This window comes from Streptomyces sp. Mut1 (assembly GCF_030719295.1).
Taxonomy (GTDB): Bacteria; Actinomycetota; Actinomycetes; order Streptomycetales; family Streptomycetaceae; genus Streptomyces; species Streptomyces castrisilvae.
In genome coordinates this window covers 57672-288357 of sequence record NZ_CP120997.1, presented here as the reverse complement: position 1 = coordinate 288357, position 230686 = coordinate 57672, and the positions used below count along the sequence as shown (strand labels likewise).

The 230686-nt window shown below is 72.6% G+C and carries 164 protein-coding genes, 1 tRNA gene and 3 pseudogenes (2 of these 168 only partly in view); 100 read left to right on the top strand and 68 right to left on the bottom strand.

Annotated features, from left to right (window positions below):
- From P8A18_RS01105 to P8A18_RS01090, 4 genes are all read left to right on the top strand, one after another.
- Positions 1–49: the 3' portion of a hypothetical protein gene (locus P8A18_RS01105; RefSeq protein ID WP_306050856.1), read on the top strand. 152 nt of this gene lie to the left of the window's left edge; only the last 49 of its 201 coding nucleotides appear in the window; its start codon lies off the left edge, out of view; the stop codon is at positions 47–49.
- An 86-nt stretch (positions 50–135) separates the two neighbouring features.
- The gene (locus tag P8A18_RS01100) at positions 136–1293 is read left to right on the top strand and encodes a methyltransferase (protein ID WP_306050853.1); all 1158 of its coding nucleotides are present in this window, start codon (positions 136–138) and stop codon (positions 1291–1293) included.
- 103 nt (positions 1294–1396) lie between these two features.
- Entirely contained in the window at positions 1397–2575 is a 1179-nt protein-coding gene (locus P8A18_RS01095; protein WP_306050850.1) for an acyl-CoA dehydrogenase family protein, read from the top strand.
- Positions 2576–2712: 137 nt separating this feature from the next.
- Positions 2713–3756 carry a hypothetical protein gene (locus P8A18_RS01090; protein WP_306050848.1) on the top strand — a complete coding sequence of 348 codons (1044 nt, stop codon included), beginning with the start codon at positions 2713–2715 and terminating at the stop codon, positions 3754–3756.
- Here the strand turns inward: P8A18_RS01090 and P8A18_RS01085 are convergent.
- A complete protein-coding gene (locus tag P8A18_RS01085; protein WP_306050844.1) occupies positions 3751–4665 on the bottom strand; it encodes an ADP-ribosylglycohydrolase family protein in 915 nt (304 codons plus the stop codon). The two genes, P8A18_RS01090 and P8A18_RS01085, sit on opposite strands and share 6 nt — an antisense overlap.
- A 296-nt stretch (positions 4666–4961) precedes the next feature.
- Here P8A18_RS01085 and P8A18_RS01080 point away from each other — a divergent pair, with 296 nt between their 5' ends.
- The 4 genes from P8A18_RS01080 (at position 4962) to P8A18_RS01065 (ending at position 10076) form a co-directional block, all read left to right on the top strand.
- A complete protein-coding gene (locus P8A18_RS01080) occupies positions 4962–5861 on the top strand; it encodes an oxygenase MpaB family protein (protein WP_306050842.1) in 900 nt (299 codons plus the stop codon).
- A gap of 17 nt (positions 5862–5878) precedes the next feature.
- Positions 5879–7981 (top strand): serine/threonine-protein kinase, encoded by a 2103-nt coding sequence (locus tag P8A18_RS01075; RefSeq protein WP_306050839.1) that lies wholly within the window; start codon positions 5879–5881, stop codon positions 7979–7981.
- A gap of 47 nt (positions 7982–8028) precedes the next feature.
- Entirely contained in the window at positions 8029–9573 is a 1545-nt protein-coding gene (locus P8A18_RS01070) for a phytoene desaturase family protein (RefSeq protein WP_306050837.1), read from the top strand.
- Between the two features lie 65 nt (positions 9574–9638).
- Entirely contained in the window at positions 9639–10076 is a 438-nt protein-coding gene (locus P8A18_RS01065; RefSeq protein ID WP_306050836.1) for a VOC family protein, read from the top strand.
- A 68-nt stretch (positions 10077–10144) separates the two neighbouring features.
- Here P8A18_RS01065 and P8A18_RS01060 read toward each other — a convergent pair whose 3' ends face one another.
- Entirely contained in the window at positions 10145–11983 is a 1839-nt protein-coding gene (locus tag P8A18_RS01060; protein ID WP_306050835.1) for a serine hydrolase domain-containing protein, read from the bottom strand.
- 182 nt (positions 11984–12165) lie between these two features.
- On the opposite strand from P8A18_RS01060, the gene P8A18_RS01055 reads away from it, so the two are divergent.
- The 3 genes from P8A18_RS01055 to P8A18_RS01045 all read left to right on the top strand — a co-directional run bounded on the left by P8A18_RS01055 (position 12166) and on the right by P8A18_RS01045 (position 16402).
- Positions 12166–13275, top strand: a complete 1110-nt coding sequence (locus tag P8A18_RS01055) for an NAD(P)H-dependent flavin oxidoreductase (protein WP_306050833.1) — start codon at positions 12166–12168, stop codon at positions 13273–13275.
- On the top strand, positions 13272–14813 hold the full coding sequence (locus P8A18_RS01050; protein WP_306050831.1) for an acyl-CoA synthetase: 1542 nt from the start codon (positions 13272–13274) through the stop codon (positions 14811–14813). Before P8A18_RS01055 ends, P8A18_RS01050 begins: the two co-directional genes overlap by 4 nt.
- 77 nt (positions 14814–14890) lie before the next feature.
- Positions 14891–16402, top strand: coding sequence for an acyl-CoA synthetase (locus tag P8A18_RS01045; RefSeq protein WP_306050830.1), 1512 nt, complete (start codon positions 14891–14893; stop codon positions 16400–16402).
- On the opposite strand, the gene P8A18_RS01040 is transcribed toward P8A18_RS01045, so the two are convergent.
- Both P8A18_RS01040 and paaK read right to left on the bottom strand, forming a co-directional pair.
- Positions 16399–17190, bottom strand: a complete 792-nt coding sequence (locus P8A18_RS01040) for an SAM-dependent methyltransferase (RefSeq protein WP_306050828.1) — start codon at positions 17188–17190, stop codon at positions 16399–16401. The genes P8A18_RS01045 and P8A18_RS01040 overlap by 4 nt on opposite strands.
- 171 nt (positions 17191–17361) lie before the next feature.
- Positions 17362–18657, bottom strand: coding sequence for a phenylacetate--CoA ligase PaaK (gene paaK / locus P8A18_RS01035; protein WP_306050826.1), 1296 nt, complete (start codon positions 18655–18657; stop codon positions 17362–17364).
- A 182-nt stretch (positions 18658–18839) separates the two neighbouring features.
- Between paaK and P8A18_RS01030 the strand changes: the two genes are divergently transcribed.
- Positions 18840–20360: an alpha/beta fold hydrolase gene (locus P8A18_RS01030; protein ID WP_306050823.1), complete on the top strand. Its 1521-nt coding sequence runs from the start codon at positions 18840–18842 to the stop codon at positions 20358–20360.
- A 20-nt stretch (positions 20361–20380) separates the two neighbouring features.
- Here the strand turns inward: P8A18_RS01030 and P8A18_RS01025 are convergent, their stop codons facing one another.
- Positions 20381–22015, bottom strand: coding sequence for an FAD-dependent oxidoreductase (locus P8A18_RS01025; RefSeq protein ID WP_306050821.1), 1635 nt, complete (start codon positions 22013–22015; stop codon positions 20381–20383).
- A 285-nt stretch (positions 22016–22300) separates the two neighbouring features.
- Here P8A18_RS01025 and P8A18_RS01020 point away from each other — a divergent pair, with 285 nt between their 5' ends.
- From P8A18_RS01020 to P8A18_RS00990, 7 genes are all read left to right on the top strand, one after another.
- Positions 22301–23422 carry a SchA/CurD-like domain-containing protein gene (locus P8A18_RS01020; protein WP_306050819.1) on the top strand — a complete coding sequence of 374 codons (1122 nt, stop codon included), beginning with the start codon at positions 22301–22303 and terminating at the stop codon, positions 23420–23422.
- Positions 23423–23498: 76 nt separating this feature from the next.
- Positions 23499–23933 carry a cupin domain-containing protein gene (locus P8A18_RS01015; protein WP_018550719.1) on the top strand — a complete coding sequence of 145 codons (435 nt, stop codon included), beginning with the start codon at positions 23499–23501 and terminating at the stop codon, positions 23931–23933.
- Positions 23930–25198, top strand: a complete 1269-nt coding sequence (locus tag P8A18_RS01010; RefSeq protein WP_306050818.1) for a beta-ketoacyl-[acyl-carrier-protein] synthase family protein — start codon at positions 23930–23932, stop codon at positions 25196–25198. Before P8A18_RS01015 ends, P8A18_RS01010 begins: the two co-directional genes overlap by 4 nt.
- Positions 25195–26433 carry a beta-ketoacyl synthase N-terminal-like domain-containing protein gene (locus P8A18_RS01005; protein ID WP_306050816.1) on the top strand — a complete coding sequence of 413 codons (1239 nt, stop codon included), beginning with the start codon at positions 25195–25197 and terminating at the stop codon, positions 26431–26433. Before P8A18_RS01010 ends, P8A18_RS01005 begins: the two co-directional genes overlap by 4 nt.
- A gap of 35 nt (positions 26434–26468) precedes the next feature.
- The gene (locus P8A18_RS01000; protein ID WP_018550722.1) at positions 26469–26726 is read left to right on the top strand and encodes an acyl carrier protein; all 258 of its coding nucleotides are present in this window, start codon (positions 26469–26471) and stop codon (positions 26724–26726) included.
- A 1-nt stretch (position 26727) separates the two neighbouring features.
- Positions 26728–27207 carry an SRPBCC family protein gene (locus P8A18_RS00995; RefSeq protein WP_306050813.1) on the top strand — a complete coding sequence of 160 codons (480 nt, stop codon included), beginning with the start codon at positions 26728–26730 and terminating at the stop codon, positions 27205–27207.
- A gap of 73 nt (positions 27208–27280) precedes the next feature.
- Positions 27281–27613 carry a TcmI family type II polyketide cyclase gene (locus P8A18_RS00990; protein WP_306050811.1) on the top strand — a complete coding sequence of 111 codons (333 nt, stop codon included), beginning with the start codon at positions 27281–27283 and terminating at the stop codon, positions 27611–27613.
- Positions 27614–27686: 73 nt separating this feature from the next.
- Here P8A18_RS00990 and P8A18_RS00985 read toward each other — a convergent pair whose 3' ends face one another.
- From P8A18_RS00985 to P8A18_RS00975, 3 genes are all read right to left on the bottom strand, one after another.
- Entirely contained in the window at positions 27687–28748 is a 1062-nt protein-coding gene (locus tag P8A18_RS00985) for a methyltransferase (protein ID WP_306050809.1), read from the bottom strand.
- A 35-nt stretch (positions 28749–28783) separates the two neighbouring features.
- Positions 28784–29857: a right-handed parallel beta-helix repeat-containing protein gene (locus P8A18_RS00980; RefSeq protein ID WP_306050807.1), complete on the bottom strand. Its 1074-nt coding sequence runs from the start codon at positions 29855–29857 to the stop codon at positions 28784–28786.
- Positions 29858–30016: 159 nt separating this feature from the next.
- Positions 30017–31645 (bottom strand): acyl-CoA synthetase, encoded by a 1629-nt coding sequence (locus P8A18_RS00975; RefSeq protein WP_306050804.1) that lies wholly within the window; start codon positions 31643–31645, stop codon positions 30017–30019.
- A gap of 230 nt (positions 31646–31875) precedes the next feature.
- Here P8A18_RS00975 and P8A18_RS00970 point away from each other — a divergent pair, with 230 nt between their 5' ends.
- From P8A18_RS00970 to P8A18_RS00940, 7 genes are all read left to right on the top strand, one after another.
- A complete protein-coding gene (locus tag P8A18_RS00970) occupies positions 31876–32676 on the top strand; it encodes a crotonase/enoyl-CoA hydratase family protein (protein ID WP_371933627.1) in 801 nt (266 codons plus the stop codon).
- A gap of 15 nt (positions 32677–32691) precedes the next feature.
- Complete coding sequence (locus tag P8A18_RS00965; protein WP_306050802.1) at positions 32692–33633, top strand: Zn-ribbon domain-containing OB-fold protein; 942 nt, start codon at positions 32692–32694, stop codon at positions 33631–33633.
- Positions 33634–34686, top strand: coding sequence for a thiolase family protein (locus P8A18_RS00960; RefSeq protein ID WP_306050800.1), 1053 nt, complete (start codon positions 33634–33636; stop codon positions 34684–34686).
- Positions 34679–35845 carry a thiolase family protein gene (locus P8A18_RS00955; RefSeq protein WP_306050799.1) on the top strand — a complete coding sequence of 389 codons (1167 nt, stop codon included), beginning with the start codon at positions 34679–34681 and terminating at the stop codon, positions 35843–35845. The genes P8A18_RS00960 and P8A18_RS00955 overlap by 8 nt, the downstream gene beginning before the upstream one ends.
- Before the next feature lie 146 nt (positions 35846–35991).
- A complete protein-coding gene (locus tag P8A18_RS00950; protein WP_306050797.1) occupies positions 35992–36399 on the top strand; it encodes an ACT domain-containing protein in 408 nt (135 codons plus the stop codon).
- Positions 36400–36509: 110 nt separating this feature from the next.
- Positions 36510–37010 (top strand): hypothetical protein, encoded by a 501-nt coding sequence (locus P8A18_RS00945; protein ID WP_018550733.1) that lies wholly within the window; start codon positions 36510–36512, stop codon positions 37008–37010.
- Between the two features lie 293 nt (positions 37011–37303).
- Positions 37304–39538, top strand: a complete 2235-nt coding sequence (locus P8A18_RS00940) for a glycoside hydrolase family 95 protein (protein ID WP_306060613.1) — start codon at positions 37304–37306, stop codon at positions 39536–39538.
- Here the strand turns inward: P8A18_RS00940 and P8A18_RS00935 are convergent.
- The gene (locus tag P8A18_RS00935; RefSeq protein WP_306050792.1) at positions 39514–41739 is read right to left on the bottom strand and encodes a terpene synthase family protein; all 2226 of its coding nucleotides are present in this window, start codon (positions 41737–41739) and stop codon (positions 39514–39516) included. The two genes, P8A18_RS00940 and P8A18_RS00935, sit on opposite strands and share 25 nt — an antisense overlap.
- 389 nt (positions 41740–42128) lie before the next feature.
- Between P8A18_RS00935 and P8A18_RS00930 the strand changes: the two genes are divergently transcribed.
- Positions 42129–43460, top strand: a complete 1332-nt coding sequence (locus tag P8A18_RS00930) for an N-acetylmuramoyl-L-alanine amidase (protein WP_306050790.1) — start codon at positions 42129–42131, stop codon at positions 43458–43460.
- A gap of 87 nt (positions 43461–43547) precedes the next feature.
- Here the strand turns inward: P8A18_RS00930 and P8A18_RS00925 are convergent, their stop codons facing one another.
- Positions 43548–44684 (bottom strand): aminoglycoside phosphotransferase family protein, encoded by a 1137-nt coding sequence (locus tag P8A18_RS00925; RefSeq protein ID WP_306050788.1) that lies wholly within the window; start codon positions 44682–44684, stop codon positions 43548–43550.
- Between the two features lie 231 nt (positions 44685–44915).
- Between P8A18_RS00925 and P8A18_RS00920 the strand changes: the two genes are divergently transcribed.
- Positions 44916–46412 (top strand): DNA-binding protein NsdB, encoded by a 1497-nt coding sequence (locus P8A18_RS00920; protein ID WP_306050786.1) that lies wholly within the window; start codon positions 44916–44918, stop codon positions 46410–46412.
- 87 nt (positions 46413–46499) lie between these two features.
- Here P8A18_RS00920 and P8A18_RS00915 read toward each other — a convergent pair whose 3' ends face one another.
- Positions 46500–47945, bottom strand: a complete 1446-nt coding sequence (locus P8A18_RS00915; protein ID WP_306050784.1) for a PP2C family protein-serine/threonine phosphatase — start codon at positions 47943–47945, stop codon at positions 46500–46502.
- A 403-nt stretch (positions 47946–48348) separates the two neighbouring features.
- Here P8A18_RS00915 and P8A18_RS00910 point away from each other — a divergent pair, with 403 nt between their 5' ends.
- The gene (locus tag P8A18_RS00910) at positions 48349–48612 is read left to right on the top strand and encodes a type B 50S ribosomal protein L31 (RefSeq protein WP_306050783.1); all 264 of its coding nucleotides are present in this window, start codon (positions 48349–48351) and stop codon (positions 48610–48612) included.
- A gap of 118 nt (positions 48613–48730) precedes the next feature.
- Here P8A18_RS00910 and P8A18_RS00905 read toward each other — a convergent pair whose 3' ends face one another.
- The 3 genes from P8A18_RS00905 to P8A18_RS00895 all read right to left on the bottom strand — a co-directional run bounded on the left by P8A18_RS00905 (position 48731) and on the right by P8A18_RS00895 (position 52534).
- The gene (locus P8A18_RS00905; protein ID WP_371933750.1) at positions 48731–49402 is read right to left on the bottom strand and encodes a YoaK family protein; all 672 of its coding nucleotides are present in this window, start codon (positions 49400–49402) and stop codon (positions 48731–48733) included.
- A gap of 162 nt (positions 49403–49564) precedes the next feature.
- Complete coding sequence (locus P8A18_RS00900) at positions 49565–50938, bottom strand: cryptochrome/photolyase family protein (RefSeq protein ID WP_306050781.1); 1374 nt, start codon at positions 50936–50938, stop codon at positions 49565–49567.
- A gap of 66 nt (positions 50939–51004) precedes the next feature.
- Positions 51005–52534, bottom strand: coding sequence for an SDR family oxidoreductase (locus tag P8A18_RS00895; protein WP_306050780.1), 1530 nt, complete (start codon positions 52532–52534; stop codon positions 51005–51007).
- A gap of 141 nt (positions 52535–52675) precedes the next feature.
- Here P8A18_RS00895 and P8A18_RS00890 point away from each other — a divergent pair, with 141 nt between their 5' ends.
- The 7 genes from P8A18_RS00890 to P8A18_RS00860 all read left to right on the top strand — a co-directional run bounded on the left by P8A18_RS00890 (position 52676) and on the right by P8A18_RS00860 (position 57424).
- Positions 52676–53335, top strand: coding sequence for a VanZ family protein (locus tag P8A18_RS00890; protein WP_306050778.1), 660 nt, complete (start codon positions 52676–52678; stop codon positions 53333–53335).
- 140 nt (positions 53336–53475) lie between these two features.
- On the top strand, positions 53476–54258 hold the full coding sequence (locus P8A18_RS00885; protein WP_306050776.1) for a DUF4389 domain-containing protein: 783 nt from the start codon (positions 53476–53478) through the stop codon (positions 54256–54258).
- A 41-nt stretch (positions 54259–54299) separates the two neighbouring features.
- A complete protein-coding gene (locus P8A18_RS00880) occupies positions 54300–54815 on the top strand; it encodes a DinB family protein (RefSeq protein ID WP_306050774.1) in 516 nt (171 codons plus the stop codon).
- Positions 54816–55153: 338 nt separating this feature from the next.
- Positions 55154–55669: a lytic polysaccharide monooxygenase auxiliary activity family 9 protein gene (locus P8A18_RS00875; protein WP_018550747.1), complete on the top strand. Its 516-nt coding sequence runs from the start codon at positions 55154–55156 to the stop codon at positions 55667–55669.
- Positions 55670–55771: 102 nt separating this feature from the next.
- Positions 55772–56284 (top strand): GNAT family N-acetyltransferase, encoded by a 513-nt coding sequence (locus tag P8A18_RS00870; RefSeq protein WP_306050772.1) that lies wholly within the window; start codon positions 55772–55774, stop codon positions 56282–56284.
- A 125-nt stretch (positions 56285–56409) separates the two neighbouring features.
- Positions 56410–56856: a nitroreductase family deazaflavin-dependent oxidoreductase gene (locus tag P8A18_RS00865; protein WP_018550749.1), complete on the top strand. Its 447-nt coding sequence runs from the start codon at positions 56410–56412 to the stop codon at positions 56854–56856.
- A gap of 169 nt (positions 56857–57025) precedes the next feature.
- Positions 57026–57424 (top strand): DUF6221 family protein, encoded by a 399-nt coding sequence (locus P8A18_RS00860; RefSeq protein WP_018550750.1) that lies wholly within the window; start codon positions 57026–57028, stop codon positions 57422–57424.
- Between the two features lie 38 nt (positions 57425–57462).
- Here P8A18_RS00860 and P8A18_RS00855 read toward each other — a convergent pair whose 3' ends face one another.
- Positions 57463–57651 (bottom strand): DUF6381 family protein, encoded by a 189-nt coding sequence (locus P8A18_RS00855; protein WP_018550751.1) that lies wholly within the window; start codon positions 57649–57651, stop codon positions 57463–57465.
- 182 nt (positions 57652–57833) lie between these two features.
- Here P8A18_RS00855 and P8A18_RS00850 point away from each other — a divergent pair, with 182 nt between their 5' ends.
- Together P8A18_RS00850 and P8A18_RS00845 are read left to right on the top strand one after the other, a co-directional pair.
- The gene (locus tag P8A18_RS00850) at positions 57834–58826 is read left to right on the top strand and encodes a GlxA family transcriptional regulator (RefSeq protein ID WP_306050770.1); all 993 of its coding nucleotides are present in this window, start codon (positions 57834–57836) and stop codon (positions 58824–58826) included.
- Between the two features lie 91 nt (positions 58827–58917).
- A complete protein-coding gene (locus P8A18_RS00845) occupies positions 58918–59547 on the top strand; it encodes a cysteine hydrolase family protein (protein ID WP_306050768.1) in 630 nt (209 codons plus the stop codon).
- 102 nt (positions 59548–59649) lie between these two features.
- Here the strand turns inward: P8A18_RS00845 and P8A18_RS00840 are convergent, their stop codons facing one another.
- The 5 genes from P8A18_RS00840 to P8A18_RS00820 all read right to left on the bottom strand — a co-directional run bounded on the left by P8A18_RS00840 (position 59650) and on the right by P8A18_RS00820 (position 65005).
- Complete coding sequence (locus tag P8A18_RS00840) at positions 59650–60252, bottom strand: GPP34 family phosphoprotein (protein WP_306050766.1); 603 nt, start codon at positions 60250–60252, stop codon at positions 59650–59652.
- 221 nt (positions 60253–60473) lie between these two features.
- Positions 60474–62648: a TerD family protein gene (locus P8A18_RS00835; RefSeq protein ID WP_306050764.1), complete on the bottom strand. Its 2175-nt coding sequence runs from the start codon at positions 62646–62648 to the stop codon at positions 60474–60476.
- 59 nt (positions 62649–62707) lie between these two features.
- The gene (locus P8A18_RS00830; RefSeq protein ID WP_306050762.1) at positions 62708–63322 is read right to left on the bottom strand and encodes a VOC family protein; all 615 of its coding nucleotides are present in this window, start codon (positions 63320–63322) and stop codon (positions 62708–62710) included.
- Between the two features lie 67 nt (positions 63323–63389).
- A complete protein-coding gene (locus P8A18_RS00825) occupies positions 63390–64019 on the bottom strand; it encodes a DUF4232 domain-containing protein (protein WP_306050760.1) in 630 nt (209 codons plus the stop codon).
- A gap of 215 nt (positions 64020–64234) precedes the next feature.
- The gene (locus tag P8A18_RS00820) at positions 64235–65005 is read right to left on the bottom strand and encodes a uracil-DNA glycosylase (RefSeq protein WP_306050759.1); all 771 of its coding nucleotides are present in this window, start codon (positions 65003–65005) and stop codon (positions 64235–64237) included.
- Positions 65006–65164: 159 nt separating this feature from the next.
- Here P8A18_RS00820 and P8A18_RS00815 point away from each other — a divergent pair, with 159 nt between their 5' ends.
- Positions 65165–65689 carry a DUF488 domain-containing protein gene (locus P8A18_RS00815; RefSeq protein WP_306050757.1) on the top strand — a complete coding sequence of 175 codons (525 nt, stop codon included), beginning with the start codon at positions 65165–65167 and terminating at the stop codon, positions 65687–65689.
- Here the strand turns inward: P8A18_RS00815 and sigJ are convergent.
- Positions 65671–66675, bottom strand: coding sequence for an RNA polymerase sigma factor SigJ (sigJ, locus tag P8A18_RS00810; RefSeq protein ID WP_306050755.1), 1005 nt, complete (start codon positions 66673–66675; stop codon positions 65671–65673). The genes P8A18_RS00815 and sigJ overlap by 19 nt on opposite strands.
- 170 nt (positions 66676–66845) lie before the next feature.
- Between sigJ and P8A18_RS00805 the strand changes: the two genes are divergently transcribed.
- Entirely contained in the window at positions 66846–68159 is a 1314-nt protein-coding gene (locus tag P8A18_RS00805; protein WP_306050753.1) for an ATP-grasp domain-containing protein, read from the top strand.
- A 35-nt stretch (positions 68160–68194) separates the two neighbouring features.
- On the top strand, positions 68195–70243 hold the full coding sequence (locus tag P8A18_RS00800) for a CocE/NonD family hydrolase (RefSeq protein ID WP_306050751.1): 2049 nt from the start codon (positions 68195–68197) through the stop codon (positions 70241–70243).
- Here the strand turns inward: P8A18_RS00800 and P8A18_RS00795 are convergent.
- Both P8A18_RS00795 and P8A18_RS00790 read right to left on the bottom strand, forming a co-directional pair.
- Positions 70240–71439, bottom strand: coding sequence for a PP2C family protein-serine/threonine phosphatase (locus tag P8A18_RS00795; RefSeq protein WP_306050749.1), 1200 nt, complete (start codon positions 71437–71439; stop codon positions 70240–70242). The genes P8A18_RS00800 and P8A18_RS00795 overlap by 4 nt on opposite strands.
- A 330-nt stretch (positions 71440–71769) precedes the next feature.
- Positions 71770–71940, bottom strand: a complete 171-nt coding sequence (locus tag P8A18_RS00790) for a hypothetical protein (protein WP_018550762.1) — start codon at positions 71938–71940, stop codon at positions 71770–71772.
- A gap of 142 nt (positions 71941–72082) precedes the next feature.
- Here P8A18_RS00790 and P8A18_RS00785 point away from each other — a divergent pair.
- Both P8A18_RS00785 and P8A18_RS00780 read left to right on the top strand, forming a co-directional pair.
- A pseudogene (locus P8A18_RS00785) lies at positions 72083–72481 on the top strand (flavodoxin family protein); the annotation flags it as partial.
- A gap of 155 nt (positions 72482–72636) precedes the next feature.
- On the top strand, positions 72637–73518 hold the full coding sequence (locus P8A18_RS00780; RefSeq protein ID WP_306050747.1) for an RNA polymerase sigma factor SigF: 882 nt from the start codon (positions 72637–72639) through the stop codon (positions 73516–73518).
- A gap of 33 nt (positions 73519–73551) precedes the next feature.
- On the opposite strand, the gene P8A18_RS00775 is transcribed toward P8A18_RS00780, so the two are convergent.
- Entirely contained in the window at positions 73552–74007 is a 456-nt protein-coding gene (locus P8A18_RS00775) for an Asp23/Gls24 family envelope stress response protein (RefSeq protein WP_306050745.1), read from the bottom strand.
- Between the two features lie 169 nt (positions 74008–74176).
- On the opposite strand from P8A18_RS00775, the gene P8A18_RS00770 reads away from it, so the two are divergent.
- The 4 genes from P8A18_RS00770 to P8A18_RS00755 all read left to right on the top strand — a co-directional run bounded on the left by P8A18_RS00770 (position 74177) and on the right by P8A18_RS00755 (position 78163).
- Positions 74177–74842, top strand: a complete 666-nt coding sequence (locus tag P8A18_RS00770; protein WP_306050743.1) for a TetR/AcrR family transcriptional regulator — start codon at positions 74177–74179, stop codon at positions 74840–74842.
- Between the two features lie 62 nt (positions 74843–74904).
- Positions 74905–76233: an MFS transporter gene (locus P8A18_RS00765; RefSeq protein ID WP_306060611.1), complete on the top strand. Its 1329-nt coding sequence runs from the start codon at positions 74905–74907 to the stop codon at positions 76231–76233.
- A gap of 183 nt (positions 76234–76416) precedes the next feature.
- Positions 76417–77538: a lipid II:glycine glycyltransferase FemX gene (locus P8A18_RS00760; RefSeq protein WP_306050741.1), complete on the top strand. Its 1122-nt coding sequence runs from the start codon at positions 76417–76419 to the stop codon at positions 77536–77538.
- A 103-nt stretch (positions 77539–77641) separates the two neighbouring features.
- Positions 77642–78163, top strand: coding sequence for a hypothetical protein (locus P8A18_RS00755; RefSeq protein WP_306050739.1), 522 nt, complete (start codon positions 77642–77644; stop codon positions 78161–78163).
- Between the two features lie 24 nt (positions 78164–78187).
- Here P8A18_RS00755 and P8A18_RS00750 read toward each other — a convergent pair whose 3' ends face one another.
- Positions 78188–78748, bottom strand: coding sequence for a hemerythrin domain-containing protein (locus tag P8A18_RS00750; RefSeq protein ID WP_306050737.1), 561 nt, complete (start codon positions 78746–78748; stop codon positions 78188–78190).
- A gap of 206 nt (positions 78749–78954) precedes the next feature.
- Positions 78955–79536 carry a TetR/AcrR family transcriptional regulator gene (locus tag P8A18_RS00745; RefSeq protein WP_306050736.1) on the bottom strand — a complete coding sequence of 194 codons (582 nt, stop codon included), beginning with the start codon at positions 79534–79536 and terminating at the stop codon, positions 78955–78957.
- Positions 79537–79653: 117 nt separating this feature from the next.
- On the opposite strand from P8A18_RS00745, the gene P8A18_RS00740 reads away from it, so the two are divergent.
- The gene (locus P8A18_RS00740) at positions 79654–80739 is read left to right on the top strand and encodes a saccharopine dehydrogenase NADP-binding domain-containing protein (protein ID WP_306050734.1); all 1086 of its coding nucleotides are present in this window, start codon (positions 79654–79656) and stop codon (positions 80737–80739) included.
- 105 nt (positions 80740–80844) lie between these two features.
- Here the strand turns inward: P8A18_RS00740 and thpR are convergent, their stop codons facing one another.
- Complete coding sequence (gene thpR, locus P8A18_RS00735) at positions 80845–81459, bottom strand: RNA 2',3'-cyclic phosphodiesterase (protein WP_306050732.1); 615 nt, start codon at positions 81457–81459, stop codon at positions 80845–80847.
- Between the two features lie 553 nt (positions 81460–82012).
- Between thpR and P8A18_RS00730 the strand changes: the two genes are divergently transcribed.
- From P8A18_RS00730 to P8A18_RS00720, 3 genes are all read left to right on the top strand, one after another.
- Positions 82013–82231 carry an MbtH family protein gene (locus P8A18_RS00730; protein WP_026249445.1) on the top strand — a complete coding sequence of 73 codons (219 nt, stop codon included), beginning with the start codon at positions 82013–82015 and terminating at the stop codon, positions 82229–82231.
- Between the two features lie 401 nt (positions 82232–82632).
- Positions 82633–97056: a non-ribosomal peptide synthetase gene (locus P8A18_RS00725; RefSeq protein ID WP_306050729.1), complete on the top strand. Its 14424-nt coding sequence runs from the start codon at positions 82633–82635 to the stop codon at positions 97054–97056.
- Positions 97053–104612 carry a non-ribosomal peptide synthetase gene (locus P8A18_RS00720; RefSeq protein ID WP_306050727.1) on the top strand — a complete coding sequence of 2520 codons (7560 nt, stop codon included), beginning with the start codon at positions 97053–97055 and terminating at the stop codon, positions 104610–104612. The genes P8A18_RS00725 and P8A18_RS00720 overlap by 4 nt, the downstream gene beginning before the upstream one ends.
- 274 nt (positions 104613–104886) lie before the next feature.
- On the opposite strand, the gene P8A18_RS00715 is transcribed toward P8A18_RS00720, so the two are convergent.
- From P8A18_RS00715 to P8A18_RS00685, 7 genes are all read right to left on the bottom strand, one after another.
- Positions 104887–105087 (bottom strand): hypothetical protein, encoded by a 201-nt coding sequence (locus P8A18_RS00715; RefSeq protein ID WP_306050725.1) that lies wholly within the window; start codon positions 105085–105087, stop codon positions 104887–104889.
- Positions 105087–105878, bottom strand: coding sequence for an SRPBCC family protein (locus P8A18_RS00710; protein ID WP_306050723.1), 792 nt, complete (start codon positions 105876–105878; stop codon positions 105087–105089). Before P8A18_RS00710 ends, P8A18_RS00715 begins: the two co-directional genes overlap by 1 nt.
- On the bottom strand, positions 105875–107128 hold the full coding sequence (locus tag P8A18_RS00705; protein ID WP_306050721.1) for a cytochrome P450: 1254 nt from the start codon (positions 107126–107128) through the stop codon (positions 105875–105877). The genes P8A18_RS00710 and P8A18_RS00705 overlap by 4 nt, the downstream gene beginning before the upstream one ends.
- 10 nt (positions 107129–107138) lie before the next feature.
- A complete protein-coding gene (locus tag P8A18_RS00700) occupies positions 107139–107354 on the bottom strand; it encodes an MbtH family protein (protein WP_306050719.1) in 216 nt (71 codons plus the stop codon).
- A 3-nt stretch (positions 107355–107357) separates the two neighbouring features.
- Positions 107358–131303, bottom strand: a complete 23946-nt coding sequence (locus P8A18_RS00695) for a non-ribosomal peptide synthase/polyketide synthase (RefSeq protein ID WP_306050717.1) — start codon at positions 131301–131303, stop codon at positions 107358–107360.
- 90 nt (positions 131304–131393) lie between these two features.
- Positions 131394–133634, bottom strand: coding sequence for an ABC transporter ATP-binding protein/permease (locus P8A18_RS00690; RefSeq protein WP_306050715.1), 2241 nt, complete (start codon positions 133632–133634; stop codon positions 131394–131396).
- Between the two features lie 231 nt (positions 133635–133865).
- Positions 133866–134192: a DUF5132 domain-containing protein gene (locus tag P8A18_RS00685; RefSeq protein WP_306050713.1), complete on the bottom strand. Its 327-nt coding sequence runs from the start codon at positions 134190–134192 to the stop codon at positions 133866–133868.
- A 525-nt stretch (positions 134193–134717) separates the two neighbouring features.
- Here P8A18_RS00685 and P8A18_RS00680 point away from each other — a divergent pair.
- The 6 genes from P8A18_RS00680 to P8A18_RS00655 all read left to right on the top strand — a co-directional run bounded on the left by P8A18_RS00680 (position 134718) and on the right by P8A18_RS00655 (position 141816).
- Positions 134718–136295, top strand: a complete 1578-nt coding sequence (locus P8A18_RS00680) for an ABC transporter substrate-binding protein (protein WP_306050711.1) — start codon at positions 134718–134720, stop codon at positions 136293–136295.
- A gap of 13 nt (positions 136296–136308) precedes the next feature.
- Positions 136309–137277 (top strand): ABC transporter permease, encoded by a 969-nt coding sequence (locus P8A18_RS00675; RefSeq protein ID WP_306050709.1) that lies wholly within the window; start codon positions 136309–136311, stop codon positions 137275–137277.
- Positions 137278–137279: 2 nt separating this feature from the next.
- On the top strand, positions 137280–139145 hold the full coding sequence (locus P8A18_RS00670) for a dipeptide/oligopeptide/nickel ABC transporter permease/ATP-binding protein (protein ID WP_306050707.1): 1866 nt from the start codon (positions 137280–137282) through the stop codon (positions 139143–139145).
- An 11-nt stretch (positions 139146–139156) separates the two neighbouring features.
- Positions 139157–139933 (top strand): ABC transporter ATP-binding protein, encoded by a 777-nt coding sequence (locus P8A18_RS00665; protein ID WP_306050705.1) that lies wholly within the window; start codon positions 139157–139159, stop codon positions 139931–139933.
- 288 nt (positions 139934–140221) lie between these two features.
- On the top strand, positions 140222–141256 hold the full coding sequence (locus P8A18_RS00660; protein ID WP_306050703.1) for a 3-oxoacyl-ACP synthase III family protein: 1035 nt from the start codon (positions 140222–140224) through the stop codon (positions 141254–141256).
- Positions 141257–141366: 110 nt separating this feature from the next.
- Positions 141367–141816 carry a spore-associated protein gene (locus P8A18_RS00655; RefSeq protein ID WP_306050701.1) on the top strand — a complete coding sequence of 150 codons (450 nt, stop codon included), beginning with the start codon at positions 141367–141369 and terminating at the stop codon, positions 141814–141816.
- 85 nt (positions 141817–141901) lie between these two features.
- Here P8A18_RS00655 and P8A18_RS00650 read toward each other — a convergent pair whose 3' ends face one another.
- Complete coding sequence (locus P8A18_RS00650; RefSeq protein WP_306050699.1) at positions 141902–142468, bottom strand: TetR/AcrR family transcriptional regulator; 567 nt, start codon at positions 142466–142468, stop codon at positions 141902–141904.
- A gap of 59 nt (positions 142469–142527) precedes the next feature.
- On the opposite strand from P8A18_RS00650, the gene P8A18_RS00645 reads away from it, so the two are divergent.
- A complete protein-coding gene (locus tag P8A18_RS00645; protein WP_306050697.1) occupies positions 142528–143517 on the top strand; it encodes a DUF1295 domain-containing protein in 990 nt (329 codons plus the stop codon).
- Positions 143518–143616: 99 nt separating this feature from the next.
- On the opposite strand, the gene P8A18_RS00640 is transcribed toward P8A18_RS00645, so the two are convergent.
- On the bottom strand, positions 143617–144153 hold the full coding sequence (locus tag P8A18_RS00640) for a helix-turn-helix domain-containing protein (protein WP_306050695.1): 537 nt from the start codon (positions 144151–144153) through the stop codon (positions 143617–143619).
- A 196-nt stretch (positions 144154–144349) separates the two neighbouring features.
- On the opposite strand from P8A18_RS00640, the gene P8A18_RS00635 reads away from it, so the two are divergent.
- The 5 genes from P8A18_RS00635 (at position 144350) to P8A18_RS00615 (ending at position 148439) form a co-directional block, all read left to right on the top strand.
- A complete protein-coding gene (locus tag P8A18_RS00635) occupies positions 144350–145699 on the top strand; it encodes an MFS transporter (protein WP_306050693.1) in 1350 nt (449 codons plus the stop codon).
- Between the two features lie 80 nt (positions 145700–145779).
- Positions 145780–147003: an amidohydrolase family protein gene (locus P8A18_RS00630; protein WP_306050691.1), complete on the top strand. Its 1224-nt coding sequence runs from the start codon at positions 145780–145782 to the stop codon at positions 147001–147003.
- Between the two features lie 35 nt (positions 147004–147038).
- Positions 147039–147488 (top strand): YybH family protein, encoded by a 450-nt coding sequence (locus P8A18_RS00625; RefSeq protein WP_306050689.1) that lies wholly within the window; start codon positions 147039–147041, stop codon positions 147486–147488.
- A 253-nt stretch (positions 147489–147741) separates the two neighbouring features.
- Positions 147742–148032 carry a (2Fe-2S)-binding protein gene (locus P8A18_RS00620; protein WP_306050687.1) on the top strand — a complete coding sequence of 97 codons (291 nt, stop codon included), beginning with the start codon at positions 147742–147744 and terminating at the stop codon, positions 148030–148032.
- Positions 148032–148439 (top strand): FAD-dependent oxidoreductase, encoded by a 408-nt coding sequence (locus P8A18_RS00615; protein WP_306050686.1) that lies wholly within the window; start codon positions 148032–148034, stop codon positions 148437–148439. Before P8A18_RS00620 ends, P8A18_RS00615 begins: the two co-directional genes overlap by 1 nt.
- A gap of 537 nt (positions 148440–148976) precedes the next feature.
- Here P8A18_RS00615 and P8A18_RS00610 read toward each other — a convergent pair.
- Positions 148977–149723 carry a DUF1838 family protein gene (locus tag P8A18_RS00610; RefSeq protein ID WP_306050684.1) on the bottom strand — a complete coding sequence of 249 codons (747 nt, stop codon included), beginning with the start codon at positions 149721–149723 and terminating at the stop codon, positions 148977–148979.
- Between the two features lie 214 nt (positions 149724–149937).
- On the opposite strand from P8A18_RS00610, the gene P8A18_RS00605 reads away from it, so the two are divergent.
- A complete protein-coding gene (locus P8A18_RS00605; protein WP_306050682.1) occupies positions 149938–150666 on the top strand; it encodes an esterase/lipase family protein in 729 nt (242 codons plus the stop codon).
- A 58-nt stretch (positions 150667–150724) separates the two neighbouring features.
- On the opposite strand, the gene P8A18_RS00600 is transcribed toward P8A18_RS00605, so the two are convergent.
- On the bottom strand, positions 150725–151939 hold the full coding sequence (locus P8A18_RS00600) for an MFS transporter (protein WP_306050680.1): 1215 nt from the start codon (positions 151937–151939) through the stop codon (positions 150725–150727).
- Positions 151940–152281: 342 nt separating this feature from the next.
- Positions 152282–153352, bottom strand: coding sequence for an alpha/beta fold hydrolase (locus P8A18_RS00595; RefSeq protein ID WP_306050678.1), 1071 nt, complete (start codon positions 153350–153352; stop codon positions 152282–152284).
- A gap of 200 nt (positions 153353–153552) precedes the next feature.
- On the opposite strand from P8A18_RS00595, the gene P8A18_RS00590 reads away from it, so the two are divergent.
- Complete coding sequence (locus P8A18_RS00590; protein ID WP_306050676.1) at positions 153553–154131, top strand: TetR/AcrR family transcriptional regulator; 579 nt, start codon at positions 153553–153555, stop codon at positions 154129–154131.
- Positions 154132–154182: 51 nt separating this feature from the next.
- Here P8A18_RS00590 and P8A18_RS00585 read toward each other — a convergent pair whose 3' ends face one another.
- Positions 154183–154983, bottom strand: a complete 801-nt coding sequence (locus P8A18_RS00585) for a GNAT family N-acetyltransferase (RefSeq protein ID WP_306050674.1) — start codon at positions 154981–154983, stop codon at positions 154183–154185.
- 139 nt (positions 154984–155122) lie between these two features.
- On the opposite strand from P8A18_RS00585, the gene P8A18_RS00580 reads away from it, so the two are divergent.
- The gene (locus tag P8A18_RS00580; RefSeq protein WP_371933626.1) at positions 155123–156052 is read left to right on the top strand and encodes a class I SAM-dependent methyltransferase; all 930 of its coding nucleotides are present in this window, start codon (positions 155123–155125) and stop codon (positions 156050–156052) included.
- An 81-nt stretch (positions 156053–156133) separates the two neighbouring features.
- Here P8A18_RS00580 and P8A18_RS00575 read toward each other — a convergent pair whose 3' ends face one another.
- Positions 156134–156994 (bottom strand): helix-turn-helix transcriptional regulator, encoded by an 861-nt coding sequence (locus P8A18_RS00575; RefSeq protein ID WP_306050672.1) that lies wholly within the window; start codon positions 156992–156994, stop codon positions 156134–156136.
- Between the two features lie 141 nt (positions 156995–157135).
- Between P8A18_RS00575 and P8A18_RS00570 the strand changes: the two genes are divergently transcribed.
- Both P8A18_RS00570 and P8A18_RS00565 read left to right on the top strand, forming a co-directional pair.
- Positions 157136–157951, top strand: a complete 816-nt coding sequence (locus tag P8A18_RS00570; RefSeq protein WP_306050670.1) for an NAD(P)H-dependent oxidoreductase — start codon at positions 157136–157138, stop codon at positions 157949–157951.
- Between the two features lie 21 nt (positions 157952–157972).
- Positions 157973–158476: a GNAT family N-acetyltransferase gene (locus tag P8A18_RS00565; RefSeq protein WP_306050668.1), complete on the top strand. Its 504-nt coding sequence runs from the start codon at positions 157973–157975 to the stop codon at positions 158474–158476.
- A gap of 48 nt (positions 158477–158524) precedes the next feature.
- Here the strand turns inward: P8A18_RS00565 and P8A18_RS00560 are convergent, their stop codons facing one another.
- The 4 genes from P8A18_RS00560 to P8A18_RS00545 are packed head-to-tail and all read right to left on the bottom strand — an operon-like array spanning position 158525 to position 162775.
- Positions 158525–159433 carry an SAM-dependent methyltransferase gene (locus P8A18_RS00560; RefSeq protein ID WP_306060607.1) on the bottom strand — a complete coding sequence of 303 codons (909 nt, stop codon included), beginning with the start codon at positions 159431–159433 and terminating at the stop codon, positions 158525–158527.
- Between the two features lie 56 nt (positions 159434–159489).
- The gene (locus P8A18_RS00555; protein ID WP_018550808.1) at positions 159490–160602 is read right to left on the bottom strand and encodes an NAD(P)-dependent alcohol dehydrogenase; all 1113 of its coding nucleotides are present in this window, start codon (positions 160600–160602) and stop codon (positions 159490–159492) included.
- Positions 160599–162011, bottom strand: a complete 1413-nt coding sequence (locus P8A18_RS00550; protein ID WP_306050666.1) for an aldehyde dehydrogenase family protein — start codon at positions 162009–162011, stop codon at positions 160599–160601. The genes P8A18_RS00555 and P8A18_RS00550 overlap by 4 nt, the downstream gene beginning before the upstream one ends.
- Before the next feature lie 8 nt (positions 162012–162019).
- Positions 162020–162775, bottom strand: coding sequence for a (5-formylfuran-3-yl)methyl phosphate synthase (locus P8A18_RS00545; protein ID WP_306050664.1), 756 nt, complete (start codon positions 162773–162775; stop codon positions 162020–162022).
- Positions 162776–163018: 243 nt separating this feature from the next.
- Here P8A18_RS00545 and P8A18_RS00540 point away from each other — a divergent pair, with 243 nt between their 5' ends.
- Positions 163019–163306, top strand: coding sequence for a hypothetical protein (locus P8A18_RS00540; protein WP_026249453.1), 288 nt, complete (start codon positions 163019–163021; stop codon positions 163304–163306).
- A 61-nt stretch (positions 163307–163367) separates the two neighbouring features.
- Here P8A18_RS00540 and P8A18_RS00535 read toward each other — a convergent pair whose 3' ends face one another.
- Positions 163368–165272: an RICIN domain-containing protein gene (locus tag P8A18_RS00535; protein ID WP_306050662.1), complete on the bottom strand. Its 1905-nt coding sequence runs from the start codon at positions 165270–165272 to the stop codon at positions 163368–163370.
- A 227-nt stretch (positions 165273–165499) separates the two neighbouring features.
- Here P8A18_RS00535 and P8A18_RS00530 point away from each other — a divergent pair, with 227 nt between their 5' ends.
- The 4 genes from P8A18_RS00530 to P8A18_RS00515 all read left to right on the top strand — a co-directional run bounded on the left by P8A18_RS00530 (position 165500) and on the right by P8A18_RS00515 (position 169253).
- On the top strand, positions 165500–166171 hold the full coding sequence (locus P8A18_RS00530; protein WP_371933625.1) for a TetR/AcrR family transcriptional regulator: 672 nt from the start codon (positions 165500–165502) through the stop codon (positions 166169–166171).
- Between the two features lie 54 nt (positions 166172–166225).
- Positions 166226–166297, top strand: a tRNA-Gln gene (locus tag P8A18_RS00525).
- Between the two features lie 3 nt (positions 166298–166300).
- Positions 166301–168592, top strand: a complete 2292-nt coding sequence (locus tag P8A18_RS00520) for a hypothetical protein (protein WP_306050660.1) — start codon at positions 166301–166303, stop codon at positions 168590–168592.
- 145 nt (positions 168593–168737) lie between these two features.
- Entirely contained in the window at positions 168738–169253 is a 516-nt protein-coding gene (locus P8A18_RS00515; RefSeq protein ID WP_306050658.1) for a hypothetical protein, read from the top strand.
- A gap of 76 nt (positions 169254–169329) precedes the next feature.
- Here the strand turns inward: P8A18_RS00515 and P8A18_RS00510 are convergent.
- From P8A18_RS00510 to P8A18_RS00460, 11 genes and pseudogenes are all read right to left on the bottom strand, one after another.
- Positions 169330–169524 (bottom strand): annotated as a pseudogene (locus P8A18_RS00510) (ADP-ribosylglycohydrolase family protein); the annotation flags it as partial.
- A gap of 90 nt (positions 169525–169614) precedes the next feature.
- Entirely contained in the window at positions 169615–169797 is a 183-nt protein-coding gene (locus P8A18_RS00505) for a hypothetical protein (protein ID WP_306050656.1), read from the bottom strand.
- Between the two features lie 63 nt (positions 169798–169860).
- Entirely contained in the window at positions 169861–171267 is a 1407-nt protein-coding gene (locus P8A18_RS00500) for a phosphomannomutase/phosphoglucomutase (protein WP_306050654.1), read from the bottom strand.
- The gene (locus P8A18_RS00495; protein WP_306050652.1) at positions 171248–172870 is read right to left on the bottom strand and encodes a glycoside hydrolase family 13 protein; all 1623 of its coding nucleotides are present in this window, start codon (positions 172868–172870) and stop codon (positions 171248–171250) included. The genes P8A18_RS00500 and P8A18_RS00495 overlap by 20 nt, the downstream gene beginning before the upstream one ends.
- Positions 172867–174108 carry a Gfo/Idh/MocA family protein gene (locus P8A18_RS00490; protein ID WP_306050651.1) on the bottom strand — a complete coding sequence of 414 codons (1242 nt, stop codon included), beginning with the start codon at positions 174106–174108 and terminating at the stop codon, positions 172867–172869. Before P8A18_RS00490 ends, P8A18_RS00495 begins: the two co-directional genes overlap by 4 nt.
- The gene (locus P8A18_RS00485) at positions 174105–175184 is read right to left on the bottom strand and encodes a glycoside hydrolase family 130 protein (protein WP_306050649.1); all 1080 of its coding nucleotides are present in this window, start codon (positions 175182–175184) and stop codon (positions 174105–174107) included. The genes P8A18_RS00490 and P8A18_RS00485 overlap by 4 nt, the downstream gene beginning before the upstream one ends.
- Before the next feature lie 5 nt (positions 175185–175189).
- Positions 175190–176047 (bottom strand): carbohydrate ABC transporter permease, encoded by an 858-nt coding sequence (locus tag P8A18_RS00480; protein WP_306050646.1) that lies wholly within the window; start codon positions 176045–176047, stop codon positions 175190–175192.
- 1 nt (position 176048) lies between these two features.
- Complete coding sequence (locus tag P8A18_RS00475; RefSeq protein WP_306050644.1) at positions 176049–176984, bottom strand: carbohydrate ABC transporter permease; 936 nt, start codon at positions 176982–176984, stop codon at positions 176049–176051.
- Positions 176981–178273: an extracellular solute-binding protein gene (locus P8A18_RS00470; RefSeq protein WP_306050642.1), complete on the bottom strand. Its 1293-nt coding sequence runs from the start codon at positions 178271–178273 to the stop codon at positions 176981–176983. The genes P8A18_RS00475 and P8A18_RS00470 overlap by 4 nt, the downstream gene beginning before the upstream one ends.
- An 89-nt stretch (positions 178274–178362) precedes the next feature.
- Entirely contained in the window at positions 178363–179382 is a 1020-nt protein-coding gene (locus P8A18_RS00465; RefSeq protein ID WP_306050640.1) for a LacI family DNA-binding transcriptional regulator, read from the bottom strand.
- Positions 179383–179616: 234 nt separating this feature from the next.
- Complete coding sequence (locus P8A18_RS00460) at positions 179617–180315, bottom strand: ScbR family autoregulator-binding transcription factor (RefSeq protein WP_306060603.1); 699 nt, start codon at positions 180313–180315, stop codon at positions 179617–179619.
- A 551-nt stretch (positions 180316–180866) separates the two neighbouring features.
- Here P8A18_RS00460 and P8A18_RS00455 point away from each other — a divergent pair.
- Complete coding sequence (locus P8A18_RS00455) at positions 180867–181547, top strand: HAD family hydrolase (protein ID WP_306050638.1); 681 nt, start codon at positions 180867–180869, stop codon at positions 181545–181547.
- A 38-nt stretch (positions 181548–181585) separates the two neighbouring features.
- Here P8A18_RS00455 and dhaL read toward each other — a convergent pair whose 3' ends face one another.
- The 3 genes from dhaL to P8A18_RS00440 form a co-directional block, all read right to left on the bottom strand.
- Positions 181586–182248, bottom strand: a complete 663-nt coding sequence (dhaL, locus tag P8A18_RS00450) for a dihydroxyacetone kinase subunit DhaL (protein WP_306050636.1) — start codon at positions 182246–182248, stop codon at positions 181586–181588.
- A 55-nt stretch (positions 182249–182303) separates the two neighbouring features.
- The gene (locus tag P8A18_RS00445; protein WP_306050634.1) at positions 182304–183302 is read right to left on the bottom strand and encodes a dihydroxyacetone kinase subunit DhaK; all 999 of its coding nucleotides are present in this window, start codon (positions 183300–183302) and stop codon (positions 182304–182306) included.
- 218 nt (positions 183303–183520) lie between these two features.
- Positions 183521–184465: an aldo/keto reductase gene (locus P8A18_RS00440; RefSeq protein ID WP_371933624.1), complete on the bottom strand. Its 945-nt coding sequence runs from the start codon at positions 184463–184465 to the stop codon at positions 183521–183523.
- A 51-nt stretch (positions 184466–184516) separates the two neighbouring features.
- Here P8A18_RS00440 and P8A18_RS00435 point away from each other — a divergent pair, with 51 nt between their 5' ends.
- From P8A18_RS00435 to P8A18_RS00425, 3 genes and pseudogenes are all read left to right on the top strand, one after another.
- Entirely contained in the window at positions 184517–185017 is a 501-nt protein-coding gene (locus P8A18_RS00435; protein ID WP_306050630.1) for a tetratricopeptide repeat protein, read from the top strand.
- A gap of 249 nt (positions 185018–185266) precedes the next feature.
- Positions 185267–185457 (top strand): annotated as a pseudogene (tatA, locus tag P8A18_RS00430) (Sec-independent protein translocase subunit TatA).
- Positions 185458–185624: 167 nt separating this feature from the next.
- Positions 185625–186695: a glycoside hydrolase family 43 protein gene (locus P8A18_RS00425; RefSeq protein WP_306060601.1), complete on the top strand. Its 1071-nt coding sequence runs from the start codon at positions 185625–185627 to the stop codon at positions 186693–186695.
- Positions 186696–186704: 9 nt separating this feature from the next.
- Here P8A18_RS00425 and P8A18_RS00420 read toward each other — a convergent pair whose 3' ends face one another.
- Complete coding sequence (locus tag P8A18_RS00420) at positions 186705–187199, bottom strand: NUDIX hydrolase (protein ID WP_306050626.1); 495 nt, start codon at positions 187197–187199, stop codon at positions 186705–186707.
- Between the two features lie 129 nt (positions 187200–187328).
- Here P8A18_RS00420 and P8A18_RS00415 point away from each other — a divergent pair, with 129 nt between their 5' ends.
- Positions 187329–188429 carry a DUF5954 family protein gene (locus tag P8A18_RS00415; RefSeq protein ID WP_306050625.1) on the top strand — a complete coding sequence of 367 codons (1101 nt, stop codon included), beginning with the start codon at positions 187329–187331 and terminating at the stop codon, positions 188427–188429.
- Between the two features lie 75 nt (positions 188430–188504).
- Here P8A18_RS00415 and P8A18_RS00410 read toward each other — a convergent pair whose 3' ends face one another.
- Positions 188505–191396: an AfsR/SARP family transcriptional regulator gene (locus P8A18_RS00410; RefSeq protein ID WP_306050623.1), complete on the bottom strand. Its 2892-nt coding sequence runs from the start codon at positions 191394–191396 to the stop codon at positions 188505–188507.
- A gap of 378 nt (positions 191397–191774) precedes the next feature.
- On the opposite strand from P8A18_RS00410, the gene P8A18_RS00405 reads away from it, so the two are divergent.
- From P8A18_RS00405 to P8A18_RS00375, 7 genes are all read left to right on the top strand, one after another.
- Positions 191775–192767, top strand: a complete 993-nt coding sequence (locus tag P8A18_RS00405; protein WP_306050620.1) for a ParB/RepB/Spo0J family partition protein — start codon at positions 191775–191777, stop codon at positions 192765–192767.
- A 241-nt stretch (positions 192768–193008) separates the two neighbouring features.
- Positions 193009–194289, top strand: coding sequence for an MFS transporter (locus P8A18_RS00400; RefSeq protein ID WP_306050617.1), 1281 nt, complete (start codon positions 193009–193011; stop codon positions 194287–194289).
- A gap of 16 nt (positions 194290–194305) precedes the next feature.
- Positions 194306–197809, top strand: a complete 3504-nt coding sequence (locus P8A18_RS00395; protein WP_306050614.1) for an AMP-binding protein — start codon at positions 194306–194308, stop codon at positions 197807–197809.
- Positions 197810–197889: 80 nt separating this feature from the next.
- A complete protein-coding gene (locus tag P8A18_RS00390) occupies positions 197890–199674 on the top strand; it encodes a 2-isopropylmalate synthase (protein WP_306050612.1) in 1785 nt (594 codons plus the stop codon).
- Positions 199671–201248, top strand: a complete 1578-nt coding sequence (locus P8A18_RS00385) for a condensation domain-containing protein (RefSeq protein WP_306050608.1) — start codon at positions 199671–199673, stop codon at positions 201246–201248. The genes P8A18_RS00390 and P8A18_RS00385 overlap by 4 nt, the downstream gene beginning before the upstream one ends.
- Positions 201245–202333: a S66 family peptidase gene (locus tag P8A18_RS00380; RefSeq protein WP_306050605.1), complete on the top strand. Its 1089-nt coding sequence runs from the start codon at positions 201245–201247 to the stop codon at positions 202331–202333. The genes P8A18_RS00385 and P8A18_RS00380 overlap by 4 nt, the downstream gene beginning before the upstream one ends.
- Positions 202330–204273, top strand: coding sequence for a hypothetical protein (locus P8A18_RS00375; protein ID WP_306050602.1), 1944 nt, complete (start codon positions 202330–202332; stop codon positions 204271–204273). Before P8A18_RS00380 ends, P8A18_RS00375 begins: the two co-directional genes overlap by 4 nt.
- Here P8A18_RS00375 and P8A18_RS00370 read toward each other — a convergent pair.
- Positions 204233–205162, bottom strand: coding sequence for a hypothetical protein (locus tag P8A18_RS00370; RefSeq protein WP_306050599.1), 930 nt, complete (start codon positions 205160–205162; stop codon positions 204233–204235). The two genes, P8A18_RS00375 and P8A18_RS00370, sit on opposite strands and share 41 nt — an antisense overlap.
- 357 nt (positions 205163–205519) lie before the next feature.
- Here P8A18_RS00370 and P8A18_RS00365 point away from each other — a divergent pair, with 357 nt between their 5' ends.
- The 5 genes from P8A18_RS00365 to alaS all read left to right on the top strand — a co-directional run bounded on the left by P8A18_RS00365 (position 205520) and on the right by alaS (position 214636).
- Positions 205520–207655: a hypothetical protein gene (locus P8A18_RS00365; protein WP_306050597.1), complete on the top strand. Its 2136-nt coding sequence runs from the start codon at positions 205520–205522 to the stop codon at positions 207653–207655.
- On the top strand, positions 207652–208824 hold the full coding sequence (locus P8A18_RS00360) for a cytochrome P450 (RefSeq protein WP_306050594.1): 1173 nt from the start codon (positions 207652–207654) through the stop codon (positions 208822–208824). The genes P8A18_RS00365 and P8A18_RS00360 overlap by 4 nt, the downstream gene beginning before the upstream one ends.
- 28 nt (positions 208825–208852) lie before the next feature.
- Positions 208853–210640 carry a B12-binding domain-containing radical SAM protein gene (locus P8A18_RS00355; protein WP_306050592.1) on the top strand — a complete coding sequence of 596 codons (1788 nt, stop codon included), beginning with the start codon at positions 208853–208855 and terminating at the stop codon, positions 210638–210640.
- Entirely contained in the window at positions 210637–211956 is a 1320-nt protein-coding gene (locus tag P8A18_RS00350; protein ID WP_306050590.1) for a diaminopimelate decarboxylase family protein, read from the top strand. Before P8A18_RS00355 ends, P8A18_RS00350 begins: the two co-directional genes overlap by 4 nt.
- A gap of 97 nt (positions 211957–212053) precedes the next feature.
- Positions 212054–214636: an alanine--tRNA ligase gene (gene alaS, locus P8A18_RS00345; protein ID WP_306050588.1), complete on the top strand. Its 2583-nt coding sequence runs from the start codon at positions 212054–212056 to the stop codon at positions 214634–214636.
- A 51-nt stretch (positions 214637–214687) separates the two neighbouring features.
- Here alaS and P8A18_RS00340 read toward each other — a convergent pair whose 3' ends face one another.
- Complete coding sequence (locus P8A18_RS00340; RefSeq protein ID WP_306050585.1) at positions 214688–215596, bottom strand: hypothetical protein; 909 nt, start codon at positions 215594–215596, stop codon at positions 214688–214690.
- 602 nt (positions 215597–216198) lie between these two features.
- Here P8A18_RS00340 and P8A18_RS00335 point away from each other — a divergent pair.
- The 7 genes from P8A18_RS00335 to P8A18_RS00305 are packed head-to-tail and all read left to right on the top strand — an operon-like array spanning position 216199 to position 223281.
- Positions 216199–216747: a hypothetical protein gene (locus tag P8A18_RS00335; protein ID WP_306050582.1), complete on the top strand. Its 549-nt coding sequence runs from the start codon at positions 216199–216201 to the stop codon at positions 216745–216747.
- Between the two features lie 30 nt (positions 216748–216777).
- Positions 216778–217584: a class I SAM-dependent methyltransferase gene (locus tag P8A18_RS00330; protein ID WP_306050578.1), complete on the top strand. Its 807-nt coding sequence runs from the start codon at positions 216778–216780 to the stop codon at positions 217582–217584.
- Between the two features lie 11 nt (positions 217585–217595).
- Complete coding sequence (locus P8A18_RS00325; RefSeq protein ID WP_306050575.1) at positions 217596–218513, top strand: HTTM domain-containing protein; 918 nt, start codon at positions 217596–217598, stop codon at positions 218511–218513.
- The gene (locus tag P8A18_RS00320; protein ID WP_018550853.1) at positions 218510–219550 is read left to right on the top strand and encodes an amino acid--tRNA ligase-related protein; all 1041 of its coding nucleotides are present in this window, start codon (positions 218510–218512) and stop codon (positions 219548–219550) included. Before P8A18_RS00325 ends, P8A18_RS00320 begins: the two co-directional genes overlap by 4 nt.
- A 22-nt stretch (positions 219551–219572) precedes the next feature.
- A complete protein-coding gene (locus P8A18_RS00315; RefSeq protein ID WP_306050572.1) occupies positions 219573–221222 on the top strand; it encodes a B12-binding domain-containing radical SAM protein in 1650 nt (549 codons plus the stop codon).
- The gene (locus P8A18_RS00310) at positions 221222–222289 is read left to right on the top strand and encodes an NAD-dependent epimerase/dehydratase family protein (RefSeq protein WP_306050569.1); all 1068 of its coding nucleotides are present in this window, start codon (positions 221222–221224) and stop codon (positions 222287–222289) included. The genes P8A18_RS00315 and P8A18_RS00310 overlap by 1 nt, the downstream gene beginning before the upstream one ends.
- A complete protein-coding gene (locus P8A18_RS00305) occupies positions 222286–223281 on the top strand; it encodes a phosphotransferase (protein WP_306050567.1) in 996 nt (331 codons plus the stop codon). The genes P8A18_RS00310 and P8A18_RS00305 overlap by 4 nt, the downstream gene beginning before the upstream one ends.
- A gap of 103 nt (positions 223282–223384) precedes the next feature.
- On the opposite strand, the gene P8A18_RS00300 is transcribed toward P8A18_RS00305, so the two are convergent.
- Positions 223385–223969 carry an SMI1/KNR4 family protein gene (locus P8A18_RS00300; RefSeq protein WP_306050565.1) on the bottom strand — a complete coding sequence of 195 codons (585 nt, stop codon included), beginning with the start codon at positions 223967–223969 and terminating at the stop codon, positions 223385–223387.
- 163 nt (positions 223970–224132) lie between these two features.
- Between P8A18_RS00300 and P8A18_RS00295 the strand changes: the two genes are divergently transcribed.
- From P8A18_RS00295 to P8A18_RS00285, 3 genes are all read left to right on the top strand, one after another.
- Positions 224133–224714 (top strand): SMI1/KNR4 family protein, encoded by a 582-nt coding sequence (locus P8A18_RS00295; RefSeq protein ID WP_306050561.1) that lies wholly within the window; start codon positions 224133–224135, stop codon positions 224712–224714.
- A 16-nt stretch (positions 224715–224730) separates the two neighbouring features.
- Entirely contained in the window at positions 224731–225126 is a 396-nt protein-coding gene (locus tag P8A18_RS00290; RefSeq protein WP_306050558.1) for a GNAT family N-acetyltransferase, read from the top strand.
- A gap of 259 nt (positions 225127–225385) precedes the next feature.
- A complete protein-coding gene (locus tag P8A18_RS00285) occupies positions 225386–225853 on the top strand; it encodes a winged helix DNA-binding protein (RefSeq protein ID WP_306050555.1) in 468 nt (155 codons plus the stop codon).
- 65 nt (positions 225854–225918) lie between these two features.
- Here the strand turns inward: P8A18_RS00285 and P8A18_RS00280 are convergent, their stop codons facing one another.
- The 3 genes from P8A18_RS00280 to rhaI form a co-directional block, all read right to left on the bottom strand.
- Positions 225919–227412 (bottom strand): rhamnulokinase, encoded by a 1494-nt coding sequence (locus P8A18_RS00280; protein WP_306050551.1) that lies wholly within the window; start codon positions 227410–227412, stop codon positions 225919–225921.
- A 78-nt stretch (positions 227413–227490) separates the two neighbouring features.
- Positions 227491–229530: a bifunctional aldolase/short-chain dehydrogenase gene (locus P8A18_RS00275; RefSeq protein WP_306050549.1), complete on the bottom strand. Its 2040-nt coding sequence runs from the start codon at positions 229528–229530 to the stop codon at positions 227491–227493.
- A 150-nt stretch (positions 229531–229680) separates the two neighbouring features.
- Positions 229681–230686 carry the 3' portion of an L-rhamnose isomerase gene (rhaI, locus tag P8A18_RS00270; RefSeq protein ID WP_306050546.1) on the bottom strand. 161 nt of this gene lie beyond the right edge of the window, so the window shows 1006 of its 1167 coding nt (coding positions 162–1167); its start codon lies off the right edge, out of view; it ends in the stop codon at positions 229681–229683.

Sequence of the window (230686 nt, the reverse complement as noted above, 5' to 3'; positions counted from 1 at the left end):
CACCCTGGCCAGGGAGGGCCGGGCGGCCCTCGACAAGCGACTGCCGTAGGCGGCGGAGCGGCGCGGCGGCCTGCGGCAGCCGCGCCACCCACGGGTGTACGGGCGCCGGCCCCGCTCGGTTAGCCTGAACGCACAATGAACCGTTTGACGACGTCAGGGGCCGGTTACGACCTCGCCCGCTACCCCGAGGACCCCCGCGACCCCTTCCGTGCCTGGGACGCGGCCGACGCCTACCTGCTCCAGCATCTGGAGGGGGCCGACGGGGCGGATCCGGTGGACCTCTCCGGGCGCCTCGTCGTGGTCGGGGACCGCTGGGGCGCGCTGAGCACGGTGCTGGCCGCCCACCGCCCCGTGCAGATCAGCGACTCCTTCCTCGCGCAGCGGGCGACCGGGGCGAACCTGCGGCGCAACGGCGCGGCCGCGGACGCCGTGCGCCTGCTGTCCTCGCGCGACACCCCGCCGGACCGCGTCGACGTGCTCCTCGTACGGGTGCCCAAGAGCCTCGCGTTCCTGGAGGACCAGCTGCACCGGCTGGCGCCCGCCGTGCATGCCGGCACCGTCGTCGTCGGCACCGGCATGGTCAAGGAGATCCACACCTCCACGCTCAGCCTCTTCGAGCGGATCATCGGCCCCACCCGCACCTCCCTCGCGGTCCGCAAGGCCCGGCTCATCCACTGCACGCCCGACCCGGCCCTGCCTCGCACCCCCAGCCCCTGGCCCCTGCGCTACGCGCTGCCCGACGACGCCGGAGCGGTAGCCGGCCGCACCGTCACCAACCACGCCGGGATCTTCTGCGCCGACCGGCTCGACATCGGCACCCGCTTCTTCCTGAAGCACCTGCCGGCCCGCAGCGGCCCCGACCGGGTCGTCGACCTCGGCTGCGGCAACGGCGTCGTCGGCCTCGCCGCCGCACTCGCCAACCCCGACGCCACGCTCACCTTCATCGACGAGTCCCATCAGGCCGTCGCCTCCGCCGAGGAAACCTTCCGGGCCAACACCGGCCCCGGAGCCCGCGCCCGCTTCGTCGTCGGTGACGGCCTCGCCGGCGCCGAGCCCGGCAGTGCGGACCTGGTCCTGAACAACCCGCCCTTCCACTCCCACCAGGCCACGACGGACGCCACCGCCCGGAACATGTTCCACGGGGCGCGTCGCGCGCTGCGCCAGGGCGGCGAGCTCTGGGTGGTCGCCAACCGGCACCTCGGCCACCACACCGCCCTGCGCCGCGTCTTCGGCAACTGCGCCACGGTGGCGGGGGACCCGAAGTTCGTCGTGCTGCGCGCCGTCAAACGCTGACCCGCGCACCGCGGGGCCGTACCCCTTCCGGATTCTTGCAACACGTTCTACTGTGTGCGCCGCCGCACACGGGCGACGCGACCGCGAGCATCCTGGAGGGGCCGTGCACCTCGAATACACGCCGCAGCAGCAGGAGTTGCGCGCCGAACTGCGTACGTACTTCGCCGCCCTGGTCCCCGACAACGCCTACGCCCGCTATGGGGACCCGGCCGCCCAGAAGCGCTTCTACCGGCAGACGATCAGGCGCCTGGGCGCCGACGGCTGGCTCGGCGTCGGCTGGCCCACCGAGTACGGCGGGCGGGGCCTGTCGCCGATGGAGCAGTTCATCTTCTTCGACGAGGCGGCCCAGGCGGGCGTACCCCTGCCGCTGATGGCCCTCAACACCGTCGGCCCGACGATCATGCACTTCGGCACCGACGAACAGAAGGCCGCCTTCCTGCCCGGGATCCTGGCCGGTGAGACCGACTTCGCGATCGGCTACAGCGAACCCGGCGCGGGCACCGACCTCGCCGCCCTCAAGACCCGGGCAGTCCGCGACGGCGACAGCTACGTCGTCAACGGGCAGAAGATCTGGACGACCAACGGCGACACCGCCGACTGGGTCTGGCTCGCCGCCCGCACCGACCCGGACGCCCCGGCCCACAAGGGCATCACCATGCTCCTCGTCCCGACCTCCGACCCCGGCTACTCCTGCACCATCATCAACACGCTCGCCTCGCACGACACCACCGCCAGCTACTACGAGAACATCCGCGTCCCCGTCTCCCACCGGGTCGGCGAGGAGAACAAGGGCTGGCGCCTCATCACCAACCAGCTCAACCACGAACGCGTCACGCTCGCCGCCCACGGCACCATGGCCATCCGCGCCCTGCACGACGTGCGCCGCTGGGCCGCCGGGACCCGCCTCGGCGACGGCCGCCGCGTCATCGACCTCGGCTGGGTCCGCACCCGCCTCGCCCGCACCCACGCCCGGCTCGACGCGATGAAACTCCTCAACTGGCAGATGGTCTCCGCCGTCCAGCACCAGACCCTGACCCCCCAGGACGCCTCCGCCGTCAAGGTCTACGGCTCCGAGGCACGCCGGGACGCCTATGCCTGGCTCCTTGAGGTCGTCGGCTCCGCCGGCCCCCTCAAGGAGGGCTCGGCCGGCGCCGTGCTGCACGGCGAACTCGAACGCGGCTATCGCTCCGCCGTCATCTTCACCTTCGGCGGCGGCAACAACGAGATCCAGCGGGAGATCATCTCCTGGATCGGCCTCGGGATGCCGCGCGTACGGCGCTGAGGCGGTGTGACGCGGTACCCGTTCCTGACGGGGCGGCGCGGGCCCGGCGCATCGGTCCCGCCTCAAAGGAAATCCGGTGGACCCTTCGCCGTGGGCCAGGCACAATTCCCCGGCAACCGGGGCGAGGGGAAGCTTGTTTGGACGTGTTCGTGTGTGCCGGGTGCGGTACGGAGCTGACGGCGCCGGTGTCCCGGGTGGCCCTCCCGGTCCATACCCACCACGGGGGATGGGAGGAGCTCCACCCTCCGCTGATGGAGCCGGCGACGTACGCCGTCGACCCCCTGCCCACCGGACCGCCGTGGCGGTTGTGGGAGGAGGTCGGAGAGGACGCGGCTGCCCGGCAGGGTGTGTACGCGCCGGTGCGCTCCGTCTCCTTCGGCGCGCGGAACAGGATCGTCATCGCCCCCGGCGACTCCCGGTCCATGGCCCTGATACCCGAGAAGTGCGAGGGCTACTGCCGGGGTGTGGACGGCCGGGCCGGCCCCAACCTGGCGTGCGAGGGGTGCGGGCGGGCCGTGGCGACCCGCATGGACGACTGTGGACTGTGGCAGACGGTATGGCTGGAGCCCGGCGCGGTCGTACGCCGCACCTCCGCGCTTCCCGACGGTCCGCCTCCCGGCTGGGACGAGGTGGAGCGCGCCGGGCACCGCGTCCCACCCGTCGAATCCGACGGGTCGTGGAGCCGCCGCTGGGAGGCGGCGGTCGGGGTCGCGCTGGCCCACCTCGTGGCGGCCACCGGGGGCCGCCACGTGATCCTTCCCACGGGCCCCGTCGCCGAGCTGCTCGGCCACGCGGTCGGCCGGTACCTGCCGGCCGGTCCCGATGCGCGTTGTGCCGGGCTGGCCGGCCCGGGAATCCGCACACCCCGGCCCCGTCCCGACGTCCTCCTCGTACCCCGCCACCCCCTCACGGGTACACCCTGGCGCCCACCCGGCGACGACGCGCCCGTCGTGCCGCTGGACAGCGGGGTCTGGGCCTACCTCGCCCACCCGGGTGAGACCTCACCGATCCCCGCGACGGGGGTGCTTCCGGACGGTGTCCTGCGTGACGAGTACCCGCTGCCGCCGCGCCCCTGGCGCCCGCTGACGCCTCACCACCACGCCTTCGAGGACACCCTGGCCGGGCTGCCCGCCGTACGCGCCCCCCGGCTGCGCGGGTATCACGGCGGGTACCGGTCATGAGCCCTCATCCACCGCGGGCAGCGGTTCCCGGGCCGCGTGCCAGGCGGGCGGGAGCGCGGCCACGCCCGTGCGAGCGGCGATCACCCCGCCGGCGATGGCACAGGTGGTGTCGATGTCGCCGCGTCCCTCCACGGTGAACCACAGGCCCTCCTCCAGACCGTCCAGGTGCCCCGCCGCGCACCAGAGGGCGAAGGGGACGGTGTCGGGCCCGGACATCCGGTAGCCGGAGCCCAGGACCTCCGCGGCATGCCGCAGCGAGGTACGGGCCGGCATCCGCGCCGCGACCCGCACCCCCGACCGGACATCGCTGTCGGGCAGCCGAGCGGCGACCTCCTGGAGGAAGTCCGCACGGGCCGGGGCAGGTCCGCCCCGGCTGCGCGTGGCCAGCGCCGCCGCGAGGGCCACCGCCACCGCTCCGGCGACCGCCTCCGGGTGGTGGTGCGAGACCTCGCTCTGGCGGGCGGCCTGCTCGGCGGCCGTGTCGAGGTCGGCGGCGTGCCAGGCGCCGAGCGGGGCGACACGCATCGCCGCGCCGTTGCCCCAGGAGCCCATCCCTTCGAACTGCCCGGTCACCACGTCCCGCCACGGCTCGCCCGCGCCGACCCGGCGGAGCACGTCGTGCATCGATGCGCCGTAGCCGCGGTGCGAGTCGGCGGCGTACGCCTCGGCGAGACGCAGCGCGAAGCGGTCCTGGTCGACGGTGCCGGCGCCCTCGGCGAGTTCACGGACGAGAACGATCGCCTGGGCGGTGTCGTCGCTCCACTGCCACACCGGCTCCTGGGGCGGGATCCGTGCCGCCAGGGGCTCCGGGCCCTCGCGGCGCAGGATGCCGAACCAGCGGTCGCCGAAGGCGTCACCGAAGGCGAGCCCGGAGAGCGAATCCAGCGCGGGGACAGGCGGGTTGGTCATCGGAGCAGTATGACAAGGCGGGGTCCCCGGCCGGGCCGCCGGCTCCGGTCGGCCCGCTTCGGCGCGCCGGGCCGAGGCGGCCGCCGCGGCGCCCCGGGACAGCGGGGCGCGGCGCGCCGGCCCGAGCACACCGGCCTCAGCCCCACCACCGTCCGCCACCGCCGCGACACCGGCCAGGCGCCCACCGCCGGCCTGACGCCCCCGTCGTACGGGTGCCCACCGGGCGCGCCCCCGGCCACACTGGGGGCATCCGGCGGATCGCCCCCGGACCGCCGCCGAGCCGGAGGTACCCGCACATGACGCAAGCCGACCCCGGGCTCTTCGGCCCCGCATCGGTCACCTGGCAGCTGCACGGCGACCCGATGATGTGGGTGGCCGGTGTGCGCGCCCTGTACCTCCAGGCGCTCCACCCGCTCGCGGTGCGCGGGGTCATGCAGAACTCCGACTTCCGCGAGGACGCCTGGGGCCGGCTCATGCGCACGGCGGGCTTCGTCGGCACCATCACCTACGGCACCACCGAAGCCGCCGAGAAGGCGGGCGCCCGGGTCCGGAGGATCCACCGGCACCTGAAGGCCACCGACCCGGCGACCGGGCGCACCTACGGCGTCGACGAGCCCGAGCTACTGCTGTGGGTGCACTGCGCCGAGGCGGATTCCTACCTCCAGGTCCTGCGCCGCTCCGGCTACCCGCTCACCGGCCGGCAGGCCGACCAGTACATCGACGAACACCGCCGCGGCGCCCGCCTCGTCGGCCTCGACCCGGACCGGGTGCCCGCGACGACCGCGCAGCTGGCCGCCTACTTCGCCCGCGTACGACCGTGCCTCGCCCGGACGCCGGAGGCGAGGGACGTCGACAGCTTTCTGCGCACGCCGCCCGTCCACCCCCTGCTCGTCCCCGCACGGGCCCTGCTGTGGCGGCGTGTCGCGACGCTCGCCTACCAGTCGCTGCCCCCGTTCGCGCAGGAGCTGTACGGCCGCCCCGCGCCGCCGCCGGCCGCCGTCGACCGGCGCCTGCGGGCCGCCGGCACAGTCCTGCGGGCCGTCCCCGCGCGGCTGCGTTGGCGGCTTCCGCCAGGTCACATCATGAACGCGATGGCGCGGCTCGGACCCGGCAGCCGCCCCACCCCGTACACACTGAAGAGGCAGGCAGCCATACTGGACGCTCCGGGGAGGGCGCGGCGACAGCAGGCGGAATGACGGGGGCGGCAACAGGGATGGCGGAAACCAGGCTGATCCAGAGCCGGTACCGGCTGCTCGACCTGATCGGGCGCGGCGGCATGGGCGAGGTGTGGCGCGCCCGCGACGAATCGCTGGGCCGCCAGGTCGCCGTCAAATGCCTGAAGCCGATGAGCCCCCAGCACGACGAGGACTTCAACCGCATCGTGCGCGAACGCTTCCGCCGCGAGGCCCGGGTCGCCGCGGCCCTCCAGCACCGGGGCGTCACCGTCGTCCACGACTTCGGCGAGTACGAAGGCGTGCTCTACCTCGTGATGGAGCTTCTGGACGGCCGCAACCTCAGCCAGCTCCTGGCGGACAACGAGCAGCACCCGCTGCCCGTCGACGACATCGTCGACATCGCCGAACAGGTCGCCGACGCCCTCGGCTACACCCACCAGCAGGGCATCGTCCACCGCGACCTCAAGCCCGCCAACATCATGCGGCTGTCCGACGGGACGGTGAAGATCTGCGACTTCGGCATAGCGAGGCCCGGCCACGGCATCCCCGTCACCTCCCGGCTCACCGGCGTCGGCGTCGCCATGGGCACCCCGCACTACATGTCGCCCGAGCAGATCATCGGCGGCCAGGTCGACCACCGCAGCGACCTGTACTCGCTGGGCTGCGTGCTGTACGAGATCGCGACCGGGGCCCCGCCCTTCGACCTGGAGGACTCCTGGGGCATCCTCGTCGGCCACCGCGACACGCAGCCCGAGCCGCCGCGCTCGCACCGCGCCGAACTGCCCGGGTTCTTCGACCGGGTCGTCCTGGACCTGCTCGCCAAGACCCCGGACGAGCGGCCGGCCGACGCCCACGACCTGCGCCGCCGCATCGCGGTGGGCCGCACCGGAGAGCACCCCTCCCTGGAGCCGACCGGCCAGGTGCCGCTCGCCCCGCCCGTCCCCGTGCCGCTCCCCGGCCGGCCACCCGCCGCACCGCCGCCCCCCGCATGGGCGCGGCGGATCACCGGGGGCCTCAAGGCGACGGGCACGGCGAACCCGGCCCCGGCCGGGCCCTCGGAGGCCCTGACCCGCGCCTGGACCACCGGCAGCGGCACCGGTCCACGCCCCGACCCCGCGCAGCCCGCCGCGCACGGCACCCTCGCCGGCCGCTACGAGCTGGAGACGAAACCGAGCCGCAAGGCGCGGGCGCAGGACGCGCTGAGCGAGTTCGGCCGGATCGCCGAGGCCCGCGAACGCACCCTGGGCCCCGACCACACGCAGACCGTCGCCGCCCGGCAGCAGATGGCGTACGCGCTGGGCCGGCTCGGCCGCCACGACGAGGCCCACGAACTGCACGCGGCCGTCCTCGTGTCGAGTGAGCGTGCGATGGGACCCGAGCACCCCGACACCCTGCGCTGCCGCCACAACCTGGCCTTCAGCCTCAGCAGGCTGGGACGCCTGGAGGACTCGTACCGCATGGCCCGGGACGTGGCGGCGGCCCGCGCCCGGGTGCTGGGCGCCGGCCACCCCGACACCCTGGTCACCCTCTACGAGGTCGGTTACGCGCTCGGGCGGCTCGGCCGGTGGACGGAGGCCCTGCACACCTACCGGCAGGTCGCCGACGCGCGGACCCGGCTGCTGGGCGCCGACCACCCGGACACCCTCGCCACCCGCTACGAGGTCGGCATCAGCCTCGGGCGGCTCGGCCGCAGCGCCGACGCGCTGGAGCTGTACCGCGCGCTCGTCGCCGACCGCACCCGGGCAGGCGGCCCGGACGATCCGGAAACCCTGCGCGCCCGCCACGGACTGGGCGTCAACCTCGGCCGGCTGGGCCGCTGGGACGAGGCCCTGGCCGAGGCGCAGGCGGTGTGCGCGGCCAGGGAACGCGTTCTGGGCGCCGACCACCCCGACACGCTCGTCAGCCGCCGCGAGGTCGCCGTCGCGCTCGGCTGGCTGAGCCGGTGGACGGAGGCCCTGCACACCTACCGGCAGGTCGCCGACGCGCGGACCCGGCTGCTCGGACCCGGCCACCCCGACACGCTCGCCGGCCGCGACGACGAGGCGCACTGCCTCGAACAGCTCGGCCGCGCCCACGAGGCGGCCGGCCTCTACCGCGAGGTGGCGGCGCTCCGGCAGCAGCGCGGCCAGCCGCCGCCCTGACCGGCGCCCACTCTGGCCGGGCCGCCCCCGCCGTGCTACCAAGGGGCATGACCGTACGGGACAGCTATGACGCGGTGATCGTGGGCGGCGGCCACAACGGCCTGGTCGCGGCGGCCTATCTGGCCCGCGCCGGACAGACCGTCCTCCTCCTGGAACGGCTCGCCGCCACCGGGGGCGCGGCCGTCTCGACCCGCCCCTTCGCGGGTGTCGACGCCAGGCTCTCGCGCTACTCCTACCTGGTGTCGCTGCTGCCGCGGAAGATCGTCCGCGATCTCGGCCTGGACTTCGCCGTACGCAAGCGGACCGTCTCCTCCTACACCCCGGCCGTCCGCGACGGGCGCCCCACCGGGCTGCTCGTCGGCGGCGACCGCACCCGCGACTCGTTCGCCGCGCTCACCGGATCCGACCGGGAGTACACGGCGTGGCAGCGCTTCTACGCGATGACCGGGCGGGTCGCCGAGCGCGTCTTCCCGACCCTGACCGAACCGCTGCCCGCCCGTGACGCGCTGCGCGAGCGGATCGGGGACGCGGACGCCTGGCGCACGCTGTTCGAGGAGCCCATCGGCGTCGCCGTCGAGAAGCACTTCCGGGACGATCTCGTACGCGGCGTCGTGCTCACCGACGCCCTGATCGGCACCTTCGCCGACGCCCACGACCCCTCGCTGCTCCAGAACCGCTGCTTCCTCTACCACGTGATCGGCGGCGGCACCGGCGACTGGGACGTCCCGGTCGGCGGCATGGGCGCGCTCACCGACGCGCTCGCCGGAGCCGCCCGGACCGCCGGCGCACGGATCAGGACCGGGCACGAGGCGGTCCGCATCGACACCGACGGGACGCGCGCCGAAGTGACGGTACGGACGGACGGCGGCGAACACACCGTCGGCGCCCGCCGGGTCCTGGTCAACGCCTCCCCGCAGGCCCTCGCCGCCCTGCTCGGCGACGAGCCGCCCGAGCAGCCCGAAGGCGCCCAGCTGAAGGTGAACATGCTGCTCACCCGGCTGCCCGGGCTCCGCGACCGGTCCGTCGACCCGCGCGAGGCGTTCGCCGGTACGTTCCACATCGCCGAGGGGTACGGGCAGCTCGCCTCCGCCCACCGGGACGCGGCGGCCGGCCGGCTGCCCGCCGCGCCGCCCTCGGAGATCTACTGCCACTCGCTGACGGACCCCTCCATCCTCGGCCCGGACCTCGCCGCCCGCGGCTACCAGACCCTCACCCTCTTCGGCCTGCACACCCCCGCCCGCCTCTTCGCCGCGGACAACGAGGGCGCCCGCGCCGCCCTGCTCCGGGCCACCCTCGCCGAACTCGACGCCCACCTGGAGGAGCCGGTCGCCGACTGCCTGGCGCTCGACGCCGACGGCGAGCCCTGCATCGAGGCGAAGACCCCCCTCGACCTCGAACGCGACCTGCGGCTGCCCGGCGGCCACATCTTCCACCGCGACCTCGCCTTCCCGTACGCCACGGAGGCGACGGGCCGCTGGGGTGTGGAGACCGCGCACCCCAACGTCCTGCTGTGCGGGGCGGGCGCGGTCCGCGGCGGCGGGGTGAGCGGCGTCCCCGGCCACAACGCCGCGATGGCGGCACTCGGCCGCTGAACCGGGCGCCCGCGGACCGGCGACGTACCGCGGTGTGCCCCGGCGCCCGCAGACCGGAGGAACACATGTCCACACGCTGGAGTCTGACCATCGACTGCGCGCACCCCGCGCGTCTCGCGCGGTTCTGGGCGCTCGCCCTGGGGTACGCGCCGAAGCCCCCGCCGGAGGGCTTCGGCAGCTGGGAGGAGTGGTTCGCGCACTTCGGCGTCCCCGAGGAGGAGTGGGACGACGGCGCCTACCTGGCGGACCCGGACGGCCGGGGGCCGGCCCTGTCCTTCCTCAAGGTGCCCGAGGCGAAGGCCGGGAAGAACCGCCTGCACCTGGACGTGCAGGCGGGCGGCGGCCGTGACGTGCCGTGGGAGGTGCGGTGGCCGCGCGTGCGGGAGGCGCTGGCGCGGCTGACCGCCGCCGGGGCGACGGTCCTGGGGGAGTACGAGGCCCAAGGCAGGCCCGACCACTACGTGCTGACGGACCCGGAGGGCAACGAGTTCTGCCTGCTCTGAGTTCCGGATCCGGTGCGTACGCGGGGCGGCCCGGCCCATCCGCCCCGCGTACGCGGCCCTCGCCGGTGTCAGTCGGCGGAGGGGGCCCACCCGTCGGCCTCGATGCGGCGGGCGTCCGGCGACCTGGTCTCGTCGAAGACCGTACGGCTGCCGTCCTCGACCCGGATGGCGTCCACATACGCCCCCCGGCCCACGTACAGCTGGTCGGTGGTGTAGCGCCACCTGAGGTGGACCCGGGCGCCGCGCCAGTCACCGAGGCCGGCTTCGAGGCGGTGCCAGACCCGGCCCGACCAGCCGGAGAGCGAGCCCTCCGGATGCGGCTCGGGCCGCGGGTGCCGCCCCTGCCCGGTGGGGGTGGTGGTGAACGGGACCGGCTGCCAGGTGGCCCCGGCGTCCGTGGACGCCTCCAGGAGGAGGAAGTCCGAGTCGGGTTCGGTGTCCCACCACAGCGCACAGCTCAGCCGGGCGCGCGAGGAGGTGAGCGCCAGCGGCGGCAGCGCCAGGGTCGCGGTGGCGGCGCCGGCCATCCCGGAGAACCAGGCCGTACGGCCGCGGTCCGGCCGGACCGCGACGGCCCGCGCCATCTGGTTGGCGGTGGCGACGCGCGGCGCGCTGCCGGAGCGCCAGTTGCGCACCGGGTGCACCGAGTTGCCCAGGACGATCAGGAACGAGTCCGTGCTCGGGTCCAGGACCAGGCTGGTCCCGGTGAAGCCGGTGTGACCGGCCGTCCGGGGCGTGGCCATGGCGCCCATGTACCAGTGCTGGTAGAGCTCGAAGCCCAGGCCGTGCGCGTCACCGGGGAACGCCGTGTTGAAGTCGGTGAACAGCAGGTCGACCGATTCGGCGGAGAGGACGCGGGCCCGCCCGTAGACCCCGCCGTTGAGCAGGGTGCGCGCGAGGACCGCCAGGTCCCAGGCGCACGAGAACACCCCGGCATGACCGGCGACCCCGTCCAGGCTGTACGCGTTCTCGTCGTGCACCTCGCCCCAGACCAGGCCGCGTTCCAGGCCGGACCAGGGCAGCCTGGCGTCCTCGGTGGCGGCGATCTTCGGCTTCCAGGAGGCGGGCGGGTTGTACCGGGTGCGCTGCATACCGAGCGGAGCGGTGATCCGTTCGCGCAGCAGTACGTCCAGGGACCGGCCGGTCAGCTTCTCCAGCACCAGCTGGAGCGAGATCAGGTTGAGGTCGGAGTAGAGGTACACCGTGCCGGGCGGGTTCGCCGGCACCTCGTTCCACAGGAGTTCGAGCTTGCCCTCCCGGGTCGGCGCGTCGTAGAGCGGAATCCACGCGGTGAACCCGGAGGTGTGCGTGAGCAGCTGACGGATCGTGATGTCCTGCTTGCCGCCGCCCGCGAAGTCCGGCAGGTAGGAGGCGACCGTCGCCTCCAGCTCCAGCGTGCCCCGCTCGATCTGCTGCACGGCCAGGATCGAGGTGAACAGCTTCGAGACCGACGCCAGGTCGAAGACCGTGTCCTCGGCCATGGCGATCTGCTGGTCCGCCGGGAACTCCACCCCCGTGTCGGTGGTCTCGTCGTACGCCGAATAGCGCACCGCCTTGCCGATCGGCCGGTGCAGCGCCACCGTCCCGCCCCGGCCCGCGAGCAGCACCGCGCCCGCGTACCACGGGTGTGCCGGTGAGTCGGCGAGGTAGCGCTCCGCCTCGGTGACCAGCTGGTCGAGCGGTTCCTGAAGCAGGCCCGCGCGGGCGGCGGAGCCGCGCCGCAGGGTCGGCCGGGCGCCGTGCCCCGACCCGGTTCCCGCGCTCATGTCCGCCCCCGCTCCCGGCTCCGTGGCAGACGCCGTGCCCGCGAACGGGATGGGCGCCAGGGCGAGTGCTCCGCCCAGGGCCAGCATCCCACCCCCCAGCCGCCGCCGGCTGATGCCCTCGCCCGCCGTGTCCTGCGTCATCCGCAACCCCTTCCCACTGCCTGAAAGTAACTTTCTAAATATCTTCCGAGCATGAAACTTCCTGCCGAGGCAGAGGGTACTGTCAGCGCCCGCCGTCCCGTAGGGGCCGGAGCCACAAAGAATCTGACACTGCATCAGAAAATCTCTTCCCTCGGTCGCCGTACTGCGGCATCCTGCCGCCCATGGAGACGGAGCTGAGCCAACAACTGGGGATCGAGCACGCCATCTTCGGCTTCACGCCGTTCCCCGCGGTGGCCGCGGCCATCACCCGGGCCGGGGGATTCGGTGTGCTCGGCGCGGTCCGCTACACCGCCCCCGACGACCTCGCACGCGACCTCGACTGGATGCAGGAACACACCGACGGCAAGCCCTACGGACTCGACGTCGTCATGCCCGCCAAGAAGGTGGAGGGGGTGAGCGAGGCCGAGGTGGAGGCGATGATCCCGCCCGGTCACCGGCAGTTCGTCCAGGAGACCCTGGCCGCACACGGCGTGCCCGCGCTCGCCGAGGGAGAGGCATCCGGCTGGCGCATCACGGGCTGGATGGAGGAAGTCGCCCGCAACCAGCTCGACGTGGCCTTCGACTACCCCATCGGACTCCTCGCCAACGCGCTCGGTTCACCGCCCGCCGACGTCGTCGCCCGCGCCCACGACCGCGGCGTCCGCGTCGCCGCCCTCGCCGGAAGCGCCCGGCACGCCCGCCACCACGCGGACGCCGGCATCGACATCGTCGTCGCCCAGGGCTACGAGGCGGGCGGCCACACCGGCGAGATCGCCTCCATGGTCCTCGTCCCGGACGTGGTCGACGCGGTCGGACCGCTCCCTGTCCTCGCGGCCGGCGGTATCGGCAGCGGCGAGCAGATGGCCGCCGGACTGGCACTCGGCGCCCAGGGCGTCTGGCTCGGCTCCCTCTGGCTCACCACCGAGGAGGCCGATCTGCACTCCCGGGCGCTGACCGCCAAGCTCCTCGCCGCCGGCTCGGGCGACACCGTCCGCTCCCGCGCCCTGACCGGCAAACCCGCACGCCAGCTGCGTACCGAGTGGACGGACGCCTGGGACGACCCGGCCGGGCCCGGCACGCTGCCCATGCCGCTCCAGGGCCTCCTGGTCGCCGAGGCCCTCTCCCGTATCCAGAAGTACGAGACACCGGCCCTGCTCGGCACCCCGGTCGGCCAGATCGTCGGCCGGATGAACACCGAACGCCCGGTGCAGGCCGTCTTCGACGACCTGACCCGCGGCTTCGAACGTGCCGTGGACCGGATCAACCGCATCGCCGGACGGAGCGCCTCATGAACCAGCCGCCCAACGGCTTCTGGGCCCAGGCCACCGCCGATCCCGGCCGCACCGTCCTGACCGCGCCCGACGGGGAGGACTGGACGGCGGGCCGGCTGCACGCCGAGGCCAACCGCATGGTCCACGGACTGCGCGCGGCGGGCCTGGCGGAGGGGGACGCCTTCGCCGTGGTGCTGCCCAACGGCGTCGAGTTCTTCACCGCCTACCTGGCCGCCACCCAGGCCGGTTTCTACCTCGTTCCCGTCAACCACCACCTGGTCGGCCCCGAGATCGCCTGGATCGTCGCCGACTCCGGCGCCAAGGTGCTCATCGCCCACGAACGCTTCGCCGAGGCCGCGACCGCCGCCGCCGACGAGGCGAAGCTGCCCGCGAGCCACCGCTACGGGGTCGGCACCGTCGACGGATTCCGCCCGTACGCCGAACTGCTGGCCGACCGGCCCGCAACACCCCCGCAGGGCCGCACGCTCGGCTGGGTCATGAACTACACCTCGGGCACCACCGGCCGCCCGCGCGGCATCCGCAGGCCGCTGCCCGGCAGACTGCCCGAGGAGAGCCACCTCGGCGGATTCCTCGGAATCTTCGGCATCAAACCCTTCGACGGCAACGTCCACCTCGTCTGCTCGCCGCTCTACCACACCGCCGTCCTCCAGTTCGCCGGAGCGGCCCTGCACATCGGCCACCCCCTCGTCCTGATGGACAAGTGGACGCCCGAGGGCATGCTGCACGCGATGGACACCCACCGCTGCACCCACACCCATATGGTCCCCACCCAGTTCCACCGCCTCCTCGCCCTGCCCGAAGGGGTCCGCGCGCGCTACGACGTGACGGCGATGCGGCACGCCATCCACGGCGCCGCCCCCTGCCCCGACCACGTCAAACGCGCGATGATCGACTGGTGGGGCCGGTGCGTCGAGGAGTACTACGCGGCGAGCGAGGGCGGCGGAGCCTTCGCCACCGCCGACGACTGGCTGAAGAGGCCCGGGACCGTCGGCAGGGCCTGGCCGATCAGCGAACTCGCCGTCTTCGACGACGAGGGAAACCGCCTGGGACCGGGTGAACTGGGCACCGTCTACCTGAAGATGAGCACCGGAGGCTTCAGCTACCACAAGGACGAGGGCAAGACCAGGAAGAACCGCATCGGCGACTTCTTCACCGTCGGCGACCTCGGTCTCCTGGACGAGGACGGCTACCTCTTCCTCCGCGACCGCAAGATCGACATGATCATCTCGGGCGGCGTCAACATCTACCCCGCCGAGATCGAGAGCGCCCTGCTGACCCATCCCGCCGTCGCCGACGCCGCCGTCTTCGGTATCCCCCACCCCGACTGGGGCGAGCAGGTCCGGGCCGTGGTCGAGACCGCCGAGGGGTACGAGGCGGACGACGCGCTCGCCGACGCGATCCTCGGCCACTGCGCCGGGCTGCTCGCCGGATACAAACGCCCCAGGAGCCTCGGCTTCATCACCACCATGCCGCGCGACCCCAACGGCAAGCTCTACAAACGCCGGCTGCGCGCACCGTACTGGGAGGACAACGGCTGACCCCCACCGGGCCCGCCGACGGCGCCGATGGGATCAAGACCCTTGACCGACGGGCCCCGGCCGCACAGGATCACGCCATGACCGGTGTACGCAGCAGCACAGTCGACGGAGTCGTGACCCGCAGCGCACGGCGCACCCCCGAGCGCACCGCCCTGCGGTACGCCGGACGGACCTGGACCTACCGCGAGCTCGACGAGGCCGTCGGCACCGCGGCCGCGGCCCTGACCGAGGGGCACGGGCTGCGCCCGGGGGACCGGGTCGCCTCCTACGCCCACAACTCCGACGTGTACCTGATCGCCTTCCTCGCCTGCGCGCGGGCCGGGCTCGTCCACGTGCCGGTCAACCAGAACCTCACCGGCGACGACCTGGCGTACATCCTCGGCCAGTCCGGCAGCTCCCTGGTCCTCACCGACCCGGACCTGGCCGCCCGGGTCCCCGACGGGTTCACCGTGCGGCCGCTGCGCGACGACGAGGGCTCACTGCTGGCCGAACTCGGCACCCCGCGCCCCTTCGTCCCCACGCACGAGCCGGCCGCGGACGACCTGGTCCAGCTGCTGTACACCTCGGGGACCACCGCGCTCCCCAAGGGGGCGATGATGACGCACGGCGCCCTCGTCCACGAGTACGTCAGCGCCGTCACCGCTCTCGACCTGCGGGCCGGCGACCGGCCCGTGCACGCGCTGCCGCTCTACCACTCGGCACAGATGCACGTCTTCCTGCTGCCGTATCTGGCGGTGGGCGCCGAGAACACGGTCCTCGACGCGCCGGACGCGGGCCGCGTCTTCGATCTGGTGGAGTCCGGGCAGGCCGACAGCCTCTTCGCCCCGCCCACCGTGTGGATCGCCCTGGCCAACCACCCCGAGTTCACCGCCCGCGACCTCGGCGGCCTGCGCAAGGCGTACTACGGGGCGTCGATCATGCCCGTCCCCGTGCTGGAACGGCTCCGCGACCGGCTGCCGGACCTCGCCTTCTACAACTGCTTCGGCCAGAGCGAGATCGGCCCGCTGGCCCTCGTCCTCGGACCGGACGAGCACGAGGGCCGGATGGACTCCTGCGGCCGGCCCGTCCTCTTCGTCGAGGCCAAGGTGGTCGACGAGGACGGCAAGGACGTCCCCGACGGCACCGCCGGCGAGGTGGCCTACCGCTCGCCCCAGCTGTGCGGCGGCTACTGGGACAAGCCCGAGGAGAGCGCCGAGGCGTTCCGCGACGGCTGGTTCCACTCCGGCGACCTGGCCGTCCGGGACGCGGAGGGCTACTTCACCGTGGTCGACCGGGTGAAGGACGTCATCAACTCCGGTGGCGTCCTCGTGGCCTCCCGGCAGGTCGAGGACGCCCTCTACACCCACCCCGCCGTCGCCGAGACAGCCGTCGTCGGGCTGCCCGACGAGCGCTGGATCGAGGCGGTCACCGCCGTCGTCGTCCTGCGGGAGGCGGCGACCGAGGACGAGCTGATCGCACACGCCCGCGAGCGGCTCGCCCACTTCAAGGCCCCGAAGCGGATCCTGTTCGTGGACGGCCTCCCGCGCAACGCCAGCGGCAAGATCCTCAAGAGGGAACTGCGCGACCGCTTCGCCGCCGACAGGCCCTAGCCGCGGACGAGGCCGACCCCGACGTGGAAGCTGTCGCTGAACTCACGGCGCTCCGGGGCGGGCGTGCCCCGGTGCCACTGCGGGGCGGTCACCAGACCCGGTTCGACCAGGTCGAGCCCCTCGAAGAACCGGGCGACCTCCACGCGCGTACGGGGCCGCAGGGTGATCCCGCTGGAGGTGTAGCGGTCGGTCTTGTCCTCGTCGGCGGTGAGGAATTCCCTGGTGAAATGGGAGAGCACCAGGCAGCTGCCGGCCGGCAGCGCGTCCAGCAGGGCGCGCGTGATGCCGTACGGGTCGTCCTCGTCGGGGACGAAGTGCATGAGGGCGATGAGGGACAGCGCCACCGGCCGTTCGAAGTCCAGCACGGTACGGGCGTGTTCGAGGATCCTCCCCGGCTCGCGCACATCGGCTTCCACGTAGTCGGTGGCCCCTTCCGGGGTGCTGACGAGCAGCGCCTCGGCGTGCCGCAGGACGATCGGGTCGTTGTCCGTGTAGACGACCCGGGCCGCCGGGTTGACCTCCTGGACGATCTGGTGGAGGTTCGGCTGCGTCGGGATGCCGGTGCCGATGTCGAGGAACTGGTCGATGCCCGAGCGCACCGCCCAGCCGGCCGCCCGCTGCATGAACGCCCGGTTCTGCGCGACACCGGCCTTCGCCACGGGCGGCATCTGCTCGCCCAGCCGCTGGTCGACGGGGTAGTGGTCCTTGCCGCCCAGGAGGTAGTCGTAGACGCGGGCCGGGTGCGGCCTGCTGGTGTCGACCGGGGTGTTGGCCGGGCCTGCCGTCATGGGGAGCTCCAGAGTCTTCTGCGGGGAGAACACGCACTGCGAGCGCGCGGGCCGCACGCACCTCCCCTGCGGACAACAACGGCCACTTGACCTCATCCTGCCACAGCAACCCATGGTCCCATCAGGGGAGTTGTCCCCGCACCGCCGGGGGAGGGCAGGGGAGCGGGGCGGTCAGCCTCCCGGCCGTTCCCGCTCGTCCACGATCCGCCGGAACTTGCCCACCGACCTCTCCAGCGTCTCCGGGTCGAGGATCTCGACGCCGACCGACACCCCGATCCCGTCCTTGACCGCCGCCGCGACGGCGGCCGCGGCCTCCGCCCGCTGCCGAGGTGTCGCCTCCGGCCGGGCCTCCGCACGCACCGTCAGCACATCGAGCCTTCCTTCACGGGTCAGCCGCAGCTGGAAATGCGGCGACACCCCGGGCGTGCGCAGCACGATCTCCTCGATCTGGGTGGGGAAGAGGTTGACCCCGCGCAGGATCACCAGGTCGTCGCTGCGGCCGGTGACCTTCTCCATGCGCCGGAACACCCGGGCCGTACCGGGCAGCAGCCGGGTCAGGTCCCGTGTCCGGTACCGGACCACCGGCATGGCCTCCTTGGTGAGCGAGGTGAACACCAGCTCCCCCTTCTCCCCGTCGGGCAGCACCTCCCCGGTGAACGGGTCGACCACCTCCGGATAGAAGTGGTCCTCCCAGATGTGCAGCCCGTCCTTCGTCTCCACGCACTCCTGCGCCACCCCGGGACCCATCACCTCCGAGAGCCCGTAGATGTCGACCGCGTCGATCGCGAACCGCTCCTCGATCTCGCGCCGCATCTCCTGCGTCCACGGCTCGGCCCCGAAGATCCCCGCCTTCAGCGAGGTCGACCGGGGATCGACACCCTGCCGCTCGAACTCGTCGAGGATGGTCAGCATGTACGAGGGTGTCACCATGATGATGTCGGGCCTGAAGTCCTGGATCAGCTGGACCTGACGGGATGTCATGCCACCGGACGCGGGAATCACCGTGCAGCCGAGCCGCTCCGCCCCGTAGTGGGCCCCGAGACCGCCGGTGAACAGCCCGTACCCGTAGGCCACATGGACCTTGTGTCCGGGGCGCCCGCCCGCCGCCCGGATGGAACGGGCCACCACGTCCGCCCAGGTGTCCAGGTCCTTCGCCGTGTAGCCGACGACCGTCGGGCGGCCCGTCGTCCCGCTGGAGGCGTGGACGCGGCGCACCCGGTCCTCGGGCACCGCGAACATCCCGAACGGATAGTTGTCCCGCAGGTCGGCCTTGGTGGTGAACGGGAAACGGGCCAGATCGGCGAGCGAGCGGCAGTCCTCCGGCCGCAGCCCCGCCCGGTCGAACGCCGCCCGGTAGTGGCCGACGTTCTCGTACGCGTGCCGCAGCGTGGCCCGCAGCCGTTCCAGCTGAAGCTCCTCCAGCCCGGCGCGGCTCATCCGTTCCGCCGCGTCCAGCAGAGCCGTCATGCGGGCCTCCTCGTTCCGTGCGCACCGTGCGGACGACCGATCATTCGGTCGACTCCTCCGGGAGCAGTAATTCAGGATCTTCCACCGCCTGGCAAGAGGGGTGACCCATCTCGCCCGCCCACCCGGATACGCCCGTACCGAACACGGCTGCATCACCCGGACGGCCCTGTTTGGATGGGCCCATGCCGACCTTCCACACGTACGACGGAACCGAGCTGGCCTACCACCTCATGGGCGAGGGCGCCCCGCTGGTCTGCCTGCCCGGCGGTGCCATGCGGGCGAGTGCCTACCTCGGAAGTCTCGGCGGGCTCGCCGCCCGGCGGCAGCTGGTCCTCCTGGACCTGCGGGGCACCGGGGACTCCGCCGCGCCCGAGGACCCGGCCACCTACCGCTGCGACCGGCTCGTCGCGGACGTCGAGGCGCTGCGCGTCCACCTCGGCCTGGAACGTGTCGACCTGCTCGCTCATTCCGCGGCCGCCGACCTCGCCGCGCTCTACGCCGCCCGGCACCCGGACCGGCTGCGCAGCCTCGTCCTCGTCACCCCCACCACACGCGCCGCCGGCCTCCCCCTCGCCGGGCGCGAGGCCCGCGAGGTGGCCGCGCTGCGCAGCGCGCAGCCCTGGTACGCGGAGGCGCGCGCGGCCCTGGAGGAGATCTGGGCGGGGCGGCTGACGGACGAACTGCGCGCCGGGGCCCGGCCGTTCATGTACGGGCGCTGGGACGCTGCGGCGCGGGAACACGCCGCCGCTTCGCCCCCGCAGATCAACGCCGAGGCGGCCGTGCGCTATACGGGCGAAGGCGCCTTCGACCCGGCCGCGACCGTCCCCGTCCTGCGCGAGCTGGCGGCACCCGTCCTCGTCCTGGCCGGAGAGTACGACCACCTCACCCCGCCCGACCGGGCCGCCGAGCTGGCCGCGCTCTTCCCGCACGCGGAGTTCGCCGTGCAGCGCGGCGCCGCGCACTTCCCGTGGATCGACGACCCGGGGGCGTTCGTCCGTACGGTCACGGCGTTCCTGGACCCCGAGGTCCACAGCGTGCGGGCCGGCGGGGTCCGTCTCGCCTACCGGGTGTGGGGCGACCCGGCGGCCCCGCCCGTCGTCCTCGTCCACGGCCGGTGCGGCGACAGCACCACGTGGACGCACATCGGTGCCCGGCTGGCCGCCACCCACCGCGTGTACGCCTTCGACCTCCGCGGCCACGGGCTCAGCGACTGGCCCGGCCGCTACTCCTTCGAGCTGTTCCGCGACGACCTGCACGGCTTCCTGGAAGCCCGCAACCTCGCCGGTGCCACCGTCGTCGGGCACTCCATGGGCGGTGCGGCCGCCTATCTCCTCGCCGAGCGGCAGCCCGGACTGATCGGCCGCCTGGTCATCGAGGAGGCGCCGCCGCCCCTCCCGCTCGACCCGCCGCGCCCGGTGCCCGAACGGCCCGGCGGGGAGCTGGACTTCGACTGGCCGATCGTGCCGTCCACCGACGCCCAGCTGAACGAACCCGACCCGGCGGGCCGCGAACTCCTGGGCGCCATCACCGCCCCCACCCTCGTCATCGGCGGCGGCCCGAGGAGCCGGATCGCCCAGGAGGACCTGGCCTGGATGGCCCGCCGGATCCCGGGCGCCGAACTCGTCACCATCGACGCGGGCCATCTCGTACACACCGAACGACCGGAGGAATTCCTCGCGGCTCTCCGGTCGTTCGGTGTCTGAGTCAAGGGGCCGGCGCCACCTCAGTCCCGGTGCAGCAGCGTCGCCAGGACTTCGTGCAGCGTCGCCTCGGCGTCCTCGACCCCCGCCTCGGCACGCCAGGCGACGAAGCCGTCGGGGCGTACCAGGACCGCGCCGTCCGGCTGCGTCCCGTGCGCCTCCGCCCAGTCCACTCCGTCCTCGGGCTCCAGGTCCCCGCCAGGACCGGTCCCGATGCCGAACGCGGCCAGCCGCACGCCGAGCCGGTCACCGACCCGGGCCGCGGCCCGCCGCCACACCGTGTCCGCGCCATCGGTGAGCAGCACGAACGAGCGCTCGTACAGATCGAGGGTCGAGATCCGCTCGCCGGCCCGCCGCACCCACAGGTGCGGCGCCCTGCTGCCCGGGTCGCCCGCCAGCCGCATCCCCTCGGGGACGACCGGCTGCTCGGGGGAGACGCCCAGCACCGCGCCCCGCACGTAGCGGTAGCCCAGCGCCACGTTCAGCATCCCGCCCCGCTTGCCGCCGCCCACCGACGGCGGCGGCGCGTAGCCGGGATGGCTGTGCTCCTCCGACCGGGCCGACGCGCGCGCACTGGTCGCCCGCGCCACCGGCAGCCGCTCCTCCCCGTACGTCTCCAGCAGCCCCCGGCCCGCCTCGCCACGCAGTACGGCGGCCAGCTTCCACGCCAGGTTGTGCGCGTCCTGGATGCCGGTGTTGGAGCCGAACGCCCCGGTGGGCGACATCTCGTGCGCCGAGTCACCGGCCAGGAACACCCGGCCCCGTGAATACCGCTCGGCCACCCGCTCCGCCGCGTGCCACGGCGCCTTGCCGGTGATCTCCACATCGATGTCCTGGGCGCCCACCGCCGTACGGATGTGGCGGACGCACCGTTCGTCCGTGAAGTCCTCCAGCGTCTCGCCGCGGCCGGGCTGCCACGGGGCGTGGAACACCCACTCCCGCTCGTTGTCCACCGGCAGCAGCGCCCCCTCCGCCTCCGGGTTGGTCAGGTAGCAGACGATGAAGCGCCGGTCGCCCAGTACCTCGGCCAGAGCGCGCGAACGGAAGGTGACGCTCACGTTGTGGAACAGGTCGCCGGCCCCCGAACGGCCGATGCGCAACTGCTCACGGACCGGGCTGCGCGGCCCGTCCGCCGCGATCAGGTAGTCCGCCCGCACCGTCGTGTGCTCGCCCGTCGCGCGGTTCTTGAGCGTCGCCGACACACCCGAGGCGTCCGGGTCGAACGACATCATCTCGGTGGAGAACCGCAGGTCACCGCCCTGCTCCCGGGCCCGCTCCAGCAGGACGGGCTCCAGGTCGTTCTGACTGCACAGACACCAGCCCGTCGGGCTGAAACGCGCCAGCGTCCCGCCCGGGTCGATCTGCTTGAACAGCCACTCCTGATCGTCCCCGGTCAGCGAGCCGGCCTGGAGAATCCCGTGGTTCTCCGCCAGCACCGAAGCGGCCGCCCGGATCCCCGGCTCCACACCCGCCCTGCGGAACACCTCCATCGTGCGGACGTTGTTGCCACGGCCGCGCGGATGGGTCGAGGTGGCGGCGTGCTTCTCGACCAGCAGGTGCTCGACGCCGAGCCGACCGAGGAAAAGGGACGCGGACAGGCCCACCAGCGAGCCGCCCACGATGAGGACCGGTACATGGAGGTCGACGTTCTCGTTCATCAGTTGCTCCAGCTCCGACGCCGTACAGATGCACTGTCCATGCCCGGGTCCGGGCCGTGTCGGAGCGCTTGGGGCGCCTGCTCACCTGAACGGTTCATAAATCTCGCGTCAGGCGGACCAGCGTTTCACGATCGGTCACGGAGACGACGCCCTCGCATCGGGGCGGGCCGTGCGCGATCGCCGGGAGACTCCCCGTTCCGATTCCCCTCGGCAGCCGACGGCTCCCCACCGGTCCGGCCCGCTCTCCCCGCGTCAGTGCCATTCAGCGTCGAAGGAGTTCGCAAGATGACCACCACACTCTCGGAACGGATCTCCCAGTCCGCCTTCGACGGATCCAGGCTGCGCGTCGTGCTGCTGCTGGACCTGCACGACGGCGCCCAGACGCAGTTCCTGGAGGCGTACGAGCACATGCGCAACCAGGTCGCCTCCATCCCCGGACACATCAGCGACCAGCTGTGCCAGTCCATCGAGAACCCCTCGCAGTGGCTGATCACCAGCGAGTGGGAGAGCGCGCCGCCCTTCCTCGCCTGGGTCAACAGCGAGGAGCACGTCGCCACCGTCCAGCCCCTGCACAGCTGCGTGCGCGACACCCGTTCGCTGCGCTTCAGCGTCCTGCGCGAGACCGGCAAGGGCTTCGAGACCGTGCCCGACCCGCTCAAGGGCGGCCTCCAGACCTCACCGCGCCTCGGCGACGGCGTCGTACGCCACGCCCTCACCTTCACCGTCAGGCCCGGCACCGAGGACATCGTCGCCGGGCTCCTGGCCGACTACGAGTCGCCCCGCTCGCGCGTCGACGACCACACCCGGCTGCGCCGCACCTCGCTGTTCATGCACGGCAACCGGGTGGTGCGCGCCGTCGAGGTCGAGGGCGACCTCATGGCCGCGCTGCGCCACGTCTCGCGCCAGCCCGAGATCCGCGCCGTCGAGGAGGCCATCAACCCCTACCTCGAACAGGACCGGGACCTCGCCGACCCCGACTCCGCCCGGATGTTCTTCACCCGCGCGGCCCTGCCCACCGTCCACCACGTCTCGGCCGGCCGCCACGCCCCCGAGGAACTGCGCCGGCACGCCGTGTTCTACCAGGCCAAGGAGGGCTGCGGGATGGCCCTGGCCCGGCTGCTGGCCGGTCACGACGAGGAGGCCGCCGACGACTCGGCCAGCCCCATCGACAGCAGCACCATCTTCCAGCGCGACGACGTCGTGGTCCGCCTCCTGGAGGCGAGCGGCCCGCTCGACGCGCAGCCCGCCCAGGCGCTCGGCATCCACGGTCCCGACAAGGCGGCCAGGCTGGCCCGCCTCCTGGACGGGGACGCGAACGTCGTGCCGGCCACCGACCAGGACGCCGCACGCTTCCTCGCCCGGTCCGAGATGCGGCTGATCACCGACCGGCGGGCCGCGGATTCCTGACCCGCGCACCGGGACCCGGGGGGCTCTCGCTCGACCCGTCACCACAACGCGCCCAGCGCCCAGGAGGAAACCAGTCATGACCACGCACCGGCCACGCATCGTGGACCTCAGTGAGACCCAGCCCAACCGCAGGCGCGGAGGCGACCTGCGCGCCCTGCTCACCCCGACCGCGGTGGGCGCCACCAGCGGCTTCATGGGCCTGGCCATCGTCGAGCCCGGCGACCGCATCGGCGAGCACTACCACCCGTACTCGGAGGAGTTCGTCTACGTCGTGCAGGGGCTCCTGGAGGTCGACCTGGACGGTGAGACGCACGCGATGCGCCCCGACCAGGGGCTGCTGATCCCGCCGCACGTGCGCCACCGCTTCCGCAACGTCGGCGACACCGAGGCGCGCATGGTCTTCCACCTCGGACCGCTCGCCCCCCGCCCGGAACTCGGCCACGTCGACACCGAGGTGACCGAGACCGCCGAGCGCGGCGCGCCGCCAGAACGAACCGAGGCCGCCTCATGACCCGGCGCGTGGCGGTCACCGGAGTCGGCGTCGTCGCCCCGGGCTCCATCGGGACCCCCGCCTTCTGGGACCTCCTCTCCAACGGCCGCACCGCGACCCGGGGCATCACCCTCTTCGACCCGGCGGGCTTCCGCTCCCGGATCGCCGCCGAGTGCGACTTCGACCCGGCCGCCCACGGACTGGACGACGAGGAGACCGCCCGCGCGGACCGGTACGTGCAGTTCGCGATGGTCGCCGCCCGCGAGGCACTGGCCGACGCCGGTCTCGACACCGAGCGGACCGACCCCTGGCGGATGGGCGTCTCCCTCGGCACGGCCGTCGGCGGAACCACCCGGCTGGAGCACGACTACGTCGCCGTCAGCGAGAGCGGGGCGCGCTGGGACGTCGACCACCGCCGGGCCGGAAACCACCTGGAACGCGCCTTCTCACCCAGCTCACTGGCCTCGGCCGTGGCCGAGCAGGTCGGCGCGCACGGCCCCGTGCAGACCGTCTCCACCGGCTGCACCTCCGGACTCGACGCCATCGGCTACGCCTTCCACTCCATCGAGGAGGGCCGGGTCGACGTCTGTATCGCGGGCGCCTCCGACTCGCCGATCACCCCGATCACGGTCGCCTGCTTCGACGCGATCAAGGCGACCTCGCCCAACAACGAGGACCCGGAGCACGCCTCCCGGCCCTTCGACTCGCGCCGCGACGGCTTCGTGATGGGCGAGGGCGGGGCCGTCCTCGTCCTGGAGGAGCTGGAACACGCCCGCGCCCGCGGGGCGACGGTGTACTGCGAGATCGCGGGCTACGCCACCTTCGGCAACGCGTACCACATGACCGGGCTGACCCCCGAGGGCCTGGAGATGGCCGAGGCCATCGACCGGGCGCTCGGCCACGCCCGGATCGCCCCGCAGGACATCGACTACGTCAACGCGCACGGCTCCGGCACCAAGCAGAACGACCGGCACGAGACCGCCGCGGTGAAGCGGGCGCTCGGTGCGCACGCCCACAAGGTGCCGATGAGCTCCATCAAGTCGATGGTGGGCCACTCCCTCGGCGCGATCGGGGCGATAGAGATCGCCGCCTGCGTCCTGGCCCTGGTCAACCAGACGGTGCCGCCGACGGCGAACTACGAGTCCCCGGACCCCGAGTGCGACCTCGACTACGTGCCGCGCACCGCCCGCCCCCTGAAGCTGCGCAGCGTCCTGTCGGTGGGCAGCGGATTCGGCGGCTTCCAGTCCGCGGTGGCCCTGACCCGAACCGGTGGGAGGACACCATGAGCACGCGAGAGGCCCGGCGCACCGTTGTCACCGGCATCGGCGTCGTCGCACCCAACGGCACGAGCACCGAAGCCTTCTGGAAGCGGACGCAGGAAGGCATGAGCGTCCTGGACCGGGTCACCCGCGAAGGGTGCGAGAACCTGCCGCTGCACATCGCCGGCGAGGTCCGCGGTTTCGACCCGGTCGCGCTCATCGAGGAGCGCTACCTCGTCCAGACCGACCGGTTCACGCACTTCGCGATGGCCGCCGCCGACATGGCCCTGGACGACGCCCGGCTGGGCCGCGCCGACTACGAGGACCGGCCGTTCGGCGTGGGCGTGGTCACGGCGGCCGGCTCCGGCGGCGGCGAGTTCGGCCAGCGCGAACTGCAACGGCTCTGGGGCCAGGGCTCCACGTACGTCGGCCCCTACCAGTCGATCGCCTGGTTCTACGCGGCGAGCACCGGGCAGATCTCCATCCGCGGCGGCTTCAAGGGGCCGTGCGCGGTGGTGGCCAGCGACGAGGCGGGCGGCCTCGACGCACTGGCACACGCCGACCGGTCCGTCCGGCGCGGCACCGACGCCGTGGTGGTCGGTGCGGCCGAGGCCCCGCTCGCGCCCTACTCCGTGGTCTGCCAGCTCGGCTACCGCGACCTGAGCGCCTGCGAGGACCCGACCCGCGCCTACCGCCCGTTCACCGCGGACGCCTGCGGATTCGTGCCCGCCGAGGGCGGCGCGATGTTCGTGGTCGAGGAGGAGACGACGGCGCGCGAGCGCGGCGCCCGGATCAGGGCCGAGATCGCGGGCCACGCCGCCACCTTCACCACCGCGGCGCACTGGGAGGAGTCCCGCGCGGGCCTCGCCCACGCCATCGAGGGCGCGCTGCGGGAAGCCGGCTGCGCCCCCGAGGAGGTCGACGTGGTCTTCGCGGACGCGCTCGGCTCACCTGCCGCCGACCGGGCCGAGGCGCTGGCCCTGGCCGACGCCCTCGGCCCGCACAGCCGGCGCGTCCCGGTGACCGCCCCCAAGACCGGCACCGGCCGCGCCTACTGCGGGGCCCCCGTCCTGGACGCGGCGGCCGCCGTCCTGTCCATGGAAAACGGCCTCGTCCCGCCCACACCCAACGTCTTCGAGGTCTGCCACGACCTCGACGTCGTCACCGGACGCGCCCGCACCGCCGAACTGCGCACGGCGCTCGTGCTCAGCCGCGGCCTCATGGGATCGAACGCGGCGATGGTGCTGCGCCGCCCCGCGTGAGCCCCGACCACCCTCGTGAGAAGGAGAAGTCCCTCATGACCGACCGACTGACGTACGAAGAACTCGCCGCCCTGATGAAGAAGGGCGCCGGGCTCTCCGTCGACCCCCGGGAGATGGAGAACCGCTCCGGCACCCCCTTCGACGAGTTCGGCCTCGACTCCCTGGGCCTGCTCGGCATCGTCGGCGTACTGGAGAACCGGCACGGGCAGCCGCTGCCGGCCGACGCGGACCGTTGCAAGACGCCCCGCGAGTTCCTCGACCTCGTCAACAACAGCCTCATGACAGGAGCCTGACGTGTCCGGACACACCGAGAACGAGATCGTCATCGCCGCCCCCCTGGACCTCGTCTGGGACATGACGAACGACCTGGAGAACTGGCCCCGCCTGTTCAGCGAGTACGCCGCGGTCGACGTAATGGAGCGGGACGGGGAGCGCACCACCTTCCGTCTGACGATGAAGCCCGACGAGAACGGCAAGGTGTGGAGCTGGGTCTCCGAGCGCACCACCGACCGCCCCGGGCGCACCGTGCGGGCCCGCCGCGTCGAGCCCGGACCGTTCCAGCACATGGACATCCGGTGGGAGTACTCCGAGGTGCCCGGCGGCACCCGCATGCACTGGACGCAGGACTTCGCGATGCGCCCCGACGCGCCGGTCGACGACGCCTGGATGACCGACAACATCAACCGGAACTCCAAGGTCCAGATGGCGCTGATCCGGGACAGGATCGAGCAGCGTGACCGCGAGAGCCGCTCCGCGGCCGTCCCGGCCAACTGACCCACCGTCGCAGGCCGGCCCACCCGGCCTCCCGGCCGGGTCCCGGTCCGGGGTACCAGAGAGGCACCGCCCGATGCACCACGCTCTGATCGTCGCCCGGATGGCGCCGGGTTCGGCCCCGGACATCGCGGAGCTGTTCGCCGCGTCCGACAGCAGTGAACTGCCGCACCTGGTCGGCGTCACCCGGCGCAAGCTGTTCCAGTTCGGTGACGTCTACCTGCACATGATCGAGTCCGAGCGCCCGCCGGGCCCGGAGATCGCCAAGGTCACCGAGCACCCGCGGTTCAGGGACATCAGCGAACGGCTCACCGCCTTCGTCAGCCCCTACGACCCGCAGACCTGGCGGGGGCCGAAGGACGCGATGGCCCAGGAGTTCTACCGCTGGGAGCGCGACACCACCGCGTGACCGACGACGACCGCCCCGGTCCCGGCCGCAAGCCGGAACCGGGGCGGTTCGCGTATCCGCCCGGCGGAGGGGCTCAGTCCGGCACCACGCACTCGAACGCGTGGAGATACGGGTTGACCGGCCGGATCTGGCCGATCCGCAGCCCCGCCTCGGACAGCCGGTCCACCAGGCTCTGCCGGGTGTGCTTGGCGCCGCCCACGTTCAGGAGCAGCAGCAGGTCCATGGCGGTGGTGAACCGCATCGAGGGGGTGTCGTCGACGAGGTTCTCGATGACCACGACCCGGGCGCCCGGACGGGCCGCCGCGACGACGGAGCGCAGCGCCCGGCGGGTGCTGTCGTCGTCCCACTCCAGGATGTTCTTGATGATGTAGAGGTCGGCGGCCACCGGGATGCCCTCGCGGCAGTCCCCGGCCACGATGGTCGCCCGCCCGGCCAGGGCGCCGTCCTCCCGCAGCCGCTGGTCGGCCCGGAGGATCACCCCCGGCAGGTCCATCAGGGTGCCGCTGACCGACGGGTGCTTCTCCAGCAGGCTCGCCAGCACGTGCCCCTGGCCGCCGCCGATGTCGGCGACCACCGAGACACCCGTGAGGTCGAGCAGGGCGGCGACATCCAGCGCCGACTGCACGCTGGAGGTGGTCATCGCCCGGTTGAACACCTGGGCCGACTCGTGGGCATCCTGGTGCAGGTAGTCGAAGAACTCCTTGCCGAACGTCTCCTCGAAGACGTTGCCGCCGGAGCGGACCGCGTCCTCCAGCCGGGGCCAGACCTCCCACGTCCAGGGCTCCGTGCACCACAGCGAGATGGCCCGCAGGCTGTCCGGGTCGTCCTCCCGCAGCAGCCGGGACATGTCGGTGTGCGCGAAGGTGCCGTCGGCGTGCTCCGTGAAGACGCCGTAGCAGGCCAGCGCCCGCAGGAGCCGCCGCAGCGGCCCGGCCTCGGTGTTCACCGCCGCCGCGAGCCGCTCCACGGTCTCGGGCGTCTCGCCCAGTGCGTCGGCGACACCCAGCCGGGCGGCGGCGCGCACGGCGGCGGACCTGGCCGCGCCGAACACGATCTCGCGCAGCCGCATGGCGGGCTGCGGGGTGGGAAGGGGCTGGACGGGAGTGGTGCCGGGGGTGGTGCTCACGGTGGTCATGCCGTCTCGCTTCTCCTCGTACGGGGGGACACCGGTCAGCACATTCCGGCCGGTGCGGAGGTCGTGCAGACATTGCCGGTGAACCGGTTGCCCGTGCCGGTGTCCCGGTCGGCCAGGTCCGCCGGCCGGTTGCCGAGGACCACGTTGCCGCTGACGGTGTTGTCGGTGTTCTTCGCGCCCACGAAGCTCTTGAAGAGCACGACGCCGCCGGACAGCGGTGTCTCGCCCACGTTGTCGCGGATCACGTTGGACCGCACCTCGGTGGACTCGGCGCCGGTCAGGACGATCCCGGAACCCTGGATCGCGGGCAGCCGGTCCGTGGCGGCGCAGAACTTGTTGTTCCCGGTGATCCGGTTGGAGCGCAGACTCATGGCGCCGGCCTGCGGGGTCCCCTCGTCGCCCACGACGAACACGCCGCTGCAGTTGGCGGTGAAGGTGTTGTCGCGCACCGACAGATTGCGCACCCGCCGCGCGGTGAACCCGATGCGGTTGTCGGTCAGGGTGTTGCCCCGGACCCGGGTGCCGCCGGTGTCGGTGGCCCCGCCCTCCTCGTCGACGCTGTTGGCGACGAAGATGCCCGCGTCACCGTTGGAGCGGGCGGTGCTGTCCCGGATGTCGGAGCGGGTGGAGCGCTGCTCGGCGATGCCCCAGACGCCGTTGGCGTCGGCGGTCACCGCCCGGACGTCCAGCCGGTCCGTCCAGGAGGCCCAGACGCCGCTGCGGGCGAACCCGGTGACACGCAGGGACCTCACGGACACGCCGTCGACGGTGCCCTTCGCCGTACCCAGGACGCAGATGCCGTTCCCCGCCCGCGCACAGGCGTTGTCCTGCTCCGCCCGGCCGGCGGCGGGCGTGATGACGGTCCGGTCCCCGTAGCCCCGCAGGGTCAGACCGGGCTTGGTGATCACCACGCTCTCGCGGTAGGTGCCGGGCCGGACGACGATGGTGTCCCCGGGCCGCGCGGCGTCCACCGCCGCCTGGATGGACTGCCCCGGCGCCACCACGTGACCGCCCGCCGCGGCGGCCGGGACGGCCGGTGCCGCCGCGCCCAGTCCGGCGGCCGATGCGGCTGCGATGCTCACGAGGCGTGTGATGTGTCGTTTCCTCATGAGCCGAAGCTATGGGCGATCCCCCTCGCGTGCCACGTACGGTAAGCGGTTGGACGCGGGGCGTGCCCGAATGGCTCACGCCCCGGGCCCGCCCCCGCCTCGGCCGCGGGCCCCGGACCGTCCACTCGGGTGACCCGGGCCCGCCCGCCCGCGCCCGCCTCAGTCCTCGGCCGAACGGGCGGTGGTGAGCACGGAGCGGGCCCACCGGTAGTCCGCCTTGCCGCTGGGGGAGCGCCGGATCCGCGGGGCGATCACCAGGTGCCGGGGGATCTTGTACCCGGCCAGCCGGGTGCGGCAGTGCGCCTGTACGTCGTCGAGCGAGAGCGCCCCGGCCCCCTCCCGTACCTGCACCACCGCCGCGACCCGGTTGCCCCAGCGCGCGTCGGGGGCGCCCGCGACCAGCGCGTCGTACACGTCCGGATGGGCCTTGAGCGCCTGCTCGACCTCCTCCGGATACACCTTCTCGCCCCCGGTGTTGATGCACTGCGAACCCCGGCCCAGCACCGTGACGATGCCCTCGGCGTCGACGGTCGCCATGTCCCCGAGCAGCACCCACCGCTCCTCGCCCCTGCGGAAGAACGTCTGCGCCGTCTTGTCCGGGTCGTTGTAGTAGCCGAGCGGCACGTGGCCGCGCTGCGCGATCCGGCCGGGCTCGCCGGGGGCCACCGGCTCGTGCGTCGCCGGGTCGACCACCGTCGTACGGGAGTTGACCCGCAGCCGGAAGCCGTTGTCCGGACCGGAGTCGTCGGTCGCGGTGCCGTTGAAGCCGGACTCGGAGGAGCCGAAGTTGTTCAGCAGCATCACATGGGGGACCAGCGCCTGGAATTCCGCCCGCACCGAGTCCGACATGATCGCGCCCGAGCTGGAGACCGAGAACAGCGCCGAGCAGTCGGTGCCCTTCATGGGGCCCTTCAACGCGTCGATCAGCGGCCGCAGCATCGCGTCGCCGACCAGCGACACGCTGGTCACCTTCTCCTTCTCGATCGTACGGAGCACCTCGTGCGGCACGAACTTGCGGTGCAGCACGACCCGCTGCCCGAAGCCGAAGGCGATGAACGCGGTGAGCGTCGAGGTGCCGTGCATCAGCGGGGGAGTGGGGAAGAAGGTGATGCCCTCCCCGCCGGCCGCCACCCGCTCGGCCAGCTCCTCGGGCCGCTTCACCGGCTCGCCGGTCGGCGCGCCGCCGCCCAGCCCGGAGAAGAACAGGTCCTCCTGGCGCCACATCACCCCCTTGGGCATGCCCGTGGTGCCGCCGGTGTAGATGATGAACCGGTCGTCCGCCGACCGGGGCCCGAAACCGCGTCCGGGGTCCCCGGACGCCTCGGCGGCGGTGAACGCGACGGCGTCCGTGGCGGCCCCGGCCCCGGCCGGCGGGCCCACCCGCACCAGGTGGCGCAGGGCCGGAGCCTGCGGGGCGGCGGCCGCGACGCGCTCCTCGAACTCGCCGTCGTAGACCAGCGCGGCCAGATCGGCGTCGCGGTAGAGGTAGACCAACTCCTCCTCCACGTACCGGTAGTTGACGTTGACCGGGACGATGCGCGCCTTCAGGCAGGCCAGCACCGTCTGGAGGTACTCGACGCCGTTGTACAGGTGCAGCCCCAGATGCTCGCCCGGGGCGATGCCGGTGGTGACCAGGTGATGGGCGATCCGGTTCGCGGCGGCGTCGAGCTGTGCGTAGGTGAGCCTGCGCTCGGCACCCGTACCGGGGTGGCCGACGTGGACGAGCGCCTCGCGGTCCGGGACGGCGTCGACCACCGACTCGAACAGGTCGGCAAGGTTGTACTCCACCGTTCCTCCTGACCCCGGCTGCTGAGTGACCCGGCGGTCATTAGAGCGCCGACCGGCACAAGTGGGAAGGGGGTCCGGCCAAGAAAACTGACTGACTGTCAGAAAACTATTGAACTGCCCACCCGTCTACTGCAACCTGTTCTGGGCCGTGTCCGCGAAGCCGCGTCGTACGCCCGCGGGCCGGGCGGGACTTCGAGGACAGGGCCCAGCCCCGAGACGGGAGACGAACCATGGCCGGTACGGAACACCTCACCGTGCGGCGCGAAGGCGCCACACTCGTGCTCACCCTGAACAGGCCCGAGAGCAAGAACGCGCTCTCATTGCCGATGCTCGTCGGGCTCCACGACGGCTGGCTCGCGGCGGACGAGGACGACGAGATCCGCTCCGTCGTCCTCACCGGCGCGGGCGGCTGCTTCTGTGCCGGTATGGACCTCAAGGCGCTCGCCGGAGACGGCATGGCGGGCGAGCGCTACCGGGACCGGATGAAGGCCGACCCCGACCTGCACTGGAAGGCCATGCTGCGCCACCACCGCCCGCGCAAACCCGTCATCGCCGCCGTCGAGGGCCACTGCGTCGCCGGCGGCACCGAGATCCTCCAGGGCACCGACATCCGCATCGCCGGCGAGAACGCCGTCTTCGGCCTCTTCGAGGTCCGCCGCGGCCTCTTCCCCATCGGCGGCTCGACCGTCCGGCTGCCCCGCCAGATCGCCCGCACCCACGCCCTCGAAATGCTGCTCACCGGCCGCCCCTACAGCGCCGGCGAGGCAGCCGCGATCGGGCTGATCGGCCGCGTCGTCCCCGACGGCACCGCCCTGGACGCCGCCCTCGCCGTCGCCGAACAGATCAACGCCTGCGGCCCGCTCGCCGTCGAGGAGGTCAAGGCGTCGGTGTACGAGACGGCCGAGATGACCGAGACGGAGGGCCTCGCCGCCGAACTGAAGCGCGGCCGGCCCGTCTTCGCCACCGCCGACGCCAAGGAGGGCGCCCGCGCCTTCGCCGAGAAGCGCCCGCCCGTCTACCGGCGGCTCTGAAACCAGGAGGCAACCGTGCCCGACATCCTCAGCGCTCCGCTGGTGGTCGAATTCCCCTTCACCCGCTCCCTCGGCCCCGTCCAGAGCGCCTTCCTCACCGGGCTGCGCGAGCGCACCCTGCTCGGCGTCCGCACCGCCGACGGCAGGACCCTCGTCCCGCCCGTCGAGTACGACCCCGTCACCGCCGAGGAGATCCGCGACCTGGTCGAGGTCGCCCCCACCGGCACGGTCACCACCTGGGCCTGGAACCCCGAGCCCCGCCGCGACCAGCCCCTGGACACCCCCTTCGCCTGGGTCCTCGTACGGCTCGACGGCGCCGACACCGCACTCCTGCACGTCCTGGACGCACCCGGCCCCGACGCCGTGCGCACCGGGATGCGGGTACGCGTCCGCTGGGCCCAGGACCGCACCGGCGCCATCACGGACATCGCCTGCTTCGAACCGCACGACGGCGAAACGGGCACGCCCGCCCCGCACGACGGCACGTTCGCCGACCCCGTCACCGGCATCGTCACACCCGCCCGACTCGACTACACCTACTCACCCGGACGCGCCCAGAGCGCCTACCTCGAAGCGCTCGAAGGCCGGCGCGTCGTCGGTGAACGCTGCCCCTCCTGCCGCAAGGTGTACGTCCCGCCGCGCGGCGCCTGTCCCACCTGCGGGGTCGCCACCGCCGAACGCGTCGAGGTCGGGCCGCGCGGCACGGTCACCACCTTCTGCGTCGTCAACATCAAGGCGAAGAACCTCGACATCGAGGTCCCCTACGTCTACGCGCACATCGCCCTGGACGGCGCCGACCTCGCCCTGCACGCCCGCATCGGCGGCATCCCGTACGACCAGGTGCGGATGGGGCTGCGCGTCGAACCGGTGTGGTCCGAGGGCAGTCGCCACCCCGACCACTACCGGCCGGCCGGCGAGCCCGACGCCGACTACGACACGTACAGGGAGCTGGTCTAGATGCGGGACGTAGCCATCGTCGCGTTCGCACAGAGCGACCATCTGCGGCGCACCGACGAACTCTCCGAAGTCGAGATGCTGATGCCCGTCCTGCACCAGGTCCTCGACGCGACCGGGCTCAGGACCGGCGACATCGGCTTCACCTGCTCCGGCTCCAGCGACTACCTCGCGGGCCGCGCCTTCTCCTTCACCATGGCCCTGGACGGGGTCGGCGCCCACCCGCCGATCTCCGAGTCCCACGTGGAGGCGGACGGAGCCTGGGCCCTGTACGAGGCCTGGGTGAAGATCCAGACCGGTGAGGCGGACACCGCGCTCGTCTACGCGTACGGGAAGTCCTCGCCCGGCCAGGTCCGCGACGTCCTCACCCGCCAGCTCGACCCGTACTACACCGCCCCGCTCTGGCCCGACTCCGTCGCCGTCGCCGCGCTCCAGGCACAGGCCCTCATCGACGCCGGCGACACCGACGAGGCCGCGCTCGCCGCCATCGCCACCCGCAGCCGGCGTGACGCCGAAGCCAACCCGCACGCCCAGCTCAGCGGCCCCGTGCCGGCCGGCGACTATCTCGTCCGGCCGCTGCGTACCGGCGACTGCCCGCCCGTCGGTGACGGAGCGGCCGCCGTGATCCTCGCCGCCGGGGACACCGCCCGCGCCCTGTGCGAGCGGCCCGCCTGGATCCGCGGCATCGACCACCGCATCGAGGCCCACGGCCTCGGCGTGCGCGAGCTCACCGAGTCACCCTCGACCCGCCTCGCCGCCGAACGGGCCGGGGTCTTCGACCGGCCCGTCGACACCGCCGAACTGCACGCCCCCTTCACCTCCCAGGAAGTGGTGCTGCGCAAGGCGCTCGGGCTCGGCGACGACGTCCGGGTCAACCCGTCGGGCGGCGCGCTCGCCGCCAACCCGCTGATGGCGGCCGGGCTGATCCGCCTCGGCGAGGCCGCCGCCCGCATCCACAGCGGGGCTTCCCACCGCGCCCTCGCCCACGCCACATCCGGGCCCTGCCTCCAGCAGAACCTGGTCGCCGTACTCGAAGGGGAGAGCGCACATGCCTAAGGAGCCCGTGGCCGTCGTCGGCATCGGCCAGACCAAGCACGTCGCCGCCCGCCGCGACGTCTCCCTCGCCGGACTCGTCCGCGAAGCAGCCCTGCGCGCCCTCCAGGACGCGGCCCTGACCTGGGCGGACATCGACGCCGTCGTCATCGGCAAGGCACCCGACTTCTTCGAGGGCGTCATGATGCCGGAGCTCTACCTCGCCGACGCCCTCGGCGCGGTCGGCAAACCCATGCTCCGGGTCCACACCGCGGGATCGGTCGGCGGTTCGACCGCGCTCGTCGCCGCCAACCTCGTCGCCGCCCGGGTCCACCGTACCGTCCTCACCCTGGCCTTCGAGAAGCAGTCGGAGTCCAACGCGATGTGGGGCCTGTCGCTGCCCATCCCGTTCCAGCAGCCGCTGCTGGCCGGTGCGGGCGGCTTCTTCGCCCCCCACGTGCGCGCCTACATGCGCCGGACCGGCGCCCCGGACACGGTCGGCTCCCTCGTCGCGTACAAGGACCGGCGCAACGCCCTGAAGAACCCGTACGCACACATCCACGACCCCGGCATCACCCTGGAGAAGGTCCAGGCCGCACCCATGCTCTGGGACCCCGTCCGCTACTCCGAGACCTGCCCGTCCTCCGACGGCGCCTGCGCGATGATCCTCACCGACCGCACGGGGGCGGCGCGTTCACCGCATCCGCCGGCCTGGATGCACGGCGGAGCGATGCGCAGCGAACCCACCCTCTTCGCCGGCAAGGACTTCGTCTCGCCCCGGGCCGGCCGGGACTGCGCCGCCGATGTGTACCGGCAGGCCAAAATCAGCGACCCGCGCCGGGAGATCGACGCCGTCGAGATGTACGTGCCGTTCTCCTGGTACGAGCCGATGTGGCTGGAGAACCTCGGATTCGCCGCCGAGGGAGAGGGCTGGAAACTCACCGAGGCCGGCGCCACCGAACTCGACGGCGACCTCCCGGTGAACCCCTCGGGCGGTGTGCTGTCCGCCAACCCCATCGGCGCCTCCGGCATGATCCGGTTCGCCGAGGCGGCGCTCCAGGTGCGCGGGCAGGCGGGCGAGCACCAGGTGGACGGCGTACGACGCGCGCTCGGCCACGCCTACGGCGGCGGGGCGCAGTTCTTCTCCATGTGGCTCGTGGGCGCCGAACCACCGCCCGGCTGACCCGGACCCGCCGGGCGCGCGGCCGAGGCCCATGGCTGCCCCGATCCGTGCTGGTGAGGGAGGTCACCCGCCCGGCCGGGCGGCCGCCGCGCCCGCGTCGCACGCCACCACGAGCGGCGCCGCACCCCGTGGGTAGCGTGGTGGGGGTGACAGCCGAGAAAGACCTCCGAGTCCTGCTGAGCAACCTGCGCCCCGAGCTGCGTCCGGGCCGCTACGTCTACGCGACCGCGCCCGACGGTGTCCTGCCCGGCGCCGTCGCACCCGTCGTCACCGTCCGGGAGACCGAGGGGCTCACCCTGGTGCTCCCCGAGGCGGAGGCCGCGGCGGCCGGGCTGCCCTACACCTATGCGGCGGGCTGGATCACCCTGCGGGTGCACTCGGCACTGGAGGCCGTGGGACTGACCGCGGCCGTCTCGCTCGCCCTCACCGACGCCGGGATCAGCTGCAACGTGGTGGCGGGCTTCCACCACGACCACCTCTTCGTGCCCTACGAACGGGCCGCCGAAGCCGTCACCGTACTGGAACGGCTGGCGGCGGAGTCACACACCGGGTGACGGCGCGACCGCGTACGGCACACCACCGCGCACCGGGGTGGTGTGCCACGGCCGCGGTGCCTCCCCGGGCCCGGCTCGGCGAGGTGAGCCAGGACACGTAACATGTCTGCATGTCCTTCCTCCGCCGCCGTAGTGCCGCCACGCCCGCGGGCCCCGACTTCGACGTCCTGGCCATGGACCCCGGTGACTGGCCCGGAAACCTCGGTGCCGGGTTGCTGCCCGCCCCCGACGGCAGCTGTCAGGGTGTGTTCCTGCGCTACGACCTCTTCGGCGGCCGCGGCCCCGCGATGATCATCGGCAACCTGCCGGAGGGCTCGCCCGCGCGCGAGACCGAGGAGGGGCAGGTCCCCTTCGAGGTGGCCCAGCTGCTCCTCGCCCTGGAGAACGACGAACCGGTCGAGGTCACCGGCACCGAGGACATGCCCGTGATGCAGGGCGACAACCTGCTCATCGTGCGCCGCGTGAAGCTCTCCGAAAGCCGGATCTCCTGCGTCCAGTTCGACCGCAGCGACGGTGTGCTCGTCACCATCGCCAGCTGGGACCGGCCGATCACGGACGACCTCTACACCCTCCTGAAGCCGCTGCCCGCCGAACTCTTCCAGCAGGGCTGACCCGGTCGCCGTCACCGGGCCGCCCGGCCCGGTGATCCCACTTCTGTCCAACTGCACGCGGCCTCTGTCCAAGAGGCCGCTTTGTCATGTGCCTTGTCCGGTCAGTCATCGGACGTCTAGCGTCATCCGGCATGACATCCGGGATGACGCGACGCACCACAGTGAAGACGGTCATGGGGGCAACCAGTGCGCTGGCGCTGGGAGTTCCCACACTTTCCGGCACCGCGGCCGCTGCCGGTACCTCCGATGAATCAGGGAACCGGCGGCGAGCCGACGAGCCGCTGCCGGACCCGGTGCTCCACTACCGCGCCCCCGCCGCCGACTGGGAGCGGGAGACCCTGCCCATCGGCTGCGGAGCCCTCGGCGCGAACATCTGGGGCACGCTCGCCTCCGAACGCCTCACCTTCAACGAGAAGACCCTGTGGACCGGCGGACCGGGCTCCGCCGAGGGATACGACTTCGGCAACTGGACCGCCCCCAGACCCGGCGCCCTGGACGGTGTGCGCGAACGCCTCGACGCCGAGGGGTCCCTCGCCCCCGACGAGGTGGCCGCCGCGCTCGGCCAGGCCCGCCGCGGCTACGGCGCCTACCAGGTCTTCGGGGAGCTGCGGCTCGACATCCCCGGCGCACCGGCCGCCCCAGACGCCTCCTACCGGCGCTCCCTGGACCTGCGCACCGCGCTCGCCACCGTCACCTACACCCAGGACGGGACCGTCCACACCCGGGAGTACTTCGCCTCCCACCCCGGCGCCGTCATCGGCGGGCGGCTCACCGCGGACCGCCCCGGACAGGTCGCCTTCACCCTGCGCCACACCTCGCCGCGCGACGACTTCACGGCCACCGCGAGCGGCGACCGGCTCACCGTGCGCGGCGCCCTGGACGACAACGGCCTGCGCTTCGAGGCCCAGATCCGGGTCCGCACCACCTCGGGCACGGTCACCGCCGGCGCCGACGGCAGTCTCACGGTCGCCGGAGCCGACCAGGCCTGGTTCTTCCTGGCAGCCGGCACCGACTACGCGGACACCTACCCCGGCTACCGCGGCGAGGACCCGCACGCCAGGGTCACCGCGGCCGTCGACACGGCCGCCGCGACCTCGTACGAGGAGGTCCGGGCCGCCCATACCGGCGACCACAGCGCCCTGTTCGACCGGGTGGTGCTCGACGTCGGCCAGCAGCTCCCCGACCTGCCCACCGACCAGCTCCTCAGCGGGTACACGGGCGGCCCCGGCGCCGCCGACCGGGCCCTGGAAGCGCTCTTCTTCCAGTACGGCCGCTACCTGCTGATCGCCTCCTCGCGGGCCGGGTCACTGCCCGCCAACCTCCAGGGCGTCTGGAACAACTCCACCACCCCGCCGTGGTCGGCCGACTACCACAGCAACATCAACCTCCAGATGAACTACTGGCCGGCCGAGGTCACCAACCTCGCCGAGACCACCGCCCCCTACGACCGCTACGTCCAGGCCATGCGCGAACCCGGCCGGCGAACGGCGAAGGAGATGTTCGGCACCGCCGGCTGGGTCGTGCACAACGAGACCAACCCCTACGGTTTCACCGGCGTCCACGACTGGTCCACCGCCTTCTGGTTCCCCGAGGCCGCCGCCTGGCTCACCCAGCAGATGTACGAGCACTACCGCTTCAGCGGCTCCACCGACTACCTGCGCTCCACCGCCTACCCGGCGATGAAGGAGGCCGCGGAATTCTGGCTGGCCAACCTGCGCACCGACCCGCGCGACGGCCTCCTCGTCGTCACCCCCAGCTACTCGCCCGAGCACGGGGACTTCACCGCCGGGGCCGCGATGTCCCAGCAGATCGTCCACGACCTGCTCACCAGCACCTTGGAGGCCGCCCGCACCCTCGGCGACGCACCCGCCTTCCGCAGCCGGCTCGAAACCGCACTGGACCGCCTCGACCCCGGACTGCGGACCGGGTCCTGGGGCCAGCTCCAGGAGTGGAAGACCGACCTGGACGACCCGGCGGACACCCACCGCCACGTCTCGCACCTCTTCGCCCTCCACCCCGGCCGCCGGATCGAACCCGGCACCGCCTGGGCGAAGGCCGCCGAGGTCACGCTCGGCGCCCGGGGCGACGGGGGCACCGGCTGGTCCAAGGCCTGGAAGATCAATTTCTGGGCCCGGCTGCGGGACGGCGACCATGCCCACAAGATGCTCGCGGAGCAGCTCAAGGACTCCACGCTGCCCAACCTCTGGGACACCCACCCCCCGTTCCAGGTCGACGGCAACTTCGGTGCCACCGCGGGCATGGCCGAGATGCTGCTCCAGAGCGGGCAGGACACCATCGACATCCTCCCCGCCCTCCCGGCCGGCTGGCCGGACGGATCGGTGCGCGGACTGCGCGCACGGGGAGGATTCACCGTCGATATCGAGTGGGCCCGGGGCGCGGCCCGCCGTGCGGTGATCACGGCGAGCCGCACCCGGGCAGCGACCGTCCGCTCCACGCTGTTCGCGAGCGGCGAGAAGGTCATCAGGGCCCGCGCCGGACAGCGCTACACGCTGACCCCGGACAGCTGACCCGACAGCTGACCGAACAGCGCCGCCACCTGCGCCGACGAAGTGCCGAGCCCCGTGGGACCGCTCAGGTGCCACGGGGCGCCGGTGCCGCGCCGCAGATCCTCCTCGCGGTAGCGCCGGCAGCCCCGGTGCCAGATCAGAATGCCCGCGAGCCAGTGCTTCAGCTCCTGCACATAGCCGGCGAGGGTCTCCCGCGCCTCGGCGTCGAGCTCGAAATCGTCGTACAGGACGGGCAGTTCGTGCTCGGCGACATGGAGGAACTGCCGCAGCCGCGACTTCATCAGGTCGTACAGGATCGCCATCCCCGTCGGGTAGTCCACCCCGAAGAAGTTCTGCACCACCAGCACACCGTTGTGCACCTCACCCTCGTACTCGATCTCCTTCTGGTACGAGAAGAGATCGTTCAGCAGGGCCGCGTAGTCGGCGGCCGCGTTCTCCAGGGAGCGCAGCGGACCGCTCTCGTAGATCTCCTGCGGCACTTTCCTGCCGTGCCCGACCCGGCACAGGCTCATCGTCAGATCCGAGCCGAACGTCATACGCCGCATCTCGACGTAGTCCACCGGGTCGGGAATCCGGTTCTGCGCCTGGTTCGCCAGCTCCCACAGCCAGCTCTCCGTCATGTCCTCCACCGACTTGCGGAACGCCCGCCTGCCGGCGTCGTCCATCGGCCCGGCGGTGCGTTGCCACAGATCGCCCAGCCCGCGCTCCAGCGCGTTGACGGGCTCCGGCGGAGCGCTCCCGTCCAGCGGCATGAACAGCGACAGGCGCTCATTGGCCAGCCGGGCCCCCGCCAGGTCCCGGCTCCGCCCGTGGACCACCGGGAACCAGTCGTCGCCGTACGTTCCCCAGGCCAGCCACCCCGACGACAGATCGAGCTCGTCCGGCGTCGCGTCCGGGTGGATACCGGCCGCGCACAGCGGCAGGTCGATCGCCCGCAGCCGTTCCTCGTCCCAGATGTGCGAACCGGGCACCCCGGGCTGCGGCTGAAGGATGCCCATCCGGTCGGCCCAGACGACCATCCGCTCCCTGGCCCCCTCCAGATGCGGGCTGAGCGTCGTGCCGAACGGCAGGTCGAAGTCGGGCAGCAGGGACGGGCCCACGTGCTGGTAGGGCACATGGCTGTGGTCACGCAGCCTGGCGGACTCCGAGCGGCGGGTGAACCGGATGGACGCCGCCGCCATCCCGAAGCCCGGCTCGGCCCCGGCGGCCCCGCCGTCGTTCATGTAGCGGCTGGAGCGCATGTGCCACTCGTGGCCGCCGGACTGCCAGTCCTGGAGGCCCTTGACGTACGCGAGCACCGCCGCCGTCCGCGCCGGGTCCAGGCCCTTCGCCGCGCACAGGGGACCCAGCTCGGTCAGGGCCGTGTTCTCGAACTGCTGGAGCCGGGACGTCAGCAGATCGTTCACCGCCTCGGCCGCCTCCTGCGTCGAGCAGTCGAGGAAGCGCTCCAGGACCAGCACGCCATTGCTGTTCTCGCCCTCGTCCTCCACCTCGCGCTGGTAGGAGAAGAGGTCGTTGCGCAGATGGACACCGTCGGAGAACGCGTCGCGCAGCACCCGTAGCGCCCGCTCGTCGGCCACCGCCTCCGGTACCTCGGCCCCCGCCGCGTACTCCACCAGACCCGCCGACCAGGGGGCCCCGCCCACCTTGCGGCGCATCTCGATGTACTCGACGGGGTTCGCGATGCGGCCCTCGTTGATGTTGGCGAGCTCCCACAGCGACTCGTTGAGCAGGTTTCTCGTCGACTCCGCGAACCGGACCCGCCACGCGTCCGACATCGCCGGCACCGTCCGCGCCCACAGGTCCGCGAGCCCCGCCTCGACCGGATTCTCCGGCTCGGGCGTCGGCGCGCCGCGCTCCATCGGCATGAACGCGGGCAGCCGGTCCAGGTAGCGCTTGCCGCCCTCCCGGTCCGGGGTGCGCTTGAACAACTCCAGGAAGTGGTCGTCGAAGAAGAAGACCCACACGTACCAGTCCGTGACGAGCGACAGCGCCTCGGCCGAGCAGTCGGGATGGGTGTACGCGCACAACAGCGCGTAGTCGTGGGCTTCGAGGTCCTTCTCCTCCCAGATACCGGACCCCTCCAGCATCCCTATGGCCCGCGCCCACGTCCTCGTGTGCTGTCGGGCCTCCTCCACATGGGGATTGAGACGCGCCGGATACGGAACATAGAAATCCGGCAGGGTGAACGGCTGAGGCATGTGCGTCCGGCCTTTCCGAGAGCCACCGCGTGAACGTCACGCGTATCGGTCCTGTCGGCGCCAGCACTACCCTTCGGCCGTTCGGGGCACGCACACCCGCAATTAGTCACACCGCAGAGCGCCCGTTCGAGGGACACGGGGACGAGCCCCGCCCCTCGTAAAACCCCGGTAACGCGCCACCGTCAGACACCCGGAGCTCGCCGCCCTTCGCAGGTCACAGGCCCTGTCAGTGGTCTGGTCCAGTGGCTCAACACACGGCGTCCGTTTCGCTCTTGACGCCCCTTCACCTCAGGTCACAGAGTGTGCGCGCACCACCAACAGCGGGATCGGAACATGCACGCATCTCGAAACGCACGGCTCCGGAGCACCAGGCTCGACGAAGGGTTGTCATGACGTCCAAGCAGAGGACCAGGCTCGCACTCGCCTTCACCACCGCCGGAGCGCTCAGCCTCGCGCTGCTCAGCCCCGCCGCACAGGCCGGCGCCGACGGCGTGCGGCCCGAGTGCCCGCGCGGCCTCGCCTGCGACTGGGTCCCCGCCGCCTACCAGCAGACCGGCGACCCGGCCGACAAGGAGACGTACGGCAACTACGACACCGCGGACCGGCCGCACAGCAACAAGATCAAATTCATCGTGCTGCACGACACCGAAGAGGACTTCGACACCACGCTGAAGATCTTCCAGAACCCGCTGAAGCAGACCTCCGCCCACTACGTGGTGCGGTCCGCCGACGGGCACGTCACGCAGATGGTGAAGAACAAGGACGTCGCCTGGCAGGCCGGGAACTGGTACGTCAACAGCCACTCCATCGGCATCGAGCAGGAAGGCGTGGCCGTCGAGGGGGCCACGTGGTACACCCCCGAGATGTACCGCTCGACCGCCGCCCTCGTGCGCTACCTCGCCGCCAAGTACGACATCCCACTGGACCGCCAGCACATCATCGGCCACGACGGCGTCCCGCCCACCAGCGCCGCCGGCACCCAGAACATGCACTGGGACCCGGGCACCTACTGGGACTGGAACCGCTTCATGGCGCTCCTCGGGAAGCCCACCGTGCCCACCGCCCGCAAGAACAGCCGACTGGTCACCGTCAGCCCCGCGTTCAAGCAGAACAAGCAGGCCTTCCGCGACTGCGAGAAGAACGTCGACCTCCCGGTCCAGGGGTCCAGCGCCGTCCCGCTGCACACGGCGCCCTCCGACGACGCGCCCCTCTTCTCCGACCCCGGCGTCCACCCCGACGGATCGCCCGGCACCAACTGCGCCGCGGACTGGGGCAGCAAGATCAGCGCCACCCAGCAAGCCGTCGTGGCCGGCCACGCACCCGGCTGGACGGCGATCTGGTGGTACGGCGAGAAGGCCTGGTTCCGCACGCCCGCCCACACCCGCACCACCACCCCCACCTCCGGCTATGTCGTACGCCCGAAGGCGGGCAGGGCCGAGGTGCCGGTGTACGGGGTGGCGTACCCGGAGAAGTCCGAGTACCCGGCCGACTTCGCGGACCAGCGGGTGGGAGCGCCGCTCCAGTACACCATCAAGGCCGGCCAGTCCTACCCCGGCGGCGGCCAGGCCCCCACCGGCTTCTTCTACGCGCCGACGATCGACGCCTCCTACCCCCTGGACCACGCCTACTTCCAGGGCGGGCAGAAGTACGTGACCGTCCAGATCGGCCACCGCGTCGCCTTCGTGAAGGCATCCGACGTAAACATCGTCCGCGCGCGCTGAGACGGGCGAAGCGGGCGGGAACACACAACAGCGCGCCGCGGACCCGGTGTGTCGGCACCGGACCCGCGGCGCGCCCCGTGGGGCGGGTCAGCGTGTGCCGACCGCTGCCCGCACGGCGCTCCGGGCCATCGCACAGTCGTCGTGCAGGCGGCGCAGCAGGAGCCGCTGCTCCTCGCCGGGCGACAGCGCGCCCGGCCGGTCGTGCCCCGCCCGGGCGGGACCGGGGTCCCGCATGGCCCGCTGCACAGCCGTCTCGTACGTGCGGATCTCCCGGGTGAGCACGAGCATCAGATTCACCAGGAACGCGTCCCGCGCCGCCGGGCCCGCCAGCTGGGCCAGCTTGCTGATCTCGCGCCGGGCCACCGGCGCGTCGCCCAGTACGGTCCACAGCGTCGCCAGGTCGTAGCCCGGCAGATACCAGCCCGCGTGCTCCCAGTCCACCAGCACCGGACCGGTGGGCGACAGCAGGATGTTGGAGAGCAGCGCGTCCCCGTGACAGAACTGCCTCATGCCGTGCCGGCCCCCCGCGTGCGCGAGGCCGTGCAGCAGCTTCTGCAGATCACCCAGGTCCCGGTCGGTGAAGAGGCCCAGCTCATGGAAGCGGGTGATCCGCGCGGCGTAGTCCAGCGGCTTGTCGAACAGACCCGTCGGCGGACGCCAGGCGTTGACCCGGGCGATCGCCCCGAGCACCGCCCGCAGATCCGCCCGGGGCGGCGCCTCGGACGGATGCCGGGTCAGCGCCGCCACCCGGCCGGGCATCCGCTCGATGACCAGGGTGCAGTTCTCGGGGTCGGCGGCGATGAGCCGGGGAGCCCGGACCGGCGGACGGTGCCGGACGAACGCCCGGTATGCCGCTATTTCGTGCCTGAATCGCTCCGACCACTCGGGGGAGTGGTCCAGTAAGCACTTGGCGACCGCCGTCGCCCGCCCCGTCGAGCCGACGAGCAGCACCGAACGCCCGCTGCGCCGCAGCACCTGCACCGGGTTGAACTCCGGGCAGATCCGGTGCACCGACGCGATCACCATCCGCAGCTGGGCGCCCTGCGGGCCCGACAGGTCCAGCCGCCCGCTGAGCGAGGGGGTACCCGGCCCCGCCGCGCGCCTGGGCCGGCCGATGCCGGGCGCCGGGACGGTGGCGCGGGGGTCGAGGTACGGTCCGCCGCCCGCTCCGATGGGACGCAGCGGCCGGGGCGGGGCGGACACGGAGGACGATGCTGTGTACATGGGCGAGACAGATCCCTTCGCGCGCCGACAAGTTGCGTGCGCCGCCCCGGCCGGCGGCCGTTCGGCACCCTGGGGAGTACCTAGGGCTGCCGGGCGGGGTTGCGCTTTCCTACCTGACACCGGCGCGCGGGTAGTGGACCATCTGGCGCACCCTGGCGAACCCTGGCGAATAGTCGCACGGCATCTGACGCGGGGTTACTGTCAACACAGCCGAGAACCTGGGGGCTTGACGTGACCGGAGAACCCAACACCCGCCTGTCCGACCTGTTCGGCCTAGCCGGCTGGTCCAAGGGCGAACTCGCGAGAATGGTGAACCGGAAGGCGGCGGCCATGGGCCACCCGCAACTGGCCACCGACACCTCGCGCGTGAGGCGCTGGATCGACATGGGGGAGTCCCCCCGTGATCCCGTGCCCAGGGTGCTGGCGGCCCTGTTCACCGAGCGGCTCGGCCGTGTCGTGACCATCGAGGACCTCGGGTTCGGCCGGCGCGGGCGTGTGGGGAAGCGGCGAGAGGCCGGGACGCAGGACAATCCCGACCAACTCCCGTGGGCGCCCGAGCGGACGGCAGCGGTCCTCACCGAATTCACGGGAATGGACCTTATGCTCAACCGACGCGGCTTGGTGGGCGCGGGCGCCGCGCTCGCCGCCGGCTCCACCATCGCCGGCCCCATGCACGACTGGCTGCACACCGACCCCGTACTGGCCGCCGACGCCCCTCGCGCCGGCGATCCCGTACACGCGGACCCCGCCGGCTTCGACCGGTACGAGGCCGCTCCCATCGGCTCCGAGGAGATCGAGGCGCTGGAGCGGTCCGTGGAGGTGTTCCGGGCCTGGGACGCCTCCCGGGGCGGCGGTCTCCAGCGCAAGGCGGTGGTGGGCCAGCTCAACGAGGTGGGCGGCATGCTCGCCTACCGCCACCCCGACCATCTCCAGAAGCGCCTGTGGGGCGTGGCCGCCAACCTCGCCGTGCTCGCGGGATGGATGTCCCACGACGTCGGCCTCGAACCCACCGCCCAGAAGTACTTCGTCATCGCCGCGCACGCGGCGCGTGAGGGCGGCGACCGCCCGCGCGCGGGCGAGGCACTGTCCCGCGCGGCCCGTCAGATGGTCCACCTGGGCCGCCCCGACGACGCGCTGGACCTGATGAAGCTCGCCAAGTCCGGCTCGGGCGAGAACGTCCTGCCGCGCACCCAGGCGATGCTGTACACCATCGAGGCGTGGGCGCAGGCGTCCATGGGCCGGGGCCAGGCCATGCGGCGCACCCTCGGCCGGGCCGAGGAGCTGTTCGTCTCGGACAAGAGCGACGTGCCGCCGCCCAGTTGGATGCAGATGTTTGACGAGGCCGACATGCACGGCATGCAGGCCCTGGCCTTCCGCACGCTCGCCGAGCACGATCCGTCGGCGGCGACCATCGCCCAGCGTCACGCGAAGCAGGCGCTCGAACTGCGGGTCAACGGGCGCCAGCGGTCCAAGATCTTCGACTACATCTCGCTCGCCTCGGCCTGCTTCATCGCCGACGACCCGGAACAGGCCGACCGCTACGCGCGGCTCGCCCTGGTCACGATGGGGGAGACCTCCTCCCACCGGACCTGGGACCGGTTGCGCGAGATGTACCGGCTGACCGGGCAGTTCGCGGGCTACGCCAAGATCGAGGACCTGCGCCAGGAGATCCAGCTCTCGCTCCCCCAGAAGAACCGCGTGGTGAAACCGAGGAGTGCGGAGATCTGATGAGCTCCGGGGCCGGATGAGTCCCGCAGGTCCATGAACGACGCGAGCTGATCCGTCGGCGCCTCGGCGAGGTCCGCCGCTGATTCGCTATGCCCCGATGCGGGCGATCAGCACACCCGCGTCGTCCAGTCGCTCGGCCCCGCCGAACTCCTCGACGACGGCCCGGACGCACTCCTGCGCCGAACGGGCCCGGCTGAAGCGTGGTGCAAGGGCGAGCAGCGTCCGAGTGCCCGGGTGCGCGCCGCCGCGCCCGTCGGCCCTGTCCCGGGCCAGTCCGTCGGTGTGCAGCACCAGCACGTCGCCGGGCAGCAGGCGCACGTCGTCCTGCTCGTAGGCGACTTCGGAGGCCGCTCCGAGCAGCACTCCGTCCGGTGGGGGGAGCGGGCGCCCGGTCCCGTCGCGGAAGAGCAGTGGCGCGGGATGCCCGGCCTGTGCCCAGTCGAGGGTGCGTGTCTCCGGGTCGAAGCGGCAGCACACGGCACTGCCCAGAGCGGGCTGAATGGAGGTTTCCAGCAACTGATTGAGGTGGCCCATCAGGGCCCCGGGCTCGATGCCGGCCACCGCCATGCCGCGCAGGGCGCCCAGGACCACTGCCATCGCGGAGGTGGCCTGGATGCCGTGGCCGGTCAGATCGCCGACGGTGAGCAGGGTCCTGCCGTCCGGCAGTTCCATCGCGTCGTACCAGCCGCCGCCGACCAGGGCGCTCGTCTCCGACGGGAGGTAGTGGGCGGCGATGTCCAGGGTGCCGGGGCCGTGGTCCGGGAGCCGCAGGGAGCTCTGCCACGGGGGGAGCACGGCCTCCTTCAGCTCCACCGCGATCCGGCGCTCGGCCCTGGCGATGTGCTGTTCGCGCCGCAGGGAGTCGTGCGTGCGGCGCACCACTTGCTGGCTGCGCCGCAGTGCGCTGACGTCCCGGATGACCGCCCACATGGATGCGGTGCAGCCGTCCGTGTCGAGCACGGGTTCGCCCGTCATGTGCAGGGTGCGGATGCGCCCGTCGGTGTGCGTGATGCGGAACTCGCCGTCTATCGGCTTGCCGTCCACCAGGCAGTCCGTCACGAGCGCGGTGAGTAAGGGCTGGTCCTCGGGGAGCAGCGTCGACGGCAGGTCGTCCAGCGACAGACCGCCCGCCTCCGGGGCACGGCCGAAGATTCCGAACAGCTCGTCGGACCAGCTGACCGCGTCGGTCAGCAGATTCCATTCGGCGCTGCCCACCCGGCCGATGAGGGAGCCGGCGGGCTCGTCGGCGGCGTCCTCCTCGCTCGTACGCGCGGGCGGGCCGGCGCATTCCGCGGGCAGGCCCTCCTTGAGCTGTCCGAGGTGGGTGCCGAGATCGTCGAGGTGGTGGACCGCCAGGTCGCAGAGCGCGCGCTGCCAGCGCATCTGCGGATCGTCCTCGTCGATGCGCACGGCATCGCGCCGCACCGCGTCCACATCGCCGCGCAGTCGACGCGTCCGATGGATCAACGCATCGACGGCATCGCGCTCGGGCGGCTGGGGGGCGGGGCGGTCCGCGGAGAGGGGGGACGGCATGTCGTACTCCGATACAGGGCGGCACAACCAGTTCTGAAGGGTGGACCGCATACGACTTTCGCACAGCCGGAAGAGGCCCGTAAGTGATTTGGCAACACTCGACGCGTTCTTGCATCTGGCATATGCCAGCGGCTGACTGTAGCCCATATTTTTCGAACAGCCTTGCTGCTGGCGGTGGTTGGTGCAAGTCAGCGGGGGCGTGGAGGGGGTGGCGGGCGCACGCGCGCCGTGTTCGCGCGGCGCGCGCGCCGGGCGTCGTGGCATATGCGGCTGCCGGGGTGCGGCGGGTGCGGAGGGGTGGGAATGGGGGCGGGTGCCCTCGTGTTGTACGGGGCGGAACGAAAACGAATCCCGTTCCCGTAAAGGGGGCGGGTCGTGGTCCACGAGTCCGGAGAGGATGCCCATGAAGTCACGAATCCACCCCGTCTCCCGTCCGGTGGTCTTCCGCGACCGTGCCGCCGGGACGGCCTTCCTCACCCGCTCGACCGCCGATTCCGACCGGCGGACGACGTGGGAGGACGGCCGCAGCTACCCCGTGATCGACGTGGAGACCTCGTCGGCGAGCCACCCGTTCTACACCGGCACCCAGCAGGTGCTGGACACGGCCGGCCGGATCGAGCGGTTCAACCGCCGCTACGGCGGCGAGACGTCCTCCCAGGGGGCGTGAAGCCCCTCGCGCGCCCCGCGTCGTGCCCTGGATCACAGTTTGGGGCAGGGATGGCCGGGAACAGTGCGCGGTGGTTTATCGTTCACCTATATGTGGATGACGCCCTGAGCGCCCACATTCAAGCCGCCCCGGCTGGATTCCCCCGATCCGGCCGGGGCTTCCCGTTGCCCGGCTCCCCGGCCCCGGCGGCATCACCCTGCCCGCGCCCCACCACCGTCCCGGCCAGCAGCGCGGCCCCGGCGAGCGCGGCGGGTGCCACGGCTCCCGCGGCGGGCCACAGTCGCACCATCAGGGCCGCCAGCGCGGCCCCCGCCACCACGGCGGCCAGCCGCCCCGCCACCCAGCCGTCGCCGTCGTGCCGTCTGCCCACGGCGAGCCGGCCGATGAGAGAGGTCAGGGTGCCGGTGAAGTAGTTCGTGGGCGTGGCGCGCACCCGCCCCTGAATTCCCATCGCGAGCCCCATGAGCGCCAGCAGCCCCAGCCGGTCCGTGTCCGACGTGATCAGCCGCGCCGCCCACAGCGCCGCCCCGGCCGCGAGCAGCACCACCTCCGCCAGGAGCATCACCGGCATCCGCCGCCACACCCGCTCACCCACGACGGCGGCCCCGGCCACACCGCAGCCGTACGAGAACAGCGCGGTCACCACACGCAGCGCCACGCCTTCCTCGCCCGCCCCGACCGCCGAGGCGCCCAGCAGCACGAGGTTGCCGGTCATCACCCCGGCGAAGACCTGTCCCACGCAGATGAAGACGAAGGCGTCCGCCGCCCCGGAGGCAGCCGACAGCAGCAACAGCGCGAGGTGGCCGTGCGCCGCCCCCGCCCCCTCGGGGCCGGCCGGACCGGTGGATGACTGGTAACGGGGAGTCGCCACCCCAGCATCTTCGCCGCAGCCCGCCCGCCCGGCCGTGTTGCGCCGCGTCCGGCGTGGCGGCCCGGGTCCACGCCGCCGCCGTCAGCCGAGCCCGCGCGCCTGCCTGAACCGGGTCAGGCCATCGGCCAGGTCCACCACCGGCTCCGGATAGTCCAGGCGCTCACGCTCAGCGCCGCGCAGCTTCCACGGCTCGTGCACGGCCGCCCCGGACAGTGACGCCAGCTCCGGTACCCAGCGCCGGACGTAGTCGCCGTCCGGGTCCAGACGCCTGGCCTGCGCCACCGGGCTGAGCACCCGGTTGGGCCGGCTGTCGGTTCCGGTCCCGGCCATCCACTGCCAGTTCAGCTGGTTGTTGGCGATGTCACCGTCCACCAGAAGGTCCAGGAAGTGCCGCGCGCCGACACGCCAGTCCACGTACAGGGTCTTCGTCAGGAAGGAGGCGGCGAGCAGCCGGCCCCGGTTGTGCATCCAGCCCTCGTGCCGCAGCTGGCGCATCGCGGCGTCGACCACCGGATAGCCCGTGCGCCCCTGCCGCCACGCCTCGACCTCGCCGGCCGCGTCCGCCTCACGGCGCCACCGGTCGTGCTTGGTGCGGTAGTTCTCCCAGGACGCGGCCGGCCGCGCCGCGAGGACCTGGTGGTGGAACTCGCGCCAGCACAGCTGCCGGACGAACGCCTCGGCGCCGGCGCCGCCCGTGTCCCGCGCCCGGCGCACCAGCTCGACCGGGGACAGGGTGCCGAAGTGCAGATGCGGGGAGAGCCGGGAGGTGGCGTCGCCCGCCAGGTCGTCGTGCCGGTCCTCGTACGCGGCGAGCCCGTGACGCCGCCAGTTCGTGAAGGCCCTGCGCGCCGCCTTCTCGCCGCCCTCCGCGAGACCCTCCGAGACCCCACGGACACCGCCCCGGGCCGGCACCTTCTCCGAGCGCGCCCCCTCAGGCACCCGCACCGTGCGCGGAGCGCCGAAGACATCGCGCAGCCGCTCGCCCGACCAGCGCCTGAAGTACGGGGTGAACACGGCGAAATGGTCGGAGGACGCGGGGGTCACCGCGCCCGGCGCCACCGCGGTGATCACCCCGTCGTGCACGCGCAGCCCACGCCCTGCGGACCCCAGTGCCTCACGCAGCCGCTCCTCCCGGCGGCGGGCGTACGCGCTGACCCCCGCCGCGACATGCACCTCCCGCGCGCCGGTCTCGGCGGCGACGGCACACACCTCGGCGGCCACCTCGCCCGACCGGATCACCAGCCGGCCGCCCCGGTCCCGCAGCCCGGCGTCGAGATCGCGCAGACAGTCGGCGAGGAAGGCACGCCGGTTCGGGGCGTCGAACCCGGCCGCCTCGATCGCGCGGTCGTGGACGAACAGCGGCACGACCTCGTCGGCGCCGGCGAGTGCGGCCCGCAGCGGCGGATGGTCGTGCAGGCGGAGATCGGCGGTGAACAGGACGACCGCTGTGGTCATGGGGCAACTCCAGGTGAGGCGGGGACTGCCATGCTGCCGTCCGTTCCACGCCCCGGCCCGCGCCGCTCAGGACGACACCGCGGGTACCGCCCGTCCGGGTGACACGGCGGTCTCGGCCGCCCGCGCGATGTTGCGGGCCATGCCGCCGAACACCAGGGCGTGGAAGGGCGAGACGCCCCACCAGTACGCGTGACCGAGCAGCCCGCGAGGATGGAACAGGGCCCGCTGCCGGTAACGCGTACGCCCGTTCTCGTCCCGCTCCACGTACATCTCCAGCCAGGCCGGGCCCGGCAGCCGCATCTCCGCGCGCAGTCGCAGCAGCCGGCCCGGTTCGATCTCCTCGACCCGCCAGAAGTCCAGCGAGTCGCCCACCCGCAGCCGGTCGGTGTCGCGCCGCCCGCGCCGCAGGCCCACGCCTCCCACCAGCCGGTCGAGCCAGCCGCGTACCGCCCAGGCCAGAGGGAACGAGTACCACCCGTGCTCGCCGCCGATGCCCTCGACCACCCGCCACAGAGCGGCCGGTGACGCGTCGACGGTGCGCTCGCGCACATCCGTGTACAGGCTGCCGCCCGCCCAGTCGGGGTCCGTGGGCAGGGGGTCGCTGGGCACCCCCGGCACGGAGGCGGAGGACCACCGGGTGGTGACGCGGGCCTCCCTGACCCGTTGCAGGGCCAGCCGCAGCGCCGTGTCGAAGGTGAACGGCTGCCCCGCGCCGTCCGGCACGTACTGTGCGATGTCGTGCTCCCGGCACACCACCTCGTACCGCAGGGATTCCGCGAGCGGCCGGGCGATCGGCGCGGGTACGGGGGTGATGAGCCCGACCCAGTGGCTGGAGAGGCCCGGTGTCAGCATCGGCACGGGCAGGATCACCCGGTGCGGCAGCTGGGCGACCTGCGCGTACCGCTGCATCATGTCCCGGTAGGTCAGGACGTCCGGCCCGCCGATGTCGAAGGTGCGGTTCACGTCCCGGGGCATGCCCGCTCCGCCCACCAGGTAGCGCAGCACGTCGCGCACCGCGATCGGCTGGATCCGGGTCGACACCCAGCTCGGCGTCACCATGACCGGCAGCCGCTCCGTGAGGTAGCGCAGCATCTCGAACGAGGCGGAGCCGGAACCGATGATGACCGCGGCGCGCAGGGCGGTGGTCGGGACGCCGGAGTCCAGCAGGATGCGGCCCACCTCCGCCCGCGAGCGCAGATGCGGCGACAGCTCACGCGCCGGCGTGCCCTCGGGCGTGAGGCCGCCGAGGTAGACGATGCGGCCGACGTCCGCCGCCCGCGCCTGCTCCGCGAACCCGGAGGCGGCCCGCCGGTCGGTCTCCTCGAAGCCGGCCCCGGTCGTCAGGGCGTGCACCAGGTAGTACGCGACGTCGATGCCGCGCATCGCCGGGGCCAGGGACTCCGCGTCCGTGACATCGCCCCGGACGACTTCCACCTCCCCGGCCCACGGATAGTCCCGGAGCTTCTCCGGGGTGCGGGCCAGACACCGCACCCGGTGCCCCGCCGCGAGGAGTTCCGGCACCAGCCGGCCGCCGATGTACCCGGTGGCGCCGGTGACCAGACAGTGCAGCGGCGCGTTCGCGTGGTCGCCCGTCATAGGACCTCCGCATCGGTTCGTTTCCTGCCGTATGCGCCGGGCCTTCCGCGACCGGCCCACTGCGACCAGTCTGACCTGCGGACCCGGTCCCCGCACGGCCGCGCCGGGAGTGGCCCGCGCCTTCCGGGGCATCCGGGCTCCATGGACGCAGCAGCCGCGCAAGGTGAACGCGACACGACCCGGTCCAGGGGATGGGGGCGGCTTCTGCTGCGCGTCTCCCTACTGGGCCTGGCCTTCCTGGCCCTGGTCGGATTCTCCGTCGTCCTGGCGAAGGTGACGCTCACCCCGTCGCCCGCGTCCGAGGATCTCGTCACGTCGAACCTGCGACCGGGACGCTCCCTGCGCCAGTACGCCGAGGACTACACCTTCCTCGCCGCGTGCAAGCAGGCCGGGGGCAACCTTCTGCTGGGCATGCCGTTCGGTGTCCTGCTGCCCGTCCTCGTACCGCGACGGCTGCGGATGATCCGCATGATCCTGCTGACGGTGCTGGTCATCGCCGTGGTCGAACTGGCACAGGGAGCACTCGTCGCGGGCCGCGCCTTCGACGTGGACGACGTCATCCTCAACACCGCGGGAGCGGTCCTGGCCTACCTGCTGATCGGGCGCCGCCTGAGCCACCGCTACCACGTCCTCGCGGACGGGCCCGGCCGTACGGCGAAGCCCGCCCCGGTACCCCGCCCGAAGACGGCCCGCCGCCGTGCCCGGCCGAAGGCACACAGTGGGCGGACCGGTTCGCGCTGGTCACGGATGCGGCAGGGCGTACGGGCCGGGGCCGCCCGGGGCCGCCCCCGCAAGCGCTGACCGGGACGAGCGCCGGGAACCGACCGATACCTCGATCGGCCCGTGGCCGATTGCGGAGGGCTTTCCCCGGGCCGACGGTGACAGGACACCGGGCGTGACATGAACAGGGGCCGCGCCGGTCACCGCCGAAGGGGAGCGACATGACGGACGCCCAGTGGAGCCCGGGGCGACGAGCCGGAGACGCCGCCGAGTTCCTGCCCGTGCTGGACGTGACCGAACCCGCGCGCCGGCGCAGGCTCACCATCCTGTTCCGGCTGCTCCTGCTGATCCCGCACGCCGTCGTGCTGTTCTTCCTGGAGATCGCGGCCTTCTTCACCGTCGTGTTCGGCTGGTTCGCCGCCCTGGCGCTCGGCCGGCTGCCCGCACCCGTCTACCGCTTCCTCGCCGGGGTCCTGGCCTACCGGACACGGGTGGGCGCGAGCGGCATGCTGCTCATCGACAGCTACCCGCCCTTCACCCTGACCCAGCCGCCGCACTACCCGGTACGCATCGATGTCCGGCCGACCCGGCTCAACCGGCTCGCCGTCCTGTTCCGCCTGATCCTGGTGATCCCCGCGGCGATCGTGCAGGGGCTCGCCACATCCGGCTGGTCCGCCCTGGCGATCCTGTGGTGGCTGATCACGCTGATCCTCGGGCGCATGCCCCGGCCCCTGTTCGAGGCCACGGCGGCCACCCTGCGCTACGAGATGCGGGTGTCCGCCTATCTGTCGATGCTCAGCCCCGCCTACCCCAAGGGCCTGTTCGGCGAGGACGCCGCCCTGGTACCGCAGGAGGAACCGCGCTCCGCCACCAGGCCGCTGGTCATGAGCACCGCAGGAAAGGCGCTGCTGGTCCTCTTCCTCGTCATCGGGGTCATCAGCGGCGTCACGACGTCCGTGACCCGCTCCTCCCCGGACGACAGCGGCTACAGCATGCGGCCGTAAAGGGTTCGTGCGCACGCCCGCTCCCCGGGCATGATCGCCGGATGACATGGACAGCCCCTGAGGCCACACGTACGCCCGGCTCGCTCGTCGCCGGAGAGCGGGAGACGCTCACCGGATTCCTGAACTGGTTCCGCTCCACCCTGCTCCAGAAGTGCGCCGGCCTGACCGGTGAGCAGCTCGCCGAGCGGACCGTCCCGCCGTCGAACCTCGCGCTCCTGGGGCTCGTACGCCACATGGCCAAGGTCGAACGCACCTGGTTCCGGCAGCGGTTCGCCGGCCAGGAGCTGGAGCCGATGTACGACCCCGCGAAGGGCAAGGACGCGGACTTCGAGGACCTCGACCCGGCCCGAGCCGCCGAGGACTACGCCCGGCTGGTCGAGGAGTGCCGGCTCGCCGACGAGATCGTGGCGGGCGCCTCACTGGACGACACCTTCACCCACAACGGCGAGGTCTACTCCCTGCGCTTGATCCACGTCCACATGATCAGCGAGTACGCGCGCCACATCGGCCACGCCGACCTGGTACGGGAGCGGCTGGACGGCGTCACCGGGGCGTGAGGGAGGCGGGTGACGGCGTGCGGCGACCGGACCGTCCGCTCCCTCGTACAGCGACCGGCGCAGGTGCCGCGGCCTCCGGTGTGAATCCGGCCGGCACCGCCCGCCCCTCACCCGCCACCCCAACTCGCTTCTCCAGCGGGACCCTTGACGCCCACTGCTCCCTGGGTATGGTCTAGTCCAAGTGCAGGGCCCGGCCCCGGCCACCCCCTACGCAGGGGTGTCCGGTCATGGTTCTGCCGTGCCCTTCGCACCTCTTGGCCCCACACCTGAGAGGCCGGTCTGCCGCTTTCGGACTCCCCACAGTCCGCGCGCAGCGACGCCTCATGTGAAGGAGAAGCATGCACGCGAAAAGGAAGACCGCCGCGGCCGTCGGGGCCGTACTCGCCCCCGTACTCGCGCTCACCCTGCCGACCGGCTCCGCCAGCGCCCACGGCTACATCTCGTCACCGCCCAGCCGGCAGGCCCAGTGCGCCGCCGGGACCGTCAGCTGCGGCTCCATCACGTACGAACCGCAGAGCGTGGAGGGCCCCAAGGGGCTGACCAGCTGCAGCGGCGGCAACAGCGGCTTCGCCGAGCTGGACGACGACTCCAAGGGCTGGCAGGTCACCCCGGTGAGCCGGAGCACCTCGTTCCAGTGGGTACTGACCGCCCGTCACGCCACCAGTACCTGGCAGTACTTCGCGTCCGGCCAGAAGATCGCGGAGTTCAACGACAACGGCGCCCAGCCCGGCGCGACCGTCACCCACCAGGTGGACTTCGGCAACCTCTCGGGCAAGCAGAAGGTCCTCGCGGTCTGGAACATCGCCGACACCGCCAACGCCTTCTACGCGTGCATCGACGTCAACGTCAGCTGACGACACCCGTCACCGGAACCCACCGGGAACAGGAGCCCCCGCCCTGCGTAGGGTGGGGGCTTCGGTGGTCGCGCGGGACGCGGCACGGGCGGAGGGCGGAACATGACTGACCACTGGGTGCGGCTCGAACTCGACACCACGACCTTCGACGCCGAACGGTTCGGCGCCTACGTCACCCGGTGCCGGGACCAGGGCATCCGGCTGACCACGCTCGCGGAGCTGGGCGACACCCCGGAGCACCGCCGCGCGCTGTACGAGCTCAACAAGGAGTGCTCCGCCGACATTCCGGAGCGGGGCGAGTTCTTCACGTACGAGGAATTCTGCGCACGCCGCTTCGACGTACCGTCGTACGACCCGCGCGGTGTCGTGATCGCCCTCGACGGCGAGGAGTGGATCGGACTGGCGGCCACGTCCCGCCACACCGGCTTCGTGTTCAACGAGATGACCGGGGTGAGGGCTCCTTACCGGGGCCGTGGCATCTCCATCGCCATGAAGACGTTCGGGATGGACTTCGCGCGCCTGTGCGGTCTGCACCGGATCCGTACGTTCCACCACCCCGCGAACGCGAGCGCGATCGGGATGAACCGCACCATGGGTTTCGTCGACACCGAGTGAACCCGGCCGATCCGTGCGACACGTCGACCGGGCGGACTTTCGCGGAGGCCGAAGTCGTTGAAGCCATGATGAGGTGCCGCGGCCGATGAGATGACCCGGCCGGACGTCGACGATGGGAAAGACGCATGCCTCTTCAGGGCGAGTACCAGCCGAGCCCCGCACAGTGGGTCCGTGACCAGGTCGAGCAGTACGAGAGCTCGGGGGGAACGGAGGGGACGACGATGCGCGGCATGCCGGTCATCGTCCTGACGACCGTCGGCGCCAAGAGCGGGAAGATCCGCAAGACGCCCCTCATGCGCGTCGAGCACGACGGCCGGTACGCGGTGGTCGCCTCCCAGGGCGGCGCCCCGAAGCACCCGGTCTGGTACCACAACCTCGTCGCCGACCCGCGCGCGGAGCTCCAGGACGGGCCGGTGCGCCGGGACATGACCGCCCGTGAGGTGACCGGCGAGGAGAAGGCGCTCTGGTGGGAGCGCGCGGTCGAGGCGTTCCCCGACTACGCCGACTACCAGAAGAAGACGGACCGGGAGATCCCCGTCTTCGTACTGGAGCCGGTCGACGGCGGCCACTGAGACGGCGGGAACACCGCGGCCGGTGGGCGCTGCCCCGGGGCGGCGCGCCACCGGCCGGCGCGGGACCCGGATCGCGTGGCGTGAGCAGCTGCGGGACCTGGCGCGCGTGGCGGGATAGTGTCCAGCTCGGCCCCTGAGGGGTGGGGTCGAGCGGAAGGATGCAGAACCTATGACAGACAACTCAGGCCTCGTCGCGTTCGTCCGGGCACGCCTCGACGAGGAAGAGCAGGCAGCGCGGGCAGCGGGCGGCGAGGGGTGGCGCTGCCCGGCCGAGGTGCCCGGCGAGATCCACGACCGCGGCGGTGCGATCGCCTTCACCCTGCGCAACCACGGCTACGACCGTCACATCGCCCGGCAGGACCCGGCCCGCACCCTCCAGCGCATCGAGACCAACCGGGTCCTCCTGGACGAGTACACCGAGGTCGCCGCCCTCGACATCGACCGGCCGCAGCGCGATTTCGCCTCGGGCCGGGCCTTCGGCCTGGGCTTCGCGGTCCGGCAGATGGCCGCCGAACACGCCGGGCACCCCGACTACCAGGTGAAATGGCTGCCCCGTTTCACCCAGTGACCCCCGGGGCCGCCGGCCCGCTCCGGTGGCACCGCGGGTCAGAGCGGGTTCGTCCCGTGGTCGCCCTTGGTGGTCACCTGGTCGCTCCGCTCCCGGAGCCGGCGCGCCTTGTCCTGGAGGCGCCGGCGCTCCTGCGGGTCGGACGCACGATCGGCGGCCTCCTGCATCTCCCGCGCCTTGGCCCGGATCCGCTCGGCGCGGCCGCCGGTTTCGTCCGCAACGCTCATGATCACTCCTGGTTCTCGATGGAGAGCCGACCACTCCAGCGAATCAGCGCCGCCCCGCGCCCGCATCTCGAACCGCCGCCGCCCCGGGGCCGCCCGGGTGCCCGGCCGCCCGGTGCCCGCATGTCCGGATGTGACAGTCAACCGTCATTGCGGCCACCCCGGATCCTGACGACGATGGGTCCATGCCCACCCCACACCGCGTCGTCATCGCGGTCTTCCCCGGCGTCGACCTCCTCGACGTCGCCGGCCCCGCCGAGGTCTTCGCCCTGGCCAACCGGGCCGGCGGGGGCCGCGCCGACTACGAGGTCCGGCTCGCCGCCCCCGAAGCGGGCGCGGTACGGACATCGGCGGGTGTCCGGCTGGTCCCCGACCTGACCTTCGCCGAGGTCGGCGGGCAGGTGGACACCCTGCTGGTGCCCGGCGCGGTCGACATGACCGACGACGGCCCCGTCGCCCGGATCGACCAGGACATCGTGGCGTGGGTCAAGGAGACCGCCCGGCACGCCCGTCGGGTGGCGTCCGTGTGCGTGGGCGCACACCTGCTGGCCGCGGCCGGACTCCTCGACGGCAGAACGGCCACCACCCACTGGTCGACGGCCGCGCAGCTCGCCGCCGCGCACCCGGAGGTCACCGTCGACGCGGACCCGATCTTCGTCCGTGCCGACCGGGGCCGGGTGTGGACCGGGGCCGGCATCAGCGCCTGCCTGGATCTCGCACTCGCCCTGGTGGCCGAGGACCGGGGCGAGGACGTCGCGCTGGCCGTGGCGCGGCAACTGGTGATGTACCTCAAGCGGCAGGGCGGGCAGAGCCAGTTCTCCGTTCCCCTCAGCAGGCCTGCCTCCTCGCGGCGCGACATCGACGACCTGCGGCTGTGGATCGCCGACCACCTCGACGCGGACCTCCGTGCGGAGGTGCTCGCCGGGCGGATGTGTCTGAGCGAGCGGCATTTCGCCCGGGTCTTCACACAGGAGACCGGCGTCTCCGCGGCCGCCTATGTGGAGGCCGCCCGGGTCGAGGCGGCCCGCCGGCTGCTGGAGACGACCGATGACCCGCTCGACCGTGTCGCGGCGACGGCCGGGCTCGGCTCGGCGGAGACCCTGCACCGGGTGTTCCGACGGCAGCTCGCCACGACCCCCGCCGCCTACCGCCGCCGCTTCCGCACCGGGCCGGCCTGACGCGTCGGCCTTCCACCGTCACCCGCGACTTCTTCCCGCCCACGCGGGGCGGACAGCTCCGCCCTGCCCGCATCCCCGAGAAAGGCACACCATGAACACCGCCACCCACCGGCCGTCCCCGACGCTGCGCGAGGTCACGGGCGCGGAAACCCGGCTGCCCCGGCTGAGCGACTCCGTCCTGATCCTCATCGACGTCCAGAACACCTACCGCACCGGCGTCATGGCCCTGGAGGGTGCCGAGGAGGCCGTCGCCGCCTGTGCCCGCCTGCTGGAACGGGCCAGGGCCGCCGGCACCCCCGTCATCCACGTCGTCCACGACGGCGGTGAGGGCTCCGCGTACGACATCCGCGCCCGCATCGGTGCCATCAGCGACGAGGTGGCCCCCAGGGAGGGCGAGACGGTGGTGGTCAAGCACTTCCCCGACTCCTTCCACCGGACCGAACTGGAGAAGACCCTGACCGCCCTGGGCGCGGCGCCCGGCAGCGGCAAGGAGCTGGTCCTCGCCGGCTTCATGACCCACATGTGCGTCAACTACACCGCTCAGGGGGCCTTCAACCTCGGCTACCGGCCCGCCGTCGTCGCCGAGGCCACCGCCACCCGCAGCCTCACCGCACCCGACGGCACGGTCCTGCCGGCCGCCGCGCTCAAGACCGCGGCCCTCACCGCCATCGGCGACCTCTTCGCCCCCGTCGCCCGCACCGTCGACGCACTCCCCGGCTGACGGGCCCACGGGGGAGGAAGGGGACCACCGAAGCCCGTATCGGCGGCAAGACCCGCTACGGGGACGCCCGACGTCCTCGGGCGGCTCCGGCGGCGTGCAAGGTCAGGGTCCGCGCCACACGTTGGCGAAGGCGGCGTTCTCGATGGAGCGCCTCTGGCGTACGGCCTCCAGCTCCATCACCGCGTCATGGACGCCGGCCACCACGACCGTCACCTCGTCACCGAGATCGGTCTCCTCGTCGGACCGCTCGCTCTCGATGCCCACCGCCGAGGCAAGAGCGGTCAGGACGGGCTCCCTCTCCTCCCAGCGGGCGGCCGCCCGGCGGCGCGCGGGCGTATCGGCGGCCTCCACGCGTTCCGCGCCGAAGGACAGCCGGCGGCCCCGCTTCGGGTTCAGCTCGCCGTCCGCCTCCAGGGCGGCCTGGTACGCGGCCGCGAGATCCCGGCCCCGGCGCCACAGCCAGTCGTCGATCCGCTCGTGGGGCCCCTGCCGGGTGAGCGCGGCGGCGGCCTCGGCCAGGAGCCGGTCCTCCGGCTCCGGGGGACCGCCCGCCACGACGCGGTCACCGTCCAGGCCGGCCGCTCCCGCGCCGATGAGGTCGATCAGTTCCGCTCCCGCGAGTGCGAGTGAGAGGTCGCCCTGTCCGACGGGGTGTTCCGCCTTCGGGTCCATGGCGGTGATGAACAGGTCTTTCGCCGTGGTCATGAACGGCTCCCCTCGCAGACGTCGGCAGAGCTCTGTCCCGGTCGGTCCAGCCGGCATCCGACCTCGGTCCACCGGCGGGACGACCGTCACGATCAGTATCGCCCCACCGGGCGGCGAGCCACCCTGTACGGCGTCACGTCGAGGGCGAGGAAAGCGGAAGGACTAATCGAAGGTGTGAGAAGGAAGTCCTCCCATGGCCTCGCCGGGACCGACGCTACCAGTCACGCGGGGATCAGGTCGCGCAGATGTGCCGGAGTGACGATCACGGAGTCCGGGTGCAGGCCGTCCGGGCGTTCCAGACCGATGTACGTGACCGGGCCGTCCGGCACCGTCACCCCGTCCCACAGCGTGGTGGCCGCTCCACGCCCCGCCATCAGACCGGTGAGGTAGCGGACCGTCAGGTAGTCGCGCTCGACGACGCCGCGCACCAGGGTCGCCACGGACACCCGGTTGCCCTCGACGCGGTTCGCGTACGGGCTGCCCGCCAGGTACAGGTGGAGCCACCTGGCCCGCCAGCCGCCGTCGGGGCCGCGCAGGAATGCCAGCGGCAGGGCAACCCTGCCCGGCCCGCGCAGTTCGGACTTCATGCGGACCGTACGCGGCTCGAACGGGCGGCCCGCCTGCTCGGCGTCGCGGGTCATGAACCCGAAGAACGACTCCTCGACGGCCTCGAAGCTCTCCCCGGAGAAGATGTTGACCTGCGGGACGATGAAGTCACCGCGTACGGCGTCCAGACGCAGGTTGATGAACTCCGAGGCGCCTTCGGGGGCTTCCGTGATGTCACCGGAGTGTTCGCCCCCGACCTCGGTGAGCGCGGTGTACGACAGCCAGCACACCGTCTCGTAGTCGGCGTCGAGCATCAGCGCGGACAGGTCGAAGTCGGTGTCGTGCTCCGTCTGCCTCCAGTGGACGAAGAAGCGCAGCAGCTCACCGTCGACGGGGGTCAGGGAGCCGCGGGGGAGCACCCCGAGGCCCTCGGCCGTCGACTTGCCGCTGAGCGGGAGCGCCACATCCAGGACATCCGGGTCGATCAGCAGGTGCCCGGCCTCCGGCAGGCGGCGGCTCGTCTCCGCGTCCAGCGCCGCGATCAGGCGTTCGATCCCGGGCCGCGGTACCGGCGGACGGGTGTCGGTGGCGACCCAGGCACGGGCGCGCTGATTGACGAAGACACGGCGCCCGCCCGGTGCCCCGGTCCGGTTGTGCAGGTGCTCACGGACCGACAGCAGGACCCTGCCCGACACGTGCGGGGCGGCCTGCCCGGCGGCGGCCACGACCGCATCGCGTTCGCCGTCTGTACGGCACAAGCGCAGCAGACGGTCCAGCGAGCGGAACAGCTTGCCCGGGGCGGCCGCCAGCAGCCGCGCCGCGCCGGTCACGTCATCGGCGCCGAGCAGCTCCTCGACGCGGCTGTCGAGGGACCGGGCCTCCCGCTCGCCCCGGGCCACGGCGAAGACCTCGGCGGCATGCGGCCGGTTCGGGTACTCGTGCGGATGCAGGCGCTCGCCGAGACGCTTGAACGCCTCACGATGGGCCGGCACGTCGGCGAGCTTGCCGGGCGCCGCCGCGACCACGGCGTCGAGCCCGGCCAGCAGCGCCCGGCGCACCGGCCGGGACAGCGACCGGAAGCGGGTCGGTTCCACCAGGGTCACATCACCGTCGCTCAGGGCGCAGGCCAGGCGGAGCACATCGGTGACGGTGTCCAGCAGAAGGTCCCGGCCGGCCGCGAGACGGCCGGCGTTGACGACGGCCCTGTTCTCGCGCACGGGTACGGCCTCCGGCTGCGGCCCGTCCGCACAGTGCGCGGCCAGCGCGGCGAGGTCGCGCAGGCCCTCCTCGCCCAGCGGGGTGCTGCTGCCCGCGAGGGCGAGGTAGAGCGCGGTGACCTCCTCTTCCGAGGTCCCGCCCAGGTGCAGGACCGTCATCCGGTCGCCGGCGGCAGCCGTCAACTCGTCGTGCGCGGCGAGCATCTCGGCGTACGAGTGCCGGTAGTTGCCGTACGACGGCAGGGTCAGCAGATCGACCAGCCCCGTGCGCAGCTGCTCGATCGCGCCGGCGCGCGAGGTGCCGTCCAGGAGCGCGTCGGTGATGCACTCCCTCCAGAAGTCGAAGGTGTCCGGCACACCCGCGGGGAAGTCACGGAAGTACGTGTTGTGCTGGACATGGTCGCCCACCATCTGCCGCACGACGTCCAGCGTGCGGGTGGCTGTCTCGGCCACGGTGTCCTCGGACAGGGCCGACAGACGCTCCAGCACGCCGGCCGAGAGCTTGAAGCCCACGGACATCAACGCGATGTCCAACTGCCGCGCGGCGCCGTCGCCTTGCCCGGCGGGCCCGGACGGGGCGGGCAGGCGGTGGGTGTGACGGATGACCAGAGGGTCGAAAGGGTGCAACGACATCCGGGCAGGATCCCAGAACCGCAGGGGAAGAGGCACGCGAGTTTCGGGGCCCCGGCGGTTCACCGCGTGGCGGGCTCCCAGGCGAAGCCGTCCGGGTCGGTGAACGAGGCGCTGCCGCCGCCGACGACCAGCCGGTGCGAACCAGTGCCCTCCGGCGGCACACCGGCGTCCTCGGCGAGGGCGCGGCGCGGGTAGAGGGCCAGCTTGACCGCGCTCTGCGGCGTCGCGAACTCGACGTACTTGCGCCCGTAGCTCTTGCCGACGGTGAACCCGCGGTCGATGTAGAACTGCTTGCTCGCGGCCATGTCCCCGACCCCGAGCAGGAGCACGAACTGGTCGATCCTCCCGGTGTCCGGGCCCTTGTCCTTCTTCGCCGAGCTCGCGACCTTCCACAGCGCGCCGTCGGGCGCCCGTACGACCCCGCCGTAGCCCCAGAACGACTTGGCGGCCGGCTTCACCGGTGTGGCCCCGGCGTCGAGCGCCGCGTCGATGAGGCTTCGCACGGTGGCCGGCTGGGCGACGGTGAGTGACAGGGTGTAACCGCGGAAGCCGGTCGTCGGTGCTTCCGCGGCCCGCGCCCGGATCTGCGAGTCGAGACCGAAGGCCGCATTGTAGAAGCGGAGGGTGGCGGCCGGGTCCTCGGCCTCAAGGGTGATGTGTTCGATGGAGGTCATGCGTCGAGGCTATTTCCGTCCCGCGCGCCACGCTTCTCGATTCCTGACCGGTCACGTCCACCGCGGGTCAGCCGCCCACCGAGCTGGTCGTGAATCGGTCGCCGCAGATTCGGAGCTGCGGGTCGCGCAGGGTGAGCGCCTCCTTGGAACCGGGCGGGTACACGCGGAGGTAGTCGGCGCCGGCCCAGCACCCGGAACCGTTGATGTGCTGGTTGAGTGTGTGCAGGGTGACGTTCGCCGCCTTGCCCGGGGCGATCACCCTGCGCCCCTGCGCCGCGCCTTCGCGCTTCGCGGGTACGCCGATGACGCTGCCGTCGCGCTTGATCAGGGAGACCCCCGGGAAGCCGGTGAGGGTGCAGGAGTGCGCGGACTTGTTCACGAAGGTGAGCCGGTAGTAAAGGTGGCCCGCGCCCGCGTCGGCGCGCCGCACACTCATGGTCAGGCCCTCGGCCGTGCACCGTGCGGAGCCCGAAGCGGAACCGGAGCCGCCGGCCGTGGCGGTGGCGGAACCGGGCGTCGTGGTGGGTGTGGTGCCGGGGGAGGACGGCGGCGTGGCGGGCGCCGACGAGGCCGCGTCCGGAGGGGGCGCAGGGGTCTGCGCGGAGCCGGTGCTTTTGGTGTGGGCCGCGGCCCCGGCCGGGTCGCCGGACGACGAGGCGCCGTCGCAGGCCGCCGCGACGAGCGCGAACGACAGCACGGCGACCGGGGCGAGGAGGTGTCGGCGGAGTGGCCGGGCTCTCCCGGCGGTTGTGCGGCCTCGTGGACGGAGCGCGCGCCCGGACGGTGAGGGGGTGGCGGTGGCACGTGAGAGTGAACCCATAACGGACGGCTGCTCGATTTCCGGCGGTCCGAACCTGATGATCTTACGAAATTGTGGCGGCCGGTGCCGTCCGGCCCCGAGCGGTGGCCGGCCTACTCCGGGGCGGACCCTGCGACGGGCAGCCCGGCCGTCCGGGCCGCCTCGGCGAGCACCTCGCGGAACATCGCCGCGGTGAGCCGGCCGGTGAAGACATTGCGCTGGCTGACGTGGTAGCAGCCGAACACCGTCAGCGGGTCGCCCGCCCCGTCGGCGGGCGCGAGCGTCGTACGGACACCGTGGCCGAACACCGGCCGGGGCTTCGGCACCTGACGGCCGGCCCGCTCCAGGGCGGCGAGCGCCGCCTGCCAGCCGAAGCCGCCCAGCACGACCACGGAACGGACCGTCGGCCGCAGCAGTTCGAATTCCCGGGCCAGCCAGGGCCGGCAGGTGTCCCGCTCGCCGGGTGTCGGGCGGTTGGCGGGCGGCGGGCAGTGCACGGGCGACGTGACCCTCACCCCGTACAGTTCGAGGCCGTCGCCCGGACCCGTCACCGTCGGCCTGGAGGCCAGGCCGAGCTCGTACAGCGTCGCGTACAGGAGGTCGCCGGCCCGGTCCCCGGTGAACATCCGCCCCGTCCGGTTCCCACCGTGCGCGGCGGGCGCGAGGCCCGTGATCGCCAGGGAGGCGTCGGAGGGCCCGAAACCGGGCACCGGACGTCCCCAGTACTCCCAGTCGCGGTACGCCGGACGCTTGGCGCGGGCGGTCTCCTCCCGCCACTCCACGAGGCGGGGGCAGGCGCGGCACCGGATCAGCTCCGCGTCGAGGCCGGCCAGCGTGCGGGAGCGGGCCGCGGCCCGTACCGGGTAGTCCTCGGCGGTGCACATGCCCGACCCGCTTCCCGTCCGTGCCGACGCTCCTCGGGGCTCGCCGGGTGGCGGGCCCTTCGGAATGAGCGTACCCAGGGCGGAGGGGGCGAAGGCCACGGACCTGGCCCGCGCACCACGAGAAGAAGTGACCTGGGCGAGGTGGCGTGAGGTGGCGCGGTGAACAGGATCTGCACGGTCGGGCACTCGACGCGCGAGTTCGACGAGCTGCTGGAGCTGCTGCGCGGGAACGACGTCACCTGTCTCGCCGACGTGCGCTCGTTCCCGTCGTCGAGAAGGCTCCCGCAGTGGAACCAGCAGGAAATCATCGATGCCCTGCCGCCCGGCATCGGATACCGGTGGATGCCGAAGCTCGGAGGACGGCGGCACACCCCGAAGGGCGTGGAAAGCGTGAACGGCGCCTGGCGGGTCAAAGCCTTCCGCGATTACGCCGACTACATGGCGACCGGCGAGTTCCGGGAAGGTCTCGACGCGTTGCTGGAACTCGCGGAGCACGAACGGCCCGCGATCATGTGCAGCGAGGCCGTCCCGTGGCGCTGCCACCGCAGACTGATCACCGACGCGCTGATCGTCGCGGGCGCGGAGGTCGTCGACATCCTGTCGCCCACCTCGACGCGGCCCGCGGTCCTGAACAAGGACGCGCGGGTCCGCGACGGCGGTCTCGTCTACCCGCCCCACGACTGAGGCGGCCCGCCGGCGCCGGGCGCGCCGGGGCCGTTCCCGGGCCAGGGCCGCAGCTTCTCCGGGTTGCGCACCGCCCAGACACGGTGGACGCGGTCCCCGGCCAGGCCGAACGCGGCCACCGTGACGGTGGCGCCCGCGTGCTGGGCGACCAGCCCCGGCCGGCCGTTGACCGTCCGCTCCAGGAGCACCAGCGCGGGAACCTTCTCGGCGAAGTGGACCAGGTACTGGGCGACGCGCTCGCCGCCCTCCACCGGACGCAGGGCCGCCCCGGCCAGCCCGCCCCCGTCGGTGATCAACGCGGCCTCCGGGTCGAGCAGGCCGACCAGCGCCTCGATGTCCTTCGCCTCCCACGCCTCCTTGAAGTCCCGCACCAGCACGGCCTGCTCCGCCGACGGACCCGTCTGCGCCCGCGCTTCACGGACGCGCCGACGGGCCGAAGCGGCGAGCTGCCGGCAGGCCGGGGCGCTCCGGCCGACGATGCCGGCGACCTCGGCGAACGGGTAGCGGAAGACGTCGTGCAGGATGAACGCCACCCGCTCGGCCGGTGTCATCGACTCCAGCACGACGAGGAACGCCATGTTCACGGACTCGTCCAGGGTGACCCGGTCCGCGGGGTCCACCGGTCCGTCCCCGCCGCCCGCGGCGCCCCCGCCGACCCACTCCGTACGGTCGGGCAGCGGTTCGGGGATCCACTCGCCGACGTAACGCTCGCGCCTGACACGCGCCGAGCCGAGGACGTCCAGGCAGACCCGGGCGGCCACCGTCGTCAGCCACGCGCCGGGGGACGCGATGGCCTCCTGCCGGCTCCGGGGCATCGCGTACCAGCGGGCGTACGTCTCCTGCACGGCGTCCTCCGCCTCGGCGAGCGAACCGAGCATCCGGTAGGCGAGGTTGATGAGCCGGCGGCGTTCGCCGACGACCGCGCTCAGGCTCGGCTCCGGGCGTGCGTCGGACCGCTCGTCGCCCGGCTCGGATGGTGTGCTCATGATCGTGACCGTCCCTGATTCTTCTCGTCCGATTCCGTTCCCGCCGGTTCGACGGAACAGCGCACCCGAATGTGAGGTCCACGCACCCCACCTCTCAGCCGGGTGTGGCGGCGCCCATTGATCCGGACGATGGCGGGTACGCGCGGTGGACCCCCACGGAAGGACGCCGCGTGTCCCCACAGCGCAAGAACATCTTCGTACTCGGCCTGGACGACGCGAACCTGCCGACGCTGCGTGCCGTCCCGGACGCCGGCACCTACCACTTCCACCCCCTGCTCGGTCTCGATGAGCTGCAGGGCGGTGAGGTGTCGGTCCGCGATCTGATGAACCGCGCCCGCGCCGTCCTCGACGCGCACGAGGGCAGCATCGACGCGATCGTCGGCTACTGGGACTTCCCCGTCAGCACGCTCGTGCCGATGCTCGGCAGCGAGTACGGCACCCGCACCACCAGCCTGGAATCCGTCGTCAAATGCGAGCACAAGTACTGGAGCCGGCTGGAGCAGCGGAAGGCCGTCGACGCCTGCCCCAACTTCGGCCGGGTGGACCTCGACAGCGCCGACCCGCAGCCGCCCGAAGGCGTGAACTTCCCCATGTGGCTCAAGCCGGCCCTCGCCTACTCCTCGGAACTCGCCTACGGGGTGAAGGACATGACGGAGTTCCGTACGGCCGTCGACACGATACGAGAGGGCATCGGCCGGGTCGGAAGGCCCTTCGACGCGGTGCTCGAACTCCTCGACCTGCCCCCGGAGATGGAGGGCGTGGGCGGACAGGTCTGTCTCGCCGAGGAAGCCATGACCGGGATCCAGGTCGCCGTGGAGGGCTACGCGCACGACGGCGACGTCACGGTCTACGGGGTGCTCGACTCGATCAGCTACCCCGGCTCCTCCTGCTTCCTGCGCCACCAGTATCCGAGCACGCTGCCCCCGTCCGTGATCCGCCGCCTGCACGAGGTGAGCGAGCGGACCATCCGGCAGATCGGCATGGACGCGGCGACGTTCAGCATCGAGTACTTCTACGACCCGCGGACCGGGCGGATCGGCCTGCTGGAGATCAACCCGCGCCACTCCCAGTCCCACGCGGAGCTGTTCCAGTACGTCGACGGCGTCCCCAACCACCACCGGATGATCCGCCTCGCGCTCGGCGACGACCCCGTGACACCCGGTGGGCAGGGCGCCTACCGCCTGGCAGCCAAGTGGTACTACCGCTGGTTCGGCGAGGGCACCGTGCACGAGGTGCCCACCCCCGAGGCGCTCTCGGCCATCGAACGGGACATACCCGGCGTACGCATCGACGTCGTGCCGTCCGAGGGACAGAAGCTCTCCACCGTCCCCGGGCAGGACAGCTACAGCTACGAGATCGCCCACATCTTCACCGGAGCGGACGACGAGGAGGGGCTGCGGCGCAAGTACGACCAGTGCGTCGCCGCCCTCGGCCTCTCCTTCGACGACACCGCACCGGGCGGCCACGACGTCAAGGCCTCGTGAACAGGGCCGCGGGCGGAAAGGAGCAGAACACAGGTATGCGACACGTCGACCGGCTGCCGTACACGGTGCGGCGGGAGGACCACGTCACCATCACCATGTCGGACGGGATCCGGCTGTCGGCGAGGATCTGGCGGCCCACCACCGCCGACCGGCAACCCGTCCCCGCGATCCTGGAGGCCGTCCCCTACCGGAAGAACGACCTGACCTCCACCCGCGACGCCATCCACCACCCCTACATCGCAGGCCACGGCTACGCCTGTGTACGCGTCGACCTGCGGGGGACCGGCGAGTCCGAAGGCGTCCTGCTGGACGAATACCTGGAACGCGAACAGCGCGACGCCGAGGAGGTGCTCGCCTGGCTCGCCGCGCAGCCCTGGTGCGACGGCACCACCGGCATGATGGGCATTTCCTGGGGCGGCTTCGCGGCCCTCCAGGTCGCGGCCCGCCGGCCCCCGGGCCTGGCAGCCATCGTCATCGCGTCCTTCACGGACGACCGGTACGCGGACGACATGCACTACGTCGGCGGCGCCATGCTCTCCGACAACCTCGCCGAGGCGGGCACCATGTTCGCCTACTCCACCTGCCCGCCCGACCCCGCCGCCGTCGGCGACCGCTGGCGCGAGATGTGGCTCGAACGGCTGGACTCGGCGCGCCCCTGGGTCCTGGAATGGCTGCGTCACCAGGAACGCGACGACTACTGGCGCCACGCCTCGCTCAGCGAGGACTACGGCGCGCTCGGCTGCCCCGTACTCGCCTCCAGCGGCTGGGCCGACGGGTACTCCAACGCCGTCACCCGGCTCCTGAGCCGCGTCGGCGTACCGCGCAAGGGGCTGATCGGGCCCTGGTCGCACAAGCTGCCCCACCTCGGCGAACCGGGACCGGCCATCGGATACCTCCAGGAGGTCGTCCGGTGGTGGGACCACTGGCTCAAGGGCATCGAGAACGGCGTCATGGAAGGGCCCATGATCCGCGCCTGGATGCAGGAGAGCGTGCCGCCCTCCACGGCGTACCAGGAACGGCCGGGCCGCTGGGTGGGGGAGCCGGGCTGGCCGTCCCCGCACATCGGGGAAGTGGCCCACCCGCTGCGGGACCACCGCATCGTGTGCGCCGACGACGACCCGCCAAAAGCCGGGGGAGCGGAAGCGGCGGAACGCGTCCACACCATCCAGTCACCGCTGTCCGTGGGCCAGTTCGCCGGGAAGTGGGCCTCGTACAACGCCCCGCCGGACCTGCCCTACGACCAGCGGGAGGAGGACGGCGGCTCACTCGTCTTCGAGACCGAGCCGCTCGCGGAACGCGTGGAGATCCTCGGCGCACCCGCGGTGGACCTGCTGCTGTCCTCGTCCAGGGAGACCGCCCAGGTCGCCGTGCGGCTGTCCGACGTGGCGCCCGACGGCAGCGCCACCCGGGTCACCTACGGGGTGCTCAACCTGGCCCACCGCTCCGGCGGCGGCCGGTCCGAGCCGCTGGAGCCCGGCGAGAAGTACCGCGTCCGGGTCCCGCTCAACGGCGTCGCCCAGGTCTTCCCGGCGGGTCACCGCATCCGCCTGTCGCTCTCCACCTCCTACTGGCCGCTGGTCTGGCCGGCCGCCGCACCGGCCTGCCTGAGCGTCCACGAGAGCGGCAGCGGCCTCACCCTGCCCGTCCGCCCGCCCGAGGCCCCCGACGGGATGCCGGGGGTGCCCTTCGGCGAGCCCGAGGGGTGCGCGCCCCCCGAGGTCACGCAGCTGACCGAGCCCGAGCAGGCGTGGACCGTGTCGAGGAATCTGGTCGACTACCGCTCCGTGCTCGACATCGTGAAGGACCGGGGGCTCCAGCGGTTCGAGGAGAACGGCATCGAGGTGGGGCTGCGCGCCTGCGAGAAGTACACCTCCGTCGCCGACGACTTCGGGTCGGTGAGCGGCGAGTCCGCCTGGACCATGCGGTTCGGGCGCTCCGGCTGGGACGTGCGCGTGGAGACCCGCACCACTCTGACCTCGGACGACACCGCGTTCCACGTGGACGCCACCCTGGACGGATACGAGGGCGGCCGCAGGGTCTTCTCCCGTACCTGGAACGAGGACGTGCCCCGCGTCGCCCCCTAGGGAGCGGGAGTGGGAGTGGGCCGGCGCCACTCCAGCATCAGGATGGTGGCGTCGTCGTTCAGCCTGTCGTGCTGGGACTCCCTGATGGAGTGGATGAGCTGCCGGAGGGCTTCCGACGCGGGCTCGCCGGCGGCGGTGGCCCGGATGACGAAGGCCGTGAAGCGGTTCAGCCCGAACTGGGTGCCGTCCGCCATGCGGGCCTCGGTCACCCCGTCCGTGTAGAGCAGGACGCGGTCGCCGGGCCGCAGGGGCACCTGGTGCACCCTCCGGTCCGCTCCGGCGAGCTTTCCCGGGGTGCCCATGGGGGGTTCGCCGGGGCGGTCGAGCACGTTGTCCAGGACGCGGTTGTCCCGGATGAGCAGGGGAGGCGGGTGGCCGCAGTTGATCCAGCTCAGAATCCCGCTGGACATGTCCAGTTGCAGGGTGATGCCGGTGCAGAACTGGTCGGGCAGCCACTCGGCCAGGACGTCGTCGACGGTCTCGACGAGTTCCCTCAGCCCCGCGCCCTTGCGGCGGGCACTGCGGCAGCCGGCCATGGCGATGGCGCTGGTCATTCCCGACGCGAGGTTGTGGCCCATCGCGTCGAGGATCACGGCGTGCAGTGTGGACTCCGTGAGGGAGTGGTCGAAGGCGTCCCCGCCGAGCTCGTAGGCCGGTTCGAGGACCGCTGCCGACACCGCGCGCTCCTCACCCACCGTGCGCGGGGGCAGAAGGGCCCGCACCATTTCCGCGGGCAGCGTCATGGCCTCGGTACGCGCCTGCTCCACGAAGCGGTCACTGAACGCGCGTTTCGACGTGACGGCCATCGCGATCACGGTCGCGAGACTGTTGCACCGCTCCAGCCGCGTCTTGTCCAGCGTGTCCACGGACACGCCGATCACGCCCAGCCGCTCCGCCCCGTCGACGAGCGGCAGCCACGCGATCAGGGTGCCGGTGTCGGTGGTCTCGACGCGCAGCGCCAGGGAGCGGTAGGCCGCTCCGGCCAGTGACGCGTCCACACGCAGCTCCGTGTCGCCGGAGAGCGGTGTCAGGAGCTGCTGCTGAAGGTCGACGAGGTAGATCTCGACGCGGCGCATCCCCAGCAGCCCCGCGTACCGGTCGACGAGCGCGGGCAGGTCGGTCGGTGCGGTGGCGTGCACCTGCGCCAGGAACCCGTGCAGCAGCTGCTCGCCGCCGCTGGTGGGGGAGTGCGTCATGGGGGTATCACCCGTCCGGCAGATGTGCGCGCTGGGGACAAGCCAACCGTCCGGGGGCCGGGAACGGCCAGTCCGGGACGCCATTCGGCTGACGGTCCGAGTGAGGGACGACGACAGAAAGGAGGGGCCGTCCGGGAATTCCCGGACGGCCCCTCCTTTACGCGTACGAGCTCCGTACGGACCGGTCAGATGCCGCGGTGCCCGTGGTAGTAGCCGCCGATCTGCTCGTGGTATCCCGGGAGTCACATACAGGGGCCGAGAACAATAAAATGGGCTGGGACATGACCAGCGGTCATGTCCCAGCCCATTTCTGTTGGCAGCGGGAATTATTTACCAGCGGTACCAGCGGCCGCGCTTTCCACCGCCGCCCGCCGGGCGTACGACGAAGCCGAGCAGCCACACCACGAGGACGGCGATGGCTATCCACCACAGAGCCTTCAGGGCGAAGCCGGCCCCGAAGAGAATGAGCGCAAGCAGAAGAACCAGAATGATGGGAACCATGGGTATCAACCTCCGAGGCTTCACGTGCCCCGGCCTCCGTTCTGTATTCCTGGAGAATTTCACGACTTTCCTGTGCGAGAACGGGAAGGAGATGTCCTCGCCCGCTGTGCCGGGCGGACAGTACGTGGAACACCCATAGTGGGTGCTGGCGGCGGACATCCTGCTGCTGGCCACCCCGATCTGGCTCGGGCACCCGTCGAGCCTGTGCCAGCGGGTGCTGGAACGGCTGAACGCCGGCATTTGTGAAACCGACGGCGAGGGAAGGCAGTTGCCTTACGGAAAGGTGGCCATGGTGGCCGTCGTGGGCAACGAGGACGGCGCCCACAAGGTGAGCGCCGATGCTTTCCAGGGTCTCAACGACCTGGGATTCACGCCGGCCCCCGGGGCGGTGAGTTATTGGGTCGGAGAGGCCCGGCACGGGACCGACTACCAGGACCTCGACGAGACGCCCGAGGCCGTCAGGTCCACCACGCGTTCGATGACCGTCAACGCCGCTCACCTGGCCCGGGTCTTGGCCGACACCCCTTATCCGCCGCGCTGACCGGTGTCCGCCCGGTCTTCGTCCCCGCCCTGTGCCGCTGTCGTGTCAGAGAACGGCAGCGGCACACCGTTTGGCCGCCGCGTGTGTGGAACGCATGGCTCCGGGTAGTCGCAGCTTCGCGTATGCGAAAGCAGGCGCCGCCCGACGGAAGGGGAATGATCGCGATGTCGATACCCGTATCTGTGCAGGTACCGGGGACCACAACAGGTGCGCCGGCGGAACTCCCGGAGATCGCCGACCCGTTGAAGGTCGCACCCAAGGACGCCCGCGCGCTCAGCAAGCTGTTCTTCGACCGGCTGCGGAATCTCGAAGAAGGCACGGCGGAGTACCAGTACGCCCGTAACACGCTGATCGAAATGAACCTGACCCTGGTTCATTTCGCGTCCGCCCGCTACCGCAACCGCGGCAACGGCCAGATGGAAGACATCATCCAGGTGGGGACCATCGGGCTGATCAAGGCCATCGACCGCTTCGAACTCACCCGCGAAGTCGAGTTCACCTCGTTCGCGATCCCCTACATCGTGGGGGAGATCAAGCGCTTCTTCCGCGACACCACCTGGTCCGTGCATGTACCGAGGCGGCTCCAGGAGCTGAGGGTCACCCTCGCCAAGACCAAGGAGGAACTGGCCACCGCGCAGGGCCGGGAGGCCACGGTCGCCGAACTCGCCGAGCGCCTGGAGATCAGCGAGGAGGAGGTCATCGAGGGCCTCGTCGCCTCCAACGGTTACACCGCGCACTCGCTGGACGTGCCCCTCGACGGGGCGGAGACCGACAGCCCCAGCGGAGTGAGCCGCACCCACGCGGACATCACCGGTGAGTGCGACCCGGGCATCGAACTGGTCGAGAACCTGCACGCCCTGGCGCCCCTCCTGGAGACGCTGGACGACAGGGAGCGCGCCATCGTGGAGATGCGCTTCGGGCAGGAGATGACGCAGTCCCAGATAGGCGAACGGCTGGGGTTGTCCCAGATGCACGTCTCGCGGCTCATCGCCCGCATACTCGGCAGGCTCCGCGAAGGCATCCTCACCGAGGACTGACCGGAGAACCGGGCGGGGGCTGTGCGGCCTCGCCTACTGGACGCGCGAGGTGCTCCCGGACGACTCGTCCTCGTCCTCGTCGTCGTCCGATCCCGGCACGTGGACGTCCGTGACGTTGATGTTGATCTCGACCACTTCGAGACCGGTCATGGTCTCGACCGCGTCCGTGACGTCCGTACGGATGTTGTGCGCGGTGTCCAGGATGGGGATGCCGTAGTCGACGACGATGTCGACATCGATGGCGGTCTGCTTCTCGCCGACCTCCACCTTGATGCCCCGCCCGGGATCGTTGGAGCGGGAGACCTTGTCCTTGACGGCACCGAGTGCCCGCGACGGTCCCGAGCCGACGGAATGGACACCGTCCGTATCCCGTACCGCGATGCCGGCGATCGTGGAGACCACACTGTCCGCGATGGTGGTCGTCCCTCGGGAACCGCTCGAATTGCCGCTTTCCAGCCGGGTGCCGCTGACGCTTTCGTTGGTCGCCATGAGTTCCTCACACAGAAGCTTGTCGGGGAGGGGGGATTCGTCCGGGCGGATCACCTTCCGCCACGGTCCGGCCCGTCTCCCACTCTCCTCCGGCCCTCGCCGACCCGCCATTCGGGTGGCCGGCGAGACCCTGTAGACAGTGTCTACGGCGACCTGGTAGACACGGCCCATGGATTCTGGAAACCCCCTGCGGGAACGGCTGATCGACGCCGGTGTGGAACTCGTCATGACCGAGGGGTCCGCGTCGCTCGGGCTGCGCGAGATCGCGCGGCGGGCCGGCGTGTCCCATGGGGCCCCGCGCCGCCACTTCCCCACGCACCACTCCCTGCTCTCCGCCATCGCTCGACGGGGCTTCGCCGATCTCGCCCACCGCTTCGCGGCGGCGGCCGACCCGGCGGATTCCCCGCGCGCCCGGCTGCGGGCCCTCGCGGACGCCTACCTCGGCTACGCCTGGGAGCACCACGGCATGTTCGAGCTGATGTTCCGTCACGACCTGCTCGACAGTGAGAGCCAGGAGCCGTCCGGCGGGGCCCGGGGCCCGGAGCGGCCCCGCCTGCGCGAGTCGACCCTCCCGCTCTTCGCGCACCTGGTCGAACTCGTCACCCAGGACCGCGAGGAGAACGCGCAACGCCGGACCGGCCCCTCCCACGAGGCCGCCCCGCCGCCGGCCGTGACCGCCGCCGCGCTGTGGACCAACCTGCACGGCATCGCCGAACTCCGCGCCCGGCGCAGCCTCCAACTCGCCCTGGGCGCCTCGTCGTCCGACGGCGGAGACCCGCTGGAGCCCCTCGTCGCGGCGGTGCTCGACGCCCACCTCGGCCGGGTGAATTCGTGACGGTGACCGCCGCCCCCGCCCTGCGGCCACGCGTCGCGCTCGTGGCCTCGGTGGCGGGCGCCATGATCGTGGCGCTGGACGGCACGGTGCTGCTCGTCGCGCAGCCGGATCTGCAACGCGACCTCGGGGCGGACGTGACCCAGGTCCAGTGGACCAGCACCGGCTACCTGCTCGCGGTCGCCGCCTTCCTCGTCATCGCCGGGCGGCTGGGCGACCGGTACGGGCACAAGCGGCTGCTGTTCATCGGAGTGCTCGGCTTCGGCGCGGCCTCGGCGGGCATCAGCCTCGCCCCGGGGGTCGGCTGGGTGATCGGCCTGCGTGCCGCACAAGGCGTGTTCGGGGCACTCCTGCAACCGGCGACGCTCGCCCTGCTGAGGCTGGTGTACCCGGCCGACCGGCTCGGCACGGCGGTCGCCGCCCGCACCAGCGCGATCGGGGTGGCCGCGGGGGCCGGCCCGGTGCTCGGCGGAGTGCTCGTCGCGCACTGGGGGTGGCGTGCCGTGTTCCTGATCAACATCCCGGCCGCCCTCGCCATCGCCGCGCTCACCCTCGCCGTACGGACACCTGTGTCGCCGCGCACCGCGTTCCGGCGGTTCGACCTGGCTGCCGGCGCCCTGCTCGCCGCCGCGCTCGCCGTCCTGGTCCACACCCTGGCCGGTGTTCCGGACCACGGGTGGACCGGCGTGCGGACGGTCCTCGGGCTGGTGACGGCCGTGGTGTTCGCGGCCGGGCTCGTCGTGTACGAACGCCGCAGCGCACAGCCGGTCGTGCCCGCGGTGGTGACGCGTTCGGTGCCGGTGATGGCGTCGATGGCGCTCTTGCTCGTCACCTCGGGCGGAATGTTCGGCGCGCTGTTCGTAGCCACGTTCTTCCTGCAGCAGGGGCTCGGCCTCGACCCGCTCACCACAGGTCTGCGCGTCCTCCCGCTGACCGTGCTCATGGTCGTCGGAGCCCCGGCCGCCGCGGCCGGGGCCCGCAGATTCGGGCCGCGCCGCACCGCCGTCGCGGGCCAGGCGGGCGTCGTCCTCGCCATCATCGGGCTCTCCCGGCTCTCCCCGGACAGTGCCTGGCCGGAGACCGGCGTGCTCTTCGCGGTGCTGGGCGCCGGGTTCGCCACCGTGATGGTCACCGCCACCGGTACCGTCGTCGGGGACGCGCCGCCCGGCCACGCCGGGGTCGTCGGCGGGCTCAAACAGACGGCCATGAACGTGGGTCCGACCCTCGGGATCGCCGTCGCGGCCGGTCTGATGCCCCTCACTTCGTCCGCCGTCGCCACCCCGGCGGAACCGGCCCTCGCGATGTCGGGGCCCGCCATGGGCCAGGCCCTGATGGCGGTGGCGGCACTCGCCGCGCTCGGCCTGGCCCCGGCGTTGGTGCTGCCCAGGCGGTGACGTCGCCCGAACGCGCGGTGTCCGGGCGGGGGCGCGGGACCCTGCCCGGCCCGTGCCCCCGCCCGCGCGGGGCCGTCACCGCGCGGTCCGACCGCGGCGCTCCGCGAAGCGCTCGCGTCGTCGCCCGGGCCGTGCGCCAGTACGCTGCCAGAGGATCACGGCCCGTGAACGAGGAGCAGACCGATGGACCTCCGTTTGAGGACGATCAGCCGGGACGAGCACATGGCGTTCATCGACGGCCTGCCGTCGGCGAGCCACATGCAGGTGCCGTCCTGGGGCGGGGTGAAACCCGACTGGCGGGCGGAGAGCCTCGGATGGATCGACGAGGAGAACCGGATCACCGGCGCGGCCCTCGTGCTGTACCGGCCGCTGCCGAAGCTCGGGCGCCACCTCGCCTACCTGCCCGAGGGCCCGGTCATCGACTGGTACGACGACGACCTCGGCCGGTGGCTGAATCCGCTGCTGGGCCACCTCAAGGAGCAGGGCGCGTTCACCGTGAAAATGGGGCCGCCGGTCGTCGCCCGGCGCTGGGACGCGGCCACGGTGAAGGACGCGATCGCCGATCCGCGCGCCCACCGGCTCGGCGAGGTCGAACCCACCACCCGCGACCCCCGCGCCTTCGCACTCATGGACCGCCTGCGCTCCCTGGGCTGGCAGCAGTCCGGCGGCGCCGGCGCGGACGGATTCGCCGCCGGGCAGCCGCGCTATGTCTTCCAGCTCTCCCTCGCCGGCCGCTCCCCGGACGACATCCAGCGCGGCTTCAACCAACTGTGGCGCCGTAACGTCAGGAAGGCCGAGAAGGCCGGCGTCAAGGTGGTCCAGGGCGACTACGCCGACCTCGACACCTTCTACGCGCTCTACACCGAGACCGCCGCCAGGGACCGGTTCGTCCCGCGCCCGCCGGAGTACTTCCGGCGCATGTGGAAGGCCCTGACCGCCGAGGACCCGGACCGCATGCGGCTCTACCTCGCCGAACACGACGGGGAGGTGCTGGCCGCCGCCACCATGCTCACCGTCGGGGAGCACGTCTGGTACTCCTACGGTGCCTCCACCAGCCGAAAGCGCGAGGTTCAGCCCAACAACGCCATCCAGTGGCAGATGATCCGCGACGCCCACGCCATGGGCGCACGCGTCTACGACTTCCGCGGCACGACCGACACGCTGGACGAGAGCAACCACCTGCTCGGTCTGCTCCGCTTCAAGGTCGGCACCGGCGGGGAGGCGGCCGAGTACGTGGGCGAGTGGGACTATCCGATCAGCAAGGTCCTGCACAAGGCGTTCAGCCTCTACCTGGCGCGGCGCTGAGCTGAGCGTCATCCCGGGGGGCCGAACGTGCCCTGGGTCATACGGGTCCGGTGCGGCGGCGCAGTAGTCTGCTCGGCGATCCAGCACCCGAGGGGACGCCCCGATGCCCGCAGACCTCGCTCCACTCATATCCGCCACCACCCAGTGGCTGACCCGCGCGTTTCCCTCCGGCGGCGGCGCGCTCACCGCTGCCCTGGCCGAGGCGCAGGCCCGCCAGGCCGTCACCGTCGCCGCCTGGCTGCGCTACCCCACGGACCTGGACGCCGCCCTGGTGACACTGGTCGGACCTGGCGGCTCGGCGCGCCTCGACGCGCTCACCGGGGTCCGCGGCGGCGGGGCGGCCGACCCGCGGGAGCCGGCCTGGCGGAGCTGGGTCGACGAGGTCGTCGCCAGCTGGGCGGCCCATCTGCTCACCGCACCGGACGCCGCCGGGGAAGCGGTGCGGGCCCTCGAAACGTGCGAGCACACCTGTGCCGGACCCGCCGAGTTCCGCCGGCTGACCGAACCGAGCGCCCACGACCTGGCGGCCACCGCACTGCTGCGCCACCCCGATCTGCTGGAGCCGGTAGCCCGCCTCCACCATGCCGGCCTGCTCGACCGCCTGGGGCGGGCCCGCACCTGCTGACCGCCCGGCGCGGCCACGGCGGGGTCAGCCCTTGCCGCGGCCGGAAAGAAGATCACGGGCCCGGTCGACCAGCCCGGCACCGGGGCCGAGGATCTTGTTGCCGGGCGGGGTGTCGGGGGCCGAGGGGTGCGGACGGGTCGGGGCGGTCTTCTTGGCCGCGCGGACCCTTTCCCCCAGCGTGTCCAGGGCCTCCGGGGAGCAGGCCGCCGCGAGCAGCGGGAACAGCCGGCCCTCCTCGTCGCGCACGTGCTCGCTGACCTCGAGCTTCAGCTTCGCCACCAGGTGGTCGAACTGCGGGTCGTCCGCGGGCAGCCCCTCCAGCTCCTTGAGGTGCTGCTCCACCTTCGCGTGGTCGGACAGCTCCTTGTCCGCCATGTCGTCCCCGTCGTCCACGAACCTGCGCACGGCCGGGTAGAGGTGCATCTCCTCCGCCACGGAATGGCGGACCAGCTCGATGGTCAGCTGGTCGGCCAGCTTCCTGCGCCGGTCGTCACCGACCGGCTGCTTCTCGATCTCCGCGAACAGTTCGTCGACCTCGCGGTGGTCCGTGGTGAGTTCCGCGATCACGTTGCCGCCGTGTCCCATCAGAGAAAACCCTCTCCGCTTGTGTGGTGCCCGTTGTGCTGGTGCGAGCCGCAGCCAGCTCACCGTTCCACAGGGGTACCCCCGAACCCTTCCAACACACGGAGCCACGCCTCACGCTGCGCAGCCTGGCGTAACCGCACCCGCCCGGGTCGCGTACGCGGGACGGACCCACCGGCCGGGAACGGCGCCGGCGCCTGCGCGGCGGATCAGTGCCGGGGCACGGCGTCCGTGGCCATGGCTTCCCTCAGCGCCGTGGTCGCCGTCCGCAGACACGACGGGAAATCGCGCTGTCCCCGGGCGTCGATCCATTGGCCGAACGCGCTCTGGAAGGCGACCACAGCGATCTGAGCGACCAGGCCGGCCCTGTCGGGTGGTACGCCGCGCCGCGTCAGCCCGTCGCGGATCGCCATCGTGAGGGTGGCGAGCTTGGTGCGCTCGCGTTCCCGCAGTTCCGCGCTGCTGTCGATCACGGCACGGCGCTCCGCGGCCTGATCGACGTGGGCGACCAGCCGGGAGCCGACCCGGGAGAGGGCGTCGAGGGCCGCGGCCAGCGGGGCGGCCGCCTCGGCGGTGTCGAGCAGCGCGTCCGAGACCGCGACGGGCAGCTGTTCGGATCCCGCGAACAGCACTTCGCGCTTGTCGGGGAAGTAGCGGAAGTACGACCGCCGGGTGATCCCGGCGCGTTCGGCGATCTGGGTCACCGTCACGCCCTCGTAGCCGTGCTCCTGGAAGAGTTCCAGCGCGGCCTTCTTGAGGCGCTCCTGCGTACCGGGGTCCCATCTCGCCATGGCCCGACCCTAGCAAGTGATGTCTCGGTGTGTCATCGGTGCTAGCCTGAGTGATGACACAGTGAGACATCACTTGGTGCGGGACGCATGGGGCCCGGACCGGCGGAAGGAGCCGGCATGACACCGGACACGAGAACCGATGAGGTGTGGATTCTGGGAGCCACGGGCCGGATCGGCCGCGCGGTCGCCGCTCGACTGGCGGCCAGGGGCATCGATCCCGTCCTGGTCGGGCGGGACCCCGGGCGTCTGCGCGAGGCCGCGACGGCCCTCGGCCGGGACGGCGATTCGAGGATCGTGCAGGCCGATACGGCGGAGCGCATCGCCGCCCGGATCGGCGAGAAGCGTCCCGGGGTGGTCGTCAACACCATCGGCGACTACGCGGCGACGGCCGCGCCGATCGCCCGCGCCTGCATGCCGGGTGGCCACTATGTGGATCTGGCCGCCGACCTGGTCGCCGTTCCCCGGCTGCTCGGCCTGCACCAGGACGCGACGGCGGCCGGCAGCACACTGGTGACCGGTGCGGGCTTCGGTGTCCTGGCGACCGAGTCCGTGGTCGTGAAACTGTGCGAGGGTCGGCCCGCTCCGCGCGAGGTGCGCGTCGACGCGCTCGCTTCGGTGGCCATGGAAGCCGGAGCCGTCGGTGCCGCCTTCGCGGCCACCTCCGTCGACGTGCTGACCACCGGCGGACGCCGCTACCGCGAGGGCCGGCCGGTCAGGGCCCGGCTCGGCGCCGGCCCGCTCACCCACATCCTCCCGGACGGGCAGACGGTGAGGTCCGCCGGCCTGCCCTCGGGTGAGCTCCTGGCCGCCCAGCGGGCCAGCGGATCACCTTCCGTCACCGCGACCTCCGCTCTCGCTCCCGCCTCTCCCGCCGTGCGGGCCGTGCTCCCCGTGCTCGGGGCCCTCCTGTCCGTCCCGGTCCTGCGGCGTCTCGCCGTCAGCCGGATGGCCGGGATGCGCATGAAGGCCGCCCCGATGCCCCGGCGGCACTCCTGGGGACACGCCGTCATCACCTGGCCCGACGGCACAAGTCGCGAAGGGTGGCTGCGCGCCGGTGACGGCATGGACTACACGGCCGATGTCGCCACCGAGGCCGCCGTGCGGCTGGCGCGGGGCGAGGGCCGGCCCGGCGCGTACACACCGGCCGCCGCGTTCGGCCCGGACCTCGCCACTGCGGCCGGCGGCGACTTCATTCTCGACTGAACCATCAGCCGAAGGTGAAGCTGAAGCGGAGGGTGAGGTGGGCTCGCGGCCGTCCGGCCGGTGCCGACGCCCGGGGGCGTGGTCCGCGCGCCCGGCCGTCCTGGTTCAGCCCTCGACGCTCCGCGTACCACCGAGCGGCCACGCCTCTATGTCGCGGTAGCGGATCTGCTCCTGGCCGCGCCCCGCGTTGCTGCCGACCAGGTGGAGCCGCTCGGCGTGCCAGGCGTGGCCGCGAAACCCGTCGAGCCGCGCGGCGATCTCGGCCGCCGAGGTGTGATCGCCCCGGCGGACGCGGGCCAGGGTCAGGTGGGGCCGCAGGGGCCGGTCCTCCAGGGTGACGCCGCAGCCCTTGACCACGGACCTGACGTCGGCGGCGAGCAGATGCAGTGCGTCGAGGTCTCCGGCGATCCCGCTCCACGCGACCCGTTCGTCGAACGTCCCGCCGCCGTGCAGCGACAGGCGGGGAGAGCGATGGGCCGCCGCGAGGTCCGCGAGCGGAGGGCGGAGCAGCGGAACGGTCCGGGCCGGGAGTTCGCCCAGGAACGCCAGGGTGATGTGCCAGTCCTCGACACGGTTCCACCGCACGTGGGGGTGCGTGCCGTACAAGGGGCGCAGCTCCTGGGCGAGCTCCTCCTTCGCCGGGTCGGGCGGGGCGAGGGCGATGAACACGCGAACGGTCGCGGGCGGGTTCTGTTCGTTCACACGGCATTCGTATCCCATGCGTTCCGAGCCGCCTCCGCCGGACAGGTGGCACCACCACAGAGAACCTTACGCACGGTGATGGAAATGGCCATTGGTTCGGGGCGGGGCGCGCAACCGGCGCACGGGAGCGCGATGTGATCGGCGCGTGTCCGAGGGGCTGGGGGCGTACGCCGGCGGTTATCCGGATTTGCGCGGGTCGTATTCAGTGAAACGTGAACAATCAGGACATGGGGTGGCTGAATGTTTCCGTAGGAGTGGGCCTGGCATATGTCTCCGGCCGGCCTGGGCGCGTGTCGCGGCCGTGTGCGGCCATAAGTAATGGGCTGAATTTGTCCCTTTGGCTGTCGGGCGTCATCTATGGTGATTGGCGTGAACGGGCGAAGCCGGGAAGCCGGCTCGGCCATCGGTGTTACGCCGGTATCCCGAGACGTAACGTATCTCCGCCCGCGTGGCCGAGGTCGTGGCGGAAGGGGTGGGCGGCTCGGCGGTGGGCCGGGGGAAATCCGTACGGCAGGCCCGTATCCGTCCGGAGAAAATGTCGTGGCATGTGTGAAACAAGTGGGGGACGGTCGTGGCCAATCCTTTCGATGACGAGTCGGGTCGGTTCGTGACGCTGGTGAATGGCGAGGGTCAGTACTCGCTGTGGCCCGCGCACATCGAGATCCCGGGCGGCTGGAGCGTCGGCGGTCCGGAAGGATCGCGGCAGGAGTGTCTGGACGCGATCGAGGCCGCGTGGACCGACATGCGGCCCGCCGGCCTGGTGCGGGCGATGGAGGCCGACGCCGGATAGGGCGGTCTCGGGGGCTGTCGAGGGTGCGCAGACCGCCCGGTCCGGGGCGGTCCCGCTACTTCTCCTTGATCTGATCGACACTGCTCGCATTCGAGCAAAATCGATCAAGTGAGCGTGCTGATCGATCGCGCCTCGGCTGAAAATGTTCATGCCGCCTTCATGCGGCTTTCTCGAATCACTGATGGACTGCCCAGGGGCATGTCCTCAATACGCGAAGACAGCGGAGTTTCCTCGCGGGTACCGGAGCCGGAGGGTGCTCCGTCGGTGCCCGGTGTCCGGGGCGGCGATGTCTCTCTTCGCTTTACCCGCCCGTTGTCGGCGAAGGGTGCCACACCGGCAAGACCGGCTTCGTCCTGCCCTCTTCGTCCCCCTGAAAACTCTCCCCAAAGGTGTGTCCCGGCATGCGCGAAAACAGATCTGTCGCCTCGGAATCGGTTCTCGATGAGTTCTTCGGTACGACCATCGCCCAACGGGGCGTCTGGTACGGGCAGCTGGTCGACCCCGACAGTCCGAAATACAACATCGGTGAATGCTTCGAGATCCGGGGCGACCTCGACGAGACGCTATTCGCCGCAGCGGTCGACCGGGCGGCCGACCTGTGCGACAGCCTGAACCTCGAATTCGTCACGGAGAGCGACACCGTCCGCCAGCGCGTCGTCCGCCACCCCCGGGCCGACACCGGCCGGCTCCGTACCGTGGACCTGTCCCGCTCCGCCGACCCCGCCGCCGAGGTCGAGCGCTATCTCGCCGAGGACATGGCGTCCGCCGACACACTCCACCGCCCGCAGCACCACTTCGCACTGCTGCGCGCCGGCGGCGGGCTGCGCTACTGGTACGTGCGCTTCCACCACATAGCCGTCGACGGTCTCGGCGGCGCCGTCTTCACCCGCACCGTGGCCGACCTCTACGGCCGGGCCGTCCGGGGCGAGGACCTCGCCCGGGTCACCCTGCCCGCCGCGCCCCTGCGCGAACTCGTCGCCGATGAGACCGCCTACCGCGACTCCGGCCGTTACGAGGCCGACCGCGCCTACTGGACCGGCAGGTTCGCCGACCTGGCCCCCGGCGCCGCCGGGGAAGGCGACGACGCGCACAGCGGCAGGACCCTCATCCGCCGGCGCACCGACACCCCCGCGACGCCCGGCCCCGACGGAACCGAGGTACGGCTGCACACGGGCGAGACACTGCCCGTGAGCGTTCTCGACGGCCTGCGCCGGCTCGCCGCCGCCCACCGCACCACCTGGAGCGCGGTCATGGTGAGCGCGGTCGCCGCCTACACCGCCAGGGTCACCGGAAACCGCGACGTCACCGTGGGCCTGGCCTCCAACGGCCGGCACGGCGGACTGCGCCACATCGTCGGCATGACGTCCAACATCCTGCCGCTGCGCCTCACCCTCACCGCCGACATGACCGTCGGCGCCCTGATCCGCGAGGTCGCCGACGAGATGCGCGGCGCCCTGCGCCACCGCCGCTTCTCACGCGAACAACTCGCCCGTGAACTCGGCATGAGCGACGACGCGTCCCGCCTCACCGGCGTCGTCGTCAACATCATGGGCTACGACTACGACCTCGACCTCGCCGGCGTCCCGGCCCCCTCGCGGGTGCTGTCCATCGGCCCGGTGGACGACGTGTCGCTCTTCGTCTCCGAACGGGCCGAGGGCAAGGGGCCGCTGATCGGGTTCGACGCCAACCCCGAGCTGTACCGCCCCGAGGACGTCCAGCTGCACGAACGGGCCGTCGTGTCCTTCGTGACGGCCCTGGCCGACGCCGGCCCCGGCCTCCCCCTGCGCGACCTGCCGCTCCTGGACGACACCGCCGTCCGGGTACTGCGCGACCAGGGGCGCGGCACCGCTCTGCCCGCACAGGCCGCCGGCCCGGATCTGCCCCGGGCGTTCCGCGCGCAGGTGCGCCGCACGCCGGACGCCCCGGCCGTCGTGGACGCGGCCCTCATCGTCTCGTACCGGCAGCTGGAGCGGGCCGCCGACGCCCTCGCGGGCGCCCTGACCGGCCTGGGCATCGTCGGCGAGGACGGAGTCGGCGTGCTCGTGGGTCGTTCGGCCGCCGTGCTGACCGCCACCCTCGGCGCGGTCGCCGCCGGCGCGGCCTATGTGCCGATGGACGCCGCCTGGCCCGCCGAACGGCTCGACCGCGTCGCGGAAGCGGCCCGCGTCCGCGCCCTGATCGCCGACGAGGCGGCCGCCCGCACGCCCTGGGTGCGGGCGGCCGCCGCAGCCGGTCTCCCGCTCCTCGTCGTGGACGCGCGCGGCCATGTGCTGCGCGGAACGCCGCCCCGGCCGGGCCCGCTGCCCCGGACCGGCGGAGCCGACCGGCTCGCGTACGTCATGTTCACCTCCGGCTCCACCGGCCTGCCCAAGGGCGTCGGCGTCACCCACGCCGACATCCTCGCGCTGGCCGCCGACCGCACCTGGACCGGCGGTGTGTCCGACGCGGTGCTGATGCACTCCGCGTACGTCTTCGACGCCTCCACCTTCGAGATCTGGGTGCCGCTCCTCAACGGCGGCCGCGTGGTCGTCGCACCCCCCGGCGTCCTGGAGGCACGCGTCGTCCACGACATGGCGGACACGTACGGTGTCACCGCGCTGTTCCTGACGACCGCTCTGTTCAACGTGATGGCCGAGGCGGACCCGGCGGTGTTCTCCGGCCTGCGGCTGGTCGCCGCCGGCGGCGAGGCCGCGACGCCGGACCTGATGCAGCGGGCCGCCGCCGCCTCGCCCCGCACGCTCGTCCTGCACGTGTACGGCCCCACCGAGACCACCACGTTCGCCGCCCGCCACCCCGTCACCGCCGACAGCGGCGGGGTACCGCCCATCGGCCGCGCACTGGACGGCATGAGCCTGTACGTCCTGGACGACACTCTCGGCATGGTGCCGCCGGGCGTCGTGGGGGAGTTGTACGTGAGCGGTCACGGTGTCGCCCGCGGATACCAGGGCCGGCCCGCGCTGACCGCCGGCCGCTTCGTCGCCGACCCGTACGGGCTGCCGGGCTCACGCATGTACCGCACCGGCGACCTCGTGCGCTGGACCGCCGGGGGCGACATCGAGTACGTGGGGCGGGCGGACGGCCAGATCAAGCTCCGCGGATTCCGCATCGAGCCCGCGGAGACCGAGCACGTCCTGCTCACCGACCCGGACGTGCACGGCGCCTGCGTCGTCGTACGCGAGGACACCCCCGGCGACCGCCGGCTCGTCGCCTACGTGGTGCCCGCCCCCGGCGCCCGCCCGGACACCGCCGTCCTGGCCCGCCGGATCGGCCGCGCGCTGCCCGCGTACATGGTGCCCTCCGCCTTCGTGACGCTCGACGCCCTGCCCCTGAACCCCAACGGCAAGGTCGACCGCCGCGCGCTGCCCGCGCCGCGCACCGCCACCGGTACGGGCCGGGTCCCGCGCACCGCGTACGAGGAGGTCCTCGCCGGGCTGTTCGCCGATGTCCTCGGGGTACACGCGGTCGGTGTGGACGACAGCTTCTTCGCCCTGGGCGGCCACTCGCTGCTCGCCGCCCGCCTCACCGGCCGGGTGCGGGCGGCCCTGGGCGCCGAACTCGCCCTGGGCACCCTCTTCGCCCACCCCACGGTCGCCTCCCTCGCCGCCGTCCTGGACACCTCCGGCGCGGCCCGGCCGGTTCTCGCGCCGCAGCCGAGACCCGACGTGCTCCCGCTGTCCTTCGCGCAGCAGCGCCTCTGGTTCCTCAACCGGGCAGACGGCCCGAGCGACACGTACAACGTGCCGCTCGTCCTCGAACTCGACGGCCCCGTGGACACCGACGCGCTGCGCGCCGCGCTGGCCGACGTGGTCGCCCGGCACGAGAGCCTGCGCACCGTCTTCGCCGAACACGACGGCGTCCCCCGCCAGCACATCATCGACGCGGCGTCCGCCGCCTCCCTCGTACCGCTCCCCGTCGAACACCCCCCGGCCGGCGAGGCCGCCGATGCCTGGGTGCGCGAAGCGGTACGCCGCCTGAGCACCGCCCCCTTCGACCTCACCGAGGACGCCGCCCTCCGCGCCCACCTGCTGTGCCCGGGACCCGGCCGGCACGTCCTGGTCCTCGTCCTGCACCACATCGTCGCCGACGGCTGGTCCCTCGCCCCGCTCAGCCGTGACCTCTCCGCCGCCTACCGGGCCAGGAGCGAGGGAACGGGCACACCCGGCTGGGCGCCGCTGCGGGCGCAGTACGCCGACTACACCCTCTGGCAGCGCCGGCTGCTCGGCGAGGACGGGGAGGCCGGCAGCCTGGCGGCCCGCCAGCTCACCTTCTGGCAGGAGGCGTTGCGCGGCATCCCCGACCTGCTCGACCTGCCCCTGGACCGGCCCCGCCCGGCCGTGCCCAGCCACCGGGGCGCCTCCGTACCCTTCGAACTGCCCGCACCCGCGCACGCCGCGCTCGTCCGGCTCGCCCGCGACGCCGGCTGCACCCCGTTCATGGTGCTCCGTGCCGCCCTCGCCGTGACGCTCCGCGCCCATGGCGCCGGCACCGACATCCCGCTCGGCACGGCGGTCGCCGGGCGCACCGACGAGGTCCTGGACGATCTGGTCGGCTTCTTCGTCAACACCGTGGTTCTGCGCACGGACCTCTCCGGCGACCCGACGTTCCGCGAACTGCTCGACCGGGTCAAGGAGTTCGACATCGCGGCCCTCGGCCACAGCGACCTCCCCTTCGAGCGGATCGTGGAGGCCGTCAACCCGGAGCGGTCCGGCGACCACCACCCGCTCTTCCAGACGATGCTGGTCCTCCAGAACCAGGAGCGGGCCGAGCTGGACCTGCCGGGCGTCACGGTCCACGACCGGTCCCGGCACCGCGGAGGCAGCAAGTTCGACCTGACCTTCTCACTGACCGAAGCCACCGAAACCACCGAACCCGCCGAAGCCGTCGGGACCGCCGGGACCGCTGAACCCGCCGGGGGCGACGAGCGGGGCGCGGGCCCCGGTGCCCGGGGCATCGGCGGTTATCTGGAGTACGCCACCGACCTCTTCGACGCCGCGACCGCCCGCGCCCTGTGCGCCCGCTTCGCCCGCGTCCTCACCCAGGCCGTGGCCGACCCCGGCCGCCCCGTCAGCGGCCTGGACCCGCTCACCCCCGGCGAGCGCGACGAACTCCTCACTCAGGGACGCGGCGTGCCCGGCGCGCTGCCGGTGCCGACCGCCCCCGAAGCGGTCCGCGAACAGGCCCGGCGCACGCCCGGCGCCGTCGCCGTGCGCGACGCGGACACCCACCTCACCTACGCCGAACTCGACGCCCGCGCCGACGCCCTCGCCCAGGTGCTGCGCGCGCGGGGCGCGGCACGGGGGACCAGGGTCGCCGTCGCCGCACCGCCCTCCGTGCACACCGTGGCCGCCACGCTGGCCGTGCTGCGGGCCGGCGCCGCCCACCTGCCGGTCGACCCGCGGTACCCCCACGCCCGCATCCGCCACATGCTGGACGACGCCCGTCCTGTCCTCCTCCTCACCACCGGGGACGTACACCCGGACCTGCCCGCCGGGGACATCCCCCGGCTCGCCCTCGACGACCCGGCGCTGTGGACCGCACCCCCCACGACGCCGCCGACGGACGCACCGCACCCGGCGGACCCCGCCTACGTCATCTACACCTCCGGGTCCACCGGCCGTCCCAAGGGCGTGGTCGTGCCGCACGCCGCCCTCGCCAACCACATGGCCTGGATGGCACGGCACCTGGCGATCACCCCGCAGGACCGCGTCCTCGCCCGCACCTCCACCAGCTTCGACGCGTCCGTCTGGGAGCTCTGGCTCCCCCTGATGAACGGCGCCGAGGTCTGCGTGCTGCCGCCCGGGGCCAACACCGAGCCGGACGCGCTGGTCACCTGGATGAGCCGGTTCGGCGTCACCGTCGCCCAGTTCGTCCCCTCCCACCTGAGCCTCGTCCTGTCCGAAGCGGCCCACGCCGCGCCCCTGCCCGGCCTGCGCGCCGTCCTGTGCGGCGGCGAACCACTGCCGAGCGCCCTGGCACGCGACACGGCCATGCTGTGGCAGGCCCAGGTGCACAACCTCTACGGCCCGACCGAGGCCACCATCGACGCGACCGCCCACCGCGTCCCCGCCACCGCGGGCACCGGCACCCCGCACGAAACGGTGCCGATCGGCCGGCCCGTCGACACCATGCGCGCCTACGTCCTGGACGACCGGCTGCGGCCCGTACCGGCAGGGGTCACCGGCGAGCTGTACCTCTCCGGCCCCAACCTGGCCCACGGCTACCTGGGCCGGCCCGGTCTGACCGCCGCACGGTTCGTCGCCGACCCCTTCGACGGCGCCGGCGCCCGCATGTACCGCACGGGCGACCTCGTACGGTGGAACCGGGACGGGCTGCTCGCCTACGTCTCCCGCGCCGACGACCAGGTCAAACTGCGCGGCTTCCGTATCGAACCCGGCGAGATCGAGGCCGCCCTGCTGGCACGGCCCGGCGTCACCGCCGCCTGCGCCGTCATCCGGGAGGACATACCCGGCGACCTCCGCCTCGTCGCGTACGCCGTCACCACGGACCCCGGAATCCGACCCGCCGCGCTGCGCGACGCCCTTGCCGAAACGCTTCCGCACTACATGGTGCCCGCAGCCGTCGTCGTCCTGGACGCACTGCCGCTCCTGCCCAACGGAAAGACGGACCGGCGCGCCCTGCCCCGGCCCGAAGCGGACGCCGGGACCACCATCGAAGGCCCGGGGGAGCACACCCCGCGCGAGGACCTGCTCGCCGGAATCCTCGCCGATGTGCTGGGACGCGCGGAGGTCCGCCCGCACGACAGCTTCTTCGACCTCGGCGGACACTCCCTCCTCGCCATGCGCGTCGTCAGCCGAGTCCGCGCGGTCCTCGGCAGCGACATCGCCGTACGCACCCTGTTCGAGCACCCGACCGTCGCCGGGCTCGCCCGGTCACTCGACTCCCAGGGGCGCTCCCGTCCGCCGGTGCTGCCCGCCGCGGACCGGCCCGACCCGCTTCCCCTGTCCCACGCACAGCAGCGGCTCTGGTTCCTGAACCGGCTCGAAGGACCCAGCTCCTCCTACAACATTCCGCTCGTCCTCGGCATCGACGGCCCCCTGGACACCGTCGCCCTGCGCGCCGCACTGCGGGACGTCGTGGAACGGCACGAGTCGCTGCGCACCGTCTTCCCCGAACGCGACGGAGTGCCGCACCAGGTCGTCCTTCCCGCCGAAGCGGTCGTCCCGCGTCTGCCGGTGCTCCGCACGGCCCCCGCCGAGCTGGAAGCGGCGGTCCTGGACGCCGTGGGCGAGCCGTTCGACGTGCTCACCGACCCGCCGCTGCGCGCCCTGCTCCTGCGCACCGCACCCGGCCGCCACGTCCTCGTGCTCGTCCTGCACCACATCGCGGGCGACGGCTGGTCCCTGGCCCCGCTCGCCCGCCATCTCGGCGACGCCTACCGGGCCCGGCTCGCCGGTCACGGGCCCGAGGCGGGCAGTCCGCTCCAGTACGCCGACTACACCCTGTGGCAGCACACCGTCCTGGGTGACGCGGACGACCCCGGAAGCGTGCTGCGCGAGCAGCTCGACCACTGGAACACCGCGCTCGCCGGCCTGCCCGGCCTGATCGACCTGCCGCTGGACCGGCCGCGTCCCGTCATCACCGACCCCTCGGGGGCCGTCCACAGCTTCGACGTACCGCCCGAACTGCACGCACGACTGCTGCGCCTGGCAAGGGAGTCCGGCAGCACCCTGTTCATGGTGCTCCAGGCGGCGGTCGCCACCCTGCTGCACCGGCACGGCGCGGGCGACGACATCCCGCTCGGCACCCCCGTCGCCGGCCGCACGGACGAGGCGCTGGAGGACCTGGTCGGCTTCTTCGTCAACACCCTGGTCCTGCGCAACGACCTCGCGGGCAACCCGACCTTCGGTGAACTCCTCGCTCGTGTCCGGGAGTTCGACCTCTCGGCCTACGCGCATCAGGATGTGCCCTTCGAGCGGCTCGTCGAGAGCGTCAACCCGGTCAGGGCACGCAACCACCACCCCCTCTTCCAGACCATGCTGGTCCTGCAGAACCAGGAGGCGGTCCGCCCCGAACTGCCGGGCCTCACCGTCGAGGACCGGCTCGTCCACAACGGACTGAGCAAGTTCGACCTGACCTTCGCGTTCGGCGAGGAGAACGGCGGCGGTCTCACCGCCGGGATCGAGTACGCGACCGCCCTCTTCGACCGCGCCACCGCCGAAGCCCTCGCGGACCGTCTGCTCACCCTCCTCGGACAGGTGACGGCCGACGCCGGCCTGCCGCTGGCGGACTACGACCTGCTGACGCCGGAGGAACACGGCCGCGTCACCCACTGGGGCACCGGCCGCGAACTCCCCGCCCCCGCACCGGAGACCACCCTGCCCGCGCTCTTCGCCGCGCAGGCACACCGCACCCCGGACGCCGTGGCCGTATCGGACGACGGCACCTGCCTCACGTACACCGGACTCGACCGGGCGTCCTTGGCACTCGCGCACGCCCTGGCGGGTCTGGGGGCCGGACCCGAGACCGGCGTCGGCGTACTACTCAGCCGCTCGCCGGCCGTCGTGACCGTGTCGCTCGGCGCTGTCCGCGCGGCCGCCGCATACGTCCCGATGGACGCGCGCTGGCCCCGGGAACGGCTCGAACAGGTCACCGACGTGGCGGACGTGCGGGTCCTCGTCGTGGACGAACAGGCCGCGGCCACCGCCTGGGTGCGGGAGACGGCCCACCGCATCCCGGTCCTGGTCGTCGACCGGACCGGCCGCGTCCTGCGCGGCGCGCCCCCGGCAACCGGCCGCCCCGCCGCCGTACCGGGGCCCGACAGCCTCGCGTACGTCATGTTCACCTCCGGCTCGACCGGCCTGCCCAAGGGCGTCGGCGTCACCCACGCCGACGTGGCGGCGCTGACGGCGGACTCCGCCTGGCGGGACGGCGCGGCCGACGCGGTCCTGATGCACTCCGCGTACGTCTTCGACGCCTCCACCTTCGAGATCTGGGCCCCGCTCCTGCACGGCGGCAAGGTCGTCGTCGCACCCGACGGCGTCCTGGAGGCCCGGATCCTGGGCGACGCCGTCCGTGAGCAGGGGGTGACCGCCGTCTTCCTGACGACGGCCCTGCTCAACGTGATCGCCGACACCGGACCCGGCGCGTTCGCCGGTCTCCGCCTCGTCTGCGCCGGCGGCGAACTGGCCTCACCGGACGCCATGCAGCGGGTCGCGGGCGCCGCACCCGGCGTACGCGTCCTCCATGTGTACGGGCCCACCGAGACCACCACCTTCGCCACCCGCTACGACGTGACCGCCGACCTGCCGTCGGGGCCGCCGCCCATCGGACGCCCCCTGGACGGCATGCGGCTGTACGTCCTCGACGACTCCCTGGGCCCGGTACCCGCCGGGGTCACGGGCGAGCTGTACCTCGCGGGGCGCGGCCTCGCCCGTGGATACACCGGCCTGCCGGCCCTGACCGCGACCCGGTTCGTCGCCGACCCGGCCGACCCGGCGGGCGGGCGCATGTACCGCACCGGCGACCTGGTCCGGTGGACCAGGGACGGGCAGATCGCCTACGTCTCCCGCGCCGACAGCCAGGTCAAACTGCGCGGCTACCGCATCGAGCCCGGCGAGATCGAATCCGTGCTGGCCTGCTGCGAAGGCGTCGCCGACTCCTACACCGTCGTCCGCGAGGACACCCCCGGGGACCGCCGGCTCGTCGCCTACGTGGTGCCCACGGACTCCGCCCGCCCCGACCCCGCCGACCTCGCCGAAGCCGTCGCCCGGTCCCTGCCCGCCTACACGGTGCCCGCCGCGTTCGTCCTGCTCGACGCGCTGCCGCTCACCGTCAACGGCAAGGTGGACCGCCGCGCCCTGCCCGCGCCCGAGCACCGCGCCGCGCCACGCGGGCGCGCCGCCCGCACCGCACGCGAGGAGATCCTCTGCGGACTCTTCGCCGATGTGCTCGGCATCCGGGAGGCGGGCGTGGACGACGACTTCTTCGCCCTGGGCGGCCACTCCCTGCTCGCCACCCGGCTCGTCGCCCGCATCCGGACCGCACTCGCCGTCGAGGTCCAGGTCAAGGCCGTCTTCGAACACCCCACGCCGGCCGCGCTCGCCGCCACGCTGGACGGCGCCGACGCGGCCGGGAGCGCCCTGGAGCCCGCCCGGCACCGGCCCGATCCGCTGCCGCTGTCCTTCGCGCAGCAACGCCTGTGGTTCCTCAACAGGTTCGAGGGACCCAGCGCCACCTACAACGTGCCGCTGGTGCTCCGCCTGGACGGACCGCTCGACGCGAAGGCCCTGGAGCGCGCCCTCGGGGACGTCGTGGAACGCCACGAGAGCCTGCGTACCGTCTTCCCCGAGACCGACGGGGTGGCCCGTCAGCTCGTCCTCGACGCGGCCGGCGCCGACCTGGACCTGACACCCCGGGACATCGACCCGTCCCGCCTGGAGGAGGTGCTGAGCGCCGAGGTGGCGCACGCCTTCGACGTGCGCACCGACCTCCCGGTGCGCGCCAGGCTGCTCGGGCTCGGCCCCGACTCCCACGTCCTGGTCCTTCTCGTCCACCACATCGCCGGAGACGGCTGGTCGCTTGCCCCGCTGGCCCGCGACCTCGGCGACGCCTACCGTTCCCGGATCCACGGCGAGGAGCCCTCCTGGCCGCGACTGCGCGTCCAGTACGCCGACTACACCCTGTGGCAGCGCGCCCTCCTCGGCGAGGCGGACGACACCGCCGGGCGGGGCGCGCGCCAGCTGGACTTCTGGCGCACCGCCCTGGCGGACGCGCCCGGTCTGCTCACCCTGCCCCTGGACCGGCCGCGCCCCGCCGTCACGACGTACCGCGGGGACGCGTTCACCTTCCCCGTCGGCGCGGACACGCACCGGGCACTCGCGGAGCTCGCCCACGCCCGTGGGTGCAGCCTCTTCATGGTGCTCCAGGCCGCCCTGTCGGTCCTGCTCTCCCGGCACGGGGCCGGTGAGGACATCCCGCTGGGCACCGCCGTCGCCGGGCGCACCGACGAAGCGCTGGACGACCTGGTGGGCTTCTTCGTCAACACCCTCGTCCTGCGCACCGACCTGACGGGCGACCCCGCCTTCACCGAAGTGCTCGACCGCGTACGGGCGTTCGACCTGGCCGCCTACGCCCACCAGGACGTGCCGTTCGAGCGGCTGGTGGACGCCCTCAGCCCGGACCGGGCGCAGGACCACCACCCGCTGTTCCAGACGATGATCGTCCTCCAGAACCAGGCGGACACCTCGCTCGGCCTGCACGCTCTCACCGTGACCGAACAGCCCGTACACACCGGCATCAGCAAGTTCGACCTCACCTTCACCTTCACCGAGAGCCGCGACGAGGCGGGCCGGCCCGCCGGTCTCGACGGAGTCCTGGAGTTCTCCACCGACCTGTTCACCCACACCACCGCACACGCCCTGGCCGCACGCCTGACCCGCCTGCTCGCCTCGCTCGCCGCCGACCCCGACGGACCCGTCCGCACCGCCGCTTTCCTCGGCGCGGACGAACGCGCGGCGCTGGAGCGGGCCTCCCACGGCCCGGTCCGCCCCGTGCACGCACGTACCGCCCCCGAGGCGTTCCGCGCACAGGCCGCCCGGACACCCGGGCAGACCGCCGTCCGGGCCGGCGCGCGGCGGCTCACCTTCGGCGAACTGGACGCCCTGTCCGACGCCCTGGCCGGGCACCTGCGCGCGCGGGGCATCGGCCGCGGCGATCTCGTCGCCCTCGCCGCCGAAGGGACCGCCGAGCAGGTCGTCGCGATGCTCGCGGTGGCCAAGGCCGGGGCCGCCTGCCTGCCCGTCGACCTCGACTACCCCGAGGCACGCGTCACCCACATGCTGGACGACGCGCGCCCGGCGCTGTTCCTCGTCCACGGCGCCGCCCGCGCCGCCCGCTTCACGAATGTGCCCCTCCTCGCGCTCGACGACCGGACCGCCTGGGCCACCGGAAGCGCCGCGCCACCCGAGGCCGCGCCGGAGCCGGACGACGCGGCGTACGTCATCTACACCTCGGGCTCCACCGGGCGGCCCAAGGGTGTCGTCGTCACCCACGCCGCCCTGGCCAACCACATGGCGTGGATGGCCCGCCACCTCGCCCTGACCGACGAGGACCGGGTCCTCGCGCGCACCTCGCCCAGCTTCGACGCCTCGGTGTGGGAGACCTGGCTGCCCCTGCTGCACGGCGGCGCGACCTGCCCCGTCCCGCCCGCGCTCAACCACGACCCCGCCGGGCTGCTGGCGCGGATGCGCGAGGAGGGCGTGACCATCGCCCAGTTCGTGCCCTCGCACCTGTCCCTGCTGCTCACCGAGACCGGCCCCGATGACGCGCCCACCACCCTGAGGGCCGTCGCCTGCGGCGGCGAACCCCTGCCCCGGGCCCTGGCCGTACGAGCCGGCCGCACCTGGCTGGCCGCCGTGCACAACCTCTACGGGCCCACCGAGACCACCATCGACGCCACCGCCCACCACCTCCGCGCCGAGGCGGACGACAGCACGGCGCAGGAGGGCGGCATCCCCCTCGGCCGCCCCGTCGACAACACCCGCGCCTACGTCCTTGACGCCGCGCTGCGGCCGGTCCCGCCGGGAGTCACCGGCGAACTCCACATCGCGGGCGACGGCCTCGCCCGCGGCTACCTGGGCCGCCCCGCCCTGACCGCGACCCGGTTCGTCGCCGACCCCTTCGGCCCGGCGGGAAGCCGCATGTACCGCACCGGCGACCTCGTCAGACAGGACAACGAGGGACTGCTCCACTACGTCTCCCGCGCCGACGACCAGGTCAAGCTGCACGGCTTCCGCATCGAGCTCGGCGAGATCGAGGCCGCCCTCACCGCAGTCGACGGCATCACCGCCGCCTGCGCACTCGTCCGCGAGGACCGGCCGGGCGAACGGCGCCTGGTCGCCTACACCGTGGGCTCCGCCCCGCTCACCGACGGCGAACTGCGCGGCCGGCTGACCTCGTCACTGCCGCCCTACATGGTGCCCGCCGCCTTCGTCGCCCTGGACGCACTGCCGCTCCTGCCGAACGGCAAGACGGACCGCGCCGCCCTGCCCGCCCCGGCGCTCCCCGCCGCCGGCCGGCCCGGCGGGCAGCCGCGCACCGCGGCGGAACGCGCCCTGTGCGACGCCTTCGCCTCCGTACTGCGCGCCTCCGCCGCCGTGCGCGCCGACGACGACTTCTTCGCGCTCGGCGGCGACAGCATCCTGTCCATCCAGCTCGTCAGCCGCGTACGGGAAGCAGGGCTCGCCGTCACACCCCGCGACGTCTTCGCCCACCGCACCCCTGAGGCCATCGCCGCCGTCGCCGCCCCGCTCGACGGCAGCACCACCGAACCGGCCGGCCACGGCACCGGCGAGATGCCACCGACGCCCATCGCCGCCTGGCTCCTGGAGCGCCCCGGCACGACGGACGGCTACAACCAGTCCGGCGTCCTGAGCACCCCCGCCGGAGCCGACGAGGACACCCTCGCCGCCGCCCTCCAACTCCTCGCCGACCACCACGACATGCTCCGCCTGCGCGTCACCCGCACCGCCGGGGGCGACCCCGTCCTGCACACGCTGCCGCCCGGCACCGTGCCGGCCCGGCGCCGCCTGACCCGCGTCGACATCACCGGGCTCGACGCGGACGCCGTCCGCGGCGTCCTCACCGAGGCGGGCGAACGGGCCCGCAGGCGCCTGCGGCCCTCGGCCGGGTCCGTGTTCGAAGCCGTGTGGGCCGACGCCGGCCCCCGGGAACGCGGCCGGCTGCTCCTGGTCGTGCACCACCTGGCCGTCGACGCGGTCTCCTGGCGCGTCCTCGCCGAGGACCTGGCCCGCGCCTGGCAGGCGGCGACCCGGGCGACGTCCGCCGGGAAGGCACCCGGCCCGCACACCGCGCTGCCCGCCGCGACCACCTCCTACCGGCGCTGGGCACAGCTCCTCACCGAGCAGGCCAACGGCACGGAACGCCAGGCCGAACTCCCGCTCTGGGAGGAGGCCCTGAAAACACCCGACCCGCAGCTCGGATACCGGCCGCTCGACCCCTACCTGGACACCGCCGACGGGACGCGCACCCTCGTTGCCCATCTGCCCGCCACCTGGACGAAGCCCCTGCTCACCACCGTCCCCGGCGCCTTCCATGCCGGAGTCGACGACATCCTGCTCACCGGACTCACCCTCGCCGTCAACGCCTGGCGGGCCCAGCGGCCCGGCTCCCCCCGGCCGGACACCGCCGTCCTGCTCGACCTGGAGAGCCACGGCCGCGAACAGATCGCCGGCCACATCGACCTGTCCCGCACGGTCGGCTGGTTCACCAGTCTCCACCCGGTCCGGCTCGACCCCGGACCGCTCGACGGACGTGACCCGGCACGCTTCGGCGCCGCGCTCGTTGAACGTGCAGTGAAGCGCGTCAAGGAGCAACTGCGGGCCGTCCCCGACCACGGCGTCGGCTACGGCATGCTGCGCCACCTCAACCCCGCGACCGGCCCCCGGCTGGCCGCCGCCGCACCCCAGATCGGCTTCAACTACCTGGGGCGGTACGCGGCGGCCGGGACGGCGGCGGGCGGCGACTGGGACGTCCTGCTCGACGCGGGCGGGCCGCGCAGCCAGGACCCCGACATGCCCGTCCACCACGTCCTGGACATCAACGCACACACCGAGGACCTGCCGGACGGCCCCCGCCTGGTGGCCCGCTGGACCTGGCCCAGCGACCTCCTGAAGGAGGAGGACGTGGGCGCCCTGGCCGACGCCTTCACGCGTGCCCTGCGCGCCATCGCGGAGCACGCCGAACAGCCCGGAGCAGGCGGCTACACGCCGTCCGACCTTCCTCTGGTCTCGCTCAACCAGAACCAGATCGACCGACTGCAGAACAAGTGGGGTGGACGCAAGTGAACGGGTTCCAACTGGAGGACGTACTCCCCCTGACGCCATTGCAGGCCGGCATGTACTTCCACGCCCTCTACGACTCCCACGCCGTGGACGTCTACACCGCGCAGTTCGTCTTCGACATCGAGGGCCCCGTCGACGTCCCCGCCCTGCGCGCCGCCATCGGCGCCCTGCTGCGCCGCCACGCCAACCTCCGCGTGGGCTTCCTCCACGAGGACCTGGACGAGCCCGTGCAGGCGGTCGCGGCCGAGGTCCCCGTCCCCCTGGAGGAACTGGACCTGACCGGCCCGGACCCGGACGCCGACGCGCCACAGCGGCTGACGGCCTTCCTCGCCGCCGACCGCACCCGCCGCTTCGACCTGGCCACCCCGCCCCTGATGCGGTTCACCCTCGTGCGCACCGCACCCGGGCGGCACCGCCTGGTCATGACGAGCCATCACATCCTGTTCGACGGCTGGTCGCTGCCCGTGCTCGTACGGGAGCTGTTCGAGCTGTACGCGTCCGGCGGCGACGACAGCGCCCTGCCGCGCGTCACCCCCTACCGCACCTACCTCGTATGGCTCTCCCAGCAGGACCGCGCCGCCGCCCTCGAAACCTGGACCGCCGCCCTGGCCGGAATCGAGACGCCGACCCTCCTCGCCGGCCCGGGCGCCGGGGAAGGCCCCGGCCCGGCCGAGCTGCCCGAGACGCTCGTCCTCGACCTGGACGCGGAGACGACGCACCGCCTGCGCGAGACGGCCCGCGCCCACCGCCTCACCCTCAACACCCTCGTCCAGGGCGCCTGGGGACTGCTGCTCGGCCACCTCACCGGCCGGTCCGACGTGGTGTTCGGCGCCACCGTCTCCGGACGCCCGCCGGAGATCCCCGGCATCGAGTCCATGGTCGGCCTGTTCATCAACACCGTCCCCGTACGGCTCCGCCCCGCACCCGGCGAGACCCTGGCCGGGCTGCTGACCCGGCTCCAGGAGGAGCAGGGCCGGCTCCTGGACAGCCGGCACGTGGGCCTGAGCGACATCCGGGGCGTCACCCACCTGGACGAACTCTTCGACACCCTGGTCGTGTTCGAGAACTACCCGATGGACGACGAGGCCCTGCGCACCGCCCAGCGCGGACTGCCCGGACTCACCGTCACCGGATTCAGCGGCACCGACGCCGCCCACTACCCCCTCACCCTCACCGTCGCGCCGGGGGAGACCCTGCGGATCACCTTCGGCTACCGGCCCGCCGTGCTCGACCGGCAGGAGGTGGCCCACACCGTCTCCCGCCTGCGGCACCTGCTGACCGCCATGGCCCAGGGCCTCGACGGCCGCGCCGACACCGCCCCCGTCCTGCTGGACGGCGAGCACGAGCACCTGATCGCCCAGGGGACGGGCGACGGACTCCCCGGCGGAACAACGGCCGTGAGCATCCCCGGGGCCGTCGCCGAGCGCGCCCGCCGCCACCCGGACGCGGTGGCCGTGTCCGGGGCGGGCGAGCAGCTGACGTACGGGCAGCTCCAGGGCCTCGCGGACGACCTCGCGGGCGCGCTCACCGGGCTCGGGACCGGCCCCGAGGACGGCGTCGGCATCCTCGTCGCCCGCTCGGCCGCCACCGTCACCGCCTCGCTCGCCGCCCTGCGCGCGGGCGCCGCCTATGTCCCGCTCGACCCGCGCTGGCCCACCGAACGGCTCAACCGCGTCACCGAGGTCGTCCCCCTGAAGGTCCTCGTCGTCGACGAGACGACCCGCACCCTCCCGTGGGTCCGCCGGCTCGGCGCCGGGACCGCCGTGCTGAGCGTCGACGCGGCGGGCCGGGTCCACACCGGGGGCCCGGCCGCCCCCGGCGCGCTCCCCGAGGCCACGGGCGGCCGCCGCCTCGCGTACGTGATGTTCACCTCCGGCTCCACCGGACTGCCCAAGGGGGTCGGCGTCACTCACGGCGACGTCGGCGCGCTGGCGGCCCACCGGGGCTGGGGCGACGGCGCCGCCGACGCCGTCCTGCTGCACTCCGCGTACGTCTTCGACGCCTCCACCTTCGAGATCTGGACCCCGCTCCTCAACGGCGGCCGCGTCGTCGTGGCACCCGAAGGGCCGCTCCAGCCCTCCGCGCTCCGGGACCTGGTGGCCCGGCACGGCGTCACCGCCGCCTTCCTGACGACGGCCCTGTTCAACGTCCTGGCCGACACCGACCCGGACTGCCTCGGACAACTGCGCCTGGTCGCCGCCGGAGGCGAGGCCGCCGCCCCCGGAGCCATGCAGCGCCTCGCCGCCGACCACCCCGGCACCACCGTCCTGCACGTCTACGGGCCCACCGAGACCACCACCTTCGCCACCGCCCACCACGTACGCCCCAACGACGCCCCCGGCGGCGCGGCCCCCATCGGACGCCCGCTCGACGGCATGCGCGCCTACGTCCTGGACGCCGGGATGCGGCCCGTGCCGCCCGGCGCCGAGGGCGAGCTGTACCTCGCGGGCCCCGGCGTCGCCCGTGGCTACCTGGGCCGGCCCGCCCTGACCGCGACCCGCTTCGTCGCCGACCCCTTCGACCGGGCGGGCGGCCGGATGTACCGCACCGGCGACCTGGTGCGCCGCGGCGCCGACGGCAGCCTGACCTACGTGGCGCGCGCCGACCAGCAGATCAAACTGCGCGGCCACCGCATCGAACCCGCCGAGATCGAAACGGTCCTGCGCGACCACCCGGCCGTGCGCGCCGCCTGCGTCCTCGTACGCGAGGACCTGCCGGGCGACCGCACCCTCACCGCCTACGTCGTCCCCGCCGACGGCGAGACCCCCGACCCGGGACTGCTCGCCGCCCACGTCGGCCGCCTGCTGCCCGCTTACATGGTGCCCGCCGTCATCCAGCCCCTCGACGCACTGCCCCTGACCCCCAACGGCAAGATCGACCGGGCCGCCCTGCCCGCCCCCACGGGACCGCGCACCGTCGCCGGACGCGCGCCGCGCAGCGCCATGGAGGAGATCCTCGCCGGACTGTTCGCCGACGTGCTCGGCGTGCCCCGCGTCGGCACCGACGACAGCTTCTTCGCCCTCGGCGGCCACTCCCTGCTCGCCACCCGTCTCGTGGGCCGCATCCGCACCGCCCTGCACACCGAGACCGACATCCGCACCCTCTTCGAACACCCCACCGTCGCCGCGCTGGCCACCGCCCTTGAGGGCGCGGACGGCACCACCCGCCCCGCCCTCGTCCCGCAGCCGCGCCCCGCCACGCTCCCGCTGTCCTACGCCCAGCAGCGCCTGTGGTTCCTGCACCGGCTCGACGGCCCCTCCGCCACGTACAACATCCCGCTCGCCGTGCGCATCGACGGACCGCTCGACGCGGACGCGCTGTGCCGGGCCGTGGCCGACCTCATCGGCCGGCACGCCGCCCTGCGCACCGTCTTCCCCGAGGGCGACGACGGACCGCACCAGCACATCACCGCACCCGACGACGTCCTCATCCCGTTCGCGATGGAGGCCGTCGACGAGGCCAAGCTCCGCCACCGGGTCGCGGCAGCCACCGCCGAACCCATCGACATCGAGCGCAGCCTGCCCCTGCGGGCCACCCTCCTGCGGCTGAACCCCGACGCCCACGTCCTGGTCCTCGTGGTCCACCACATCGCCGCCGACGGCACCTCCCTGGCCCCTCTCGCCCACGACCTGGGCGCCGCCTACCGGGCCCGCGTCCGCGGCGAGGAACCCTCCTGGGCGCCGCTGCCCGTCGACTACGCCGACCACACCCTGTGGCAGCGCGACCTGCTCGGCGAGGAACAGGACGCCGACAGCCTCGTATGCCGTCAGCTCGCCCACTGGAAACACGCGCTGGACGGGCTCCCGGAAGCCGTCGAGCTGCCCTGGGACCGGCCGCGCCCCGCCACCTCCCGGCACACCGGGGCCACCCTCGGCTTCTCGGTCGACCCCGCCACCGCCCGCCAGGTCACCGAACTCGCCCGCGCCTGCGGATGCAGCGTCTTCATGGTGCTCCAGGCCGCCCTGGCGACCGTCCTGTCCCGGCACGGCGCAGGGGACGACATCCCCCTGGGCACCGCCGTCGCCGGACGCACCGACGAAGCCGCGTCGGGTCTCGTCGGCTTCTTCGTCAACACGCTCGTCCTGCGCACCGACCTCAGCGGCGACCCGACCTTCCGCGAACTCCTCGGCCGCGTCAGGGAATTCGACCTGGCGGCGTACGCCCACCAGGACGTGCCCTTCGAGCGCCTGGTCGAACTGCTCAACCCCGCGCGCGCCCAGAGCCACCACCCGCTCTTCCAGACCATGCTGGTCCTCCAGAACCAGGCGTCCGCCGCCGTCGACCTGCCGGGCCTCACCGTCTCCGGGGTGCCCGCCGAGGCCGAAGTCAGCAAGTTCGACCTGTCGTTCGCCTTCACCGAGACCTACGACGAGACCGGCGCCCTCGACGGCATGCGGGCCACCGTCGACTACGCGACCGAGCTGTTCGACGCCCCGACCGTCCACGGCCTCGCGGACCGCCTCGTCCTGCTGCTCGGCGCCGTCACCGCCGACCCGGACCGGCCCGTGCACACGTACGACCTGCTCACCGCCGCCGAGCACCGCCGCCTCACCGCCCTCGGCACCGGGCCCGACGACGGCCTGCCCGCCACCACCGTCCCCGCGCTCTTCGAGGAGTGGGCCCGGCGCACCCCCGACGCCCCGGCGGTCCGCGACGCGCACACCACCCTCGGCTACGGCGAACTCGACGCACGCGCCGACGCCCTCGCCCGGCACCTCGCCGACCGGGGGGTCGGTCCCGAGGACCGGGTCGCCGTCGCCCTGCCCCGCACCCATCACCTCGTCGTGGCCCTGCTCGCCGTCCTCAAGACCGGCGCCGCCTACGTGCCACTGGACCCCGACTACCCGGCCAAGCGCCTGTCCTACATGCTCGACGACGCGAACCCGCGCCTGCTCCTCACCACCCCCGCGATCCACGACCGCCTCCCCGGGAACGCGGTGCCGCACCTGTACACCGACGACCTCGCCACCGACGGGCGCACCCCCACCCGCGGCCCCGCCCCCGCACACCCGGCCAACCCGGCGTACGTCATCTACACCTCCGGCTCCACCGGCCGCCCCAAGGGCGTCGTCGTCACCCACCGCGGCGTCCGGGCCATGGCCAGGACCCAGAGCGAGCGGCTGCGCGTCGGGCCCGGCAGCCGGGTGCTGCACATGGCGTCGGTCAGCTTCGACGCCGCGTTCTGGGAGCTGTGCATGGGCCTGCTCTCCGGAGCCTGCCTGGAGATCGACACACGTGAAGCCCTGCTGCCCGGCCCGGCCCTGGCCGCACTCGTACGCGAACGGGGCGTCACCCACCTGACCATCCCGCCCGCCGCACTGGCCGTGATGCCGCCGGACTCCCTGCCCACCGGCCTCACGATGGTGCTCGCGGGCGAGGCATGCCCGCCCGCCCTGGTGCACGCCTGGGCCAAGGACCGCTTCCTCGTCAACGCCTACGGCCCGACGGAGACCACCGTCTGCGCCACCATGAGCGCGTTCCAGCACGCGGAGGGGCCGCTCGCCCCCGACCGCACCGTCCCCATCGGCGCCCCCGTCGACGGCACCCGCGTCCACGTCCTGGACGACCGGCTGGCCCCCGTGCCGCCCGGCGTCGTCGGCGAGCTGTACGTATCGGGCGAAGGAATCGCCCGCGGCTACCTCGGCCGGCCCGACCTCACCGCGACCCGCTTCGTCGCCGACCCCTTCGACCGCGCCGGCGGCCGCATGTACCGCACCGGCGACCTCGTGCGGTGGACGACGGACGGCCGCCTCCTCTACGTCTCCCGCGTCGACGACCAGGTCAAGCTCCGCGGCTTCCGCATCGAACTCGGCGAGATCGAGGCCGCGCTCACCGCCCTGCCCGGCGTGGCCGCGGCCTGCGTCACCGTCCGCGAGGACCGTCCGGGCGACCGGCGCCTCGTCGCGTACACCGTCGCCGACGAGGACACACCCGACCCGGACTGGGCCGAGCTGCGCGGCCACCTCGCCGCCGTCCTGCCCGACCACATGGTCCCCGCCGCCCACGTCCGCCTCGACGCCCTCCCCGTGACCCCCAACGGCAAGACCGACCGGCGCGCGCTGCCCGCCCCCGGCAACCCGGTGGCGGCCGGCGGCCGGGCTCCCCGCACCGCCCGGGAACGCGCCCTGTGCGAGGTCTTCGCCCAGACGCTCGGCCTGCCCGAAGTAGGGGTCACGGACGACTTCTTCGCCCTGGGCGGCCACTCCCTGCTCGCCGTGACCCTGGCCCGCCGGATCGGGGAGCGGTGCGGCCGGCGCCCCTCCCTGCGGGCCCTGTTCGCGACGCCCACCGTCGAGGGCGTCGACCGTCTGCTGGGCCGTGCGCCGGGGGAGGAGGAGCAGGAGGACGCGCCCGCCCCCGACCTCGCCGCCGAGGCCGCGCTCGCCCCCGACATCACCGGCGCCCGCCGGAGCCTCGCTCAGCCCGACCCCGCCCGCCGGCCCGCGCGCCCCGCCGCCCGGCCCCTGCTCACCGGAGCCTCCGGCTTCCTCGGCGCGTTCCTCCTGCGCGACCTGATCGAGGCCACCGAAGGACCCGTCGACTGCCTCGTACGGGCCGCGAGCCCCGGGAGCGCGGCGCAGCGGCTCCGGGCCAACCTGGAACACTACGGCCTGTGGCGCCCCCGGTACGCGGACCTGATCCACCCCGTCCCCGGCGACCTCGCCGCACCCGGCCTCGGTATCGAACCGGACGAGCGGACCGCCCTGGCCCGCCGCCTCGGCCCCGTCCTGCACAACGGGGCACGCGTCAACTTCGCCGCCCCGTACGGCGATCTGCGCGCCCCCAACGTGGCGGGCACCGAGGAACTGCTGCGCCTCCTCGCCGACTCCGCCTCGCCCGGGATGCACTACATCTCCACCACCGGTGTGTTCGCCCCGACGCGCGGCACCGACCCCGCCCCTCTCACCGAGGCGTCCCCGACCGGCCCGGCGGCCGACCTGCCCGACGGGTACGCCCGGAGCAAGTGGGTCGCCGAGCAGCTCGTCGGCCTCGCCCGTGACCGGGGGCTGCCGGTGACCGTCCACCGCCCCGGCCGGATCAGCGGTGACACCGTGACCGGAGCCTGCCAGGACCGCGACCTGCTCTGGCAGCTCATCAAGGGCTGCCTCCAGGCCGGAGCGGTGCCGGACCTGCCGTACGGGACGACCGACTGGGTGCCCGTGGACTACGTGAGCGCCGCGGTCGTCGCACTCGGCGCGTCCGGTGGGGGTGCGGCGGAGACCTACCACTACACCAACCCGGACGCGCCGTCCCTGGACCGCGTCTTCGAGGTGGCGGCCGGTCTCGGCTACGCGCTGCGCACCGTGTCCCCCGAGGAGTGGCGGGCCCGCGTGGCGGAGCACCCCGACAACGCCGCGCAGCTGTTCCTCGGGGACGACGGGCAGGCCGGGAGCGACGAGGCGGACCACCGCCGCTTCGACTCGCGCCGCACCAGCCGGGCGGCCGAGGCGGCGGGCGTGAGCCAACCGCCCCTCACCGACGACGTCCTGGGCCGCTATCTGACGTACTTCCAGGTCTCGGGCTTCCTGCCGACCCCCGGAGCGCGGCCCGCGCCCTGAGGGCTGTCCCGCAATTCCTGGCGGGCGCACGACGTCAGCTACGGCACCTCGCCGCGTTGTCGAAACGCCCGAATACGTCCAGTATGCGGGCGCCTCTCCGCCTTGCGATGCACCGCATCCGACGCCGCGCGCTGATCCACCAGGAATGACGGGACAGCCCTTAGCGGATTCCTTCGAACGCGCGGCGGCGAGGCGGACGGTCGGTCACCGAGCCGCAAGGGGCCCGCGGTGCCGGCACGCCTCGCGAGGGCGCGGGTGCGCTGCCGGCCCGGGGCTACCGGCCTCGGCGCTGCCGCACCGGGGCGAGCTTGGCGGTGAGCGCCGCGAGGAAGACCGGGAGCTTGTCGACCATGGCTCCGGGGACCGGTGTGGTCTGGACGGTGCCCTTCCGCACGTCTTCGACGACGAGGGCGTAGGCGCCGTTCTCCTCGACGAGCTCGGCGGCGAACAGCACGGTCTGCGTTGAGGTTTCCATCAGAGTTCCTGGGTCCGGGTGTCGTCGTTGAGCCAGGCGTTCCACGCCTTGGTGGCCTGCTCCTCGTCGGTGTCCTCGGCGAACAGATGGTGGGCGAGCCGGATCGGCACGTTCCACGTACTGCCGTTGAAGAACCGGTACAGGGCGTCCGGACCGCGCAGGCCGACGAAGTCGGTGCTGAGCCAGTCGACGGCCACCTCCACGGGTTCGCACTCCGGGCCCGGGGCGAGCAGTGTGAACCGGTCGCCGGCGACGGCGTCGTCCGGGAGGCCGAGCCGGCGGCGCAGGGTCGCGAAGTCGCCCGGGTCGGAGGTCGGTTCGGGGCAGCTCGCCGTGACGTAGCCGGCCCGGCGGCCGGCGAAGTGCCGGAGGTACTCGTCCAGCGAGTGCTGATGGAAGTCGACGTACCTCTCGGCCACTTCGGTCTTGGTCTCCCAGTTCCAGGCGTCGTCGACCACGCCCGTGTGCACCCAGTGGATGCCCATCCGCAGGCGGCTCGTGGCGCCGTCGGCCGCCTCGACGCGGTAGCTGAGCGTGTTGGAGAACCCGTCGTCCTGCGCCGCCCGGACCGCCAGGTGGTGCGGCGGTTCCCAGGCCACGACGGTGGCGTCTCCCCGGGTGACCTTTCCGCCGACGCGCGGCTCGATCTCCATCGGGTAGAGCCAGCCGAGGTTGCCGGCGCCGGTGGCCACCGCGTTCCAGACCTGCTCGGGTGGGGCGGGCAGGTCCTGTTGCCTGCGGACCTCGAACTCTCGGGCCATGGTGGGTACCGCTCCTTCGTCGTCGTTCACGGTCGGTGGGTGAGGGGGAGGGCGCTCAGGCGCCGTTGCAGCGGGTTGGGCCGCCAGTCGAGCACCGCCCCGTCGGCGAGGCGCAGACCGGGCAGCCGGCGCACCAGTGTGCCGACGGCCACCTCCGCCTGGAGCTTGGCCAGCGGGCCGCCGAGGCAGAAGTGCGGGCCGTGGCCGAAGCTGAGGTGCCGGTTGCCGGGGCGGGTCAGGTCGAGCCGGTCGGGGTTCTCGAAGCGCTCGGGGTCGCGGTTGGTGGCGCCGAGGAACAGGTACACCAACTCGCCCTCCCGCAACGTCCGTCCGCCGATCTCCAGGTCCTCGGCGACGACCCGGACGATCGCCTGGGTCACCGTGTCGTAGCGGGCCAGTTCCTCGACGGCCCTGCGGGTCAGATCGGGGTCGGCGCGGAGCCGGGCCAGCTGGTCCGGGTGGCGCAGCAGGGCCAGCACGCCGTTGGCGATCAGGTGCGTGGTGGTCTCGTCGCCGGCGGTGATCAGGACGAAGCAGGTGGACAGCAGTTCGGAGTCGGTGAGCCGGTCGTCCTGCGACTGCGTGGCGACCAGGGCGCTGATCAGGTCGTCGCCCGGCTCGCGCCTGCGCTGCCGGATGAGACCGGACAGGTACTCCTCGTACTGGTCGATCGCGGTCTCGGACTTGCCGATGTCCTCGCTGAGCCGGCCGAAGCGGCGGAACCAGGTCTTGACCCGCGGCCGGTCCTCGTCGGGGATGCCGAACAGCTCACAGACGACGGACATGGGCAGGGGGGAGGCGACCGCCTCGATCAGGTCCATGACCGGCCCGGCGGCGACCGCCTCGTCGATGAGCCGGTCCACGATCTCCTGGACACGGTCGCGCAGGGCCTCGACGCGGCGGGCGGTGAAGGCCCGGTTGGCCAGTTTGCGCAGCCGGGCGTGGTCCGGCGGATCGGTGTTGGTCATCACCCGGCCGAGTCGCTCGGTGAGCCGGCTGAGGGCTTTCATGTCGCCGCCGAGCGCGCTGCACGCGCGGGTCATCCTGTCCCGGTCGTTGGACAGCCGCAGATCGCAGAGCGCCGCCTCGACGTCGGCGTACCGGGTGAGGTACCAGACGCCCTGAGGGCTGCGGTGGACCGGGTCCTCGCGCCGCATGCGGGCGTAGAAGGGGTACGGGTCCCGCCGGGCCCCGGCAGTGAGCAGGGCCGCGGCGAGGTCGTCGGACCGGGCGGGGCCCGCGGCGTCGCGAGTCCCGCCCAGTGTTTCGGTGGAGGTCATGTCGGCCGCTCTACCGCTGCGCGTCCATGGCGTCCGCAAGGCTCTTGGGCCGCATGTCGGTCCAGGTCCGCTCGATGTGCTCCAGGCAGGCGGCGTGGGTGCCGGGGCCGTGGGAGACGGTCCAGCCGGCCGGCACGTCCGCGAACTGCGGCCACAGCGAGTGCTGGTTCTCGTCGTTGACGAGGACGACGAAGGTGCCGTCCTGGTCGTCGAAGGGATTGGTCATGGGTCAGTCCTCCTGAAGGGGAAGGGTGGTGTCACCGGCGTCACCGGTGGCCTCGGCGATCCTGGCGGCCAGGATCGGCCCGATCTGGGCCAGCGACCCCGCTCGGGTCATCTGGTCGTGCCGCGTGGTGATCTCGTGGGACTCGATCCGGCCCGCGATGTACGGACGCCAGAGATCCGGACCGGCGTCGTCGTCGCCCCGGTCGATCGTGGAGTTGAACAGGAGCAGGTCGCCGTCGTACCTGCCGGGGACGAAATCGACCGCCAGCTTCGCGTTGTTGATCATGATGTGGACGATCACTTCGACCTGCCGCTCGTCGAGTCCGGCCAGGGCGCTGCCCCGCCGGTTCAGGACCTCGGCGACCTCGGAGTAGGCGATGTCCCGGTCGCCCAGTTCGTCGGGGTCGACGTCGAGCACGCCGACGAGCACGTCCCGGACGGTGGGCACCGGCTCCTCCTCGAACCGCACGTCCTTGACCGGGTAGGCGTCCAGGACGGCCAGCAGCGCGGTCCGCTCACCGCGCGCCTGAAGTTCGCAGGCCAGCGCGTGGGCGATCAGCCCTCCCGCGGACCAGCCGAGCAGCAGGTACGGACCCTGCGGCTGGACCTTCTGGACGTGGTCCGCGTAGTCGGCCGCCATCTCCTCGTACGACGCCGGCAGCGGCTCGGGCCGGCCGAGGCCGCGCGCCTGGAGGGCGTAGACCGGGTGCCGGCGGCCGAGGTGGTTCAGCAGCCCGCTGTACGACCAGCTGATGCCACCGCCGGGATGGACACAGAAGAGAGGCGTCTCCGTCCCGGTCGAACGCAGGGGCAGCAGTACGTCCAGGGCGTCGTCCGGATTGTTCATGGCCAGGCGTTCGGTGAGCCCGGCCACGGTCGGCGCCTCGAACAGCAGGCGCAGTCCCAGCTCGACCCCGAGGGTCTCGCGGACCCGGGAGGCCAGCCGGGCGGCCAGCAGCGAGTGCCCGCCCAGGTCGAAGAAGCCGTCGTCGATGCCCACCCGCTCCCGGCCCAGGACCTCGGCGAACAGCCCGCACAGCAGTTGCTCCTGCGGTGTCCGGGGCCCGCGTCCGGAGTCCGTGACCCGGTAGTCGGGGGCGGGCAGCGCGGCCCGGTCGAGCTTGCCGTTGGCGGTCAGCGGCAGGGATTCCACGGTGACGAACGCCGCCGGCACCATGTAGTCGGGCAGTTCGCGGCGCAGCCGGCCGGCCAGCTCCGCGGTCCCGGGTGCGGCTCCGGGCGCGGGCACCAGGTAGGCGACCAGCTGCTTGTCGCCCGGCCGGTCCTCACGGGCGACCACGGCCGCCTGTGCGACATCCGGGCAGCTCGCCAGGACGGCCTCGATCTCTCCCGGCTCGATCCGCTGACCGCGCAGCTTGACCTGGTGGTCGACGCGGCCGGCGAACTCCAGCGTGCCGTCGGGAAGCCACCGGGCCAGGTCACCGGTACGGTACACGCGGCTCCCGGCAGGACCGTACGGGTCAGCGGTGAAGCGCTCCGCCGTCAGGCCGGGCCGGCCGAAGTAGCCGCGGGCCACGCCCGTCCCCGCGAGATACAGCTCACCGACCATCCCGGCCGGCAGCGGACGCAGCCGGCCGTCGAGCACGTAGGCGCGCATGTTCGCCATGGGCCCGCCGATCGGCACGGTCGCGGCGTTCTCGGGGAGGTCGTGCACCGGGTGACGGGTGGCCAGGGTGGTGGCCTCGGTGGGCCCGTAGCCGTTCACGACCTCGATGCCGGGGCAGGCCGCCAGGACCCGGGCGACGGCGGCCGGCGAGACCACGTCGCCCCCGGTCCACACCTCGCGCACCTCGGCGAGCAGACCCGGGCGCTCCTCGGCGACCAGGCGGAACAGCCCGGCGGTCAGCCACAGTCCGGTCACGCCGTGCGTGGCGATCGTGTGCTGCAACAGGTCGAGGTCGAGCCGCTCGGGCGGTGCGACCACGATCCGGCCGCCGTTGAGCAGTGGAACCCACAGTTCGTACGTCGAGAGGTCGAAGGCCGTCGGGGAGTGCATCAGCACCCGCTCGTGCCCGCCGCCGCGCCACTCGGGGGTCAGCGCGAGACCCACGACGTCCCGGTGGGTGACGGCCACCCCCTTCGGCCGCCCGGTCGAGCCGGAGGTGTACATGATGTACGCCAACTGCCCGGCCTCGCACGGGACGTCCACAGGAGCCGGATCGTCGTCCCCGGACCGCAGCAGCGCGGTGAGCACTTCCCGGGTGAGGACCAGCGCCGCCCCGCTCTCCCGCAGGATCAGGTCGATCCGCGAGGAGGGGAATCGCGGGTCCAGCGGTACGTAGGCGCCGCCGGCCTTGATGACGGCCAGGATCGCCACGACCAGCTCCGCGGAGCGGTCCAGCATGACCGCGACCGGGGTCTCCGGTCGTACGCCATGGCGGATCAGCGCCCGCGCCAGGCGGTCGGCCCGCAGGTCGAGTTCCGCGTAGGTCAGCTCGGTGCCGTCCGCCACGACCGCGACCGCGTCCGGGGCAGTCCGCACCTGACGGGCGAAGAGCGCGGGTACCGCGTCCGCCGACAGCTCCGCGGCCGTGTCGTTGAACCCGTGGAGCAGCCGGTGGCGTTCCGCGTCGGACATGAGGTCGATCCGGCTGATCGGCCGGTCCGGGTCGGTGACCGCCGCGCGCAGCAGACGGGCCCAGCGCTCGAACAGCAGCTCCACGGTGGACGCGTCGTAGAGGTCGGTGGCGTACTCCACCGCGCCGGCCAGTCCGGCGGCGCCGCCGTCCGGGCGGAACCGCTCGGCCAGGCTGAACGTCAGGTCGACCCGTGAGGTCCCGGTCGGTGCCTCCACATGACGCGTCTCCAGTCCCGGCAGCGCGAACTCGCCGAGCGGCGCGTTCTGCAGCGCGAGCATGACCTGGAACAGCGGGTGGTGGGCCAGCGACCGCACCGGGTTGGCCACCTCGACCAGGTACTCGAACGGCACGTCCTGGTGGTCGTAGGCGGTGAGCGCCTTCTGCCGCACCCGGCCGAGCAGTTCGGCGAAGCCAGGGTCACCGCTGGTGTCGGTGCGCAGCACGAGGGTGTTGACGAAGAACCCCACGAGCTCGTCCAGCGCCTGATCGGTCCGGCCGGCGATCGGACTGCCGATCGGAATGTCCGTACCGGCGCCCAGCCGGCTCAGCAGGGCGGCGAGGCCGGCCTGAAGCACCATGAACATGCTGGCGCCGCGGGCGGTGGCCAGCTCGCGCAGCGCCTGGTGCAGCTCGGGGTCCAGGGCCACCACGACCCGGTCGCCCCGCTGGGAGGCCACCGGCGGCCGGGGCCGGTCGGCCGGCAGGTGCAGCTGCTGCGGAATGTCCGCCAGCTCCGCCTTCCAGTAGGCCAGCTGACGGGCGAACAGGCTGTCCGGGTCGGCGGTGTCGCCGAGCAGGTCGCGCTGCCAGCCGGTGTAGTCGGCGTACTGCACCGGCAGCGGGGACCACCGCGGTTCCTCGCCCCGGCAGCGCGCCGCGTAGGCCGACGCGAGGTCCCCGGAGAGCGGCCCCATGGACCAGCCGTCGGCGGCGATGTGGTGCACGACGACCAGGAGCACGTGCCGGTCGGGGGCGAGCGCGTACAACTCGGCCCGGATCGGCGGCTCCGTAGCGAGATCGAAGCCGCGCCGGGCCGTGTCCGCGAGCCGCTCGGCCAGTCGGCTCTCGTCGATCTCGGTCACGGGCAGCGCCGGATGTGCCTCGGCGGCGCTCAGCACCACCTGGTACGGGACACCGTCGGTCTCACAGAAGACCGTCCGCAGGCTCTCGTGCCGGGCGATCACGTCCGCGAGCGCGGCACGCAGGGCCGGCCGGTCGAGGCCGCCGTCCAGGCTGAGCGCGAGCGGCATGTTGTAGGTGGCGCTCGGGCCGTCCATCCGGTGCAGGAACCACAGGCGGCGCTGGGCGAAGGACAGCTCCACCCGCTCCTGGCGGGGCCGGGCGGTCAGGGCGGGGCGAGCGGCTCCGGCACCGTCGAGCCGGGCCGCAAGTCCGGCCACGGTCGGGACCTCGAACAGGGTCCGGACCTCCAGTTCCGCGCCGAGGGTGGCACGGACCCTGGAGGCCAGACGGGTCGCCAGCAACGAGTGCCCCCCGAGGTCGAAGAAGCTGTCGTCGACCCCGACCTGGGCCAGCCCGAGCACCTCCGCGAACAGCCCCACGAGAACCTGCTCCTGCGGGGTGCGCGGAGCCCGCCCGGCGTTGGCCGGGCCGAGGCCGGGGGCGGGCAGCGCACGGCGGTCGAGCTTGCCGCTCGCCGTCAGCGGCAGCGAATCCAGGGCCACGAACGCCGACGGGACCAGATGGTCCGGCAGCCGCCCGCGCAGCCAGTCGCGGAGCTCACCGATGAGGGCGCCGGTGCGGCGGCTGCCGGTCGGGCGGTTGGTCAGCGAGGACAGCGCCGTCCCGGCGGCACACGCCGGCCGGTACTGCCCGGCGGGGGAGCCGGGGCGCGTCCGGGGGTCGGCGAGGACGACGTCCACGGCGTCGGCCGCGAGCGCCGACCAGGTGACAGTCACGGTCCGGCCGAACTCCTGCCCGAGGGCGTGGAAGTCCTCCGGGTCGGGCAGGCCGCTCGTCTCGTCCGGGGCGTGCAGCCGCCGCAGCAGCTCGGCGAGCGTCCCGTCCCCGTCCCGCACCGCTCGGGCCAGGGCGGCCTCCCGCACCACTCGGCGGTTCGGCACTCCGGTGATCCGCAGCACCTCGGGCGGCTGCCCGCCGAGCAGTTCGCGCAGGCCGGCCGGCCCGTCGATCTGCCGGTCCCACTCCAGCTCGGCGACCCGGCCCCGGGCCTCCGTGCCGGCCGGCGCCTTGCGCAGCGTCACGTCGTAGCGGTAGCGGGTCAGCTCGTTGTGGTGGCGGCCGCGCTTGACCTCCACGGACACCGCGCCGATGTCCGTACCCCGGTCGCGCAGGACGGCGAAGAAGTCCGGGTCGACCAGGAGTTCCTTCTCCACCCTGACCGCCTGCTCCACCGCACGGCGGACGGCCGCGAGATCGGTGCCGTCGGCGGTCCGGTGGAGTTGGACGGCGGTGGCCAGCGGGCGCAGCAGCCGCAGGTTGCGGACGTCACCGATGAAGAGCGCCCCGCCGGGGGCGAGCAGCCCCATCAGCTTCCCGACCACGTCCGCGAGGTAGTCCGCGGACGGGAAGTACTGCACCACGGAGTTGATGACGATGGTGTCGAACTCGCCGGCCGGCAGCCCCTCGGTGTCGTGCGCCGGCCGGGTCCGGAGCACCACACGCCCGGTCAGCCGCTCCTCCTTCGCCACCTGGGTGGTGAGGGAGTCGATCGCGGTGGCGGAGAAGTCGGTCGCCCAGTAGCTGTCGCAGTGGGGTGCGATCTGCGAGAGCAGCAGCCCGGTGCCGACCCCGACTTCCAGCACCCGGCGCGGGCGCAGGGCCAGGATGCGGTCCACCGTGGCGTCGCGCCACTCCCGCATCTGCTCGACGGGGATCGGTGTGGCGTCGTAACTGCTGTTCCAGCCGACGAAGTCGTGCCCGAAGACCGCCTCCCCGGGGGCGATCGGCAGGGCGTCGTAGATGTCCTGCCACTCGCCCACGTGGTCCGCCTCCAGCCCGTCGTCGCGGGACGGGCCCGGACGCGGAACGACGTAGCCGACGAGCCGGTCGTCCCCGGCCACGACAGCGGCCTGGGCGACGGCGGGGTGCTCGGTGAGCGCGGCCTCGATCTCTCCGGGCTCGACCCGGAAGCCGCGCACCTTCACCTGGTCGTCGGCTCGGCCGACGTACTCCAACTGGCCGTCGCCCAGCCGGCGGACCAGGTCGCCGGTGCGGTACATGCGCTCGCCGGACGCGAACGGGCAGGCGATGAACCGTCCCGCCGTCAGGCCCGGCCGGTTCAGATAACCGCGCGCGAGACCCGCGCCGGCCACGTACAGCTCCCCGGTCACGCCCGGCGGCACGGGGCGCAGCCGCTCGTCCAGCACATAGACCCGGGCGTTGGCGATCGGCCGTCCGATCGGCGGGACGCCGGCTCCGGGGGACAGCGGGTCGCTCATGGTCGCGCACACGGTGGTCTCGGTCGGGCCGTACGCGTTGATCATCCGGCGTCCGGGTGCCCAGCGTTCCACCAGGTCCGGCGGGCACGCCTCGCCCGCGACCACCAGCGTCGACGCGGTCACCGCACCGTCGGCCACGGCGGCCAGGACGGACGGCGGCACCGTCACATGGGTGATGCCGAGGCCCGGATCGGTCAGCGCGGCGAGCGGCCCCGCCCCGGCGGGCAGCACCAGAGCGGCCCCGCACAGCAGGGCCGTGCAGATCTCCGACACCGAGGCGTCGAAGCTGGGGGAGGCGAACTGGAGCACCCGGCTGTCGGGCGCGATCGCGAAGCGCTCGATCTGTCCGGCGACGAGACTCGCCAGACCGCCGTGGCCGACCACGACGCCCTTGGGGCGGCCGGTGGAACCCGAGGTGTAGATCACGTATGCCGGGTGCCGGGCGTCGATCGCGGTCTGCGGGTCGGTGTCCGGCCAGTGGCCTTCTGTGACCGTGGCGGGGTTGTCGACCACGAGTGCGGGGTGGGCGTCGTCCAGCATGTACGTGATGCGGGCGGGTGGGTAGTCGGGGTCGACCGGGAGGTAGGCCGCTCCCGCTTTCAGTACGCCCAGGACGGCGATGACGGACTCCACCGAGCGTGGCAGTGCCACGGCCACGACCTGCTCCGGTCCGACACCCCGTCCGATCAGCGTGTGCGCGAACCGGTTCGCCTGTGCGTCGAGTTGACGATAGGTCAGTTCTGTTGCGCCGTGGACGAGTGCGACCGCGTCCGGGGTTGCGGCCACCCGCGCCGCGAAGGCATTCGGCAGCGGGAGGGTGCCCACGTCGCGGGCGGTCGCGTTGTCCTGTTCCAGCATCCGGCGCCGCTCGTCGGCGTCCAGGAGGTCGATCCCGCCGATCGCCTGCTCCGGGTCGGCGGTGACGGCCTTCAGCAGGAGGGTCCAGCGCCGGACAAGGGCGTCGACCGTCGAGCGGTCGAACAGGTCGGTGGCGTACTCGACCGCGCCGACGATTCCGGCCGGGGCCCCGTCCGCGCCGAACCGTTCGACCATGCTCACGCCGAGGTCGAACTTGGCGGTCCGGGTCGCCACCGCGTAGGTGGCGACCTCCAGGCCGGGCAGCGAGAACCGGCCGGTCGGGGCGTTCTGCACGGCCAGAATGGTCTGGAAGAGGGGGTGGTGGGACAGGGACCTGGACGGGTTCAGTGTCTCCACCAGGTGCTCGAACGGGACGTCCTGGTGTGCGTACGCGGAAAGCGCCGTCTCCCGTACCCGGCCCAGGAGTTCCGTAAAGCTCGGGTCGCCGCTCGTGTCCGTGCGCAGGACCAGGGTGTTGACGAAGAACCCGACCAGGTCGTCCAGTGCCTCATCCGTACGCCCCGCGATCGGACTCCCGATCGCGACGTCCGTACCCGCGCCCAGCCGGGTGTACAACGCGGCCAGCGCGGCCTGCAGCACCATGAAGAGGCTCGTCCCGGTGCTCCGGGCCAACTGCGCGAGGGAAGAGTGCAGTGCGGGGTCGAGTTCCAGTCCGATGTGGTCGCCCTGCCGGCCGGCGACGGCCGGACGCGGCCGGTCGGCCGGCAGCTGGAGCAGCTCGGGCAGGCCGGCCAACTGCTGCTTCCAGTAGGCGAGCTGCTCGGCGAACCGGCTCTGCGGGTCGGCGGCGTCACCGAGCAACTCGCGCTGCCACAGCGTGTAGTCGGCGTACTGCGCCGGCAGAGCCGGCCGGCTCACCGCCCGGCCGGCGCAACGGGCCTCGTACGCCTCGGCCAGGTCACGGGCCAGCGGCCCGGTGGACCAGCCGTCCGCGGCGATGTGGTGCATGACGAGCAGCAGTACGTGCTCATCAGGAGCGACCGTGAACAGGTCCGCGCGCAGCGGCGGCTCCGCCGCCAGGTCGAAGGGACGCCGGGCGGACTCGGAGAGCCGCTGCGGCAGTCCGGCCCGGGACACCTCGGCCGGCCGGGCCCGCAGACGGACCGCGTCCGGTTCCAGCACGCGCTGGCACGGCACGCCGTCGACCTCCGGGAACACCGTCCGCAGACTCTCGTGCCGGGCCACCACGTCGGCCAGCGCCAGGTCCAGCGCGGCCCGGTCGAGCGTTCCGGTCAGCTCCAGCGCCAGCGGAATGTGATACGTCGCGGCTGCGGCGTCCATGCGGTGCAGGAACCACAGGCGGCGCTGGGCGAACGACAGCGGCACCACCTCGGGCCGCTGGTACGGGGTCAGTGCCGGGCGGACCCGGCCTTCCTCGCCCAGCGCCTCGGCCAGGCCCGCCACGGTGGGCGTCCGGAACAGCGCGCGCAGCCCCAGCTCCGCACCGAGCACGGAGCGCACCCTGGCGACCAGCCTGGTGGCCAGCAGGGAATGCCCGCCCAGGCCGAAGAAGTCGTCGTCGACCGAGACCAGCGGCACGCCGAGCACCTCGGCGAACAACTCGGCGAGGATCTGCTCCTGCGGCGTGCGCGGTGCCCGGCCGCTCCCGGCGGGAGCGGCTTCGGGCGTGGGCAGCGCCGCGCGGTCCAGCTTCCCGTTCGGAGTCAGCGGCAGTGTGTCCAGCACGGTGAGAACGGTCGGCACCAGGTAGTCCGGCAGCCGTTCGCGCAGATGCGCCGCCAGCTCCGCGGGGCGCACGGAGCGGCCGGGACGGGCAGCCACGTAGCCGACGAGCCGGTCGTCCCCGGCCACGACAGCGGCCTGGGCGACGGCGGGGTGCTCGGTGAGCGCGGCCTCGATCTCTCCGGGCTCGACCCGGAAGCCGCGCACCTTCACCTGCTGGTCGGCTCGGCCGACGTACTCCAGCTCGCCGTCGGCCCGGCGCCGCACCAGGTCGCCCGTGCGGTACATCCGCGCGCCCGGCGGCCCGAACGGGCAGGCCGTGAACCGTCCCGCCGTCAGGCCCGGCCGGTTCAGGTATCCGCGGGCCAGCCCCGGCCCCGCGACGTACAGCTCCCCGGTGACGCCCGGTGGTACGACGCGCAGTCGCTCGTCCAGTACGTACACCCGGAAGCCGGCGACCGGTCGTCCGATCGGCGGGACGCCGGTTCCGGGGGACAGCGGGTCGCTCATGGTCGCGCACACGGTGGTCTCGGTCGGGCCGTACGCGTTGATCATCCGGCGTCCGGGTGCCCAGCGTTCCACCAGGTCCGGCGGGCACGCCTCGCCCGCCACCACCAGGGTGGTGGCGGTGAGTCCGGCGCCGTCGAGCGCGGCGAGGGCCGAGGGCGGCAGCGTGACATGGGTGACGGAGAGCCCGCCGTCCGTGAGGGCCTCAAGCGGGGCCTCGGCGGGGGCCAGGACGAGGGCCGCGCCGGTGAGCAGCGCGCTGCAGAGGTCCCAGAAGGACGCGTCGAAGCTGGGGGAGGCGAACTGGAGCACCCGGCTCCCCGGCGCCACGCCGAGCCGGTCGCGCTGCATCGCCACCAGACGGGACACGCCGGCATGGCTCACGACGACGCCCTTGGGGCGGCCGGTCGAACCCGAGGTGTAGATCACGTATGCCGGGTGGCGGACGTCGATCGCGGTCTGCGGGTCGGTGTCCGGCCAGTGGCCTTCCGTGACCGTGGCGGGGTTGTCGACCACGAGTGCGGGGTGGGCGTCGTCCAGCATGTACGTGATGCGGGCGGGTGGGTAGTCGGGGTCGACCGGGAGGTAGGCCGCTCCCGCTTTCAGTACGCCCAGGACGGCGATGACGGACTCCACCGAGCGTGGCAGTGCCACGGCCACGACCTGCTCCGGTCCGACACCCCGTCCGATCAGTGCGTGCGCGAACCGGTTCGCCCGGGCGTTCAGTTGACGATAGGTCAGCTCTGTCGCGCCGTGGACGAGCGCGACCGCGTCCGGGGTTGCGGCCACCCGCGCCGCGAACAGCTCCGGCAGACTCGCCCCCGCCGCCTCTTCCCCGACGGGCGGCAGCAGCTCACCTCGTTCCTCGGCGGACAGCAGGTCGATCCCGCCGATCGGCCGGTCGGGTGCGGCGGCGACCTCGGCCAGCAGCCTGGTCCACCGGGCGGCCAGAGCCCGCACCGTCGAGCGGTCGAACAGGTCGGTGCTGTACTCGATCGCGCCGCTGAGCCCGGCCGGTGCGCCGTCGGGTCCGTGCTCCTCCGCCATGCCGAAGGTCAGGTCGAGTCGCGCGGTACCGGTGAGCACGGCCATCCCGGAGACCTGGATACCCGGCAGCTCGAAGCCGCCGCCCGGCGCGTTCTGCACCACCAGACCGGTCTGGAAGAGGGGGTGGTGGGACAGGGACCTGGACGGGTTCAGTGTCTCCACCAGGTGCTCGAACGGTACGTCCTGGTGTGCGTACGCGGAGAGTGCCGTCTCCCGTACCCGGCCCAGGAGTTCGTTAAAGCTCGGGTCACCGCTCGTGTCCGTGCGCAGGACCAGCGTGTTGACGAAGAACCCGACCAGGTCGTCCAGTGCCTCGTCCGTACGCCCCGCGATCGGACTCCCGATCGCGACGTCCGTTCCCGCGCCCAGCCGGGTGTACAAGGCGGCCAGCGCGGCCTGCAGCACCATGAAAAGCGTCGCCCCGGAACGCCGGGCCAACTCCGCCAGGGAGGCGTGCAGTTCCGCGTCGATCCGGAGTTCCAGCACGTCGCCGCCGTACGACATGACGGCCGGACGGGGCCGGTCGGCCGGGAGCCGCAGCTGCTCGGGCAACCCGGCCAGCGTCTTCCTCCAGTAGGCGACCTGCCGGGCGAACAGACTGTCGGCGTCGTCCTCGTCGCCCAGGATCTCGTGCTGCCAGAGGGTGTAGTCGCCGTAGGTCACCGGCAGCGGCGGCCATTGCGGTTCCGCGCCACCCAGCCGGTGCGTGTAGGCGGCGGCCAGGTCACGGGCCAACGGCCCCATGGACCAGCCGTCCCCGACAATGTGATGCATCACCAGCAGCAGCACGTGCTCGTCGGGTGCGACCGCGAACAGCTCCGCCCGCAGGGGCACTTCCGTGGTCAGGTCGAAAGCACGCACCGCCGCGTCGCGCAGCAGCGCGGGCACCTCGGTCCCGCCGGCCGTGCGCACGGCCAGCGGGATTGCTGCCTCGGCGGTGTCCAGCACCCGCTGGTGCGGGATTCCGCCCGTCTGCGGGAAGACCGTGCGCAGGGTCTCGTGCCGCGCCACCACGTCCACGAGCGCGGCGCTCAACGCCCCCCGGTCGAGGTCCCCGGACAGCCGCAGGGCGAGCGGCATGTGATAGGTGGCGCTCGGTGCCCCGAACTGCTGGAGGAACCAGAGCCGGCGCTGAGCGAAGGACAGCGGCATCAGTTCGCGGCGGGGCCGGGGCACGAGAGCCCGCCGCGCGGTGCCGGCGCCGTGCAGCCCGGCCGCCAGCCCCGCGGGGGTCGGGCTCCGGAACAGGGCGCGCAGCTCCAGTTCGACGCCCAGGGTGGCCCGTACCCGCGAGACCAGCCGGGTGGCGAGCAGGGAGTGGCCGCCCAGCTCGAAGAAGTCGTCGTCGACCCCGACCCGCCCGGTGCCCAGCACTTCCGCGAACAGCTCGCACAGGATCTGCTCCTGCGGGGTACGCGGTGCCCGGCCACCGCCGGCCGCATCCGCTTCCGGGGCGGGCAGCGCCGCGCGGTCCAGCTTCCCGTTCGGAGTCAGCGGCAGAGCGTCCAGCAGCACGAACGCGGACGGCACGAGGTACTCCGGCACCCGGTCCCGCAGAAACGCGGACAGTCCCGCCCCCGTCGCGGTCCCGTCCGAGGGGACGACATAGGCAACGAGCCGGTCCTCCCGGGCGAGTACGGCGACCTGGGCGACGCCCGGGTGCGCGGTCAGCTCGGCCTCGATCTCGCCGGGCTCGACCCGGAAGCCGCGCACCTTGACCTGGTGGTCGATCCGGCCGGCGTATTCCAGCTCGCCGTCGGCCCGCCAGCGCACCAGGTCGCCGGTGCGGTACATCCGCGCACCGGCCGGTCCGTAGGGGTCGGCCACGAATCGCGTCGCGCTCGGACCGGGCCGGTTCAGGTAGCCGCGGGCGAGCCCCGCGCCGGCCAGGTACAGCTCGCCCAGCACTCCGGGTGCCACCGGACACAGTGCCGCGTCCAGGACGTACGCCCGGCAGTTGGCGATCGGGCGGCCGATCGGCACGGGCAGCGGGCAGTCGGCGGAGTCGTCCGGAAGCGCGTAGGCGGTGATCACATGGGTCTCGGCGGGCCCGTAGTGGTTGTGCAGAACCCGGCCCGGACGGCGGGCCCGGAAGCGGCGGACGGCACCGCCCAGCCGCATCGCCTCCCCGGCCTGCGCGACCAGCCGCAGGTGGGGCAGGCCGAGCCCGGCCTCCTCGGCGGCCTCGGCCAGCGCCTCGACCACCAGGTTCGGCGCGAACAGCTCCTCGACCCGGTGCCGGTCGAGCCAGCGCGCGAACAGTTCGGCACTGCGGCGCTGCTCCTCGGTGGGCACCACCAGCGTCTTGCCGTACAGCAGCGCGGACAGCACCTCCTGCACCGAGACGTCGAAACTGATCGCGGTGAACTGCGCGGTGCGCGTGCCGGGTTCGCCGCCGACGACCCGGTGGTGCCACGTCAGCAGGTTCAGCAGTCCGGCCGCGGGCATCGTCACGGCCTTGGGCCGGCCGGTGGAGCCGGAGGTGTAGATGACATAGGCCGGGTGGCGGCCGTCCACGGGGACGGCCGGATCGTGCTCCGGCCGGCGGCCGGACGGAGTGACGTCGGCGAGGTCGTCGAGCACCACCGCCGGGCGCGCGTCCTCCAGCATGTACGCGATGCGCGCGGCCGGGTAGTCGGGGTCGACCGGCAGGTACGCCGCGCCCGTCTTGAGCACCGCGAGAACGGCGATCACCAGCTCGGCCGAACGCGGCAGCCTCAGGGCGACGACCTGCTCCGGTCCGACGCCCCGCGCGATCAGCGCATGGGCCAGTCGGTTGGCCCGGCGGTTCAGCTCGTCGTAGGTCAGCACGTTGTCCTCGAACACCACCGCCGGAGCCTTCGGCGCCGACCGGGCCTGCGCCTCGAACAGCGCGGGCAGGGTGGTGTCGGGGACCGGGGAGGCCGTGTCGTTGCGGGTGACGAGCAGCTCGCGCCGCTCCTCGGCGGTGAGGACGTCGATCCGGCTCAGCGGACGCTCCGGCTCGGCGACGACCGCCGCCAGCAGCCCCAGCCACCGGGCGACAAGGGCCTCCACCGTCGCGGCGTCGAACAGGTCGGTGCTGTACTCGACCCGCCCGACGATGCCTTCGGCCCGGCCCCCGGCTCCGCCGCGCTCCAGCAGGTGGAAGCCGAGGTCGAACATGGTCGTCGGCGTCCCCACCAGGACGGCCTCGGTGGCCAGACCGCTCAGCGCGAACTCGGTGCGCGGCACGTTCTGCAACGCGAGCAGCACCTGGAACAGCGGCTGGCGGGTCAGCGACCGGGACGGGTTGAGGGCCTCCACGACCTGCTCGAAGGGCAGGTCCTGGTGCGCGTACGCGCCGAGCGAGCGCTCCCGGACGCGGACCAGCAACTCCGCGAAGGAAGGGTCACCACTGGTGTCCGTGCGCAGGACCAGGGTGTTGACGAAGAACCCGATGAGGTCGTCCAGCGCCTGGTCCGTCCGGCCGGCGATCAGGCTGCCGACCGGGATGTCCGTGCCGGCCCCGAGCTTGTCCAGCAGGGATGCCAGGGAGGCCTGGAGCACCATGTACACGCTGGCGCCGTGCTCCCGGCCGAGCCGGAGCAGCCCCGCGTGGAGTTCCGCGTTCAGTTCGATCGCCAGCCGGCCACCGGAGCAGGAAGAGGTGGCGGGACGGTGGCGGTCGGCGGGGAGCCGGATCTGCTCCGGCAGGCCGTCGAGCGTCCGCATCCAGTAGGCGGTCTGGCGGGCGGACAGACTGTCCTCGTCGGACGGATCGCCGAGCAGTTCGTGTTGCCAGAGGGTGTAGTCGGCGTACTGCACGGGCAGCGGCGCCCACCGCGGCTCCTCGCCCCGGCCGCGCGCCGCATAGGCCGTGGCCAGATCGGTGGCCAGCGGGCCCAGCGACCAGCCGTCACCGGCGATGTGGTGCGTCACCAGGAGCAGCACATGATCGTCCGCCGAGACCTCGAACACCTCGGCGCGCAGCGGAGGTTCGGACGCGAGGTCGAATCCGCGCGCCGCGGCTCCCGCCAGCAGTTCCGACAGAACCGACTCGTCGGCAGGGGTCACCGGCAGGGTCGGGCGCACCGCCTCACCCACGGGCAGTACCCGCTGGTGGGGGACGCCGTCCGAGGCGGGGAAGACCGTGCGCAGGGTCTCGTGCCGGTCGACGAGATCGCCCAGCGCCGATTCCAGGGCCGCCAGGTCCAGCGGGCCCGAGAGCCGCCAGGCGAGGGGCATGTTGTAGACCGAGTCGGCGCCCTCCAGCTGGCGCAGGAACCAGAGCCTGCGCTGAGCGGACGACAGCGGCACGACCTCGGGCCGCTCGGCGCGTTCCACGGCGAGCCTGGCCCGGTCCGCGCCGCCGAGACCGGCGGCCAGCCCTGCCACGGTCGGCGTGCGGAACAGGGCGGGGAGGGCCAGTTCCACGCCCAGCACCGAGCGGGCCCGTGCGATGAGCCGGGTGGCGAGCAGGGAGTGGCCGCCGAGGTCGAAGAAGTCGTCGTCGGCACCGACCCTCGGAAGGCCCAGCACCTCCGCGAACAGCCCGGCCAGCACCTGCTCCTGCGGAGTGTGCGGTGCCCGGCCGGCCGAGGACGCGGCGGACTCCGGCTCGGGCAGGGCGCGCCGGTCGAGCTTGCCGTTCGGCGTCAGCGGCAGAGCGTCGAGAAGGACGAAGGCGGCCGGCACCATGTAGTCCGGCAGCCGCTCGCGCAGGTGAGCCCGGAGTTCTTCCGTCCGGGGCTCCGCCCCGGTGGCGGGCCGCAGGTAGGCGACCAGCCGGGGGCCCCGCGCCCGGTCCTGCCGGACGGTCACGGCGGCGTGTGCGACGTCGGGGTGTTCGGTGAGGGCGGTCTCGATCTCGCCGGGTTCGATGCGGAAGCCGCGTACCTTGACCTGGTCGTCGGCGCGGCCGAGGAATTCGAGGTTTCCGTCGGTGTTCCAGCGGACCAGGTCGCCGGTGCGGTACATCCGCGAGCCGTCCGGACCGAACGGGTCCGCCACGAACCGCCCCGCCGTGAGACCCGGCCGGTTCAGATAGCCGCGTGCGAGTCCGGCACCCGCGATGTACAGCTCGCCCGTCACGCCTTCGGGTACGGGGCGCAGGGCGTTGTCGAGTACGTGGAGGCGGGCGTGGGTGACGGGCCGTCCGATGACGGGGCGGGGGCTCGTCGCGAGGGAGGCGGTGACCGAGTTGACGGTGCACTCGGAGGGTCCGTACAGGTTGAGGCAGGAGGTTCCCTCGGCGGCCCGCAGCCGCTCCCACAACTGCTCGGGGACGGCCTCCCCGCCGGCCGCCACCAGCGCGGGGCGATGCCGGGGATCGTCCAACAGCCCGTGATCGAGCAGAACCTGGAGGTAGGAGGGGGTGGCCTCGACATGGTCGAGACCGTGGCACACCACGTAGTCGACGAAAGCCCTTGGGTCGGTCCACGTCGCGTGGTCCAGGACGTGCAGCTCATGACCCGCGAACAGAGCGAACAGCTGATCGCAGGAGGCGTCGAAGGACACCGAGGTGGTCAGCGCCATCCGCAGCCGCTCTCCCGCACGGGAGAGCAGCGGGCGCTGGTCGGTGAACAGGTTGGCCAGGCCGCCGTGTGTCGCCACGACGCCCTTGGGCCTGCCGGTGGAACCCGAGGTATGGATGACGTAGACCGGGTGGCCGGGGTCGACCACCACCATCGGATCGGCCGCCGGGAAGCCGGCCACCAGCTCCGCCGTCTCCGGGTCGTCCAGGACCAGCCGGCCGGCCGGACCGTCCGGAAGACGGCCCAGGGCGCGGCTGTCGGTCACCGTCAGCACCGGGTGGGCGTCGTCGAGCAGGTACGCGATCCGGGCGGCCGGATACTCGGGGTCCACCGGAACGTACGCCGCACCGGACTTCAGGACCGCGAGGATCGCCACCACCAACTCGGCCGACCTCGGCAGCGCCACCGCCACCAGCCGCTCCGGGCCTGCACCCCGCGCGATCAAGGCGTGCGCCAGCCGGTTCGCCCGCGCGTCCAGCTCCGCGTACGTCAGCGACACGTCACCGCACACCACCGCGACACTCTCGGGAATCGCGCGGACCTGAGCCCGGAACAGCTCCGGCAGGCTCCCAGCGGTCGCTTCCGCCGCCGGCCCGGTACCGAGGGCCGCCACCGCGCGGTGCTCCTCGGCGGTGAGCAGGTCGACCCGGCTGAGCCGCCGTCGCGGGTCGGCGACCGCGGCGCGGAGCAACCGCTCCCACCGGGCGATCATCGTCTCGACGGCGGCCGGGTCGTAGAGGTCGTCCGCGTACTCGACGGACCCCTCGATCCCGTCCGGGGTGCCGTCCTCCGCGTGGCGTTCGGACATCGTGAAGGTCAGGTCGAGCTTGGCGGTGGTCGAGGCCGCAGCCATCTCGCCGACACGCAACCCGGGCGGCGCGAAGTCGGCCCGGGGCGCGTTCTGCAGCACCAGCATCACCTGGAAGAGCGGGTGGTGCGCCAGCGACCGGGACGGGTTCAGGACCTCGACCAGGTACTCGAACGGCAGCTCCTGATGGGCGTACCCGGCCAGCGCCGTGTCCCTGACCCGGTCCAGCAGCTCGGCGAACGTCGGATCGCCGGAGGTGTCCGTACGGAACACCAGGGTGTTGACGAAGTAGCCGACAAGCTCGTCCTGCGCCTGGTCGGTCCGGCCGACGACCGGACTGCCGACCGGGATGTCGTCGCCCGCGCCCAGCTTGCTGAGCAACGCCGCGAGCCCGGCCTGGAGCACCATGAACAGACTGGTCCCGTGCGCGCGGGCGAGTTCCCGCAGCCCGCGGTGCAGCCCGGCGTCCAGCCCGGCGCGCACGGAACCGCCCCGGTGCGAGGCGACCGCCGGACGGGGCCGGTCGGTGGGCAGCCGGATGAGCTCCGGAAGACCGGCCAGCTGCCGGGTCCAGTAGTCCGCCTGGCCGGCGAGCAGGCTGCTTCGGTCGGCGGAGTCGCCGAGAAGTTCGTGCTGCCAGAGGGTGTAGTCGGCGTACTGCACGGGCAGCGGCTCCCACTGCGGCTTCTCACCGCGGCGGCGCGCCGTGTAGGCGTCGGTCAGCCCCTCCGTGAGCGGCCCCAGCGACCAGCCGTCGCCGGCGATGTGGTGGAGCACCAGTTGGAAGACGTGCTCGTCCGGCGCCGACTCGAACAGCTCGGCCCGCAGCGGTACGTCCACGGACAGGTCGAACCGCCGGTCCTTGGCCGCCGCCATCAGGGCCGGCAGCCCCGCCTCGGTGGTCCGGCTCACACGCAGCCGCGGTCCGGCCGCCTCCGCGTCCAGCACCAGCTGGTGCGGCACGCCGTCCACCTCGGGAAAGACGGTGCGCAGGCTCTCGTGCCGCGCCACCACGTCCGCCACGGCGGCCTCCAGGGCCGACCGGTCCAGATCGCCGGAGAGCCGCCAGGCCAGGGAGATGTGGTAGTTCGCGCCGGCCGCTTCCAGCTGGTGCAGGAACCACAGCCGCCGTTGTGCGAACGACAGCGGGACGACCGCGGGGCGCTCGCGCCGCGCCAGGGCGGCCTGCGCGGGCCCCGCCGCCATCAGCGCGGCGGCCAGACCGGCCGGGGTCGGCGCCTCGAACAGCGTGCGCAGCGGCATCTCCACGCCGAGCGTCGCGCGCACGCGGGCAGCCAGCCGGGTGGCCAGGAGGGAGTGCCCGCCCAGATTGAAGAAGCCGTCATCGACACCTGCCGACGGCGCGCCCAGGACCTCCGCGAACAGCTCGCGGAGGATCTGCTCCTGAGGGGTGCGCGGCGCACGGGACGCGGCCGTCGGGCCGATGCCGGGGGAGGGCAGAGCCCGGTGGTCCAGCTTGCCGTTGACGGTCAGCGGCAGGGCGTCCAGCGTGACGAACGCCGACGGCACCATGTACTGCGGCAACCGCTCGCGCAGGTGCTCCCGCAGGTCGGCGGGGCGCGGTGCCCCACCGGCGGCCGGCACGAGGTACGCGGTCAGCCGGGTGTCGTCGGCCCGGTCCTGCCGGGCCAGGACGGCGACCTGGGCGATGCCGGGATACGCGGCCAGGGCGGCTTCGATCTCGCCGAGCTCGATCCGGAACCCGCGTACCTTGACCTGCTGGTCGGCCCGGCCGACGTAGCGCAGGGTGCCGTCGGCGCTGCGGCGCACCACGTCCCCACTGCGGTACATCCGTGACCCCGGCGGTCCGAACGGGTCCGCCACGAACCGCCCGGCGGTCAGGCCCGGACGGTTCAGGTAGCCCCGCGCCGGCCCGGCACCCGCGACGTACAGCTCGCCGGGAACGCCCGGGGCCACCGGCCGCAGGCCGGCGTCGAGCACGTGGGCCCGCAGGTCCGGGAGGGGGGCGCCGATCTCACCGGCGGCGGTGCCGGTCCGGTCGAGCGCCGCGTGGGTCACGTGCACGGTGGTCTCGGTGATGCCGTACATGTTGACCAGTCGCGGCGCGTCCTGGGGGTGCCGCCCGTACCAGCCCGACAGCCGGGCGTGCTCCAGCGCCTCCCCGCCGAAGACCACCGTGCGCAGGGCGAGCCGGCCGCCGGTCGCCGGGTCCTCCGCGTCCGCCTGCATCAGTTGGTAGAAGGCGGACGGCGTCTGGTTGAGCACCGTCACCCGCTCGCGGGCGAGCAGTTCCAGGAACCGGCCGGGCGAGCGGCTGGTCTCGTGGTCCACGACCACCAGACGGCCGCCGTGCAGCAGCGGGCCCCACAGCTCCCACACCGAGAAGTCGAAGGCGTAGGAGTGGAAGAGGGTCCATACGTCGTCGGCGCCGAAGCCGAACAGCTCACGCGTGGTGTCGAAGAGGCGCACCACGTTGGCATGCGGGACCACCACGCCCTTGGGGTCGCCGGTGGAGCCGGATGTGTGGATGACATAGGCGGCGTGGGCCGGGTCGATGGCCACGTCCGGGTCCGTGTCCGGCATCCCTGCCAGGTCGCAGGTGTCGAGCAGCAGCCGGTCCGGGCCATCCGCGCCCAGCCGCTCGCCCGCCCGGCTCGTCGTCACGAGCAGCGCGGGCCGGGTGTCCTGGAGGAGATAGGCGATGCGGGCAGCGGGGTACTCCGGGTCCACCGGCACGTAGGCGGCACCGGCCTTGAGCACCGCGAGCACCGCCACGACCAGTTCCGCCGACCGTGGCAGGGCCAGCGCGACCAACTGCTCCGGCCCCACCCCCCGGTCGATCAGGGCATGCGCCAGCCGGTTGGCCCGGGCGTTCAGCTCGCCGTACGTCAGGGAGGCTTCGCCGCTCGTGAGGGCGGTCGCGGCCGGGTTCGCCCTCACCCGCTCCTCGAACAGCGAGGGCAGGCCGCTCCGAGGCAGCTCGCCCGTCTGCCCGGTGCCGGCCGGCAGCAGCGCCGCGAGTTCCTCGGCGGACAGCACGTCGACCTGTCCGATCCGCCGGCCTGGGGCGGCGACGACAGCGCGCAGCAGCCGCAGCCACCGCTCGACGATCGCGGTGACGGTGGCCGCGTCGAACAGGTCGGTGCTGTACTCCACGACCCCTGACAGACCGCCCGCGCCGGGCTGTTCGGCCAGGACGAAGGTCAGGTCGCACTTGGCCGTTCCGGTGGGGACCAGGTCAGCCGCCACCCGCAGTCCCGGCAGGCCGAACGTGCCGGACGGCGCGTTCTGCAGGGTGAGCATGGTCTGGAACAACGGGTGGTGCGCGAGTGTCCGGGTCGGGTTCAGCGCCTCCACGAGGTGCTCGAACGGCAGGTCCTGGTGGGTGTACGCGGCGAGCGCGTCGGAGCGCACCCGGCCGAGAAGCTCGGTGAACGACGGGTCTCCGGACACATCGGTGCGGAGCACCAGAGTGTTGACGAAGAAGCCCACCAGGTCGTCCAGCGCCTCGTCGGCGCGTCCCGCGACCGGCGTGCCGATCGGAATGTCGGCCCCGGCGCCGAGCTTGCCGAGCAGAGCGGCCAGACCGGCCTGGAGCACCATGAAGAGACTGGCCCCGCCGTCACGGGCGAGTGCGCGGAGCCCCTGGTGCAGCTCGGCGTCGATGCGCACCGGCAGCTGGGCGCCCTGGTAGGACATGGACGCGGGGCGGGGCCGGTCGAAGGGCAGTTCGAGCTGGTCGGGCAGGCCGGCGAGCCGCTCCCGCCAGTACGCGAGCCGGCCGTTGAGCAGGCTGTCCGGGTCGTCGCCGTCGCCCAGCAGCTCCTGCTGCCAGAGGGTGTAGTCGGCGTACTGGACGGGCAGCGGCGACCACTGCGGCTTCGCACCCTTGGCCCGGGCCGCGTACGCGGTCGTGAGATCCCGCGAGAGCGGACCGGTCGACCAGCCGTCACCGGCGATGTGATGCACCACCAGCAGCAGCACATGCTCCTCGGCGCCGATCCGGAACAGTTCGGCCCGCAGCGGCGGCTCCTCGGCGAGCTCGAAGCCCTGCCGGGCCGCCTCGGCCAGCCGGCCGGGCAACTCGCTCCCGCACACCTCGGTCATCCGCAGCCGCGGCCGTGCCGCGTCCGGGTCCAGGACGCGCTGGCACGGCTCGCCGGCGACCATGGGGAAGACGGTGCGCAGACTCTCGTGCCGCCCGACGACGTCCGCCAGTGAGGCTTCCAGGGCGCGCTCGTCCAGGCTTCCGGACAGCCGCAGGGCCAACGGGATGTTGTAGGTGGCGCTCGGACCCTCCATCCGGTGGAGGAACCACAGCCGGCGCTGGGCGAACGACAGCGGTACCGTCCCGAGCCGCTCACGCCGCCCCAGCGCCGGACGTGCCCGGCCCGCGACATCCACCCTGGCCGCCAGCCGCGTCACTGTCGGCGCGTCGAACAGATCGCGGAGCCGCAGTTCCACGCCCAGCACCGACCGGGCCCGTGCGATGAGCCGGGTGGCGAGCAGGGAGTGACCGCCGAGGTCGAAGAAGCTGTCGTCGAGACCGGCCTCGGCGACCCCCAGCACCTCGGCGAAGAGCCCGGCGAGCAGGTGCTCGACCGCGGAGCGGGGGGCGCGGCCCGGTGCGGCGGGCCGGTGCTCGGGGGCGGGGAGAGCCCGCCGGTCGAGCTTGCCGTTCGGCGTCAGCGGGAGTGCGTCCAGCACCACGAGTGCCGACGGCACCATGTAGTCCGGCAGCCGTTCCCGCAGTCGTTCCCGCAGTTCGTCCGGGGCGACGGTCCGTCCCCCGGCGGGGACGACGTAGCCGACCAGCCGGGCTTCCTCGTCGGTACGGACCGTGACGACGGCGTGTGCGACGCCGGGGTGTTCGGTGAGGGCGGTCTCGATCTCGCCGGGTTCGATGCGGAAGCCGCGTACCTTGACCTGGTCGTCGGTGCGGCCGAGGAATTCGAGGTTTCCGTCGGTGTTCCAGCGGACCAGGTCGCCTGTGCGGTACATCCGTGAACCGCTTGGGCCGTAGGGGTCGGCGACGAACCGTGCCGCGGTCTGGTCGGGCCGGTTGAGGTAGCCGCGTGCGAGTCCGGCACCCGCGATGTACAGCTCGCCCGTCACGCCTTCGGGTACGGGTCGCAGGGCGTTGTCGAGTACGTGGAGGCGGGCGTGGGTGACGGGCCGGCCGATGACGGGGCGGGGGCTCGTCGTGAGGGGGGCGGTGACCGAGTTGACGGTGCACTCGGAGGGTCCGTACAGGTTGAGGCAGGAGGTTCCCTCGGCGGCCCGCAGCCGCTCCCACAACTGCTCGGGGACGGCCTCCCCGCCGGCCGCCACCAGCGCGGGGCTGTGCCGGGGATCGTCCAACAGCCCGTGGGCCACGAGGTCCTGGAGGTAGGAAGGGGTGGCCTCGATGTAGTCGAGGCCACGGCGCGCCGCGTAGTCGACGAACGCCTCCGGGTCGGTCCACGTCATGTGGTCGATGACGTGCAACTCATGACCCGCGAACAGGGCCATCAGCTGGTTCCAGGAGGCGTCGAAGGACACCGAGGTGGTCAGCGCCACTCGCAGCCGACGCCGGTCGTTCAGCAGCGGGGCGAACTGCACCTGCCGGTGGTCGGTGAACAGGTTGGCCAGGCCGCCGTGTGTCGCCACGACGCCCTTGGGTCTGCCGGTGGAACCCGAAGTGTGGATCACATACGCCGGGTGGCCGGGGTCGACCGCCACCATCGGATCGGCCGCCGGGAAGCCGGTCACCAGCTCCGCCGTCTCCGGGTCGTCCAGGACCAGCCGGCCGGCCGGACCGCCGCCGGGCAGGCGCTCACCACTACGGCCGTCGGTGACCACCAGGTCCGGGTGGGCGTCGTCGAGCAGGTACGCGATCCGGGCGGCCGGATACTCGGGGTCCACCGGAACGTACGCCGCACCGGACTTCAGGACCGCGAGGATCGCCACCACCAACTCGGCCGACCTCGGCAGCGCCACCGCCACCAGCCGCTCCGGCCCCGCACCCCGCGCGATCAACGCGTGCGCCAGCCGGTTCGCCCGCGCGTCCAGCTCCGCGTACGTCAGCGACACATCACCGCACACCACCGCGACGTCCTCGGGAATCGCGCGGACCTGAGCCCGGAACAGCTCCGGCAGGCTCCCAGCGGTCGCTTCCGCCGCCGGCCCGGTACCGAGGGCCGCCACCGCGCGGTGCTCCTCGGCGGTGAGCAGGTCGACCCGGCCCACGGCCTCGTCCGGCCCGAGGTCCGCGACGGCTTCGAGCAGGGCGAGCAGCCTCCGCTGGTGCGCGGCCAGGTCGTCGTCGCCGTACGCCTCCGGAGCGCCGTGCAGCCTGAGGAGCGGGGGGTTGCCGTCCCGGTAGTCGAACAGCCAGATCGCCAGGTCGGAGGTCGAGCCCGACACGAAGTGGTGCACCGATGCGGGGTGCCCGGCGAAGCTCGGCCTGGCGTGGAAGGCCATGATGTTGACGATCAGCGGGAACGCCGTTCCGATGCTGCCCGGCGCGCCGAGGTCGCGCAGCAGGTCCTCGCCGCGGTAACGCTCGTGCGCGACGGCCGACTCGACCTCGCGCGCCACCTGGGCGACGAGGTCGCCCCACGCCATGTCCGGTCGTACGGTCAGCCTGAGGGGAACCACGTTGGACATCGTGCCGGGAATGGGCGCCAGGTCGCGGCCGGAGTTCCGGCGTGCGGTGACGGGAAGGGCGAGTACCACGTCCTGGGCGCCGGTCAGCCGGTGGGCGTAGAGCGCCGTCGCCGCGATCACGACCCGCGACCACCTGACACCGGCCCGAGCCGCCGCGGCACGCAGCGCCCCGGGACTTCGCAGCTCCAGTTCGCCGGCCATGCGCAGGCTCCGGTGCGGGTCGGTCACGGAGGTGTCCGTGAGCCGTGTCGGGGCGGGCAGGTCGGTGAAGCGCTCGGTCCAGTAGGTGCGGTCCGCTGTGAAATCGGCGGAGGAGCGGTAGGCGGCGTCGCCTTCGACCAGGTCCCGCAGCGCGCCGAACGGCGAGGGCGCGACGACGCCCCCCTCGGCCAGTGCCGAGTACACCGCGCCGACCCGCTCCCGCACCATCGAGCTGCTGATCGCGTCCAGCACCACGTGGTGGTAGTTCAGGTACCAGAGGAATTCCGTCGGGGACAGGCGGATCAGCGCATGGCCGAACAGCGGATCACGGGTGAGGGACAGCGGACGGGCCAGGTCCCGCTCCATCCACTCCATCGCGGCCGCCCGGGGGTCCGGCTCGGCCCCGAGATCGAGGTGCGCCGGCGCCCAGTCCCAGGTCTCGCGGAGAATCTGGCGCGGGCCCTCACCGTCGTCGACGAAGGTGACGTGCAGGGCGTCGACCTCGTCGACCACCCGGCGCAACGCGGCTTCGAACAGCTCCGGGTCGACCGGTCCGTGGATTTCCAGGCACTCGCCGACGCGGTAGCCGGGGATCGGAGTCGGGGAGCTCTGCTCGGCGAGCCAGATCTCCCGTTGGGCCGCGCTGAGGGGAAGGACGTCGCCGTCGCGACGGGACATGGGGGTACCTCCAGAGGTGTGGGTGGCATGCGCGCAGGGCTCGCCGACCGCGGTGGCGTCACGCGGTCGGCGGGGAGCGGATTCCTGCGGTCAGGCGGCGAGTTCGCCGGCCTGGAGCTGCCAGAGGGATGCGTAGAGCCCGTGCTGGGCGAGGAGTTCGTCGTGGGTGCCCTGTTCGGCGACGACGCCACCCTTGTCCATGACGTAGATCCGGTCGGCGTGGCGGACCGTGGAGAGACGGTGGGCGATGACGACCATCGTCCGGTCGGCCGCGAAGCTCCGCAGGGTGCGCTGGATGGCGGCCTCGGTCTCGTTGTCCACGGCGGAGGTGGCCTCGTCGAGGATGACGACCGGCGAGTTCTTGAGGATCGCGCGCGCCAGGGCGATCCGCTGCCGCTGGCCGCCGGAGAGCGCGGCGCCGCGCTCACCGATCAGGGTGTCGTAGCCGTCGGGCAGTGTCGCGATGAAGGGGTGCGCCTCGGCCATGGTCGACGCTTGCACCACGGCCTCGTCCGAGGCGCCGAAGCTTCCGTAGCGGATGTTGTCGGCGATGCTGCCGTCGAAGAGGAAGGGGTCCTGCGCGACGAAGCCGATGGAGTGGCGCAGGTCGTGCCGTCGCAGGTCCCGGACGTCCTGTCCGTCGAGCAGCACCCTGCCGGCTTCGGCGTCCTGGAAGCGCATCAGGAGTCTGGCGATCGTCGTCTTCCCCGAGCCGGTGGCGCCCACCAGGGCGGTGACCCGGCCGGCCGGGATGGTCAGCGAGAGATTCTCCAGCGTGGCCGGCCGGCCGGGGTAGGCGAAGGTGACGCCGTCGAGGACGATCTCGCCCCGGACCTCGGCGGGGTCGAGTGTCCCGTCGCCGCCGTCGGCCTCGACCGGCAGTTCGCGCAGCCGCTGGATCCGGTCGTACGAGGCGAGGGTGCGCTGGTACTGGTCGGCGATGCCGCCGAGCCGGCTCATCCGCATGAGCAGCATCTGAGGGAGTCCGATGAGAGGGCTGAACACCTCGAAGCGCAGGGTGCCGTTGAGGACGGAACGGCCGCCGATCAGCAGGGTGCCGGCCATGGAGGCGGTGGTGCAGGCCCGGATGGTCTCGGCGTGGTGGATCGTGCTCCGGTCGGTCTGCCGGCTGCTCTCCTGGACCGCTTCGCTCAGCTTGTCGACGCGCTCGGCCTCGTAGTCCTCGGTGCAGAAGCTCTTGACGGTCGCACCGGCCTCCAGCGAGTTGATCACCTGGCTGCCCAGCCCGGCGCGGCGTTCGCCGGTGGTGGCGTAGTCGGCGGCGGCCTTGTCCTGGTGGCGCAGTGACAGCCAGGCGATGACCGGGATCGGGAGGAACGCGATCCAGGCGATCTGCGGTGCCAGCAGGAGGAACGCCGGCACCAGGAGGGCCAGACTCGTGCCGAGTTGCAGCATGTCGTTGGCCGGGCCCGCGAAGAAGGCGCCCAGCTGGCCGACGTCGTTGGTGAGTGTGCCGGCCACCCGGCTGGTCCGCTCGCCCTCCAGCTGTCCCAGGTCGAGGTGCTGGACGTGTCGGTACGTGCGGCCCCGCCAGTCGTGCTCGATGTCCTGGCCGAGCCTGCGCCACTGGAGGTTCGAGGCGTACGAGAGGCCCGCCACCGCGGCGCAGGCGGCGGCCACCAGCCCGGCCAGCCCCCAGAGCTGGGCGGAGGCCGTGGTCAGGCCGAGGAGGGCCAGCGGTGCAGCCTCGCCCTTGATGAGCACCAGGCCGGTCCAGCCGAGGAAGGTGCCGAGCGCCATCTCCGCGGCCTGGCAGGCGACGGACAGAGCTGCGGCGCGGTAGAGGCGGCGGCGGTGCGGACCGGCGATCTCCAGCAGGGGATGGCGTGCGGAACCGGGCCCGGCCGCGGTCTGCGCGGCGTCGGCCGTTCTGCGCCAGGCCTTGCGCAGGACGACCGCGGTCGCCACGGCCACCCCGCCCGCGGCCACCAGCTGCCTGCTCAGTGCCGGCCCCCTGAGCAGCGCGGCGCCGGCCGCGACCCCGCCGCCGACGGCGAGCACCGGGCGCACGACCAGGCCGCGGTCCGCCGTCGGGACGGGCGTGGGTGTGCGCCCGGTGCCCACCGTCTCCTCCGCGACCCGGGTGACGGCTCTGCGGATGATCCGGCCGATGTCCGTGGCACGCAGGCGCGCGTCATGCCGGACGAGCACCCCTCCGGTGACCGGACTGGCCTGGGCCTCGGTGATCCCGGGAATGTGGCGCAGCGCGGCGGCCAGGAGTTCGGCCGTCCGGGGGCGTCCGACGACGAGCCCGACGTCCCAGCGCTGGCGGCCCGGCGTGACCGAGCGAGGGCTCGTATCCGGTTCCATGGAGCGGAATCCGGATGCGGCACCCAGTAGCGATGGCATGTTGTACGTTCACCTGTTTGCGGAGGTCGCGGAAATTCCGTTACGGATACGACGGATCGCGGCGACGGAGCGGGAAATGCTGAAAGGAATTCACTGCGGCAGGTCGGCCCGCGAACGGCCGCCACCCTGACGCGTCCCGCCGATATCGATCGGCGGACGCGCCCGATGGCGGCCGCGGGTTCACACGGACCGTCAGTTCGCCTTGCCGGCGGCGCTCTCGGCGGTCGCGCGGATCTTCGGGGCCCTCCGGTCCCCCTTGGCGCCGCTCCCGGCCGCATGCTGGCCGGGAACGGAGTGGCCCTCGGTCTCAGCGGCGGCGATCTGGGCGGCCACCACATCGGCGGCCACCTCGGCCGCGAGGTCGTGGATGTTCTCCCCGGCCTCGTGGGCCGCCTTCTTCACCTCCATCGCGATGCCGACGGACGCTTTGACGACTCCGCCGACCAGTGGCTTGAGCAGACGCTTGGCCAGTGGTGCGACGATGAGTCCGACCAGAAAGGGCGGTACTACAGGCGGCATGACGCTCCATCCTCTCCACGCATACGTATGACAGGGAACCCGGGCACGAGAACGGGAGCAGCGCACAGCCGGGCGGGTATGAAGCATTCCGTCTCGAAATCCGGAACTCACTCGGAGACTCACTCGGAATCGAATTCCTGGACACCGGAACGCGCCGTCCCGTGATCACGGTAGTCGAACCGTGCCTGCCTGGGCCAAATGGCTGCCGCTTGATTCACTCGTGTGAGTGTCGGTGGACTTTCCGCGTGTCCTGAATTGAGCGCATCCGAACATTCATCTGCACGATAATCGGATTATCGGTCCCTGATGTAATTCACGTGCTTTTCCCGTCCGCTGCCGCATCGCCCGACCCCTCGGCTCCGCAAGGAGGGCCAGGTGTGACTCATACGGGTGAATCAGGCTCGGCCGTCCCGGTCGCCCCCGCCGTCCCAGGCCAAGCGGCCGGGCGGCCCCAGGGGTTCGAACACGCTTTCCGCGCAAGGGAGTTGGCTCATCACGGGTGGGCTCCGGTGGCACCATGACTCCATGTTCCGACGCACACCGCCGGCCGCCCTGGCGGCCGCCCTCACCGCCTCGGCCCTCGCGCTGAGCGGCTGCGGCGGCGTCGCCACCTCCTCGACGACCACCCCCCTGGTGCACCGCGGCACCGTCAGGATCGCCGAGTCCAGCGAGACGCCCAGCTTTGATCCGTACTCCGCCTTCGGCGCCTCCCAGGCCCGCTACGCCTACGACTCCCTGGTCAACCTCGCCCCGGACGGCGCCCTGGTCACCGGCCTGGCCTCCTCCTGGCATGCCACGGCCACCGAGGCAGCCTTCACCCTCCGCCCCGGGATCACCTGTTCCGACGGCACCGCCCTCACCGCCTCCGCGGTGGCCCGGTCGCTCACCTACGCGGGAGACCCGGACAAACAGCTCGCCGGCGCCCTGACCGTCCTCCCGAACGTCCCGTTCACGGCGAGCGCCGACGACGGGACCGGCACGGTGTCGGTGAGAGCCGCCACCCCCTTCCCCTTCCTCACCCGCACGATCGGCCTGCTGCCGATCGTCTGCCCCGCCGGACTCGGCCGGCCCCGGGCGCTGGAACGTTCCAGCCAGGGCACCGGCCCCTACGTGCTGACCCGCTACACCCCCGGCGGACCGTACGAGTTCACCGTCCGCGACGACTACGCCTGGGGGCCCGCCGGGGCGACGGCCTCCGAACCAGGTCTCCCCGAGCACATCGAGATCTCCGTGGTGCCCCAAGCCTCCACGGCGGCGAACCTGCTGATCACCGGGGCCATCGACATCGCGCACGTGAGCGGGCCGGACCGTGCCCGGCTCACCGGCCGCGGCCTGGCCACCACCGACGTGGCGACCGTGATCGGGCTGACGTTCTTCAACCAGCGCGACGGCCGGGTGCTCGCCGACCGGGCACTTCGCCGCGCCCTGGTCTCCGCCCTCGACCGCCAGGGGCTCGCCAACGTCGCCGTCGGCGGCACCGGCAGCCCCGCCACCGACTTCGGCGCCGAGGGCGCCGTCTGCCACACCGACCTCGCCGACGCCAACCTGCCCGCGCGGAACGCCACCGAGGCCCTGCGCGCCGCCGGCTGGACCCGTACCGCCGGCGGCCCCCTGACCAAGGACGGGCAGCCACTACGGCTCCGGCTGATCACCAGCCCGGACCTCGGCCCGACGCTGGCCTCCGTCGCCGAGCTGATGGCCCGGGAGTGGACGGCGCTCGGTGCCGAGGTCGACCTGGTCAGCGAGAGCCTGCCCGCCCTCGTCAACGCCATGTACGAGACCGCGGACTTCGACGTCGTGGTCGGCAGCACACCCGGCTTCGCCCTGCCGACCGGCTTCATTCCCTTCTTCTCCGGCCCCTCCCAGGGCCTCAACTTCGCCGGGGTGGACAACCCCGAATACGACACCCTTGTCGCCCAGGCCCTCCGGAAGACCGGCACCACGGGATGCGGCACCTGGAACAGGGCGGCCGCCGCGCTCCTCCGCTCGGCCGACGCGCTGCCGATCGCCGAGGGCCGGAGCAGTGTGTACGGCTACCGCACCACCTTCACCACCACCTTCGGCGGACAGCTCGTACCCACCAGCATCCGCCTCCACCAGTGACCCGGGACCCACCATGTCCGTTCCCCAGCTGCTCCGGCACCCCTGGACCGTGTTCCTCGGCCGCCGCGGTCTCAGGCTCGCCGTCTCCCTGGGCATCGTGCTCACCGCGTCCTTCGCGATGGTCCGCCTCATCCCGGGCGATCCGGTCAGGGCCGCGCTCGGCGTCGACGCCGCCCCCGGTCTGGTGGCCGCCCGCAGGCACGCCCTCGGGCTCGACACGCCCTTCCTGTCCCAGTACCGGCACTACGTGGACGGCCTCCTGCACGGCGACCTCGGTACCTCGCTGGTCACCGGAGCACCGGTCGCGGAACTGGTCCGCACCCGGCTGCCGGCCACGCTGGAGATCGCCGGTCTCGCCTTCCTCACCGCTCTCGCCATCGCCCTGCCCGGCGGCCTGCTCGCCGCCCTCCGCACCCGCGACGGCCGCCGCCCGCGCACCGAGCTGGTGTTCACCTCGGTCACGGCCGGACTGACCGGGGTGCCGGACTTCGTGCTGGCGTCCGGGCTCACCGCGCTGCTCGCCGTCGGCCTTCCCCTGTTCCCGGTGGCCGGAGCGGCGGGCGTCGCGTCCCTCGTCCTCCCCGTCCTCGCGCTCTCCCTCACTCCCACCGCGATGCTGTTACGCCTGGTCAGAGTGGAGGCGCTGAAGGTGCTCAACGAGGACTACCTGCGCACCGCCCGGAGCAAGCGGCTGTCGTCCGCACGCCGCTGTCTCCGGCACGCGGCACCGAACATGGCCGCCGCCACGCTCACCGTCGCCGGGAGCCTGCTGCCCGCCCTCGTCGCGGGCACCGTGCTGGTCGAGAAGGTCTTCGCCTGGCCCGGCATCGGCTCCGCCATGGCCCAGTCCGTGGTCGCGCAGGACTACCCGGTGGTCCAGGCCATGGTGCTGGTGCTAGGCACCACCGTGCTGCTCGCCGGTCTCCTGGTCGACGTGCTGCTCGCCGTGCTCGATCCCCGCTCGGCGATCCGGGAGTTGTGACCATGCCCCGTCCCTCCGCGCTCGGGCGCTCACCCATGGCCTGGGTCACCGGCGTCATGCTGGCGTCGCTCGTCGTGCTCGCCCTGGCCGGCCCGCTCCTGTGGGGCGCGGCGGCCGACCGCCCGAATCCCTCGGCCGTGCTCCTGGGCCCCTCGGCAGCGCACCCGGCCGGCACGGACGGTCTCGGCCGGGACCTGCTGGCCCGCGTCCTGACGGCCACCCGCCCCTCCCTGCTGCTCGCGCTGGCGTCGGTCGTGCTCGGTGCGACCGCCGGTGTGCTCCTCGGGGCCTGCACCGCCGTCCTCGGACGGCGCGCCCGCCGGCTGACGGCCGGGCTGATCAACCTCCTGCTCGCCTTCCCGGCGCTCCTGCTCGCGATGTTCCTCGCGGTGGTGTTCGGCGCGGGCACGACGGGTGCGGTGCTGGCCCTCGCCGCCGCGGCCGTACCCGGGTTCGCCCGGCTCGCCCAGACCCTCGCCGCGGGCGTCGCCGGCACCGACCACCTGGCCGCGGCCCGGGTCCTCGGCCTGCGCCGCCACCGGCTGCTGTGGCGTCATGTCCTGCCCAACATCGCCGAGCCGCTGCTCCTGAGCGTCACCACGGCGGCGGGCACCGCCCTGGTCGCGCTCTCCGGGCTGAGCTTCCTCGGCCTGGGCGTCCAGCCACCCGGCTACGACTGGGGGCAGCTGCTCAGCCAGGGGCTCGACCGGATCTACGCCGAACCGCTGCCCGCACTCGCCCCGGGCCTGGCCCTGCTCTACGCCGCCCTGGCCTTCCAACTGCTCGGCGAGGTCCTGGCCGGCAGCGCCGCCGGGCGCGGCCCGGTGGCGCGCATCCCCGCGCAGAGGCCCGCCCCGAGCGGCCCCGCCGAGGGCGGAACGGTCCTCCAGGTCGACGACCTCACCGTCGAACTGCCGACCCCGGGCGGCACGATCCGTCCGGTGCGCGGTGTGAGCCTCTCACTGCGGCCGGGCGAGATCGTCGGGCTCGTCGGCGAGTCGGGTTCGGGCAAGTCGCTCACCGCGCTGGCGATCGCCGACCTGCTCCCGTACGGCGCCCGGGTGTCCCGGCGCACGCTGCGTCTGCTCGGGGCCGACCTCGCCGCCCTGACACGGAAGGAACGGGACCGGCACCTCGCGACGGGCCTGTCGGTGATCTTCCAGAACCCGGCTTCCGCGCTCAACCCGTCCCTGCGGATCGGCACCCAGCTCACCGAGGCCGTCCGCACCCACCGCGGTGCGAGCCGCGCGCAGGCCACCGCGGAGGCCGTTGATGCCCTGCGCCGGGTCGGGCTGCCCCCTGCGGTGCTGCGCTCACGTCCCCACCAGCTCTCCGGCGGCCAGCGCCAACGCGTGATGATCGCCGCCGGGCTGATGGTGCGGCCGGGACTGATCATCGCCGACGAACCGACCACCGCCCTCGACGTCACCGTCCAGCGGCAGATCACCCGGCTGCTCACCGACATCCGGCGGGACACATCCGCCGCGATCCTGTTCATCAGCCATGACATCGCGCTCGTGGGAGAGTTCTGCGAACGGGTCCTGGTGATGTACGCGGGCACTGTCGTCGAGGCGCTGCCCGCCGCCCGCCTCGCCGACCGCACCCGTCACCCCTACACCCGGGCCCTGGTCACATCGGTGCCGGACCTCACGGCCGGCCGCGACCGGCCCCTGCCGACGGTCGAGGGCGCGCCGCCCGATCCGCTCGCGCCCGCGCCGGGGTGCCCGTTCGAGCCCCGCTGCCCACGCCGCCAGGATCTCTGCGCCGAGCAGGCCCCGCCTCTCGACGACCTCGGTGCGGGCCACCGGGTCGCCTGCTGGTATCCGCTGCCGGTGACAGCGGACACGAAGCCGGTGACCGCGTCGTGACGGTCCTTCGGGTGAGTGGGCTCACCGTCCGCCGCACCGGCCCCCGGGGCTCGTTCGCCGCCGTGGACGGTGTCTCGCTGGAGGTCCCGTCCGGCACCACCCTCGGGCTCGTGGGGGAGTCCGGCTCCGGCAAGTCCAGCCTGGCCGGAGCGATCGTCGGCCTCGTCCCCGTACAGAGCGGCCGGATCCTGATCGACGGCCGGGAGACCCGAGCCCGGACCGTCCGCGACCGGCGGCGCCTCGGCCGACGGGTCCAGATCGTCCTCCAGGACCCGGACACGGCGCTCGACCCGCGGATGACGGCAGGCCAGGCACTCGCCGAGGCCGCCACCGTCTACCGCCGGCTCGACCGGGCCGCCCGCGCCGAGCGCGTCACCGAACTGCTCCGCCTCGTCGGCCTGGACCCCGGGCTCGCCGGCCGCCTGCCGCGGCAGCTGTCCGGCGGCCAGCGCCAGCGGGTGGCTCTCGCCCGCGCCCTGGCCGTCGAGCCGGGCCTGCTGATCGCCGACGAGATCACCTCGGCACTCGACGTGTCGGTGCAGGCATCCGTACTCAACACGATCCGCGGACTCCAGCGACGGCTCGGGCTCTCCATGCTGTTCATCGGCCACAACCTGCCCGCGGTCTGCCACGTCTCCGACGCCGTCGCGGTGATGCGGCACGGGCGGATCGTGGAGACCGCTCCCACCGAGACGCTCCTGCGCGCACCGAGGCACCCGTACACCCGGACGCTGCTCGCCTCCGTGCCTTCGCTCCGCACACCCCTGGCAGGGGAAAGGCCCACGTGACCGGAGGGCACTCCCGGATCGGCCGCGCACGCATGCGAAATGCGTTCGCCGCCGGTTTCGCATTGCACGGCCGAGTATTCCCGGTATCGCGATGTCAAGCAGTCGAATAATTCCTCACGCTCACGGATTACCGCGGGATATCCCTGTCCGTTTTCCGTGAGAAGATGCGGCGGCTTTGGAATCCGACGGACCCGGCGTCGCCGGTCCTTTCTCGAATGGATATCGAAAGGTGTGGAATATGGGAGTTCCCCGAAAAGTATCGATCGCGTCCGAACGGAGTGCCGTGGCATGACCGTCGCCCTGGACCAGACCCTGTTCCACCAGACGGGCGTCGGCCTGTCCGTGCCGTTCGCCATCTCCGGGACCGGGATGCACCTGCCGCCGGCGGTCGTCACCAACCAGGAGCTCACCCGCACCCTGGACACGAGCGACGAGTGGATCACCAGCCGCACCGGAATCCGTGAACGTCGCCGTCTGGCCCCGGACCTGGCGACCTCCGACATGTGCGTCGCCGCAGCCCACCCGGCCCTGGCCGCCGCCGGAATCGAACCCGCCCAACTGGACGCGGTCATCGTGGCCAGCTACACGGGGGACCAGCCGCTCCTTTCCACCGCGCTGATCGTCAAGGACGCCCTGGGGGCACACCGGGCCCTGTCCCTCGATGTCACCCAGGCTGCCTGCGCCTCCGGCATCCAGGCCATGCTGATCGCCGCTCACCTCCTGCAGAACCCCTCCATCAGCACGATCCTCCTCGTCGCGGCCGACTGCGCATCCCGGATCACCGGCCCCACCGACCGCACCACCCGGGTGTTCTTCGGAGACGCCGCGGCAGCCGTCGTCCTCACCCGGTCGGACACCCCTGGCGCGGGCCTGCTGTCCTACGACCTCGGCTCCCAGCTGTCCTACGACGTCCAGATTCCCGCCGGTGGCTCCCGGCTGCCCGCCAGCGCCGCCACCGTCGCCGCCGGGGACCACTACCTGTACATGGACGGCCGTGCGGTCTGGAACGCGGCAACCACACGCCTTCCGGAGAGCATCAGCAGCGCCGCCCAGCGCGCCGCCGTGCCGATCGACGAGGTCCGGCACTTCTTCCTGCACCAGGCGAACCTGAACATCCTCACCGAGACCCTGGCCGCTCTGGGCGTTCCCCGGGAACGGGCCACCGTCACCATCGACCGACTCGGCAACACCGGATCGGCAGGCCTGTTCACGGCACTTCACGCCACCGTCGCCGCAGGTGCCCTGCTCCCGGGAGACACCTACGTGCTGGCCGGGATCGGCGCGGGCTTCCAGTGGGGAACCCTCTGCCTCCGCCACGCCTGACCGCCGAGGGAGCCCCCGCCGGCACAAGACGATTCGCGCACAACCATCCGCGCCCCTCGGAGGTCACAACAAGTGGGAGCAAACCGCTCCTGAGGACGCAAGGGGGAAATATGCGAAAGATCCGTAATATCGCGACTGCCGGGGCACTGACCACGCTGATGGTGGGCGCGACCGCCGCGTTCGGCCCGTCCGCCTCGGCGGCGCCCAACGTCACACCGCAGGGTGTCTGCGGGAGTTCGTACAAGACGGTGAACTCGGCCGCCGTGGGCTCCCTCGGCACGCTCTACCTGACGTACAACGCCTCGAACGGCAAGAACTGTGTGGTGACCATCCGCTCCAACCCGGGCGCCGCGCTGGACATGAGCGCGTCCGTCTACATCCCCGACACCGACGCCTGGTCGGACGACACCGGGAAGTTCACGTCGTACGCCGGTCCGGTCTACGCCTACGGCAAGGGCCACTGCGTCAGCTGGAGCGGCCACATCGACAACGTGTACGTGTCGGTGGACAACAGCAACTGCGCCTCGCTCAAGGAGCACCGGGTCCTCGAAGTCCGCTGACCCCGCACCGCGCACCGAAGCCGTGCCCGGCACCCGCCGGGCACGGCTTCGGCAGGTACGGGACGCGTCCCGGGGGGCCGCCCGGTCAGCGCAGGAGCCGGCGGATGACGACGGCGGCGGCGTCGATGTCGGCCGGCTCGCCGGTGATCAGTTCCCGGTAGTAGAAGGACTCGCCGACGCGGGTGACGGCGTATGCGAGGGTGGCCGCGTCGGTGTCGTCGGGTTCGCCGATCTCGGCCCGGACGATGCGGGTGAGCGTCGAGATGAGCCGGTGCTGCATGACGCCGTCGCGTGAGGTCATGACCCGCAGGGCGGTCTCCGGATGGTCGGCCAGGAACCGGCGCATCGACGGAAGTCGCGCGCTGGTGTGCAGTATCGCGTGGACCAGGTCGGCGATCCCGTCGGCGCCCCGCCCGCGGCACCGGGGGTGGACCCGGGCGAACTCGGCCGTGGCGATCGACCAGATCACCTCCCCGAGCAGGCGGTCCCGGTCGCCGTACCTCCGGTAGAGCGTCGCGCGGCCGATTCCGGCCTCCTGGGCCAGCGCGCGGGCGTCGATCCAGCCGTCCCGGTCGAACATGGCGACCGCCGCGCGCAGCACCGGGTCGTCCACGGGGAGGGGATCGGGGATCTCTTGCGGTGGAGACATCATGCACCTAATGTCTCATGCGAGACACCTGGATGCATGTGTCTCAGGCGAGGGGAGTCGTTATGGCCGTCGTGAGACGCATCGCGCCGTTCGCGATCTATGCCGTGTTGTTCGCCGGGCTGGTGACCCAGTCCGGTCCCGCCCGGTTCGCGGTCGTCAATCTGGCCGTGCAACTGGTCGTCTTCGGGGTGGGTGCCTGCCTGCCCGCCCATCGCACCGGCTTCATGTCCTACGTGGACGTGGCCTGGCCCTGGGGGCTGGTCGCGCTGGGCGTCCAGGTGCTGGTCTTCGGGGACGCCAGGTCGCCCGCCACCATGGCCACAGCGGTGATCTATCTGCTGATGGGGCTTCGGATGGGGGCCTGGTCCCTGCGGTTCATGGTGCTCACCCGGCTGCCGGTCGAGCTGCCGCGCTACCGCTACCAGCGGCGGCGCTGGGAGCGGGACGGTTTCCGGGGCGAGAGGCTGTCCCTGCAGGTCGAGATCCTGGTCCAGTGCGGGGCCAACGCCACTGTCCTGGCGATTCCCGCCCTGCTCGCCGCGGAGCGGTCGGGGACGTTCGATGCCCTGAGCGTCACGGCGGCCGCCCTGTGGGCCCTTGCCTGGGTGGCCGAATCGGCCGCCGACCGGCAGAAGGCCCGCTTCACCCGCCGGAGCCGCCGCGGGAGTGTGCACCGCACCTGCGACGCCGGGCTGTGGCGCTACAGCCGGCACCCCAACTACTTCGCCCAGTGGATGCAGTGGAACAGCCTGATCCTGCTCTCGCTGCCGGTGCTGACGGCCCGTTGGGGCGAGGTGCCTCTGGTGCCTGATCTTCTGACGGCGTTCGGTCTGGCCTGGATCTCCTGGACCATGTACCACACGCTCGTGTACTACACGGGTGCCGTTCCCGCGGAACACTTCAGCCTGGGGAAGCGCCCCGACTACGACCTGTACCGGCGCACGACCAACCGCTTCTTCCCCGGCCCCCGGCGCCCCGCGCCGGCCGCGGCCGGAACGCCCGCCGCCGTCGGCCCCCGGAGGGACGGCGGAAGCCGGCCGGACCGGCGGTGAGGACGCCGGACGCGGGATCCGCTGCCCCGCGTCCGGTAGGGCCGGGTGCGGGCGGCGCCGAGGAGAAGCGGCACCGCCCGCACCCGCCGGACACGAGCGTCACGGGTTCGGCGGGGTCACCGACACGTGGAACTCGACGGCCGTGTCCGAGGCGTTGCGGTAACGGTGGGGCTGCCGCGCGTCGAAGGTGATGGCCTCACCGGCGGCGACCACGTGGGAGTCGGAGCCGAGATCGACGGTGAGGGTGCCCGCGACCACCACGGTGCACTCCAGCGAGGGGTGCGCCCACATCTCGTCGGCGGTCGTCTCGCCGGGGGCGAGGACGCCCCGCAGCACCTCCATCTGGCCGTTGCTCGGCGTCAGGCGCTCGTAACGGAGTCTGCCGCGCGGCCCCGTGATCGTCGAGCGGTTGCCCGGCCTGCTCACCCACACCGGCGGGCTGTGCTGATCGTCGAAGAGCGCGGAGACGGACTCCCCGAAGAAGCCAGCGAGACGGCGCAGCGTCGCCAGGCTCGGCTCGGTCACGTCGCGCTCGATCTGGCTGAGCAGTGTGGCGGACACGCCGGTCTCCGCGGCGAGCGCGCGCAGGCTCAGGCCGCGCTGGGTCCGGAGCATCCGCAATTGTTGACTGATCATGGCCCCTCGTAAAGCCTCACTGCACGGACGTCATCAGAACGTACCGTTTAACGGGTAAATAATCGGCACGTTGTAAAGCTTGACTGCACACTCGGGCTCGCTTAGCGTCCCGGCAACGGGTAGAGCGAAGGACGTGGAGAACACTCCGGCCGCCCGTCCCCCCAAGCGTGATCACCAGCCGTCTAGGAGTCTACGTATGGCAGTTCCGGCGCACATCGAATCCCCGGTCGGCCGGTCGCTGGGGCGGGTCGTGGTGTCGAGCTCGATCGGCACGGCCATGGAGTGGTACGACTACTTCCTGTACGTGGCCGGCGGCACCCTGCTCTTCGACAAGCTCTTCTTCCCGCAGCTCAGCCCCGCGGTCGGCACCATCGCAGCCCTCGGAACCCTGGCCGTCGGATCGGTGAGCAAGCCCCTGGGCGGAATGCTGTTCGGGCACCTCGGAGACCGGCTGGGCCGCAAGACCGTACTGGTGCTGACCCTGGTGATCATGGGTGTGTCGACCACGGTGGTCGGCCTGCTGCCGACGGCGGCGACCATCGGTGGCTGGGCTCCGGTCCTCCTGGTCGTCCTGCGCTTCGTGCAGGGCCTGGCGGCAGGCGGTGAGTGGGGCGGTTCGGTGCTGCTGGTGGCCGAACACACCCCGGCACACCGCCGCGGGTTCTTCACCAGCATGACCCAGTCCGGCATCGCGCTGGGCTTTCTTGCCGCCACCGGGATCTTCGCCCTGTTCTCCGGAGTCCTCTCCCAGCAGCAGTTCGAGTCCTGGGGGTGGCGGGTTCCGTTCCTGGCCAGCGTCGTGCTCGTCGCCGTGGGGCTCTACATGAGGCTCAAGGTCGACGAGAGCCCCGAGTTCGCCGCGCTCCAGGCGCGCGGCAAGCAGGCCCGCGCCCCCATCGCCGAGGTCTTCCGCCACCACCGCAAGAGCGCCCTGGTCACGATCGGTGCCCGGCTCGGCGAATCCGGCTTCTCCTCGCTCGTGCAGCTGGCGGTCCTCGTCTACGGCGTCGACGTCCTGCACGTCAGCCCGACGATGGCCCTGGTCGCCCTCATGGTCGGATTCGCGGTCGAGATGGTGACCATGGTCGGCTTCGGACGGCTCAGCGACCGCGTCGGCCGGCGGCCCGTGTACATGGTGGGTGCGACGGCGGCCGCCGTGCTGGCCTTCCCCCTGATCTGGATGCTCGGCAGCGGGAACGGCCTGCTTCTCATTCTGGCGGTGTCGCTCGCCTTCGGAACCGGCCACGCGGGGATGATCGGCGTCGTGCCGAGCTTCTTCACCGAGCTCTTCCCCGCGGACCTCCGCTACAGCGGCATGTCGGTCAACCTCATCTCGGGCGGCATCACGGCCGTCTTTCCGCTGGCCGTCTCGGCGCTGATCCTCTGGTCCGGCGGCTCGCTGTGGCCCCTGGCCGGCCTCCTCGTCGTCATCGCCCTCATAGGCCTGGCGTCCGTGTACTGGGCGGAGGAGACCCACCACCTCGACCGCGCCGACGCCACCCACCCCGAACCGGCACACGCCCTGGCCGCCGACACACACAGCTGAGCGGCAGCCGACCCATACACCCGTACACCCGTCCCACCGACCACTGAAACAACCGACGAACAACACACAGGAGAAGTGCCATGCAGACACAGCAGAGGGATCTCGTCATCGCCGGAGCCCGCGTCTTCGACGGCCGCTCGGAGCAGGTGGCCGAGAACCAGGGCGTCTGGGTGAGCGCAGACCGCATCCGCCGGGTGGGTCCCGTGGACGATGTGCTGCGTGAGGCCTCCACCGCCGCCGACCCGCGCGTCCTGGACGCCGCCGGTGCCACCGTGGTCCCCGGCCTGATCAACATGCACGTTCACCTCGACCTCGCCCTCCCCGGCGACCTGGCCCGCGTCGCGATGCTCGACGACCCCGCACTCGCCCTGCACATGGCCGAGGAGGCCCGGCTGTCCCTGCTCGCGGGCGTCACCTCCGTACGGCTCACCGGCACCTACGGGCACATCGACTTCGCCCTGCGCGACTCCATCGACAGCGGCCGCACCCTCGGCCCGCGCATCTTCACCGCCGGCCAGCTCGTCTGCTCCACGGGCGGACACGGCTGGCAGCGCAGCCGTGAGGCCGACGGCCCCGCGGGCTTCGCCGCCGCCGTGCGCGACCAGATCAAGCACGGCGCGGACTTCATCAAGCTGTCGCTGTCCGGCGGGATGGCCGGCGAGCACGAGAAGGTCACGACGTCCCAGCTGCGCGACGACGAACTCGACGCGGTCCTGGAGATCGCCCACGCGTGGGGGCGGAAGGTGACCGCGCACGCCGGCCCCGCCCTTCCCACCATGGAGGCGATCCGGCGCGGCCTCGACTGTGTGGAGCACGGCTACGAACTGACCGACGAACTCTGCCGGCTGATGGTCGAGCGCGGCGTCACCTACGTACCGACCATCACCGTCACCCGGTGCAGGGAGTTCTTCAACCGACACCGCATGCCGGTCTGGATGCAGGACCGCGCCCTGGCCTGGGGCGACCGCCACTGGGAGAGCCTGGAGACGGCGATCCGGCACGGCGTCAGCATCGCCCTGGGCAGCGACATGCCCCCGCACGCCGAGTTCGACGGCACGTCGGCGACCGTGCGCGAGCTCGAATTCATGGTGCAGGCGGGCATGACTCCGCACGCCGCGCTCACGGCCGCCACCTCCACGGGCGCCGACTGGCTGGGCAAGGGGGCCACGATCGGCTGCGTCCGCGAAGGCGCGTTCGCCGACCTCCTGCTCGTCGCCGGCGACCCGCTCGCCGACATCTCCGCCATGCGCGAGCTGAGCCTGATCGTCAAGGGCGGCCGCACGGTACTCGACCAGCACGCGTGACGACTGCGGCCACCCCCGACCGACAAGGACCGAAGATGAGTTCCGAACAAGAAGTGACCTCCCTGATCCAGGGCCTCTACCACGCACTCGGCGACTGGCAGGCGTTCGCGCGGTGTCTCGATCCGGGCGTCACCGTCTGGGAGAGCGACGCCGACCGCATGCTGCACAGCACCGCGGAGGTGGACGCACTGCGCACGAGGCGGCGGGCCGGCATGACCCCCGCCACCGTGCCGGTGTCCGTCGCCCCCGAGGACCTGCTGGTCGATGCCTGGGGGGACAGCGCCGTCGCACGTTACGTCCTGCGCGCGGTCTACCCCGGGGCGGATCCCGACCGCTGCTACCGCGTCAGCGACGTCCTGCGGCGAGGAGAGCAGGGGTGGCGGATCGTCCACCACCACTCGGAGGCCATGTCACCCCACGACCGCGCCGCCGCCGCGCCGCCCCCGTCCTCGCGCCCGGCCGGAACACCGCCGGCCGGCCGGTGACTCCTCGCGACGGCTGAACGCTACGACGTCGTGGTCGTCGTCGGCGGTCTCCTGGGACGCCTCACGGCCTGGATGGCCGCCCGCGACGGCGCACGGGTCCTGCCGGCCGACAAGGACCAGATCAACCAGTACGCCTCCGGCCGGAACGCGGGCAGCCTCCACCTCCCGCTCGAATACCGGATGGTCGAGCGGGGAAGGGAGGCATCGACCTCGCCCCGTACGACCCCGCCCGATCCGAGGAAGGGAGCACGTCATGACCACCCCCTCCACCTGGCGCCGCACGACCCGGGGACCCGGCGCCGACGTCACCATCGAGGTGGACGGCCGCCGGGTCCGCGCCCGTACCGGCGATACGGTGGCCACCGCCATGCTCGTCGCGGGAGCCCCTTTCGACCGGGACCGGACCGGCGCCGCACGGGCACCTCTGTGCAACCTGGGTTCCTGCTTCGAGTGCGCGGCCACCGTCGACGGCCGGCCGCTGACCCGCACCTGCCTCGTGGCCGTGAGCGAGGGCATGACCGTCGAGACGTCGGGAAGACTGTGATGTTCGGTCTCGCGGTCGTGGGCGCGGGCCCGGCAGGCATGTCGGCGGCTCTCCGCGCGGCCGACCACGGTCTGGAGGCCGTCGTGATCGACGAGCAGCGGAGAGCGGGCGGCCAGATCTTCCGCAGGCCGCCGCAGGACCCCACCACCGGCACCCCGCGGCCCACCGCCGGCTACGCCTGGGCCACCGGCCTCATCCGGCGGTTCGAGCAGGACCCGCGGCTGACGGCGAAGTTCGGCTGGTCGGCGATCGGCGTGCTGCCGGGCGGCACCGGGCCCGACAGCCTGGGGGTGGCGGTCAGCCACCCGCGCCACGGGGCCCGGCAGATCGCCGCGCGCCGCCTCCTGATCGCCACCGGGGCCTACGACCTGCCGGTCGCCTTCCCCGGCGGACGCTGCCCGGAGTGATGACCGCCGGCGGGGTGCAGACCCTCGTCAAGGCGCGGCACATCGCGCCCGTCGGCGACGTGGTGCTCGCCGGGGCGCACCCGCTGCTCCTCCTCGTGGCCGACCGCCTCGTCCGCGACGGTGTCCGGGTGCGCGAGGTCGCCTTCGCCAAGGTGTTCCGACCCCCGCCGAACTGCTCCGCGCGCTCGGTGCCGTACCCGGCCATGTCCGCATGCTCGCCGAGTCGGCATGATCCTCACCCGGCTCGTCCGCGGGGGCGTGCGCGTCTCCTCGCGGACGGTCGTGACCGCCGCGCACGGCACCGGCCGTCTCGCCCGCGTCCGGCTCGCCCGGGTCGACCGGCGGTGGAACGTCACGGGTGGTGCCCGTGACGTCGCCGCCTTCCCTCTCGTGCTCGCCTGCCGGTCGGGCGCGGCGGCCGCTTCTCCGCCCAACTGCCCATCAGACCCGTGCCCCTGGGCGACCTCTGCGGCCTCGACCCGGCGGGCGCCGAACGGCCCGCGACCGGTACGGAGACACACCGGAACGGGGCGGGGGCTACGCCGGCGGGTTGAGCTTGCGGAAATACGTCCAGCTGGTCTCGTTCGGCTCGCTCCAGCACTCCGGGGCGTGGGCGAATTCCGGGTGGTGGGCGGCGATGTAGGCGTGGGTGCGTTCGGGAACCTCGGCGTACGAGCCCAGCTTCCGGCCCCGGCAGTGGAAGGTGAGGCCTCCGGGAGCCTGGCCCCGGGCCATCCACGGCAGCCACGGGGACATCCGCGTCCACGACATCGTGGCGGGGACGCTGGGTGCCGGTCCGGCCAGATCGACACGGTCGGCGAAGAACTGGAAGAGTTCCAGGGCCTTGTACGTGTCCCCGGCCGAGTGGACCGGGTATTCGGCCACGGGCAGCGGCGAGGGATAGGCCAGCGGGATCTCCAGGCTGAAGCACACCTGCGCACCCAGGTCGGTCGCCGGGACAGGGAACGGCCGCCACCGCTGGTTGGCGGGGTCGTTCCAGACATGGATCACCGGCAGGCCGTTCCAGGTCTCCAGGATCTCGCGGGTGCCGGGGTCCAGGTAGAAGGCGGCTTCGCGGGTCAGCAACCGGTAGGCGTCCGGGCCCGTCCCGGCGTCCTGGACGAGGCGGGCGACGTTGACCCCCTCGAAGCCGAAGAGCCGCTCATAGGGCTGGTCGGGCGCCCATGCGTACACATCGCCCGTCCACCAGTACGTGACCTCCTCGCCGTCGAGGGAGGCCCGGGTGCGGGCGAGGGACCGGAGCAGCTCAGCGGGTGTCGTCATGCCGAGCACTCTGCGCGAGCGCCGCCCGCCCCGGGCGCGAAACACTGCGCCCGGGGCGGAAACGGCCGAAAACCACTGCGGCGCGGCGCGGGCCGGACCGGGGCGCGGGGTCCGTCGCGAAGGCCGGTGAATTCACCGATGGCGCGGGCCCCCGCGGCCCCGAACCTTGTCCGGGCAGGCATCCACATCCCCGCGTCCCCCTCAGGAGTGCTCCATGCGTCGTCGTTCACCGCGCCGGCTTCTCGGCATCCTCGCGGCCGTCACGGTCGCGTTCACCCTGTTCTCCCCGGCGTCCGCGGCCGGTGCCGCCGAGCCGGCCGCCCCGGCCACCACGGCCGCCGTTCAGCCCCTGTCGACCAGCACCCCGGTCGTCTTCGTCCACGGATACACCGGAAGCGCCTCCAACTGGGTCACCGCGATGAGCGTCTTCCGGCTCAACGGCTGGTCCAGCTCCAACCTCTTCGCGTACGAGTACAACTCCTACGGCAACAACATCACCAACGCCCAGGGCCTGGCCACCTTCGTCAACGACGTGAAGTCCAGGACCGGTGCGAGCAAGGTCGCGATCGTCAACCACTCCATGGGCGGCCTCGTCAGCCAGTACTACCTGAAGGTGCTGGGCGGCAACACCAGCGTCAGCCACCTGGCCTCGATCGCCGGCGCGAACCACGGCACCACCTACGCCGGCGCGTGCCTGATCTACACGACCTGCCAGCAGATGTACCCCGGCTCCTCGTTCATCTCCCAGATCACCTCCGGTGACGAGACACCGGGTGACACGAAGTACGCCACCTGGTACTCGGCGTGCGACGGCATCATCCTCCCCTACACCAGCACCCGGCTGGACGGCGCGACGAACAACAACGTGATCTGCCAGACCCACATCGGGTATCTGGCGGACACGGTCGTGCTGGGCCAGGTCGCGCGCTTCATCGCCTCCTGACCCCTCACGATCCGGACCGGCCCGGTCCCCGGCATCCCGATGCCGGGGACCGGACGTGTCACGTACGGCTGCGAGAACCGCGTACGCCCCGCGCCGCGCCCGCGTGCGCCGCGGCCAGCACCGCCATCGCCGCGGTGGCCGCGGCAGCGACCGTGAAGCCGCCGTGTGCCCCGTACGTGTCCACCGTGCGCCCCGCCACCGCCGCGGCCCCGGCCGCCCCCGCGGCGCTCGCCGAGTTCAGCCAGGTGAACGCCTGGGTCAGAGCGGCCGGACCCACCGACGCCGTGGTGAGCACCGAGGAGAGAACCAGGATCGGCGGGACCGCCAGCCCGGTGGCCGTGAGCGCGAGACCCAGGCCCGCGAAGGAGCCGGCGGCGAGCACCGGCCAACAGCACACCGCCAGCCCCGCCGTCGCGAAGGCCAGTTGTATCCGCGGCGCGGCACGCCACCGGCGCAGCCCGTAGAGCCAGCCCGCCAGCAGGCCGGCGCAGTTCGACACCGCGTAGAGCGGCGCTGCCGCCTGCGCCGCCCCGTGTTCCACCGCGAAGGCCGTCACCGAGACCTGCATCGCGCCGAAGTACACCCCGAGGCCGAGATTCACCCCGAACTGTGCGGCGAAGGCCGGCCGCAGCAACGAACGCCCCGCGTGCCTGCGCTCGGCGTCGCCCGCCGCCCCGGGCGCCGTGCGGCGCTGGGCGGCGAAGGCAAGCCCGCCACCCACCACCAGCGCCGTGGCGAGGGCCATGCCGAACGCCGGATCGAGCCCCGCCCCGACCCCGGCGACGAGGGCCGGACCGGCCAGGTAGCAGACCCCGTTGGCCAGCGATTCCAGGGCGAAGGCGGTGGGCAGTGCCTCGGCCCGCCGGCCGCTGAGCAGAGTTGTCCAGCGGGCCGCCGACAGCGCTCCCAGTTGCGGGATCGTCGCCCCCACCAGCGCTCCGGCCACCGCCAGCAGCCCATGCGGACCGCCGGTCCCGGTCAGGGCCAGCAGCGACGCCACCGCGGCCGCGTGTGCGAGGAGCGCGGGTGGCAGCACCCGGGTCTGGCCGAACCGGTCGATCAGCCGGGCGAGTTGGGGCCCGACGCATGCCTCGGTGACGGCGAAGCAACCGGTGACCAGGCCGGCCACGGTGTAGGAGCCGGTGCGGTCGTGCACCAGCCAGACGATGCCGAGGCTGGTCATGGCGATGCCTGTGCGGCCCGCGGTGGCGGTGAGGAAGAAGGCTGCGGCACCCCGGGTGCGCAGCAGCGTGCGATAGGTCGCCGATGACACGGCGCGTCCCTTTCGCTGCCCGGCGGGGCGGACCACCCGGGGTCGTCGGCGTCCTGATGTGCCGACCCGTGGTCATCACCTGGAACCGTCCAGTGTCGGCGTGGAGCGGGGACGCGCACCCCACGCCGGCTCCGTCACCGAGCAGTGGTCAGTCGAATGGTTTCGGTAGGAGATACGGATATGAAAGCGGCCCGAGCCTAGGCTCCTCGGACGGACCGCGTCCAGGTCCCCGCGCCGTCGCGCGCGGCAGCGGGGGGAGAGACGGCAGGCCCGCCCGGAGGTCCCGACGGGAGACGGGCCGTCCGGACTTCGCGTTGTGGCCTCTTTTGCGACAGTGCCGTGTCAGAAGCGGTCCACGTCCCTCACGGCCCGGGCGAAGGCGGCGGGTGCCTCCTGCGGGACGTTGTGGCCGATGCCCGCCAGCGTGCGGTGGTCGTACGGGCCGGTGAACTGGTGACGGTAGGAAGCCCCGTCGTCCGTCGGGGCGAACGGGTCCTGGTCGGCGTCGAGTGTGATGGTGGGGACGGCGATCGTCGGCATCGTGAACAGCACCCGTTCGTAGCGGTCGTAACGCCGCTCGCCGTCGGCGAGGCCGAGCCGCCAGCGGTAGTTGTGGATCACGATGTCCGCGTAGTCGGGGTTCTCGAAGGCAGCGGCCGTGCGCGCGAAGGTGGCGTCGTCGAAGTCCCAGGTGGGGGAGACGGTGTCCCAGACCAGCCGGCACAGCTCGGGCCGGATCTTCTCGTCCTTCATGGCGCTGCGCCCCCGCTCCGTGGCGAAGTAGTACTGATACCACCAGGTGTGCTCGGCCTTTGGGGCCAGAGGGGTCTTCTGGGCCTCCACATCGGTGATGAGGTATCCGCTCACCGATACGAGCGCCTTGACGCGCTCGGGCCACAGGACCGCCATGATGTCGGCGGTGCGCGACCCCCAGTCGAAGCCGGCCAGCACGGCCTTCTCGATCTTCAGCGCGTCCATCAGCGCGATGATGTCGAGGGCGACCGCCGACTGCTGGGCGTTGCGGAAGGTACGGGAGGAGAGGAAGCGCGTCGTGCCGTGGCCGCGCAGGTAGGGGACGATCACTCGGTACCCCTGGGAGGCGAGGAGGGGCGCCACATCGACGTAGCTGTGGATGTCGTAGGGCCAGCCGTGCAGACAGATGACCACGGGGCCGTGGGCCGGTCCCGCCTCGGCGTAGCCCACGTTCAGCAGACCGGCCCTGATGTGCTTCAGCTCGCCGAAGGCCGTGTGGCCGCCGGCGGTCGTCGCGCGCACCCCCGGCGCCGGGGCCCCGCTTCCCGTCCGTGAGGCGGCCGAGGCGGCCGGTGCTGTCCGGAGCCCGGCAGCCATGGAAGCGGCTGCCGCACCGGTGCCGAGACCGACGGCCTTGCCGAAACTGCGCCTGTTGATCATGTGAAACCTCCGTCGCGCGCGGGCCGAAAGAGACCGGGAACCTATACGGACCCAAGGGTCCACTTGGTGTTCACAGCGTAAACGGGTCCGGACCGTGGGTAGTTCCCCGCCGCGCGACGAAATTCCGCCGGCTTTCCCACCGGCCCCGGACAGACGGGGCCCGACGGCTGCCGCACAGCGGGAACGGGCACAATGGGCGGGTGAGTTCCGCAGAGACGAGTCCCCGACCCGGCGCGTCGGGTACGCCCTTGCGCAGGGCCGACGCCCGCCGCAACCACGAGCGGGTCTTCGCGGCGGCGCTCGACGTCTTCCAGGAATCCGGCCTCCAGGGCACCGTGCCGCAGATCGCCGCCCGCGCCGACGTGGGCAAGGCGACCGTCTACCGCAGCTACCCCACCAAGGACGACCTCGTGGCGGCCGCCGTGAACCACCGGCTGACGGAGCTGGAGCGGGTGACGGCCGCCGCGCTGAGCGAGGCGGACCCGTACCGGGCGTTCGCCGATTACGTGCTCCGCCTCTTCGAGGCGCTCGCCGGGGACCGGCTGCTGTCGGAGGTCCTCGCCGACGCCGGCGTCCGGAACGGCTCCGGACTGCTGATCCAGCTGTCGGAGCTGATGGAGGCGGCCAAGGCCACCGGGAAGGTCCGGGCCGACGCCTCGGTGCTCGATCTGCGCATCGTGCTCTGCGGACTCGCCGTCCAGCTGATCAGGATCGCCGACCGGGACCCCGCACTCTGGCGCCGGTACGGCGAACTGACCCTCCAGGCACTGCGCCCCTGACCGCACCCGGGAGCCGGTCCGGCCGACCGCACACCCGGCCCAGGACCGGCGTCACTCCTTGAGGCCGTAGAAACGCATGGCCGAATTGGGGGTGAAGCCGATCCGCGGATACACCGGCGCCCCCGCGGCGGTCGCGTGCAGCGTGGCACGGGTCAGGCCGGTCGCCCTGGCCCCCTCGTACAGCGCCTTGCGCGTCACCGCCTCCCCGTACCCCCGGCGCTCCCACCGCGGATCGGTGGCGACGAGCACGACGAAGAGACGCCCCTGTGCCTCCACGGTCGCCGCGCACGTCACGGGTACGCCCTGCCGCAGCCCCAGGTAGGCGTGCACCCCGCTCTTCCACAGCGAGGACCCCGCGATCCCGTCGCGGCCCGCCTCCGGGGGGAACCCGTAGGCGCGCGAATTGAGGTCCGCGTAGGCGAGCAGCTGCTCGTCACTGCTCACCCGCACGAACTCCAGCTCGGGATGGGCCGGTTCGGGCAGCGGGAACAGGTTTCCGGCCATACCCGTGCCGGGAAAGGCGTACGCCAGCCCCGCCCGCTCGGCCGCCTCGTCCAGCGCCGTGCGTCCCTCCTCATGGAGGACGTCCTCGAAGACCCACAGGAAGCCGGGCCGCCTCTTCGCCCGCATGATGTCCGCCGCCTGCCCCATCCGCCGGCCGACGAGGAGCGCGTCCGCGCCGACCTCGGTCAGCGTGACGCAGTTCCAGAACGCGAAACCGCAGTCGGCCCAGCGGACAGCGATCCCGGGCAGGTCCCGCACGTCCGCGCCCGCGTCCCGGTCGAGCACCATGGCCCGCCAGGCCACGGAGAGCTGCTCCATCGATTCGACCGACTCCGCGAGATCCGCCACCACAACTCCCGAAAGGTATTGAACGCACAAAGAGCCGGCCGGATGCGGCCCGAGGCCCGCTGTCGCTGGGATCATAGGTTCCGTCCGGGAGTTCACGGGGTCGTTCTGTGAACATGTGCACCTTTCGAGGGGATGCCGAGTGGCGCATGCGGAAGGACGGGACGGGAGCGAGGCCGCCGGCAGGGGCGCCGACGTGGACGAAGGCGTCGGACGGACCGCACTGATGGTGGCCGCGGCGCGCGCCGTCGAGGCCGGCCGCCCCGACGCCCTGGCCCGCGACACCTACGCCGAGCACTTCGTACGCGCGTCCGCGTCCAGTGCCGACTGGCCCGTTCACCCCGACCAGGTGCCCGGGGGAGACGCCGACCCGCTGTGGGGCCGGCTGGGCCGCTTCTTCGCGCTGCGCACCCGGGTGTTCGACGACTTCCTGCTGGACCGGGCGGCGGCGGGAACCCGGCAGGCCGTCATCCTGGGCGCCGGTCTCGACTCCCGCGCCTACCGGCTGGCCTGGCCGCCCGGCTGCGCGGTCTTCGAGATCGACCGGGCGGAGGTCCTCGCCTTCAAGCGGACCGTCCTGGACGCGCTGGGCGCCGTACCGCCGGTCCAACGGCACGCGCTCGCGGCGGATATGCGCCAGGCCTGGACCGAGCGGCTGATCGCGGCCGGGTTCGACCCCGAGGCCCCCACCAGCTGGGTGGCCGAAGGGCTGCTTCCGTACCTGCCACCCACCGCGGAGCGCGCCCTGATCGACACCGTCGTCGCGCACAGCGCGGCGGGCAGCGCCCTGGCCTACGAGGTGAAGCACGTGGAGAAACCGGCCGCGGACGCCGCCGCCGACTACCCCCTGCACACGGTGGTGCGCGAACGGATCGGCGTCGACCTGTCCGCCCTGTTCAACCGGGAGCCCCGGCCCGATTCGGCGGCCGGCCTCACCGCCCGGGGGTGGACCACGACCATCCGCACACCGTTCGACTTCACCCGGCAGTACGGCCGCGGCCCTCTCCCGCAGAACAACGACACGCTGGCCGCCAACCGGTGGATCTTCGCGTCCGCGCCGGCCGGACACTGACGCACGGTGACGAACGGAGTGTGCCGCTCGTAGGGACCACCGTGCCGGTGGCCCGACCCCGCGCCCGCGCCGCGTACCGGGCTACTCGCGGGCCCGCGCGTCGACCGGGTGCTCCGTATGCGCCTCGGCGCTCTTCGTGTCCGCCCCGAGCCCGGCCAGCAGACGCAGCCCGTCCTCGGCGGGGCTGCCGGCGGCCGCGGACAGCACCAGCATCTCGCGGCCCGAGCCGTCCGGAAGCGCGAAGTTCTCCTGGTGCAGTTCCAGCAGCCCGATCAGTGGGTGCCGGTACACCTTGCGTCCATGCGTGCGGGCGCGGACGTCCGCACGCGCCCACAGGCGGCGGAAGCGCTCGCTGCCCATCGCCAACTCGCCGATGAGCGAGGCCAGACGCGTGTCGTCGGGGTACTTGCCGGCGGCCAGCCGCAAATGCCCGACCGCGTCCAGCGTGCACTGCTCCCACTCCGCGTACAGACCGCGGTCGGTCTCCTCCAGGAAGAGGTGCCGGGCGGTGTTCAGCCCCGGCACCGGCCGCCCGTACAGCAGCCCGGCGAGACGGTTGCCCGCGAGTACGTCCATGCGGTGGTCCATGATCATCGCGGGCGCGCCGGTCACCAGATCCAGGACGCGCAGCAGCTCCGGCCGGACCCGCCCGCCGGGCGTCCTCGCACGCCGACGGCGTTGCCTGGCCAGCCGGTAGAGGTGCTCGCGCTCGATCTCGTCGAGCCCGAGGACACGGGCGAGCGCGTCGAGGACCTGCTCGGAGGGCTTGTTGGCCCGGCCCTGCTCCAGGCGTACGTAGTAGTCGACGCTGACCCCCGACAGGTGCGCGACCTCCTCGCGGCGCAGGCCGTCCACCCGCCGCCGGCTGTCGACGGCGATGCCGGCGGAGGCCGGGTCGACCCTGGAACGCCGGGTCCGCAGGAATCCCGCCAGATCGTCCATGCCTCCCAGTATGGCCTCGGCCGGGCCCCGCGAAGGTGGCCCTGCCGATACCAGGAAGTCCCGCCCTACGGAAGAGGCGTCCCTGAACGCCGTACGCCGCGGGGCCCAGGATCGAGAGCAACCGATCCCGAGGAGTTCCCCGTGAAGACGCTGATCGTCCACGCCCACCCCGAGCCGAAGTCGCTGAACGGCTCTCTGAAGGACCTCGCGGTGTCCACCCTGGAGGAAGCCGGCCACGAGGTGCGGGTGAGCGACCTGTACGCGATGAACTGGAAGGCGGTCGTCGACGCCACGGACTACGGCCCCGACGCCTCGGACCCGCTGAGGGTGGCCCGCGACTCCGGCCGCGCCTTCGACGCCGGGACGCTCACCGCGGACGTACGCGACGAGCAGGAGAAGCTGCTGTGGGCCGACACCGTCATCTTCCAGTTCCCCCTGTGGTGGTACACGATGCCCGCGATCCTGAAGGGCTGGGTGGACCGGGTGTTCACCTACCACTTCGCGTACGGCGTCGGCGAGCACAGCGACACCAAGTACGGCGAGCGCTACGGCGAGGGCACCCTCGCGGGCAGGCGGGCCCTGCTGTCGGTGACCATCGGCGGCCTGGAACCGCACTATTGCGCCCGCGGCATCAACGGACCCATCGAGGACCTGCTCTTCCCGATCCAGCACGGCATCCTCCACTACCCGGGACTCGACGTACTGCCTCCGTTCGTGCTGTACGGCACCGACCGGATGACCGCCGACGACTACCCGGAGGCGGCCGAGGCCTGGGAGCGGCGACTCCTCGCTCTGGAGGCGACCGAACCGATCCCGTTCCGCCGGCAGAACTCCGGCGACTACGAGATCCCCTCCCTGCACCTGAAGGAGGGCGTGGAGCCGGCCGGGCGGACCGGCTTCGGCCTGCACGTGCGCGCAAGCACGACGACGGCACCGGGCACCCCCGGCGCCCGATGAGCCGTGGGGCACAGTAGGGGCATGCCCACGTACGAGACGATGCCCTTCCACCTGCGGACCGAGCGGCTGATCCTGCGCCCCTGGGCAGAGACGGACGCCGAGGAGTTCAGCGCCCTCCTCTCCGAACGGGGCAAGGGGACGCCCGCGGCCGAGCGCATCCGGAAATCCATCACGGAGCTGCTCACCGCGACGCAGAGCACCGGAATCGCCCTGCTGCCCGTCCAGCGCCGCGACGAGGGCGACTTCATCGGCTACTGCGGGCTGATCATCGGCCGCTCCACCCTGGAGGAGCCCGAAATTGCCTACGAGCTGTTCCAGCGGGTGCACGGGCGCGGCTACGCCACCGAGGCGGCAGCCGCGGTGCTCGAAGCGGCTGCCGCGACCGGGCGGAAACGGCTGTGGTCGACCGTCGGCACCTGGAACACACCCTCGCTCCGCGTCCTGGAGAAGCTCGGGTTCGAGCGGGACCACATCTCCACCGAGGACAGTGGCGAAGTCGCCTGGCTCACACGGTCGTTGCCCTGATCCGAAGGCGCGGGGGGCGGTCGCGCGCCGCCGTGAGCCGCAGGTGTCTCACTGCCGGAGCTTGTGCGCGAACACCCACCGGTTCCCCTCCAGCGCGTCGTCCGGCTCGGGGAGCGGGCCGCGTCCGTGCGCGCGGGTGAAATCGAACGGGGTGTGCGTCGACGCGGACCAGCCCCTGGCCGTGAGGTCTCCCGCCGAGTCGGGCCGCGGTCCCTTGTCGAAGAGGCGGAGCAGGTCGATGCCGATCTCCTCCCGCGTCGCCGTGTAGATGGCACTGTCCCGGTAGGCCAGCAGATCCGCCTCCAGTTTCGCCTCGAAGGCCAGCGCGCTGCCGCTCACGGTCAACCGGTCCACGGTGTCGATGAGAGACGTCTCGACGGCGCTCGGCAGGTAGAAGAGCAGCCCCTCGGCCAGCCAGACGCTCGGCGCGGCCGGATCGAAGCCCGCCGAGGTCAGCGCGGTGACCCAGTCGTCGCGCAGATCCACCGGAACGGGCACGCGCTTCACCTTCGGGGCGGCCGGCAGGCTCGTGAGCACCCGGTGCTTGAAGTCCAGCACGCCCGCCCGGTCGACCTCGAAGACCGCGCAGTCCGAAGCCAAGCCCAGCCGGAAGGCACGCGTGTCCAGCCCCGCTCCCAGCAGCACCACCTGGCGGGCTCCCGCACCGACGGCCCCGAGGAGGAAGTCGTCCAGGACCCTGGTGCGCAGGCCGAAGTAGCGGGCGAACCGCCCCCACAACGCGTTGCGGTCCCCGTCCGGCACCTGCTCGATCCGCACCGGCCAGTCCGCGCACGCCGGCGCCGCGCGCACGAAGTGTTCCGCGTAGGGGTCCTGAGCCAGGCTGTCGTGCCGGTGGGTCTCGATCGCCCGCGCCGCGGCCACCAGGAGCGCGGTGAGACCCACGCCCCCGTCCACGCCTCCCGCATCCGGGTTCCCCGGCGCCGGGCCACCGGCCATGTCCGCGCCGGGATCGCGGTCGGGCTGCGGTGAGTCCGTGGTGCTGATCGCCTCGTTCATCGGCTTCTTCCCTCCGGGAGCAGGACGGGTTTGACGACGCGGCCCGCGTCGCAGTCGCGTTCGGCCTCGTTGATGTCGGCCAGCGGATAGGTACGGATCAGCTGGTCGAAGGGGAAGCGTCCGGCCTGCCACAACCCGGTCAGCACGGGTATCAGCAGCCCGGGTACGGCGTCCCCTTCGCAGATGTGGCGGATGCCGCGGCCCCGGTCCAGCGTTCCCGGTTCGAGCGGCAGCGGGGTGTGCAGCCGCGCCACCAGGCCGAGCGTGCCGGTGGGGCACAGGGCGCGGAGCGCGTCGTTGATGAGCGGGGGCGACGCCGTCGTGTCCAGCGCGTACCGCGCGCCGCCGCCGGTCAGCCGCCGGATCCGCTCGGGCAGCCCCGCCTCGTCGGCGTGCAGCGCGACCGCGCCGAATCGTTCCGCCAGAGCGAGCCGTCGCGGATGCCGGTCCACGGCCACGGCCGACGCGCCGCCGGCTCCGGCCGCCATCACGGCGGCCAGTCCCACCGCCCCCGCGCCGAGGACCACCAGCGTGTCACCGGGTCCGGCACGGAAGGTGTTCAGCACGGCCCCGGCCCCGGTGAGGAAGCCGCAGCCGAGCGGTCCGAGCAGTTCGAGGGGGAGCGCGGGGTCGACCCGGACGGCGTTGCGGGCCGGGACCAGCGCGTACTGGGCGAACGAGGACTGGCCGAACCAGCGCGGGGCCAGGGCCCGGCCGGCCGTGTCGGTGAGCCGGGGCGCGTCCTCCTCGCGGCCCCCGAAGAGGTTGAGCCGGGCGAAGGAGTCGCAGTACGCGGGGGCGGCGCCCAGGCAGTTGCGGCAGTGCCCGCAGGAGTCGAAGCTCAGCACGACATGGTCGCCGACGCCGACCGAGGCGTCCGGGCCGCCGCCCGTGCGCACCACCACCCCGGCCCCCTCGTGACCGAGGACCGCGGGCAACGGGCTGCGGCCGGCCGACCGCCGGACGGCCAGGTCGGTCCGGCACATCCCGCAGCCCGCGATCTCGACCAGGATCTCGCCGGCGGCGGGCTCCGTGCCGAGGGCCACCTCCTCGACCGCGAAGGGGCCTTCGTACGAGCGGAGCACGGCCGCCCGGAAGCGCGTCGTCATGACTCCTCCGGGCGGTGGACGACGAACGGCCGGAGGTTGCCGTACAGACCCCACGGTCCGCCCGCGACGCCGACACCGCTGTCCCCGATGCCGGCGAAGGGCTGGGCGAGGGACAGCTCGGCATGGTGGTTGACCCAGGCCGTGCCGCATTCGAGGCGCTCGGCCACCGCCTCGGCCCGGTCGGGGTCGGTGCCCCACACGGAGCCGCCCAGCCCGAACCGGGTGCCGTTGGCCGCCGCCACGGCTTCGTCGAGACTCCGGTACGGCAGCACGGGCAGGACAGGGCCGAACTGTTCCCCGGTCACCACCTCGCTGCCGGGGGAGACGTCGGTGAGGATCGTGGGAGCGAAGAAGTGGCCCGGTCCGTCCAGCCGGTGGCCGCCGGCCGCCGCGCGGGCACCGTCCGCCACGGCCTGCCGGGTGACCCGCTCGACCCGGGCCAGTTGGGGCGCGTTGCTGACCGGGCCCAGCCGGGTGTCCGGGTCGAGCCCGTTTCCCACGACAACCGCCTTCGCCCGCCCGGCGAGCGCTTCGACCACGTCGGCGTGGAGCCGGGCGGGGACGTACACCCGCTTGACCGCCATGCAGACCTGCCCGCAGTTGCGGAACGCGGCCCAGAACAGCCGGTCCGTGATCCGCTCCACGTCGACGTCGTCCAGCAGGACGGCGGCGTCGTTGCCGCCGAGCTCCAGAGTGACCCGGGCGAGCGACACGGCCGCCCCGGCAGCGACGGCCCGCCCGGTGGGCACCGAGCCGGTGAAGGTGACGTGCCGGATGCCCGGGTGCGACACGAGACGGGCACCGAGCGGTTCACGGCCGGTGACGACGGTCAGTACGTCCTCGGGCAGGGCGGTGGCGAGGACGGAACCCAGCAGCCGGGTGGCGAGAGGAGTGAACGGGGAGGGTTTGAGGACGACGGTGTTGCCCGCCGCGAGCGCGGGAGCGAACTTCGCCGACGCGAGCTGGAGGGGGAAGTTCCACGGCACGATCGCGGCGACCGGACCGAGCGGACGCCAGCGGATCTCGCTGCGCACGGGCCGGCCGTCGCTGATCCGCCGCGTCCGTGGGACCAGGTCCGCGAAGTAGCGCAGCCGCGCCGAGGTGCGCGCGATCTCCGCGTACGACTCGGCCAGCGGTTTGCCCTGTTCCCGGGTGAGCAGCCGGGCGAGGCCGTCGCCCGCGGCCTCCACGGCCTCGGCCGCCCGGAGCAGCGCACGGGTCCGTGCGGCGGCGTCGGCGCGCCAGCCGTGCCAGGCCCGGTGGGCCCGGTCGACCACGGCGTCCAGCTCGTCCGGGTGCTGGTCGGGGGCCTCGTCGATGGTCTCCCCGGTGGCCGGGTCGAGGACGGGGAAGCGCGCGGACCCGCGTCCGGGCGCGCGGCCCGGACCCGCCGGATGGGAAGTCGGCATGCCGGCGGTCAGCCGACGACGGGCAGGGTGGCGGAGTGCTCCCGGGCCTGCCGGTCCATCTCCGCCCGGAAGGCGGCCACCAGATGGGGCCGAATCCTTCCCGCATTGCGGTCGCCGCCCTCGCAGACCGCTCCGCGTACGCCGACGATGTCCGTTCCGATCCGGGTCAGCGGGGCGAGGTCGGCCTGTTTGACACTGCCCGCGAGGGCGGCGAGCAGACCGGACGCGTGGGCCAGCCGTACGAACTCGGCGCAGAGGTCCGGCGGAACGTGGTCGAACAGTCGCGTCCCGTCCTTGATGGCGGTGTCGAGCATCGCCGCGTCGGCACCGGACCGGGCGGCGATGTCGGGGAGGGCGAGCGGGTTGACGCAGCCGACGCGGTGGGCGTCGGCATACCCGGAGGCGACGACGAGCGCTTCGGGCCGGTGGTCCTTCACGGCCCTGACGACCGCGCGCATGACCTCGATGCCCTGATCGGGCGTGGTGCACCCGTAGAGGCCGACCTTGATGTACGTGGCTCCGGAGACGACGGCGCCGAGCGCCGCCTGAGCCACCGTGCCGGGCTTGTAGGGGACATCGCCCACGGTCGCGGACACCGGTTTGGCTGCCGGGACCGCGTCACGGATCTCTCTGATGACCCAGGGAAAGTTGGCGCCGAGCGACCCTTCGTCGGGCTTCTTCACGTCGACGATGTCGAGATACTCCGCGGCCTTCGCGCAGTCGAGGGCTTCTTCGACGCTGTCCGGAGAGATGAGAAGCAACACCGTGGGCTCCTTCCGCCGCATCACCGCCCGACCGAAGGACAGGGGGGTGCGGATCACCTGATTCACGTGCCGGTGTGCTCATCATTTCCACTGCGTTATGGGCGCCGGTAGGGCGTGCGAAGCTCCTGTGGAGCATGTGCGGCACAGTCAATGCGCCGCGCGCCCCGGCGCGAACGGGCCCACCGGCCGAAGACGTGCCCCCTCTCCGGGAGAGGCCGCCGACCCGCGTGGGATCATCCGTCCATGAGCAGCGAGGTGGAGGTAAGCGCGTTGGCGGTCAACATCACCATCCCGGAGGCGCTCCGGTGGACGGACACCCGTCGCGGTACGACATTCCGGCTGACCACGCTCAACGTCCGGCTCCTCCCCGACGGTCACCTCGCCGCGAAGGCCTACGGCCGGCCGGTGGAGGGCGGCCGGGGCGCGTACGTCTCGTTCCCGGTGCCCGGCCGGCCCGAACTGGCGGCCCTGGTCGCCGCGGCCGCCGCCCGCGCCGGTGAGATGTGGGCAGGGCACCGCGGCCTCGGCTGACGGCCAAGGCCCTTTCGCACCGCGCGGGCGCGATGCGAAAGGGCCGGTGGTCTCGGCGGTGTCAGTGCTCCAGCGAGAATGTCTGGGCCGACGATCCGTCGCACTGCTGCTGCGACAGCCGGGCCCCATCGGCGGTGGACGCGCCGTCCACGGACAGGCACTTGCCGCTGTTGCGGGCGACGAAGCGGTACGTGCCGGCCGCGCCGGAGGGCTCCGCGCTCCACTGCTGGTTGGTGCCGCCCACGTACGACCACAGGTGCACCCGGGTGCCCGCGGCGGTGGCGCCGGGGCCGCCGTCGACGTCCCAGACCTTGGTGTTGTGCCGGTTGACGACCTGGTAGGTGCCGTCCCCCGCGGGCCGGAACTGCCAGCTCTGGTTGGCCCCGTCGCCGCAGCTCCACTGCTGGAGCGCGGTACCGTCGGCGGTACCCCAGTCGGCCGCGTCGAGGCAGGCGCCGCTGTTGCCGTTCTTGACCCGGTACCAGGCGGCCGAGTCGATGGAGCTGTCGCCGGGCGGATCGGTGGTCCCGCCGTCGGTGCCGTTCCACACGAAGGTGGCGACCGCGCCCGCGGGCAGGGTGTAGACGAGGGACCTGCCGTTGTCGGTCAGCGAGAACTGCTGGGCGCCCGAGGCCGTGTTGACGACGTACGCGGCGCGGGTGCCGTCCGGGTTCTGGAAGGCGACGTTCTCCACGCCGCCGTTGCCCTGGCTGGTGGAGCCGATGCGGGTGGCGCCGGGCTCGACGAACTTGCTGACGTGCCCGAGCACGTAGTACTCGGCGTTGCGCGTCACGTTGCCGTTCGCGATCTCCACGACACCGTTGCAGCGGTCCGCGCACCCCCCCTGGTGGGGGCCGCCGTTCTGGTCGAGGGCGAGGTTCCAGTCGACGACGGTCTCGCCGCCGTTGCGCATGTTCTGCACGACGAGGTTCTCGGCGTGCCACTTGAGGGTGTCGGCGAACGTGGTGGACCGGTTGTCGCTCTCGGTGCCGGAGCACTCGGTGAAGAAGACCCGCTTCCCGGCGTCGACGACCTGCTGCTGCGCGGAGGGATCACCGCCGTAGCAGTGGAAGGCGGCCCCGATCACCCGGCTGATGCCCGGTGTCCCGTTGAACACGTCGACCGGGTAGTCGGGGTGGTCCCAGTTGTGGTCGAAGGCCAGGAGGTTCGTGGGCAGGCCCGCCGCGGTGAGGGCGGGGTCGAGCACCTTGAAGAAGTCGGCCTGCTGGGAGGCGGTCATGGTCATCGACGGATAACTGGCGGCGAACTCGGGTTCGTTCTGCACGGTGAGGTCCGTCAGCGTGATGCCCTGCTGCCCGTACGCCTGGATCGCCTTGACCAGGTAGTCGGCGTACGCCTGATAGCTCTCGGGCTTGAGGCTGCCGCCGTTGAGCGCGTTGTTCGTCTTCATCCAGGCGGGCGGCGTCCAGGGGGTGCCCATGAAGCGGATCGCCGGGTTGACGGAGGTGGCCTGCTTCAGGACCGGGATGATCTCGGCCTTGTCCCGGTCGATGGAGAAGGACCCGGGGCTGTCCTCGTACGTGTAGAGGCTGCTGTCGGCGTTGAAGTCGCTGCTGCCGAGCGGCTGGCGCAGATAGCTGAGCCCGATTCCGTCGCCACCGGCCGAGAACAGCGAGGTCATCAGCGCGTCGCGCTTGTCCTGCGGCAGGCTCTGGATGAGGTGGGCCGACGCACCGGTCACCGAGGCGCCCGCCCCGGTGAACCGCTGGCCCTTGCTGTTGCCGTCGACCCGGATGTCGACGCTCTGCGGTGAGCCGGTGAAGGCGACGGTGCCCTCGGCGGAAAGTCTCTTCGCGCCGTCGGGCGTGGTGACCCATACCTGGGCCGTGGGATCGGCGGCCTGGGCGACCGTACCGCTGCCGGCCAGGCCGATGGCCGCGACGGCCATCGCCAGGGCGGCGCCGGCGGCGCGTGCGCGGGGACGCGGGGGACTGTTGTGGGACATGTGCGGCTCTCCTTCGGTCATACCTGGGGGGAGGACATGGCGCATCCCTTCGCGCCGTTGCGGGGCGTGTCTCCTTGGGATGACGGCGACATGAAAGCACACTCACTAAGTGGTTAGTAAGTAGTCGGTACGGCTTTGCTGCCCGGTGCCCGGGGCCGCGACGGCTCCCTGGTCAGCGCCCCGGACGCACCGCCCGCCCGGCGTGGACGCCGGTCTAAGCTGGCCCGGTGAGCAACCAGTCAGCGGGCAGGTCCGGCCGGACGGCCAAGCCCCGCACGCCCCGAAGCCCGGAAGCCCAGCAGCGGCAGCGGGACATCCTGCACATCGCGATGAACACCTTCGCCGCCCGCGGCTACAACAACGCCTCGCTCGCCGAGATCGCCGACCGGGCCGGCCTGACCCAGGCCGGTGTCCTGCACTACTTCCGGTCCAAGGCGCTCCTGCTCACCAGCGTCCTCGAACTCCGCGACCAGTCGGGCATCGAGCAGCTGGGCGCCGGCCGCCCACAGGGCCTCGCCTTCCTGCGCCACCTGGTCGACACCGCGCTGCGCAACGCCGAGCGCGAAGGGATCGTCCGCCTCTACGCCGTCCTGTCGGCCGAGTCCGTGACGGACGACCACCCGGCCCAGGACTACTTCCGCGACCGTTACGACGGACTGCGGGCGTTCGTCGCCGACGCCCTCCGCGAGGCGTGCGAACTCCCCGACGAGGACACGGAGACGGCCGAGAACGCCGCCAACGCGGTCATCGCCGTCATGGACGGACTCCAGGTGCAGTGGCTGCTCGCGCCCGGCTCGGTGGACATGGCCGCCTCGACCGACCTCGTGGTCACCGCCCTGCTGACGTCGCTCGCCCCCCACCGCTTCGGCCCGGACGGCGAGATCCGGCCAGGCGGATAGCAATACGCAATACGCTTGTACGATCTTCGTCCCCGCGTCTAGCCTTCACGGCATCGGCGTGTAGCTCAGCAGCAGAGCACCGGGCTCTGGTCCCGGAGGGCGCAGGGGCAGAACCTGCCACGTCGGCTTATGGACGCCAACCACGCACGCGCCGAGCGGGAGTTCCCCGCGGGGGCCGACGGATCCGCCGCCTATCCCGAAACCATGCGGGCCCGCGCCTTCCTCACCGCGCGCACCCACCACGACGCCGGCACCCGCGAACGCGCCGGCCACCGCTCCGACCGCTGGCGGGCCGTGCTCGCCGGCATGGCGGACGGCACCCTGACGATCGGCTCCCGCACCCCCGTCGCCGGGCTGCCCGCCTGGGTGACACCGGAGGTCGTCAGGGGCGGATTCGTCACCTCCGAGCCGAGCGCCGGAGGCCCGCTCCAGCCGTACGAGCACGAACTCGCGGCCCACGCCGGGGTACCCGCCGAGCGCCGGGCCCTGTTCACGTACTGCCTCACCGAGGCGGGCCTCGCGCGGCTGTACGCGCTGCTCGACAGCGGCCGCTACGAGATCACCGTCCCCGAGGAGGGCGCCCTGCTGACCGTGGCCTGGCTGGTGCGGGCCCAGGACACGCCCGGTGCGCTCGAACTCGTCGAGACCCTGGCCCCCTTCGCCGACCGCCTGCGCTTCACACCCCGCCCCGCCGCCCTGCCGGCGCCCACGGCCCGAGCGGTCCACCGCCGCACGGTCGCCGAGGCAGGCGCGACGCTCGCCCGCCGCCGGCCCAACACCGCGATCGAGACTCAGCGCGAGGCGCTCACCGTCTGGCAGCCCTTCGCCGACGAACTGCTCACCCACTGGCTGGAAACAGCCGGACCCGGCCCCGTTGCGGACCGGGCACCCGACGGCACCTGGCGGGAACGCGGCGCGGCCCTCCTGCGCCGCTACCGCGAACTCGCCGCGGCCCACACCCTGTGCACCGCCCACCGCGACCCGAAGGGGAACGCGGGCATTCTGCGCGGCGCCCTCGAAGAGACCGTCGTCGGCCGCCCGCTCGCGCCCCGGCAGCTCGGACTGCTGCGGCACGCCGTGGAATCGATGGTCCGCAAACGAGGCCGCCCCGGCTCCGCCCGGCACACCGAACTACGCGTACGGCAGGCGGCCCAGGCCGCCCAGCCCTCGCACCACGCCTTCGCCCAGCTGATCCTGCACCGCCTGTCGGCCCTCGCCCAGCACACCGGCGCGGCCGACACCGCGCCGCTGGTCACCGCGGTGTCACCCGACGAGGCGCGGCACACCGGACTGCCCGCCGGGGCGGCGGTCCCGGCTCCCCTCCGGACCGTGGTCGAGAACGCGCTGAGCGCTCCTCCCGCCACCCTCGTGGAACGCGGGGTCGTCACCTCCGCCGAGGTCCTGGCCGAGCTCGTCCCGCAACTGGTCGCGTCGACCGGCGCGCAGTCCTACCGGGACGAGGCGCTGCGCACCTTGATGGCCGCGCACTACCGGGCCTTCCGCAACCGGCGCTCGCTGCTCCTGCTCGACCTCGCCCGGCAGGTGCGGGCCGACGAGCTGCCGTGGGTGCGCGCGACGGCCGCGTACCGGACGGGCGACGGCCGCCATCCCGCGCGAACGGCCCTGTGCGAACTCGGCGAACTGGCCGTGCAGGCCTTCCCCGGGACCCTCCTGCCCAACCCCCTGATCCGCGAACTCGGCGTGCTGGCACGGCAGGCCGAGACCGACGCGCCGTTCGTCGAGGAACTGGCCGTCGATATCTTCATGGGCACCTTCACCCCCAAGTTCCTGGCTGCCGCCGGGGTCGCGGCGGGGCTGCTCGAAGGCACCCTGTACGCGCGCTACTACGGCATCGACTACGCCGCGGTCCGCGACCTCGCGGCCACCCGGGCGGCCGGAGCACGGACCAGGACCGCGCCGGACTTCGCGAAGCTGTGCACCGAGCGGGCCGGGCAGATCCCTGGCAGCCGAGGTTCCTCCCTGGCCGCGAGCGGCAGCGTCATCGAGCAGGCGCAGATCCTCACCACGCACAACCTGGCCACGCTGGTCAGCCGCGTCGGCATCAGGCCGGAGCCCGGCTGGGAGCACCTCGCGGGCGCCTGCTTCCGTACCGTGTGCCAGCTGACGGCCCGCGTCCACGGCAACCCTCGCCCACTGGCGACGATCAAGGACGCGGCATACGCCTGGCGCCAGATGATCTTCCACCTCTCGCTGTGCGCCCCCGCGGCGCAGGCCCGTGCGATCAGCCGCCTGGACGAGGCGGCCGCCCGGCACCCCGGCCACGTCTCGGCCCGGCTGGCACCAGCCCTGACCGGCCTGCGGCAGACCGTGGCCGGCGGCGTCCCGGACACCGGGGAGGGCCGGCTCCTCCTCGGCTGGAGCACTCGGCGCCACTGGCTCCATCCGGCCCGGCCCGCCTGACCGGACGGGCCGACCGGTGGAGCCCCCGCGTTCGTGCGTTCCAGTGAATCGCGGGCGTGAGGCGAACCGTTCCGCCGCGCGGGCCCGTTACCCGTGGGGTGCGAGCGCACCCACGCACACGACGAGCAAGGGTGTGAAGCAGGCGATGACGAACATGGACCGCAGGAGCATTCTGCAGCTGACCTCGGCGGTGACCATGGCCGGGGGACTGGTGGCCGGGGCCGGCGGGACGGCCCACGCGGCGCGCCGGGCCGACCGCCGGATCACCCTGAAGGGCAAGCGCACGGGCGCGAACATCCCGGACGTGCTCACGGCCGGCGTCCCGTACTTCGTCCGCTACGACCTGTCGGACGAGGAGGGCCGCGGCGTGGGCACCGAGAACGCGCACTGCCTGCCCGTCACCGTGGGCACGGACGGCTCCTACGTCATGGCGACACTGGTCCTGAGCCTGGACGACGGCATGATCACCGCGGCCACCGCCTTCCAGCGTCCGCTCCCCGCCGTGACCGAGCTGCCGACCGGCTCCCCCCGGTGGACCCACGAGTTCGCGATCACCGGCGGCACCCGCGGCTACGTGGGTGCGACGGGTTCGATCACGATCGAGCACCCGACCCGGGACGACGACGTGCTCACCGTCGACCTGACCGACGCCACGCAGTAGCGGGCCCGCTCCGCGTACCCGGTGGCCTGTCACACGGAGAACGGCGTGCGGGCCACCGCTTCGCGCGCCGGCCCGTTCAGCCGCACAGACGGTGCGCCAGGCCGGCCAGATCCGCCGCACGCAGCACCCGCCCGCCGAACCCCGGCAACGGCACGTGCAGCAGTCGGGTCCACCGGTCGGGGATCGCGTCGAGCCCGTAGTACGCCCCGGCGAGTCCTCCGGTCACCGCGGCCACCGTGTCCGTGTCACCGCCGAGGTCGACGGCCACGCGAGTCCGCGACCAGGACGGCCATCTGCGTGTCGTCGGTGGCCTCGCCGGGGTCCCAGCCGCCGCCTCCGCCCATCTCCCGCTGTACGCGCTTCATCGGCGCAGGCCGTCCGCTGCGGGTTCGTACGGTCCGTAGGTGCCGTCCTGGAAGGTGAGGAACGTCGGCCCCGTCCCGTACTCCTCGCGGAAGCAGCCGCCGAGGCCGGCCTTGAGGACCGGGCCCGGAGTGTCGCCACGAAGGAAGCGGTTGAAGACGACTTCGAAGTGGAGGCTCATGGGGCCGCATTGTGCCGGGTGACACTGACCGGACCGGCCACGGCGGCCCGTGGCCGACGGGCGTCAGCCCCGCCCGTCGGCCGTGCCGCGGACCGTCACCAGGACCTCGTCCCTGACCGCGCGCATGAGGGAATCGGTGCGCGCCTCCACGTTCAGCCGCAGCAGCGGTTCCGTGTTGGACGGGCGGAGGTTGAACCACCAGTCCGGGCCGCTGACGGTGAGGCCGTCCAGGTCGTCGGCCACCGTGTCCGGGCGGCACTCCCACACCGCGCGTACGGCGGCGGTGCGGGTGGCCTGGTCGGTGACGGTGGAGTTGATCTCGCCGGAGGCGGCGTAACGCTCGAAGCGGCTGGTCAGCGCGGACAGCGGGCCGCCCTGCGTGCCGAGGGCGGCGAGGACGTGGAGGGCGGCCAGCATGCCGGTGTCCGCGTTCCAGAAGTCGCGGAAGTAGTAGTGCGCCGAGTGCTCGCCGCCGAACACGGCACCGGTCCGGGCCATCTCGGCCTTGATGAAGGAGTGGCCGACGCGGGTACGGACCGGGGTGCCGCCCGCCTCACGGATCACCTCGGGGACCGCGCGCGAGGTGATGAGGTTGTGGATGACGGTCGCGCCCGGGTGCCGGTCCAGTTCGCGCGAGGCGACCAGGGCCGTGACGGCGGACGGCGAGACCGGGTCGCCGTTCTCGTCCACGACGAAGCAGCGGTCGGCGTCCCCGTCGAAGGCGAGCCCGAGATCGGCGCCCTCGGCGCGCACCCGGGCCTGGAGGTCCACGATGTTGGCGGGCTCCAGCGGGTTCGCCTCGTGGTTCGGGAACGTACCGTCGAGCTCGAAGTACATCGGTACGACCGTCAGCGGCAGCCCGGCGAGGACCGTGGGCACGGTGTGTCCGCCCATGCCGTTGCCCGCGTCGACCACGACCTTCAGCGGCCGGACGGACGACAGGTCCACCAGGGAGTGCAGATACGCGGCGTAGCCCGTCAGGGTGTCCTGCTCGGTGACGGCACCCGCGCGGCCGGCCGGGGCCGGCGCCCCATGGTCCGACCACCGTTCGACCAGGGCGCGGATCTCGGCGAGACCGGTGTCCTGGCCCACCGGCTCCGCGCCGGCCCGGCACAGCTTGATGCCGTTGTAGCGGGCGGGGTTGTGCGAGGCGGTGAACATCGCGCCGGGCAGTGCGAGCGAGCCCGAGGCGTAGTACAGCTGGTCCGTCGAGCAGAGGCCGATCCGGGTGACGTCGGCGCCCTGCGCGGTGGCGCCACGGGCGAAGGCGTGAGCGAGACCCGGGGACGAGGGCCGCATGTCGTGGCCCGTCACGATCGCGTCCGCCCGCGTGACCCGGACGAAAGCGGCACCGAACAGTTCCGCCGTCGTCTCGTCCCACTGGTCGGGCACCACGCCGCGCACGTCGTACGCCTTGACGAGTCCGGACAGGTCGGTGCGGGGCGGCGGGTCAGTCACGGGCGTTGTCATCGGTGTCTCCTCGGGCGGGACGGGAAGGGGGCGCGGCAAGGAACCACGCGGCGGTGTCGGGCGGCAGCGCGTCGCCGTCGAGCGGACCACTGCTGAGCAGCGGACGGCCGGACACACCGAGCGCGGTGGGACGTACGGGCTCGGAGCCCGCATTGACGACACACATCAGCTCACCGCGCCGGAAAGCGATGACGGGTGCGTCCGGGGCCGAGAGCCAGACCGGCGGGGCCGCCGGGTCCGGCGCCGGATGGGCACGCCGCAGCCGCAGCGCCGCCCGGTAGAGGGAGAGCGTGGAACCGGGGTCCCGGTCCTGCGCGGCGACGGTGAGCCCGGCCCAGCCGGCGGGCTGCGGCAGCCAGGTGTCCTCGGGCGCCGCCGAGGTGAAGCCGTACGGCGGGTGCTCACCGGACCACGGCATAGGCACACGCGCCCCGTCGCGGCCGGCCTCCGTGTGGCCCGAGCGTTCCCACAGCGGGTCGCGGACGCGGTCGACGGGGACCGCGGCCTGGGGGAGGCCCAGCTCCTCTCCCTGGTAGAGGTACGCGGACCCGGGCAGCGCCAGCATCAGCAGCGCGGCCGCACGGGCGCGGGCCGTGGAGCCGTAGCGGGTGACGGGGCGCACCGCGTCATGGCTGGAGAGCAGCCAGGTGACGGCGGCGCCCGGCACGGCGAACGAGCCGTCGATGACGCGGCGCAGCTCCGCGGCGTCCCAGGCCGCCTCCAGGAAAGCGAAGTTGAACGCCTGGTGCATCTCGTCGGGGCGGATGTAGCGGGCCAGCCGCGCCGGGTCGAAGACGGCGGACTCCGCGACCATCACCCGGTCGCGCGGGGCGACGGCCCCGGCCGGCGCCGGATGGGTGTCGAGCAGCGCCCGCCACTCCCGGTAGAGCGGGTGCAGCTCCTCCTGGTCGTAGTACGGCATCAGGTGGTTGCGCAGGGGGTCGGTGTGCTGCCCGGGGCCCGCGTCCGGCAGCCCCTCCGCCTTGAACAGGGCGTGCGCCACATCCACCCGGAAGCCGTCCACGCCCCGGTCGAGCCAGTGGCGCAGGACTTCGGTGAAGGCGTCGCGCACCTCGGGGTCGCGCCAGTTCAGGTCGGGCTGCTCGGGCGCGTGGAGATGGCAGTACCACTCACCGTCCGCGACCCGCGTCCAGGCCGGTCCGCCGAAGGCCGACCGCCAGTCGTTGGGCGGGAGTTCACCCGCGGCGCCACGGCCGGCGCGGAACAGGTACCTCTCCCGCTCGGCCGCCCCGGGGCCCGCCGCGAGCGCGTCGAGGAACCACGGGTGACGGTCGGAGGTGTGGTTCGGGACGAGATCGACGATCAGCTTGAGGCCCAGCTCATGGGCGCGGGCGGTCAGCCGCCCGGCATCGGCGTCGGTCCCGAGATCCGCGGCCACCCCCGTGTGGTCGGAGATGTCGTAGCCGCCGTCGGCCAGCGGGGACGGGTAGAAGGGTGTGCACCACACGGCGTCCGCGCCCAGCTCGCTGATGTGCTCCAGGCGCGCGGTCAGTCCCGCCAGATCGCCGGTTCCGTCCCCGTCCGCGTCGGCGAAGGCCCGCGGGTGGACCTCGTAGCAGACCATGTCCTGCCACCAGCTCATGCCGGCACTCCTTCGGACGGGACGCGGCCGGCCGCGGCCAGGGCCGGTCCCGGGGCGAGGACGCTCTGTTCGGCGCCGGTCGCGGCCGCTACGGTGGCCGCCTCGGCGACCGCCACCGCGGCGAACCCGCTGACCGCGTCGGCCACCGGACGCGTGCCGTCACGGGCCGCCCGGACCAGGTCCGCCATGGCCGCGCGCACGCTCTGCGCGTACACGTACGGCTTGCGGGCCTCGCCGCCGAGGTCGAGGACGGCACGCACACGGTGCGGAACCGAGCGCTCCTCGCCCCGGCCCCGGGCCGGCGCGGCGGAGCCGGCGTTCCGCTCGACGCGGACGGCGATCCGTTCGCCGCCGTGCGGCCGGAACCCCGCGACGGCCAGCAACTCGTCCTGGAGTCCTGGGAGTTCCTCCCAGGCGCGGGCATCGTCCTCGTCGGCCCACGCCGTGATCTCCGCGTGGACGGGAATCCAGCCGCTGATCCGGGTCTCGGCGAACCCGTGGTCCAGGCGCATGAGCTGGCGCTCCGCGCGATGGGCATGGGTGAAGGAGTGCAGATGCGAGGCGAGCACACCTCCGGGGTGCACCACATCGGCACTCACCAGATCGACCGGGCCGCCGGGGCGGCCGACGGCCGTGGCCCGCACGGCGACCGGGTCGGACCCCAGCAGCGCGCGGGCGGCGTCGAAGAAGTGGACGCCGTGCTCGATGAAGATGCCGCCGCTGTGCGCCTGGTCCCAGAACCAGTGGCCGGGCCCCAGATCCTCGTCCGACGCGTCGTTCTCGAAGAGGAACCGGCGAGGGCGCGCGAGCAGCCCCCGCCCGGTCAGCCGCTCCACGGCCCGCAGCAGCGGGTTGTACCGCAGCACATGGTCCACGACCAGGGCCCGCCCGGCGAGCCGCGCCTCGTGGGCGACCGCCGACGCGTCCTCGGTCGTGGTGGCGAGCGGCTTCTCGCAGAAGACATGGCGCCCGGCCCGCAGCGCGGCGGTGGCCAGCTCGGCATGGGTGGCCGGCGGCGTGGCGATCAGCACGGCCGCCACGTCGTCCCGCTCCAGCAGCTCGCCGAGCGAGCCGAGCGCCGGGACGCCGTGCCGCGCCCCGAGCCGCCGGGCACGCGCCGGCGACGGGTCGGCGACGGCCGCCAGACGCAGACCGGGCAGACCGGCCACGGCGTCCAGGACGAACCCGGCGAACCCGCCGCAGCCGACCAGGCCGACACCCAGGGCGCCGCCGGTCACGCCGTGCGCTCCAGGAGGGCGACGCCGATGTGCGCGTCGGCCATCCCGTAGAACACGTACAGCAGGCCGTCGACCTCCTCGATGGCCGTCGGGAACACGACGTTCGGCACGGTGCCCGAGACCTCCTCCTCGGTCTCCGGCGCCATCAGCGGCCGGTCCGAACGGGCGATCACCCGCGAGGGGTCGGCCGGGTCGAGGATCATCGCGCCGGCCGCGTACGACACGCCCTGGTTCTGCGCCCACGGGTCCTCGATGGAGCCGGACACACCGTGGTGGATCAGCAGCCAGCCCTCGGGCACCCGGATCGGGGCGGGGCCGCCGCCGATCTTCAGGGACTCCCAGGGGAACTCCGAGAGCGCCAGCAGACGGTGGTCGCGCGGGCGGGTCAGGGCGCTGATGTCCGCCTCCACCTCGGCGACGGGCACGTAGCTGATCCAGATGCCGGGCCGCTCGTCGGTGACACCGGCGGGCAGGTGCACACCCTCACCCGGCCGGAACCAGCCCAGGTCCCACATCGGACGGTGCAGCATCGCGTACGCCATCCCGCCGTCCGGGCCCGGGACCGGCTCGGGGAAGTGGACGACGTCCTTGTTCGGGAAGAGGTTGAGGTCGGTGTCCAGATCCGGCTGGTACGCGAACTGGACCGGGCCGAGCCGTGTCCAGTCGGTGAGGTTCTCCGAGACGGCCAGCGCCGGCTTCGGGCCGAGCGGGCCGTAGGCGACGTAGCTCATCACGTGCTTGCCGAGCGAGGGGACCCAGGTGACGCGGGGGTCCTCGACCCCGGCGTTGTTCTTGCCGCGCTCCCAGCCCTCGTCGGGGGCGAGGACGGTGCCGCGCCGCTCGACACCGCTGGGCACGCCCGCCTCGTCGAAGGCGACCTCGGCGAGGCCGACGCGGGAGACGTTGCCCTCGGCTACCAGGCGCGGCAGCAGGTGCAGCTTCCCGTCCGGGGTGCGGCCGGAGGCGGGGTTCAGCACACCCTCGACCTCGTTCGCCTCACCGGCCAGCGGGGACATGACCACACCCTTGCGCACCATGCGGTAGGGGATGCGGGTGGCGGTAGTGGTGTTGCTCATGGCGTTCAGCCCTTTACTCCGGAGTCGATGTCGGTAGAGGTGAAGTGGCGCTGGAACAGGAGGAACAGGACCACCGCGGGGAAGGCCAGCACACAGGCGCCGGCCAGCAGGGCACCGGCCGGGTTGGCCACCGTGCCCTGAAGATTGGAGAGGAAGCTCGCGAGGGAGACGGCCAGCGGCTGCATGTCCGCGTTCTTGGTGACCAGGAACGGCCACAGGAACTCGTTCCACGGACCGATGAACGTCAGCAGCAGCGCGGTCAGCACGGCGGGTCTGGCCATCGGCAACGCGATCCTCCACAGGATGCGCAGCTCGCTCGCGCCGTCGATCCGGGCCGCCTCGAACAGCGACTGCGGCATCTGGGCGAAGAACTGGCGGAAGAGGAACACCGCCGTCGAGTTGATCGCGAAGGGAAGGATCATGCCGAGGTAGTTGTCGCCGAGCCCGTAGTCGCGGACGACGAGGACGTACAGCGGCAGGGTCAGCAGCTGGAACGGGATCATCTGGACGAGGAGCAGGGCCGCGAAGACGGCCCCCTTGCCGCGGAAGCGCAGCTGCGCCAGCGCGTATCCGGCGAGCACCCCGAAGACGAGCGTGCAGATCAGCACGCCGATGGTCATGATCCCCGAGTTGAGCAGGGACCGGCCCAGCGAGATCGCGCTGTTGACCGCCGCGTAGTTGTCGCCGGTCAGGCCGGACGGGACGGCCGCGGACAGGTCGCCGACCGTCGTCCCGCGCAGCGAGCCGACGATCATGTAGTAGAAGGGGAACAGGAAGGCTACGGCTCCGAGCGACAGCAGGACGTAGCGGACCGCGCCGCCTGCCCGGAAGCGGCGGGCGGGCCGGGATGTGGTGGCGCTCATGTCAGTCGCCCCTCTCGGTGAGCTTGCGGGCGGCGAGCGACACGATCATCACGAAGGCGACGAGAACGACGCCGAGAGCGGCCGCGAAGTCGGGGTGGCCCTGCTCGATGCCCTTCTGATACATCAGCAGGACGGGCGAGGTGGAGGAGTGGTCCGGGCCGCCGCCCCCGGTCAGCAGATACGGCTCGCTGAACAGGTTGGCGCCCGTGATGATCGCGTAGATCACGACGAGCGTGGTCGCGGGCCGCACGCCCGGCACCGTCACCGAGAAGAACTGCCGCACCCGCCCGGCGCCGTCCATGGCGGACGCCTCGTACAGCTCCTTGCCGACGTTCTGCAGCGAGGCCAGATACAGCATCACGAAGAAGCCGAGCTGCTTCCAGGTCACGAAGACGGCGATCATCGGCATCGCGAGGTGCGAGTTCACCAGCCACGAAGGGTCAGGGGCGTGCGATCCCAGCAGGTGGTTGACGAACCCGTCCGAGCCGAAGAGGAACTGCCACACGGCCACCAGGGCGACGCTCGCCGTCACGTACGGGACGTAGAACGCCGCACGGAAGAACGAGCGCCCCCGGATCTTCGCGTTCAGCGCGGTCGCCAGGACGAGCGAGAGGCCCACCGTCAGCGGCACGTTGATGACCAGGAAGATCAGGATGTTGAGGAACGCCTGGCCGACGACGGGATCGGTGAACACGTCCCGGTAGTTCGACAGACCCACCCAGGGCGAGTCGATCTTCGTGCCGGGCGCGGTGAAGTAGAAGCGGTGGAAGGAGATCCACACCGTGTAGACCAGCGGCACGGCGAAGACCACCACGATGAACAGCACGTACGGCGACACGAACAGCGCCCCGACGCGGGAGAGACCGCGGTCCTTGCGGCGCGGGGCGGGCCCGCTCGTACGCACGGCGCCGGGCGCCGCGTCCAGGTTCACGCTCATGACGGGTCCCCGTACTCGTTCAGCAGCTCGGTGATCTCGGACGAGGCGTTGCGCAGCCCGGTCCGCGTCGACTCGCGGCCGAACACGACCGACTTCGTCCACTCGTCGCGGAAGGCCTGCCAGATGTCGATGGAACCCGGCACATTCGGCACCTCGACGACGCGCTGCGCCTGGTCGGCGAAGGCGCGGTACGTCGGGTTCGCCTCGAAGTAGCCGGCGTACTCGGACGTCAGGTCCTCGCGCATCGGCATCTGGCCGGTCGCTTCGAGGAACTTCCCGTCCTGCGCGGTGGAGGTCGCGAACTTCAGCACGTCCCAGGCGGTGGCCCGGTTCTCGCAGGAACTGAACATCGCCGCGGACTTCTCGTCACTGAAGGAGTAGGTGCCGCTCGCGCCGTCGGCGGTCGGCACCGGCACGACACCGATGTCCACACTGTCCTTGTACGCGGCGACCGCCCAGGGCCCGACCGTCGCCATGGCGGCCTTGCCGTCGTTGAGCGAGTCGCCCGGATACGCCTCCTGCGGTGCCAGCTTCTGCGCGTACAGCGTCCGCCAGAACTCCGCGACCCGGTGGCCCGCCGCCGAGTCGAACTGCGGCTTGCCGTCCTCGATCAGCTGCTTGCCCCCGCTCTGCGCGGCGAACGCCGGATAGAAGTCGTACCAGGGCTGGAAGAAGTCGCTGCTCGGTGAGGGCCAGATCGCCGCCTTCGCGGCACCGCTGCGCACGAGCGTGCGGGACGTTTCGAGGAAGTCCTTGTAGGTGGCGAGCTTCGGGTGCTCGGGATCGAGGCCGGCTTTCGCGAACAGCTTCTTGTTGTAGAGGATCATGACCGGGTTGCTCTTCCACGGCAGCTGGTAGAACGCGCCGTCGGGGGAGCGGTACTGGCCGGTGAGGCCGCCGCCGCGCTCGGTGATGTACTTCTCGCCGTCCGGGAAGTCACTGAGGGAGACGAGCCCGTTCTGCTTCTGGAACGTCGGCACCGCCGCGGGCGAGGTGTTGAAGGCGAGACAGGCTGTCGTCCCCGCGATGATCGAGGCGCTGATGGCCTCCTCGGAGGTCTTGCCCGCCGGGATCTGCTGCGCCGTGACGTGCTGGCCGGGATGGCCCGCGTTCCACGCGGAGACCATCGCCTTGCCCCACTGCACTTCCTGCGCGTTGTTGGAAAGCCAGACCGTGATCGGGCCGCGCGCCTCGGCGGCGGTGGCCGGATCGGGAGCCGACCGGCCGCAGGCCGTCGCCGTGCCCGCCAGAGCGAGCACGAGCAGCGCGTACGCCGTTCTCCTCAGCATGATTGATCTCCGAACTGTTCACGCGTGGCCTCGTCGCCACACGGAATTCCCGGCCGTCGCCGGCACGACCGGTACGTTTGCCCGGCGCGTCAGCGGCGGGGAGCGGGCCCCATCGAAGCGCGGGGCACGAACTGGGCCGGTGGCAGCCGCACATGATCGGCGACGCCCTCGGCGACGACCGCGTCCAGGGTGCGGGCCGCGGCCTCCCCCCAGCCCCGCGCGTCGGCACGCGCGGAGGCGAGCGGCGGGTAGCTGTACCGGGTCAGGGGTGCGTCGTCGTAGCCGACCAGCGACAGCTGACCGGGAACCCGGACACCCAGCTCCTGGGCGACCGAGAGCCCCGCCATGGCGGCGAGGTCGTTGCCGTAGACGATCGCGGTCGGCGGCTCGGCGGACGTCAGCAGCTGTCTGGTGGCCTGTGCGCCGCCCTCGGGGGTGAACCCTCCGGGCAGCACCGGCGCCTCGGGCAGGCCGAGTTCGCGCAGGGTCTGCTCCCAGGCGGTCCGGCGCCGGTGGGCGTGCAGGAATTCCTGCGGCCCCTCGACGTGGGCGATGTGCCGGTGACCCAGCTCCGCGAGATGCCGGACGGCGGCCGTGTAGGCCGGCTCGTCGTCCAGACTCACCGCGGCCAGTCCGCCGCCCCACTCCGGCTGGCCGACCACGACGGCGGGCAGACCGAGCTCCCGCAGAAGGGCGGGGCGCGGATCGTCGCGGCGCAGGTCGGTCAGGAGGACCCCGTCCACCTGCTGCTCCGCGGCCAGCCGCCGGTAGACGCCCTGCTCCTGTCCGGGAGTGGTCACATGGACCATGAGCCCGTCGCCCCGCCGGCCGATGACGGCCTCGACGCCGGCGATGAACGCGGGGAAGAAGGGGTCGGCCCCGATCTGCTCCGGATCGCGCGCCAGAACGAGACCGAACGCGCCGGCCTTGCCGAGTGAGAGCGCCCTGGCCTTACGGCTGGGGGTCCAGCCGAGCTCCTGGGTGGCGGCGAGGATACGCCGCTTCGTCTCCTCGGCGACACCGGGCCGGTCGTTCAGGGCGAAGGAGACGGTGGCACGTGAGACGCCTGCCCGACGGGCTACGTCCGCGATGGTGGGTTTGCGTGCCATGGCGCCTGAACTTTCCTGCCGGTGGACCGGTGACGGCCCGCCTTCAAACCGGTTTGACTTCTCGAACGAGGTCAACCAAACCGGTTTGAGGATGGGGCGTCAAGATGTCCGAGTGCGTGATGCGCGTCACGCGGATGGCGGTCCGGGGCGCGAGGCCGGACGGCTGTACGGCAGGGTCCGGGGGTCGGCGCGGCTGCTGACTGCGCCCTGCGGGCCGGCCCGGTGGCGGGTGGTTCAGGTGGCGGCGGACGCGGCCGATTTCGGTGAGGGGTCCGCCGCCCTGCTCCGGTCCCGGGCACTCGTCTGCGCGGGAATCCGGGCCCGTGCCCGGGTGAGCAGGGCCGCCGGATCGGGATGCGCCTGCAAGGACGCGAGGACCAACTGCCACCACTGGTCGAGCCGTTCGCGCCAGTCCCACCTGCCCGGCATCTCATCGGTCAGGGTGCAGTGCCCGTAGAACCCGCATACGAGTGTCACGGCAGCCGCCGACGGCTCGATGCCCTCGGCGAGTTCGCCTCGCGTACGGGCCTGCGCGAGGAGCCGGGTGGCGGCGAGGGCCCAGGCGCCGAAGGGCGTGGGCACGGGGGCCTCGATGGCGCGGCGCTCGGCCCACAACCGCGCGCCGGCCCGCGCCAGGACGTCCTCGCTGAGCGACTGCGCGACACCGAAGCTGAGGGCGACCAGCTTCTCCAGAGGAGGGACGCCCGGTGCGGCGTAGGCGGCGACGAGCTGCGGCCAGGTGGCGAACTGCTCCCTGACCACGGCAAGCGCGAGTTTTTCCTTGCTGGAGTAGTGGAAATAAATCGCTCCACTCGTCTTTCCCGAGTGATCACTTATGTCATTGACACTCGTTCCCGTATATCCGCGTTCGACAAATAGATGTGCCGCTGATTCCAGCAAAAGTTTGCGAGTTGCGCGCGCCCTGTCCTGCACCTGTTCCACCTTCGCTCAAACGTGCTAGCGCTGCGACGTGAAGGTTCATTCCACTCCTCCGTTGAGGGTGTAGTCGCATCGCGCGAAGATCCTATTATTCCTTGCGTGGTGCGCGTCCGGGCGGCTCCGCGCAATCTGACGTTATGTCGGAAGAAACGTTTCGGTAGGTGTGTGGAATCCACCACCGATCGAAGCGGAGATGAGCCTGAAAGCCCACTTCATCAGGCGTGTTGCCCGTATGGCGGTTGTCGGCGCGCTTCCCTTCGCGGGTCCCTGCGGAGTGCGGCCGGCCGAGGCCGGGACTTTTCAATGCACTCGAATTGGTGATTGCGGAAATTGAAGTCGCCAAATTAACGTAACGACCATGATGTTTCGGACCGGCCGTTTCCACAGGCCTATGTCCGGCACGGCGTGATCAGCGGATCGAGCTGATCGCAGTAGCCGCAGGGCAGCGCCTGCATCCGATTCCCACCCCTCACGCGTGCCCACTGGGCACCCGTCTGCGCCCCCATCCCGAACCGGTCGGCGCAGCCTCCGAGAACGGCACTTACATGACAGCTGATCAAATCCTTTCCTGGTCTCCGTCCGCCATCGTCTTCGACTGCGACGGAACCCTGATGGACACAGAACGACACTGGCAGGAGGCCCGGAACATCACCTTCCGGATCTTCGGGCTCAACCCGCCCCCCGGTTTCGCCGACCGCGCGAAGGGCGTGCACTACACCGAGTGCGGCGCGCTCATGGCGCAGGAGACCGGCAAACCGGACCTGGTCGACGACCTCGCCGGCACGCTGCTGAACACCTTCACCGCACTGGTCGACCAGGACCCGGTGACCATGCCGGGAGCCGCCGCCCTGGTCCGGCTGGCCGCTCGCCACCGCCCGCTCGCGGTGGCGAGCAACTGCCCCCGCTCCATGGTGGAGTCGTGCCTCGCCCGCGCGGGACTCCTCAGCTGCTTCCAGCACGTGGTGGTCCCGGGCGACGACGTACGGCCGAAACCGGAGCCGGACGTCTACAGAGCGGCCGCCCGCCTCTGCGGCGTGCCGCCGCACGAGGCGCTGGCCGTGGAGGACTCGCTGACCGGCATGGAGTCGGCCCGCCGGGCGGGCCTGCGCGTGATCGGCATCGGAACGCGCCCGCCGGGCCCGGACGCAGAGCTGGCGGACCTCTGGGTCGCGAGCCTCGCCGACTCCGAACTGCTCACATGGGCCCGCAGCCGGCTCGGCGAATAGGCACGGTCCGGCCCGGAACCGTCGGACAGGGCGCCCGGTCAGCCGTCGGTGAGGTGGGGTGCCAGAGACCGCACCGTCCCGGCGGCGGAGGCGAAGAACAGGGCCACGCCCACCGCCCCGGGATCCGGAACCCCGGTCGCGCGCTCGCCCAGGTAGCTCGCCCGCCCCATGCGCGCCGCCTGTGACGCCGTCTCCCGCACGCCCAGCCACGCCCCGTCGGCAGCCGCCGCCAGGGCAGTGGCGGGCGGTGCGTCCTGCGCCGTCCGCAGTGCGGCGGCGGCCGGGGCCAAGGCGTCGACCAGCGTCTTGTCCCCGGGCGCGGCGTCACCCACCCGGCGGATGGCGGCCAGACCCTGGGCGGCGCCGGTGGCGAGCGCGTCGGCCGTCAGTCCGGACCCGGCACCGGCCGCCCGGCTCAACGCCTGGAACAGCAGGCCGAACAGAGGCCCGCTGGTTCCGCCCACCTCGTCGAGAAAGGCAGTGGCCATGGCGCCGAGATACTCCGCCGGACCGGCCGAATCCGCGGCCCGGTCGAGCAGCAGGGCCGCGGCCCCGACCCCGGCGGCGAGGTTGGCACCGAAGTCGCCGTCGCCCGCCTGCTGGTCGAGAGCGGTCAGTTCGGCCTCGGTTGCGTACACCGAGGCGGCGAAGCGCTCCGCCCACTCACGGGTCCGCGCGCCGTCGAGAGCGTTGCTCGTCATGGGCCCTCCTCGTGCTTCCGGTTCCGGGATGCCGGGAGCCCGGCCCGCCGTCCGCTCACCACCGCAGAGCCGGGGTATGGACCGGCGCATCGTAGAAATTCAGCGTGGCCTCGTCGGCGGCCATGAGAGTGAGGGAGAAACCCCGCATGTCCAGTGCCGTCACATAGTCACCGACCAGTTGCCGGGCGAGCCGCACCCCCCGGTCGTCCAGCACCCGGCCCAGCTCACCGAAGATGCCGTACAACTCCAGGGCGGTGACCGAACCCAGCCCGTTGACGAGGACCACGACGGACTCCTCGGGTCCGGGCCGCACCGCGTCCAGCAGAGCGCCCGTCATCTCCTCCACCAGGTCGCCCACCTGACCCTGGTCCCGGGTCCGGGCGGCGCGCTCCCCATGGATGCCCACCCCGTACTCCAGCTCACCGGCCGGCAGCACGAACGCGGGCTCACCGGTGGCCGGAGAGTGATGGGCGGCCGAGGCGGCGGCAAGCGTGCGGCACCGGCCCGCCAGGGCGGTGCCGAGCTCCGCCAGCCGCCCGTGTCCCATGCCGGTGTCCGCGGCCGCGCCCAGCACCTTCTCCAGCAGCACCGTCGCGCCCGTACCGCGGCGCCCGGCCGCGATGCTCTCGGACTCGGTGGCGAGGTCGTCGTCGACCAGTACCCGCGAACAGGTGATTCCCGCGTCGGCGAGACGTTCGGCCGCGATGCCGAAATTGATCCGGTCACCCGTGTAGTTCTTGACGATGTGCAGCACACCTTCCGGCCCCGCCACCGCGAGCGAGGCACGGAAGATCTGCCGGTTGTGCGGAGAGGCGAAGATCCGCCCGGGGCAGGCGGCGTCCAGCATGCCCGCTCCGACGTATCCGGCGTGCAGTGGTTCGTGCCCGGACCCCCCGCCCGACAGCAGGCCCACCCGCCGTCCGGGCGCCGTGTGCCGGGCGGTGACATATCCGTTGGCGGAGTCGTAACGGACGAGATCCGCGTGTGCACGGGCGAAGCCGGACAGCGCGTCGGAGACGAGGTCACCGGTGCCGTTCTCGAAGTACCTGGCCATATGCCGCACCCATCCCGTCCCTGGCGGTGAGGCCGGACGAGCCGGACCCGGACGATACGTCCATGGTGCGGGTAACGGTCCGCATGCGGCAACTCGCGCTACGTGTGCCGCGCCGGCGGATTCGTCACGACTGGTGCTCGCGGTTCTCGGGATGCGCAGGGTGGAGGGCGGGCGAAGGCGATGACGGCATGGGGGGCCGGGGCCGGCCGCATACGCCGCTACCGCGCCGCGGCGAAGCGCGCCATGTGCCCGTCATCGAGCCGCACACGGTGGGCGGCAAGTGCTTCCTCGACCTGTTCCACCCGGCTCGCGCCAACGATGGGATCGATTCCCTGGCGCATCAGCCAGGCGAGGACCACATGGTTCCGTGTGGCCGACAGCTCCCCGGCGATGTCGTCCAGGACCGTGAGGACCCGCGCGGTCCCGGGGCGATCGTAGGTGGAGGGAAGCGGCTTGTCGGCGCGCACGTACGAACCCCACATCAGCGAGCTGTACGACCACACCGCGAGCCCCTCCGACCGCGCGAGGTCGAGATCCTCGGCGGTGAGCAGCCGGTGGCCGCCCTCCGCGAGAGGGGTGAGCGGGCGGGGCTGAACGAGTGAGTGACGCAGTTGCAGGGCCGTCCACGGCGTTACACCCCGCTCCCGCGCCAGCGAACGGCCGCGTTCGACCCGCCACGCGGCGTGGTTCGCCGCTCCGACCCGTGCGGCCACGCCCTTCGCGGCCAACTCCCCGAAGGCGCCGACCGTTTCCTCCAGCGGAACGCCACGGTCCTCCGCGTGCGCCCAGAGCAGGTCGACGTGATCGACTCCCAGGCGGCTCAGGCTTTCCTCCACACCCGAGTGAACGGCGCGCGCCGAGAGACCTTCGGCGCTCTGCGGCGCGTGCGGGACGAGCGGGTTGTGCCGGACCTTCGTCGCGATCCGCACCGTGTCGCGTACACCGGGGCGGGCCCGGAGCCACGCGCCGATCACCTGCTCGCTGGCGCCGCCGACACCGCCGGGGTCGTTCCAGAAGGAGTAGCAGTTGGCGGTGTCGAGCCACACACCCCCACCCGCGACGAAGGAGTCGAGGACCGCGAAGGCCCGGTCGGGGGCGACGCGCGTGCCGAAATCCATGGTTCCCAGGACGACCTGGGGGCCGGTGATATCCATGCCCGTCATGGTGGGACGTGAAGTGCACTCCAGGTCAAGCGCTCCCGCGACAATGGAGCCATGAGTGAAGCGACGCGAGACGATCTGCTGAGAGCCGCTGTCCGACTGCGCGAAGAGGGACGGCCGGAAGAGGCGCGGAAGACACTGGTCGCCCTCGCGGCCGGCCATCCTCACGACGCCGAAGTGGCCTACCAGACCGCCTGGGTCCATGACGTGCTGGGGCTGGAGGCCGAAGCCGTCCCCTACTACGAACAGTGTCTCGGCACGGAGGGCCTGACCGCCGACGACCGGCACGGCGCATACCTCGGGCTCGGCAGCACCTACCGGATCCTCGGACGCTACGCGGACGCCGTCAGCACGCTCGGACGTGGCCTCGCCGAGTTCCCCGAGGACGGCGCGCTGCAGACCTTCCTCGCCATGGCCCTGTTCAACACGGACCACCACCACGAAGCCATGCGGATCCTGCTGAAGATCATTGCGAGGACGAGCGACGATCCCCGCATCCGCCCGTACCGGCCGGCCATCGAGCACTACGCCCAGGACCTCGACCAGACGGTATGAACCGGAGCCGGCCGGGCGCGCGGCACTGGCGGCGGTGGGCGTCACTACCCGCTGCTCACGGCCGTCCTGACCGGCTACGCGGCGGCCCTCGCCTTCCTGACGCGACGAGGGCGCGCGTGCAGGTCCCCGTGCACACCGACCGACAAGGCTTGTACAGTTGCGCAATGCAGCAACCGATGTCGGTGTGCGGGCGTCCCGGACGCACTCCACTGGCGACAACGGCAACGACAACGGAAATGGGGTGGCGTGTTGCTCCGCAACGGCCTGGAACCGTGGCACCTGCTCATCGTGGCGCTCGTGGTCATCATGGTGTTCGGCTCGAAGAAGCTTCCCGATATGGCGCGCTCGCTGGGCAAGTCCGCCCGCATCCTCAAGAGCGAGGCCAAGGCGAAATGAAGGCCGATGCGGGGGCCGACTCCGCCGCGTCGGAGCACTCGTGACCCCGTGACCCGGCCCCGGGGCCGCCTCCGACGAGAGGCGGCCCCGCGGGGGACTCGTCACTCACCTTTTGTTGACATGGGCACTACAATTCGCCATGCTGCTGTGCGTACGTTCTTACATCGATGTAATCGGGTCGAAGCGGAGACGAATCGATGGACCGCCGATGATGAAGCTCACCCACCGCGTTTCCGGACTCACCGCCTTCGCGCTGTCAGGTCTCCTGGCCGTGGCGCTGTCCTTGTTCTCCGCCGGGCCCGCGCAGGCGGGCCGGACCACGCACCGCGCGGCGGATCCCAGCGTGCTGCGCGTGGGATCGACCTACATCTCGGTGGAGTCCTCCGGCGGCGGTGTCGCGGTGCGCCAGGCGTCGTCGACCGCGGGCCTGGCCGACGCGCCCGCCCGGCAGGTGTGGTCGGACACCCAGGACCGCGGAGAGGTCTGGGCCCCGGAGATCGTGCGGGACGGGGGCCGCTACTACATCTACTTCTCCGCGGGCCGCGCGGCGGCGCACCGGATGTACGTCATCAGCTCGGCCAGCCCCGACAGCGGCTACACGGGGGAGACGAAGCTGGCCCTGCCCGACGACAAGTGGGCCATCGACGGCACGATGTTCACCTTCGGCGGCACCCGCTGGTTCGTCTGGTCCGGCTGGGCGGGCGACACCAACGTCGAGCAGAACCTCTACATCTCCCGGATGAGCTCACCGACGACCCCGACCGGCGGGCGGTACGTGATCTCGCAGCCGCGCGAGAGCTGGGAGCGGGTCGTCGGCAACCCGTTCATCAACGAGGCCCCGGAAGCGATCATGGATCCGAACGGGCAGCTGCACATCGTCTATTCGGCCAACGGGAGCTGGAGCGACCAGTACTGCCTGGCCGACCTGAGGCTGCGGGCGGGCGGAGACCCGACGTACGTGTGGGACTGGTACAAGTCGAACGGCTGCCTGTTCGGTTCCAACCGGGCCACGATGATGCAGGGCTGGGACCCGACCCTGTACGTCAACGGCCCCGGCCACCACACATTCGTCCTGCTCGACGGCGACATAGCCACCAGCCCGCCCGCCGGCCCCACGTTTCCGCTGATGTTCCACGCGGTCCCGAAGGGAACGCCGTACTCCTGGGCGAACCGCTACTGGTACACCGGCTCGTTCTGCTGGTGGGGCAACACCACCTACAGCAGGGCCAACGTCCCCGGCCCGAACACCGACATCGGCTGGAGCCTGAAGTTCTTCGAGTAGGCGGCCCGCTCACAGGCCCAGCAGCACCGGTTCGGCCGGGACACCGAAGGCGGTCAACGCCCGCAAAAGGGTTGCGAGGTCACGGGGAGAGAAGAGGTCGGATCCGGTGTAGGAAGCGACTTCGCGCGGGTGCCACCACTTCAGGCCGCTGATGTGCTCGGCGGCAAGCAGCTCGTCGGACAAGGTCCCGCGCGGAGTGAACGAAGCGGTGCGCACCAGGAAGTAGTCGTTGACGACGCCGTCGTAGCCCGCGGCGTGTCCGTGGGCTACGACCTCCTGGTGCCACACGTGCGGCGGATCGGTCCCGATCGGCAGGCCGACCTCCTCCAGCAGTTCACGGCGGAGCGCGTCAAGAGGTGTCTCGCCCGGCTCGATTCCTCCGCCGGGCGCCGCCCACACCACCGTGCCCGCCGGTTCCGGAATCGTGAACCGGCACAGGAGTACGCGGTCGTCCTCGTCGAGGACGACCGCCCGGACCGAATGACGCAGGTTCACGGACGACATACGGACACGTTAGCCGCCCGCGGCCGGGCCGGTGGCATACGGCGTCGCCACGTCCCGCGCACCGCCCGAAGGGGTGGACGATCCGGTAAAAGCTTTATGCGCGGCGGTGGTTGGATCCAGGATGGGTGCATGAGCGAAGAAAGCGCAGTACCGGTCGGGCGGCCAGTGGTGGTGCGGGTGCCGGTGGAGCCGGTCGAGTCCGCAGTGGAGGCCGACGCCCTCGACGCGGCGGTCCGCAGCCGTGGAATCGCCGTGCGGGGGCCTTTGTTCGGCGTGGCCACGCAGACCGGGGGCGAGCGGTGGCGGGTGGTGGTCCCGGTCACCCACGGCTGTCCGCAGCAGGCGCGTGACGAACTGAACTCCGCGCTGTGGTTCCGGGCCAAGGACGCCGCGAAGGACCGGGCGGAACGGCGGGCGCTGCTGGCGGCGGTCGCACGGCTGGAGACCGAGAGCCTCAGCGAGCTCACCGTGCTCGACACCCGCTACCGGGTGGTGCGCGCCGACGAGTACGCGGACCTGGACAAGGACGGCGGTCTGGAGACACCCCGGCCCACCGACCCCGAGCCCCTCGACCCCGACTGGAGCCGTGGCGCCGGTCGCGCACGGGTCGATGAGGACCTGGTCCTGAACCCGGACGCGCCGCTTTCTCCCATGCAGGCCAGTGAACGGCTGGCCATGCGCTCCCTGGCCTACTCCGGGGCCCGGTTCCCCCGCGCCGTACTGCGCGACTCCGCACGCGCCCTGGAAACGCACCCCGACATCCTCTTCCTGCCGACCGCGTTCGCGATCGTGGAGCGCTCCGGCAAGGGCGGCGGGTGGACCGTCGGCAGCGGCCTGCACGCCAGCCCCCACGACGCACGACGGTCCCTGGACTTCTCCCTGACCTGGCTGGGCCCCCGCGAGCGCGGCCTGATCGCGCTCGACGCCCCGGGCGATGCCGACGCGCGCGGCGTCCTCGCGCAGGGGGCCGGCGCCCATGACGCGGAACTGACCGAGCTCGTCCGGACCTCGGACGAACTCCGGGCGGGCCGGCGCAACCAGGTCGAGGTCCACGGCACCACCTTCCGGATCGCCCGGACCCGCCGCCTGGTGCGCTGGGGCCCTGACGGGCCGGAGGGCCCGCGCCCGTCCGACGTCAGCATGACGACCCCCATCGCCATGCACCCGCGCCTCGACGAGGACGGCGTCGTGCACTTCGACGAGTCCACGCAGGAGGATGCCGCCTCATGACCGTATGACCGTGGGAAGAGGCGCCCGTGAGCGCCCCGCAGGGCGCCGCCCCACCGGGCGACGGCGGCGGACGTGTCAGTTCTCCCGGTCGGCGGGGGCGTGGTCCAGGCGGGCCAGCCGGTCGTGGGCGTCCCCGGCGGTCGCGTCGCCGAGCTCGTCCAGAATGACGGCCGCCTCCCGCCAGGCCTCCCGCGCGGCGGCGGGGTTCTCCGTGGCCAGCAGGGTGTCCCCGAGCCTCAGCAGCGTCTCGGCCTCGTGGTAGCGGTCGGCCGTGACACGGAACAGGCCGATGGCCTCCTCGTAACGCCGGACGGCCTCCCCGGGCCGGCCCAACCGGTCGAGGGCGTACCCGATGCTGTCCAGGGTGGCGGCCCGGCCGTTGTCGTCCGTGCCGGGAGGCTGGTGCGTCAGCGCCTCGGAGCAGCGGGCGAGGGCCAACCCGTAGTCTCCAGCGGTGGCGTGCACCCAGCCGATGGCGTTGAGGGTGCGGGCCTCGCCGGCCCGGTTGCCGCCCCGCCTGTGCAGTGGCAGCGCCTCGTCGCCGTAGACGATCGCCTTGTCCAGCAGCCCCTGGACGTAGCAGACCTCCATGAGGTTGTGCAGAGTCTGCGCCTGGCCGGCCGGGTCGTCCAGCTCCCGGTGGAAGGCGAGCGCCCGGGTCAGCAGCTCCTCGGCCGAGACCAGGTCGCCTAGGCGGGTGTACGCGCGGGCGAGCAACCGGTGCGTGACGGCCCGGCCGGTCAGGTCACCGGTACGATCCGCGGCGGCCAGGGCCAGTTGCTGGACCTCCTTCTGACGCTGCCACAGACCGCGCGGTGCGAGGAAGGTGGTCAGGGACCAGGCCAGTTGCCAGGCGTAGGCCTCGAAGCCGGAGTCCATGGCGGCCGCCACCAGACGCGGCAGGACGTCCTGCTCCGCCGTGAACCACGCTGCGGCCGCCTCGGGATCGGCGGGCGGGGCGGCGGTGGGCTCGGCCAGACGCGCGACCGGCTCGAAGGACTGCCACTGCGGCTGGAGCAGGACGCCCGCCGGGTGAGCCACGTGCAGACAGTGGTCGAACATCCGGTGGAGGGCCGCGGCACGGTCCTTCGCGTACTCCGGGAGGGCGGCGAGTTCGGCGGCGTAGGCCCGCAGCAGATCGTGCAAGGCGTACCGGCCCGGAGCCTGCTCGGTCAGCAGATGCAGCCGGGTCAGTTCGCGCAGCTTCGGCGCGACGCCGGGCACCGTGGTGCCGGCCAGCGCGGCAGCCGCCGCCACGGTGAGACCGGGCCCGGGGTGCAGCCCGAGCAGACGGAAGAGACGGGCCGCCTGCTCACTGAGCGCCAGGTACGACCACGAGAAGACCTGACGGGCCTCCCCCTCGTCGAGAGCGTCCAGCGGCCCGTCGGCCCCGCACAACTCGTCCGCGAAAGCCTTCAGGGGGAAGCCGGGCTGCTCCGATATCCGGGCCGCGACAATGGCGAGCGCGAGCGGGAGCCCACCGGTCGCGCGGACGATCGCGTCGGCGGCGTCCGGATCGGTCCCGAGCCGGTCCACGCCCATCCGGGAGCCCAGCAGGGCGTGCGCCTCGCGCGGGGCGAGCACCCCCAGCACCAGGGGCCGGGCACCGTTCCTGACCACCAGGCCCGTGAGGCGGTCCCGGCTGGTCACCACCGCCACACACGAACCGGGACCGGGCAGCAGCGGACGCACCTGCTCGGCGTCGCGGCAGTTGTCCAGGACGATCAGCAGGCGCCGGGTGGAGAGCAGGCTGCGAAAGAGCGCGGCCCGGCCCTTCAGATCGGGCGGAATCCGGTTCTGCGGAACGTGCAGCGCCTCCAGGAACCCGCGCAGCGCGTCCTCCGGCGGCAGCGCGCCGCCGGTGTTGTACCCCCGCAGATCCACGTAGAGCTGACCGTCGGGGAACCTGCCGGCCACCCGGTGCGCCCAGTGCAGGGCGAGCGAGGTCTTGCCCACCCCCGCCATCCCGGACACGGCTGCGATCATCGGCGTGCCCGGGGGAGCCAAGGCCTGGTCGAGCCACCGGTCGAGCCGGGTGACGTCCTGGTCGCGCCCCTGGAAGTCCTGGAGCGCCGACGGAAGCTGACGGGGTCTCAGGCTGCTGGTCGGATCGGGCGGAGGGGCGTGCGGATCCGATGGGGCGTCCGGTGCGGCCGCGGCGGGCGTGCCGGTGCCGGCCGCGGACGGCTGAGGGGTGCCGCGCGGCCCGGCCAGATGGGGGCGGTGGTGCAGGATGTCGTCGTGCAGCGCGGTCAGCTCGGGCCGCGGGTCCACTCCCGACTCCTGCCGGAGCGACTGCCGGGCCCGGCGGTAGGCGTCCAGGGCCGCGGCGACATTGCCCACGCGATACTGCCCGAGCATCAGCTGCGCCCAGGCGCGCTGGCGCAGCGGATGGCGTTCGAGCAGCGGCCCGATGCGCCGTACGGCTTCGGCGGCCGACCCCAGGGCGAGCAGGGTCTCGGCGTGTTCCTCCTCGACGGTGAGCCACATGTCGGTGATGGGCGCCACGCGTCTGGCGAGCAGCGGGGTGAGCGGCAGCCCGGACAGCGGCTCCGGGCCGGACACCAGGTCGAGCGCCTTCCTGAACTCGGCCCGCGCGGCGGCCGGGCCGGCCGTTGCCAGAGCCTCGCGACCGCGCTCCGAAGCGGCTTCGAAGCGGTCCACGTCCCGTTCGAGCGGACCGACCCTTAACCGGTAGCCGCCGGGGGAGTGACCCAGCCGGTCCCCCTCGTCCGGCCCGAAGGCCCGCCGCAGCCCCCGTACGTACGTGCGCAGATTGGCGTGCGCGGAAGGGGGCGGGTCGTCGTGCCACAGAGCCTCCAGAAGAGTGGCGTGCGGCACCGTCTGGTTGCTGTGGAGCAGGAGAGCGACGAGCAGCAGCCGGGCCTTCCCCGGACCCGGATCGATGGGCCGCCCCGCAGTGCTCACCGTGAGCTGTCCGAGGAGTTCGAATTGCACGGGCACCATCCGGGGCGAGACACGTGTGCTGCCCACCGCCCGTGACACGGACAGGCGGGCAGGGCGGAACACGGCGTAGCTGAGACCGAGTCTCGGCAAGGCCGGAAAACACCTCTGAAAGTGCGCGTGATCATAGTGCACCGAGAGCGGATCTGTCTGCGGTCCCGTCCTGCGGAGACAGAACCGGCCGCGCCGCCGGGCGGCCTCGGCCGCACGGCCCCCGCGACCGGTCGCGCGAGGGGGCTCCAGGCGTGCCCGGTGGGTCCAACACCCTTGCCAGCAGGGCGAATACATGAATGTACGCGCTATGTACGGCATGTGTACGCCGTCGCGGAACGACCCTCGTATCTTCTCTGCGCAACGGTCCCGAACTCCTGGGAGGCAGTTGTGCTCACGACATCCCGAACCAGCCGCGGCGAACCCGCGGAGCGGACACCCGCAGGCCGGCCGGCAGGGGCCGGCGAGACCCGGGTCTGGCTGGATGTCGCCACTCTGCGCGGCGGCCTGTCGCCCAGGGTCAACGGGGTGAACACCGCCTACGTCCGGCAGCTCGCCGAACTGGCACAGGAGCTGCCTCCCCTCGTCGTGCACCGGGACACCCTGCGCGTGGTGGACGGGACGCACCGGCTGGAGGCCGCCCGCGCCCGGGGCGACCACCGGGTCCGCGTCGTCTTCTTCGACGGGACGGACAGCGAGGCGTTCGTCGCGGCCGTCCGGATGAACAGCGCGCACGGCAGGCCGCTCGCCCCCGCCGACCGGACGGCCGCCGTCGAAAGAATCCTCGCCTCGGAGCCCGAACGCTCGGACCGGTGGATCGCCACGGTCTGCGGAGTGGCGCCGAGGACCGTCGCGGGGCTGCGCCGCCGTTCAACCGCTGACGGGGCGCGGTTGAACACCCGGATCGGCAAGGACGGGAGACGGCGCCCGGTCTCCGCGGCGGAGGGCCGCAGGACGGCGGCGGCCATCCTGTCGGGCAGCCCCGCGACCAGCCTGCGCGAGGTCGCCCGGCGTGCGGACATCTCGGTCGGCACCGCCCTGGACGTCCGCCGCTCGCTGGCCGCGGCCAAGGAGGAGAAGACCCTCGCGCACCGTACGGCCCCTGCCCCCGCCGTGACCGTGCGCGCCACCCCGCCGGCCGGGGAACCGGACGAGACCGGCGCCCGCAAACGGCTCGAAGCCCTCCAGCGGGACCCGTCGCTCCAGTACACCGAACGGGGCCGCGCCCTGCTCCAGCTGGTCTCCGCGACGCTCGGCTTCCTCGACCAGGCGGGGGAGGTGGCCGACACGGCACCGGCCCACTGCCGGGAGGCCCTGCGGACCGTGGCGCTGGCGTGTGCCGACGGATGGCGGGGACTGGGTGAGCAGCTCGACGCGCGGTGAGGCCCCGTGCCCCGCCGTGCGCGCACCCGGCCGGAACGGTCCGGAATCTGAGACGGATCGGCGGCGAGTCGTCTGTCCGCCACGTCCGGTGTTCGCCGCCGCCGCGCATGGATCAAGGATCACGGCATGGCCATCATCGCTGTGTGGAACGGGACTGAAGGGGTGTGAGCAGTGCGGATGAGATCGCGCATCAACGGTTGGTGGTAGGAGCCTGCGGCCCCACGGGGGACGGAGCACGGTCGTGGACGGAGTTGCGGTGACGGTGACGGCGCAGCGGAACGAGGGCCGAAAGAGCCGCGATTTCCGCCTGTTCGTGCTGGGGCAGTGCGCCACCGCGCTGGGTTCCTCCTTCACCGCGTTCGCCCTGCCCCTGCTCCTCTACAGGCAGACCGGATCGCCGGCCGTCATGGGCGCCGGCTTCGCCGTGGGGTTCCTTCCCTACCTTCTGTTCGGACTGCTGGTCGGGGCGCTCGCCGACCGGTACGAACGCCGCCGTCTGATGGCGTTCGCCAATGTGTGCTCCTGCCTGGTGCTGCTGGCAGCGCCGGTGATGACGCTGTTCGGGCCGGTACCGGTCGCCGTCTACCTCGCCATGGGCTTCCTGCTCACCACGTTCCGGATCGTCACCGGCACCGGCACCGTCACGGTCGTCGCCACCCTCGCGGGCAAGGACGACCTGGTCCGCGCCAACGGCCGTCTCCAGGCCGGGACATCGGCCATGGACATGCTGGGGCCGGTCATCGCCGGCACCGCCGTGGCGGTGGTGCCCGCCGTGGACCTGCTGCTGGTCGACGCGACCGCGTTCATCCTGTCCGCCGTGACCCTGCTGCTCATCCGGACGCCGCTCACCCCCGACCGGGAACAGCCCGGCCGGCCGGCCGGAGACCTGCGCGGCCGGATGCGCGAACTCGGCGGAGAGATCGGCGAAGGACTGCGCTTCGTCCTGGGCCACCGGGTGCTCCGCTCCGTCTCGGCGCTGATGGTGCTGGTGAACTTCGTCTACGCCGGAGCCCCCAGCCAGCTCGTGGTGCTCGCCAAGACCCACCTCGACGCCGGAGACCGGCAACTCGCCTGGCTCTACGCGGCGGGCAGCGCGGGCATCGTCGTGATGTCCCTGTGCGCCGCCCGCATCAGTGAACGCGCCAGGTTCCCCGTGCTCACCCTCGGCTCCCTCTCGGTGGTCGGCCTGTGCACGGCGGCACTCGGCCTGGTACCGCACTACACCGCGGCGCTGTTCGCCTGGGCGGGCGTCGCCGCCTTCAGCGCGCTGTTCAACATCAACGCGCTGTCACTGCGCCAGCGCATCGTCCCCGACCGTCTCCTCGGCCGGGTCACCACCACCTCGATGGTCCTCGCCTGGTGCGCGGTGCCGCTCGGCGGCATGGCGGGCGGCCTGGTCGTCGAAGGCCCCGCCGGAGTCGGCGCGTTCTACACCGGCATGGGGGTCCTCCTGGTGCTGCTCGCGCTGGGATTCGTTTTCTCGCCGCTCGGCTCGGTGAAGAAGGTGTCCGAGATTGTCTGAAGGAGTGACCACGTCAATGGAGCGCGGAGCGGCTGTGCAGGCGGACGTGGAGCCGCTTGTCGATACGGCGGAAGGGCTGCTGGGCGTCCCCGCGGCGCAATGGGAGGGCCGCGGCTTCGCGGCGCTCGGCGGCAGCTCACTGGACGCGGTCCGGCTCGCCCGCGCCCTGCGCCGCGAACACCGCACCCGCATCACCGCTCCCGCCCTGCTGAGGGCGGACGATCTCGCCGAGACCCTGCGCACCCTGGCCGGTTCCCCGCGGACGGACGAGCCGGCCGCCGGGACCGGCACCGCGCCCCCGGCCGGCCGCACGGACGCCCCGGTGCCACTCAGCTGGCAGCAACGCGTCGTCTGGTACCAGTCGGTCCTGGACCCGGACTCGCCCCGCTACCACTTCCACGCCGTGTTCCGCTTCACCCGGGCACCCGCCCCCCACCAGCTGGAAGCCGTACTGGGCTCCCTGCTCGACCGGCACCCGGCGCTGCGCACCCGGGTGGACGGCGTGGACGGGGTGCCGGTGCAGCGCGTCGGGGCCCGGGAGACGCCCAGGGTCCGGGTCGTGGACACCGACCGGCAGTCCCTGCCGGGCCCCGAGTGCCTGCTGCTGGCCGACGCGAACCGGCCGTTCGACCTCGCGGAGGGCCTGCCGCTGCGCTGGACCCTGATCCGCCGGCCGGACGGCGGCGGCATCCTGGTCCACACCGAGCACCACCTGGTCCACGACGGGGAGTCCTTCAACCTCATCCTGGCCGGGCTGGACGGCTCCGCACCGGCCGGCACGGACGACGGCTACCTGGACTACGCCGCCCGGCAGATCCCGCCCTCGGCCAAGGACGTGGCCGCCGCCGCCGACCACTTCACCCACGACTTCCCCGAGCTGTTCGCCGCCCCCGACGCGGCCGTGCCGGCGCCCGGCGAGGACACCGGCCTGCGGCTGCCCCTGCCGCAGCGGGTGACCGAGGCCGTCCGCACCCGGGCCCGGGAACGCGGCCTGACCCTCTTCACCGTGCTCTTCGGCGCCTACGCGCAGGCGTTGGGCGAGGCCACCGGGAACCGCTCGCTGGTGCTCGGCACCGCCGTCGCCAACCGTCCGGAGAACCTGGCGGACACGGTCGGCATGTTCGTCGCGACCGCGCTGGTCCCCCTCGACCTCGGGGCCCGCGCCGACCGGGAGGGCGCCTACGACCACGTCGACGCGCAGTTGCGCCGCGCCGTCGAATCGGTCACCGACCTCACCGAACTGGTCGAGGAACTGCGCAGGCGAGGAGTGCGGGGCGCCTCCCACCCCGGAGCCGCCTTCAGCATGTACGAGCAGTCGGCACGGACCGTACGGCTGGGCGGCCGAACGGCGGACGTCGAAGCCGGGATCTTCAGCGGCGCGGCGAAGTTCCCCGTCAACGCCATCGCCGTGGTCCACCCCGGGGCCGAGGGCCGCGTCGAGCTGCTGCTGGAGGGCCAGGCGCACATCGTCGACGAGGACGGGCTGTGGCGGCTGTGGACGCTGTTCGTCCGGGAACTCTGCGATTTCGCGGGGCTCCCGGAGCCCGCGGCGGACCTGGGGGAGCCGACACGCTCCGTCCCCGAACTCATCCGTGAGACCGCCATGGCGCACGGCGGCCTGCCGGCCCTGACCGACCGCGACGAGAGCTTCGACTACGCCGACCTGGCCCGGCTCGGCGACGAGGCGCGCGCCGCGGGACTCGCCGGGGAGGTCGTCGGCCTGCTGAGCGGGGTCCGGGCACGGTACTGGGCCTACGCCGCGGCGCTGATGGACGCCGGAGCGGCCTATCTGCCCCTGGACACCGCCCAGCCCGTCGAACGCCTGGTCTCCATGCTCCGGCAGACCGGCTGTGTCCGGGTGGTCGATCTCACCGGCCCCGAGCACCCCACCCTCGCGGCGGAGCTGAGCCGGGCGGCCCCGGACACCGCGGTCACCGACTGGCAGGGGCTGCTGACCGCGCCACGGACCGCCCCCGCCGCCCCCGTGACATGGCCGGAGCCGCCCGCGTACGTGCTGTTCACCTCCGGCAGCACGGGACAGCCCAAGGGTGTGGCGGTCGGACACCGCTCGCTCACCGCGGTCTGCGAGTGGAGCGTCGGGCAGTTCCGGCTCACCCGGGGCACCGTCGTCAGCCAGCAGATGAGCGTCGGATTCGACTACTCCGGGCTCGAAGTGTGGCCCGCGCTCACCGTCGGCGGAGACGTCCGGGTGGTGCCCACCGACGTACGGCTGGACGCGGAGGACTTCGTCGCCTGGCTGAACCACCAGCGGGTCGAGGTCGCCTGCGCGCCGACCCCGGTCGCCGAACTGCTCCTGGAGGCCGACTGGCCCGCCGGGACCGTCCTGAGGACGCTGCTGCCCGGCGGCGACCGGCTGCACCCGCTGCCCCGCAGGGTGCCGTTCGACGTGGTGAACCTGTACGGGCCCACCGAGTGCACCATCGTGGCCACGGGTATCCGGGTCGACCAGGACAGTGCGGAACTGCCCCCCATCGGCCGGGCCCTGGACTGCGGCCGCCACCGGGTCGTCGACGCGTCCGGCCGCCCCGTCGGGCCCGGGACGGCCGGAGAGCTGTGGCTCGGCGGCGGCAACCTCGCCCTCGGCTACTGGGGCCGCCCCGAGGCGACCGCCCAGCGCTTCGTGCCCGACCCGTGGAGCCCCGGGGGCGACCTCGTCTACCGGACCGGCGACATCGTCGAGGAGGACCCCGACGGCGTACTCCACTACATCGGCCGCGCCGACCGGCAGATCAAGGTCTCCGGCGCGCGGGTGGAACTCGGCGAGGTGGAGGCGGCGGCCATGCGGCGGCCCGGCGTGAAGTCGGCCGTCGCGGCAACGGTCCGGCGCACGGACGCGGGCACGGCCCTGGAGCTGTACGCCGTACCGGAACGGGGCGCCGACCACGCCGCGCTGGCGGCCGGCATCCGCGACGCGCTGCCCTCCTACATCCGCCACACCCGGGTGGTCCTCGTGGACCGCCTCCCTCTGAACGCCAACGGAAAGGTCGACCTGGCCATGCTCACCGCCACGGGCGGCTCCGACGACGCCGTCGAAGCCCCCGACGCCCGTCCGCTGCTGGACGCGGCGCGCGCCTTCCTCCTGGACGAGGACCTGGACAAGAGCTGGTTCGAGCTGGGCGGTTCCTCCCTGGACGCCGCTCAGCTGGTCAGCCGGCTCCGCAGCAGGGGACTGGCGGAGATCGAGCTGCGGGACCTCCTGCTGACGTCCTCGGTCGAGGAGTACCTCACCAGCAGGGCCGGCACGGCGACCCCGCCCCCGGCGGAGGGGGCCACCACCCCCACGCCCGCCCCGGCCCCTCCGCCGGCCCCGGCACCCGCTCACGCCCCCGCCCCGGCGGCCGTCCCGCCCCCGGCGGCCCCCGCCCCCGTCCGGGCGGTGCGGGCACCCGCCGCGACCACCGCCGCGTCCGTGCTGTGGCCCGCGCTCGAAGCCCTGGAACCGCATGAGCAGCTCGACCTCGCGCAGCGGCTCATCGCCGAGGCGAGAGCCCGGCTCTGACCCGAGGCCGGAGCCCGTCGCCACCCCCGGCAGGCTCCCGCGACGGGTTCCCCGTCCACAGACATCCGGAGTGATCACCCATGGTCCGTTTCGATTCGTCCGGCATCCCCCCGGCGGCCCGGCTCCGTACTCCCTGCGCCCTCGCCCCGGCGGAGCAGCCCGCCTGGAACCCGCAACTCGGCTCCTCCATGCCGGCGCGACGGTACGCGCGCCCCAGTACGGAGATACCCGCCCTGCCGCACCGCGACTGGCCGTCGAACTCCCTCACCCGCGCGCCGCTGTGGTCCTCCGTCGACCTGAGGGACGGCAACCAGGCGCTCCCGGAACCGATGGACCCCCGCCGCAAGACCGCCTTCTTCGATCTCCTGCTCACCATGGGGTTCAAGGACATCGAAGTCGGCTACCCGTCCGCGAGCCGGGACGACTTCGACTTCGTACGCCATCTCGTCCGCAGCGACCTCATTCCCGACGACGTCACCATCTCCGTCTTCACCCCCGCCAGGCCCGACCTGATCGACCGGACCTTCGAAGCCATCGCCGGCGCCCGCCGCGCCATGGTGCACCTGTGCAACGCCACCGCACCCCGCTGGCGCGACACCGTCTTCGGCATGACCCGGCAGGAAGTGGCCCGGCTCGCCACCCGGGCCGCCACCCGGGTGCTCCGCCGGGCCGACGAACTCGGCGGAACCACCCTGCGCTTCGAGTACTCCCCGGAAACCTTCAACAACACCGAGCCGGAGTACGCACTGGAGGTCTGCGACAGCGTCACCGCCCTGTGGGACGCGGCCCCGGACCGGCCGGTCACCATCAACCTGCCGGCCACCGTGGAGACCCACACCCCCAACCTCTTCGCCGACCAGGTGGAATGGATGCACCGCAACCTCGCCCGACGCGACTCGGTGATCCTCTCGGTCCACCCGCACAACGACCGGGGAACCGCCGTCGCCGCCACCGAACTGGCCCTGCTGGCGGGCGCGGACCGGGTCGAGGGGACCCTCTTCGGCAACGGTGAGCGCACCGGCAACGTATGCCTGGCGACACTGGCGCTGAACCTCTTCTCCACGGGCGTCGACCCGCAACTCGACCTCTCCGACATCGACGGCGTCCGGCGGACCGTGGAATGGTGCACCCGCATGCCGGTGCACCCCCGCCACCCCTACGTCGGCGACCTGGTGTACACGGCGTTCTCCGGCACCCACCAGGACGCGGTGAAGAAGGGGCTGGAGGCCATGGACCGGGCCGCCGGCACCTCCGGCACGGCCGCGGGCGAGGAACCCTGGCAGGTGCCCTACCTGCCGGTGGACCCCGCCGACCTCGGCCGCTCCTACGAGGCCGTGGTACGCATCAACAGCCAGTCGGGAAAGAGCGGCGTCGCCTTCGTCCTGAAGACCCGCTACGGCTTCGACCTGCCCCGCTCGTTCCAGGCCGAACTCGCCGCAGAGGTCCAGGAGACCGTCGACACGGAAGGCACCGAGATCGGCGCGCCGGAACTCTGGACGGTCTTCTCCGAGTCCTTCCTCCACACCGGCGAACCCCTGAGCGTCGTCGCCCACCACCCCGGGCACGAGGCGACCGTGGAACTGGAACGCACCGTCGGTTCCGAGAGGATCCGCGGCCAGGGCACGGGACCCGACGCGACGACGGCCTTCCTCCGGGCCCTCTCCCGCTGCGGCGTCTTCGCCGAACTGCTGGACAGCGGCGAACATCCGGGCAGCGAGGGGACGGTGGCCTACCGGCGCCTGGAGGTCGGCGGCGTCCCCCGCTGGGGCGCGGGCACCGGCGGGAGCGACACCGAAGCGGAACTCCGGGCACTCACCGCCGCGGCCTGCCGGGCGCTGCGCGCCAGTGCGGCGGTCGCCCCGTGAGCACCCGCGTCCCGTGCACCCCCTACCAGTGGATGCAACTGCTGGGCACCCGCCTCTCGTCCGACCCCTACAGCGGCTTCCTCGGCCGGGCACTGGACCTCGGACCCGGCTTGAGCGTCGCGGACGGACGCCTGATCGCGGAACGGCTGCTGCGCCGCCACGCCGCGCTGCGCGTCCGGTTCCTCGACGAGGAGGGGCACATCGCCCAGGACGTGCGGCCCTGGTCCGCGCTCCCCGCCGGGCTCTCGGTCCCGGACCCGCTGCCGGGACCGCCCGTCGCCGCGGTGCCCGAACTCCCGCTCCAGACCGTCTTCCCCGAGCCGCCCGACCCCTTCGGTGACCGCCCGGCCCAGGCCCGCCTGGTCACCGACACCGCGGGCCACCTCTGGCTCTGCCTGCTGGTGCACCACGCCCAGGTCGACGCCCACTCCATGGGACGGCTCGTCGCCTCGGCGGCCGAGGAGGCGGCCGCGGTGGCGACGACGCCCGGGCCGGCCCCCGCCCCGGCGGCCGAGAGCACGGCCACCGAGGCCTACACCACCGCGGTCCGCGCACTGAACGCCCGCAGCGCCGAGGACTGCGCGGGCGCCGCGGAGTACTGGCGCGAACAGTACGGCCACCACACCCGCTTCGCCGACATGTCGGCGCCGGGCCCGGCCCCCCGGGGCCCCGCCCGCGCCGCACTCTCCGCCGACGACGTCCGGGCCCTCATGGACGCGGGACGCCGGCTGAACGCCACACCGACGATGCTCGCGCACACGGCGCTGGTCGCGCTGGCCCACCGTCACCTGCCCGACTCCGTGGTGCCCGTGGGCGTACCGATGTCCCTCCGCGACCTGGACGGTGTCGGCTTCGACGACGTCGGGCTCTGCATCAACGTACTGCCCGCCGTCGTGCCCGTACCGGAAGGCGCCTCGCTCACCGGCCTGCTCGCCGCCGTGCGCCGCAAGATCGTCGAACTCCAGGAGTTCAAGTACCTCCCCCTCTGGCGCACCATCGAGCTCAGCGGGCTGCGCCGCTCCGACCTGGCACACCGGCAGACCACGATGTTCGCGGTCACCCTGGCGGTGCACATCCGCCGGACCGACGCGGTGAGCGAGACCGCCGCCACACTGGTCAGCGCGGCGCCGCCCGTCCCCGGGATGCACCTGGACGTCTCGCTCGCACCCGGCGGCGGCACCGTCGCGCTGGCCTGGCGGCCGGACAGCCCGCCCCTGCGCCCGCCGGACGAACTGCTGGCCGAGTACGTCGCGGTCCTCCGGCAGCTGGCAGCCGACGCCACCGCCCCCGTCGCCGCCCTCCCGGCCGGACCTGGCGCACCCCCCGACTTCGCCGACCGGGAGACCGTGCTGGCCGCCGTGCTCAACGGGGTCGAGGAGGTGACCGGCGCCCCGGCCGACGCGGAGCGCAGCTTCTTCGACGCCGGAGGCAACTCCATGACCGTCGCCCGCCTCGCCGCCCTGCTGCGCCGGAAGGGACTGCGCCTGAAAGTGCGCGACATCTTCGAGCAGCCCGTACCGGAAGACCTGTCGGCCGTGCTCGCCGAGCGCCACGCGGCCCGGACACCCGCATGAGCACCCACACCGCGCCACCCCTGCTGCTGCCCTTCGCACCGGCCACAGGCGCGGCCGTCGGGGTGCTCTCTCCCTCGTCCGACGAGGCCGGCCGCTTCCCCCGCCGCCGCGACCGGGCGGTCGCCCAACTGGAGGCGCTGGGACACCCCGTAAGGTTCGGCCCGCACGCACTGGACACCGGCGGCCACACCGCCGCATCCGCCGAGGACCGGGTGAAGGACCTGCATGCCCTGTTCACCGACCCCGGCGTCGGCGCCGTCCTGACCGCCATCGGCGGAAACAACACCAACGACATGCTCGACCTGGTCGACTACGGCCTTCTCGCCGCGCACCCCAAGCCACTGATCGGGTACAGCGACGCCACCGCCCTGCTCACCGCGGTCTGGAAACACACCGGCCTGGTCACCGTGATGGGACCACAACTCCTGCCACAGTTCGGCGAACCCGGCGGATGCCTGGACTACACCCGAGAATCCTGGCAGCGGGTCCTGGGCGGGGCGGCCCCGGGACCGCTCGCCCACTCCACCCACTGGACCGACGAGTTCCTCGCCTGGGACGAGACGGACGACCGGGCACGCGCCCTGCGGCCCAACCCGGGCCCCACCATCCTGCGTGAAGGCGTCGCCGAAGGCCCCCTGTACGGCGCGAACCTGGAGACCCTGCTGCGGCTCGCCGGAACCCGGCACTGGCCCACGACAGCCGGGCACCTGCTGCTCCTGGAGACCTCACCCGGCATCACCCCGTCCCAACTGGCGGCGCACCTGACCCAGCTGCGCCAGACCGGAGCGCTCGCCGGGGCCGCCGCCGTGGGCTTCGGCAGATTCGCACAGACGGGGCCGGATGACGAGGCACTGAACGAGGTGCTCGCCGAGGGACTGCTCGGGACCGGTCACGGCCCCGTCGTCCGGGACCTCGACATCGGCCACACCGACCCCATGTTCTGTGTCCCGTACGGCGTCCGGGCCGGACTCACCGCCCAGGACGGCACCTGCCTGCTCACCCTGCCGGACCCGGCCACGCGTCCGTCGCCCACCCCGTTGACCGCGACCAGCCGAGAGCGAGTCCCATGTCCCCCCACCCGATGAACGAGACGGACCACGACGCGGGTGCGCTGCTCCACGACGAGATCGCCGAAGTGCGCGCCGCCGCCGCCCGGTGGCGCCCCGGTGACGCCTTCCCACTGCTCTCCGGAGACGCCGCCGAGCGCTACCGGCGGCTGGTGGCCGGCGACGGGCACTGGCCCCGGACGGCCGAGACGCGGTGGCCGGGCGTCGTGCTGTCCGTCGCGGGAGCGGGCGCGGGAGCGGGTACGGACGCCGAGGCCGCGGCACTGATGCTGGCGGCCGCCACCGGTCGCCCCCACCAGCATCTGCCGCTCACCGGGCTGCCCGGGGCCGTGCGCCGCCACGCCGACGGGCCGGTCGCCGTAGTGGGCCTCGCCGACGACCTGGCCGGACTCGACGACTGGCCGGGCATGCTCGCCCCCCGGCTCGGCGTCCTCACCGCACGCGATCCCGCCGCGCTCTACGCGCTGGTGTACCGGACGCTGACGGCCCACGCCGTGCCCGCCACCCGCGATCTCCTGGTCAGCCACCCCTTCCAGGCGGACGCCCGGGAGGCCGACGCGGTGGGCCTCGACGAGCTGGAGGAACTGGTCAGGGAGCCCAGCCGCAGGCTGGTCGTCCGGTCCTTCGGCCGGGAGTGCTGCGTCAACCTGCCCGACGGAGTGATCTGCGGACGATCCGAGCCGCTCACCGCCGGCGCGGCGGCCACCGGCAGCGCGGGTCTCGGCCGGGTGCCGTCCTGCATGCGCGGCGGCGGCTGCTTCCGGGTGGACCTCGAACCCTCGCAGCGGGTGGCCGCATCGGACATCGACGCCCGCACGGTCTTCCTGCACACCTGCTCCTCCATCGCCGTCGGCAACCAGGTGTTCCCGCCCTCGGCCAACCTCGGGGTCGGCTTCCTGTCGGGGACGGCGGTGGCGGTCTTCGGGGCCGTGGGCGTCCACGCCGCACACCTCGAACTCCGGCACGAATTCGAACGCGCCCAGGCGGAAGGGCTGCCGGCCGGTGACGTCCTGGAGCGGATGAACGTCCTGGGCCACCGGATGCACGGCGACATGGGCCACTTCGGCCTCCTGGGCGACCCCGCCCTGGCGCTTCCCACGGATACGGCCCCCGCGGCGACCGCCCCGGCGCCGGACACGCCCGTGACCCGTACCGTTCCGGTCCCGGCCACCCGGCCCGGCCGGGGAGTGCCCGCGGCGGACCCCGCGGCCCTGGAACGCCTGCGGCACTGGCACGGCGTGGTGCTGCCGGGGCTGCTGCGCCTGCGCTGGCTGGACGTGCCCGTGGACGAGCGGCGGCTGCTCGACCTGTCCGACCGGCTGAGGCAGGTGGCCCTCGCACAGTTCTCGCCGAGCCCCGGGGCGGAGGGCATGGCGCTGGAGGCCGAACTGGGCACGGTGCACGGCCGGACCATGGAGCTGCTGGTCGAGCACGCCCACACCAGCTGGTGGGACTTCACCGACAGCGCCCTGCCCGCCCTGCGGCAGGAGGCCTCCCGGCCCTGCGACTGTCCGGGCTGCGGCCGGCCGACGGCCACGGCGATCCGTTACGCGCACCGGGTGGACCGCGGCCTCACCCTGCGGGTCGTCCGGTGCCGCAGGTGCGGGATGGTCCGTCAGTCCACCGGCGGCCCGACCGCCCCGCGCGTCGACTGCGCGGGCCTGGTGCAGGCCCGGAGGGGCACGGTCCTGGATTTCAACGGCACCCTGGTCAACCCCGGGCCGCGGCCGGGGCCCGGGGCCATCGGCCACGCCTTCCTCGCCGGAGCGCACACCGGACTCCCCGCGGGGCGCGGTGAGCCGGTGGACCTCGCGGCCCACGAGGAGCGGGCGGTCTCCTGGCAGGTGGACCTCACCCGCACCGGGGCCAGGCCGCACGAGCACGAACTCGCCGTCTTCGCACTCGGCGGGAAGGACCTCACAGTGACGACGGCGTGGCTCGGGCTTCTTCCGGAGTGACGCCCTCCAGCAGATTGAGCTGAGCGGCCTTCATCCCCGCCTGGAAGCGGGTGCTGACCTGGAGTTCGTCGAACAGCGTGGCCATCACCCGGCTGAGCGAGCGGGCGGACATGCCGAGCTGGCGGGCGATGACCTCGTCCTTCATGCCGACGGCCAGCATCCGCGCCACGGCCCGCTGCTGTGGGCCCAGCAGCATGGCCCGGTGCCGCCCCTCCCGCGCCGTGAGGCTCTGCAAGGGAAGCGCCACCGCCCAGATGTGGTCGAACACCGCCTGGTACGAGCGCACCAGGGTCCGGCCGAACAGGGCGACCGCACCGAGCGAGGAGTCCTCCGGGGAGAGCGGCACCACAGCCACGTCGTCGTCGAGGATCAGCAGGCGCAGCGGCAGCGAGGGCGCCAGCCGGATGTCGATGCCGGCCTGCGCGGCGTCCAGCAGGTAGTCGCGTACGTAATCCACCTCGGCCATGTGCTGGGTGTACAGCACCCGGATGCGCACGCCCCTGCTGACGACCTCCGAGTCCCGCAGCATCATCTCGTCGATCACCTCGACGGGAGGGGCCGAGCCGGGGTGCATCACGCACTCGTGCAGCCGTATCCGGCTCACCGCGTCGTCCAGGAAGTGATTGACCTCCGCCGCGCCGTGCAGCGTCCGCGCCTGAACGGTGTCCTGATGAGCGGCCTGGAGAGCCTGGAAGTTCTCCGCCAGGTCGAGCACCGCGGCCCGCGTCCGCGACACCTCCCGCCGGAACCGGTCGACCCGCGCGGCCTCCGCCGTGAACAGCCGGGTGAGGGCCGCCGCCGGATCGGTCACCCGGAAGCCCGCGGCGGTGTCCGGGACCAGCAGCCCCATCTCCTCCAGCCGGCTCAGGACCTCTTCCGCCTCGGACACAGTGATCCCCGCGTGAGCGGCGAGATCCGCGAGGTCTTTGACGCCGTGTTCCCGGGCCCGCTGGTATAGCCGGTGAAAGCTGTCGTCCATAGCCGGAACCTTACGACTGAAAAACCACCCCGGAGAGCGAATGCCGGGCATCGCAACCGGCGAACCGGGGCGTCGGCCGCCCCCGTTGGAGGGCGCACCGTCTCAATGGGCGGGACGACAGCGGCGCCCGGCGGTCTTCGGACGTGGCGTCTGGCCGCACGTGACGCGCATGGACCCGCGCCCACAGAACGGAAATGATCGACGTGTTCGACCGTCGGACACCGTACCGGTGCGTCGTACCCACCCGGACCGCCGATTGGAACTGCTTTGGCCGACGAGATTTTCCGTGACTGCCATGACACGGACGACTTCGTCCGTCGGCTGGCCCAGTGGCGGCCCGGTACGGCCGTCCCCCTGATCCAGCCCGAGAGCAAGGAAGCCTGCGAGGCCGTCCGCTCCCTCACCCGCCCCGCCGTGTCCCGCACTGTCCCCGACCCGGCCGGCGCCCTGATCACGGCACCCCGCGGCTCGGCGTGCGCGCCGCTCGCCCGAGCACTCGCCGCCGCCGTCGGCGGCCGGTACGAGGAGTTCGGCTCACCGGACGACATCGCACGCGCGGCCGTGCGGCAGGACACCCGGTGGGTGGTGCCGGTGGCCCTGGCCTCGGAGCTGACCGAACGCGACGTGACCGGGCTGCACGACGCACTGTGGGAAGCCGCCCGGGACGGCTCCTTCAAGGGGCACGCCGGACTCCTCGTCGGCGGAACCGTCCCCGACGTGTGCTGGCAGATCACCAAGGGCCTCGCCCTGCCCCACCGCCGGCCGCCGCAGGAGGAGCACGTGCGGCTCTGGCCCGGAGTGGACGGCACACCGCACCGGTTCGGACAGGGGCCCCTCCTGCTCCGCGACGCCGCCACCGAGGCCACCGTCCGCCCGCTGCTGACCGGCGGCCACACCGGAGTCCTGTCCGTGATCGCCCACGGCCGCGACGACGTCATCCATCTGCACGACACGGTCATCTGCAAGGGCCCCGACCAACTGCCCGGCCCCCTCGACGACCGGGCCCACCTCCCGGTGTGCGCGTACACCGGCCAGTGCTTCCGCGGCGACGTGGAGCCCTCCCGGGTGCTGCGCGCCGAAACACTCGTCGTGGACACCGTCTTCGTCAACGCCTGCATGACCTGGCGGATCGCCGACGGTCTCTTCCCGCACCCCTACCTGCTGCCGCACGCCTTCCTCGCCGGAACGGCCGCCGCCTACGTCGGCGTACCGAACCTCGTGAACGGCACGGCCAAGCTCAACGACCTGTTCCACCACGCCTGCGCCACCGGCCTCTCGGTGGGCGAGGCCGTGAGCCTCGTCAACGACCACCTCCGCCGCGAACGCACGGACCTGCCGTACTTCACGGTCCTCGGACTGCCCTGGACCACCCCCGCGACGCCCGCCCCCGCGACCGGGCCCGCGGACACCACGGCCCCCTTCGCCACCGTCCGGGAGGGCGACGCCGACGCGGACGGCGGCACCCTCACCGCCGCGGCCCGCGCCCTCGCCGAGTCGCGGGACCGGGGAACCCCCACCCACCTCGTCCACCTCTCACCCCGGTCCGCCCCCGCCCTGGCCGGCGCCGTCCCCGCCCGGTCGGGACTGGCCGACGCCGAACGCATCAGGGACGAACTGCGGGCACTGGGAGCCGCGATGACCGCCCTGGAGGCCGTACCGCTCCTCGGCTTCCGCTACTCCCGGCAGGGCAACCTCATGGTGAACCTCCGCGAGCGCATCGCGGCCGTCACCACGGCGCTGCGCCGGGCCGTCTCCACCGGCGACCCGGCACGGACCGGCCGCAGGATCGACGGCCTGCGCGAGGCGGTCCGCAACGCCGAGGCCGGACTCGCCGCCGCCCTCTACGAGCGCGGCACCACCGGCTTCGTCAACTTCGACGACCTGTGGGGCGAAGTACTGGAACAGGGCCCGCCCACACCCGCCGGGGCCGACTGCCGCTACTGCGCCCGGCCGCTGGTGCGCACCGACGCGGTCCACCCGCTGTTCGCGCACATCCGACGCACCGGACTCGTCTGCGCCCGGTGCTGCATGGTCCAGGACCTCGACCCCGCCTCACCCGTGGCCGACATCGCCCTGGACTGCGCCGAGGAATGGCGGCGGGGGAGCAGCGTGCAGGTCACCCTGGCGGTGCGCACCGCAGCGGCCACCACCACCCCCGTCGACGCGTTCGTCGCCGTCCACACCGAGGCCTGCGAACGCAACCACGTCGGCTACCCGCCGCCACGCCGTGTCCTTCTCGCGCCGGGCGGGGCCGTCACGGAGGTCGCCTTCGACGCCGACGTCACCGACCGGGCGCACATGCACGTGGAGTCCCTGCGCGGCTTCGCCGTCGCCCGGGGCACGCTCTCCTTCGGCACCCGGCCCGTCTGGGTCCGCCCCTCGGGAGCGGAGCGCAGCGGATGAGTTTCGCCCCGGCCGAGCTGCTCTCCGACTCCTTCGCCACCGACCCCCACCCCGTCTACCACCGGATGCGCGGGGCCGCCCCGGTCCTCTGGCACGAGCCGACCGCCGGCTGGTACGTCACCGGCCACCGCGAGGTGGGGGCACTGCTGCGGGAACCCACCCTGTCCGCACGGCCGGGCGACGGATTCACCGACCGGCTGACCGGCACCGACCGGGCGGCGGGCGACCGGGTGGAGGACTTCTTCGACCGGTGGATGGTGTTCTCCGACGCACCGGCCCACACCCGGCTGCGCACCGCGGCGTCGGCCATGTGCGCGCCCAGGGCCGCGGAGACATGGCGCGACGCGGCGAGCCGCGACGCGAACACCCTGCTCGCGGACCTGGACCTGAACACCGCAGACTTCGCCCACGACTTCGCGCTCCCGCTGGCGACGGCCGTGACCTGCGACTTCCTCGGCGTACCGGCGGACGACCGGGAACAGCTCGGCGTGTGGTCGGACGCCCTCATGGCGTACCTCGCCGCCCAGTGGGCCGAACCCGCTACGACACGGCAGGCCGACCGCGCCCTCGCGGAGCTGCGCGCCTACCTCACCGCCCGGACGGCGGCCCGCCCCCGCGACGCCCCCTCGCCCTGCCTGGACATGCTGGCGGCCGTGGGCCCCGACAACGCCCCCGCCCTCTTCGCCCAGCTGCTCACCGGCGGCATCGAACCGGTCGCCGCCTGCCTGGCGACGGCGATCGCCGAGACGGCGGCCGGCCCCGGCCCCGTCCTGGAGGCGGACACCGCGGACCTGGTCGAGGAGGCACTGCGCTTCGACGCGCCGTTCCACATCGTGCCCAGGACCGCCACCGCGGAACTGGAGGTGGCGGGCAGCCGTCTGCGTCCCGGCGACCGGGTCGTCCTGGTGATCGCCGCCGCCAACCGCGACCCGCTCGTCCACCGGGACCCGGACCGCTTCACGCCCGGCCGCCCGGCGGCCGGGCGGCACCTCGCGTTCGGCGCGGGGCAGCACTACTGCCTCGGGGCGCCCCTGGCCAGGACCGTTCTGACGGCGGGCCTGGAAGCCGTACGGCAGCGCCTGCGTTCGGCCGCCGTACGCGGAGTGACCGCGGAACGCGAGCCACGCGTCGGCGCGACCGTCTGGCGCCGCGTGGCGCTCATGGCCTGAGTGATTCCTTCTACCGAAACGAGGACCCGTGGTCCACCCGGCAGCGGGCGTCGACGTCCTGCTCTTCAACTACACCGGCTACCCCGACTACACCAGCTACTTCCTGGCGGACAACGGCCTGGCCTACCTCGCCGCCTGTCTCCGCGCCGCCGGGCACCGCCCGGTCATCCGCGACTACGTGACCATGGACACCGCGGAACGCCTCCACGACCCCGCCCTCTTCGTCCGGGTCCGCGAGATGCGCGACCGGGTCCGCGCCGAGATCCTCGACGCGGGCGCCCCGGACCCCAGGACCGTGGAACAGGCCCTCGCCCTCGACGCCGACGTCGACCTCCTCAACCGCAGGGTTGCCCTGGAGATCGCCGACGAACTGGTTCTGGAGATCCAGCGCCGCGACGTGCGCATGCTCGCCGTCAAACTGTGGTCCCAGCCCGCCCTCAGGGACGTACGGGCGATTCTGGAGTCGGTCCGGGCCCGATGTCCCGAGGTCAGGATCATCGCCGGCGGCGGCCACGTGGACTACTTCGAAGGCAGCGTGCTCACCGACATCGCCGCGCTCGACGCGGCCGCCGCGGGGGACGGCGAAACGGCCCTCGTCGGATACGCGGACTGGGTGGCCGGCCGGCTGACGGAACTCGGCGAGGTACCCAACCTCTTCCACCGCCGCGACGGACGCGTCGAGGCCACCGCCCGCCGCGAGAGCCTCACCTTCCGGACGGACTCCCACACACCGCTGTACGGCTCCGACGTGTACCCCGCGGTACACGCCCCGGCCTCGAAGATGCTGACCATCGGCTTCGAGGACAGCAGGGGCTGCCAGTTCGCCTGCGGCTTCTGCGCGCACCCGCTCAAGAGCGGCGGGCTCAGGCTGCGCCCCGTGGACAGCGTGCTGGAGGAGCTGGCCGCGCTCAACCGCGACCACGGCTTCGTCAACTTCGCCGGCTCCGGCTCCAACACGCCGTACCTGCACGCCAGCCGCCTGTACCAGGGCATGCAGGACCGAGGGCTCGACCTGGCGGTCAACTTCTTCCAGTCGCTGCGCGACTTCCGGGTCCACAAGGCCGACGTCCTGCGCTCGGCGCACATCCCCCTCCTGTGGGTGGGCATCGAGACGGCCGACCAGGACCTGCTCATCGGGACGTACGACAAGCGCCGCAACATGGAGAAGACCAAGGAGATCTGCGAGTTCCTCAACGAGAACCGGATCGGCTACATCATGAGCCTGATCTACCCCTCGCTCGGCGAGGACGAGGACTCGACCCGCAACACGGTGGAGTTCGTCCAGCAGGTCGGGCTCGGACACGTCGTGATCTACCCCCCGCTCCTCCAGCCCCGCACCCCGTGGATGGACGACCAGCACGTCACCTGGCTGGACCGGCAGGAGTTCCTGCGGATCAGCCAGTACGGTCTGGAGGAGACCGAGAACAAGGTCCTGCCCCCGATGCTCGGCTCCTCGGCGCTGAACGGCTCGGTACTGCTCAACGGCCGCACCTACAGCGAGATCTACTGCCAGAACGTCCGCTTCCGCGCCGAACTCGACCGGGTCTGCGGCGGAACGCGCGGACACCAGCGCAACATCGGATTCACCGACGAACTCGCCCCCTTCATGCGCCAGCTGAACCGCACCTTCGCCCAGACCGACCGCAGCCTCGCCAACGGCGACTTCGCGTCGGCCCGCAAGGAGATGACCCGGTTCAACGAACTGGCCACGGCCGGCTCGGTGGCCCGCACCCGCGTGCTGGCCACCGGCTGGGACGCCCCGGCCGACCCCGTCGCCGCCCCCTCCTTCCAGATGCGCACCGGGGGACCCGCGTGACCGCGCCGAAACACGCGGAACCGGACTGGACCGGCCTCAGCGCCTCACTGGACCGCGCAACCGACGGCTGCCTCATGATCGAGGGGGAGCGGGCCGACCGGCTCGCCGGCCGGCTGGGCACCCCGGCACTCGTCGTGCTCCCCGCGCGGGTCCGCGCCAACGTCCGGGAGATCACCGACGCCTTCGCCCGGCGGCTGCCGAGGGTGCGCACCTACTTCGCGCTCAAGTCCTGCTACCTGGAACCCGTGGTGTCCGCGGTCCTGGAGGCCGGCGCCGGCCTGGAGGTGATGAGCCCCCTGGAACTGGACATCGCGCAGGCGATGGGCGTACGCGAAGCCGACCTGCTGGTCAACGGGTTCGGCCACACCCAGGCCTTCGCGAAGCGCGCGGTCGACCAGGAACCCGCCCTGTTCACCCTCGACTCCTTCGAGGACATCGAAACCGTCTCCCGGGCCGCCCGCGCGTCCGGGACCGCGGTCTCCGTGGGCCTGCGCGTCTCCCTGCCGGCCACCGGCCCAGGCATGCTCGACGACGACACCAAACTCGGATTCACCTGGCAGGACGGCCAGTTCACACGCGCCCTGGCCCGGGTCGAAGCCGATCCCGCGCTCCGGGTCACCGGGCTGCTCGCCCACCAGCTCAGCCACTGCGTCTCCCCGGCGGTGTTCGGCGCCCACCTGCGCAACGTGGCCGACTGCCTGGCCAGGACGCGGCGGGACACCGGCATCAGGTTCCCGGTCCTGGACATCGGCGGCGGATTCGAGAGCAGGCTCCTCCTCGCCGCGCGGGGGGTCACCGCCGACGACTTCGCCGTGGAGGCCGCGGCCGCCCTCGCCGCGCTGCCCTACCCGGTGACCGTCTACCTCGAACCCGGCCGGTACGTCGCGGCCGACGCCGCCGTCGGCCTGACCCGCGTCGTCGCGAGGAAAGCGCGCACCGGAGCGGACTGGCTGATCACCGATCTGGGCACCAACTCCCTGATCCCGGTGCCGGGCGCGCGCTTTCCCGTGATCCCCGTGCACGGCGCGGACGGCGACCGGACGCCGGCCCGGATCGCCGACCGGACCTGCGCCCCCGCGGTGATCGACGCCCACGCGGCCCTGCCCGCCGGCGCCGACACGCTCGCCGTCCTCAACGCAGGCGCCTACACCGTCGCCCTCAGCCACATCTGGGGCCCTGAGCTGCCCCGGGTGGTGTCCCTGGACCACGGAGCCGACCGCACACTGACCGACGCGGACAGCTACCGCCGGGCCTTCACCCATCTTTACGGATACAGCGCACTCCGCCCCAAAACACCGGCAGCGCCCCTGAGTTAAGGCGAAACCGGTCACATCCGCAGGGCGGTGCCGTCATAGACTGACCCGTCCCCGACCCCTGCGTCTCCTCCCCGCACACCGAGAGCCTGAGGACCCCATGCACGTCTCCAGCGAGTCCATCCGTGAGACCTTCCTGTCGTTCTTCGAACGCAATGGACATCTCCGCATCGACGGGGCCTCGGTCCGGCCCCGGAACGACCCCACGCTCCTGTACGTCAACTCGGGCATGGCGCCGCTCAAGCGGTATTTCACGGGTGCGGAGACACCGCCGGCCAAAGACCTCTGCAACATCCAGTCCTGCATCCGCACCAAGGACATCGACGACGTGGGGGACCGCCACCACCTCACCTTCTTCGAGATGATGGGCAGCTGGTCGATCGGGAACTACTTCAAGGAACGCGCGGTGGAGCTTGCCTTCGCCCTGCTGACCGAGGGGTTCGGGCTCAAGCCGGAGCAGCTCTACGTCACGGTGTTCGAGGGCGACAAGGAACTGGGACTCCCCGCCGACGAGGAGTCCGCCCGCGCCTGGGAACGGGTCGGAATGTCCCGCGACCGCATCGTGCCGCAGCCCGCCGCGGACAACTTCTGGGGCCCCGCCGGCAGTTCCGGCCCCTGCGGACCCTGCACCGAGGTCTTCCTCGACACCGGTGACGCCTACGGCCCGGCCTACGTACCCGGCGGAGAGTTCGACACCACGCGCCGCTACATCGAGATCTGGAACGCCGGCGTCTTCATGCAGTTCGACAAGGGCCTCGACGGAACGATCCGTCCGCTGCCCTTCACCAGCGTCGACACCGGCTCCGGCCTGGAACGCATCTGCCTGGCACTCAACGGCCTGGACAGCGTCTACCAGTCCGACCTGCTCAGCCCCGTGGTGAACGTCGCGCAGGAGATCCTCGGCGAGTCCGGCACCCCCGAGACCCGCCATCTCGTCATCGCCGACCACATGCGCGCCGCGGTCAAGATCCTCGCCGACGGCGTGCTGCCCAGCAACGAGGGCGCCGGCTACATCCCCCGCCGGCTCATCCGCAAATCCATGACGGTCGCCCTGCGCCAGGGCGCGGACAGCTTCCAGTTCCAGCCGCTGGCCGACACCATCGTGGACACCCTCAAGGACCACCACCCGGGCCTCCTCGGCCGCAAGGACGCCGTCCTGGCGGCGCTCGACGCCGAGTGCCGGGAGTTCGGCACAGCGGTCCGACGCGGACTGGACCGCGTCTCCACGCTCATCGAGAGCGGCGGCACGGTCTCCGGCGCCGACGCCTTCCGCCTCTTCTCGACCTACGGCCTGCCCGTGGAGATCACCCGCGACCTCGTCGCCGAGCGCGGCGCCGCCGTCTCCATGGAGGAGTACGCGGCCGAGTACGAGCGCCACCAGAGGCTCAGCCGCGGCGGCGAACGCACCGACCGCCGCCTCCGCGTGGACGACGTGCTGCCGGCCTCCCTGTCCGGCGTGCCCGTCACCGAGTTCGTCGGCTACGAGCGGACGGAGGCCGAAGCACGGGTCGTGGGCCTCTTCGAGGAAGGAGCCCTGGCCGAAGCGGTCGGCGAGGGCGGCGAGGCCGACCTCATCGTGGACCGCAGCCCCTTCTACGCCGAGGGCGGCGGGCAGGTCGGCGACCACGGCGTCCTCACCGGCGACGACGGACTGCGCGGCGAGATCCTCGACACCGTCCGGCACAGCAGCGGACACCACCTGCACCGGGTCAGGGTCAGCACGGGCGAGCTGCGCGCCGGCGCCTCGCTGCGCCTGGAGGTGGACCGGGAGAGCCGTCGCGACACCATGGCCAACCACAGCGGCACCCACCTCCTCAACGCCGCGCTGCGGACCGTCCTGGGCGACCATGTGCGCCAGGCGGGATCGCTGGTCGACCCCCGGCGGCTGCGCTTCGACTTCACCCACCCCAAGCCGATGACCGCCCAGGAACTCGCCGCCGTCGAGGCTCTGGTCGGCGAGTGGATCCTGCGCGACGAGGAACGGCGCGTCGAGGTCACCAGCCCCGAGACCGCGAAGAGCGCCGGAGCCCTCTCCCTGGACGGCGAGACCTACGCCGACGAGGTCCGGGTGGTGAGCTTCGGCGACGCCTCGAAGGAGCTGTGCGGCGGAACCCACGTCCCGCACACGTCCTTCATCGGCTCGTTCCGCATCACCGCCGAACAGAGCGTCGCCTCGGGCGTACGCCGCATCACCGCCGTCACCCGCGGGGAAGCCGCGCGCTACTCGCTGAGCCAGGGCACCGAACTGGCCGCCGTGGCCCGCCTCCTGCACAGCAGCCCCGCCGAGGTCGTCACCGCGGCCGAGCGTGTGGTGAAGCAGGCCGCAGCGAAGAAGGTCCGGGGCGGGGGAGACGCACACGCCGAAGTGACGCGCAGCGAGTCGGGCAGCGGGGTGAAGGCGGCCGTCGTGTCCGGCCCCCAGGACGTCGCCGGCCTGCGCACAGCCGTACAGCGGGTGACGGAGCAGGAGAGCCGGGCGACCCTGGGATACGGCGGGGAGACCCGGCTCAACGTGGTGCTCGCCGTGCCCGGTGACAGCGGCCGCAGCGCGTCGAAGCTGCTGAAGGAACTGCTCGCGGGGTTCGGCGGCAACGGCGGCGGCAACGACCGCATCGCCCAGGGCGCGGTCTCCGGCGCCGACGGCGACGCCCTGAACCGCCGCTTCCTGGAGCTGCTCGGCTGAACCGTGCCCGTAATCCGGCCGGCCCGGCGACATCCCGGGCCGGCCGGCGGCTCACTCCGCCGCCGGTGAGGCGGCCGCCAGCACCTCCTGCGCGTCCTCGGCGCTGAGCCCGAACGTCCCCCGCAGTTCGTCCCGGCCGACCGGCCGCCCGCTCCCGGCGCGACGCCGCACCAGGCGCGCGGCCGACCGCACCGACCGCTCACGCGAGGTCTCCCGCCGCAGCCCCTCGTCCCGGAGCAGTCCGGTGACCACCGGACCGAGCGAACAGCGCTCCACGCCCGCGCCCCAGTCGCCCCCGCCCCCGGTGACCAGGTCGAAGGCGCTCTTGACCATGTCCCGCATGACATGCCCCGGCCCGCGGCCCGACGGCCGGGCACCGTCCCGGTGCAGCCGCTCCAGCACCCGCCGCAGGTTGACGACCTGGCGCGCACGGGCGTCGGAATACCCGAGGGCCACCAGCCGCGCACACTCCCGGGCCAGCTCGGGCAGCGCGTACAGATCACCGCCGTGCGCGAGAGCACGTACCGACTCGACCCCGAACGCGGTCTCCACATAGGACCGCCGGGCACCCCTGACCAGGATGATGTTGCCGATCTCCTGCACACGCCCGCAGTCGCAGCCCGGCCCGCACTCCGCGGAGCAGCGCGGCCGGCCCCGCACCGGCGCCACCAGGGTGCAGCCACGCCCCTCCAGCGGATAGCCGTCACCGTACTGCCAGCACGTCAGATCGGGCCGGTCCGAAACCTCCCACAGCCGGACCCCGGCGTCCCGCAGCAACCGGTGAAGACCGGTGTCGGCGGGGTCGGCGAGGGCCGCCAGTTCCTCCGGGGCTATCCACGGCGCGGCCGCGAGCAGCGCCTCGACCGTGTGCCCGATCACCGCCGCACGGTCGGCGTCGTCACCGAGCGCGCCGACCATGTCGAAGGTGTAGAGCCACGGCTCGTGGCCGTGGGCGCGCACACACGGCTGGACATGGCACAGGGAACCCAGATCCTCCCCGGCCCCGAGGGCGTCCTTGAACGGCGTGAGCGTGGCATTGACAAAGCTGACGGTCCGGTCGCCGGCCGAAACGGGGCACGGAGGAGTGAGCCGAAGCCCCCTTCTCGTCAGCACTTCCAGAAAATTCGCGGTGAAGCACTCGGTGCCTGTTTCCGCGTTCCGTACGGAATATTCCATGAGTCATCCCCCGGCAGGTTGTCGCACGTAATTCAGGCGAAACGGTCGGGCGTACCGCGCTGTTCGCGCGTGCAGCGTAGGGCTGTTCACCGCGGGAGAGGAAGAGCTCAAAGGCGTCTCGGAATGTGGACTGCCCCGGGTGCGTGGCGTCGTCCGGACGTGGCGTACCGGCGCACTCGGCATGCCTGGACCGGCTCGTGACGCGCTCGGCATAATCGGCGCAACGGCGTTCACCGCGAATGCCGGATTCATTTATCACCGTTCTCACCGGAAGACCCGTCCCGTCTTCCCGCCGCCCGGCCGGTTTTCGTGCGAGTTCGAGGAGTTGTGCCGAATTGGTCAGGAAAACGGTCTCGCAGAGGGGTGCCTGGACCGCTCTCGTGGCGGTGAGTGCCGCATATCTGGGTGTTCAGATCCGGCAGACCTTCAAGGACCGCAATGCCTGGCCGTTCTGCGCGTACAACATGTTCAACTACTACCTGACGGACTGCTTCCAGCAGGCCCGGGTGGTGCTGATCACGGACCGCGGCCACCTGGTCGGCCCGGCCGACCCCTGGGCACTGCTCCCCCTCGAGTTCTTCCGCGTCATCTCCGTCATCGAGCGCGTCTTCATCACCTGCGAGGACCCACACGTCCGGGACGACTTCTGCCGCAAGGCACTGCACCGCCTCAACACGCGACCGTGGCGTGACTGGGACGAGATCCGCGGTTCCTTCCGGCCCCCGGCGGGCCAGCGCTTCGTGGGCGTCGAACTCCACCTGGTGGAAGTCGACTTCACCCGCTGCGACCCCACCGACCGGTCCCAGGTGACGAGCGTCGAGCTGATGCACCGGTACGACCCAGAGGGCGCGTTCGCCCGAGCCGGAGACCAGGACCTGTGGCGGCTCCTCGAACCCGCCGCCACCCCGGCCGCCTCCGGCCACCCCCGTCCCTGACCTTGCAACCCGCGCCGCAGGAGGCACCCGATGACCCCGACCGCCGAACGGGTTCGGCAGACCCCGTACGTGGAGCTCCTCGCGATGCTCGGCGAGTCCAACCTGCCACCGGGCGGTCTGGCGACCGTACGCACCCTCGCGCAGAACCTGCACCTGAGACCCGGGCTCCGCGCCCTGCACGCCGGCTGCAACGCCGGCTTCCTCAGCCGTGAGATGGCACGCCGCACCGGCGTCGAGGTCGTCGGGGTGGACATCTCCCCGGCGATGGCGGAAGCGGCCCGGCTGCGGGCCAAGGAGGAGGACCTGCACGATCTGGTCAGCCACGAGTGCCAGGACATGCGCCGGCTCACCTTCGCCGACGAAACCTTCGACGTGGTGTTCTCCGGCGGAGCCCTCGCCTTCGTACGCGGCCACGACCAGGCCGTCGCCGAGATGATCCGGGTCACCAAACAGTTCGGCCTCATCGGCGACACGCAGCTGTACTACGCCCAGGAACCGCCCGCCGGGCTGCTGGACCGGGTCTCGGAGATCATCGAGGTGCCGGTGCCGCAGTACAGCCGCGAATACTGGACCGACCTCTACCGCACCGACCTGCTCCAGCCGTACTGGCGGGAGGACACCGAGGCGGGGAGCGTCGACGACGCCGACGTCGAGGCCTACGCCCGCCGCATGACCGGATCACGCGCCGCCGACTGGTCCGAAGAGGCACAGGAAGCGCTGTACACCCGGCTGCTGCACATCTTCCGCACCTTCAACGAGAACATGAAGTACCTGCGCTGCACCAACTACGCCTACCGGCGGCTGCGCGCGGACAGCGAACCCGCCCTGTTCGTGTGAGGCCCGCGACCATGACCAGCATCACCGAGACCATCACCGGCGGATTCAGCAGGATCTGGCGGGACCAGCCCGACGCCGTACAGCGGCTCCGGCTGGCCCGGTACACCACCGGCGCCGCGATCCTGCGCACCGTCTGGCACATGCCGTCCGGCACGGTCGTCGCGGAGCAGCGGGAACTCCTCGAAAGCGCCGGACAGGAGCCCTCCGGCTTCCAGCTGAGCCCCGCCCAGTACGAAGCGGTACGCGGCGTGGCCCTCGTGTCCGCCGCCGCCTGGGCCCTGGGCAACGACCGCCCCGAAGTCAAGATCACGGCCAACCTGAGCTTCCTCGCCCTGCAGAGGCACCAGGTGGCCATGCACCAGGACCTGTACAGCTACACCTCACACCTGAACACCTTCCTCCTGCTGCTCTGCCTGGTGGAAGCCGAGGCGGCCGGACCCGACGCCACCCACGGACGCACCCCACCGGACCGGCTGGCCTCCGCCGCGCTCGCCGCCATGCAGTCCTACTACGCCCTGGTCTACCTCCAGTCAGGCATCTCCAAGCTGCGCGTCACCGGAGTGAAATGGATGGACGGGCGCACGCTGCGCGGCAGCCTCGCCGAGCTGGGGACCCCGCTCGGCAAACGCCTCAGCCGGCAGGACCTGCGGCTGCTGGCCGCCGCCGGCACCGCCGCCGTCGGCTTCGAACTGGCCTTCCTGCCCGGCCTCCTGGCCGGCTGGCGGCACAAGCAGGTCTTCGGCCTGCTGTCGCTCGGCTTCCACACCTCGATCAAAGCCACCATGAACATCTCCTTCTGGCACTTCGCCTGGTTCGCCCTGCCCCTCTTCGTGCTGCCCGCCGAAACGGAGCAGAGGATCGGCGCCGCGCTGAAGGGGTTCCGCCGCCGGCTGTCCGGCACTCCGCACCGATCCGGGAGACTCTCGTGACCGAGACGATCGCGTCGTCCCAGCTGGCCGTGTCACCCCCGCACTCATGGCGGATCCCGGACACACACTTCGAAGAGGTACTGAAACACCCCTGGTACCGCGCCGTCGTCGAACTGACCGACGTCTTCCACTTCGCGACCGTCGACTTCTGGCGGCAGCGCGGCGTGCGCGCGATGTACCTCCCGATCACCACCGGATCCGTCTCCAGCCCCATGGGCCTCGGCAGCGACTCCAGCCCCGTCAAGGTCTCCGTCGAGGGCGTCCCCACCTACCTGGCCGACTCCATGCAGTTCCTGCTGGAGTACGGCTGCCGCCTCGCCGAGGGCGGCTGCTACTACGTGATGCCCTCGTTCCGCGGCGAAGCGATGGACGAACGCCACCTCTGCCAGTTCTTCCACAGCGAGGCCGAGATCGTCGGCGACCTGGACGACGTCAAGACCGTGGTCCAGGACTACCTGCGCCACCTGGCCCGCGCGCTCCTCGAGCACTGCCCCGACACCGTCCGCGACGCCGCGGGCGGCACCGGCCACCTCACCGCCCTGGCCGAGGACGACGTCTTCACCTCCCTCACCTTCCGTGACGCCGTCAAGCTCCTCGGGGACGACCCGAGGTACGTGACCGAGGTGGCACCCGGCAGCCGATGTCTCACCCACGCGGGCGAACGCGAGATCATGGCCCGGCTCGGCGAGTTCACCTGGGTCACCCACCACGACCTGCTCTCCGTCCCCTTCTACCAGGCGACCGCTCAGGACGACCCCGGCGCGGCACGCAACGGCGACCTCCTCTTCGGCATCGGTGAGACCGTCGGCTGCGGCGAACGCCACGCCACCGCCGACGCCGTGCGCGAGGCCCTGCGCCTCCACCAGGTCGAGGAGTCCGAGTACGCCTGGTACCTGCGGATGCGGGAACTGCGCCCCCTGCGCACCTCCGGCTTCGGCCTCGGAGTCGAACGGTTCCTGCTCTGGGCACTGCGCCACGACGACATCCGCGACCTCCCGCTGCTCCTGCGCATCAACGGACAACAGGTCAACCCGTGACCCGCGAGCCGGAGGAATGACCATGCGGGTACTTCTGGTGGCCGGACTCGGGCCCACCTTCAAGAACTCCACCTACCTGAACGGCACCCTGCTCGACCGGGAGAACGGCGACGCGAACGCCGCGGACTACCTCCGCGGCACCGAACTCGCCGGCCTCCGGCTCAGCCGCCTGGGATTCCGCCACGGCGGCGTGGACTACCCGCTGCTCCGCCCCCGGCGGACCACCGTGCCGCATCTGACCACCTTCACCCTCGAACGCATCCTGGAACAGGCCGGCGCCGACTACGACCACTTCGACACCCTCAACCTGTGGGACCAGGACGACCCCCAGCCGCCGGGAGGCGACTACGAGGCCGTCCTGCTCTCCACCAGCTACATCTGGAACAACGCCGCGCTGCGGACCGCCGTCGGCTGGATCGGACGCCACTTCCCCGGCGTACCGCTCCTCCTCGGCGGCCAGTACAGCAACCTCAAGTACGCCTCCGTGATGCGGGACTTCCCCACGGTCGACATCATCGTGCGCGGCGACTCGGAGGAGGCCCTGCCGGCCCTGCTCCACGCACTGGCCGCCCGCGCACCCCTGGACGGCATCCCCAACCTGGTCCTGCGCCCCGACCCCGGCATCCGCGGCGCGGAACCGGGCCGCCCCGGCTGGTACGCCACCGGGTTCGAGTACATCGACCTGGACGCGCACCCCTCACCGATGCCGCGCGGACGGTTCCCCGTCATCCCGTACGAGTCCATGCGGGGCTGCCCCTTCACCTGCAAGTTCTGCTCGTTCCCCGCCGCCAGCCCCAAGTGGCGCTACAAGTCCGCACAGAAGATCCACGACGACTGGGCGGCCTACGCCGAACAGTGCGGGGCCGGCTTCATCAAGGCCATGGACTCCACCTTCACCGTGCCGCCCACCCGGCTGCGGGAACTGCTGAGACTGCTGCCGGGGCTCGGCGTCGAGTGGGAGGGCTACAGCAGGGCCAACGTCATCAAGACCCCCGAACTCGTCGACCAGCTCGCCGCCGCACACTGCCGCTTCCTGTCGCTCGGCTTCGAGTCGATGAGCGACAACACCCTGAAGCACATGGACAAGAAGGTCAACCGGAAGCAGAACCTCCAGGCCTTCCGCCTCCTCAGCTCCGGCGGACTCGGCTACCGCTGCTCCTTCATGGCGGGATACCCGGGGGAGACCCCCGACGACTACGCCCAGACCCACGCGTTCCTCACCGAGGAGTACCGGGGCCACTTCATGCTCAGCGTGTTCAGCATCTCGGACGAGACGATGCCGCTGTGGCAGGACCGCGAACGGCTCCGGATCGAGGTCCACGACCCACACGACCCCGACTACTCCTGGTCGCACATCGGCATGGACGTACACGAGGCGAGGAGCCTGAACCACCGCACGCTGACGGACGTCCGCCGGAAGAACGACGGTGCCGTACTCATGCTGTGGCAGGCCGACTTCGAACACTGGCTGGTACCCCACCTGGGCACGCCGGAGAACCTGGCCATCGAGAAGAGCGTGGAGCGCATCGGCATGGCTCCCGTCGACCACCCGGACCCCGCGGGAGGCGCGGCGGCGATCAGGGAGAACCTCTCCCGCCTGGCGCGCTACGGCGTCCACCTCTACCCCGAGGGCGTGCTCCGGGGCCGTTCCCTGCTGGAGGCCCGGGTCTGATGGGCATGGCCATTCTCGTCATCGGCGGCGGTGTCTTCATCGGCCGCCACCTCGTCCAGGAGGCGGTGAGGCGCGGACACCGGGTCACCGTACTGAACCGGGGCCTCAGCACCGGCCCCCTGCCGCCCGGCGTGACCTGGCTGCGCGGCGACCGGGCCGACGGCTTCGACGCGGTGCGCTCCACCCGGTGGGACACGGTCGTCGACACCTGCGCCTACCAGCCCGCCCAGGTCGAGCGCAGCGCCCGGGAACTGGACTGCGGCGTCTATGCGTTGATCTCCACGATCTCCGTGTACCGGGATTTCGGCGCCCCCACACCCGTGACCGCCCCCACGGTGCCCGCCCGGCGGACCGGCCTTCTGGACGGGGCCTCGTACGGGGAGCTCAAGGCGGGGTGCGAGGCGGCCCTCACCGCCGCGCGGGGGAGCGGACGCAGCCTGGTGGTGCGGCCGGGCCTGGTGGCCGGTCCGCACGACGTGTCCAGCAGACGCCGCTACGGGAACCCGGCCCGTCCCTCGCCCACACATCTGCACTACGACCGCTTCGCGGGCCGCTTCCCCTACTGGCCCTGGCGTTTCACGCGGGGCGGCGACGTCGCGCTCCCGGGAACGCCGGACGACCCGTTCCAGGTGCTGGACGTGCGGGACCTCGCGGAGTGGACGACGGACCTGGTGGAGGACGGCACGACCGGGGTGTTCAACGCGGTCGGGCCGCAGAGCACCTGGGGCGCACTCGCGCGGGCGTGCGCCCGCCGCGGGCCCGGCCGGCCCGTCTGGGTGCCCGAGGACAGCCTCGTCGCCGCCGGGGTGGCGCCCCACACCGGCCTGCCGATGTGGGCGCCCACCGGCACCGGCACGGCCTGGTTCTCCCGGGTGCCCGCCGGCGAACGCCCCGCGGCGAAGCGGTCCCTGGACGAGACCGTGGGCTCGGTCGCCGACTGGCTGGACGAGGCGGCGCCGGACCCGGAGCAGTTCCTCGGCGGCGGAGAGATCGACATGACGACGGAACGAATCCTGCTGGAAAGCGCCCGCACGGGAGCGGCGACCGGTACGGGAGGGACGCGATGACCCGCCTGGTGTGGGACAGCCTTCCCGACGCGATCCGCAGGCGCGTGGCCGGGCGGATAGGGTCCGAGATCGTGCACGAGGCACCGGCCGTCGGCGGGTTCTCGCCCGGCATGGCCTCGGTGCTCACCGGCGCGGACGGGCGCTCGGCCTTCGTCAAGGCGGTGTCCGCCGAACAGAACAGCTACAGCCCGGAGCTCTACCGGCGCGAAGCCGCACTCCACGCCGGCCTTCCCCAGGGCCTGCCCGCACCCACCCTCATGTGGTCCTTCGACTACGAGGACTGGTCGGTGCTGGCCTTCGCCCCCGTCCACGGCGCTGTTCCGCCGCTGCCGTGGAAGCGCGCACACCTGCTGGCGGTGCTCGACACCGTACGCGGCCTGACCGCCCCGGACCCGGACTCCCCGCTGCCCGGCGTGGACGAGCTGTTCCGCGAAGAGCTGACGGGCTGGCGCAGTCTGGCCGCGGCGGAGGCCGTCGCCGGAACGCACCGCCCCACCGGCACACCCGGCTTCGTGGCCGAGGACCCGTGGCTGCGCCGCCACCTCGACCGCCTGATCCGCCTGGAGGAGAGCTGGGAGGACGCCGCGAGAGGCCACGGCCTGCTGCACGCGGACCTCCGGGCCGACAACGTGCTGCTGACGGAGGCCGAGGACCGGCCCTCCGCCGTCACGGGAAGCTCCGAGGGGAGTGTGGTGCTGGTCGACTGGGCCTACGCCTGCCGGGGCGCCACCGTCTTCGACCTCGTCTACCTGCTGCTGGGCGCCGTGGAAGCGGGCGGCTGCCGCCCCGAGGACGTCCTGTCCGCCGGTTCCGGGCTGCTGCGCAAGGACGAGCACGATGCCGCCGCGGTGCTGCTCGCCGCCTTCACGGGCTGGTTCACCTGGCTCAAGACCCTCCCCCCGGTACCGGGCCTGCCGGCCCTGCGCCCGTTCCAGGCCCGCATGGCGGCGGCGGGCCGCAGCTGCCTCACCGCTTCGGGCGTCATCCACTGACGACGATGGCGGTGGAGGGCGCGTCCCGGGCAGTGGTCGAGGAAGGCCGGGCCGAGGCGAGCGGCGCGTCCGCCCCCCGGGGCGGACCGGGGACGCCGCTCCGCTACGCGCCGGACGACAGCCGGCTCGCGGCCGGGTCCCACGGCTGGGGTTCGACGGTGTCGTCCCCGTCGTAGGCGTCCTCCTCGAACCAGCCCGTCCCCGCGAGCCACGTCTCCAGCCACGCCGCGAGGCCGGGGGAGTCGAGGAACCAACACCGCTCCCACGATCCGCCGCTGTACGCGTTCGGCTCGAAGAGCAGGACCTGCCCCTCTCCGCTGAGACAGTCGACGCCTGCGTACATCGCACAGCCCCAGGTCAGGATGGGTACAACGCCTGCGGGCCACACCGGGTGCTCCGCCCCGGCGGACTCCTCACGCCGCGTCAGATATTCGCCGACGACACTGCCCGGCCCGAGCAGCGGCAGCAACCGATAGTCAGGACCGAACCCGCCATCGGCAACCTCGCGATACAGGCGCGCAAGCAGAGGATGCAGCGCGCAGCCCAACTGCTCCTCGGCCTCCGCGATCTGGGCCCCGCCGACAGGCCCGGGAAGGCTCTTGCTGTCCGATGCGGCCCGCCGGGCGACGCGTTGCACGAGGTCATCAAAGTCGGTCACGGCCGTGATGCTGTCAGAGCCCACTGACATGACGACCGTCAGGGGCCCACCGGGCGGACAGCCGAGCGCCGGAGAGCCGCGAGGCCGCCCCCGCCCGGACCGACTGCACGCTCCTGACTCTCCTACGGAGAACGGTTCCGGCGGGCCGACCACGGCCACCCGTAGGGTGGACGGAGACGAGAGAAGACGCACCATGGATCCCCGCATACCCCGCCTGCGACGCAAGCTGGCCGCGATCCCGTACCATCCCCGGCGCAGCCACTCCTTCGGAGAGGAGCGACACACGTTCAGTCTCGGTCCGAGGCCGGCCGAAGCGCGCCTCGCCGCGTTCGAGACCGGGCACGGCATCGTCCTGCCCGACGCCTATCGGCAGTTCCTCACACACATCGGCGGCTCAGGAGCAGCGCCGTTCTACGGCCTCCTGCCGCTGGAGCGGTGTTCCCTGCTGGTCATGAACCCCCGCGGGGAACCAGGAGCACCTCGCGGCTTCGAACACGCAGGACGGGCGGCACATGAAGGCGACCTCTTCCTCCACATCATCGAGATGGGCTGCACCGACGTCTGCGTCATCGCGGTGACGGGCCCCCTCAGCGGCCGCGTCCTGACCGGCAACGGGGACGGGTTCTGGGGCCCTGACGTTTCCTCCGCCACCGACTTCCTCGACTGGTACGAACGCTGGCTCGACCACATGGGCGCCGGGTGTGACAACAGAGCCTTGGAACTGACCTCACCCCGGCTTCGTGCCCGTTCGGACAGCCCTGGAACGGCTCTGTGATCACTGGATTCGGATCATGACGATCACCTATGAGTGGCGCGGCGACGTCGACAACACAGCTCTCAACCAACTGCACGCCGAAGGGTTCGGTGGCCCGGCCGGGCAGACGGACTGGCGTGCAAGGCTTCAGCGTCACAGCCTCGGTTGGGTCTGCGCCTGGGAGGATCACCGCCTGGTCGGCTTCGTCAACATCGCCTGGGACGGCGGCGTCCACGCGTTCGCTCTGGACACGGTCGTAGCCGGGCGAAACCGTTCGAACGGAGTGGGAGCCGCGCTGCTCGGGGTGGCTGCTGAGCAATGCCGAGCCGCGGGGTGCGAATGGCTGCACGTCGACTTCGAAGAGCACTTGAGACCGTTCTACTTCGACGCCTGCGGTTTCGGAGAGACGACGGCGGGACTGCTGGCCTTGTGACTTGAGTCCAGGGCAGTGAGTCTCTGCAAGCACCGGGCCCGACAGAATCGACCGGGCCGTACGGGCGTGATCCGGGATGCGGGGTACGGCGGCACCCCGCATCCCCGACCGGCCCCGAGCGGCGCTGCCGTAGCTCCGCGGTCGCGCAGGATCTTTGAGCTCTTCACGCTTGTCCTCAACCGTACTTGAGGTCATACGGTCTGCCCATGACCTGCACGGTGTGCGGGCTCCACAGAGAAGTGCATGGAGAGGAAATCCCATGACGGCACAGCAGGTCTCCGACGCCGAACTCGCCGGACAGCCCGCCGCGTACTGGACCGGTGTCGCCTACGAGGCGCTCATCGCGTACACCCGCGCCCGGCAGGCCGAAAAGGGTTACACCCAGCCCCAGTTCTGGCTGCTGCGCAATCTGTCGGCGAACGACATCTCGCCCGACGGTGAAGGGATGACCCTGCCCGAGCTGCGGAAGGCAATGACCTCCTACATCCGTCCCGAGGACGACCTGGCGGCGGAGGCGGAGGGGCTCCTTGAACGCGGCTGGCTGACCCGGGACGCCGAGGACCGGCTGTGGCTCACCTCGGAAGGGGAACAGGCCCGCGTCGATCTGGCCCGCAACGCCCCCGCGATCCGCGCCGCCCTCCATGAGGGCATCGACGACACGGACTACGTCACCGCGGTGAAGGTGCTCCAGCAGCTGATCCGGAACGCGAATGGGGCAGTCGCCTGATGGACCGCGAGCCCGGGCAAGGCGTCCCGGCCGGTGTTCAGCCCTGTCGTTGAGGGTCCGCCCTGTCATTCCACAGCCGTGCGACCAGGTTGCCCGCTGCCCCGGACGACGGCCATCCTGGAAGCAGCCGCCGCCCACGCCGCCCGCTCCGCGCCTGGCGTGTAGCGGCGGAGCTTCTGGGTGGCGGTGAGGAGGCGCCGCATGGCGGGGAGGTCGCCGACCAGTCCCTGGGCGCGTGCCTGTACGAGGATGTTGCCGAGGGCGGTGGCCTCGGCCGGCCCCGCGACGACGGGAAGCCCGGTGGCATCGGCGGTGAACTGGCACAGCAGCTCGTTCCGCGAGCCGCCGCCGACCATGTGGATGTGGGTGATGTCCCGGCCGGCGAGCTCGGCGGCCCGCCGCAACGTCCCGCGGTGGGCCAGCGCCAACGATTCGAGGATGCACCGCACGAGTTCGCCCTGCCCGTGCGGCACGGGCTGGCCGGTGCGCCGGCAGTACGCGCGGACGCGTTCCGGCATGTCGCCCGGGGCCAGGAACTCGGGCGAGTCGGCGTCCACGAGAGAGGCGAACGGCCGCGCCCGCGCGGCGTCGGCGAGGAGGCGGGGGAGACCCGCCGGCAGCCCTTGCCGCGACCAGGCGCGGCGGCACTCCTCCAGCAGCCACATCCCCATGATGTTGCGCAGGTAGCGGATGGTGCCGTCCACCCCGCGCTCGTTCGTGAAGTTCGCCTCCCGGGAGGCCTCCGTCACGACGGGCGCGTCGAGTTCGAGACCGGCCAGCGACCACGTCCCGCACGAGATGTAGGCGAAGTCCCGGCCGGTCGCGGGCACGGCGACGACCGCCGACGCCGTGTCGTGCGAGGCGACCGTCGTCACCGGGGTCCCGGGGGACTGCCCGGTATGGGCGGCGACGTGGGGGAGCAGGGTCCCGGCCGGGTCGCCCGGCGCGCGGAGCGGAGGCAGGAGGCCGGCATCGATTCCCAACCGGTCGATGACGGTCCCGGACCACGTGCCGGTGTGAGCGTCGAACAGGCCGGTGGTCGAAGCGTTCGTCTCCTCCGCGCCGACAGAACCCGTGAGCCAGTAGGTGAACAGGTCCGGCATCAGCAACAGTCTCCGCGCCGAACCCAGTTGAGCGCTTCCGGCACCGGCCGCCAACTGATGGACGGTGTTGAAGGGCAGGTGCTGGAGGCCGGTGATCCGGTACATCTCCGCAGCCGGGACACGCGGCCACACCTCGCGGGCGGCGACACCGTCGGTGCGGCTGTCCCGGTAGTGGAACGGCTGCCCGGCCAAGGCGCCGTCGGCGTCCAGCAGACCGTAGTCGACCGCCCAGGTGTCGATGCCCACCGAATCGACCTGATCGCTCGCCCGCAGCCCGTCGAGGATGCCCTGGTACAGAGCCAGTACGTTCCAGCGCAGGCCGTCCGGCAGGAGGACCGGGGTGTTGGGGAAGCGGTGGACCTCGCTGATGTCGAGAACGCCGTGGCCGACACGGCCCACGATGACCCGGCCACTCGTGGCACCCAGGTCGGCGGCGGCGAAGGTGTGGTTGGGCATACGGGCTCCGGGAACGAAGGGGAGGGCGGACGGCGGGTGCGAGTCACGGCGATACGCCCCGCACCCGCCCGTCACGAGTCAGCGCAGGAAGGCATGGGCGACGCCTGCGTCGACCGGGATGTGCAGCCCCGTCGTGTGGGTCAGATCCCCGCCGGTCAGAGCGAACACGGCGTTGGCGACGTGCTCCGGCAGAACCTCCCGCTTCAGGAGGGTGCGCTGGGCGTAGAACTCGCCGAGCTTGTCCTCCTCGATGCCGTACGTCGCGGCCCGCTGCGCCCCCCAGCCACCCGCGAAGATGCCGGAGCCGCGCACGACGCCGTCCGGGTTGACACCGTTGACCCGGATGCCGTCGCCACCCAGCTCGGCCGCCAGCAGGCGCACCTGATGGGCCTGGTCGGCCTTGGTCGCCGAGTAGGCGATGTTGTTGGGACCCGCGAACACCGCGTTCTTGGAGGTGATGTAGACGATGTCCCCGCCCATGCCCTGGGCGCGCATGAGCCAGGCCGCCTCGCGGGAGACGAGGAAGGAGCCCCGGGCCATGATGTCGTGCTGCAGATCCCAGTCCTTCGCAGTGGTCTCCAGAAGTGGCTTGGAGATGGAGATACCGGCGTTGTTGACGACCAGGTCGACGCCCCCGAAGGCGAGCGCCGCGCTCCGGAACGCCGCCGCGATCTGCTCCTCGGACGTGACGTCCACGCACACCGCGACGGCCCTGTCCGGGCCGCCCAGCTCATCGGCCACCACCGCGGCGCTCCCGGCGTCGAGGTCCGCGACGACGACGCACGCCCCCTCCGCGACCAAGCGGTGCGCGATGGCCTTGCCGATGCCGCTGCCCGCACCCGTCACCAGAGCCACCCGGGCGGCGAGCGGCTTGGGCTTCGGCAACCGCCGCAGCTTGGCCTCCTCCAGGGACCAGTACTCGATGCGGAACTTCTCCGGCTCCTCGATGGGCGCGTAGCTGGAGACGGACTCGGCGCCGCGCATCACGTTGATGGCGTTGAGGTAGAACTCGCCGGCCACCCGGGCGGTCTGCTTGTCCTTGCCGAACGAGAACATCCCGATGCCGGGGACGAGGACGATCGCCGGATCGGCGCCCCGCATCGCGGGCGAGCCGGGCGTCGCGTGCCGCTCGTAGTAGGCCGCGTACTGCGCCCGGTACTCCGTGTGCAGCTCCCGCAGCCGGGCCTCGACGGCGTCGGGGCCGGCGGTCGGCGGCAGATCGAGAACCATCGGGCGGACCTTGGTCCGCAGGAAGTGGTCGGGGCACGAGGTGCCGAGCGCGGCGAGCCGAGGGTGCTCCGCCCCCGCCAGGAAGTCGAGCACCGCGGGGGAGTCGTCGAAGTGGCCGACCTGCGGGCGGTCGGTGGAGGCGAGACCCCGCACGAGGGGCGCGAGGAGGGCGGCGCGCTCGCGCCGCGCGGCCGTGTCCAGGGGCGCGTTCGCCGCGACGGCCGCACCGAACGGCTCCGCCCTGCCCCGGCGCGCGAGGAACTCCTCGGCGGTGCGGATGATGTACAGGGAGTTGGCCTCGCACGCCTCGGCGGTGTCGCCCCACGCGGTGATGCCGTGGCCGCCGAGTACGCAGCCGACCGCTTCGGGGTTGGCGTCCTTGACGGCGGCGATGTCCAGGCCGAGCTGGAAGCCGGGGCGGCGCCACGGAACCCAGACGACCCGCTCCCCGAAGCATTCGGCGGTCAGCTTCTCGCCGTCCGCGGAGCAGGCCAGCGCGATACCGGAGTCCGGGTGGAGATGGTCGACGTGAGGGGCGTCGAGGAGACCGTGCATCGCGGTGTCGATCGAAGGCGCGGCGCCCCCCTTGCCGTGCAGGCAGTAGTCGAAGGCGGCGACCATCTCGTCCTCGCGCTCCACACCCGGGTAGACGCCGGCGAGTGCGCGCAGCCGGTCCAGGCGCAGGACGGCAAGGCCGTCCTCGGTGAGCGTGCCGAGGTCGCCGCCGGAACCCTTCACCCACATGAGCCGGACATCGCCGCCGGTGACGGGGTCGGTCGTGGTGCCCTTGGCGGACGTGTTGCCTCCGGCGTAGTTCGTGTTGCGGGGATCGGCGCCGAGCCGGTTCGACCGGGAGAGCAGCGCGGCGACTTCGGGATGGATGGCCATCGGTCGATCAGTCCTTCGGTGAGATGCGCAAGGGAACGACAGTGCGAAGCGGCGTGGGGATACGGCGTCGGGATACGGAGTCGGAAACGCCATCGCGAAGGCACACCGGGCTCCGGATCCCGAAGACGCGCGTCGGGATCCGGCCGAGGCTCAGGCACCCCATCCGGCCTGCTCGCCGCCCACCCGCTCGGCCTCGATGCGCTGCTGCCAGCCGGAGGCCGCGTAGGCGGCGACCGGGTCAGGGGCGAGCCCCCGCTCCTCGCGCCATTCCGCGAGCAGCGGACGTACGTCGGTGTTGTACGCGTCCATCAGCACGGCGTTCGCCGCCAGCACGTCACCCGTGCGCTGCGCGGCGGCAAGCGCCTCGCGGTCGACCAGGAGCGCCTTGGCGGTGGCCTCCTGGACGTTCATCACGGAGCGGATGACCGCCGGGATCTTCGCCTCGATGTTGTGGCACTGGTCGAGCATGAACGCCACGTTCGTCTCCGGGGCGAAGCCGCCGTTCTGCGCGACCTCGTGAAGGATGCGGAACAGCTGGAACGGGTCGGCGGAACCCACCATCAGATCGTCGTCGGCGTAGAAGCGGGAGTTGAAGTCGAAGCCACCGAGCTTCCCCTCGCGCAGCAGCAGCGCGACGATGAACTCGATGTTGGTGCCGGGGGCGTGGTGCCCGGTGTCCACCACGACCTGGGCCCTCTCGCCCAGCTTCACGCACTGCAGGTAGGACGTGCCCCAGTCCGGCACGTCCGTCGTGTAGAAGGCCGGCTCGAAGAACTTGTACTCCAGAAGCAGCCGCTGGTCGTCGCCGAGCCGCTCGTACACGGCAGCGAGGGACTCCGCGAGACGGTCCTGACGGGCCACGATGTCGTCCTGCCCCGGATAGTTCGTCCCGTCGGCGAGCCAGAGCTTCAGGTCCTTCGACCCCGTCTCGTCCATGACGTCGACGCACTCCAGCAGGTGCCGCACGGCCTTGCGCCGCACCCGGGGATCCGGGTGGCAGACGCTGCCCAGCTTGTAGGCGTCGTCCTGGAAGGTGTTGGAGTTGATCGCGCCCAGCTCCAGGCCACGCCGCGCGGCGTGCGCCGCGAGCGCCGCGTAGTCGTCGACCGTGTCCCACGGGATGTGCAGGGACACCTTGGGAGCGATGCCGGTGAAC

Excerpts from the sequence above, each read along its gene's own strand:
- P8A18_RS01100 (WP_306050853.1), top strand. The coding sequence starts at position 136 with ATGAACCGTTTGACGACGTCAGGGGCCGGTTACGACCTCGCCCGCTAC.
- P8A18_RS01085 (WP_306050844.1), bottom strand. The coding sequence starts at position 4,665 with ATGACCAACCCGCCTGTCCCCGCGCTGGATTCGCTCTCCGGGCTCGCC.
- P8A18_RS01080 (WP_306050842.1), top strand. The coding sequence starts at position 4,962 with ATGACGCAAGCCGACCCCGGGCTCTTCGGCCCCGCATCGGTCACCTGG.
- P8A18_RS01075 (WP_306050839.1), top strand. The coding sequence starts at position 5,879 with ATGGCGGAAACCAGGCTGATCCAGAGCCGGTACCGGCTGCTCGACCTG.
- P8A18_RS01070 (WP_306050837.1), top strand. The coding sequence starts at position 8,029 with ATGACCGTACGGGACAGCTATGACGCGGTGATCGTGGGCGGCGGCCAC.
- P8A18_RS01065 (WP_306050836.1), top strand. The coding sequence starts at position 9,639 with ATGTCCACACGCTGGAGTCTGACCATCGACTGCGCGCACCCCGCGCGT.
- P8A18_RS01060 (WP_306050835.1), bottom strand. The coding sequence starts at position 11,983 with ATGACGCAGGACACGGCGGGCGAGGGCATCAGCCGGCGGCGGCTGGGG.
- P8A18_RS01055 (WP_306050833.1), top strand. The coding sequence starts at position 12,166 with ATGGAGACGGAGCTGAGCCAACAACTGGGGATCGAGCACGCCATCTTC.
- P8A18_RS01050 (WP_306050831.1), top strand. The coding sequence starts at position 13,272 with ATGAACCAGCCGCCCAACGGCTTCTGGGCCCAGGCCACCGCCGATCCC.
- P8A18_RS01045 (WP_306050830.1), top strand. The coding sequence starts at position 14,891 with ATGACCGGTGTACGCAGCAGCACAGTCGACGGAGTCGTGACCCGCAGC.
- P8A18_RS01040 (WP_306050828.1), bottom strand. The coding sequence starts at position 17,190 with ATGACGGCAGGCCCGGCCAACACCCCGGTCGACACCAGCAGGCCGCAC.
- paaK (WP_306050826.1), bottom strand. The coding sequence starts at position 18,657 with ATGACGGCTCTGCTGGACGCGGCGGAACGGATGAGCCGCGCCGGGCTG.
- P8A18_RS01030 (WP_306050823.1), top strand. The coding sequence starts at position 18,840 with ATGCCGACCTTCCACACGTACGACGGAACCGAGCTGGCCTACCACCTC.
- P8A18_RS01025 (WP_306050821.1), bottom strand. The coding sequence starts at position 22,015 with ATGAACGAGAACGTCGACCTCCATGTACCGGTCCTCATCGTGGGCGGC.
- P8A18_RS01020 (WP_306050819.1), top strand. The coding sequence starts at position 22,301 with ATGACCACCACACTCTCGGAACGGATCTCCCAGTCCGCCTTCGACGGA.
- P8A18_RS01015 (WP_018550719.1), top strand. The coding sequence starts at position 23,499 with ATGACCACGCACCGGCCACGCATCGTGGACCTCAGTGAGACCCAGCCC.
- P8A18_RS01010 (WP_306050818.1), top strand. The coding sequence starts at position 23,930 with ATGACCCGGCGCGTGGCGGTCACCGGAGTCGGCGTCGTCGCCCCGGGC.
- P8A18_RS01005 (WP_306050816.1), top strand. The coding sequence starts at position 25,195 with ATGAGCACGCGAGAGGCCCGGCGCACCGTTGTCACCGGCATCGGCGTC.
- P8A18_RS01000 (WP_018550722.1), top strand. The coding sequence starts at position 26,469 with ATGACCGACCGACTGACGTACGAAGAACTCGCCGCCCTGATGAAGAAG.
- P8A18_RS00990 (WP_306050811.1), top strand. The coding sequence starts at position 27,281 with ATGCACCACGCTCTGATCGTCGCCCGGATGGCGCCGGGTTCGGCCCCG.
- P8A18_RS00985 (WP_306050809.1), bottom strand. The coding sequence starts at position 28,748 with ATGACCACCGTGAGCACCACCCCCGGCACCACTCCCGTCCAGCCCCTT.
- P8A18_RS00980 (WP_306050807.1), bottom strand. The coding sequence starts at position 29,857 with ATGAGGAAACGACACATCACACGCCTCGTGAGCATCGCAGCCGCATCG.
- P8A18_RS00970 (WP_371933627.1), top strand. The coding sequence starts at position 31,876 with ATGGCCGGTACGGAACACCTCACCGTGCGGCGCGAAGGCGCCACACTC.
- P8A18_RS00960 (WP_306050800.1), top strand. The coding sequence starts at position 33,634 with ATGCGGGACGTAGCCATCGTCGCGTTCGCACAGAGCGACCATCTGCGG.
- P8A18_RS00955 (WP_306050799.1), top strand. The coding sequence starts at position 34,679 with ATGCCTAAGGAGCCCGTGGCCGTCGTCGGCATCGGCCAGACCAAGCAC.
- P8A18_RS00945 (WP_018550733.1), top strand. The coding sequence starts at position 36,510 with ATGTCCTTCCTCCGCCGCCGTAGTGCCGCCACGCCCGCGGGCCCCGAC.
- P8A18_RS00935 (WP_306050792.1), bottom strand. The coding sequence starts at position 41,739 with ATGCCTCAGCCGTTCACCCTGCCGGATTTCTATGTTCCGTATCCGGCG.
- P8A18_RS00930 (WP_306050790.1), top strand. The coding sequence starts at position 42,129 with ATGACGTCCAAGCAGAGGACCAGGCTCGCACTCGCCTTCACCACCGCC.
- P8A18_RS00925 (WP_306050788.1), bottom strand. The coding sequence starts at position 44,684 with ATGTACACAGCATCGTCCTCCGTGTCCGCCCCGCCCCGGCCGCTGCGT.
- P8A18_RS00915 (WP_306050784.1), bottom strand. The coding sequence starts at position 47,945 with ATGCCGTCCCCCCTCTCCGCGGACCGCCCCGCCCCCCAGCCGCCCGAG.
- P8A18_RS00910 (WP_306050783.1), top strand. The coding sequence starts at position 48,349 with ATGAAGTCACGAATCCACCCCGTCTCCCGTCCGGTGGTCTTCCGCGAC.
- P8A18_RS00900 (WP_306050781.1), bottom strand. The coding sequence starts at position 50,938 with ATGACCACAGCGGTCGTCCTGTTCACCGCCGATCTCCGCCTGCACGAC.
- P8A18_RS00895 (WP_306050780.1), bottom strand. The coding sequence starts at position 52,534 with ATGACGGGCGACCACGCGAACGCGCCGCTGCACTGTCTGGTCACCGGC.
- P8A18_RS00890 (WP_306050778.1), top strand. The coding sequence starts at position 52,676 with ATGGACGCAGCAGCCGCGCAAGGTGAACGCGACACGACCCGGTCCAGG.
- P8A18_RS00885 (WP_306050776.1), top strand. The coding sequence starts at position 53,476 with ATGACGGACGCCCAGTGGAGCCCGGGGCGACGAGCCGGAGACGCCGCC.
- P8A18_RS00880 (WP_306050774.1), top strand. The coding sequence starts at position 54,300 with ATGACATGGACAGCCCCTGAGGCCACACGTACGCCCGGCTCGCTCGTC.
- P8A18_RS00875 (WP_018550747.1), top strand. The coding sequence starts at position 55,154 with ATGCACGCGAAAAGGAAGACCGCCGCGGCCGTCGGGGCCGTACTCGCC.
- P8A18_RS00870 (WP_306050772.1), top strand. The coding sequence starts at position 55,772 with ATGACTGACCACTGGGTGCGGCTCGAACTCGACACCACGACCTTCGAC.
- P8A18_RS00865 (WP_018550749.1), top strand. The coding sequence starts at position 56,410 with ATGCCTCTTCAGGGCGAGTACCAGCCGAGCCCCGCACAGTGGGTCCGT.
- P8A18_RS00860 (WP_018550750.1), top strand. The coding sequence starts at position 57,026 with ATGACAGACAACTCAGGCCTCGTCGCGTTCGTCCGGGCACGCCTCGAC.
- P8A18_RS00855 (WP_018550751.1), bottom strand. The coding sequence starts at position 57,651 with ATGAGCGTTGCGGACGAAACCGGCGGCCGCGCCGAGCGGATCCGGGCC.
- P8A18_RS00850 (WP_306050770.1), top strand. The coding sequence starts at position 57,834 with ATGCCCACCCCACACCGCGTCGTCATCGCGGTCTTCCCCGGCGTCGAC.
- P8A18_RS00845 (WP_306050768.1), top strand. The coding sequence starts at position 58,918 with ATGAACACCGCCACCCACCGGCCGTCCCCGACGCTGCGCGAGGTCACG.
- P8A18_RS00840 (WP_306050766.1), bottom strand. The coding sequence starts at position 60,252 with ATGACCACGGCGAAAGACCTGTTCATCACCGCCATGGACCCGAAGGCG.
- P8A18_RS00835 (WP_306050764.1), bottom strand. The coding sequence starts at position 62,648 with ATGTCGTTGCACCCTTTCGACCCTCTGGTCATCCGTCACACCCACCGC.
- P8A18_RS00830 (WP_306050762.1), bottom strand. The coding sequence starts at position 63,322 with ATGACCTCCATCGAACACATCACCCTTGAGGCCGAGGACCCGGCCGCC.
- P8A18_RS00820 (WP_306050759.1), bottom strand. The coding sequence starts at position 65,005 with ATGTGCACCGCCGAGGACTACCCGGTACGGGCCGCGGCCCGCTCCCGC.
- sigJ (WP_306050755.1), bottom strand. The coding sequence starts at position 66,675 with ATGAGCACACCATCCGAGCCGGGCGACGAGCGGTCCGACGCACGCCCG.
- P8A18_RS00800 (WP_306050751.1), top strand. The coding sequence starts at position 68,195 with ATGCGACACGTCGACCGGCTGCCGTACACGGTGCGGCGGGAGGACCAC.
- P8A18_RS00795 (WP_306050749.1), bottom strand. The coding sequence starts at position 71,439 with ATGACGCACTCCCCCACCAGCGGCGGCGAGCAGCTGCTGCACGGGTTC.
- P8A18_RS00790 (WP_018550762.1), bottom strand. The coding sequence starts at position 71,940 with ATGGTTCCCATCATTCTGGTTCTTCTGCTTGCGCTCATTCTCTTCGGG.
- P8A18_RS00780 (WP_306050747.1), top strand. The coding sequence starts at position 72,637 with ATGATCGCGATGTCGATACCCGTATCTGTGCAGGTACCGGGGACCACA.
- P8A18_RS00775 (WP_306050745.1), bottom strand. The coding sequence starts at position 74,007 with ATGGCGACCAACGAAAGCGTCAGCGGCACCCGGCTGGAAAGCGGCAAT.
- P8A18_RS00770 (WP_306050743.1), top strand. The coding sequence starts at position 74,177 with ATGGATTCTGGAAACCCCCTGCGGGAACGGCTGATCGACGCCGGTGTG.
- P8A18_RS00765 (WP_306060611.1), top strand. The coding sequence starts at position 74,905 with ATGATCGTGGCGCTGGACGGCACGGTGCTGCTCGTCGCGCAGCCGGAT.
- P8A18_RS00760 (WP_306050741.1), top strand. The coding sequence starts at position 76,417 with ATGGACCTCCGTTTGAGGACGATCAGCCGGGACGAGCACATGGCGTTC.
- P8A18_RS00755 (WP_306050739.1), top strand. The coding sequence starts at position 77,642 with ATGCCCGCAGACCTCGCTCCACTCATATCCGCCACCACCCAGTGGCTG.
- P8A18_RS00750 (WP_306050737.1), bottom strand. The coding sequence starts at position 78,748 with ATGGGACACGGCGGCAACGTGATCGCGGAACTCACCACGGACCACCGC.
- P8A18_RS00745 (WP_306050736.1), bottom strand. The coding sequence starts at position 79,536 with ATGGCGAGATGGGACCCCGGTACGCAGGAGCGCCTCAAGAAGGCCGCG.
- P8A18_RS00740 (WP_306050734.1), top strand. The coding sequence starts at position 79,654 with ATGACACCGGACACGAGAACCGATGAGGTGTGGATTCTGGGAGCCACG.
- thpR (WP_306050732.1), bottom strand. The coding sequence starts at position 81,459 with ATGGGATACGAATGCCGTGTGAACGAACAGAACCCGCCCGCGACCGTT.
- P8A18_RS00725 (WP_306050729.1), top strand. The coding sequence starts at position 82,633 with ATGCGCGAAAACAGATCTGTCGCCTCGGAATCGGTTCTCGATGAGTTC.
- P8A18_RS00715 (WP_306050725.1), bottom strand. The coding sequence starts at position 105,087 with ATGGAAACCTCAACGCAGACCGTGCTGTTCGCCGCCGAGCTCGTCGAG.
- P8A18_RS00705 (WP_306050721.1), bottom strand. The coding sequence starts at position 107,128 with ATGACCTCCACCGAAACACTGGGCGGGACTCGCGACGCCGCGGGCCCC.
- P8A18_RS00700 (WP_306050719.1), bottom strand. The coding sequence starts at position 107,354 with ATGACCAATCCCTTCGACGACCAGGACGGCACCTTCGTCGTCCTCGTC.
- P8A18_RS00695 (WP_306050717.1), bottom strand. The coding sequence starts at position 131,303 with ATGTCCCGTCGCGACGGCGACGTCCTTCCCCTCAGCGCGGCCCAACGG.
- P8A18_RS00690 (WP_306050715.1), bottom strand. The coding sequence starts at position 133,634 with ATGGAACCGGATACGAGCCCTCGCTCGGTCACGCCGGGCCGCCAGCGC.
- P8A18_RS00685 (WP_306050713.1), bottom strand. The coding sequence starts at position 134,192 with ATGCCGCCTGTAGTACCGCCCTTTCTGGTCGGACTCATCGTCGCACCA.
- P8A18_RS00680 (WP_306050711.1), top strand. The coding sequence starts at position 134,718 with ATGTTCCGACGCACACCGCCGGCCGCCCTGGCGGCCGCCCTCACCGCC.
- P8A18_RS00675 (WP_306050709.1), top strand. The coding sequence starts at position 136,309 with ATGTCCGTTCCCCAGCTGCTCCGGCACCCCTGGACCGTGTTCCTCGGC.
- P8A18_RS00670 (WP_306050707.1), top strand. The coding sequence starts at position 137,280 with ATGCCCCGTCCCTCCGCGCTCGGGCGCTCACCCATGGCCTGGGTCACC.
- P8A18_RS00660 (WP_306050703.1), top strand. The coding sequence starts at position 140,222 with ATGACCGTCGCCCTGGACCAGACCCTGTTCCACCAGACGGGCGTCGGC.
- P8A18_RS00655 (WP_306050701.1), top strand. The coding sequence starts at position 141,367 with ATGCGAAAGATCCGTAATATCGCGACTGCCGGGGCACTGACCACGCTG.
- P8A18_RS00650 (WP_306050699.1), bottom strand. The coding sequence starts at position 142,468 with ATGATGTCTCCACCGCAAGAGATCCCCGATCCCCTCCCCGTGGACGAC.
- P8A18_RS00645 (WP_306050697.1), top strand. The coding sequence starts at position 142,528 with ATGGCCGTCGTGAGACGCATCGCGCCGTTCGCGATCTATGCCGTGTTG.
- P8A18_RS00640 (WP_306050695.1), bottom strand. The coding sequence starts at position 144,153 with ATGATCAGTCAACAATTGCGGATGCTCCGGACCCAGCGCGGCCTGAGC.
- P8A18_RS00635 (WP_306050693.1), top strand. The coding sequence starts at position 144,350 with ATGGCAGTTCCGGCGCACATCGAATCCCCGGTCGGCCGGTCGCTGGGG.
- P8A18_RS00630 (WP_306050691.1), top strand. The coding sequence starts at position 145,780 with ATGCAGACACAGCAGAGGGATCTCGTCATCGCCGGAGCCCGCGTCTTC.
- P8A18_RS00625 (WP_306050689.1), top strand. The coding sequence starts at position 147,039 with ATGAGTTCCGAACAAGAAGTGACCTCCCTGATCCAGGGCCTCTACCAC.
- P8A18_RS00620 (WP_306050687.1), top strand. The coding sequence starts at position 147,742 with ATGACCACCCCCTCCACCTGGCGCCGCACGACCCGGGGACCCGGCGCC.
- P8A18_RS00615 (WP_306050686.1), top strand. The coding sequence starts at position 148,032 with ATGTTCGGTCTCGCGGTCGTGGGCGCGGGCCCGGCAGGCATGTCGGCG.
- P8A18_RS00610 (WP_306050684.1), bottom strand. The coding sequence starts at position 149,723 with ATGACGACACCCGCTGAGCTGCTCCGGTCCCTCGCCCGCACCCGGGCC.
- P8A18_RS00605 (WP_306050682.1), top strand. The coding sequence starts at position 149,938 with ATGCGTCGTCGTTCACCGCGCCGGCTTCTCGGCATCCTCGCGGCCGTC.
- P8A18_RS00595 (WP_306050678.1), bottom strand. The coding sequence starts at position 153,352 with ATGATCAACAGGCGCAGTTTCGGCAAGGCCGTCGGTCTCGGCACCGGT.
- P8A18_RS00575 (WP_306050672.1), bottom strand. The coding sequence starts at position 156,994 with ATGGACGATCTGGCGGGATTCCTGCGGACCCGGCGTTCCAGGGTCGAC.
- P8A18_RS00565 (WP_306050668.1), top strand. The coding sequence starts at position 157,973 with ATGCCCACGTACGAGACGATGCCCTTCCACCTGCGGACCGAGCGGCTG.
- P8A18_RS00560 (WP_306060607.1), bottom strand. The coding sequence starts at position 159,433 with ATGGCCGGTGGCCCGGCGCCGGGGAACCCGGATGCGGGAGGCGTGGAC.
- P8A18_RS00555 (WP_018550808.1), bottom strand. The coding sequence starts at position 160,602 with ATGACGACGCGCTTCCGGGCGGCCGTGCTCCGCTCGTACGAAGGCCCC.
- P8A18_RS00550 (WP_306050666.1), bottom strand. The coding sequence starts at position 162,011 with ATGCCGACTTCCCATCCGGCGGGTCCGGGCCGCGCGCCCGGACGCGGG.
- P8A18_RS00540 (WP_026249453.1), top strand. The coding sequence starts at position 163,019 with ATGAGCAGCGAGGTGGAGGTAAGCGCGTTGGCGGTCAACATCACCATC.
- P8A18_RS00535 (WP_306050662.1), bottom strand. The coding sequence starts at position 165,272 with ATGTCCCACAACAGTCCCCCGCGTCCCCGCGCACGCGCCGCCGGCGCC.
- P8A18_RS00520 (WP_306050660.1), top strand. The coding sequence starts at position 166,301 with ATGGACGCCAACCACGCACGCGCCGAGCGGGAGTTCCCCGCGGGGGCC.
- P8A18_RS00515 (WP_306050658.1), top strand. The coding sequence starts at position 168,738 with ATGACGAACATGGACCGCAGGAGCATTCTGCAGCTGACCTCGGCGGTG.
- P8A18_RS00505 (WP_306050656.1), bottom strand. The coding sequence starts at position 169,797 with ATGAGCCTCCACTTCGAAGTCGTCTTCAACCGCTTCCTTCGTGGCGAC.
- P8A18_RS00500 (WP_306050654.1), bottom strand. The coding sequence starts at position 171,267 with ATGACAACGCCCGTGACTGACCCGCCGCCCCGCACCGACCTGTCCGGA.
- P8A18_RS00495 (WP_306050652.1), bottom strand. The coding sequence starts at position 172,870 with ATGAGCTGGTGGCAGGACATGGTCTGCTACGAGGTCCACCCGCGGGCC.
- P8A18_RS00485 (WP_306050649.1), bottom strand. The coding sequence starts at position 175,184 with ATGAGCAACACCACTACCGCCACCCGCATCCCCTACCGCATGGTGCGC.
- P8A18_RS00480 (WP_306050646.1), bottom strand. The coding sequence starts at position 176,047 with ATGAGCGCCACCACATCCCGGCCCGCCCGCCGCTTCCGGGCAGGCGGC.
- P8A18_RS00475 (WP_306050644.1), bottom strand. The coding sequence starts at position 176,984 with ATGAGCGTGAACCTGGACGCGGCGCCCGGCGCCGTGCGTACGAGCGGG.
- P8A18_RS00470 (WP_306050642.1), bottom strand. The coding sequence starts at position 178,273 with ATGCTGAGGAGAACGGCGTACGCGCTGCTCGTGCTCGCTCTGGCGGGC.
- P8A18_RS00465 (WP_306050640.1), bottom strand. The coding sequence starts at position 179,382 with ATGGCACGCAAACCCACCATCGCGGACGTAGCCCGTCGGGCAGGCGTC.
- P8A18_RS00455 (WP_306050638.1), top strand. The coding sequence starts at position 180,867 with ATGACAGCTGATCAAATCCTTTCCTGGTCTCCGTCCGCCATCGTCTTC.
- dhaL (WP_306050636.1), bottom strand. The coding sequence starts at position 182,248 with ATGACGAGCAACGCTCTCGACGGCGCGCGGACCCGTGAGTGGGCGGAG.
- P8A18_RS00445 (WP_306050634.1), bottom strand. The coding sequence starts at position 183,302 with ATGGCCAGGTACTTCGAGAACGGCACCGGTGACCTCGTCTCCGACGCG.
- P8A18_RS00440 (WP_371933624.1), bottom strand. The coding sequence starts at position 184,465 with ATGACGGGCATGGATATCACCGGCCCCCAGGTCGTCCTGGGAACCATG.
- P8A18_RS00435 (WP_306050630.1), top strand. The coding sequence starts at position 184,517 with ATGAGTGAAGCGACGCGAGACGATCTGCTGAGAGCCGCTGTCCGACTG.
- P8A18_RS00425 (WP_306060601.1), top strand. The coding sequence starts at position 185,625 with ATGAAGCTCACCCACCGCGTTTCCGGACTCACCGCCTTCGCGCTGTCA.
- P8A18_RS00420 (WP_306050626.1), bottom strand. The coding sequence starts at position 187,199 with ATGTCGTCCGTGAACCTGCGTCATTCGGTCCGGGCGGTCGTCCTCGAC.
- P8A18_RS00415 (WP_306050625.1), top strand. The coding sequence starts at position 187,329 with ATGAGCGAAGAAAGCGCAGTACCGGTCGGGCGGCCAGTGGTGGTGCGG.
- P8A18_RS00410 (WP_306050623.1), bottom strand. The coding sequence starts at position 191,396 with ATGGTGCCCGTGCAATTCGAACTCCTCGGACAGCTCACGGTGAGCACT.
- P8A18_RS00395 (WP_306050614.1), top strand. The coding sequence starts at position 194,306 with ATGGAGCGCGGAGCGGCTGTGCAGGCGGACGTGGAGCCGCTTGTCGAT.
- P8A18_RS00390 (WP_306050612.1), top strand. The coding sequence starts at position 197,890 with ATGGTCCGTTTCGATTCGTCCGGCATCCCCCCGGCGGCCCGGCTCCGT.
- P8A18_RS00380 (WP_306050605.1), top strand. The coding sequence starts at position 201,245 with ATGAGCACCCACACCGCGCCACCCCTGCTGCTGCCCTTCGCACCGGCC.
- P8A18_RS00375 (WP_306050602.1), top strand. The coding sequence starts at position 202,330 with ATGAACGAGACGGACCACGACGCGGGTGCGCTGCTCCACGACGAGATC.
- P8A18_RS00360 (WP_306050594.1), top strand. The coding sequence starts at position 207,652 with ATGAGTTTCGCCCCGGCCGAGCTGCTCTCCGACTCCTTCGCCACCGAC.
- alaS (WP_306050588.1), top strand. The coding sequence starts at position 212,054 with ATGCACGTCTCCAGCGAGTCCATCCGTGAGACCTTCCTGTCGTTCTTC.
- P8A18_RS00330 (WP_306050578.1), top strand. The coding sequence starts at position 216,778 with ATGACCCCGACCGCCGAACGGGTTCGGCAGACCCCGTACGTGGAGCTC.
- P8A18_RS00325 (WP_306050575.1), top strand. The coding sequence starts at position 217,596 with ATGACCAGCATCACCGAGACCATCACCGGCGGATTCAGCAGGATCTGG.
- P8A18_RS00315 (WP_306050572.1), top strand. The coding sequence starts at position 219,573 with ATGCGGGTACTTCTGGTGGCCGGACTCGGGCCCACCTTCAAGAACTCC.
- P8A18_RS00310 (WP_306050569.1), top strand. The coding sequence starts at position 221,222 with ATGGGCATGGCCATTCTCGTCATCGGCGGCGGTGTCTTCATCGGCCGC.
- P8A18_RS00305 (WP_306050567.1), top strand. The coding sequence starts at position 222,286 with ATGACCCGCCTGGTGTGGGACAGCCTTCCCGACGCGATCCGCAGGCGC.
- P8A18_RS00300 (WP_306050565.1), bottom strand. The coding sequence starts at position 223,969 with ATGTCAGTGGGCTCTGACAGCATCACGGCCGTGACCGACTTTGATGAC.
- P8A18_RS00295 (WP_306050561.1), top strand. The coding sequence starts at position 224,133 with ATGGATCCCCGCATACCCCGCCTGCGACGCAAGCTGGCCGCGATCCCG.
- P8A18_RS00290 (WP_306050558.1), top strand. The coding sequence starts at position 224,731 with ATGACGATCACCTATGAGTGGCGCGGCGACGTCGACAACACAGCTCTC.
- P8A18_RS00285 (WP_306050555.1), top strand. The coding sequence starts at position 225,386 with ATGACGGCACAGCAGGTCTCCGACGCCGAACTCGCCGGACAGCCCGCC.
- P8A18_RS00280 (WP_306050551.1), bottom strand. The coding sequence starts at position 227,412 with ATGCCCAACCACACCTTCGCCGCCGCCGACCTGGGTGCCACGAGTGGC.
- P8A18_RS00275 (WP_306050549.1), bottom strand. The coding sequence starts at position 229,530 with ATGGCCATCCATCCCGAAGTCGCCGCGCTGCTCTCCCGGTCGAACCGG.